The sequence below is a fragment of the Croceicoccus estronivorus genome, assembly GCF_001625325.1.
Taxonomy (GTDB): Bacteria; Pseudomonadota; Alphaproteobacteria; order Sphingomonadales; family Sphingomonadaceae; genus Caenibius; species Caenibius estronivorus.
Window position 1 is genome coordinate 1 of the sequence record NZ_JRQQ01000008.1, and the last position, 228,093, is coordinate 228,093.

Sequence of the window (228,093 nt, forward strand, 5' to 3'; positions counted from 1 at the left end):
CTCACTCGCCACACCGATAATCTCGGCTGACTGAGTAAGCATCGCCAGAGGCGTTAAAAAAATATAGGATGTTCACCCAAAATCGGCAAGTGATGCGCTGGTAATTTTCAAATTTATTGCTAACTTTCAGTGTTAGAAGCGCTTGGGTGATTGCGACGATTGTTGGATCCTATGAAAAGGATGCTGACCAATTTTTGTAAATCTATGCCCCTCCTCCCCATCTGGCTTTCCTACAGCCCCCCATGCGCCATATGTGAGTTGATTCTCTCCCCACCGACAGGAGCTGAATCATGTCCGACACTTGCCGTAATCCGTCCGCTGCGCCGTTAGCCGGGGGCTCCGGGGACGGGCCTATCCAGTATATCAATGGCCGGGCCTTCCGGCGGAACAGCCGGGGCACGCCGCGCTGGGTCGATGAGGCGGAGCTGGCGGCGGAGGCGGCCAGGCAGGCCGCTGCCGCTTTGCCAGCGTCTGATCCGGCATCGTCTGACCCGGCTTTGCCCCACGCCGCATCGCCTGACGCCGTATTGTCTGACTCAGCACGGGCTGACACCGTGCGGCCTCCTGCCGCACCGGCTGCTCCTGCATCGGTGGACAGCGCGCCGCCCTGTGGCGCTACGCCGGTTGCCGCGACTCCCCCATCCGACAGCCTGCCGCGCAAGAGCCATCCGGCGGGGCGCGGGTGGATTCCGGTTTCCCGCGATCTCGGCCTGCCGGGGGAAAGCGCAGGGGCGGCGATGGAGCGGTTTGCCGCGGGCGTGCCCTCCGGTGTTCCGATTTCGGATGGAGGGACTTCCGGTGCTGGGACTTCCGATGCAGGGCGATCCGGTGGTGATCCGTTCGGTTTTGCGCCCTCCGGTTTCGGGCCTGCTCCGGGAGAGGGCGATCCGTGGCAGACGGAACAGGGCCGCTCTGGTGCTCCGCTCGATGAGGAAGCGCAGGCGTGGCCCTATGCGGAGCCGGAGCCGCACGGTCACGGCCCGGTGCGATCCGCGCCGCGGCTGCGGCATGATGGCTTTTCCCCTGCGCGGCAGGTGCGGTTTCTCGATCATCTGGCGAGTTCCGGCAATGTCCGCGCGGCCTGTGCCGTGGCGCGGATCTCTGCGGAAACGGCCTATCGCGCGCGGCGGCGTGACGGGCGCTTTGCGAAAGTGTGGGACGCGGCGCTGGTGCTGGCGCGCAGCCATGTGGAGGCAGTGCTGGCCGACCGGGCGCTGAATGGTGTCGAGGAGCCGGTGTTCTATCATGGCGAGGAAGTGGCGCGGCGGCGGCGTTACGATACGCGGCTGCTGCTCGCCCATCTGGCGCGGCTCGATGCGCGCTGTGCGGAACCGCAGGCGCTCTGTGCGGCGGAACGGTTCGACGAAATGCTGGCGGGCGTGGCCGGATGGGACGGCGGCGCGCAAGCCTCGGATGCGGCGGATTTCCACGAGGCGCTTGCCTGTGAAGACGCGGCACGGCGCAAGGAGCTCACGGCGTTCGGGCTGGGTGCGGGGCGCGACGCCTATGCCGAATGGCGCCGCGAATGGGCGGAGCAGGAGGCGCTTGCCGGGGCAGGGCAGGCTGCCGAGCAAGCCTCCGACGAGGAGGCTTGGGATGGGGAGATTTGGGGTGACGAGGCGTGGGAGGGCGAGGCTGGGGATGCGCCTTATGCCGACCCGGCCCAGATGGCCGGGCGAGAGGCCATGCGCGCGGCGGATGCGGCATGGGATGCAAGGACGGCGGCGGCCTGTGCGCTGGTCGATGATCTGGCCGCCAGCGATGACGCGGCGGATCGGGCGGGGGAGGAGGCTGCGGAAGGGGCCGCTGGCGAAACCGAAGATCCGCCGATGGAATTCAAGAGCATGGACGGGCCATCGCCCGACCGGGACGAACCCGATGCGGAACCGGGGGCGGGCGATTGGCCCTGGACCCTGTCACATGTGTCAACTTCGGTTGCCGACGGCCGGACAGGGCAAGGGGGAAGGGAAGAACCGGCGGTTACCTGTACGGCGGGAATGGGGGTGTGGTCAGCCGTCCAGCAGAGTCAGGCTGACTTCGCCATGGCCGGGGCCGATCAGGCCGATCTGGCGTGCGGCGGCCTGCGATACGTCGATCACGCGCCCGCCGCTCCACGGACCGCGATCGTTGATCCGCACGATGACGGACTGGCCGCTTTCCTCATTGGTGACGAGCACGCGGCTGCCGAACGGGAGCGTGCGGTGTGCGGCGGTCAATTCCGAGGGGTCGAACACTTCGCCGCTGGCGGTGCGGCGGCCGGCGAACTTGGGGCCGTACCAGCTTGCCATGCCGGAACCGATTTCCTCCCCGTCGAGCGGGCTGGCGCTGGCGGACTGGACAATCTCGCCGGTCAGGGCATCCGACAGTTTGGAAGTGTCGGCCAAGGCAATATCCTCACCGTTGGCCGAGGAGGAAAGAGCCATCGCCATGATGCCGATCAGCGGCAACAGGCGTGTCTTGCGCGTGGTAAGCAAACTTTCGTTCCTTCGCAGTTGCGGAGGGCGCTATAGCAGCAACCAATGCAGTGCGGGCTTCGGCTGGCCGCAATTTGGCGGCGGCTGACCGGGATTCGACAGGGCCGGATGCGGGGCCGGACTGGGGAAATCGAGTCGTGGCGGCGTCGGCCCTGTGAAGCCCGGGTGCCGGAAATGCGGAACGATTCTCCATTTCCGGTCGTTCAGGGCAAGTGTATTACGCGTGCACGGCCTCTCTCCATGGATGGTGAGTCTGGCCGAGGAGAGACACAATGACGAAGAAGTATTTGCTTGCTTGCCTGACAGTCGGCGGTGCGATGGCGACTGCCTTTTCCGCCGTTCCGGCACTGGCGCAGGACATGGTGCAGCTATCCGCGACGCTGGACGGTGCCTCCGAAACCGCCGGTGGCGATGCCGACGGATCGGGCGCGTTCTTTGCCGAAATCGATCCCGATTCTGGCGATCTCTGCTTCACGCTGACAGTGAAGGACATTGCCGACGTCACGGGAGCCCACGTCCATGTGGGTGCGGCGGGCAGCGATGGCGATGTTGTCACCCCGCTCAACGTGACGGGCGAAGACGGCGATGAATGCGTCGCGCTGCAGCATGACGTGGCGAAGGCGATCGTGGCCGATCCTTCTGGCTACTACGTCAATGTCCACAATGCGGAATATCCGAAGGGCGCCATTCGTGGGCAACTCGGCAAGGCTGCGGATTGATGGAATAGGCGGGAGCTGGCGCGCACATCCCGCTTCCGCCGCCTGATTGCGCGAACGCCAATCCGGTAGTTTGCCGCGCAATACGTGTAACGGACAGACAAATGGGGCCGGCATGAAATGCCGACCCCATTCTCACCGGCTGCTTCCACCGGCGTCAGGCCCCGAAAGGCTGTGTCGCCCGGCGCTCGCGCCGGCAACGGTCCCGTCAGGCGGGTCGGGTTCTGTCCGGGGGACTGTTCCCTTTCCGCCTGGCGGTCCGTGGCCGGACACATTGTGCGGAACCACTTGGTTTCGGGCACCTGACGGTGCCTGTTGCCATTGAATTCCGGCACGGTTTCCGGCCTCCCAGCGGCTGGCCAACTCGCTCTCTTCGGTTCGCCACCACCTCAGCCCGAAGGCGTCGCAGAGGCGTGTTGTCCAAGAGCGCGGGGCCTTGCCGCCGCATCGCTACGGTTATGGAACTTGCCGTGCCCTTTCATCCCTTGCGGTCTGTCCGGAGCGGGTCGGTTCCCCGTCTCGACAGTTGAAAGGTGCGCCTGAACGTTGAGTCGTTCAAGTCCAGTGTCGCCTACTTATCCACTTTGTTCCAATTTGCCAGTGGACAAGAGTGGATAAGTCAACGACTCGGCGTATTTTGCGCAATTATATTACCGATTCCGCTTCGCAAGCAGCCTCAACCGCAGGGCATTGAGCTTGATGAAGCCTTCGGCGTCCTTCTGGTCATAGGCGCCAGCGTCATCTTCAAACGTCACGTGGCGCTCGGAATAGAGGCTGTTCACGCTCTTGCGGCCAACCAGATGGGCGCTGCCCTTGTAGAGTTTGAGGCGGACGGTGCCGGAGACTTTCTCTTGGCTATGGTCGATCGCGGCCTGGAGCATCTCGCGTTCCGGCGAGAACCAGAAGCCGTTATAGATCAGTTCCGCATAGCGCGGCATCAGCTCATCCTTGAGATGCGCTGCACCGCGGTCCAGGGTGATCTGTTCGATCCCGCGATGAGCGACCGCATAAATCGTGCCGCCAGGCGTTTCGTACATGCCCCGGCTCTTCATTCCGACAAACCGGTTTTCAACCAGATCAAGTCGGCCAATGCCGTGTTTGCGGCCTAACTCATTGAGCTCTGCCAGCAACGTGGCCGGGCTCATCGCTTTGCCGTTCAGTGCCGCGCCGTCGCCCTTTTCGAAGTCAACCGTGATGTATTCCGGCTGATCGGGCGCATCTTCAGGATTGACTGTCCGTGAGTAGACATAGTCAGGTGTTTCTTCCCACGGATCTTCCAGCACTTTGCCTTCTGAAGACGTATGCAGCAGGTTTGCGTCTGTGGAGAATGGGCTTTCCCCGCGCTTGTCCTTCGGTACCGGGATCTGGTGCTTTTCCGCCCACGCGATCAGCGCGGTGCGGGAATTGAGATCCCATTCACGCCAGGGTGCAATTACCTTGATGTCAGGGTCGAGTGCATAGGCCGACAGTTCGAAGCGAACCTGATCGTTACCCTTGCCCGTTGCGCCATGGGCAATGGCATCGGCACCGGTTTCACGGGCGATCTCAATCAGCCGCTTGGAAATAAGCGGGCGGGCGATCGATGTACCGAGCAGGTAGTCGCCTTCATAGCGGGCATTGGCGCGGAACATCGGAAAGATGAAATCGCGCACGAATTCTTCGCGCAGATCGTCGATATAAATGTGCTCGGGCTTGATGCCCATAAGCTCGGCCTTCTGGCGTGCCGGTTCCAGTTCTTCGCCCTGGCCAAGGTCCGCCGTGAAGGTCACGACCTCGCAATTATAGTGCACCTGCAGCCATTTCAGGATGACACTGGTGTCAAGGCCACCCGAATAGGCGAGGACAACCCGTTTGATATCGGTCATTCAACTGCTCCGCTGGAATCGCGGCGCGCCTATCAGGGGTTTGTCGTTCCCGCAACCGAAGTTGATGCAAGCAACTGCCGTTCGGCATCGACGAGATAGTCACGAGTCAGCGGCAAGGCGTGACGATTGCGCACATACTGGACCTGATAATTGCACATGCCGCCAGTTTCGAACGCGGCGGTCGACCCGGATAAATAGAATGTCCACATGCGGAAGAAACGCGCATCGTACATGTTTTCTATCGCATCGCTATTGGCCTGGCAGCGGGCGTACCAACTGCGCAAAGTCCTGGCATAATGGAGTCGCAAGGTTTCGACGTCCGTCGGGATCAGCCGGAATTTCTCGCTCGATGAAATCACTTCGCTCAAAGCCGGGATATAGCCGCCGGGAAAAATGTAGCGATCGGTGAAATTATCGGTGCGCCCTGGCTGGCCCATGCGCCCGATGGTGTGGAGCAGCATTACGCCATCATCGGTCAGAAGCCTGGTGACCGCATCGAAGAACGTGTCGAATTGCGGGCGTCCTACATGCTCGAACATCCCAACCGACACGATGCGGTCGAATTGCGCGCCCGAGGTGGCGAGGTTGCGATAATCGACCAATTCGAAACTCGTCCGGCCGGCGACGCCAGCCGCCTCCGCACGTTCCCGCGCCAGTGCGAGCTGTTCCGTGCTGAGCGTGATCCCCGTCACACGGCAATCGAAATGACGCGCGAGGTAAATCGCCATGCCGCCCCAGCCACAGCCGATGTCCAGCACGGAATCGCCGGGTCGGATGGCAAGCTTGGCCGCGATATGGGCGAGCTTGGCCTCTTGCGCTTCGTCGAGCGTCATGTCGGGGCGCGGCCAGTAGGCGCAGCTGTATTGCATGTGCGAAGGATCGAGCATCAACCGATAGAGATCGTTGCCGATGTCGTAGTGGTGCGAGATGTTGGCCCGTGCCTTCGCCTGCTTGTTGGCTTCCTTGAGCTGGGCGAAAACCATGTTGCGGGCGCGCCTGGCGAAGCCGGTCTTGCCCTTGCGCCGTCCTTCGAATGCATTGTTGGCGCCGACCAGAGTGGCCAGCTCCATCACATCGCCTTTTTCGATGACCAGACGGCCATCCATGTAGGCTTCGCCCGTGCCGAGCGACTGGTCGGCAAGTATCTGGCGGGCAACCTGCGGGTCCGCTATGCGGATGCGCACTTCTGGGAAATCGGGGTGAGGTTCTCCGAAACGGACTTCGCGCCCGTCGTGATGGACGACTTCTAGTACGCCCTTCTTGAGGGCTTTGCTCAGCCCCTTGTCTAGCAGCTTGTCGAACATTGCGTACCCTTATCCCCAAATCCCATGGCCCAAGAGGATGCAGGGCAGGCGGTGGTGATGCAACTGTCAGATCCCCGCATACCACTGATATCGGGCTTGATCTTCCCAATATCCTCCTTTGCCTTTGCCGATATTGGCAAGGCTCGACACCGCTTCGATCTTTTGTACATATTTGGCATGTTTGTATCCGAGCTGGCGTTCGATGCGCATTCTCAGCGGGGCTCCGTTCTTGACCGGCAAAGGCACGCCGTTCAAGGTATGTGCGACAATCGTCTGTGGGTGAAATGCGTCGATCAGGTCGATGCTTTCATAGTAGGCGGAACCGGCGAGCTTGTCGGCGCAGTGAAAGACAATGAAGCGCGCTTCGGGCTTGAGCCGGGCCTGTTTCAGAAGATGTGCGAGAGGAGTACCGGTCCATTGGCCGATCGCGCTCCAGCCTTCGACGCAATCGTGACGCGTGATCTGGGTGCGCTGGGGCATCGCCCTGATATCCGCGAGGCTGAGCGAAAGCGGATTTTCGACCAGACCAGTCACGGTCAGTTTCCAGAATTGGAAGCCGGTGTCCACATGATGACGATAAGCAGCGTCAGCGGGGTCGGTCGTGCCGTTGCCGCGAAATTCGGGTGAGATATCCTCGGGGCTGAATTCCCGGGCGAGAGCAGTGCGGCGGCCGAGCAGATTGTGGATGCTCCTGTTCCATCCCTCGACCGCTTCGAGCAGGGATGCCCCCGGTCCCGTCGCTGCCACCTTGGAACAGCCCCCGGCGAACAGGGCGGCCATTCCCGCGAGTACCCCACGCCGTTTCACAGCCTTCCTCCCGTTATCATGTCGCGCAACTGGCGCAGAGGCCCAGAAAGAAGCACCAGCACGACATGCAGGACGAGAAAGCCGAACAGGCCCCAGGCGGCCAGGAAATGGATTGAGCGCGCGCTTTGCCGTCCGCCGAACAGATCGACGATCCACGGCCAGTTGGCATCCATTGCCGGGCTCATCGCCAATCCCGTCAGGATCATCACCGGCAGGAGGACGAAAATCACCATTCCGTAAGCGATTTTCTGGAGGAAATTGAATTTCGCGCCCTGATGGTCGAATTGCAGCCGCAAGTGGGCCAGCACGTCGGCCTTGATCGCGGCCCAGCGCCATTCGCCCGCCCGCGTCGCCAGATCGCGCCGGAAGTGGCCATTGGCCGTAGCGACGACCAGGAACAGCAGCAGGCCGATGACAAACGGCCATGCGGCGAGAAAATGCCACAGGCGCGCCCCGGCAAGGCTGTAATGGCCCGGTATGGTCATCCAGCCGGGGAAGTGCGGAAGGAACAGCCATGCCTGATCCGGTGCGAAACCCCAGTGGCCCCAGTATAGGCGGGGATGGGCATTGGAAATGTTGAGGCCGGACATGAACAGCACGACGAGGCAGGCCAGATTTACCCAGTGCCAGATCCGGGTGGTGAGGGCATGTCGTTTCATGCTGCCCGACGCCTCATTTCGCCCACTGCCTCATGCTGCCGGTACTCTCATGCTTCGAGACCTTCCCGTTCGAGATAGATCACGTCCCGTGACTGCGCCAGCAGGTGCTGCCCGGAATCGACGAACAGCATTTCCCCGCTTGCCAATGCACCGGATGCGAGGAACAGCACGCCTTCCGCGATCTCTTCAGGCCAGGTTCTGCGGCCAAGCAGATTGAGCAGGTGTGAACGATCCGCTTCTTCGGTGGTCTGGTCGTGGCTGGCGAGAATCGCGCCGGGGCACAAGCCATAGATACGGTCCGCCGTATCGCGCGGTGCCATCGCCATCATCGGGATGGTCGATGCCAGGGCGTGCTTGCTCATCGTGTAGGAAAAGAAATCGGGGTTCGGATTGTCGAGCTTCTGATCGAGGATCTGGATCGCCCGCCTGCCGCTGCCTGAGCGTGCGCTCGCCAGAAAGGCCTGCGTCATGAAGGCCGGAGTTTCCGCATTGACGCGCATCGCCTCCGCATGGACGGCAGGGTCGAGCGCATGGACGCTGTCATGCCCGAAGACCGAGGCGTTGTTGACCAGCACCTGCCAGTCATCCAGCCGCGCGGCGAGTTGTTCCACCATTGCCGCCGCCGCAGGGGCATCGGCCAGGTCGCACTGGACGATTTCGGCAGAGGGCAAGGATGCGGCCAGTGTTTCCGCCTCCTCGCGGGAGTGACCGTAATGCACCACCACGTGCCAACCCGCATCGCCAAAGGCCCGGCAAATGGCGGAACCGATCCGCTTCGCGCCGCCGGTGACAAGGACCGCTGGCCTGCTCATTGCCCGAAGTGCCCCCGGTTCCGCCAAAGTTGACACACGTGACAGGGTACTTGGGCAAAACTATCGGGCCCCTTCCGCCAGCCGCTCGCATAGGGCCTGGGGTGTGAAGAGCGGGGAGGAAACGAATACGTCATTGCCCCAATGGAGCACATTTGCCGCCGGTAGGAAAGCACGGGTTGGGGCCCGCCAGCACCGCGGAACCGCTCTGATCGGGGGTGGTCAGGTTTCCGCGTGGCGGGGCTATTCACCCAGCAACTTTCGCGCCCGCGCCTTCCACACGTCGGCCAGAGCCGACAATCCGGCCAGTTCGCGGATCTCGTTGCCGTCGCGGGCGGGTTTGCCGGGCAACAGCAGGCGAAACACCCGCTCAACGCTCCACCCTTCATGTCCGCGCTCGACCAGTTCGAGCGTGTCGCCAGCCTGGACCGAGCCGGGCTCGATCACACGGTAATACCATCCGGACCGTGCGGTCTGAATGATGCGGGCGGTCACGTCCTTGCGTTGGAAACGGTGGTCGATTTTCCAGCAGGGCTGGCGGCCATGGCTTACTTCCACCAGCGCAGTGCCCAGCCGCAACCGGTCGCCGATCCACAGGTCGCTTTCGGTCAGGCCGGTGGTGGAGATATTTTCCCCGAAGCCACCCGGTGAGCCAAGCAAGGGGTGGGGGCCGATTTCTTCCTGCCAGCTGGAGTAATGATCCAACGCGTAGTGGTGGATCGCCTTGTCCGGCCCGCCGTGATTGATCCGGTCGGCCTGCTCGTCGCCTTCGAGGCCCAGAGGGCCGATCCTGACCGGACCTTCGGCGGGGGTCTTGGCAATGGCGCTGGGCTCGTCACCGCGGAATGCGCGCGCCCTGCCTGTCATTACCGGGCCTATCGTTACTGGATTGAGCGGGATTGCATCAAGAGTGGCCATCGTTGCGTTTGCCTGCCTGCCGCCATGCGCATGTTCGCATGGCGGCATGACAGATCAGGCGGCCCTTGGCGAGAGGGCCAGCGCGGTTAGCGGCACTTGAGATCGCCGCGGTCGATTTCGCGGCCGAGCAGACCGCCGCCGAGAGCGCCGAGCAGCGTGCCGATGGTCTTGTCGCCATAACCGGCGATTTCATGGCCGGCGAGGCCGCCTACTGCTGCCCCGATTACGAGGCCGGTCGTGCCGTTGTCGCGGCGGCAGTAATAGCGTCCGTCGCGGCCGCGCCAGATACGGTCGTTACGGCGCATCACGTGCGGTTCGCGGTAACGGCCGCGCGTGTCGTAACGCGAATAGCGGTCACGCCGGTCATAACGATCGTGCCGGTCATGGTCGCGATAGCCATAGGCAGGCGCATGGCGCGGCGGGTCGGCGAGCGCAGGAGCCGCGGGGAGGGCTACTGCGGCGAGAATACTGGCAAGGATGATCTTGCGCATGGATTGGGTCCTTTCATCTGATAATTCCTATAACCCGGTGGGTGGCTTTGCGATCCACAACCCCAGATGAACGGCCCGTTGGGGTTACGCTTCTACGACAAAATGCCCGTCATGCGCGACAAACTGCGACAAAAAACACGGCAGGAAAAACACGGCAGGGCAGGGGGCCGGGACAATGCCCGGCCCGCACAGCCTTACAGCTTTGCAATGGCCTCCTTCGCCGCCGCCAGCGAGGCCGCGCGCGATTCCGGGCCCAGTCCGATCTTTTCCGCGCGGATGAATTCGGCATCGGGAATGCCGATGAAACCGAAGAAATCGCGCAGCAGCGTTTCCTGGTGTTCGGCCGGGCCGTCCATTTCATAGGCGCCGCCGCGCGAGGATGCGATAATCACCCGACGCCCGCCCGCGAGCCCGGTGGGACCATCTTCGGTATAGCCGAACGTCACCCGCGGCACGCCGAGCCGGTCGAGCCAGGCCTTGAGCTGGCTGGGGATGGTGAAATTGTACATCGGCGCCCCGACGATCACCACATCCGCGGCAAGAAACTGGTCGAGCACGGCCCGTTCCTTGGGGAAGGCGGCTTTCATCGCCTCGTCGTGGGCGTCTTCCGGCAGGCGGATCGCGCCGGTCGTCACCGCATCGAGATGCGGCAGCGGATTGGTGCCGAGATCCAGCTCGGTCACAGTCGCATCGGGATACTTCGCCTTGAAGTGATCGGTGATGGCCTGGGTCAGTTCACGGCTGACCGAATTGTCGCCGGTGGTGGCACTGTCGACGCGGAGGATGTTCATCTGGCTTTCTCCAGTTACTGATGATAACTAGGGTCCCTATGGATACTGTTACACGCATTGCGCAAGAAGGCACTTTTTTGTCCGATAGTCACACCGGTGTGCCTGTGGCCTCCGTTTCCGTGGCAGAGGTGCCGGAAGGGGGGCATTCACCGTGCGCCTGCAAGACCGTCACTGAAATCCTTTCGCGGGTGGGTGACAAATGGTCGATGCAGGTGGTGATGAGCCTTGCCGGCGGGACGTTGCGTTTCAATGAATTGCGGCGCGCGATTGATGGCATTTCGCAACGAATGCTGACCCGCACGTTGCGCGGGCTGGAACGGGACGGGCTGGTCGAACGCACGGTGACGCCCAGTGTCCCGCCGCGGGTCGATTATGCGCTGACGGCTCTTGGCCGGTCGCTGCGGCAGCCGGTGGCCGAGCTGGGCCAGTGGGCCCTGCAGAACCGGGAGATGATCGTGACCGCGCGCGAACGGTTCGACGCGGAAGACGATTCCTAACCCAGCGCGGCCTGCTTTTCGGCATAGAGCCGGTCCAGTTCCGCCCGGCTCTTCTTCTCGGCAGCGGTTTTGAGCTGGCCGCAGGCGGCATCGATGTCGCGTCCGCGGGGGGTGCGGACGGGGGCGGAAATACCTGCTTCGAACACGATATTGGAAAAGCGCCTGATCCGGTCGGGATCCGAGCATTCATACGGTGCGCCGGGCCACGGGTTGAACGGGATCAGGTTGACCTTGGCCGGCAGCTTGTAATGCTTGATCAGGCGCACCAGTTCGTGCGCGTCTTCGTCGCTATCGTTCTTGTCCTTCAGCATCACGTATTCGAACGTGATGCGCCGCGCGTTGGATGCGCCGGGATAGGCGGCGCAGGCGGCGAGGAGTTCCTCGATTCCGAACTTGCGGTTTATCGGTACGATGTCGTCGCGCACGTCCTTGGTCACGGCGTGCAGGCTGACCGCCAGATTAACGCCGATCTCTTCCCCGCAGCGTTCCATCATCGGCACCACGCCGCTGGTGGACAGGGTGATGCGCCGTTTCGACAGGGCCAGGCCGTCGCCATCCATGACAAGTTTCAGCGCATCGCGCACATTGTCGAAATTATACAGCGGTTCGCCCATGCCCATCATGACGATGTTGGTCAGCAGGCGCCCATCGGCGGTATATTCCGTTTCCGCCTCGTCATCGGAACCGGCGTCGTCCGAACCGGCATTGTCCGCGAAATCCATCCGTCCTTTGGGCCATTCGCCCAGCGCATCGCGCGCCAGCATGACCTGGCCGACGATTTCACCCGGCGTCAGATTGCGGACCAGCCGCATCGTGCCGGTGTGGCAGAACCGGCAATTGAGCGTGCAGCCGACCTGGCTCGACACGCAGAGCGTGCCGCGATCTGCATCGGGAATGAACACCATTTCGAAATCGTGATTGTCCGCCGTGCGCAGCAGCCACTTGCGCGTGCCATCGGTGGAATGCTGGGCTTCGACCACTTCGGGGCGGCCGATCACGAACCGTTCGGTCAGCCATGGGCGCATGGTTTTCGCAATGTCGGTCATCGCGTCGAACCCGGTGGCACCGCGATGGTAGAGCCAGTGATATACCTGCTTGGCGCGCAGCTTGGCCTGCTTCGCATCCAGCCCCGCTTCGGCAAACAGTTCGGCGATGCGTTTCTTCGGCAGGCCGATCAGATCGATACGGCCATCCTCGCGCGGGGTGATGTCGCGGGGAACGGGAACCGGGTCCGAATGGCCCGGGATCGGCATGAGAGCGGTGTTGGACATGTTGCGGTGCATATAAGGCGCGCTGCGGATAATGGCAAAGCAGGAGTGGCAACCACCCATTCCGGCACCCCGCCACGCCACCGGGCGATGGTTTCCCAGCGGGCCCGCAAAACACGTCGCAGGGCACATTGTTCCGTCTTTCGGACGCGGGGAAAGAACGGCTCGCCGCACGCACTGTTGCAGAAAAACATCAATAAAAACCTTAGGTTATATTCGGGAACTCACTTCCTTTCCCAATCATTTCGAGGGTCCGGACGCCATCAAGGGCGTGTTGAAAAGGACAGAGGACAAGATCATGAAAAACCTCCTTGCAATTGCTGCCGCAGGATCGGCTATTGCTGTCGCTACTCCCGCTTTCGCTCAGGACACGGGCGAGGCGACTTTCACAGGACCGCGGGTCGAGGCGATCCTTGGCTATGAAGTGACCAAGGCGGGCAGTTCGGTGGATGATGACGTCAATGCCGACAACGACGAATCCATCGAAGGCCTGCTGTACGGTGTCGGTGTCGGGTATGATGTCGATCTCGGCGGCGTCGTTGTGGGTGCGGAGGCCGAACTGACGGACTCCACGGCCAAGACCAAGTTCGACGATGGCGATTTCGAAGGCTTCGGCTTCGGCCGGGTCAAGACCAACCGCGATCTCTATGTCGGGGCGCGTGTGGGTGCGAAAATCGCCCCGACCACGCTGCTCTATGCCAAGGGCGGTTATACCAACGCCAAGCTCGACGTTCTCGCCAATGACGGCACCACCGAATATAACGAGGACTTCGATCTCGACGGCTGGCGGGTCGGCGCCGGTGTGGAACAGGCGTTCAGCCGCAACGCCTTTGCCAAGCTGGAATACCGGTATTCCAACTACGAACGGGCCGAAGTCGATTTCGGCGGTGACTTGCCTGACAGCGAGCGGTTTGACGTCGATACGGACCGACACCAGATTGTTGCCAGTGTCGGCTGGCGCTTCTGATCGCTTGCCGATCGGGACTTGAACAATGCAGGCGGGCCGGGGCTTTCCCGGCCCGCTTTCGTATCAGCGCAGTTTGGCGCAGCCGACCGTGGCGGCATCCATCGCGGTGGCGACGCCGGTCAGGCCGTAAGTATTGGAAAAAACCTGTCCACGCGTATCGCGGGCACTGATGGTCATGCTCCCGGCAGATCGCATGGCCGCGACGATCGCCGCATCCATCCGCTGATCCTGTGCCCAGGCGTCGCCCCCGCCGCCCGTCAGTTTGAAGCGTTTGCCGCTGACATTGAGCGTTATCGACGAGGTGGGCGAAAGCTGGCGCGAAAGCCGGAAGTGAAGCTGGTTGCGGATCTGGCGCTTCGGCCAGGTGCCCACGCTGGCATAGGGCTCGTAATCGCGCCGCAACGTGCTCGGCCGTGCCATGGCGATGGCATAGCAGCGTGGGACTGACGCATCGTGGAATGCCCCCCAGCCATCGAACACGCCGAGGCTGTCCTTGGCTGCCAGCGGGCTTGCAATCATGCTTGCGGCCAGCGCGGCGGCAGTCAGTGTCAGGGGAAGGGCGGGCAAACGGATCATCGCGTGCGTCATTGCAGAATTGGCCGCGCTGGGGAAGGAGGCGCGGCGGTTTGGATGGCCGCTATGGGCCAGGACGATTGCGTTCGATTGTTCCGGCACTATGGTCCGCGGCGACAGACAATCATGATCGAGACTTTGCGCATATGACCGACCCGTTGTTCCGCCCCATTGCAATTGGCACGCTGACATTGCCCAATCGTGTCGTCATGGCGCCGATGGGGCAGGGTCAGGCGCCGGGCGGGCAGCCGGATCCGGGCTATGCCGGATTCTATCGCCGCCGGGCGGAAGGCGAAGTGGGCCTTATCATCAGTGGGGCGACGGCGATCGGCCATCCCACGGCTGCTCTGGACGACTATGAACCGCATTTTCATGGCGGGGCGCTGGACGAATGGGCGCGGATCGTCCGCGAGGTGCACGAGGCGGGCGGACGCATCGTGCCTCAGCTCGGCCATGCTGGCCTGCAGGGCATTGCGGCTGCCGCGCCTGCCTGGCCCGGCATCGGCCCTTCCGGAATCTGGCTCCCCGGGGCGCAGGCCGGTATGCCTGCCGGGCCCGAGCGCGCCGACGGCCATGCGATGACGCTGGACGACATCGACGAAGTCATCGCCGCTTTCGTCCGCGCAGCGCGGGATGCGCAGGCGCTTGGTTTCGACGGGATCGAGGTCCACGCCGCCCACGGCTTTCTGATCGACCAGTTCCTGTGGACCCGCACCAACCGTCGGGCCGACGCCTACGGCGGTGAAAGGGCGCGCTTTGCAGCGGAAATCGTTGCCGCCTGCCGTGCGGCGACCGGGCCGGATTTCCCGATCCTCATGCGTCTCTCGCAGTTCAAGATGACGGACTACGACGCGACGCTGGCTGACGATCCCGCCGGGCTGGAAGCCTTGCTCGCGCCGATTGCGGATGCGGGGGTTGATCTGTTCGACTGTTCGCAGCGCCGCTTCTGGCGCGCCGAGTTCGCGGGCAGCCCGCTCAACTTCGCGGGTTGGGCCAAAAAGCTGACTGGTCGCCCGACAATCGGCGGTGGCGGGATCGGGCTGGAAAAGACCGCGCTCGAATATGGCGACGACGGAATCTATGCCCGTCAGGCCGAAGCCGAAACCAGCCATCTGGAAGAGCTTCGCGCCCGGCTCGACCGGGGGGAATTCGATCTCGTTTCGCTCGGTCGGGCAATTCTCGGCGATCCGGCATGGGCGCGCAAGGTGCGCGATGGTGCCGCAGGAACGCTCCAGCCCTATCGGCCGGAGCTCCTCGGCACCCTTGCGTGAGCCTGCTCAGGCCTTCAGTTTGGCCGGGGCGCCGGGACGTCCGGCGTGATAGTAGCCGACCGACCAGCCGCCATCGACGGCCAGTTCGGCGCCGGTGATGTAGGACGCCTTGTCGGAGCACAGGAACACGCTGGCTGCCGCGATTTCTCCCGGCTCTCCGATGCGCTGCAGCGGAACGCGGCCGTAGGGCGCATCGCGTTCTTCACCGACATCGCCGGAGGGATTGCCCATCGCCGTATCGACGCCGCCGGGGTGGACGGAGTTCACCCGCACGCCGTGCGGCCCGAATTCCATCGCCGCGCTTTTGGTCAGGCCGCGCAGCGCCCATTTCGAGCTGGAATAGAGGCCGACCATGTTGACGCCCCGCAGGCCGTCGAGCGATGAAATATTGACGATTGCGCCTTTGCCGGCCTCGCGCATGACCTTGCCGACATTGCGCAGGCTCAGCAGCGGGCCCTTGACGTTCACGCCATAGACGCGGTCGAATTCTTCGGGTGCGACTTCTTCCAGAATGCCGAAGGCGAGAACGCCCGCATTGTTCACCAGAGCATCGATCCGGCCGTGAGTGGCCATGATCTCGGCAACCAGCGCCGCCCATTCGGCGTCCTGCGATACGTCGAGCTTGCGGAATTCCACCTTGGGGCCGAGTTCGTCGGCCAGCGCCTTGCCTTCCGCTTCCAGCACGTCGCAGGCATAGACCTTTTCCGCACCTTCGGCGATCATCTCGCGCACGGTTGCCGCGCCCATGCCGCGTGCGCCGCCGGTGACGATCGCGATCTTGCCTTCCATCATTCCGCCCATCTTCTCTACTCGCTTGTTGGTTTGAAGTTTGCTGCGCATTTACCGGATCACTCCAGTGATACCAGCAAAAATGCGTTGCATGGGCCGTGTGCGAGCGCCGATTATTCGAGTGTCGATATGCGTTCGGCGAACAGCCATCCGGCTTCGGTGCGGCGGAAGGTATCGGTATAGAGACCGGTCAGCAGAATGGCCGGGTCCTGTGTCCCTGTGCGAACATAGATCCAGTATGACCAGCTACGTGCGGTATCGCCATCGACCTCCACCATCGTGGTTGTGATGATGTGGCGGGTCGCAGAGCCGGGACCGGCAGAACCGGCGGCGCGCCTGCCGCGAACTCCTTCCATGATGGCTTCCGGGCCAACCGCGATATCGCCGCCCGGCATGATCCAGCGCGTGTCCGGCGCCAGCATCGGGGCATAATCCTCTACCGCGCCCCGATCGACCGTGTGTGCCATCCGGGCAATCAGATTCCTGATCGCGAGTTCCGCGCCCACGTCCGTTTCCATTGTCATGTTACTCTCCCGCAAGGTCGCAATATGCGATCACATCGTTGTCTGTGGCGATGAAAAGCCCATCCTGCATCGCTTCGGGCTGTTGCTGCGCAATCCGCACGGCTTCTTCCAGCGGGCCGTAAAACAATGTCGTCACTGCGCCGCCTTCGCTGGCCCCGTCGAGGTGATAGAGCCGTACTGTCGCGTTGCCGTAAGTCGTGCGCATCAGGCGTCGCTCTCGCGCTTCTTGCTGTCGAGTTCGCGCGCGGACCGTTCGGATTCCATCTTTCGGGCCTGCCGTTCACCCTTGGTCTGGCCGTGTTTGGCGCGATTGGCCTGCGCTTTCCTGTCCTTGTCGGCCCGTTCTTTCGCCTTGCGGGCCATACGCAGATTGACGATTTCGGCCATCGGGCGCTCCTTTACGGGATCAAGGAAATGCAACTGGCCCGGTGGTTGCAGGCCCGTGTTGCGTTGTCCAGCGATGTCTTGTGCGGATGTGTCGGCTGGAGCCGTCCGATGACTGGAAAGCAAAGGCTCAGGGATAGCTGATTGCGATCACTTCCCATTCCTTTTCGCCGCCCGGCAGGCGGACATTGCGCAAGTCGCCAATCGCCGCGCCGCGCAAGGCGCGGGCCATCGGGCTGCTCCAGCCGATGCGACCGGCGCTGGCATCCTGTTCATCGTCTCCGACCAGTGTGACCGTGCGGTGATCATCATCCTCGTCGGCGATCGTCACGGTTGCGCCGAACCAGGCGCACGACTTGTCCGTATGCTGGCTTGGGTCGACGACACGCGCGGCTTTCATCCGTCGGGCGAGGTGGGCCAGTTCGCGGTCGATTTCGCGCATGCGCTTGCGGCCATAGAGGTAGTCGCCATTTTCGCTGCGGTCGCCGTTGCCTGCCGCCCAACTGACGATTTCAACGATTTCCGGCCGCTCCGTCCCCAACAGGTGATCGTAGCGGGCCTTCATCGCGGCCAGACCCGCCGGTGTGATCGGGTTGCCGGGGACTCTCTGTGCGGTCGCCATCGGTGTCAGCCGGGGCTGTTCTTGCCAAGGAACCAGCTGATCGACTTCGGCCCGCCATATCCGGCCTTGTCGGGGTTCATGTGCTGATAGACCACGGCGTTTTCCAGCACCCGCTGAACATAGTTCTTGGTTTCGAAGATCGGAATCCGTTCGATCCAGTCGACCCAGCCGACCCCACCGCTGCGGGGATCGCCATTGCGGGCGAGCCATTTGTTCACATTGCCGGGCCCGGCATTGTAGGCCGCAACCGCCAGCGGATAGCTGCCGCCGTAATAGTTGAGCATGCGGGTGAAATACCCGTCGCCGAGCCGCATGTTGTAGCCTGCGTCGTCGATCAGCGACGCGCTCATATATGTCATGCCGAGTTTCCCGGCCTGTTCGCGCGCGGTACCGGGCATGAGCTGCATCAGGCCGCGCGCGCCGGCATGGCTGATGGCGTTCTGGGCAAACTGGCTTTCCTGCCGGGTAATGGCGTGGACCATGGTCCAGTTCGATCCCGGCGGTGAGGGCAGAGTGGGGAAGGAAGCGGCGTGGAAATCGCCGTATCCGTGTTCCTGCGCCTTCTCCCCGTTGATGACGGCAAGATCGCGCCGCCCCAGGCTTTCCGCCAGTTCGTGCACCAGTACGTGTTCGCCTTCGGTCTCTGCCCGGTCGGCAATTTCGCGGAAGAACCGCACGGTGACGCTCCACGGAGCCTCGCGCGCGGCTTCCCGCACGGCGGCGGTCAGGGGTTTGGCATAGAAGGCGGCGCGTTCATCTCTCGACGGGACGGCGGCGGGATCGCGCTTGAGATTGGGAATCGGGCGGCCCAGCCGTTCCAGGGCCAGCATGCCATAGAATTGATCCGGATAGTCCGCCGCCATGGCGAAATAGCGTTGCGCCTCCCGGCTGTCGCCTGCCCGGTCCGAGGCGAGGCCAGCCCAGTAGAATCCCTTCGACCGGGTTTGCGGCGTGCGGGCGGCTGCGCCGTACTGATAGAACAGCGGTGCGGCGGCATCGGCGTCGCCCAGATCCCACAGGGCGCTGGTTCCACCCAGCCACATCAGCGATGTGTAATCGTCGCGCAGCCCGTAACCCAAGGTGCTGATGTCCGTGCCGGGATCGAACGCATCGATTGCCGAGGCGGCTATGCGTTGCGCGGCCCGCGACCCGCCGGAACGGGCATTGACGAGCAATTCCTCGATCCATTCGTCGGCATGGACCGGGCGGCTGGCGAGGGGCGGCCGCATGGCGAGCAGGTTGACCGCGTCGGCGGCCCGCCCGCTTTTTCGCATTTGCCGCACGATATTATAGACGTACCCCGGATCGCTCAGGGCATTGCCGGGGGTGGGGATGCCCAGTGCGGCAGGGTCGCTGCCTTGTGCGGCGGACATGCGGGCCATGAACACGGTGCGGCTGGCCGGGGACACGTAGGAAAACTGGCGCGTCGCGGCGCTGGCATCGCGATCCCACAACAGGGCGTCCATCCGCGCGTCGTGGTCATCCTGAGTGAAGCTGCGTCCGAAGAGGGAGAACAGCGTCGCCTCGGCTGTCGCGCTCATGCTTCCGCCGCGCCATGCCTCGCGGGCCCATTGTTCTGCCTGCGGGCGGCCAAGAACGGAAAGGGCCAGCGCATATTGCGCCTTGGCCGGATTGGTCAGCGGGGGAAAGCGGTCGAAATAGGCCACCACGCGTTCCGCCGGGATCGCTTCCTGAACAAGTTTGGCTTCGGCATATCCGCGCAATCGCGATTCCATCGGGAAACCGGGATAAGTGAGCAGGAAACCGGCATAATCGTCGAAACTGAACTGGGTGGATGCCGTCAGTCTCTGCCAGCGGTCGATTGCAGCGGTCATCGGGCCCGGCTGGCTGGCGACAAGCGAGGCGCGCGCCTGATCCCAGGACTCGGAATCACGGGCGGCGAGCGGGACGGAGGCTGTCGAAACAGGCGCAAGAAGCAGCGATGCGATCATTGGAATGCGGACCATGCTGGACATTCTGGCCTTTGCCTCCTTATCAGGCGCTGAACAAACCCACCCCAAGGTGCTTCCAACGTGGAAGATTCGCCACCATATTGGGGCAAATGCAGGGGCGAAGTCCATGTTTTCCGGTTCCATTCCGGCCTTGGTTACACCTTTTCGCGATGGAGCGTTCGACGAGGACGCCTTTCGCCGTCTCGTCGACTGGCAGATAGACAACGGTTCCACCGGACTGGTGCCATGCGGCACGACCGGAGAAGCTTCGACGCTGACCAATGACGAACATCATCGGGTGATTCAGGTTTGCGTAGAACAGGCCGCAGGCCGGGTGCCCGTGATTGCCGGGTGCGGATCGAACGATACCCGGACGGCCCTGATGCACATGCAACATTCCAAGGCGTTCGGTGCGGACGCGGCGCTGGTCGTCGCACCGTATTACAACCGGCCGAATCAGGAAGGATTGATTGCGCATTTTTCCCATCTGGCCGAAAACGGCGGCCTGCCGATCGTGATGTACAACGTGCCGGGGCGGACGGTGACGGATATCGCCCCTGAAACGGTGGTGGAGCTGGCGCGCCGCTATCCCGACAAGATCATCGGCATCAAGGATGCGAGCGGGGATCTGTCACGCGTGACGGATCATCGCCGGGGTATCTCGGCCGGGTTCTGCCAGCTTTCGGGCGACGATGAATTGTGGCTTCCGCATAGCGCGGCCGGTGGCGTGGGCTGCATTTCCGTGACGGCCAATGTCGCGCCGGGGCTGTGCGCGCAGTTCCAGGCGGCCATTGCCAGCAACGACGTCGCGCGGGCGCGGGAATTGAATGACCGGCTCTATCCGCTTCATTACGCGATGTTCGAAGATGCCTCGCCCGGCCCGGTAAAGTATGCGCTGACCCGTGTGCACAACTGGCTGACGGAAGATTTGCGGCTGCCGCTGACACCGTGCAACGCCGGTGCGCGCAAGGCGGTTGACGAGGCACTGGAGCACGCCGGGCTGGCCTGATCCCGCCCAGTCCGGTTGCGCGGACGGGGCAGGCCCCCTCCGGCTTTGCAATTGCGGCGCAAATCCCTACATGGCCACGCACCATGGCTCGTCCGAAACCTTCCACGTTCGACAAGAAGAAAACCGTCGCGGAAAATCGCCGCGCGCGGTTCGACTATCATATCGATGAAACTTTCGAGGCGGGCATTGCGCTGACCGGCACGGAAGTGAAATCACTGCGTTTCGGGGAAGGCTCGATTGCCGAATCCTATGCCGAGATAAAGGGCGGCGAAGCGTGGCTGATCAATTCCAACGTGCCGGAATTCAGCCACGGCAATCGCTACAATCATGAGCCGAAGCGGCCACGCAAGCTGCTGTTGCACGAGCGGGAAATCGCTCGCCTGCAAGGCGCGGTGGAACGCAAGGGCATGACGCTGGTGCCGCTGTCGATCTATTTCAATTCGCGCGGCCGGGCGAAAGTCGAACTGGCTCTCGCCAAGGGTAAGCAGGCACATGACAAGCGCGCGAGCATCAAGGAACGCGACTGGAAGCGGGACAAGGCCCGGCTGATGCGTGAAGGTAACTGATTCGCGCCGGTCGGGACGGTTAATTGCACGATTGGCCGTGCGCCTGATCATCCCCGGTGAATTGGTGCTTGCCGATTGCCTTGCGCCCGGCAAAGGGGCATCCATTCACCCGTTGTTCGGTGCCGCTGCGCCATGATCGCGCCAGCGCCATGGCAGGTGCCGGAGGCTAATGTCTGAAGTCATGCAAACGATTACCGTGAAGACCCGAATTGTAACCTGGACCCGTCGCAACATGCCGACGCGAGAGCAGATGGAGCGGAACCGCCTGATCCGCCCCTTCGCGCATCGAGTCCTGCGTTCCGAATTGTGGCGCTTCACCCGCCGCTCCGTGCCGCGCGGGGTGGCGTTGGGGATGCTCGTCGGAATCATCATTCCCTTCGCGCAGATCCTGTTCGCCTCGTTGCTCAGTTTTACTGTGCGGGCGAACGTACCGGTCGCGGCGCTGACCACTTTTGTGACCAATCCTTTCACTACCCCGCTGCTGTGGCTGTTCGCCTACCGGGTCGGCAGCTGGCTGCTCCACGTCGATGCAATGACAATTGTGGCGCCGGTCAACACGGCGATTGAGCGCACGGAATTGCAGGATGCGCTGCAATGGCTGACTGGCGCGACTCTGGTGACGGCGTTCGGCCTTGTCGTCATCGCCGTGATCGCTTCCGCGTTCAGCTATGTGGTGACCAGCCTGGTCTGGCGTGCCTGGGTCGCGCGCAAGCGCAAGGCCCGGATCGTTCAGGCGCGAAGCCGGATCATGGACGAATGAAGGGCGAAATGGGGCGGTCTGCCCGTCTGCTCGATGTCGGGCTGGTCGGGGCTGGGCTTGTCGCAAGCGTCGTTATGATCTGGGTCGTCACGCGCGAGCCTGCCATTGCCGCAACATTCGCCGGTGGGCTGCTCGTACTGGGGCTGGCCATCTACGTGCTGACGCGCCCACGGGCGAAATCGATCGAACCCGAACTGGCGATGCCCGACTGGTCGGTGACGATCGCAGCGATTGGCCGCGCGGATTGCGGGATTGCGATTACCGACAAGGCGAACCGGCTGGTTTGCGCCAATGAGACTTATGTCGACTGGTTCGGCGTTGAAAATGCTCCACCGGCCTTGCCGCTGGAAATGGCCGGGCTTGAACGTCTGGCGAAGGCCGCGCGCATGGCGTGGCGTGACGGCATCGCCGAAGTGGACCAGCTCGCAGGCCAGGAAGAGCACGCCTATCGCCTCTGGCGGGCCGAAGTGGTCCGGGCCGGGCGGGGTGAAGATCATCTCGTCTGGCGATTCTTCGCGCTGGTGGAGAGTGATCCGCTGGCGGATCTGGGCGAACGGCTGGCCGGCGTGTTCGGTGCGACGTTGTCGCGCGCTGGTGTGGAGGCGGTGCTGGTCGGACCGGAAGGGGCGATTCGCGCCTCCAGCCCCGGATTTGCGCTGCGGGCGGCCGGAGACGAAAGCGCGACGATGGCCGGCCAGGACTTCGTCGCTCTCCTGCGGACCGACGAACGGGACCGGATTTTCTTCGCTCGCGAAGGGCGCGAGGGGACGCCGCAAACCCTTGTCCACGTCGCGCTCGGCGATCCGTCTAGAGACGATCCTCCTGCGGGGGGCACGCCATCCTCGCTGATGCTGTTGCTGGATGCAGGAGTGGGAATTGGCAACGGGGTGGTTGCGGATGGTGCGGGCGGTACGCCGCAGCTCGAAGCGTTGCTGTCGCAGTTGCCGCTGGGCCTTGCCATGACCGACCGCGACGGCCGCTTTCTGTTCGCCAATGCGGCCTTCATGCGCGCCGCAGGCATCGAGGGGCGGGGGCTTCCCCCTTATCCTTCCGATCTGGTGGTGAAAGAGGACAAGGGGGCACTGGTCGATGCAGTGCGCCGTTTTGCCCAAGGGCCTGCAAGCTCCGGCGACATGGCCGTGCGGCTGCGGCGTATGGCGGACGAACCGGTCTCGCTCGGTCTTGCCGGTGTGCGCGGTATGGGCGACGCGGCGGTATTGCTCAGCCTTGCCGATACGACCGAGGAAGCACGGCTGAAGCGCCAGGTCGCCCAGGCGACCAAGATGCAGGCCGTGGGCCAATTGGCAGGCGGTGTCGCGCACGATTTCAATAATGTGCTGACCGCGATCATCGGATATTGCGATCTCATGTTGCTGCGGCACACGCCGGGCGACAGCGACTATGACGATATTCAGCAGATTCGCGCCAATTCCAATCGCGCGGCCTCGCTGACCCGGCAATTGCTGGCCTTCTCCCGCCAGCAGACCCTCCGCCCGGAAGTGCTGCAATTGCCGGACGTGATGTCCGAAGTGTCTCAGCTTCTGAAACGGCTGATGGGTGAAAAGATCCTGTTCAAGGTCCATCACGACCGTGAATTGGGCCCGGTTCGCGCCGATCCGCAGCAGCTCGAACAGGTTATCATCAATCTGGCGGTCAATGCCCGCGATGCGATGCAGGCCCGTGCGCAAAGATCGGGAGGCGACGGCACCGGCACGCTGACCATGATTACCCGGCGTATCGCGGCTGCCGACGTCCGCCGGATGAAGAGCGATATCATTCCGATCGGCGATTATACGGCCTTGATCGTGGAGGATACCGGCGGGGGAATCCCGCCCGAACATCTCGGCAAGATTTTCGAACCGTTCTTCACCACCAAGGAGAAGGGGAAGGGCACTGGCCTCGGGCTTTCGACGGTTTATGGCATCGTCAAGCAATCGGGTGGGTTCATCTTCGTGGAGAATGTGCCCGGTCCTTCGGGCGGAACCGTGGGTGCGCGGTTCATCATTTATCTGCCGGTCCATCACACGCTCGAATCCCCGAGCGCAGCGGCGAAGACGGAAGAGACGAGCAACTGGTCCGGTGGCGGCCGCGTGTTGCTGGTGGAAGATGAGGATATGGTTCGCGCCGTTGCGGAACGTGCGCTTGCCCGCCAGGGGTATGAAGTGACGACTGCCGCCAGTGGCGGAGAAGGGCTCGAACTGGTTCGTGGCGGCGGGGAATTCGATCTCGTCGTTTCCGATGTGGTGATGCCGGGGATGGACGGGCCGGCCATGGCGCGTGAAATCCGCAAACTTGTTCCCGATCTGCCGGTGCTGTTCATGTCCGGCTATGCCGAAGCACAGCTGCGCGAACAGATCGACATGGCCGACATGCATTTCATCGCGAAGCCGTTCTCCGTCCAGCAGATCGGCGCCAAAGTGGGGGAAGTCCTCGGCTCCAGAGCCTAGCTACGGCCTCGTCGACGAATTTCGTTCCCCTCTTGTTCTTGTGGAACAAATGGGATACACCCTTCGGTAACAGCAGAGTAAAGCTGTGTGATACCTGATCGCACGGGTTGCTCTGGGCAACGAAGGAGGCCATCTCATGGCGGCAAGTCTGAAGCTCGTTGAAAAGGAAAATAACGTGGATCGTCAGAAGGCCCTCGAAGCTGCACTGGCCCAGATTGACCGTGCGTTCGGCAAGGGTTCGGCCATGAAACTCGGTTCGAAGGAGGCCATGCAGGTCGAAGCGGTTTCGACCGGTTCGCTGGGTCTCGACATCGCTCTCGGGGTTGGCGGACTGCCCAGAGGCCGGGTTATCGAAGTCTATGGCCCGGAAAGCTCGGGCAAGACCACGCTGGCGCTGCATGTTATTGCCGAAGCACAGAAAGGCGGCGGTACGGCGGCTTTCGTCGATGCCGAACACGCGCTGGATCCGGTCTATGCCAAAAAGCTTGGGGTGGACATCAACGAGCTGATCGTGTCGCAGCCCGATACTGGCGAACAGGCGCTGGAAATCGTCGATACGCTGGTGCGCTCCAACGCGATTGACGTGTTGGTGGTCGATTCGGTCGCCGCGCTGGTCCCTCGTGCTGAAATCGAAGGCGAAATGGGTGACAGCCACGTCGGCCTGCAGGCGCGCCTGATGTCGCAAAGCCTGCGCAAGCTGACCGGCTCGATCAGCCGTTCGCGCTGCATGGTGATTTTCATCAACCAGCTGCGCATGAAAATCGGCGTGATGTACGGTAACCCGGAAACGACCACGGGCGGCAACGCGCTGAAATTCTATGCTTCGGTTCGGCTCGACATTCGTCGGACCGGACAGATCAAGGATCGCGACGATATCGTCGGCAACGCCACCCGCGTCAAAGTGGTGAAGAACAAGGTCGCCGCGCCGTTCAAGCAGGTCGAATTCGACATCATGTATGGCGAAGGCATTTCAAAGATCGGTGAGATTCTCGATCTCGGCGTCAAGGCGGGCCTGGTGGAAAAATCGGGATCGTGGTTCAGCTATGATTCGATCCGCATTGGCCAGGGACGTGAAAACGCAAAGACGTATCTCAAGGAAAACCCGGAAGTTTGCGACAGGTTGGAAGCCGCGATTCGCGGCCGCACCGATCAGGTCGCCGAGGAGATGATGGTGGGGCCGGACGCGGACTCCGACAGCTGATCCTCAAGAAGCGCCGTCGATGTGCGGCGTTTGCGGAACCGAGGCCGGCGCAGCAAGCCCGAAGTGGCGGCGCGCCGGCCTTTTCCTTTATCTGGGGCAAGCGCATAGACGCTTGGCCTGCCGCTGATCGAAGGTTACTGTCCGGCCATGGCAACGACAATGGAATGGCGGGATGAAACCGGGAAGGCGTGGGCGCAATTGTACAGCGTCACCGATCGCGCTTTTGCGGGACTGACCCAGAGACTGCTTGAACGGCTGGCTGCGCTGCCGGGCGATTCGATTCTCGACATCGGCTGCGGGGCCGGAGAACTCTCCCTCGCCCTGGCGCGAGCCCGGCCTCATGCGCAGATTGTTGGCGTCGACGTTTCGGATGATCTTGTCGATGCGGCGCGGACGCGGGGTTCCCAGCGGTTCAATGCCCGTTTCGAAAAATGCGATGCGGCACGATGGGAGCCGGGAGAATCTGCTCGGCCGGATCTGCTGGTTTCACGTCACGGGGTGATGTTCTTCGATGATCCGGTGGGTGCGTTCACGCATCTGCAGGATATTGCGGCGGCGGATGCCCATCTCACCTTTTCCTGTTTCCGTTCGCCGGCGGGCAATCCCTGGGCAAGCGAGGCGGCCCGTGTTCTGGATCTCGCGCCGCCTGCCGATCCTTACGCGCCGGGTCCCTTTGCCTTTGCCGATGAAGAGCGAGTCCGTTCGATCCTGTCGAAAGCGGGCTGGCGCGACATCGTGCTGGAGCCGGTCGATTTTGCATTCGTGACTGGGGTGGGGGATGATCCTGTTGCCGATTCCATGCAATTCTATCGGCATATCGGCCCTGCATCGCGGGCAATGAAGCAGCAAGACGAGATCAGCCAGGCAGTTACTCTGGCCAAGCTTGAAAAGTGGCTCAGGGAACGGCGGGCAGCCGATATTCTTGCCTTTCCGGCGCAGGCTTGGATCGTCAGCGCGCGCAAGCGGGGGTGATCGGGTCTTTCTCTATCTCTGAAGCGGTTTATCCGCTTGTCCCGCGCGCAGGGCTCGCCTAACTGCCAGAGCATGAGCTCGACCAACGAAATCCGCCGTTCCTTCCTCGACTATTTCGGGTCCAACGGCCATGCGGTGACTCCTTCGGCGCCGCTCGTTCCCTATAACGATCCGACGCTGATGTTCGTGAATGCGGGTATGGTCCCGTTCAAGAACGTCTTCACGGGGCTGGAAACGCCGCCCGCGCCGCGCGCCACCAGTTCGCAGAAATGCGTTCGCGCTGGCGGCAAGCACAACGACTTGGACAATGTCGGCTATACTGCCCGGCATCACACGTTCTTCGAAATGCTGGGGAATTTTTCGTTCGGCGATTATTTCAAGGAACAGGCGATCATTCATGCCTGGTCCCTGCTGACGAAGGAATGGGGCCTTCCTCCGGAAAAGCTGATCGCGACGGTTTATCATACCGATGACGAAGCTTTCGATCTCTGGAAGAAGATTGCCGGTCTGCCGGATGACAAGATCATCCGCATTCCCACGAAAGACAATTTCTGGGCGATGGGCGACGATGGTCCGTGCGGGCCTTGCTCGGAAATATTCTTCGATCATGGGGATCACATCCCTGGTGGTCCTCCGGGCTCGCCGGATGAGGATGGGGATCGCTTCATCGAGATCTGGAATCTCGTTTTCATGCAGTATGAGCAGGCGGCAGGTGAAATTACAGGCGAGCTGCCCAAGCCGAGCATCGACACCGGCATGGGGCTGGAGCGTATTTCGGCAGTCATGCAGGGCGTACATGACAACTACGACACCGACACATTCAAGGCGCTGATTGCCGCATCGGAAGGTTTGACCGGAGTACAGGCCCAAGGCGCGCAGACGGCCAGCCACCGCGTCATCGCCGATCATTTGCGCTCGACCAGTTTCCTCATCGCGGACGGGGTTCTGCCGTCCAATGAAGGACGCGGTTATGTCCTACGGCGGATCATGCGCCGCGCGATGCGTCATGCCCACCTGCTCGGCGCGAAAGAGCCGTTAATGCACCGTCTCGTGCCCGCGCTGGTCGCGGAAATGGGGCAGGCCTATCCTGAACTCGGCCGCGCGGAAGCCCTGGTGTCCGAAGTGCTGGAACGGGAGGAAACACGTTTCCGCCAGACTCTCGACAAGGGACTTAAGCTGCTGGACGAGGCGACGGAGTCGATGGAAGCGGGCGACAGCTTGCCGGGCGAGACTGCATTTCGCCTCTACGACACGTATGGCTTTCCTTATGATCTCACCGAGGATGCCCTGCGCGCACGCGGCATCGGGGTCGACAAGGACGGTTTCGATGCCGCGATGGCGCAGCAGAAAGCGGCGGCTCGCGCGGCATGGAAGGGCTCCGGCGCTGCGGCGGATGGAGAGCTGTGGTTCGATATCGCCGAGCGGGAAGGCGCCACGGAATTTACAGGCTACAGTGCCACTACCGGTGAAGGCCGGGTCGTGGCGTTGATTGTCGATGGCGCCGAAACCGACCACGCGGTGGCTGGCACGGATGTCATCGTGTTGACGAACCAGACACCTTTTTATGGCGAAAGCGGCGGCCAGACGGGCGACGCGGGGACGATTACCGGGCCTGGCGGTCTGGAAATAGTCATCTCCGACACATCCAAGCCGCTGGGGCGCCTGCATGCGCACAGTGGGAAAATCGTCAGTGGCCGTATCGGCGTTGGCGACACTGTCCATCTCGCCGTGGATGATGAGCGGCGCGATTCGATTCGGTCCAACCACTCCGCAACGCACTTGCTGCACGCCGCCCTGCGCCACCGGTTGGGCGATCACGTGACGCAGAAGGGTTCTCTCGTCGCGGAAGACCGGCTGCGCTTCGATTTCTCCCACCCGAAGCCACTGACACCGGAAGACATTGCCGCGATCGAGGCGGAGGTGAACGCTGAAATCCGGCATAATCAGCCGGTAACCACGCGCTTGATGAGCCCGGATGATGCCATTGCCGCAGGCGCGATGGCTCTGTTCGGTGAAAAATATGGCGAGGAAGTGCGCGTGCTTTCCATGGGCCGTACCAATTGGAACGGCACGGGAAGCAATTATTCGGTCGAGCTGTGCGGTGGTACTCACGTTCGCGCCACGGGTGACATCGGTGTATTCCGCATCGTTTCCGAAAGTGCGGTTTCTTCCGGCGTGCGGCGGATAGAGGCACTGACCGGTGAAGCGGCGCGGCAATGGCTGGTCGGACGCGAAGATGCGCTGAAAACGATTGCCGGAGCGATGAAAGCCGCGCCGGATGAAGTTACAGGCCGTGTTCTCGCACTGCTGGACGAACGGAAGCGGCTTGAACGTGAACTGGCTGACGCCAAGAAGCAACTCGCGCTTTCGGGTGGTGGCAGCGGCGGCGGTGCGGCGGCTCCTGCCGATGAGCAGGTCAATGGTGTGACTTTCTCCGGCCAGGTGATCGAGGGCCTGGAAGCGAAAGAGCTGCGTGGGCTGCTCGACGAAGCGAAAAAGCGCATGGGTTCGGGCGTGGCGGCAATTGCCGCGGTCAATGATGGGCGCGCTGCCTTCGCCGTGGCCGTAACTGATGACCTTACCGGAACATTCAACGCAGTCGATCTCGTGCGTAAGGGGGTCGAAGCGCTTGGCGGCAAAGGCGGCGGTGGTCGTCCTGACATGGCGCAGGGCGGTGGACCTGACGGCGCGAAAGCGAATGAGGCACTGGCGGCGGTGCGCGAAGCTCTGGCCGTTTAGGAATTTGCTATGCATTTCCTCTATTGCCCGGTGAAACTGCGCAGGAGGAAATGATGAAGGCATTGATTGGTTGGGGGCTTGTCTCCTTGGTGTTGCCATCGACAATGGCGGTGGCTGCCGAGCAGGACGCGTCATCGCCACCCCCTCCGGTGCGGGTTTCGCCTCCGCCGCCAATTGTGGCCCCTGCGGCGCGTAGCGAGTTGAACGATGAAGCTGCGATTCCCGTGTCAGTCAGGATCGAGCGAGATAGTGCGCTGGTTTGGGCGGGGATGCTTCGCGTCGGTTCACCATACGGGAATGCGAGTTTTACCCAGTCGAAGGTCGATTATGCCGAGCCATGCGAGGAGGCTGCCCGCAATCGTGGCGAGCGGAGCAACGAGAGGCTGAATTTCACGATCGGTTCCGTTCGGGGGGAGCCAACAGAGCAATTTCAGATCAACCTGGATCTGACGTGGACTACAGGTGCCTGCGGTGGCGGCACGTCCAGCGTTGGGTTGCGACGGACTGTCACGGTCAAGCCGGGCGGCAAAGTCCGCGAAGAAGGCGAGGGTGGGGTGAGCGTTACTCTGATGCGCAGCAAGTAACGCGTTTCAGCCTTCCGCTGAACTGGTCCGCAGCTTCGGCTTGTGGTCCAGCAGGCCTTCTTCCATGATTTTGGCGCGGAATTCGTCCCGCTTCTCGTGGATCGAGGCAATAACTGGGCCCATCGCCACACCCAGATCGACCAATACCGCTTCCGAAAGTTGTAGCGAGCTTTCGAGCGTTTCGGGCACGGCATGTGTTGCTCCGCTGCGATAGAGCAAGGCGGCATGGTCGCTGTCGCGCGCGCGGGCGATGATGGTCAGATGCGGATGTTGGGCACGCAGTTTCTTTGTCAGGTTCTGGGCCAGAATCGGCTCATCCATGGTCAGGATGACGGCCGGGGCCTGATCGACGCCTAGGCGGTCCAATGCGTCACTACGCATGGCATTGCCGAACCGCGCGCTATAGCCGTCGCGCAAGGCGGCAGAGATCAGGTCGGCATCGGCATCGATCCCGACATATGGCTTCCCATGCACGGTCAGCATGTCCGCGATCAGGCGGCCGACACGGCCGAAACCGACGATAATGACGCGGGGTTCGTTACCGCCCCCATCGGCTTCCCCTTGTTCGGGCAAGGGTTCCACACGGCGGGCGACAACCCGGCCGAGCAAGGCAAGCAATGGAGTAACCGTAAGGCCGATGGCCGTCACTATCTGCCAGAACAGGGCCGTTCCGGGCTGAATCAGCAAGGCCTGCGTGGCAGCGGCAAGCACGATCAGAGTGGTTTCCGAGGGGCTGGCCATCAGGATGCCTGTCTCGGTCGCGGTGCTGCGCCGTGCGCCCATCATCCTGAGCAGCAGACTGGTAACCAGCGCCTTGAGTACCAGCACACCGACCACCGCAATCAGGATGGACCAGAGGTTGTCCCAAATGGTGGCGAGATCCAGCCCCATGCCGATGGTGATGAGGAATATGCCCAGGGCAAGGCCTTTGAACGGTTCGGTAATCGATTCCACTTCGGCGTAATATTCGGTTTCCGCGATCAACAGACCTGCGACAAGCGCGCCGACAATCGGTGAAAGGCCCGCTGCGGCAGTCGCGAGGCTCGCTCCGATCACCACGAGCAGACTGGCGGACAGGAACAGTTCCGGGCTTTTGGTGCGGGCGGCTTGAGCGAACAGCCGGGGGAGGGCGAATCGCCCGATAACCAGCATACCGATGACGACCGCACCGCCGAGCCAGATCGTCTGCATCATGTCGCCGACGCCATTGCTCTGCGCGTAAGGGGCCATCGCACCGAGCATGAAGATGATCGGGACGATGGCGATATCTTCGAACAACAGCATGGAAAGCGCGGCGCGCCCGACAGGCGTTCTCGTGCCCGATATCGGGAGCACCAGCGCCGTTGACGAAAGCGCTAGGGCAAGGCCGAGCCCGAGAGCCCCGGTCCAGTATTGGCCCATCATGGTCAGCACTGCGGCGAGCAGCCCGGCAATGACGATCAATTCCAGGGCACCGAGGCCGAAAACCAGCCGTCGCATGGCCCACAGGCGATTGAAGGACAATTCAAGGCCGATGGTGAACAGCAACAGGATGATGCCGAATTCAGCGAAGGGTTCCAGTCCTTCGGGGTCGGTAATCGTGAAATGGGCGAGCCATGGATGTTCGTACACCATCCTCCCCAGGCCGTATGGGCCGACTGCCAACCCAACCATGAGAAACCCGATGATCGGGGTAATCCGGAAACGGGCGAAGATTGGGATGACGAGGCCGGCCGCACCGAGAATGACCAACGCATCGGACAGCATCGGAGTGGAAGACAGTTCTGCGGCCATATGCGTGGAGTAACCGGCCCTGCGCCCTATGTCACGCTATGTCATGTTTCCAATGTGAGCCGGTGTGGCGGCTGTTATCCGCCGCCTGCCGTATGTGGTCCGATGGCGGGATGGGAATGGCCATCGCCATCGCTCTGCCCGGTCGAATTGTCGCTCCATTCGATTCGATAGAGATCGAAGCGGCGATCATTGAGGTTTTGCACGGTGCCTTCGGCGCGAGCCCAGGAGAGATCGGCGAGATTGACGTCGCTGATGGTCAGAGTTTCGACGTTTTCAGTAGCTTCCGCCGCGATACCATCGCGGGCAAACGGGAAATCGCAAGGGGTGAGAATGCAGCTTTGGGCGTATTGAATGTCCATGTTGCCGACATTGGGCAGGTTGCCGACATTCCCGGACAGGACGACGAAGCACTGGTTTTCAATTGCGCGTGCCTGAGCGCAATATCGCACTCGCATATAACCTTGCCGACTATCCGTGCAGAACGGCACGAAAATGATTCGCGCGCCTTCATCGACCAGGCGCCGGGCAAGTTCAGGGAATTCACTGTCATAGCAGATCAGCACTCCGATTGGGCCGCAGTCGGTGGGAATGGCGTCAATCGTGTCGCCGCCCTTGATGTTCCACCAATAGGCTTCGTTCGGCGTCGGGTGGATCTTCTCCTGCTCATGAACCGACCCGTCGCGCAGGCAGACGTAGGCGATATTGTGGATGTCGCCGTCATCCATCCGGGTGGGGTGGGAACCGCCGATGATGTTGATATTGAAGTTCAGGGCCATCTCGGACAGCGCCTTGCGAATTTTCGGCGTGTAGCGGGATAGTGCTTCGATTGCTTCGAGTGGGGTCAGTTCCTTTTCCTCAAAGGACAGCAGCATGAGAGTGAACAGTTCTGGAAAGACAATGAAGTCTGCTTCATAATCTGCTGCAACATCGACGAAATATTCGATCTGGCCGATAAATTCGTCGAAATCCTTCACGGCACGGGCCTGCAATTGGCAGGTTGCGATGCGCACGCTTTCCACGCCGCGAGGCAAGCGGAATTTCTTGGGCTGATCGCGATCCACGAACGGGTTGCGCCAAACCATGTGAACGGCGAACGCCTTGGACCGCCGGTCTTCGGGCAGGTAGTTTTCGAGAATGCCGATGGGCTCGAAGCCGTTGGCGAGTTGAAACCGAAGGACAGGATCGTGGAGCTTGCCCTCCACGACTCTGTCGAGATAGTCCTGCGGGCCGTCAACGCGGCGCCATTGCCGGCGCAGATTGGGCATTCTTCCGCCAAATGCGATTCCGGATAGTTCAAGCCGTTCGGCAAGAGCGCGTCTTTCCTCGTACATCCGGCGGCCGATGCGCGTGCCACGCGTTTTGGGATCGACGCACATTTCGTAGCCATACAGCCAGTCACCGGTTGGATCGTGGCGACTGCCGAAGCCATTCCCGGTGATTTCGTCCCATGTATGGGGCTTGAGCGCGAGATCGCCGTCAATCCGCATCGAGGCGCAATAACCCACCAGCTTGCCGTCGAGCTTGGCAATGAAGCAGCCTTCCGGAAAGTTGTTAAGCTGGCCGCGGATTTCACCCATCGTATAGGCAGGGAGATCGTCGTAGGCGCGGCGCACCAGTGCCGCGATCGCCTTGGCATCGCTCAGTTGGGCCTGGCGGACTTCAAGCCGGGGTTTGGCGCGGGTATCGGTCATGCAGGAGCCTCGTCACGGGACACAAAAATCCCCTCCCGCATGCGGGAGGGGTTAGCGAGAAACGGTCTTGTCAGGCAAGCGCCGCCAATCGCGAGGTGGGCATGCCTGAACATGCCCACCGTCGGTATGATAGAGGAAATCAGGCCCAGTTGGCCATTTCCTTTTCGAGGTTGTGCACGATCGCATCGAAGAACTGCTCGGTCGTCATCCAGCTCTGATCCGGGCCGATCAGCAGCGCGAGGTCCTTGGTCATCTGGCCGTTTTCGACCGTTTCGATGCAGACCCGCTCCAGCGTTTCGGCGAAGCGCACGACATCCGGCGTGTTGTCGAAGCGACCGCGATAGATCAGGCCACGCGTCCAAGCGAAGATCGAAGCGATCGGGTTGGTGCTGGTCGCCTTGCCCTGCTGGTGCTGGCGATAGTGGCGAGTCACGGTGCCGTGGGCCGCTTCTGCTTCCACGGTCTTGCCGTCCGGGGTCATGAGGACCGAAGTCATCAGGCCGAGCGAACCGAAACCCTGAGCGACAGTGTCGGACTGGACGTCGCCGTCATAGTTCTTGCACGCCCACACGAACTTGCCGCTCCACTTCAGGGCGGATGCGACCATGTCGTCGATCAGGCGGTGTTCGTACGTGATGCCCTTGGACGCGAACTTGTCCTTGAATTCGCTGTCGAACACTTCCTGGAACAGATCCTTGAAGCGTCCGTCGTAGGCCTTCATGATGGTGTTCTTGGTCGACAGATAAACCGGCCATCCACGGTCGAGGCCGTAGTTCATCGATGCGCGTGCGAAATCGCGGATCGAATCGTCCAGGTTGTACATCGCCATGGCGACGCCGCTGGACGGGAACTTGAAGACTTCCAGGTCGATGTTCTTGCCATCGTCGCCTTCGAATACCAGGCGCAGCTTGCCGGGGCCGGGGATCAGGGTGTCGGTGGCACGGTACTGGTCACCGAACGCATGACGGCCGACCACGATCGGGTCGGTCCAGCCGGGAACGAGCCGCGGGACGTTCTGGATCACGATCGGTTCACGAAACACCACGCCGCCCAAGATGTTGCGGATCGTGCCGTTGGGCGACTTCCACATTTTCTTGAGCCCGAACTCTTCGACACGGGCTTCGTCCGGAGTGATGGTGGCGCATTTTACGCCGACGCCATACTGCTTGATCGCATTGGCGGCATCGACTGTGATCTGGTCATCAGTCTCGTCACGCTTCTCGATCGAGAGGTCGTAATATTTGAGGTCGATATCGAGATAAGGCAGGATCAACTGTTCGCGGATCCATTGCCAGATGATCTTCGTCATTTCGTCGCCGTCGAGTTCGACAACGGGGTTCGCAACCTTGATCTTTGCCATTTTCGTCCTGTCGCTTCTGGGGAAGTTTGGCGCCTCTTAGCAGTTAGGGGCGCATGCGCAAGGCAGGGGATTCGTTCTATTGGCGGTTCGACTTGCTACCAGAGCATCCATTTCTTTGATGGCGGGGCAGGACTACGCATGCCGGTCGGCACGATCCGGTCATCGCTGATGGCCCAGACAATGTGGTGAGTAGGGCTCTCGGAGATGGGCAGGGGCTGCCGGACGGAATGATGCGGCGTTTTCGACATGAAAAAAACCCGCCGTCGGGCGGGTCTAGCGTCATATGGTTCGAATGGTGGGCGTAGGAAGGATTGAACTTCCGACCCCTGCGATGTCAACACAGTGCTCTACCACTGAGCTATACGCCCACTTCATTCGATCAGCCTTGCCCCGGTGGGTGTCGGCTGGGGCCCTTTAGCGATCACTCCTCTGGCATGCAAGCCGGATTCAGAACGATTTCAAGAAGGCTGGATACAATAGCAGGCGTTCACAGCTGCGCGGTCATTTGCCCTTCGAACAGCCGTTCGACTTCCAGCACGAGATCGCGCAGGTGGAATGGCTTGGACAGGATTTTGCTCTGCGGCTGTTCGCGCATGGTTTTCATGGCCACGGCCGCGAAACCGGTAATGAACATGACCTTGGTTCTCGGTGCGATTTCCGCACAACGCTGGGCCAGTTCGATTCCGTCCATCTCCGGCATGACGATGTCGGACAGCAGAAGATCGAAGCGGCCATTTTCGAGCAGCGGCACCGCCTCGGTGCCACGATCCACCGCAACCACTTCGTAGCCGGCGTTTTCGAGGGCGCGCGTCAGATAGTTGCGCATCGCCTCGTCATCTTCGGCCAGAAGGATACGGATCATGGTCAACCTTTCGTTCGCTGGGCAACCGCTCCTTAGCGTGAAGCGAATTAAGATTCTCCCCACTATTCGGACATGGCCAACTTTGACACAGGCCGTTCTGCGGGCCAGCTTGTGCGAATGGAGCGCAAAGAGCGAGGTGCGGGCGATTCGCACTCTGAAGCGGGAGGCGAAATCCCGGGGAGCAGGGGCAAAGCGGCCTATATTCTGGTCGATCCCGCTCCATCAGCCTTGCCGGTGCTTCTGGCAGTGCCGCATGCCGGGCGCCACTATCCGGATGAACTTCTCCAAAGTATGCGCAATCCCGGGCTAGCCGGTTTGCGCCTGGAAGATCGCCATATCGACGGTGTGGCGAAGCTGGCCGCCCGCAGGACGAGCGCTGCGCTTTTGGTCGCGCATGCTCCGCGGGCGATGATCGATCTCAATCGCGCGCCGGGAGATCTTGATCGGGATATGGTGCGGGGCGGGGATGGCGGCGCTCAAAAGCAAACTTTGGTCGGTTGGCGTACACGCAGCGGTCTCGGGCTGATTCCCCGGCGCCTGCCCGGATTTGGGGAATTGTGGAAAGGTCCGCTCGATTCCGCAGATGTCGAAGCGAGATTGCAGGGGGTGCATGTTCCCTATCATCGTGCACTGGGCGGAGCCCTTGCGCGAATGCGGGCGCGTTGGGGGGCTGCACTCTTGCTTGATATCCATTCCATGCCTCCGTTGCCCGCCAGATTTTCCGGTGCTCCGGCCCCGGTCTGTGTGCTGGGCGACCGTTTCTCCATGAGCTGCAGCGGGGGATTGGCGGCTGCCGCATTCGATTATCTTTCCGATGCCGGGCTGATGGTTGCGCACAATCGCCCCTATGCGGGCGGCTATGTGCTCGAACGGCATGCGGCCCCATCCGAAGGCATTCATGCCTTGCAGATCGAATTTTGCCGTTCGCTGTATCTCGATTCGCAATTGATCGAACCGTCGGAACACCTTCAGGTCGTTGCCGACATGCTGACAGGTCTGGTCCGCCACCTGGCGGAGCAAGTCGCGGCTATGGGACATTCCGGAGGAAGCGCGCGGCGCTGGAATCTCGCGGCTGAATGACGCAGCAATGCCTGCAAGACATATTGCCGAAGCACATGAAAAAACCACCCCGTGCATGCACGGGGTGGCCAAGGTTCAGGGAGGAGGTGCATTCACATGCACCTGTTCGACAGGCCATGAGGGAAAAACCCGCCGAACGTTCCTAAACTAGGTATTCTGCTTGCAAGTTGCAAGCCTTTCGCAGGATTCGCGAAAGAGAAGTTTTCAGGCCGCGTTGGCGGGCAGCTTCGGCCCCTTGCCCTGAGCCACCTGGCGGCTGAAAACCGCGCGGATCAGGTCGAGCGAGAAGAGGTGTGCATAGACGAGCGCGAGGAAGCCATTGCGGTTCCATGCCCGCAGTTTGTCGCCACGCACGTCACGCAGTTTATCTTCATTGACCATCTGGAAACCGCGATAGACAAACGGCTTGTCTTCTGCGCCTTCCTGCTTGATCGCCACTTCGCCGTCCATCAGCAGATCGTTGTCCTGCAGTTCCTTGACGAACGCACCGGTCCGCTGGCCGGCTTCTTCGAAGCGCTGGCAGAACTGGAGCATTTCCTTGGTGACGGCAGAAGGCTTGCCATCTTCGAACAGCACATTGCCGTCCTTGAAATCGCCGACCAGGCCGCTCGACGGGTCGAAGCAAAGCGAAAGCTCGTCCTTGTCCTTGCTCAGCTTGGCCAGAAGGAAAGGATAGCGGCGGGCATAGGCGGGCAGATAAACGTCGCCCGAGATGGTGCCATCGTCCGCGACGAAAGCGTTAACGCCTTCGTTGAGGCCCATCAGCGCCAACGGCACCGGGTTCGGGCCGCTGCTGAACACGACCGGGAAATGACGCTGCACCATCGGGAATTCTTCGACCGTCACGGGAACCGCATGCTGACCGGCAAGCCAGATCGCCTTGTCAGCCGTGCGCGCGCGCCAGGAACTGTGGTCGAGGCTGTTGAGCGGGGTAAGGTCGTTGTAGAACAGGGGCAGGGAAGTCTGCGGCGCGCTGGCCATGTGGCACTCTCCGAAAATTGGCTGCAATCTTGTCCGGGCTGGCGCCCGTCGGGTGAGCCGCAGGCTTTAAGGCGTCGATTGTTCAGGTGCAAGCGGGACAAGCTTGCCTGGATTAAGGATATTGAGCGGATCCAGAGCTTTTTTCACGGTGCGCATCGTGCCCAGCCGAACCGGGTCGCCCAGGCGTGCCAGTTCGGAGAGCTTGGCCTGGCCGATGCCATGCTCCGCGCTGATCGATCCGCCCCATTCCGTAACACAATCATAGACGAAGGCGCTGATCGGCTTACCCTCTGTCTTCTGCCACTCGCCCCACAGGGAGCCGGGCGGGGCGAGGACATGCAAATGCACATTACCGTCACCCAGATGCCCGTATGCGATGGCCCTGGTGCCGGGAAACCGCTCCTCGACGCGGGCAGTAACCATATCGACGAAATCGGGCATTTTCTCAACAGCAACCGAAATGTCATGCTGAACGGCGGGGCCGCGGGCCCGCTCGGCGGCTGAAATCGATTCGCGCAGAAGCCAGAACGCTTCTGCCTGGGCATCATTGGCGGCAATCGTCGCATTGTCGATCAGACCATTTTCCAGCGCACTGGCAAGCAAGCGCTCTGCAAGATCCTGCAACTGGTCGGCTCCGGAAGGATCGGCGACCAGTTCGATCAGGACATGCCACGGGTGTTCCGTGTCGAGCGGGGCCCGGCTGCCGGGAATATGCTTGAGGACTGCGGCGAGACTGTAGGCTGGAATTATCTCGAACCCTTCGACCGCTTCGGCCGCAGTGGCTTCGCAATGAAGCAGCAGGGCACGTGCGCGTTGCAATGAAGCGAGTCCGGCCCAAAGCACTCGACGTGCGCCGATTGCCGGGAGGAGGCGCAGTGTCGCGGCAGTTACAATGCCCAGCGTTCCTTCCGACCCGATGAGCAATTGTTTGAGATCGAACCCGCGATTGTCCTTTTTCAGCGGAGTCAGGCCATTGAACAGGCTGCCGTCTGCCAGAACGGCCTGTAGCCCGAGAACCTGAGCGCGCATCGTGCCATGCCGCAGGACCTGCGTGCCACCGGCATTGGTCGAAATCAGGCCACCGATCGTGGCGGAGCCCTTGCCGCCGAGAGTGAGCGGAAAACGCAGGCTCTCCCGTTCTGCCGCCTCATGCAGATTCTGCAGAACCACGCCTGCTTCGCATGTGACCTGAAGGGATTCGGCGTCGATTGTGTGGATCGTATCCATCCGGCGCAACGACAGGAGCAGCTGGCGGCCTGATGAATCCGGAGTCGCGCCCCCGCACATGCCGCTATTTCCGCCTTGGGGAACGATCGCAACGTCATGATCGACGCAAAGGCGGACCAGCGCAGCGACTTCCTCTGCTGAGGCGGGGGAGGCCATTGCCAATGCTTCGCCTTTGTAAACACCCCGCCAATCGGTCAGCCACGGATCGAGCAGGTCGGGATCGCGAGTGAGGCCCCTCGGGCCCAGAATACGCTCAGCCTTATTGAGAAACGGAGCAAGATCGCGGGATGTTTCAACTGTTTGGCTCATGGCTCCTTTCCTATGCAACGGCCAACGCACTATTGCCAGCGGCCAAACCTTTCGCGTAGCGGGTTAAGCCGCCATTCAAGCGTGAGGGCTATCCATTGCACCGTGGTTCCGCTGCTGCGTGCCATGTGACGACTCCATCGACTGATCCAGGGAGCGACATTCTCTTTGCCATGAACAGTCTGGCTGCCTTGCTAGTTCCCGCATTGTTGTTGGTTGCGCCGGCAAATCCGACGTCGGATCAGGATGGTTCGCGGGATGAATCGGATGCGACCGCCGGGTTGATGCCTGCGCCGGAATCGGATGATGCCGATGAAATGCCGTCCAGAGCCGTCCAGAGCCGTCGCGCCGGTCTGGCGGGATCTCACCAGTTCCTTCCAGGCTCCCACCCAGAATCAGGTACGTATCCAGCAGCGTGTGATTATTCGCATTGCTCCGCGGCAGCCAACAATGCCTTCCGACATGTTGAGCGCCCTGCCGCAAGGCGAGATCACCCCCCATTACGAGGAACGTAAATTCGGCAAATGCGTCCCCGTCAAAGGGATCGCGGGGGTTCAGGTCAACGGCAGCAATCGCCTGCTGTTGTTCCTCCGGGATCGCCGCATTCTGTCGGCTACGCTGGATAAATCCTGCCGTGCCCGTGATTTCTATTCCGGATTTTATATCGAACCGAATGAGGATGGCCTGTTGTGCAGCGGCCGTGACCAACTTCATTCGCGGGCTGGCACGAACTGCAATCTGGGTAAGCTGCGGCGGCTGATCCTCGTCGGACGTTAATCGGCCTGCCCACCGGCAATACCGCTCTTTCCTTGACTTTTGGCGTCACATCGGCAAAGGGCCCCACGATTTGCGCGAGGAGACAAAGGTCTCTGGAAATGCGGTCGGACGGTCGATAGCGACCGCCCACAATCCGGAAAATCAGGACGCCTATGAAATTTGCCGATCTCGGCCTGTCAGATGAATTGCTGCAAGCGGTGGAAGAAGCCGGCTATACTGAGCCGACGCCGATCCAGGCGCAGGCGATACCGCAAGTTCAGATGATGAAGGATCTGATCGCGATTGCGCAGACTGGGACCGGCAAGACCGCCAGCTTCGTATTGCCGATGATCGACATTCTCGCACATGGCCGACGTCGTGCGTTGATGCCGCGGTCGCTGATCCTTGAGCCCACTCGTGAACTGGCAGCCCAGGTCGCTGAAAACTTCGACAAGTACGGTAAGAACCACGATCTGAAGATGGCCTTGCTGATCGGCGGCGTGCAGATGGGCGATCAGGTCAAGGCGTTGAACGAGGGGGTCGACGTTCTGATCGCCACGCCAGGGCGTTTGATGGATCTGTTCGAACGCGGGAAGATTCTGCTGACCGGTTGCGATTTGCTTGTCATCGACGAGGCTGACCGGATGCTCGACATGGGATTCATTCCGGATATCGAGACGATCTGTTCCAAGCTGCCGGCCAATCGCCAGACCCTGCTTTTTTCGGCAACGATGCCGCCCCCGATCAAGAAACTGTCGGACAAGTTTCTGACCAACCCGAAATATATCGAGGTGGCGCGGCCTGCGAGTGCGAATGTCAACATTGCACAGCATAAAGTTATGGTTGCACCCCGCAAGAAGCGCGAGATTCTGCGGGAATTGCTGCGGACGGACAATGTCAGCACCGCGATCGTCTTTGCCAACCGCAAGACGACTGTGCGTGAACTTGCCAAAAGCTTGAACTCCCACGGCTTTTCAGCCGGTGAAATCCATGGCGATATGGACCAATCGGCCCGCATTGCCGAACTGGATCTCTTCAAGCAGGGGAAAATCAACATCCTCTGTGCCAGCGACGTTGCCGCTCGCGGTCTCGATGTGAAAGGCGTGTCCCACGTCTTCAATTTCGATACCCCCTGGCATCCCGACGATTATGTTCATCGCATCGGTCGTACCGGCCGTGCCGGGGCGACGGGGCGGGCATTTACCTTCGTCACCGATGACGATGCCGAAGCCATCGCAAATGTCGAAAAGCTGACCGGCATGAAAATTCCGGTGTTCACGCCGGATGGGGCGGTGACGGACGAGCGTGAGGAAAAACCGCGCAAGACCGGAAGATCGCGTGGCGAAGATCGTGCTCCTCGCGAAGAGAAGCCGGAGCGCAAACCGAGGCGAGAGCGAGCGCCCGCTCGCCGGGATACGGCGCGTGCTGCACCACAGCCGGTCGATGACCGTCCCGACGATGGCTGGAATGGCCCTGTTCCGGAGTTTCTCAGCGTATCGGTGGGCTGAGATTTTCCGGCACCTCGCGCCGCCTTTCGTTACGATGCGAGTGAAACGAAACTGTCGAGCACGCGTTTGTGGCCGGCATTTTCGAATTCGACTTCCAGTTTGTTGCCTTCCTGGCCAACGACTTTGCCGTAACCGAATTTTTCATGGAAGACGCGTGCGCCTAACGCGATGTCGCTTCGTGGCTTGGCGGCAAAGCTGGCTGCGCTGCGCGTAGCTTCTTTTACCCGGCGGGGCATGGGATCGTAATCGGATGAGGCTGCTCGCTGCCAGCCGGGGCCGCGATTTTGGGCGCGCTGGGGTTTGTCACGCGCGACGTGAGCGAACGGATCGTCCCGTTCGGACCAGTTGGCCCGCCACAGAGAGGCCCCGCCGCTGAGCGTCGTTTCCTGCTCGATGTGTGCGTCGGGCAGTTCTTCTACAAATCGCGAGGGTATCGAACTGGTCCATTGGCCATAGATGCGGCGGTTGGCGGCATGGACGATAGTGCAGCGGCGGCGTGCCCGCGTGATGGCGACATAGGCCAGGCGGCGCTCTTCCTCCAGACTGGCGAGGCCGCCTTCGTCCAGTGATCGTTGACTGGGAAACACGCCTTCCTCCCAACCGGGCAGGAATACGTGATCGAACTCCAGCCCTTTGGCGGCATGGATCGTCATGATGGTGACTTTCTCGCCATCGTTGGCCGCGTCATTGTCCATCACCAGACTGACATGCTCAAGGAAATCGCCCAACGTGGCGTAATCCTCCATCGCGCGGGCCAATTCGGAAAGGTTTTCCAGGCGTCCTGCGCTTTCAGGAGAGCGTTCGGCCTGCAGCATGGCGTTATAGCCTGATTCCTCCAGAATCGTTCGCAGCAATTCCGATGGGCTCAGCGTTTCGGCTTGCTCACGCCAGCGGACAAAGTCGCCAACAAGGGCGGCCATCGTGTTTCTTGCCCGCGGGGCCAGTCCTTCGTCTTCGGCCAGCGTGGCCATGCCGGAAAAAAGTGACTGGCCGAGATCGCGTGCCGTTCTGCGCATCGTTTCCAGGGCCTTGGTGCCAAGGCCTCGCTTCGGCTGGTTGTAAATCCGTTCGAGCGCAAGATCGTCCTGCGGCTGTGCAGTCACGCGCAAATAGGCGAGGGCATCGCGGATTTCGGCTCTTTCGTAAAACCGGAATCCTCCGACAATCTTGTATGGCAGCCCGATCTGAATGAACCGGTCTTCGAATTCACGAGTCTGGTATTGGGCGCGGACAAGGATCGCCACTCTGTCCAGCGCCGCGCCTTCTCGTTCCAATCGTTCTATTTCATCGCCGATCCGGCGGGCTTCTTCGGGGGCATCCCATACGCCGATGACGCGAACTTTTTCGCCGTTGGAACTTTCTGTCCAGAGGGTTTTGCCCAGTCGCTGGCTGTTCTCCCCGATCAGGCCTGAAGCAGCGGCGAGGATTTCCGGTGTCGAACGATAGTTCTGTTCGAGGCGGATTACTTTCGTTCCCGGAAAATCCTTCTCAAATCGCAGGATATTGGCGACTTCCGCACCCCGCCATGAATAGATCGACTGGTCATCGTCACCGACCACGCAGATGTTTTTCCGTACCTGAGCCAGAAGGCGCAACCAGAGGTACTGGACGGCGTTGGTGTCCTGATATTCGTCCACCATGATGTATTTGAAACGCTGCTGATACTGTTCGAGCACGTCACGGTGTTTGCGAAAGATGTTCAGGACGTGAAGCATGAGATCGCCGAAATCACAGGCATTCAGGGCTTTGAGGCGTTCCTGATAGAGCTGATAGAAATGTTGCCCCCTGCCATTCGCATAGGCTTCATTTTCGACAGCATCGAGATCGCCGGGGTTCAGCCCGCGATTCTTCCAGCGGTCGATGAAACCGGCGAGCTGGCGTGCCGGCCACCGCTTTTCATCCAGCCCATGCTCTACGATCAATTGCTTGAGCAGCCGGATCTGATCGTCCGTATCAATAATCGTATAGTTCGGCTCCAGCCCGGCGAGTTCTGCGTGGCGACGCAACATCTTTGCGCAGATCGCGTGGAAAGTTCCGAGCCAGGGCATGCCTTCCATGGCGGGGCCAGCCAAGTGGCTTACGCGTTCGCGCATCTCGCGCGCCGCCTTGTTCGTGAATGTGACGCAGAGGATTTCACTGGGCCACGCCCGCCGGGTTGCCACCAGATGGGCAAGCCTGGTCGTAAGGGCGGCGGTCTTCCCGGTGCCGGCGCCAGCCAGCATCAGGACCGGCCCTTCTGTGGTCAGTACTGCTTCCCGCTGTGGGGGATTCAGCCCCGAAAGATACGGGGGATCGTTTCGGGTTTCGGACGCAGGGTCCACGGGGTTTTCGGATTGGGTCACAGGCGAACAGCTAGGGAACATCTAGGCATGGTTCAAGCGCGGATCGTCAGGCTGACCGGAACTCGGCAGGCTGCGGCCCGTTTCTTCTGTCGTAGATGCAAGACAGGAGCTGCACAATGAAGACACTGTCATTGATTTCCATTGCTGCGCTTTCCCTGGCCGGGAGTGCGACTGCACTGCACGCTCAGGAAGCGGGCACTGTGATCCAGACGCAGGCCAATCCGGAAGCACAGCAGACGCCGAGTGCGGGGCCTCCGGTTCCCGAAACTGCTGAAGACACCGTGAGGCCTTCTATGCCTGCAGACCCGACATACCAAGGCGGGCCATACAAGGGGGCATTAACGCCGCCGCCGCCCGAAGCCATGAACAAGGACTATCCCGTGTGTAAGGGTGACGTGCAGGACAGTTGCATCAATCCCGGGGCCGCGCGCAGAAAGTAAGCCTCTGTCTGTGGCCCTCTATTCGGCGGCAAGGCGTAGCAAGTGCAATCGCGCCTTGCCGCTGTCCCGTGTGGCGTCGATTGCGAAGCCTTTGACATCCAGCGGTTCACCGCGCCCGGTTTCGACACTGATCCATGCGCCAGGCGTGATCCATCCCAGCCGCCTGAGCTTGTCCAATGCCACCGCCCCCGCGCCGCTGGCGTAGGGTGGGTCAAGCAGCAGCAAATCAGGCGTGCGTTTGGCCGGGCCGAGGGCCAGAACGGACGTTGCCCGGACATCGCATCGCGACTCGGCATGGAAATTGGCGATATTGCTGCGCAAGGCGCGCAGGGCGGCTGCGTCCTGTTCCACAAAGATCGCCTCTGCCGCACCGCGCGACAGGGCTTCCAGGCCCAGCGCGCCAGACCCGGCAAACAGATCGGCCACCAGCAAACCTTCGAAACTGCCGAGTCTGCTGGTTAGCATGGAAAACAGGGTTTCGCGCGTACGGTCGGCCGTCGGGCGGGTCGTGTCGCCTTCAGGCGCGCGCAGTTTGCGGCCACGCCACTCGCCGGCGATGATCCTCATTTGCGTGTCTCTCGAGCCAGTTGCTTGCGGAAGCGTTCGACGTCCACTTGTCTGACTTCTTCCGTGGCGCCGCGTGGCAAATCGCCAAGCAGGAAGGAACCATAGGCCGTGCGCAGAAGGCGCGAAACCTTGAGGCCGAGATGCTCCAGCACTCTGCGGACTTCGCGGTTCTTGCCTTCCGTCAGCGTCAGTTCGATCCATTGATTGCGTCCGGTGCGACGTTCCAGATGCGCGTCGATCGGGCCATAGCGGATGCCGTCAATCGTCAATCCGTCGATCAGATCCTCCAACTGGCTCTGGGTTACGTCACCATGCGCGCGCGCGCGATAGGTGCGCGGAATTCCGCTGGCGGGCAGCTCCATCGCGCGCTTCAGGCCACCGTCGTTGGTCAGCAAGAGCAGGCCTTCCGTATTGAGATCGAGTCGGCCGATCGGCATCACGCGCGGCGTGCCTTTGGGCAATGCATTGCGGAGCGCGGTATAGATCGTCGGGCGCCCCGCAGGGTCACGTTCGGCCGTAATCAGGCCGGAGGGTTTGTGGAAGCGGAACAGACGCGCGGCTTCTGCCCGTGCAACCGGTCTGCCGTCGACAGTCACGCCTTTGAGGTCGGGTAGAATGGTTGCGGGCGTTTCCAGCACGTTTCCATCCAGCGCGATGCGCCCATCGGCAATCATGCGTTCAACTTCTCGGCGGCTGGCGACCCCGGCGCGGGCGAGGAGTTTGGCGATCCTTTCTCCGTCGCGCGGAGCAGGGCCATGGCCCTTTGGTGTGTCGTTTTGCGGCATGCTGTTGCCCTTAGCTGTTGAGCGCCGCTTCATCCAGCCTTCCCATCGTGCCCACGTACGCTAATCAGGGACTGAAGTTTGAAGGAGGAGTTGTTTATGCCCGGTGATGCGGTGACAGAAGAAAAGCCGGGCTGGCGCAGGGTTCTTGCTTCCCTCGGAAACCGCAAGACCGGATTCATGGCATTGTTCGGCTTTGCCAGTGCGCTGCCTTATGCGTTGCTGCTCGGCACGCTCTATGCGTGGCTGTCGGATGCGGAAGTGGACCTGGAAACCATGGGGGTCTTTTCCCTCATTGGTCTGGCCTATTCCTTCAAGTTCCTGTGGTCCCCCTTGCTGGATCGGATCAACCTGCCGGTCATTCGTCGACTAGGGCGGCGCAAGCAGTGGATCGTCACCGCACAGTTTCTTTTGGGTGGTATCCTGCTGGTGCTGTCCAGGCTTGATCCAGGCAGCGCGATCGGGTGGTTTTCCCTGCTTGCTGGAATCGGGGCGTTTGCTTCGGCTACTCAGGACGTGGTGGTCGATGCATGGCGCGTCGATGTGGCGGATGAAGTGGCGACCATCGACATGCTTTCCACGGTTTATCAGCTTGGCTATCGCTCTGCCGTGCTGGTTGGCGGGGCACTCGCGCTATTTCTTGCCGAGGGGCTGGGGTGGCCAACAGTCTATGCCCTGATGGGTTGTCTGATGCTCATCATCGGCTTTGCGAGCTTGTTCGCTCCGGAAGGCAAGCAGACGGTGGCCAGTATCGCAGCCGACGAGAGCACGCTGGCCGAGTTGCGCCACGCGGGCGAACTTGAACCCCGCGTGCGGGCAATCGCGCTCGTCATCGTCGGCATACTCTGGAGTTGGGCACTGGTGACAGTGGGCGTTTTCATGGTTCGCTCGCTGGGAAGCGATCCTGGGGCGCGGCCCGATTCTGTTGCCTTCATTGCCCAACAAGGGCCATTGATCGTGATTGCGACAGTGGTGATCCCTGCACTTATCGCGGCCTGGCTGGTGCGGCAGAAGCAGCGTGGCCGCCATGTGTTACCGCAACCCGTGCCAGCGGTGTCGCGCGGTGACGCAGTCCTCGATCACGGATATCGTGCACTGATTCTGCCGCTGACCGATATTGTCGGGCGTCTCGGATGGGCAACAATTCTCGTCCTCGGGCTGGTGCTGACCTATCGGATCACGGACACGATCTGGGGCACCTTCGCCTATCCCTTCTATCTGGGGGAACTGGCCTATTCGAAGGAGGAGGTTGCGGTCGCCTCCAAGTTCTTCGGCGTTGGCGCACTGATGTTCGGCGTGGCGCTGGGTGGGGTGCTGTTTACATACATCGGGCGCATGGCAGTCATGACTCTGGGTGCGTTGACAGCGGCATTGACCAATCTCCTTTATGCCGACCTGTCGGTAGGTGGGGCAGTCATGGCCGCCGGTTCCAAGGCGATTGGTTTCACCTGGTTGGTCGAGCATCTGGGCGGGGATGAGCGCCTTGCGAAATTGATGTTTGCCATCGCGGGTGAAAATGTTGCCGGCGGCATCGCAGGCGCAGCCCTGGTTGCCTATCTTTCGTCGATAACCTCGAAGAAATACAGCGCGGTACAGTACGCCTTGCTATCTTCGCTCACGTTTCTTGTGGGGACGCTCGGGCGCGGGGCATTGGGCAAGATGATCGAGACGCGCGGCTATTACGACGTGTTCATTCTGACAACGGTTATTGGCTTCATCGCTGTGGCACTTTGTCTCGCCGAATGGTGGCGTATCAGGCGGCTGGGCCGGGCTGCCGGACTGGATGCGGCAGCGCTGGCAAATGCCTGATACAGAAGAGTTCAGTCGGGGATTTCCCCGTTGGCTTCCAGGACTCTGCCAGCAAGGTAAAGCGATCCGGTAATCAATATTGTCTGGTGCCGGTCGTCACATTCTCGGGCGAGGGTGGCTGCGATGTCTTCCAGCGCCAGGCCGATGGTGTCGCATGGCTGGGCCACCTTGATGCCGAGCGTCCGCGCGGCCTGACAAATTTCTTCGGGCGAATGATGGTCGTGCCCGTCGATAGGGATGGCCCATAGCCGGTCTATGTGAGGAGCCAGGGGGGCGAGGAAATCTTCAACCCTGCGGTTGCGCAACATCCCGATCACGACATTGAGCACCGGACAATCGGCCAACTCTTTTGCTATGACACGGGCCGCATCCGGGTTGTGCCCGCCGTCGAGTACGCATTCAGCACCGGGTACGATGGCGGTAAGAGGTCCGGGGGCGAGACGCTGAAGCCGGGCAGGCCAGCGGGCCGCGAGCAGCCCCCGTGCCATGGCGTCTCCCGCAACCGCGACTTCATCCTGGTGGCGAAGCATGGCGACGGCGAGCGCGGCATTATCGGCCTGATGCGCGCCCGGCAGGCGGGGAAGGGGCAAGGTGAGCGGGCCTGCGCCGTCGCGATAATGCAGCACATCATCCGCCTGGGCGATCCATTCCTGCCCGCGCATGGCAACCGTTGCGCCGGTCTGCCTCGCAATTTTAACGATCTGGGCCGTCGCTTCCGGAGGATAGGATTGCGTGACCAGCGGCACCCCTCGTCTGGCAATGCTGGCCTTCTCAAAGGCGATCCGCGCCAATGGATGATCCGGCGCAGCAGGGTCTTCGCGCAACAGGAATGCTTCGTGATCTATGCCGAGAGAGGCAATGCCGCAGGCGGCGGGGTGCTCCATCACGTTTGTTGCATCGAAGCGCCCGCCCAGGCCGACTTCAATGACGCAGGCGTCCGCCTCGATATGGGCGAAGGCAAGGAAGGTCGCTGCGGTAGTGACTTCGAAGAAGCTCGGGCCAAGATCCTCGCTCTTGTCCAGCACTTCGCCCAGGAGATCGGCCAGCAGTGCGTCGTCGATCAGCTGGCCGGCAACCCGGATGCGTTCGTTGTAGCGCACAAGGTGAGGCTTGGTCGCCGAATGGACTGTAAGCCTCTGTTCCTCCATCATGAACCGCAAGAAGGTGCAGGTTGACCCTTTGCCGTTGGTTCCCGCGACGTGAAACGTCGGCGGGAGCAGTTCTTGCGGATTTCCCAACCGTCCCAGGATCGTGCGGATCGTCTCCAGACCGAACCGGCCCTGAGGCAGGGACAGTCTGGCCAGACGATCGAGTTGAGCCTGAACGGCCGGGTCGTCGGATGTGGCGAAATCCTTCACCGGCGGCCCATGGGATCAGGCGGCTTGTGCCGGGTGAAGATAATCGAGCAGGCGGGCAAGAGTCGCTCGCAGGGATTTCCGCTCTACCACCATGTCGACCATACCGTGCTTGTGCAGATATTCCGCCCGCTGGAAACCTTCAGGTAGACTTTCACGAATGGTGTCCTGGATCACGCGTTGGCCAGCAAAGCCGATCAGAGCGCCGGGTTCGGCGATGTGGATGTCGCCCAACATGGCGTAGCTGGCCGTGACGCCGCCTGTCGTGGGGTCGGTCAATACGACGATATAGGGAAGCCCCGCTTCTTTCAGTCGCCGGGTCATCACAGTGGCCTTGGGCATTTGCATCAGGCTAAGAATGCCTTCCTGCATCCGGGCCCCGCCAGCGGCCGTGAAGACGATATAGGCACATTCCTCTTCCAGCGCGCGCTTCGCGCCGTTCACGAAAGCCTGTCCGACGGCCATGCCCATCGAACCGCCCATGAAGGTGAAATCCTGCACCCCGACAATGGCTTTGTGACCTTCGATTGCGCCGAGCGCGACCTGGAATGCGTCCTGATGCGGGCTCTTGGCGCGGGCGGCCTTGATTCGATCCGCATATTTCTTGCTGTCGCGAAATTTCAGCGGGTCTTCCGCAACTGAAGGTTCGGGGAGCAGCTCGTAACCAGGATCAAGGATCTGTGCGAGCCGTGTGTCGGCACCTACGCGGCCATGATGATCGCAACGCGGGCATACGAAGAGATTTTCCTCATAATCGCGTGCGAACAGCATTTCGCTGCAGTTCGGGCATTTGACCCAGAGATTGTCGGCGCTTTCGCGCTTGCGGCCAAACGGGATCGATTTACGGATTTGGGTAAGCCAGCTCATGATGATGCCTTATCGGGCCGAATGGACTGCTTGTGCAAGTGCGGCGGTCAGTTCGCGCACAGGCCCGGCTGCGTCCGCGCCGTGCCGACCGACCAGTTCGACAAGTGCCGAACCGACCACTACGCCATCAGCGACTTTGGCGATTGCGCTCGCCTGTTCAGGCGTGCGCACTCCGAAGCCAACTGCAACTGGCAGCTCGGTGGCAGATTTCAGCCGGGTCAGCGCCTGTTCGATCGAATCGAGCGCAGCCTGCTGCTTGCCGGTGATTCCAGCCACTGACACGTAATAGAGAAAACCTGAGGAGCCATCGAGAACGGCGGGCAGGCGTGCCGCATCGGTGGTCGGCGTGGCGAGGCGGATCAGCGACACTTCCTTACCGCGCAAGGCAGGGCCGAGATCGGGGTCTTCCTCCGGCGGTATATCGACGCAGATTACCCCGTCTACGCCAGCCTTGGCGCATTCGTCGGCGAACCAGTCCGCGCCGCGCCGTATCATGGGATTGGCATAACCCATCAGTACCAGCGGCACATCAGGATGGCGCTGCCGGAAAGCGGTTGCGATAGCGAACACGTCCGCAGTCTTGGTGCCTTTGCCAAGCGAACGCAGGTTGGCTTCCTGAATAGCCTGTCCGTCCGCCATCGGATCGGTAAAGGGCATGCCCAGTTCAATCACATCCGCGCCACCGGCAACCAATGCGTCGAGATTGGCGGCGGTGTCACCGTCGCCAGCGGTAATGAAGCAGACGAGGGAAGGGTGCCCCTTCGCGAATGCGGCTGAAAGGCGGCTCACAACTTTACTCCCAGCGCGTCGGCCACAGTAAAGATGTCTTTGTCACCGCGGCCCGACACGTTCACGACCACGATTTTGTCACTGGGCATCTCTGCCGTCAGCTGTGGCAGAGCAGCCAAAGCGTGGGAGCTTTCGAGTGCGGGAATGATCCCTTCGAGCTTGCAGCACAGTTGAAAGGCATCCAGCGCTTCCTGATCGGTGATCGGGATATATTTCACGCGGCCGCTTTCGTGCAGCCAGCTGTGTTCGGGCCCGATGCCGGGATAGTCGAGCCCGGCCGAGATCGAATGGGCTTCGGTGATTTGCCCGTCTTCGTCCTGGAGCAGGTATGTCTTGTTGCCATGAAGCACACCGGGGACTCCGCCGGTCAAGCTGGCCGCATGTTCGCCAGTTGCGATCCCGTGCCCGGCTGCTTCGACGCCGACCATCGCCACGTCAGGATCGTCCAAAAACGGGTGGAACAATCCGATCGCATTTGACCCGCCGCCAACGGCCGCAACCAGCATGTCGGGCAGGCGACCTTCCGCCTTCATGATCTGCTCGCGTGCTTCCTTGCCGATGACTGACTGAAAATCGCGAACGAGTTCAGGGTAAGGGTGCGGTCCTGCCGCTGTGCCGATGATGTAGAACGTGTCGTGCACATTGGCGACCCAGTCGCGCAGCGCCTCGTTCATGGCATCTTTCAGCGTTTTTGCGCCGCTTTCCACCGGTATCACTTCGGCGCCGAGCAATTTCATGCGGAATACGTTGGGTTGCTGGCGGGCGACATCGGTCGAACCCATGTAGATCGCGCAGGGCAGACCGAACCGCGCACAAACGGTGGCCGTAGCCACCCCGTGCTGCCCGGCGCCTGTCTCCGCGATAATCCGCGTCTTGCCCATTCGTATCGCAAGCAGGATCTGGCCGATGCAGTTGTTGATCTTGTGCGCGCCGGTGTGATTCAACTCTTCGCGCTTGAAGTAGACTTTCGGACCATTTCCATCCGGGGCCTGTTGCCGGAAATGCTCTGTCAGCCTTTCCGCGTAATAGAGCGGACTGGGGCGGCCTACGTAGTGTTCGAGCAGGTCGTCGAACTGAGCTTGAAAGGCAGGGTCTGCTTTGGCGGCCCGATATTCCTTTTCCAGATCGAGGATCAGCGGCATCAGGGTTTCGGCGACGTATCGGCCGCCGAAAGCGCCAAAATGCCCGCGTTCGTCGGGCTGGTTGCGGTATGAGTTTGCTGGTGTGCTGGTTGCAGACATATCTGATCGCGATTGGCAGAGCCGACCCGTGAAGTCCAGCCCGAGCGCTGTTCCTCGATCGCGAGATATGCTTGCCGATTAGCGATGCGCGTCAGGCATGCGTTGCCATCTTGCAACAAGATTCGCGGTAATACTTATCTGAATGGAAGGTTCACTCGCCCGCAAGGTGGCGAATCCTAATCCTGCCATCGCCCCCGCATCTCAAGAAGGGGCTTTGTTTTCAGGAGTTTAATTATGCGTCTTGTTCTTTTTGCGCTCGCCGCCGCCACTCTTGCGGCCACCCCCGCGATGGCTAACGAAGGCCGTATCGAAGCCCGCGGCGGCGTGATCTGGAATGGCAGCGACAGCGAGGCGATTGCTGGCGTTGCAGCAGGTTACGATTTCGATATGGGCGACAAGTCCTTCGTCGGCCTGGAAGTGTCCGGTGATAAGATTCTCGAGGACAATACACGCGTTTCCTTCGGTGCTTCGGCGCGTGCCGGTGTGAAGACCGGCGCATCCGGTAAGCTTTACGCCGTTGGAGGATACGCAACGAAGCCGTGCAAGTTCTGCGAGGATTCGGTCAACCTGGGTGCTGGCTACCAGCATAACTTCGGCCAGAACTTCTACGGCAAGGTCGAATATCGCCATAACTTCGTCGGCAACGGAGTGACTGACACCGATGTTGCCGGTGTCGGCCTGGGCATGCGCTTCTGACCGGCCGCAAGCTCAAGGTCTAGTTGAGTGAAGGGGTGGCCCACGTGGGCCGCCCCTTTTTATTGGGACCGGGCAGCGTTGCAGAACGCGGCAATCCGATCGACGTCCTTTACCCCTGGCGCACTTTCCACACCCGATGACGTATCGACCAGAGTCGTGCCAGTAATTCGGATGGCTTCACCGACGTTCTCCGGTGTGAGGCCGCCGGCAAGACCCCATCCGGCTGTGCCGCTATACCCGGCGAGCAGGGACCAGTCGAAGGCGAGCCCCATGCCACCGGGCAATGCGCCCTTGGGCGTCTTGGCGTCGAATAGGATCAGGTCGGCGATTTCGCGGTACTGCAACGCCCGTTCGACATCATAGGCGGATGCGACCGGCAACGCCTTCCAGACGGGCAGGCCGAACCGCGTCTTGATTTGAGCGGTTCGCTCAGGGCTTTCGGAACCGTGGAGCTGGATGATGTCCAACCGTCCTGCCTGAACACCCTCAGCAATTTCCAGGTCGTCGGCATTGACGAACAGGCCGACTTTTTTTGCGCGTGTTCCGACCTGAGCGGCGAGTTCAGCAGCATCGCTCGGCGTCAAATTGCGAGGGGATGGAGCATAAAAGACGAAGCCGACAAAGTCCGCTTGCGCTCTGATGCAGGCATCGAGTGCCGCCGACGAGGTAATCCCGCAAATCTTGATCTTGGGCGGTGCCATTCTCGGCGCGATAGACCAAACCCCCGACAGGTGGAAGTCCGCAAACGCAAGGTTTGCTTTACCTGCTCTACCTATGGATGGGTATCGTATTCAGCTGAAACGGGGGGATCATGAAGCTGTTGTTCACGATTGTCATCGCGGCTCTGACCGCAGGGGGATTATATTATGCCATTTCCCAAAGGCAGCCGGCGGACGTGTATGCGCTTCCCGTGTCCGACACCTATCAGCGGTTAAGGACTGCCGACCTGATGCCAGGGGGAAAAAGCTTCTTCGGCATGATGGCATTTTCATCTGCCGGGGATGGGCGCGACACGGTAACCTGGACCGGAGATTATTCGCACAGCCATAGGAGCTGCAAGATCGATATGGCGCCATGGGTGGAGGACCCGGCCAAGACGAAGCTTGTAGTTACCTGTGCCGGCGGCGCGCTTTCGGACGGGGCGGCAGCAGGGATGGCCCACAATATGTTCCGCGCCGCAGTCATAGAAAAGATCGATTCGACCCTCGAAGGGCGACCGTTCGACGAACAGCTTGCGCGGGGCTCGACTGCTTCGGGTTGGCCTGATGACGGCGTGGATGGCAGCCTCGCCACTGCCCGCAAGAACGCGATTGAAATGTCGCGAGAAGCTGCGCGGATGCAGAACGAGCTTAAGGAGCAGGAGCGTGCCGCCAAAAAGCAGGCGGAGTGGGATGCGTTCAATGGCGGCCCCGCTGCCGATGATTTCGGGCAATAGGTGCGGGAAATTTTTCGGTGATCTCGGTCTAGAGCGTCGCCTCGATCGCGCGGGCTGCGGCCACCGGATCATCCGCTCTGCTGATGGGGCGTCCGATTACCAGGACACTGGCACCATCGTCGCGAGCCTGACGCGGTGTAACGATTCGCTTCTGGTCCGACTTGTGGCCGTTATCCGGTCGCAATCCCGGGACAACGAAGAAACCGTCTTTCCATTGGCGATGGATTGCAGCGACTTCATGGCCTGAACAAACAATCCCGTCGAGACCTGCGGAATGGGCGAGTTCGGCCAGTCTGAGAGCCTGATCGTGTGGTGTGCCGCCAATACCGGTGGCGGCCAGGTCTGCCTCATCCAGGCTGGTCAGCACTGTGACTGCAACCACCTTGGTGTGCTCGCCCGCTGCGGCCTTGGCGTCTTCCATCATCGCCCGTCCACCTGCCGCGTGGACAGTGACGATTGACGGTTCCAGAACATGAATCGCTTGCATGGCAGAGGCGACCGTATTCGGAATATCATGCAATTTCAGGTCCAGGAAAATGGGCAGGCCGATATGGGCCATTTCGTGAATACCATGATGGCCATGGGCGCAGAAGAATTCGAGGCCCAGTTTCAGTCCCCCGACATGCGCCTTCACCTTTTGGGCCAGAGCTTGTGCGGTCTCTATTTGCGGGACATCGACGGCAAGATAGACGGGATTGCTCATTTGGCCTCTTGTGCAGGCGGATTGGAGATGGACTGATCTTCGATCTGGTTTTCCTGAACCGGCTCGATGGCGGGCGAAGGCGCCAATGCGGCACTGGCGCTACGCATGGTATTTTCCAGACCGTTGATACGCCGTTCGAGCCGCCACTTCATGCCCTGATGGAGCAACCACATCGGCACGAGGCCGACGAGGAATGAAACGATGACCAGGGCGGGAAGCTTGGTTTCAAGGATCAGGCCTTCCCAGATCTTCACCGATACGGGTGTCCAGTTGTTGATCGCGAAAACAAGCAAGGCGACCAGCACCAGAACCCAGACGATCGTGCGGATGATTTGCATGGGCTCAATGCCTCCTTCACGCTGCGGTCGGACTGTCCGGAATGCTAGGGCGATTGTGACTGGAAAGGAAGGGCGCGTTGTTCAACCGAAAACGCGGTCGAATACCCGGTCCACCTGCTTGAAGTGGTAATCGAGGTTGAATTTGTCTTCCAGTTCTTCGGTCGAGAGTGCGGCGGTCACTTCAGGATCCTGCTTGAGCAGATCGAGAAGCGAGAGCTGACCATCCGATTCCCAGACCTTCATCGCGTTACGCTGGACCAGTCGATAGGCGTTGTCGCGCGTGATGCCAGCCTGCGTGAGTGCCAGCAGCACGCGTTGCGAATGCACCAGACCGCCCATCCGATCGAGATTCTTCTGCATCCGCTCTGGATAGATTACCAGTTTGTCGATCACGCCTGTCAGCCTCGCCAGCGCGAAGTCGAGAGTAATCGTCGCATCCGGCCCGATGAAGCGTTCGACCGACGAATGGGAAATATCCCGTTCATGCCACAAGGCGACATTTTCCATGGCGGGCACGGTTGCGGAACGGACCATGCGGGCGAGACCGGTCAGGTTCTCGGTCAGCACGGGGTTGCGCTTGTGCGGCATGGCGCTGGAGCCTTTCTGGCCCGGTGAGAAATACTCTTCCGCTTCCAGCACTTCGGTGCGCTGCAAGTGGCGCACTTCGACGGCGAGGCGCTCGATCGAACTGGCAATAACGCCAAGCGTCGCAAAGAACATCGCATGACGATCGCGGGGAATGACCTGGGTCGAGACCGGTTCCGGTGTCAGGCCGAGCTTTTCGGCGACATATTCTTCCACTGAGGGATCGATATTCGCAAACGTGCCGACAGCGCCGGAAATGGCACAAGTCGCGATTTCCGCCCGAGCGGCAACCAGGCGAGTCTTGCAGCGATCGAACTCGGCATAAGCTTGCGCCAGTTTGAGGCCGAAGGTGGTCGGTTCCGCATGGATACCATGGCTGCGGCCGATCGTTGGCGTATATTTGTGTTCCTCTGCACGGCGCTTGATTGCGGCAAGCAGGGCATCGAGATCTTCAAGCAGAATATCGGATGCGCGGGCGAGCTGCACGGCAAGCGTGGTGTCGAGCACGTCGGAACTGGTCATGCCCTGATGCATGAAGCGGGCTTCCGGGCCAACTTGCTCGGCCACCCAGTCGAGAAACGCGATCACGTCGTGCTTGAGTATGGCTTCCTTGGCGTCGATCGCAGCGACGTCAATGGCAGGGCCAGTCGCCCACCAATCCCAAAGCGCCTTTGGCCCACTTTCCGGCACGACCCCCAATTCGCCCAGCTTCTGGGTCGCGTGGGCTTCAATCTCGAACCAGATGCGATAGCGCGCTTCGGGCTCCCAGATCGCAGTCATTGCGGGGCGGGCGTAGCGGGGGACCATGTTTCGACTCCTTGGGTATTCGCGCGCAGCCGCTACGGGCCGCAAACGCGGAAGGCAAGGGGCGGAGTTGTAATTGAGGGCGCGCGCCCTGCTGTCAGAGCTGGTTTAGCAGGGGAACGACAGGTGCCATGTCGAAATAGTCGCGCCAGGCGGTTATCTTGCCACCATTCACTTCGAACACACCCATCACGGGCAAATCTACCCAGCCATCCGGCATCAGGAAGCGGTCGGTACGTTCATTCATGACCGTATCGAGGCCATTGCTGACCGATTTGTGGACAACCCAATCGACTTCGCTGGCGATTTTGAAGAACGGCTCCAGCATGGCACGTACTCCCGCATGGCCGGAAACCGGGTCCATCGGAATATTGTGATAATGGACGTCTTCCGCGAAGCAGGCGAGTACGGCGTCGATATCCTTCCGATTGCAGGCTGCGATCATCGCATCGACAACGTGTTCCGGCTTGCTCACGATTTCTCTCCACTTTCAAGTAGTTCGGGCGATGTACTTACGTTTTTTGGTTATGGCTAGCCGATCTCGAAAGTGAAAAAGCGGCCGCGGGCTCAACATATGCGAATCATTCCGAGGGGCTGCCAGAAACGCTGGCTGACAGTGAATGGCGGTCCCCAAATGGCTCAGGGGATGGCCGCCTGAGATATCGGCCAATGAAATGTCAGCGCGCTTTCGCCGTCCGCACTTCCATCCTCTTTGAAGCGTCGTTCGATAATTGTGCCGTGCCCATCGCGAGTGATGGCAACAACTGTACTACAGCGGGTTCCGTATATTGGCCGACGGATGAAAACCGGGGCAAAATCGGGATCGGGCCCATTTCCCAATTCACCGGGGGCCGGGCCGGGTGTTTCCTTGCGCAAGGCCGCGAGCAGTGGTTCCAGGTTTCGGGCATCATTCGCGAGCCAATCACTTACATCGCCGCAGAGTTGACGGGTTTTAGGCCAAGGCTGGGAAAAATCGCCATTCGATAGGCCGTGGACACCCGGTGAAAGGGGAATACGCTGTTCCTCGGGATGGTTGGAGAGCAACCAGGCGCCGGTCACCTCCGCGAGCAGGAGATTAAAGGGGTTGTAGCGGTTCAGCGATGCGGTTTCTCCGCCGGAAAGAGCGATGGTGACAAGCTCCCCCCGTGAAGGCCGACCTGGCTGGGGATAGCCGGGTCCGAGTACGCGATAGTTGGTGACGAGGGCGAAGCGCCCAAGATCCGATACGCCCAGCCACGTTCCACCGGCGAGCAAATCCCGCCCGGCGATAATTCCGCTGCCGTCATCCCACCGTTCCAGGGGCCCGCTCGGTCGGCTGTGGAACTCGTCGCGATTGCCAAGCGCTATGAGCAACCAGTCGGGATGGGCATCCCATGCGAACGCGGCGATACACATTCAGACCTCCATTTCAGACAAGGCCCTTGGCCCTCAAGGAGACATGACCTTCACGGCCCACGATGACATGGTCATGCACTGTTACGCCCAGCAGGCGCCCGGCTTCGGCAATATGGTTGGTAATCTGGATGTCGGCGTGGCTGGGTTGTGGCGATCCGGACGGATGATTGTGAACGATGATCAGCGCAGTCGCTCCGATATCCAATGCCTTGCGAATCACTTCGCGCGGATGGATCGCAGCTTCGTCCACGGAACCGTCTCCGACATGATGATCCAGAATCAGTCGGTTTTGGGCATTGAGATAGAGAATGCGCACACGCTCCACAGTCAGATGCGCCATGTCGATGTGCAGGTAATCGAGCAGTGCTTGCCAGCTTCCCAGAACCGGTTGTTGCTGCACTTCGTTGCGGGCCATCCGGCGGGCTGCGACTGCCACGATCTTGAGCGCTGCGGCGCTGACTTCGCCCATCCCCTGAACTTGGGACAGGGTGGTCGGATCTGCGTTTAGCACCCCTGCCAGAGAGCCGAATCGCCGCAGCAATGCCTTTGCAGTGGGTTTCGTATCCCCTCGACTGCGGGCGGCGAACAGGAGGTATTCCAGCACTTCGTAGTCGGCCAGAGCTTCCGCTCCGCCGTTGAGCAAGCGTTGCCGCAATCTCGCGCGATGCCCTGCGGCATCGGGTGGGCTCGGATTGTCACCGGCCAACTGCAACTTCCTCCGGTCTTGTGTGTTGATGTTTCACGCGGTTCAGCTTGAAGCAATTGCTGCAATGCATTGCCTTTGCATGGGCTTGCGCGCAAGTGTGGGTGGCGATGGCCGAACTGGAAGATGAAGCAGAACTGGATGCAGGGGAGGCTGTCCCAGCGCCACGCAAGCGTTTGCGAGGGCGCATTGCGCTGGCCATTGCCGGGGTTCTGCTCGCCGCGTTGGCGTTGGCCTGGTTCACGCGTGAGGATATTGCCGACAATATTATTGCGAGTCAGCTGGAAAGCATGGGCGTTCCGGCGACTTACGAGATTGAGCAGATCGGGCCGTCGAAACAGGTTTTGACCCATATCGTCATTGGGGACCCGGAACGGCCGAACCTTACTGTAGAGCGCGCGGAAGTGACGATCTACCAGGGCCTGGGCCTGCCCTACATCGGGCGTGTGCGAGTGGTCAGGCCGCGGCTGTACGGCACTTACCACGCGGGGAAGCTGAGTTTCGGCGCACTCGATCCGCTCTTGTTCGACGATACGAGCAACGAGCCGTTTTCGCTGCCGCACTTCAATCTCGACCTTGAGGATGCGCGCGGTCTGGTCGAAACGGATTACGGCCCCATTGGTCTCAAGGCAGAGGGACATGGCGGGCTGCGCAGTGGATTTTCAGGGATTGTCGCGGCCGTTGCCCCGGAATTGACAGGCGAAGACTGCAAGTCCGCAGACGCCAGCTTTTTTGGGACGATTACAGTCTCCGATGCCAGACCAAAGGTTTCCGGCCCTGCGCGGCTTGCATCGTTTGCTTGCGGCAAACAGGCCTTGTCACTGCGTGATGCTTCGGTCGGATTGGAACTGTCCGCCGATGATACGCTGGATAATCTTGATGGCAGTTTCGACTTGCGCGGTGGGACAGGCCGTTACGGGGATTTTGCGCTCAGCGGGCTCAACGGGACCGGTGCGCTCACTCTGAAAGGGGATGCGTTGACCGCGCGCTACGATGCGGTTGCGCGCGGTGTGGATTCGCCCGCTGCGGCATCCGCCGTAGTCACTGGCAAGGGGCGCATTCGCGGCAATCTGGCGCAGGCCCGGTATGAATGGGACGCGGACTGGGAAGGAAACGGGGTGCGCCTGTCCAATCGCGTGGACGGGGCTTTGGGAGACCTTGCCGGGAGCAGCGAAGGGACTTTGCTGGCCCCGCTGCTTGAACGGATCAGGCAGTCTTTGCGACGGGAAGGGAGAGGCAGCCGATTACTTGCCCAGACAACCTTGCGCTACACTGACAAGGGGTTGAGTCTCGTTGTGCCCCAGGCATCGCTTCGTGGCGGCAGCGGTGCAACGCTGCTGTCGCTTTCCCGCATTCAGTATGCACAGGGAATGACAGGTCCCGCGCAACTGTCGGGTAATTTTACCACGGGAGGTGTGGGCCTGCCCCAGATTACCGGTCGCATGGATCAGCGGGATGGAGGCAAGACTGTCCTGCGGTTGACCATGCCGGAGTACCGTGCGGGTGGTGGAAGTCTGGCGGTGCCCGAACTGGTGGTTCTGCAGAATCGCACTGGCGCCCTGGGTTTTGCCGGGTCAATTCGGGCTGGAGGAGCCTTGCCCGGCGGCCTGGCGGATGGTTTGCTCGTTCCCGTGTCGGGTAACTGGTCTGATACGCGCGGGCTTTCCCTCTGGCCCAATTGCACGGACGTACGCTTTGACCGGCTGGTGATTGGAGGAGTGCGCATCGAGAAACGCGGGCTGACGATATGCCCGCAACGCGGTGGTGCGATTGTGCGCAGTGATGCCAATGGTACGCGTGTTGCCGGCGGAACAACGGGGCTGGATCTGTCCGGTCAGCTTGGGGATAGCCCGGTTCGGATTCGCAGTGGGCCTATCGGCTTTGCGGTCCCGGGCACCTTTGCTGCGCGTAATTTCGACGTTACGCTTGGGCCTGCTGGAACAGAGACTCATTTCAATCTGGCGAGTCTTGAGGCCCGGATCGGAAATGGCATTGCAGGGCATTTCTCGGACGCTGATTTCAAACTCTATGCCGTGCCGCTGGATCTGCTGGACGGGGAGGGTGAATGGCGGTTCGAGGGTAGCCGGCTGATCCTGTCGAATGTGAAAATGCAGGTTGAAGACCGGGAAAAACCGGGAAGGTTCGAACCGTTGGTTACCGACGGTGCGGAACTGACATTGGTGGACAATAAAGTTGCGGCCGATGCATCGCTCAAAAATCCTCGCAGCGGTCGCGAAGTGGCGCAGGTGGCTCTGGTCCACGATCTGACCACCGCCTCGGGACATGCGGATCTTGCCGTCGGCAATCTCACTTTTGACAATGAATTGCAGCCGGACATGTTGAGCGGGCTTGCTCTTGGCGTAATCGCAAATGCCAAAGGTACGGTGACTGGAAAAGGCCGTATCGACTGGGATGAATCCGGTGTGACGAGTTCAGGCCGGTTTACAAGTGACGGGCTTGATTTCGCTGCGGCGTTCGGCCCCGTGCAGGGGCTGTCGGGAACGGTGGTGTTTACCGATCTGCTCGGTTTGCAGACTGCTCCGGATCAACGATTGAAGATTGCGGCGATCAACCCGGGTATCGAAGTGCGCGATGGTGAATTGAGCTTCGATATGAAGCCCGGCTTTATCCTCGACGTTAATGGGGCGCACTGGCCTTTCATGGACGGCAAGCTGACACTTGAACCAACGCGGATGAAGCTCGGAGAGGCGGAGACGCGCCATTATACCCTGACCGTTGACGGGCTGGACGCAGCGGTATTCGTGCAAAGGCTCGAACTTGGCAATATCATGGCGACCGGCCGGTTTGACGGTTCGCTTCCGCTGGTCTTTGACGAGGATGGCGGGAGAATAGAAGGCGGGCACCTGGTTTCGCGCCCACCCGGCGGAAATGTCGCCTATCTTGGGGAGCTTACGTACAAGGACCTCTCTCCGATGGGCAATTTTGCATTCGATGCGCTCCGTTCGATCAACTATGGTTCGATGCGTATCGACATGAACGGTTCGCTGGCCGGGGAAATCATTACGCGGGTGAGTTTCGACGGACTGAGCCAGGGGACAGGGGCCAACAAGAATTTTCTCACCCGTCAGGTCGCGAAGCTCCCGATCCGCTTCAATCTAAACATACGCGCGCCGTTTTTCTCGCTGTTTGGCTCATTCAAGTCGCTCTATGATCCGACGCTGGTGGCCGATCCGGCATCGCTGGGTCTGTTGGAAGGGCAGCAGCAAGGGGCAGTGCCCGTTCAGCGCGTAGTCAGCGAGGGAATGCAATGAAACGGTCGCAATTGACCGAAGGCGGACTGGCTGCAACAACCGTTATCATGCAGGGAAGGCAGCAAGCGATGCGTAGGTCGTTTCGTGCCACAGTAGGTGGCGCATTGGTACTGATAGGAGGCGCGCTGGCGTGTTCTGGTTGCATTTCGGTGTCCGCACCGGACAAGCCGATCGTCATCGAGCTGAATATCAATATCAAGCAGGAAGTCGTGTACAAACTGGACAAAGGCGTTCAGGACATGATTCAAGAGAATTCGGAGATTTTCTGATGTTTTCCCATGCACTTGCTCGTGCCTTTGGTTTGGGTGCCGTAGCTGCGCTTGCGCTCGCACCGGTTGGCGCCATGGCGGCTCGCGATCCTGCTTATGCAGCTGCGCGGGCGGCTGGACAGGTTGGGGAGAAACCCGATGGCTATCTCGCCGCACTTGGCGGAGGCTCTTCGGTGTCGGCATTGGTGGATGATCTCAATATCAAGCGCCGCGCGGCCTATACTTCCGAAGCACGGACCCAATCGGTCACTGTCGATCAAGTCGCTTTTGTCGCCGGCTGTCGCAATATCCTGCGTACGGTTGCTGGCGAAAAGTATCAGGCGCCTGACGGGACGTGGCAAACCCGCACCAGTGCGGCCCCGATCCGCGATTCTCGTTGTCCCTGACGGGCGTTAACCGGATTTCGCTGAAATTGGGCCGCCCGGCATTGCAGTGTCAGGGCGGCTTTTCTTTTTTCGCAGGACACATTCGCTTCCGTTCCGGTTGACTCGGGAAATCCCCCTGCCTAAAGGGGCGGCGCCCTCGGCGGACAGGTCTTTGCCCGTGCTGTGCTGCACGTAAATATGGAGCAAGGCATGAGCGAAGAATCGTCCGGCCGGGAACCTATCGGTGAAGATGCGCGGATCGACGCGCTCGAAGAGCGGCTTAAAGCTGCGCGCGAGCGGGAAGATGAGCGTAACCGGCCGCAAGTTAAGGGTGTCGATGCGAACTATCGTCTCGGCAACCGGGTACTGGCCGAATTACTGGGGGGGATCGGTGGCGGTGCTTTGATCGGTTGGGTGATCGACCGGTTTGCAGGTACTGCTCCATGGGGTCTGTTGGTGATGATGTTCTTCGGAATTATCGTTGCCTTCAGGAACATTATCCGGATTTCGAACCGGCGTCCTGACTGATCCCATGGGGGGGTTTGATTGGGGCGCTGTCTGTTCAAGTGGCGCAGGGATTAACGCAAGTGGCAGCCGAGCAGGCCAAAGTCGACCCGATGCACCAGTTCGCGATTGAGCCGCTTTTCGGCTCCGCGCACTGGGAAATTGCCGGTTACAACATCGCTTTCACCAATTCCGTGCTGTGGATGGTCATCTCGGCCGTTGCGCTGTGGATTTTCGTGGCGGGCGGTATGAAGCGGGAACTGGTTCCCGGCCGCTGGCAAATGGCGGTTGAAAGCTTCACTGGCTTTATCGATGATTTGCTTGAAGCGAATGTGGGCAAGGAAGGGAAGAAATACGTTCCGTATATCTTCTCACTGTTCATGTTCATTCTCTTTGCCAACGTATTGGGCCTGGTTCCCTTGCCTCTCGCGATGGCGGGAATTCATCCCTTCACGACCACCAGTCACTTTACCCTCACCGGCGTGCTGGCAATCATATCCTTTCTGATCGTTCTGGTCGTCGGCTTCTGGAAGCATAAGCTTCACTTTTTCTCACTCTTCGTACCGCATGGCACGCCGCTGCCGATGATCCCGATGATTTTCGTCATCGAGTTGGTCAGCTTCCTTGTGCGTCCTTTCAGCCTCGGTCTGCGTCTCTTCGTTGCCATGATGGCTGGGCACGTTCTGCTTGAAGTGCTGGCGAGCTTCGTCATCGATGCGAGTAACGCGGGTGCGGGTTATGGCCTGCTGATCGGCATTCCCAGCTTCGTGCTGATGTTGGCGATCTGTGCGCTTGAGCTGCTGGTCGCGGCGATCCAAGCTTATGTGTTCGCGCTGTTGAGTTCGCTCTACATCAACGACGCAGAGAATCTTCACTAAGTTTCATCCACGTTTACGGAAATCGAATTTCCAGGCTTTACGAAAAGGAGTTATTCAAATGGACCAAGAAGCAGCCAAGCTGGTCGGTGCGGGTCTCGCTGCGATTGGCGCCGGTATGGCCGCCATCGGTGTGGGTAACGTGTTCGGCTCGTTCCTCGAAAGCGCACTGCGCAACCCGGGTGCCGCCGACGGTCAGCAGGGCCGTCTGTTCATCGGCTTCGCCGCGGCAGAACTTCTCGGTCTGCTGTCGTTCGTTGTCGCGATGATCCTGATCTTCGTCGCCTGACGAAATCCTGACGACTGCTCCGGTCGGGCCTAGCGTTCCGGCCGGGGTTCTATTTTTGTTGCGCCAGACCTCGGGACCAACCGATGCCTCAGATAGCCCAGCTCGCCGAAACCTATTCCAGCCAGATATTCTGGTTGCTGGTGATTTTCGGGTTCGTCTTTTTTGTGATTGGTAAAGGCATGGTGCCCAAAGTGATGGGCACTGTGGAATTGCGCGATAAACAGATCGGCGCGGATCTTGCCGCTGCCCAGGATGCCCGCAACCAGGCAAATGCCGAGGAAGAGGCGTGGCGCAAGCGCGAGAACGAAAATCGTGCTCAGGCCCAGGCTCTCGTCGCTCAGGCAAAGGTTGATGCCGCAGCTGCGTCGGAAAAGAAGCTTTCCGCCGCGCAAAAGCGCATCGACAAGAAAATGGCTGATGCAGAAGCGAAGATTGCCGATGCGCGTGCAGCAGCCCTTGTCGAGTTGGAAACCGTGGCGAGCGAAGCGGCCCAGACAATCGTTGAGAAGTTGGCTGGGGTAAGCGTTCCTGCAGCATCGGCCTCTTCCGCCGTCAAGAAAGTGCTGAGCAATGGCTAATCCCGCAGCAGAACTGTCCGGTGAACATGCGGTGGATGCAGGTGCTCACTCCGAGCATCTGACCGCAACGGTCGAGCATCCGGCTGCCGATGGTCATCATGCCGAACCCGTGGCCTTTGGGCTTAACCCTTCGGGGTGGGTCGGTTTGGCAATGCTTGTGTTCCTTGGGTTGCTTCTCTGGAAGAAGGTTCCCGGCATTCTTGTCGGCGGGCTGGACGCCAAGATCACCGAGATCAAGCATCAGCTCGATGAAGCAAAGCAACTGCGTGCTGAAGCAGAGGCACTTCGTCAGGAGTATGCGAACAAGATCGCCAATGCCGAGAAAGATGCGGCGGCGATGATCGAGCATGCCCAGCAGGAGGCGGAGGCCATTGTCGCCAAGGCCGAAGTCGATACGGAAGCGATGATCAAGCGCCGTAAGCAGATGGCGGAAGACAAGATCGCCGCTGCCGAGCGTGGCGCGATTGATGAATTGCGCGCCAAGGCTGCGGATGCAGCCAGCATCGCAGCCGGCGGACTGATTGCGGAATCGCATGACGCCACAGCGGACAAGAAGCTGGTAGATGAGGCAATCGCCGGAATTTAATGGCGAGAGACCAAACGCTTGCTTTGACCAGAAAAAGGCCCTCCGCATGCGGGGGGCTTTTTTTTATTTGGCCAACCAGTTCGGCTGCCTTCCCATCTGATGAGATGAGACTGATCCGGCGCATGGGGCTGCGGCGGGTTTTTCACTGCCAGGCTTGCTCGGCTCCTTCGACGGGGGAGATGATATTCCCTCTTGCTGATGCGGTTCGCGTAATAGCTTGTGTAAGTGATCGGGTCAGTTCCCTAAACAGGAGCCGGACCCTGTTGCTTGGCGACCCCGGGAGCGGACCTTGTCTCACCGCGGTGAGCTCATTCGGACGTATGTGTCGAGGGCACCCTCTCATCCGATCTGTCTGAGGTGTGCATCCGGGTTACGACATTGCATGACTCTACTGTCGTATTCCGTCGGGCCTCTCGGTGAGCGACTTCGTGCGCTGGTCAAGGGGGCATTGCACAAGACCCGCTAGGAGTTCGAGCATATCCCCCAACGCTACTGCGGGCAGCGCTTCTGGGGCAGGGGTTAGTGCTCCACTAAATCAGGCTCGCCGATGACATCATCATGCGTTGCCTCGACTGACATTCCCACAAGAACGGCTTTAGCCCCATACCATGCTCTTAACAGCCATCCGCGGTTCCAATCATTCAGACGTATTGAGCCAAGTGGCTGTAGATAGCCGATACGTTGAGGCGGCCTCCTTTTTTCGCACCTCGGAGTAGTCTGTCTCTCTGTACCCGGCAAACGAAAGGCCCGCCCGGATCGCTCCGGACGGGCCTCGTATTTCATGCCGGTAAAGGCTGAGAAGCTTACTGCTTCTGCTTCAACGCTTCGCCGAGGATGTCGCCGAGCGATGCACCCGAATCGGACGAACCGTACTGTTCGACGGCTTCCTTTTCTTCGGCCAGCTGGCGGGCCTTGATCGAGAAGTTCGGCTTCTTCGAGCGATCGAAACCGGTAACCATGGCGTCGACCTTCTGGCCGGCCTGGAAACGATCAGGACGCTGTTCATCGCGATCGCGTCCGAGATCCGAACGCTTGATGAAGCCGGTTGCGCCGTCTTCGCCAGCCTGAACTTCGAGACCGCCATCGCGGACTTCGAGGACCGTAACAGTGACGACTTCACCGCGGCGGAGCGATCCGCTGGTTCCGCCGCCAGCGGCCGGGGCACCCTTTTCAAGCTGCTTCATGCCGAGGCTGATGCGTTCCTTCTCGACATCGACGTCGAGTACGACGGCCTGAACCTGCTCACCCTTGCGGTGCAGAGCCAGCGCGTCTTCGCCCGAAATGCCCCATGCGATATCCGACATGTGGACCATGCCGTCGACATCGCCGTCCAGACCGATGAAGAGGCCGAATTCGGTAGCATTCTTGACTTCGCCTTCGACGGTCGAACCGATCGGGTGCTTGTCGGCGAAAGCTTCCCACGGATTCTGCTGAGCCTGCTTGAGACCGAGGCTGATCCGACGCTTTTCGGAATCGACTTCGAGCACAACCACTTCGACTTCCTGCGAAGTCGAAACGATCTTGCCCGGATGCACATTCTTCTTGGTCCAGCTCATTTCGGAAACGTGGACCAAGCCTTCGATGCCCGGTTCCAGCTCCACGAAGGCACCATATTCGGTGATGTTCGTGACAGTGCCGTTGAGCTTCGCACCGACCGGGTACTTGGCGGCGACGCCATCCCACGGATCGCTTTCAAGCTGCTTCATGCCGAGGCTGATGCGCTGCGTATCCTGGTTGATGCGAATGATCTGAACGGACACGGTGTCGCCGATATTGACGACTTCGCTCGGGTGGTTGACCCGCTTGTAGCTCATGTCGGTGACGTGGAGGAGGCCGTCGATGCCGCCGAGGTCGACGAAGGCACCGTAGTCGGTGATGTTCTTGACCACACCATCGATCACCTGGCCTTCGGCCAGCTTGTCGATCAGTTCGCTGCGCTGTTCGGCGCGGGTTTCTTCCAGAACGGCACGGCGGGAAACGACGATATTGCCGCGACGACGATCCATCTTGAGGATCTGGAACGGCTGCGGCATGTCCATCAGCGGAGTCACGTCGCGGACCGGACGAATATCGACCTGCGAACCGGGAAGGAATGCCACGGCGCCGTCGAGGTCGACAGTAAAGCCGCCTTTGACGCGGCCGAAGATACGTCCTTCGACGCGCTTGCCTTCACCGAATTCAGATTCGAGTTTGTCCCAGGCGGCTTCGCGGCGGGCGCGGTCGCGGCTGAGCATTGCTTCGCCGTCGGCGTTTTCGACGCGGTCGACGTAGACTTCGACTTCGTCACCGACCGACAGGCCGTGTGGCTGGTCGCCATGGGTAAATTCGCGGAGAGCAACGCGGCCTTCGCTCTTGAGGCCTACGTCGATTACGACATTGCCGTTTTCAATTGCGGTAATGGTGCCTTTGACAACGCGGCCTTCGAAGCCGCCTTCGTCGGCAGCGCCGAGCTGTTCATCCAGAAGTTTCGCGAAATCATCGCGAGTAGGGTTTGCCGAAGTGGCCATAAGTTCTGTTCCTAACTCACATTTTTCCGGCCAGGCGGTTGGGTCCGCCGGTCTTTTCTCCACCCCGGGCACCATTGCCTTGGGTGGGCCAAAGGGCCGAACTGCCCACCGGGTCGAATACCCGGGCAGGCATTCTCCAGGGTTGAGAACGGACGAGAGCCACAAAAGCAGAACTGCGGTTCAACCTTGTTTCAGGTGGCGCCGGGCTCGTGCAATGTTGCAAGAATCGGGTGGCCCAAATCCTGATGGCCATCGACCGGGCATGCCCCTGTCGAACGGACGCGCGCTTAGGCCAAGGTGGGCCGGAAAGCAAGGGAAATGCGGGATTCGCGGTCAGGAAGAACGGAACTGCCGCGAGCGGATTTTTCGTCCAGGGGAGGGGAGAGGAAGATCCGTGTCGATGTAGCTGTTCGCAAACGCAGCCTGCTGCGGATTCCGTCTATGTGTCGTGCGATAAGCAATTAAAAATTATGCCTTATTCTATCCCATGGCTGAGCAAGATATCAGCGCATCTCTTCAATTCTGGATATCGCGAGTTCGATCGCTGCCGCCCTGTCGAGATGAGAGGTATCCAGAAGAATAGCGTCGGGCGCAGGCCGGAGGGGGGCCTGGGTACGATTGCGGTCGCGTTCGTCGCGAGCTTCCAGATCCGCCTTTATTGCTGCGATAGTGACTGCTTCGCCCCGTTCGCGCATTTCGAGGTAGCGGCGTTGGGCCCGGGCTTCCACTGATGCGGTGACGAACAATTTCACATCCGCCTCAGGAGCGATGACGGTGCCGATGTCACGTCCGTCCAACACGGCCCCACCGGGCTGGTGAGCGAAGGCCTGCTGCCGCTCAAGCAAAGTGGCGCGCACCTCGGGGTGTATCGATACACGGCTTGCGAGGCCGCCAGTCTCTTCGCTGCGAAGAGTAGGATCGTCCAGCAAGCTTTCCGGAAAGGCGCAGCCCAGCGTCGCATCATCCGGATTGTCCGGGTCGCCGCCATTTATCATGACTTGCCGGCCGACGGCGCGATAGAGCAGGCCGGTATCCAGATGCGGCAGCCCGAAATGAGCTGCCAGAGCCTTTGCAATGGTGCCCTTGCCACTGGCGGTAGGGCCATCGACTGCAATGATCATGTTCTCTCGCCTTTGCGGCGGGACCTGACGGCTTGGACGAGACCGTAAATCGCGATCGCTGCCCAGAACCCCTCCAGCACCAGGGATGCCGGGTTGGTATTTACCAGCAATGATACTGTCAGGAGTGCTGCACCGAGCAGGTTCACGCCATGCTGGAGAAATGGATTGGGGGCCTGTTTCACGGTCATGTAGGCGTATGCGAAGATAATGCAGGCCATGCCCGTGAAACCGAAATAGTTGGCGACTTCCGATGTCATGAGAAGAGGTCGTCCAGCAATTGTTCGAATGCGGGGAAGCTGGTGGCGATGGGGCGGGTGTCGTCCAGTTCGACACCGTCGCGGCTCACGAGACCGGCGATCGCCATGCTCATCGCAATGCGGTGGTCCAGATGCGTGAAAACCGGATCGCCCGCCGTTCCGGCCAATGGGTTGCCTCCAGTACCGTCGATAACAAGGCCGTCCTCGCGCTCTTCGATTTTTGCTCCGGCAGCGGTCAATGCCTCTGCCATCACTTTCAGACGGTCGGACTCTTTAACTCTCAGCTCATGGAGGCCGGATGTGACCGTGCGCCCTTCAGCCATTGCTGCCGCGACGAACAATATGGGAAATTCGTCAATCATGCTGGGGGCGATGGAGGGATCCACCACAGTGCCTTTGAGTGGGGAGTGAACGACGTGTAAGTCTGCCACGGGCTCGCCCCCTACAGTGCGGGCGTTCAATTCCTCGATCTGCGCACCCATCAGGCGAAGGGCCTCGATCAGACCCGCCCGGGTCGGGTTAAGCCCGACATTTTCGATTATGAGATCGCTGCCGGGGACAAGCAGCGCCGCGACAATGAAGAAAGCCGCAGAGGAAGGATCGCCAGGCACTTCAATGGTCTGAGGCTTTAATTCCGCCTCGCCACGAATCCGGATGACGCGTTCGGGGCCGTCAGCGCCGAGTTGTTCCTCGACGGTCAGTTCGGCACCGAAGCCGGTAAGCATACGTTCGGAATGGTCGCGTGTCGGCACCGGCTCGATCACGGTGGTGACGCCGGGAGTATTGAGCCCGGCGAGCAAAATCGCGCTTTTCACCTGTGCAGATGCGACGGGAAGCCGATAGGTGATGGGAACAGCAGGCTGTGCACCGCGAATCATCAGAGGCAACGTTTGGCTGCCATCCGATCCTGGACTGGCGAGAATATCGGCGCCCATCTGCGCGAGAGGTTCGATGACCCGGCCCATTGGCCGTTTCGACAGGCTCGCGTCGCCTGTAAAGCTGACAGTGATGCCATGACTTGCGAGCAGGCCGAGCAGAAGGCGGGTCGAGGTTCCGCTATTGCCCATGTCCAGCGCTACATCAGGCTGGAGCAGTCCGCCTACGCCTACACCGCGAACGCGCCATTCCCCTTCTGCCACACGGTCGATAGTGGCTCCCATGGCCCGCATTGCGGCGGCCGTCGCCATGATGTCCTCGCCTTCGAGCAGACCCGAAATGCATGTTTCGCCCACAGCGAGAGCGCCGAACATCAGGGCGCGATGACTGATCGACTTGTCGCCGGGCACTTTGATAGAGCCTTTGAGGGCCCCTGCGGCTGTGAAACGCCTGGGGCGCATACCCGACTGTTGCGAGGTATGCTGGCTGGTCGATTCGGCGGCGTGCATGGGAGCTTGACTTTCCGTTTCAGGAGGGCACTAGGCGCGGCGGCTTTTGACAGCGCCTGCCTGCTATGGCAAGGCGCGCGCCGCGCTCCTGCAGGGAGTTTCACGTTAGCATTCGAATCGTGCATCGCATTGCCGCCGGCCACGGCGGGTTAATTGAGGATTTTCCATGGTAAAGCCTGAATGGGGCACCAAGCGTACCTGCCCGAAATGCGGTACCCGCTTTTATGACTTGGGCAAGGATGAGCCGGCCACCTGCATCGATTGCGGAAGTCAGTGGTATCCTGAGCCTGTGCTGAAGTCCAAGCAGCCGATTCCTTTCGAGGAAGAGAAAGAAAAGAAGGTCGAAGAGCAGGACTCGGATCTTGCCGACGATGATCTCGGCGACATCGATGACGACGGCGATTCGCCCGATAACGATGTCGATCTCGGCGGTGACGATGACCTCGGCGTGCCCGGTAAGTCAGGCGACGACGACGACGATAATTAAACCTCTTGCCAAGGGCGGGACGTGCCACTAGAGGGCGGCGTCCCAGCCATATGGCAGGGAACGATATATCCCCCAGGGTGTATCGGAATGTGAATGGACGGGGCCGTAGCTCAGCTGGGAGAGCGCTACAATGGCATTGTAGAGGTCAGGGGTTCGATCCCCCTCGGCTCCACCATTCGATTTACAAGTCGGTCATTCGACCGCACGCTGGCCGACGAGCTTTCGTCCGCCGGCGTTTTTCGCGTTTAGCCCCAGGGCGGCGCACAAGTGGCGGAGCGCATGTTCGACAGGAGCCTCCATGTTTGATTCACTGGCCGATCGTCTCGGCGGCGTATTCGATCGTCTGCGTGGGCGCGGCGCGCTGAATGAACAGGATGTGCGCGATGCAATGCGGGAAGTTCGCATTGCGTTGCTCGAAGCGGACGTGGCCTTGCCGGTTGCCCGCCGTTTCATTGATGCGGTCACAGAGAAGGCCGTCGGCCATCAGGTGCTGAAGTCGGTCACGCCCGGCCAGCAGGTCGTCAAGATCGTCAATGACGAACTGGTCGAAATGCTGGGCGGTGACGAGACTGTCGGTCTTGAACTGGAAGCCAAGCCGCCGGTCGTTATCATGATGGTTGGTTTGCAGGGCTCCGGTAAGACCACCAGCACTGCAAAGCTTGCCAAGCTGCTCAAGGAAAAGCAGGGCAAAAAGGTGATGATGGCGTCGCTCGACGTCAATCGCCCCGCCGCGCAGGAACAGCTGGCCGTGCTGGGCGAGCAGGCCGGTGTTGCGACATTGCCGATCATCGCCGGTCAGGCGCCTGTCGATATCGCCACGCGTGCACTCCAGTCGGCCAAACTGCAGGCGGTCGATGTCCTGATGCTGGATACTGCCGGCCGTTTGCATGTCGATGATGCGCTGATGGCTGAGATGAAGGCCGTCGCCGGCATTTCCTCACCCAAGGAAACCCTGCTGGTCGTCGATTCTCTCACAGGCCAGGACGCGGTCAATGTGGCGCAGAGTTTCGCTGGAGGAGTCGATCTGACCGGCGTGGTGCTCACCCGGATGGATGGCGATGCCCGCGGCGGCGCTGCGCTTTCCATGCGTGCGGTTACGGGCAAGCCGATCAAGTTCGCCGGCACCGGCGAAAAGATCGATGCGATCGAACCTTTCCACCCGAGCCGGGTCGCGGGCCGTATCCTCGGCATGGGGGACGTGGTCTCCCTGGTCGAAAAGGCCGCCGAGGTTGTCGAGAAGGAAGAGGCTGAGCGTCTGGCCGAGCGGATGATGAAGGGGCAGTTCGATATGAACGACCTTCGCAGCCAGCTCAAACAGATGCAGAGCATGGGTGGTCTTGGCATGCTGGCCGGGATGATGCCGGGCATGAAGAAAGCCAAGGCGGCAATGGCGGCCGGGGGCGTGAACGACAAGGTTCTCGTCCATATGGATGCGATCATCGGTTCGATGACGCCGAAGGAACGGTCCAACCCCGCGTTGCTCAATGCCAAGCGCAAGAAACGGATCGCCGCCGGTTCCGGCACGCAAGTGCAGGATGTGAACAAACTCCTGAAGATGCATCAGGAGATGGGCCGGGCGATGAAACAGATCAAGAAGATGGGCGGTCTCAAAGGGCTTGGCGCACTGTTCGGTAAGGGCGGGCTGAATGCCGCGATGCCTGGCCTGGGCGGCGGCGCTGGAGGGCTTCCGCCCGATCTCCAGAATTTTATGAACAAGAAGTAATTTTGGTATTTTACGAAAGAAAGGTCAAATAAATGGCAATTTCCCTGCGTTTGTCGCGCGGTGGCGCGAAGAAGCGGCCTTATTACCGGGTCGTGGTGGCCAACAGCCGCTCACCCCGTGACGGTAAGTATCTGGAGCAGGTAGGCATCTATAACCCGCTGCTCCCCAAGGGTGATGAAGGTCGCGTCAAGCTGAACGAAGATCGCGTTCGTTACTGGCTGGGCGTTGGCGCGCAGCCGACCGATCGTGTCGCTCGTTTCCTCGATGCCGCCGGTATTAAGGAACGTGCAGCTACGAGCAACCCGAAGAAGGGTGAGCCGGGCGAAAAGGCCAAGGAACGCGCTGAAGAAAAGGCCGCCAAGCTGGCTGAAGCGGAAGAAGCAGCCAAGGCTGCTACAGAAGCGCCTGCTGCTGAAGAAGCCGCAGAAGCAGAAGCTCCGGCTGCTGAAGAAGCTGCTGCAGAGGAACAGGCCGAAGGTTGATAGACCTTGGGACAGGACAAGACCGTCACTCTGGCTGCCGTTACCGGCGCACATGGTGTGACTGGTGAAGTCCGCCTGAAGCTGTTTGGGGAGGGCGTTTCGGCGCTCTCCCAATACAAGAGCTTCAACAACGGCGCGTTGACGTTGAAGAAGTTGCGCGACGACAACAAGGGCGGGGCGGTTGCTCGCTTTGCCGAAGTGACGGATCGCACTGCGGCTGAAAAGCTGCGGGGTACGGCCCTGACAGTCGCTCGTTCAGCCTTGCCCGAATTGGGAGAAGGCGAATATTACCACGCCGATCTGATCGGCCTCGACGCTGTTTCGGACAGCGGCGAACCTCTGGGCAGGGTGGTTGCGGTCGAAAACTTTGGCGCGGGTGACGTGATCGAGATCGAGCGTCCCAACGGCAAGCGCTTCATGGTGCCAATGCGGGGCGACGCAGTTCCTGAATGGGATACTGCGCGGTTGGTCGTGATGACCGAGTTTGCGCAGATATGACGTTCGTGGCAACGGTTCTGACGCTCTATCCGGAGATGTTTCCCGGCCCATTGGGCATTTCGTTGGCTGGCCGCGCGTTGGCAGAAGGCATCTGGACCTGTGATGCTGTCCAACTGCGTGATTTTGCGGCCGACAAGCATCGTACCGTGGATGACACGCCTGCTGGCGGCGGTGCGGGTATGGTGTTGAAAGTCGATGTTCTGGCGCGTGCAGTGGATCATGCGCTGGAGCGGAACCCCGACTGCCCCGTTCTGGCCATGACGCCACGGGGAAAGCCGATAACTCAGGCCCGTGTCCGCAAGTGGGCGGCAGGCCCAGGTCTGACGATCCTGTGCGGGCGATTTGAAGGCTTTGACGAACGCATATTCGAAGGGCGTCCGGTCGAGGAGGTTGCGGTTGGCGATATCGTGCTTTCCGGGGGCGAGCCGGCCGCTCTGATGACACTCGACGCTTGCATTAGGCTGCTTCCCGGCGTAATGGGCGCGGCCGAAAGCGGGCATGAAGAGAGTTTCGAACAGGAACTTCTCGAATATCCGCAGTTCACCCGACCTGTCGAATGGGAAGGGCGCACGATTCCTGAAGTGCTGCGATCGGGGGATCATGCGAAAATTGCTGCCTGGCGGAAACAAAGGGCGGCAGAAGACACACGGTTACGCAGGCCGGACCTTTGGGAACGCCATCGGGGCGTTCGGGACCAGTCTGCCTCTGGCGCGCGGTATGAAAATGGGGACCAGGCTCAATGAACCTGATTCAACAGATTGAGGCCGAGGAAATTTCCAAGGCTGCGAAGGATATTCCTGAATTCCGTCCCGGTGATACGGTACGCGTCGGCGTGAAGGTCGTCGAAGGTACCCGTACCCGTGTTCAGAATTACGAAGGCGTCTGCATCGCCCGTTCAAACCGTGGCATGGGTTCGAACTTCACTGTCCGCAAGATCAGCTTCGGCGAAGGTGTGGAACGTGTGTTCCCGCTGTACTCGCCGAACATTGACAGCATTACCGTCGTCCGTCGCGGTATCGTGCGGCGGGCGAAACTCTACTATCTGCGTGGCCGCACTGGTAAACGTGCGCGCATTGCAGAACGGCGCGATAATCAGGGCGCCGGCCAGGGGGCTTGAGAGCCTTACGCCGCACATAGCGAATTCGCGAAAAGGGCGTCCTGGCAAGTCAGCCAGGGCGCCCTTTTCTTTGCCGTTTCCATCAACACCGATCTTCAGGAACGATGATGAGCAGTAGCTCGATACAGCACAGTCGTGACCGCCGGGCGCTTGGCGTGGGTGGAGCCTGGGCGATGGCCGTCGGCGGGATGATCGGTGGTGGCATATTCTCCACTCTGGGGGTCGTCATTTCGGTTGCCGGGGAATGGGCATGGCTTAGCTTCCTGATCGGAGGCGTGGTCGCCTTGGCATCCGGTCATTCCTATTCAGCATTGACGCGTCAGCTCGACAGGCCGGGCGGCAGCTATGCGTATCTTAGGGCGATGAACTGGAACCGGGCGGCCCGATATGTCGCCTGGCTGCTGATCTTCGGCTATACGCTGACGGTTGCGGTTTATGCGGTGACATTCGGTGCGTATGCGGCCCATGCCATGGGGCAGGACGGCATGGTCGCCAGGCTGGCCGGTGTTACCGCTATCTTCATCCTGATGGGTGTAAACCTGCTCGGGGCGTCCGAAGCTTCGGCGCTTGAACAGTTCGCCGTGTGGGGCAAGCTGGCCATTTTGTTCGGCCTTGCTGCTATCGGACTGTGGCACTGGGCGCCGGACAAGCTCATTTTGGATCCGGGGCAGCCAGTCGGATGGCACGGAGCCCTTGTAGGGACCGGAGTGGTCTTCATGGCATATGAAGGCTTCCAGTTGTTGAGCTACGACTATGACGAGATGCGCCATCCGGCGCGTACCATTGCCCTAGCAATGCCACTGGCAATTGTCGTGACCTGCTTTGCCTACATATTTGTAGCCGTCGGGGCCGGGATGCTTGCTGGTGGGCCTGCCATCGTTCAGCAGGAAGAAGTTGCCCTTGCTCTTGCGGGGCAAGAGGCAATGGGGGCATTCGGGTTCTATGCGGTAACTGTCGCGGCGGTTTTTTCGGCATCCTCCGCGATCAACGCCACGGTATTCGCTACGGCCCGGTTGGCTGAAACCGCGGCCAAGGACGGTGAACTGCCGCAACTGTTCGCCCGTCGTGACAAACGCAATGTGCCTTGGGCAGGGACATTGCTGATTTCCGCCGTGGCGGCCGTGTTGGTCATGGTCGGCGGCATCGAGGGATTGGTTGAAGGCGGGAGTTTGGTCTTCCTGCTGATCTTTTCGCTCGTGAATACATTGGCGATTCTTCGCAAGGCGGGGACCAGGTGGGTGGCCGGGGTCGGGCTGGCCGGCTCGCTCTCTGCTGCGGTTATGCTGGTGCTTTATCTTATTGGAGTTGTGTGAACTTGTGCCGGCGGTTTACGGCGTCTACGCGCGCTGTTCCGCCGTGCAGAAAACGGTGAAAGGAAGGTTGTTTCGATGGGTTATCGAGTAGCGGTTGTCGGTGCGACGGGTAATGTCGGGCGCGAAATGCTCGCCATTCTGGCCGAGCGTGAATTCCCTTGCGACGAAGTGGCGGCAGTTGCCAGCCCACGTTCGACGGGAATGGAAATCGACTTTGGCGAGACCGGCAAGAAGCTGAAGGTGAAGAATATCGAGCATTTCGACTTCACTGGCTGGGATATCGCCCTGTTTGCCGCAGGGTCGGGGCCGACCAAAATCTATGCTCCCAAGGCAGCAAGCCAGGGTTGTGTCGTGATCGACAACAGTTCGCTCTATCGCATGGATCCGGACGTGCCGTTGATCGTGCCGGAAGTGAATCCGGATGCGATTGACGGCTATACGAAGAAGAACATCATCGCGAACCCGAATTGTTCGACCGCGCAGATGGTCGTTGCGCTCAAGCCGTTGCACGATGCGGCAGGGATCAAGCGTGTCGTCGTTTCAACCTACCAGTCGGTTTCCGGCGCGGGCAAGGCTGGCATGGACGAGTTGTTCGAACAGAGCCGGGCTATCTTCGTCGGAGACTCGGTTGAGCCGAAGAAGTTCACGAAGCAGATCGCCTTCAACGTCATTCCGCATATCGACGTCTTCCTCGACGATGGTTCGACCAAGGAAGAGTGGAAGATGGTCGCGGAAACGAAGAAGATCCTCGATCCGAAGGTGAAGCTCCACGCAACTTGCGTGCGCGTGCCTGTCTTCGTTGGCCATGCTGAAGCGATCAACATCGAATTCGAGAATGAAATTTCCGCTGAGAAGGCGCAGGATATCCTACGTGAGGCCCCGGGCATCATGCTTGTCGATAAGCGCGAGGATGGCGGATATGTTACCCCGATCGAATGCGTTGGCGACAGCGCGACCTATATCAGCCGGGTGCGGGAAGATCCGACCGTCGATAATGGTCTGTGCCTGTGGTGCGTGTCTGACAACCTGCGCAAAGGTGCGGCATTGAACGCGGTGCAGATTGCGGAACTGCTGGGCCGCCGCCACCTCCAGAAGGGCTGACGTTCCCAAATCGGCCTGGTCCGGTCGGCACAGGTTGCGACCGGGCCAGGCTCGGTAACTTATGCGATCAGTGCCCTGACGGCGGGGGCGTGAAAGTGGGTCGCGACTGGACCTTGAGCATCATGACCAGCGGGATGTTGGCTATCGCGAGCCACATCATCAGGTGAAAGTCATCGATATAGGCGACCATGGCCGCCTGTCGGCTGATTTCGGCATTGACCACAGTCAGGGCAGTTTCGCCGATCGACTGGTAACGCTCCACCGTGGAGACATCCATCATGCCGGCAAAATTGCCATCCATCTGGCTTGTCAGATCGCTGTGGCTCACCTGAACATTTCGGGAAAACAGCGCCATCATGACAGAGATGCCGATAGATGAACCGACCGAACGGAACAGGTTGAGCAGGCTGGAGCCTTCGGCGCGCAGATGGGGCGCAAGCGTTGCGAACGCAGTCACATTGATTGGCAGGAACGCCAGGCCGGTACCGAACCCCATGATTATGCCCGATGAGATGATGTGATAGCGGTCAACATCGAGTGACCAGCCTGACATCATGTACAGGGAATATCCCAGCATGGCTGTTCCCGTACCGATCAGCAGGCGTGCATCCACCCCACGCCGAACCAGCCAGCCAGCCACCTGCATGGAAACAAGCACGCCTATGCCACGCGGCATCATGAGAATGCCCGCGTCGATAGTGTCATAGCCGAGCAGAGTCTGGAGCAATGGCGGTAGCAGCGCCATGTTGGCGAACATGACGACACCGGTGGCGACCATGAAAATCATGGCGATTGTGAAATTGAGGTCGGCGAAGAGACGGCGATCGAACAGTGGGTGATCGACCGCGATGAAATGGAGCAAGGCGACCCAGATCGCTGAGAGTATGATCCCGAGGTAGATCCAGCTTTCCGTTGCATCGAACCAGTCGATTTGCGGTCCGCGGTCCAGCAGCATCTGAAGCGCGGCCAAGGCCGCTGCGACGAGAATGAAGCCCACAAAATCGAACGGTCGGGCCGTCTGCTCGCTCTTCGGCAATTGCGCTATGAGTATGCTGAGCGCGCTGACACCCAGGGGGACGTTGACGTAGAATATCCAGCGCCAGTTCCAGTTCTCCGTCAGCCATCCGCCCAGCACGGGCCCGACAATCGGCCCGACGATAACCCCCAGGCTCCACAGCGCCATGATTTGCGCGTGTTTGCTCGGCCGTGTGGCATCGAGCATGGAGCTTTGGCTGAGGGGAAGAATGAAGGCTCCCGAAACGCCCTGCATAGCCCGGAAAATCACCATTTCTTCCAGGTTTTGAGCCATGCCGCACATCATCGATGTTATGATGAAGCCGGATACCGAGAAGATGAACAGCCGCCGTGTGCCGACGCGATTGGAGAGCCACCCGGTCAAAGGCAGGGCAACCGCACTTGCGATGATATAACTGGTCAGAACCCAGGTCACCGTGTCCGGCTGCGCACCCAATGCCGACTGCATGTGTGGCAGAGCGACGTTGGCAATGGTGGAATCGAGCACCTGAATCAGTGCGGCCAGCATGGTGCCGATCATCAGCAGCCCATGATTGGCAACCGGGTAACGCGGTGAATCCTCTATCGCTGTCGAAGCCGGTTGGGGCTCCCTCCGCGATCCGCGGCCCAGAGGCGAAGCTGCACCACTTGCCAAGGGTCAGGAATCCTTGTCGCGGGTAAACACCGTTACATTAACGGACAGGCCCGCAATGAGGGGGCGTGGGCTCTTGCTGTCGATTGCAATACGCACTGGCACCCGTTGAGTGACTTTGACCCAGTTGCCGGTCGCATTCTGGGCGGGAAGAATGGAAAATTCAGAACCGGTGCCCGCACCGATCGATGCGACGTGACCTTTGAGAGATATTCCCGGATAGGCATCGAGGTCGATCTTCGCGCGTTGGCCGACCCGCATGTTTTCCAGATCGGTTTCCTTGAAATTGGCTTCGATATAGCTGTCGTCGCTCTTCACGATGGTCACGACGGGAAGACCGGTGACGATCATTTGCCCCTTCTGCAGTCGATCAGCTTCCGCAACGACCCCTGAAACGGGCGCACGCACTTCCGTGCGTTTGAGATTGAGCCGGGCGGTTGCGCGCTGGGCGTCCGCAACGGCAATCTGCGGATTTACACCGGGGACGGCGGAGCCGGTCGCCAGTCGGGCCCGTGCTTCGGTCTGACGGGCGAGGGCATCACGCAGCGATGCTCTCGCCTGTTCAACCGCATGTTGGGCCGCGTCATAATCGGCTTTGGTGGTGAAGCCACGGTTCCAAAGCGCCTTCTGCCGCGAGAAATTGGCTTCGGCAAAGGCGATATCTTCACGGGCGGAGGCGATGTCCGCGCCTGACAGGTCACTGTCGTTCGCCAATGCGGTGACATTGGCCTGGGCGGTGGCCAGTGATGCGGTCGCCTGTTCGACCTGTAACCGGAACGGCTCGGGGTCGATGCGGAACAGCAGCTGGCCAGCCTTGATGTGCTGGCTTTCCTTTACAAACACTTCATCGATCAGGCCGCCGACTTCGGCACTCACCGAAACCTTGTCCTGCTGGACATAGGCATTGTCCGTGGACACCTTGCCTTGTTGCAGGAACCAATATGTCACACCGCCGATGAGCAGCAGCAGCGGGACAGTCAGCATAGCAATCAGGCGCAGCCGCTTGTTGGCGATGCGTTCCATGCCCTCGTTACCTGGCAGGTCCGCGCTGGCATGTTCGTCCTGGAATGTGGGATCGGCCTCAGCCATGGGTAGGTGTGTTCCGGTTTTCTGTTGATTTGTCCTGCGTCACGACGAGCTTTTCCGAAAGGCGCAAAAGCAAGCTTCGCAACGTCTTGAGTTCGTCGGGCGTAAAGCCCGATTCAACATCTTCTACAAGCGCCTTTATTTCCGCCTGCAAGGCCGGCGCCATGGCCAGTGCCCGGGGGGAACGCGAGAGAAGACGGGCACGGCGATCCTTGGGATCGGCATGGCGTTCAATGAGTCCAGCCTCGACCATTCGGTCGACCATGCGGCATAACGTGATCGGTTCGACTTCCAGCAGATTGGCGTAATAAGCCTGCTGCTCCCCCTCATGCGCGCCGAGCATCATCAGCAGGCGCGCCTGGGGGCCCGTCACGCCAATTCCGCGCATCCTTTCGTCGAACATGCGGCGCATGTGACGTGCGCAGTCTGCAAGAAGGTACCCGATATCACTCATGGTGAGGGCAGATATAATAAGGTAGCTTACTATTCAAGATGGAAATGTCATCGGCTGGAGGTTTTGCATTATCGTCTGGCGATGGCTATTTGTTTGATTTGCGTCTTGAACGCTCATCTAACTTTCTCAAGAATATGGAAATTCTTCCATGCAAGATGTGCAGTGTGAATTTGTGCCAGCTCGGGACGGAGTGAAGTTGGCGATCCACAAGGTGGGAGGAGGCAGGCCGCTCATCCTCCTGCATGGCCTTTTCTCGCATGCGGAGATGAATTGGATTCGATTCGGTCACGCGAAAATACTGGCGGACGCGGGGTTTGAAGTGATCATGCCCGATCTGCGCGCCCATGGAAAAAGCGAGGCGCCGCATGATGCCTCCTCCTATCCGCAAGATGTTCTGGTGCGCGATGTCGAGGATGTGGTTGCGCATTTCAGGATCAGGGATTTTGACCTGGCCGGGTTTTCGCTCGGAGCACGGACTGCGGCGGCGGCCGTGATCGCAGGCTTGTCGCCGCGAAGAATGGTGCTGTCGGGGATGGGCCTGGAGGGGCTGTCGGGCTGGCATCGGCGGGCAGAGTTCTTCGTCGATGCCATTGATCGCTTCGACGGCGTGCAACGCGGCGATCCCGCATACTTTGCAGTACAGTTCATGAAGACCACGAAAGTCGATCGCGTCGCTGCGCGGTTACTGCTCATGTCCGTCGGTGACATTAAGCAGGACGATCTGGCACGGATCGATATGCCGGTGCTGGTGCTGTGCGGTGATAAGGATCGCGATAACGGTTCGCCGGAGGCATTGGCGAATATTCTCGCCGATGGCCGGTTCGCCGAGGTGCCGGGAACGCATATGAGTTCTGTCGCAGATCCGGCCCTGGGCCATGCGATTGCAGAATTCCTGTCTGCCTGACGAAAAGAGCCCTCCCATCTCGTAAGATGGGAGGGCTCTGAATTTCAACCTGAAACAGGTTGCCGAGATCAGGCGGAGGCTTCATCCTCGTTCTGGTCTTCAAGCATTTCCGCAGTGATTTCACCGGGTTCCGCGTTGGGATCGACGGCTTCGGTGAAGCCTTCGGCTTCAGCGCGTTCATCCGCGAACATCTGGGCCATGACGTCGATGCCCTGGCTCTGCAGTTCCGCTTCGTCATCCGACCGGGCCACGTTGGCCTTCACTGTCACGGAAACTTCCGGGTGAAGGGCTACGCGGACATCGAACATGCCGATGGTCTTGATCGGATGGTCGAGGATGACCTGCGACTTCGTCACTTCGTGACCCTTTTCGGCCAATGCCTCGACGATGTCGCGGACGCTGACCGAGCCATAGAGCTGGCCGGAGTTCGACGAAGCACGGATCAGTACGATCTCGGTGCCGGCAACTTTCTCGCCAGCAGTTTCGGCGTTGCTCCGCTTCTCCGCGTTTTCCTTTTCAAGGCGTTCGCGATTGGCTTCGAAGACCTTCTTGTTGGCTTCGTTGGCGCGCAGCGCCTTCTTCTGGGGCAGCAGGAAGTTACGTGCATAACCGTCCTTGACGGTCACGACGTCGCCGATCGTGCCCAGCTTCTCGATGCGTTCGAGCAGGATGATATTCATGGGTCCTTGCTCCTTACTTCACGATGTAGGGCAGGAGGCCGATCGTGCGCGCACGCTTGATCGCCTTCGAAAGTTCGCGCTGCTTCTTGGCGGAAACGGCGGTGATACGGCTCGGAACGATCTTGCCGCGTTCGGACATGAAGCCCTGCAGCAGACGGACGTCCTTATAGTCGATCTTCGGCGCGTTCTTGGCCGAGAACGGGCAGCTCTTGCGGCGGCGGAAGAAAGGGCGGGCCATCAGTTGTCTCCATCCCGGTCGCGGCTGCGGCGACGTTCACGATCGTTCTTGCGCATCATCACGGACGGGCCGCTTTCATGCTCGTCCACGCGGATCGTCATGTAGCGAATGATGTCTTCGTTGATGCGGTTCTGCCGCTCCAGCTCTTCCACGACGTTGCCCGGCGCTTCGATGTTGAGCAGAACGAAATGAGCCTTGCGGTTACGGTCGATCTTGTAGGCAAGGTTTTTCAGGCCCCAGGTCTCCGTCTTGGTGACCTTGCCTTCGCCTTGTTCAACAATTTCCGTCGCTGCTGCGGCCAATGCGTCAACCTGGCTCTGGCTCAGGTCCTGGCGCGCGAGAAATACATGCTCGTAAAGCGGCATGTGCGCAATCCTTTCACTCTCATGCCGATCGCTGGCTGATCCGCGACCACCGCGGGGCCCCTCCGGCTTTCTTCAAAATCCGCCCGTGCTTTACGCGGGGGAAGGCGCGCCCATACAGCTTTCCCGCGGGATTGCAAGCAATAGAAGGGCATTTGCCCGTAGCATGGGGGGCCGGAATCCGGAGACCGGAATTGCGGGCTGTCATTCAGTATTCCGCCGTTGCTACGGCCGCTTCCAGTTCCGACAGGGTGGCTTCCCATTCTGCGCATTTGACGTCCTGATGGATGCCCAGCGACAGGGAAAGGCCGGTATATGTCAGGCTCTGATCCATGGTTTGCATGCGCGAGACGAAGGATTCGGTCTCGCGGCAGGCCACCACCCCATAAAGGCTGAGGAAATAGCGATTATTGTAAATATCTGACATCACGTCGAAATAATGGGCGTACGTGCCGCGAAATTTCTCACTGGGCACGGTGTCGCAATTGTCCCAGTTCATCGTCTTGCCTTGTGCCTGCTGGTTCGTGACGCAGGCGATGGCATCGGCCAGGGCGGTATCATCGGCAGCTGTTGCGAGAGTGGCTGCATCGTCATCCGTCAGCGATCGCGCCAGCAGATAGAAATAGGCCTTGTCCGCCTGCGGAGCCCATTCGGCCAGTTTCCTGTCGAGTTCTGCCGCATAGACTTCTTCCGTCAGGCCTACACCATCGGCCATCATGCGGGCCTGTTCGTCAAGGATCGTCAGATTGAGAATGAACGCCTTCGCCCCTTCGACAAAGGCGTCGCCCGCACTTTTGTTCATGGTCACTGCCAGAAAGCGTTTGAGATTATCCTCCTTGCTGGCGGCGTTGGCAGGGACGCAGGCAGCAAAGCTGCCGATGGCGAGCAGGGTGGCAAGAGTCTTGGCGAGAGGCATTGAAATCTCCGCGAAAAGGCAGTGGGTTGGTCCCGTCAGGCCAACTGGGCCAGAAGGTCCTTGGCAAAAGTTGCCAAGGTATCATCCCGGGCGCCCATGATGACGATGCGGTCACCCGGACGGGCAATGCTCACTATCCGCTGACCGCAGTCCTGCCGGGCAGGGACATATTCCGCCTTGCCGCCGGCATCCTTAATCAGGCGGACAATCCGCTCGCTCCCTTCGCTCCGATCCACCGTGCCGCCAAAATAGACCGGATCGCACAGGAATGTGATGTCGTCCGGCCCCAATTCCTCCGCAAACGTCTGGGCAAGTTCGTGGCCCATCTGACGCAAAGGGCCATAGCCATGAGGTTGAAAGAACGCGATCACCCGGCCAGGGTGGCCTTTCAGCGTGCGCAGGGTAGCGCGGCATTTTTCGGGATTGTGGCCGAAATCGTCGATTACGGTGATACCCGATGGGCTTGTGCCGATGATGTCGAACCGGCGGGCCAGCCCTGAGAAATCCTGTAATGCTGCGACGGCCTCCGCAACGGTGACGCCGACCGCATCCGCTGCAGCGATGGCGGCCAGTGCATTGGCGAGATTGTGCCGGCCGGGGACCGGAAGAATCAGGGAATGGCGGAGCCCTTGCCGACGGTCGATCACTTGCGCGGCAATGCCGGTGGGCAAGTAAGCGATGCTGCCAGGCTCCACCCCGATCGACGCATCTTCGTCATCGATTGCATATGTCACCGTGGCCTGGGCTTGACTGGCGAGAGCGCGGCATTCCGGATCGTCAAGGTTGATCGCGGCAACCCCGGCGGCGGCGAGGAAATTGCCGAACAGCAGGCGCAATTCCTCCATACTCTTGTGATCGAGGCTGACGTTGAGCAATACCGCAACGCTCGGACGATAGAGCGCGATAGACCCGTCACTTTCGTCAACTTCGGAAACGAAGACCTTGCCTTTGCCCACACGGGCGCTGGCGAAAGGGGCATCGGGCGAGGCGAAATTCTTCATCACCGCACCATTCATGATCGTTGGATCACGCCCTGTCCGATACATGATCCAGCCGAGCATGCCTGTCACAGTTGACTTGCCGCTGGTCCCCCCGACCGCGATGGAGCAGGGCGCGCGATTGAAAAGAGTGGAAAGCAACTCCGCTCTGCTCATGCGCGGGCAACCGAGCTGCTTGGCCCGGACCACTTCGGGCACGGAATCTTCTACAGCCGCCGAGGCCACCAAAACCTGATCCTGCCGGGTGATTCCGCTGCCATCTTGCGGGTAGAGCGTGATGCCCTGCCGCTCCAGCCATGCGAACTTTTCAGGGGTGCGGCCTTGATCGCGGCTGCGGTCGGAACCGCCAATCTCCGCCCCTTGATCGTGCAGGATCATTGCCAGCGGCAACATGCCGGATCCGCCGATGCCGCAAAAGAACCAGGGACGGGAGGTAAGGTCGGGTGAATTGTCGTTCATGAGACTTCGGTATGCAGTTGTACCGAACAACACAAGCTGGCTAGGAAGCGACATGACCCGGATAATTGTCTGTGCGCCTTCCACCCCGCTTAAGCGGGAGGATGCCGACCGTGTGCTGGAACTGGCTGCACTGCATTTCCCGGCCGTGCAAATCGCCTTTCACGAACAATGTTTCGCCGTAGATGGGCATTTCGCGGGACCCGATGCCATGCGCCGGGATGCGCTGATTGAGAGTGCCAATGATCCGGCCTTTGACGCGGTCTGGTTCGCACGCGGTGGCTATGGCGCGAACCGTATTGCCGAACGCGTGGTCGCTGGCCTGGATGATGCGGCGAGGAACAAGGTGTTCCTAGGTTATTCGGATGGTGGCTATCTGCTTGCCGCGTTATACCGAGCCGGGATCGGCAGACCAGTTCATGGCCCGATGGCGGTCGATGTCCGTCGTGAGAGGGGAGAGAACGCAATAGGCCGGGCGTTGTCGTTCCTGTCCGGGGATATGTCGGGTCTGGAACCCTCCGTGAATGGGCAGCCCGCCGTTGCTTTCAATCTCATGACACTGGCCATGTTGTGTGGCACGCCGCTGATGCCAAACCTTGATGGGCATGTGGTAATGGTCGAAGAGGTGTCCGAATATCTATATGCCGTGGACCGGCTGCTGTTTCATGTGACAGCGCACCTTCAGGGCATTGCCGGGCTTCGTCTGGGCAGAGTCAGCGACGTGCCGGAAAACGACCGTCCATTCGGTGCCGACGTGGAAGAGATCGTGCGTTACTGGTGCGGGCGAAACGACATTCCCTTCCTGGGAGGGGCCGATATTGGCCATGATCCTGCCAACAAGATTGTGCCATTCGGGCTTGCGAGGGCGCTCACATAGCAATAACCGCCCGCGTCGAAGGAGAGTTGACTATGCGCGCATTCGTTTTTCCGGGTCAGGGGAGCCAGAAAGTAGGCATGGGCAAAGACCTTGCCGACGCAAGCGCTGTGGCCCGTGAAGTGTTCCAGGAAGTGGACGATGCGTTGTCGCAGAAATTGTCCATGCTCATGTTCGATGGGCCGGAGGATCAACTCACTCTGACGGAAAATGCGCAACCTGCAATCATGGCCAACGCGATTGCCACTCTGCGCGTGTTGGAGAAGGAAGGCGGGCTTGCCATCGCTGATAAGGGCGATTTCGTGGCAGGGCATTCTCTGGGCGAATATACGGCGCTTTGTGCGGTTGGCGGTTTCTCGCTTGCGGATACGGCGCGCCTTCTCAAACTGCGTGGTCAAGCAATGCAGGCCGCTGTGCCGGTTGGGGAGGGCGCAATGTGTGCCTTGCTGGGCGCTGATGTCGAGAAGGCACAGGCGTTGGCCGAAGCGGTGGCCGAAGGGCAGGTTTGCACGGTTGCAAACGATAACGATCCCACACAGGTCGTGTTGTCGGGCCACCGCGAAGCGATTGAACGTGCTGTGGCCAGCGTCAAGGATCACGGGATCAAGCGTGGGGTAATGCTGCCTGTGTCCGCTCCATTCCATTGCCCATTGATGCAGCCTGCCGCCGAAGCAATGGCTGAGGCACTGGCAAAGACTCCGGTCCAGGCCCTGCAATTACCGGTTTTCGCCAATGTTACGGCGGCGATGGTCAGCGACCCTGCCGAGGAACAGCGGCTTCTGGTTGAACAGGTCTGCGGCCGTGTGCGGTGGCGTGAAAGTGTGCTTGCCATGCAGGAAGCTGGTGTCGAGCATTTCGTCGAACTGGGCGGCAAGACGCTGGGGCCAATGATCTCGCGGATAAGCAAGGACGTTTCGGTAACGAGTGTCATCAGCATGGCTGACATAGAGGCCTTGGCGGTCGCACTGTAATTTTCAGGAGTTTTGAGGATGTTCGACCTTTCAGGCATGACGGCTCTGGTCACTGGCGCTTCGGGCGGTATCGGGTCCTCCATTGCGCGTGGTCTCGCCGCTCAGGGGGCGAGACTTGCCCTTTCGGGTTCCAACTCTTCCAAGCTGCGGGCCTTTCGTGAAGAACTGAACGACGAGTTCGGCCATGATCATGTGGAGATCACCTGCGATCTTTCAAATCCTGTGCAGGTGGAAGAATTGGTGCCGGCAACGATAGATACGCTGGGCCGGATGGATATCATGGTAAACAACGCGGGCATAACGCGGGACAACCTTGCGATGCGGATGAAGGATGAGGAATGGGATGCGGTCATTCGCATTAACCTCGAATCCACCTTTCGCCTGATGCGAGCGGCTGCCCGGCCGATGATGAAGGCCAAATTCGGTCGCATCGTGAATATCACCAGTATTGTCGGATCGACGGGCAATCCCGGCCAGATGAATTATTGTGCGGCAAAGGGTGGCGTTACCGCCATGTCCAAGAGCCTTGCTCAGGAACTGGCCAGCAGAGGCATTACGGTAAACTGCGTCGCACCGGGGTTCATTCGTACCGCCATGACGGATGTGCTGCCCGATGCGCAAAAGGATGCGCTTAACGCCAAAATTCCGATGGGACGTATGGGTGAGGGCGAAGATATCGGCTCTGCCGTCGCATTTCTCGCGTCCAAGGAGGCGGGTTACATCACCGGACAGACGCTGCATGTGAACGGCGGCATGGCGATGCTGGGCTAATTTATCCCCAGCATATCGCCGATTTCAGCCATTCCGGCTTGCCGCGCGGGATGCCAGCGTTAAGGATTGTGTGCGTAATTCCATGCGCCCAAGGGGTGATTCCAAGCAGCCTTGGGCGCGCAAGGGGGACCGGAAGGAACGATGAAGGCCACGATCGAACGCGCGACGCTCCTGCGTTGTCTTTCCCACGTCCAGTCGGTGGTGGAACGCCGCAACACGATTCCGATCTTGTCCAATGTGCTGATCGAAGCTGCCGGTGACGGTACGCTGAAAGTGATGGCGACGGATTTGGATCTCCAGGTGGCTGAAAGCTTGTCTGCCGTGTCGGTGGAGAGTCCGGGTGCGATTACCGTTTCGGCCCACCTGTTGTTCGACATTGCGCGAAAGTTGCCGGATGGCAGCCAGGTCAGTCTGGACGCGGCGGAAAATCGCATGGTCGTAAAGGCCGGCCGCAGCCGTTTCTCGCTGCCTACGCTGCCGCGCGATGATTTCCCTGTGATCGTGGAAGGCGATCTGCCGACCAGTTTCGAAATATCGGCCAAGGCGTTGGCAGAGCTCATTGACCGCACCCGGTTCGCGATTTCGACGGAAGAGACGCGATACTATCTCAATGGCATCTTCCTGCATGTCACCGATGATGAACTGAAGGCTGCGGCAACGGATGGGCACCGGCTGGCTCGTTTCACCATTCCACGGCCCGATGGGGCAGAGGGGATGCCGGATGTGATCGTGCCTCGCAAGGCGGTGGCGGAACTGCGGAAGCTGTTGGAAGAGGCTCTCGATACCAATGTCGAGATCGATCTGTCGGCGAGCAAGATCCGTTTCACTTTGGGAGGTGAAAATGGTGTCGTCCTCACCAGTAAGCTGATTGACGGGACATTCCCGGATTACAGTCGTGTTATTCCGACCGGAAATGACAAGTTGCTGAAGCTCGATCCCAAGAGCTTTTTCGAGGGCGTGGATCGCGTGGCTACCATTGCCACGGAAAAGACCCGTGCCGTGAAGATGGGGCTGGACCATGACAAGGTAACCCTGTCAGTCACTTCGCCGGACAATGGCACCGCGGCGGAAGAATTGCCCGCTGACTATAGCGCTGACGGGTTTGAGATCGGTTTCAATGCCAATTACCTGAAGGACATCCTGAGCCAGATTGAAGGTGATACGGTCGAACTCCATCTGGCGGATGCCGGCGCCCCGACGCTTATTCGTCAGGACGCGAAGAGCGCGGCCCTGTATGTGCTGATGCCAATGCGTGTATAATCGCCTATATCTTGCAGAATACTCTGGTCCCGGCTTTACGGCCGGGACAGCAGATATAGTGGTGGGATTTAGCCCCGGGCCTTGATCATCTCTTCCACGCGGACGAACTTCTCGCGCGGGGCCCCTTCGCGGGCGGCTTTTTCCTCGGCTTCCTCGATTCTTTTCCAGTCACGGAACGTAACCACGTCCAGCCCGCGAGATTCGGCAAGCTTGTCGAAGCCGGAACGGCCTTCCTTGCGCGTTTTGCCAAGTATCTCCGCGTCGAAGTCGGCGCCGATTTTCTCGATTATGGAAAAGCCATCTGGCCGATTGGTGCCGATTGTGCCGCTGGGTCCGCGTCGGGCCCAACCGACACAATAGAGACCGGGAAGGATTCGTCCTTCATCGTTGGCAAAACGTCCGGCCCGCTGGTCAAAGGGAACACCGGGAATTGGTGAGGTCCGATATCCTATGCAGCTTACAAGAAGGTCGCAGGGAATGGTTTCGACCTTGCCGGTTGCGATCAGCTTGCCATCGCGCAATTCAGTCTGCGCGACCTCAATGGCTTCCACCTTGCCATTGCCGAGAATACGTTCGGGCACACCGAAGAACTGAAATTCGACTTCCTTGGTGTAATCGCTTCTCGCGCTTTCCGGTATAGCGGCAAAACTGCGGAGATGGCCTACTGATTTTCGCTGGCCGGGTTCAAGCAGCGCGTCGGCGTCTTCTTCGGGAAGGTCAGCGGTTGCAACGCGCGGGCATGCTTCCTTCAGCTTGCCAAGCTCACCCAGTTCCTTGGGGGTCATGGCTATTTGATGGGGCCCCCGGCGGCCAAGGATCGTGATCTTTTCGAGCTTTGAGCTGTCGAGAACCTCCAGCGCATGAGCAACGATGTCGCTGCCGGCGAACTCTTCCTGGGTCTTCGACAAGATACGTGCGACATCCAGTGCGACATTTCCCATGCCGATGATGACGGCATGTCGTCCCGACAAATCGGGATCCAATGTCGCGAAGTTGGGGTGGCCATTGTACCATCCGACGAAAGCGGCACTTCCAAATACGTTTGCCAGCTCTTCTCCCGGAATATCGAGCGGGCGGTCATTTGGCGCACCGGTGGCGAAGATTACCGCATCGTAAAGGGCCTGTAGCTCTTCCACCCGGATGTCCTGCCCGACCGAAACATTGCCCACAAAGCGGACGTTGTCAGACAGAGCGGTTTTCTCGTAGCGTTGCGAGACGCCTTTTATCGATTGATGGTCGGGAGCTACGCCTGTGCGAATCAAGCCATAGGGAACGGGCAGGCGGTCGAATATGTCGACGCGAACATCGTCCCCCCACTGCTTTTGAGCCGCTTCAGCCGTGTAATAACCTGCTGGACCGGAACCGATGATCGCCAGGTGCCGCATTCAAAATCCTTCCCGCGTCGATGCGCTTTTCGCGCGTCTTTCTTCCCTATTTGGCCTTTCTGGACAAGGTCTTGCAAGAGCCTCTGTCCCATGCCCCTGCCGAAACTTGTGAAGGAGGTCGGATTGGAGTGATGAAAGCGCCACCGGTCAAGTGTTTGGCGTATGCGGTTAAATGCGAAATATCGGCTGGAAGCCGCCAAAAATTGCCCGCTGATTAACCTTTTTGCAAAGACACTTTGGCAAGTGAGCCAAATGGGTCGAACTATGGGCAAACCGGCAGCGGTTTCGGGGGAAAACGTGGCGCAAGGTAGCGCCGGTTCTCGTGTCGCCTTGCCGCCGGGGCAGCGGATTCGCGACACTCGCCCGCTGCTGGAATCCAGAACCCGCTACGATCAGGTCGTTTCACCGCATTGGTGGTTTGTCGGGCCAGCCATGGTGCTTGCCCTCGTTTTTGTCGGGTTGGGAGAGCGAGTTCTACCCCCTCCTGCAGTTACGGGTCTTGGTTTCGTCGCAGCTTTGATCGCATTTTCCGCACGTTACCTGTCCCGGTTTGAAGGGGACGAAAATGAACCGCTGTTGCGACGAATGTTTGCGGCAACCATCCTCGTCATCCTGCCCATGGCATTGTTCGGCTTTGGCATATCCCATTGGGCTTCGCTGGGAGGCATCGACTGGCGGGCGGCTCTTGCAGCGCTTATCGCCGTCACCGCTCTCGGTTCGCTAATTCAGGCAAGCCGCCGGCACATGATCCTGACGGTCAACGTTCCGATTTGGACGGCAGTGGTGATGGAGGATGGCAACCTTATCGGCGCGGTCGCCCTGTTGCTTTGCTTGCCAATAGCGGTGTTTGCCAGTCTCAAGCAAATTGCCATTCTGCGGGCGAAACGCGAGGCATCCGATGCCGAGGCCCGCCTGCAACGGCGTGCGCAGGAGATATTGAGGGGTTTTGAGGAAACGGGGCAGGGTTGGTTTTGGGAAACTGATCGCAGAGGGACCCTGACCTATCTTTCATTCCCGGTGTCCAAGACAATAGGTCGAAAATATAATAGTTTGGTTGGATATCCGTTCGCGACGCTGTTCGATACGACAGACAACGAGGGAGAGCGTACGCTGGCGTTCCACCTTTCCGCTCGATCTTCCTTTCACGATCTGACGGTGCGTGCCCGGGTTAGCGACGGCATGGATGAGGAGCGCTGGTGGTCGATCACAGGCCGACCGATGTATGACGATTTCGGCAACTTCGCCGGTTTTCGCGGATCGGGCCATGACCTGACTGAAAAGAAGAGATCGCAGGACGAGGCATCACGCCTTGCTCAGTATGATTCACTGACAGGGCTCGCCAATCGTTACAACATGCTGAAGACGCTCGATCGGTTGATGGAAAAGCCTCACACGCTCAGCCGTTCCTGCGCAGTGCTGTTACTGGACCTCGACCGCTTCAAACAAGTCAACGATACCATGGGGCATCCCGTGGGGGATGTGTTGCTAGAGCAGGTTTCTCAACGGTTACAGCAGATGGTTGGGGCTGAGGGGCAGGTGGGGCGTCTTGGTGGTGACGAGTTCAAGGTCATTCTTGCCGGTCGCCCTGACAGGGAACGGCTGGCCTATCTCGCCCATGAGATCATTGCCAATCTCTCACAACCATATTCGATCGAAGGTCATCGGGTGGTGATCGGCGCGTCCATAGGCATCGCGATTGCGCCTGAACATGGGGAAACCAGTGACGAGTTGATCCGCAACGCGGATCTGGCGCTTTACGCGGCGAAGGATGGCGGCCGTGGCCGCTACCACTTCTTTGCGGACGATCTGCATTCACAGGCTGAGGAAAGGCGGCAACTGGAGCAGGATTTGCGCGATGCGATCCATAACGGCGGCCTTGAACTGCATTATCAGCCGGTCGTGGAAACGGCGACAGAGGAGATCACGGGCTTTGAAGCCCTGCTTCGCTGGAATCATCCTGAAAAGGGACCGCTGTCGCCCACCAAGTTCGTCGAAGTTGCTGAAGACACCGGCCTTATCTCCGCAATCGGTGAATGGGCATTGCGAACGGCATGCCATGACCTCGCCCGTTGGCCGGAAAAGATCCGGGTTGCAGTCAATGTCTCCCCATTGCAGTTCGCCAACCCGCAATTGCCCGCAATCGTAACCAATGCCATTGCACGGGCTGGGGTGGCGCCGGGGCGGCTTGAACTCGAAATCACCGAAAGCGCGTTTCTCAACGATGATGAGGAAACTGGCGCCATGTTTGCCGCACTCAAGCGCGTCGGCGTGCGTTTGGCGCTGGACGATTTCGGAACAGGCTATTCTTCGCTCGGCTATCTGAAGAAAGCGCCGTTCGACAAGATCAAGATTGACCAGAGCTTCGTTCGTGGCGCGACACAGCCAGGCAGTCGCAACGGTGCAATCATTGCGTCGATCACAAGTCTTGCCCAATCACTCGGGATGGACACAACAGCGGAAGGCGTTGAGACGCTGGATGAACTGGAATTGGTACGGCAGCATGGCTGCAGCCATATTCAGGGCTTTATTTATGAGCAGGTCCTGACTGCGCAGGATGCCACGGAAAGATTGAATATGGGGCTGAAAGCAGTCCCACGTGGCCCGCGCTGCACGCGCGCCGCGCGACGAAAGATGCTGCGGAAGGTCGTGCTGGATCACGAGGGGCAGCTATACAGTGGCACCATCCGCAACATTTCATATACCGGGGCATTGGTGCAGGGATTGTGGAACGTTCCACCCGAAACAGTCTTTTCCATTTCCTTTTCGGATTCGCATCAAGTCATCGCAACATGCCGCTGGTGTGATGACGATATGATGGGGGTTGAATTTACCGTTCCTTTGGAACGCGATATGGATGGGAACGTGTTTGTGATCGGCGCGCGCGGGCGTTCCGATCACGGGCCGGCAGGCATGCTCAGCAAGGCCGGCTGAGCCATCGTTGAGCTTTATTTGCGGTTTTTGTAAATGGTTAAGGCATTCTAGCGTAGCATTGTGCCCGGAGAATTCGCCTGTTGGATGTTGCGTCCTGGGCAAGGGGGAATGAGCACGCATGGCCTTGGGGCGATTACTGAAAGGTAAGGGGGGCCGGTCGGATCCAAAGGCGGAGCCGCCAGCGCCTCGGTTACTTGATGCTGCAGATCGCCTGCGTTTGCTCGATAGTTACGAACAGTCCGGACAAGGGTGGTTTTGGGCCGCTGATGCAGAAGGCAGGTTAAGCTATGTCAGCCCAACCGTGTGCGAGATTCTGGGGAAGGACTTGCATGCCCTGGTGGGTTTGCCCGTCGCGGAGCTTTTCATTGTCGAACGCGATGAGATGGATGAGCAGGAAGGCAAGGGAAGGCCCCTTAGCTTCCTGCTCAACGCCCGCAATTCCATCTCGGAACTCGCTGTTCGTGCACCGGTGGACAGCAAGGAAATCTGGTGGTCTATTTCGGGACGGCCGGTGTTCGATGACGAAGGTCATTTTCAGGGATATGCCGGTCATGGGAAAGATGTCACCGCCCAGCGCCGGCAGCAGCGCGATGCGGCACGACTGGCCGAATATGATTCCCTGACAGGGCTGGCAAACCGGCATCGGATGTCGAAGCGGCTCAACTCTATTTTGACGGCCTATCGTTCGGCAAAGCGTAGTTGCGCGTTGCTGATGCTGGATCTGGACCGGTTTAAACACATCAACGACACGTTGGGCCATCCAGCGGGCGATGAACTGCTCAAGCAAGTGGCGCAACGGCTCGATCGTGTCGTGGCGAAACAGGGAGAACTCGGGCGTCTCGGCGGCGATGAATTCCAGGTGATTTTTCCGGACCTGGATGATCGCGGAAAGTTGGGAGAGCTCGCCGCACGCATAATCCAGATGCTTTCGCAGCCCTACACCATCGATGGATCCCGCTGCACGATTGGCGCTTCTGTGGGCATAGCGATCGCCCCATATGATGGTCTCGATACCGACCAGCTCGTGCGCAGTGCCGACCTGGCGCTCTATGCGGCCAAGGGTGGCGGTCGCGGACAGTACCGGTTTTATTCGAGTGATCTCAAAGATGAAGCCGAAGAACGCCGTTTGATCGAAGATGACTTGCGCGATGCCCTGACTCAAGGGCAACTCGCCATGCATTATCAGCCGATCGTTCGGGTGAAGGACAACATCGTTGTCGGTTTCGAGGCGTTGATGCGATGGGAGCATCCGGAACGGGGTTCCATCAGTCCGTCGGTCTTCATACCGATTGCAGAGGACTCCAACCTCATCAATGCATTGGGGGAGTGGGCACTGAAGGCGGCTTGTACCGATGCCGCGACCTGGCCGACGAAGCTTCCGGTATCGGTCAATGTGTCAGCCGCGCAATTTGCCACAGCTGGTTTTCCGACACTGGTTTCCAACGTGCTGGGGGCAACGCGGATAGATCCACGGCAGTTGGTTCTCGAAATTACGGAAAGCGTCTTCATGGGGGATGGCGACGCCAACGATCAGATTTTTCGTGCGCTCAAGGACTTTGGGGTGGGCCTTGCGCTCGATGATTTCGGGACCGGTTATTCCTCACTTTCCTATCTCAGCTCCTCTCCGTTCGAGAAGCTCAAGATAGATCGCAAATTCGTCGATGGTTGCACCGAGAAGGAGAACAAGAACGGTGCGATCATAGGTGCGACCATCGGCTTGGCCGAGGCTTTGAAGATGGAAGTGATCATCGAAGGCGTCGAAGCCTTCGATCAACTCGAACTGGTTGGCTCCATGGGCGCGAAATTCGTTCAGGGATGGATTTATTCAAAGGCCTTGCCCAACGATGAGGTGTTGGCCCGGCTGCGGGAGGGAACTTTCCAGATCGAGCCGGAAGGCCCGCAAAAGCACAGGCCGGACCGCCGATCGGTGTTCCGGAAAATCGGGGTCATTCATGGCGATCACCGTTACGATGCCGTGATGCGGGATCTGTCCAAGACGGGAGCCCGGATAGAGGGATTGTTGGGTGTCCCGGTCGATACCGATCTCGTGCTTGATCTCGGTAATGGCCAGCTTGCCGTTTCACGGGTGGTGCGGTCGCATGATGCGGAACTGGGCGTGGAATTCGAAACCCCCCTAATCAGCGACGGGGCGGGAGGGCTCTGTACCCGGCATCGCGTTTCGCCTTATGCGCTGGCGGCGGCAGGCATGCCGCTTGGGGTGTTACCGCCGGGGAATTATCCGTTGGTCGGCGGGCCAAATGCTGAAAAAGGGCCGCCGCAATTCATGCAGGTGCAGGTCACGAATTTTTCAAGCAAGCGTGTCGCCTGACAAAAGCCGCTGACAGTACGCTTGGGCACTGCTAACGGCGCGCGGATGACTGACCTCGCCAAGATCCGCAATTTTAGCATTATCGCCCATATTGACCATGGCAAGTCGACGTTGGCCGACCGGTTGATCCAGTTTACCGGTGGGTTGACCGATCGCGAGATGAGCGAGCAAGTCCTTGATAACATGGACATTGAACGTGAGCGGGGGATCACGATCAAGGCTCAGACCGTTCGCTTGACCTATACGGCCAAGGATGGTGAGACCTATGAACTCAATCTGATGGACACGCCAGGACATGTCGACTTCGCCTACGAGGTCAGCCGCAGCCTGGCTGCCTGTGAAGGGGCTCTCCTGGTGGTGGACGCCGCACAAGGCGTCGAGGCGCAGACGCTTGCCAACGTCTATCAGTCGATTGAGCACGATCACGAAATCGTCCCGGTAATCAACAAGATCGACCTTCCTGCAGCGGAACCTGAAAAGGTTCGTGCGGAGATCGAGGACATCATCGGTATCGACGCGTCCGAAGCGGTACTGGCCAGCGCCAAGTCTGGTATTGGCATTGAGGAAGTGCTGGAAGCGGTCGTTTCCAAGATTCCTCCGCCACAGGGTGATCGAGACGCGCCGCTCAAGGCGATGCTGGTCGATTCGTGGTACGATCCCTACCTCGGTGTGGTCATTCTTGTACGCGTGATGGACGGTGCGATCCGGAAAGGGTTGCACGTCAAGTTCATGCAAGGCGGCACGGAGCACCTGATCGACCGGGTCGGCTGCTTTACACCCAAGCGCACCGATCTGCCGGAACTCGGACCGGGGGAAATCGGTTTCATTACGGCGCAGATCAAGGAAGTTGACGAGGCCAAGGTCGGTGACACCATCACCACGGTTAAAGGCGGGGCGGCCTCTGCCTTGCCCGGTTATAAGGAAGTCCAGCCTGTCGTGTTCTGCGGCATATTCCCCGTGGATGCCGCCGACTTCGAAAAATTGCGGGAGAGTATCGCCCGCTTGCGGCTCAACGATGCCAGTTTCAGTTTCGAGATGGAAAGCAGCGCGGCGTTGGGCTTCGGTTTCCGTTGTGGCTTCCTCGGATTGCTGCACCTGGAGATCATCCAGGAACGCCTCACCCGTGAATACGATCTCGATCTCATCACTACGGCACCCAGCGTTGTCTATCGCATTCAGTTGCGCAAATCGCGAACCGATGATGCCAGAGAGATCATGCTGCACAATCCGGCCGATTATCCCGATCCCAGCCGGATCGAACAGATCGACGAACCCTGGATCAAGGCGACCATCTACACGCCGGATGAATATCTCGGTTCCATTCTCAAGCTGTGTCAGGATCGCCGGGGCATCCAGATCGATCTGACCTATGTCGGTGGCCGGGCGCAGGTGACATATGAATTGCCGCTCAACGAAGTGGTGTTTGATTTCTATGATCGCCTCAAGAGTATCAGTCGCGGTTATGCCAGCTTCGATTACGAACAGATCGGCCTTCGCGAAGGCGACCTCGTGAAGATGAGCATCCTGGTGAACAACGAGCCCGTGGATGCCTTGTCGATGATCGTGCATCGCAGCGTTGCGGAAGCCCGTGGGCGCCACATGTGCGAGCGTCTAAAAGACCTCATCCCGCGGCACTTGTTCAAGATTCCGGTTCAGGCGGCGATTGGGGGGAAAGTGATTGCCCGCGAGACTATCGCGGCGATGCGGAAGGACGTGACCGCAAAGTGTTATGGCGGCGACATTACCCGTAAGAAGAAACTTCTGGAAAAGCAGAAGAAGGGTAAGGCCAAGATGCGCGAATATGGCAACGTGTCCATCCCCCAGGAAGCGTTTATCGCGGCGTTGAGGATGGGTGAGGAATAGGCTTTCTCCTCCCGGCTCCTTCTTCGAGGCGGGACAGGCACTGGGGAAATCCCGGCTTCGCTTCAGACGTTCACAGCTTGCTGACACTTGCGCCGCAGAGATGCATCTTTGCACCCTCGTCTCACGCGGCGGAGTGTGAGGCCGTCCAGTGGATCATACGATTCCTCGGGGAGCAGCAATGCTGCGCTTTCAGACAAACTGTTTCGCTAACGTTTCAGCAACCAAGAGCGGCTAGTTTCGCCGCGGGGCGAGGGCGATTTGCGGGTATGGCATGGAAAGCGAATACGCGATGCAGCTAGCTGAAAGTATTTCTGGGATTGGCGACCTTCAGACAATCATCGATGTGATGCCGACACCCGTGTTTGTGAAGAACCGGGCCCATCGCATTGTTCTGCTCAACACCGCAGCCTGCGAATTTTTCGGGCATTCGCGCGATGTCATGCTGGGTTTTTCGGACAGCGACCTTTTCCCGGTCGAAGAAGTGGAAGTTTTCCACGCCGCCGATGATCGGGTCTTTGAAAGCGGAATAGACAGCGAGAATGAAGAGCAGGTCACCGACGCGACTGGCAAGGTGTGCACGGTCATTACACGCAAGCGGCGCGTACGGCTGGGTGAAGCGCAGTATCTGGTCGGTATTATCAGCGATGTGACTGCCTATAGGGAGGCGGAGGCACACAATCGCTTTCTGGCATTCCATGACACATTGACCGGACTGCCCAACCGGGCGTTGTTCAGTGAACATGTCGATCAGGCAGTGCTGCGCCATCGGCGGTCCAAAGCGCCCTTTACAGTGCTGTACATCGATCTCGACCGGTTCAAGGAAGTCAATGACACGCATGGGCATCAGGCTGGAGACGCCCTGATTCAGGAATTCGCTGCTCGCCTCACGGCAATCGTGCGTGCATCGGACACGGTATGCAGGCTTGGTGGGGACGAGTTCGCCATTCTGCTGGTGGACCATCGCAAGACGTCCGATGTCGAGCGGATTTGCCGACGTGTGCTGGAAGCTGCGACCAAACCCTTTGTATTCGAGAATGGCGTGAGAGCCTTCGTCAGTGCTTCCGTTGGCGTCGCCGATGCAGAAGCGGGATTGAGCAATGTCGAAATGCAGCGCCGCGCCGATGTGGCGCTATATCAGGCGAAGCGTGAGGGGCGCGGGTGTTTCCGACGGTTCACCACTGCGCTGGACAAGCAGATCAGCCATAACCGCCGGATAGAAGCAGATCTGCGGGAAAGCCTTGCGACCGGCAAAGGCCTGGAGGTGTATTACCAGCCGCTGTTCGAGGCGGCTGGTGAAGCGCTGGCCGGGATGGAGGCGCTGATACGTTGGCACCATCCGGAACTCGGGTTGCTTCACCCCGCCGATTTCGTTCCGGTGGCCGATGAGTCAGGCCTGATCGTTCCGCTGGGGCAGTGGGTACTCGAGCAGGGTTGCACCATGCTGGCGCGCTGGTCCGACATTCCTCTTGCTGTCAATTTCTCCCCAGTCCAGTTGCGCGAAGACAAGTGCGTATCCAGAATTCTGGGCATTCTGAAAAAGTCGGGTCTTGATCCTGCACGGCTGCAACTGGAGATCACGGAAAGCGTCATCCTCGATACGGATCAGAAGATTCGCGCCAATCTCAAAGCATTGCGCAAAGTCGGTATCAAGGTCGTACTCGATGATTTCGGTACAGGGTATTCCAGCCTGACCCACCTGCAGACGTTTGATGTCGACAAGGTGAAGATCGACAAGTCATACATTCAGGATATCGGTAGTGATCACTACGCGGTCGTCCACGCCATCACGGGATTGGCCCACGTCCTCGGCATCGCCGTGACCGCCGAAGGGGTGGAAACCGATGCGCAGCGCACCATGCTGCAATCCATCGGTTGTACCGAATTGCAAGGATATCTCTTTTCTCAACCGCTCAATTCTAAAGATGCCGAGCAGTTTCTCGCCCGCACTCCGAAACTGGTTTGCGCTGCCTGAAGGTTGATCGCAATTGCAGACCTGGCAGGCCTAGGCGATCGGTTCAACTTTCGCCGGTCAGGGCATTGCTGATGGTGGTAAAGATATCCACCAGATCGAGGCCCAATGCTTGGAAAGCCATGATGCACGCGAGGGAAATCAAGGCTGCGATTAACCCGTATTCTATGGCTGTCGCGCCACTTTCGTCTTTCAGAATTGTCGTAGGCATGACCGCTGTTTCCCCCGAGATTCTACGTGATAATCGGGCAAGGTTGCCGATCGCTTAAGCTCTGGATGTCGCTGGGCGGTGGATCTGCACTTGTGATCGCTCGCTCCCCCGTCAGGTTGATCCTGACTCTGATCGAATCGAAGATTGCCAGTTTCGCAGAGGTGGGTCGTTATGCCCGTTCGGGTTTTCGTCACACCCGGCGCTGCGGTAATCCTTTGTCAGTAGCCTTTCGCATCGGCAGTTACGATTGGGCTGCGTTTTTTTCATTCGCTTGCGAACTTCACACGCTTTTGGCGAACTTCACTTGGCGTTCACCGCAGTGCTGGTTATAGGCACGCCATGCTGACGAAGACCCGGACCTTCCGCTCGCCCGCCCGTATCGCGATCCTCGCGACGGCTGCTGCCTCGTTGATGCTCACCGCAGGCTGTGGCGGCGGGCCCCGCACGAAGAAGGGTACTTCTTATGTCGCACGCGATGTAGAAACGCTGTACGCTGCGGCCAAGTCCCGTCTGGACAGCGGCAAGGCGCGGCAGGCTGCTGTCCTGTTTGACGAGGTGGAACGGCAGCATCCGTATTCTCCCTGGGCGCGTCGTGCCCAGATGATGAGCGCGTTTTCCTATTACGTCGCCAAGAATTACAATCAGGCAATTCAGTCGGCACAGCGGTTTCTCTCGATCCACCCGGGTAACAAGGATGCACCCTACGCCTATTACCTGATCGCGTTGTGCTATTATGAGCAAATCAGCGACGTGGAACGCGACCAGAAGATCACTGATCAGGCGCTGACCGCACTGAACGAAGTGATCCGCCGCTATCCCGAATCCCAATATGCCAACGACGCGCAGCTCAAGGTCGACCTTGTGCGTGACCACTTGGCGGGCAAGGAAATGGAGATCGGGCGGTTTTATGAAAAGTCGGGCAAGATGATTGCAGCCCGGATTCGTTTTGAAACCGTGATCGAGAAATACCAGACCACAAGCCACACGCCGGAAGCGCTTTATCGCCTGACGGAGACCAGCCTTGCCTTGGGTATTCCTGAAGAAGCGAAGAAATATGCCGCTGTGCTGGGGGCGAACTACCCGGGCACCAAGTGGTACGAGCGCGCTTATAAGCTGATGAATAAGTACGCACCGAACGCCACTGCCAGCTGACGGACCTGCTTGCCCGGTCGGGGTAAACGACCGGTGCGGTTTTCTAGCCTGAGCCGGGTTGTGCGCAACTTGGCGGAAAACGGTGACGGGGCGGAACGCTTCGGCTAGAAACGCCGCAGCGATGCTCAGTCAGCTTTCCATACGTAATATCGTCCTTATCGAGTCGCTCGACCTAGCCTTTGGGCCGGGGCTGGGCGTTCTGACGGGCGAAACGGGAGCAGGTAAATCGATCCTGCTCGACGCCTTGGGGCTTGTGCTGGGCAATCGCGCTGATTCGGCTCTGGTACGGGCCGGGGAGGCGCAAGCCGGGGTTACCGCGAGCTTTGAATTCGCCACTTTGCCGCATGCAGTGGCTGCCGTGTTGTCCGATGCTGAAGTGGTCGTTGAAGCTGGCGAGCCGTTGATGATCCGGCGCAGTCTCAAGGCGGATGGCGGCAGCCGCGCTTTCGTCAACGATCAGCCCGTCGGAGTTGCCCTGCTGCGCGAAATCGCGCCCGCTCTGGTCGAACTCCATGGTCAGCATGATGATCGGGGGCTGGTCAATCCACGCGGGCACAGGGCATTGCTTGATCGCTATGCAGGCACTGATGTCGAGGGGGTTGCGCAGGCTTGGGACACTTGGCGCATGGCCCGTGAGAAGCTGGATATTGCTTGCGCCGGAATCGAACAGGCCAAGGCCGAACAGGATTTGCTGGCAGCACATCTTGCTGAACTGGATGCTCTAGAACCTGTCGAAGGCGAGGAGGAGGGCCTCGCTGGCGCGCGGGCCGATATGCAGAAAGGAGAGAAGGTCGCTGGCGATCTGGAGGAGCTCCGCCATTTGTGGGATGGATCGGATTCGGCACTCGCGACCTTGCGCAGTGCGGCGCGCAGGCTGGATCGGATCGCAAGTGAACACCCCTTGCTGGCCGAAGCGCTGGAGGCTCTGGACCGTGCCGTAATCGAAGCGGGTGAAGCGGAAGATCGGCTGGCTCGCGCTGCGGAAGCGCTGGCGCACGATCCCGCGGAGCTAGATCGGATCGAACGACGCCTGTTCGAACTGCGGGCTTTGGCCCGCAAGCACAATTGCCAGGTGGACGATCTGCCCGAAACGATGCGTGGCATCCGCTCTGCGCTCGATGCGATCGAAGGTGGTGAGGCAGAGATATCCTCGCTGATGGAAAGCGAGCGTGTGGCGCACGAAATCTACAGGGCGAGGGCCGAGGTGGTGCATGCCAACCGCGTCACGGCTGCTCTGAGGCTGGACGAAGCCGTGGCGGGAGAATTGGCTCCACTCAAGCTTGATGCCGCCCGGTTTCGCACTGTCGTTACCGAATTGCCTGAGGAACGCTGGGGGGCACACGGAATCGACAATGTTGAATTTCTGATAGCCACCAACCCGGGGGCAGACTTTGCGCCTTTGGCCAAGATCGCCAGTGGAGGAGAACTTTCCCGGTTTATCCTTGCGCTCAAGGTTGCTCTGGCGGAACAAGGCGGCGCGGCCACAGTGATTTTCGACGAAATCGACCGGGGTGTCGGTGGCGCAGTCGCCTCTGCGATAGGTGAGCGGTTGGCCCGCTTGGCCAGTGGGGGGCAACTGCTCGCTGTCACGCATAGCCCGCAGGTCGCCGCACGCGGGGGTACGCATTACATGATTGCCAAATCCAGCGAAGGCACGGTGACGCGCACTTCGGTGATGTTGCTGGATTCAGCAGGCCGTAAAGAGGAAATTGCAAGGATGCTGTCCGGCGCGGAGATTACCGACGAAGCGCGGGCACAGGCGGACAGGTTGCTGGAAGGCACCTAGGTCGCCATCGCAATTCGGAGCTTTCTGCCGATGCGTGCGTTGGTCTGGCATGCAGGAAGCACAATTCCCTGGCTGGTTGCACACCATTTCCATTCTATCGCTGGCGCTTGCCGGAATATGCGCAGCGATCATTGTGATCGATACCGTCCGGCGACCGCAGAAGATGTGGATCATGAATGTCGTCTGGCCGCTGACCGCATTATTCGGCAGCGTCGTCTGGTTGCTGCTCTATCTTCAATCTTCGAAGCGAGCAGGCGATGACAGTGAAACGGCCATGCCGGTCGCCGTTGCCAAGGGGGCAAGCCATTGCGGCGCAGGTTGCACCTTGGGGGACATTGTTGCGGAATGGGCGGCGTTTGCACTGCCAACGGTGGCGGTGTGGTTCGGTTGGCATTCCCTGTTTTCGGAAAAGATCTTTGCAGTGTGGGTACTCGATTACATCGTTGCCTTCGCGTTTGGCGTTGCCTTCCAGTATTTTACGATCAAACCGATGCGAGGTCTGTCGACTGCGCAAGGGCTGGTGCAGGCGATCAAGGCCGATGCCGCTTCGATCACGAGCTGGCAGGTGGGAATGTACGGACTGATGGCTATCGTCCAGTTTGCCTGGTTCCGGCCTGTGTATGGTGGCATCGCGCATGTTGCGACACCAGAGTTCTGGTTCGCCATGCAATTGGCAATGCTGGCTGGCTTTTGCACTGCTTATCCGGTCAACTGGTGGCTGGTGAAGGCAGGTATCAAGGAGAGGATGTGAGTCCTGTTCGCCCGCGTGGTTTTGCGGCATAGCTTCGCGCTATGGCCGTCGATTCCTCCACTGAATTAACCGAAGCCGAAGCCGCCAATGAATTGATGCGGCTGGCAAAGCTCATCCACCGTCACAACCGTTTGTATCATGCGGATGATGCACCGTTGATTTCGGATGCGGAATTTGATGCTCTGGTGCGGCGCAATGCCGAACTGGAGGAGGCATTTCCTCATCTGGTTCGGCCCGACAGCCCTTCGCACAAGGTGGGTTTCGAAGTTGCGTCGTCGCCATTGTCGAAGGTGACGCACGAGGTTCGTATGATGAGCCTCGACAACGCCTTTACTGATGAGGAGGTGGGGGAATTTGTCGCCCGCGTACGACGTTTCCTCGCTCTGGCTGAAGACGTGCCGGTCGCCATGACGGCGGAGGACAAGATTGATGGTCTCTCTTGTTCGTTGCGGTATGAAAGCGGCCGACTTGTCCGCGCGGCGACGCGCGGCGATGGGCAGGTTGGCGAAGACGTTACTCCCAATGTGGCGCATATTGCCGATATTCCGCAGCAACTGGGTGGCAACGCGCCTGCGGTGTTCGAGATACGCGGCGAGGTCTACATGGAGCGAAGGGCCTTTGCCGAACTGAATGAACAGTTGCTGGAAGACGCGCGACAAAAGGCAGAAGCTAAAGGCGAACAGTTCGATCCATCCACAGCCCGTCAATTTGCCAATCCACGCAACGCGGCAGCAGGATCCTTGCGTCAGAAGGATGCGTCAGCCACGGCCCGGCGGCCCTTGCGCTTCTGGGCGCACGGATGGGGTGCCGCCAGCGAAGTGCCCGGCGACACCCAACACGAAGTAATGCGGCAAATCGAGCGTTGGGGTTTGCCGATTTCGCCCGACCTCCGCTTGTGCAGTACGTTGGAAGAAGTGTTCGCGGCTTACCGTACAATCGGGGAAGGGCGCGCGAATTTACCCTACGAGATCGACGGCGTGGTCTACAAGGTGGACAGGCTGGACTGGCAGCAGCGGCTGGGCTTCGTCGCCAAGGCGCCACGCTGGGCGATCGCCCGCAAGTTCCCTGCCGAAAAGGCGGAAACAGTAGTGGAGGCAATCGACATTCAGGTTGGCCGCACAGGTAAACTGACACCGGTTGGGCGTCTGGCCCCGGTGCTGGTCGGAGGTGTGACAGTCACCAATGTGACGCTGCACAATCGTGACGAGATCGCGCGCCTTGGCGTACGCGTGGGTGACCGGGTGGTGATTCAGCGGGCAGGTGACGTGATCCCGCAGGTCGTCGAAAATCTGACGCGGGATCAGGATCGGGAGTCGTTTCATTTCCCCGATCATTGCCCGGAATGCGGCAGCGAAGCCGTGGCTGAAGAAGGCGAGGTCGATGTCCGCTGCACCGGTGGCCTAATCTGCCCGGCACAGCGGACCGAACGCTTGAAGCATTTTGTCAGTCGCGGGGCGCTCGACATAGATGGGCTGGGCGAAAAGACCATCGACCAGTTCTTTGCACTCGGCTGGCTGGAAAGTCCGGTGGACATCTTCCGGCTGCACCGGCGGCGGGAGGAGATTCTCGCTCTGGATGGGTGGCAGGACAAGTCTGTGGACAATTTGTTGAAAGCGATCGAGGCTCGCCGTGAGCCTGATGCGGCGCGACTGTTGTTTGGCCTTGGCATTCGCCATGTCGGCGTAGTCACGGCGCGCGATCTGATGAAGAATTTCCACGATCTGCCAACATTGCGCGATACTGCGGAGCGGGCCCATTCAGGTGACGAGGAAGCGCTTGGACTGTTGACCTCCATCGATGGTGTCGGCCCGGCCGTGGTCGAGGCGCTGGGTGATTTCTTTCACGAAGATCACAACTGTCAGGTATGGGAAGACCTTCTTTCCGAAGTCTCGCCGCCGCCTTACATCGTCGAAACGAAAGATAGCGCCGTGGCTGGCAAGACCGTGGTCTTTACCGGCAAGCTCGAAACAATGAGCCGGGATGAGGCCAAGGCCCAGGCCGAAGCGCTTGGGGCCAAGGCTGCAGGGTCCGTTTCTGCGAAAACAGGTCTTGTCGTCGCTGGGCCGGGCGCAGGCTCGAAGCTGAAGAAGGCTGCCGAACTGGGGATAGAGGTGATCGACGAAGCTGCCTGGGCTGAGATTGTCAAAGCTGCGGGTTGAGCTCGTCTGGCCGCCTTCCAATGCTTGCCGAACGGTAGCGTCTGATTTACCGCCGTTGAATAGCGATATCGGCGGGGGCTGTCATGCAGGGTTGGAGTGAAACGGATATTCCCGATCTTTCGGGCAAACGGGTGCTGATTACCGGTGGGGCGAGCGGGATCGGTTACGAAGCAGCAAGGGCGCTGGCCCTGCATGGGGCCCATGTTCTGATTGCCGACCGCAATGAACAGGGCGGCCGCGACGCTGTTGCGCGCATTCAAGCCTTGAAGCCCGGTGCCAGTGTCGAATTTCGCGCGCTTGACCTGTCGAGCCTGGAGTCAGTGAGGCAATTTGCCACTTCGTTGGTGGCAGAGGGCGGTAAACTGGACATCCTGATCAATAACGCGGGTATTCAACCGATCAGTGAGCGGCGGGAAAGCGCGGACGGATTTGAACTGACATTCGCAATTGGCCATCTGGGTCATTTCGTACTGACGGCAGGGCTTTGGCCACTGTTACTGGCGGCTTCCGAACCTCGTATCGTCACCGTTTCCAGCATGGTCCATGGTCGGGGGACGTTCGACTGGGACGACCTGCAGATTACGAAGGGTTATGCAGCGCAGCGGCCGTATAATCAGACCAAGCTGGCCAACCTGTTGTTCGCGCGTGAGTTGCAGCGGCGGGTCGACCTCTCGGGTGGCAAGGTGAAAAGCATTGCCGTTCACCCCGGCGTTGCGCAGACGTCCATCGGGAGCAATCGCAAGCAACTGGGCAAGTTCCGCCTGGGCGATCATCTTATCAGTGTGATCCTCCGGTTCGTAATGCCTTATCTGGGCCAGCCGGCGTCGGCCGGGGCACTACCGACGATGTACGCTGCGTCTGCCCCGGATGCACAGGGCGGGGGCTTCTATGGTCCGCAGGGTGGCGGTGAAATGAAGGGGCCGCCGGGATCGGCCAAAATCAAACCCGCTGGGCAGGACATGGCCGTGGCACGCAAGCTGTGGGATGTGACGGAGGAACTGACGGGCGTCACGTTCCTGTAGGCTCAACCATCATGGCGAGCGGCCAGTGGCTGCTCGCCATGACAGGAATCTGGATCAACCAGCTGCTGCGAAATGATAGACGCACAGCTTGTTGCCATCGAGGTCGCGGCAATAGCCGAAGCTCGCGCCGTTACCCCGATCGCTGAAATCGCCTTCATTGGCTCCGCCCAATTCCAGCGCCTTGGCGTGGAAGGCGGACGCTTCTTCTGCCGTGTCGAAGCCGAACGAACACATCGTGCCGTTGCCGACGGTCGCAGTCTGTTCGTCGTAAGGCTTGAGTACGCCGAACATCTCGCCTCCGTTGCGGTAGATGCGCCCACCGCGCGGGCTTTCGAAGTAAGGTTCCCACCCGGCCGAGCCGAGCAGTGCGTCATAAAAGGCAAGTGCCTTTTCCGTGTCGTTGGTGCCGACGGTGAAGTAACCGAGCCTGCTGCCCATGATAGTCTCTCCCTTGTTAAGCGGCCGTGAGGGCCTGTTCGATATCAGCAACGATGTCATCGACATGTTCGATGCCGACGGAAATGCGGACGAGGTCTTCCGACACACCTGCCTTCGCAAGTTCTGCCGGACTTAGCTGCCGGTGGGTTGTGGAAGCCGGATGACAGGCAAGCGACTTTGCATCACCGATGTTCACCAGCCGAAGGATCATTTGCAGCGCGTCGATAAACCGAGCACCGGCTTCCTTGCCGCCATCGATCCCAAAGCTCAGAATCCCTGAAGCCTTGCCACCGCAGATTTTCTGCGCGGTGGCGTGGAACCTGCTGTCGGGCAGCCCGGCGTAATTGACCCAGCTGACTTTCGGATGCGCGGCAAGATATTCCGCGACCTTCTGCGCATTCTCACAGTGACGCTCTATCCTCAGGCCAAGGGTTTCGAGGCCCTGAAGGATGAGAAACGCGCTATGTGGCGAAAGCGCGGCGCCAGTGTTGCGCAAGGGTACGACGCGGGCGCGGCCAATATAGGCTGCCGGTCCCAGAGCTTCGGTATAGACCACGCCGTGATAGGAAGGGTCCGGCTGGTTGAGCGAGGGGAAGCGGTCCTTGTTGGCGACCCAGTCGAATTTTCCGCTATCGACAATGATCCCGCCAACGGTGGTGCCGTGGCCACCGATATACTTGGTCAGCGAATGGACCACGATATCCGCGCCATAATCGAATGGCCGGCACAGGTAGGGCGTCGCAACGGTGTTGTCGACGATTACCGGAACGCCGTGGCGATGGGCGATTTCTGCGATCTTCTGAATATCGACTACGTTGCCGGCGGGGTTGCCGATCGATTCGAGGAACACTGCCTTGGTTTTCGAGTCGATGGCCGCTTCCATCCCTTCGAAATCATCAAAACCGACCAGTCGCGCCTCGATCCCCTGTTGGGGGAAGGTGTGGACGAACAGGTTGTACGTGCCGCCGTATAGCTGGGAAATGGAAACGATATTGTCGCCCACGCCAGCGATCGTCTGGATCGCATAAGTGATTGCCGCCATGCCCGATGCAAGGCCAAGTGCGCCAATTCCACCTTCCATCTCGGCAACGCGTGCTTCCAGCACGGCAGTGGTCGGGTTCATGATGCGGGTGTAGATGTTGCCCGGCACCTTCAGATCGAACAGGTCCGCGCCATGCTGCGTATCGTCGAACGTATAGGAGGTCGTCTGGTAAATCGGCACCGCGGCGGATTTGGTCGTCGGTTCGGACGAATAGCCGTGGTGCAGGGCAAGCGATTCCAGTTTCATATCTCTCTCCTCAAGGGGAATCGGCATTGTTGTGCGGTCTTAAATCGCAGCCATGCCGAAAGGTCAAAGGGTGATCGCCTAATGCGAGCCATAGATGTGCGTGTTACCACTGGCGCGCCCAGACGGGCAGTTTGTGGGCGCGTGTCGCGCGTGGTTTGGCCATTGCCCGTTTGCGTAGCCACAGGATCGACCAGTCTCCGTTTGTCATTCTCGCGGCAAGGCGCATCCCGGCGCGGGAATAGGCCCTGCGAACCTGGAGTTCCTGCGCCGCCAACAACCCGGCGAGGAGAATGCTGCCGCCCGGGATGACGGCCTTTGCGAAATCTGCGGCCAGTTCGACCAGCGGCCCTGCCAGAATATTTGCGATCAGCAGGTCGTATGGTGCACGGGCCTGCAGCAGCGGATCGTCCATCCCATCGGCGATTGCCATGGTCAGGGCGTTTGGACCTGCGCCTAGTGCAACCCGGTTCATGGCTGCATTGTCGGCCACGACATCCGCGCAGACCGCATCGATATCGCTGGCAGTGGCAAGCGCATGAGGCCATAGCGTCATGCCTGCGAAAGCAAGCAACCCTGTGCCAGTGCCGATATCGGCGAGGTTGCGGACGACCACCCCTTCGCGCTTCATCCCGTCGAGCATGGCTAGGCAGCCGGCCGTGGTTTCGTGCTGGCCCGTGCCGAATGCCTGGCTGGCGGGAATCAGGAAATCGACGACGCCGGGTTCGTCCAGCGGCGGAAAGTTGGGCGTGCGAACGTGAAAACGGCCAGCGCGTATCGGTTCGACCCCTTGCTGGCTCAGCGTTACCCAGTCCTGATCTGGCAGCTTCTCGACAACTAGGTCGGGATCATGGTTTCCGAACAGCGCAGCGATTGCCTTCTTGTCGGCCCGACTGGGCTTGCGCGGCAGCCATGCTTCGAGATGCCAGTCCTCCGGATGGTCTTCCGTGATCTCGCTTCCCGACAGGACAATATCGAAATCCCATTCCAGTGCTTCCTCATGCGCAAGCAAAGCCGACTGGATGATCGGTCGTGGCGCGGCGACGGTAATTTTCCATGTTTCGTTCATCACAAACTGCCCTAGCGCGGCTTTTCGATAACGGAAACTATCCTCCCACCGCTTGCCTTGGCTCGCCTTTTCATTATGGGGGATGCGAATCCTGCGCCCAAACCGGGCGCTCACACGCAACCAGGAAGGCGAGAATGGCAAACCGTCCGCTGTCACCACATTTGCAGATCTGGAAATGGGGCCCGGCCATGCTGGTCTCCATCCTTCACCGTGTCACGGGTGACGGGATGGCTCTGGTCGGCCTGTTCGTCATGTTGTGGTGGCTCGGCGCGCTGGCGAGCGGGCCGGAATACTACGATTTGTTCGTTACGCTGATGACTTCGCCGCTCGGTTATGTCGTGCTCGTTGGCCTGACCTGGGCTTTCTTTACGCACCTGATGTCGGGTCTGCGGCACTTCGTGCTCGATGTCGGCGCAGGGTACGAACTTTCCAAAAACAAGATGTGGTCGATCCTGTCGCCGGTGATCGCCATCATTCTGACCATCGCCTTCTGGGCGGTGATTCTGACACGCTGAGGCAGGGAAACATGGGCAACGGAACTTCCATCGGACGCGTGCGGGGGCTTGGCTCCGCGCATGGTGGCGCGCATCATTGGCTGTTGCAGCGCTTTACCGCTATCGGCAACCTGGTGCTGATGATCTGGTTCATCACTTCTGTGCTGCTCCTGCCTGATCTGAACTACGCGACGGCGAGCGAATGGATATCCGCACCTGTGCCCGCGACAGCGATGGCCTTGCTCGTCATCAGCACGTTCTGGCATGCCCGTCTGGGTCTGCAGGTCCTGATTGAAGACTACGTCCACGACCATGGCAGCAAGTTCGCAGTTATCGCGTTGCTTAACCTTGCCATCTTCGCCGGGGCTGCCTTTGCCCTGTTCTGTATTGTCCGCCTGGCGCTGGGAGGCGCGTAACATGGCTTCTCAGCCCGCATACAAGATCATCGACCACACCTACGATACGGTGGTTGTCGGCGCCGGCGGCTCGGGCCTGCGCGCAACCATGGGTTCGGCGGAAGCCGGTCTCAAGACGGCCTGCATCACCAAGGTGTTCCCGACGCGTAGCCACACTGTCGCGGCACAGGGCGGCATTGCCGCCTCGCTCGGCAACAATACGCCGGATCACTGGACCTGGCATATGTACGACACCGTCAAGGGGTCTGACTGGCTGGGTGACCAGGACGCCATCGAATACATGGTGCGTGAGGCGCCGCAGGCAGTTTACGAACTGGAACACGCAGGGGTTCCGTTCAGCCGCAATCAGGACGGCACTATCTATCAGCGCCCGTTTGGCGGCCACATGCAGAACATGGGCGATGGCCCGCCGGTGCAGCGCACTTGCGCCGCTGCCGATCGTACCGGCCATGCAATGCTGCACGCGCTCTATCAGCAGAGCCTGAAGTACGATGCGGATTTCTTCATCGAATACTTCGCAATCGACCTGATCATGGAAAACGGCCAGTGCCGTGGTGTGATCGCTTTGTGTCTGGATGACGGTTCTATCCACCGGTTCCGGAGCCACGCGGTCGTGCTGGCGACCGGGGGCTACGGCCGTTGCTATTTCACTGCGACGTCTGCCCACACCTGCACCGGTGATGGCGGGGGCATGGTGTTGCGTGCTGGCTTGCCGTTGCAGGATATGGAATTCGTCCAGTTCCACCCCACGGGAATTTATGGTGCAGGCGTGCTCATCACGGAAGGTGCCCGCGGTGAAGGCGGTTATCTGACCAACTCCGAGGGCGAGCGGTTCATGGAGCGCTATGCGCCTTCGGCCAAGGACCTCGCCAGCCGTGACGTTGTTTCGCGGTCGATGGCATTGGAAATCCGTGAAGGTCGCGGGGTCGGCCCGCACAAGGACCATATTTACCTGCACCTCGATCACATCGATCCGAAGGTTTTGGGTGAACGCCTGCCGGGCATCACGGAAAGCGGCAAGATTTTCGCGGGTGTCGATTTGACGCGCCAGCCGCTGCCCGTGGTTCCGACCGTGCACTACAACATGGGCGGTATTCCCACGAACTATCACGGCCAGGTGATCAACCCGACCGACGGCAATCCGGATTCGGTTGTGCCGGGGCTCTATGCCGTGGGTGAGGCCGCTTGTGTTTCCGTCCATGGGGCGAATCGTCTGGGCTCCAACTCGCTGATCGACCTTGTGGTGTTCGGTCGTGCAACCGGCCTGCACCTCAAGGAGACGATCAAGCCGGGTACGGCACACGATGGCCTGCCGAAGGATAGTGCGGACATGGCATTGTCGCGCCTCGATCACTTCCGCAATGCCAAGGGCGGATCGCCCACGGCAGAAGTCCGCATCGAGATGCAGCGCACGATGTCTGCCCATGCCGCAGTGTTCCGTACCGACGAATTGATGTCGGAAGGCGTGACGAAGCTGGCGGATACATACAAGCGGATGGAAGACATCCATGTTTCGGACCAATCGCTGATCTGGAACTCGGACCTCGTCGAGACGATGGAACTCGACAACCTCATCAGCCAGGCCAGCGTCACCATGAGCGGGGCCTATGCCCGCAAGGAAAGCCGTGGGGCCCACGCGCATGAGGATTTCCCCAATCGCGACGACGCCAACTGGATGAAGCACACGGTCGCATGGTTCGACGGCTGGGGCGGCAAGGGAGGCGCGGTGAAGCTCGATTATCGTCCGGTTCACGAATATACGCTGACCGAAGACGTTGAATACATTAAGCCGAAGGCACGCGTTTACTGATGCATGGACGGCACGCCGGTTATTCGGCGTGCCGTTGCTTCCGGTTTTGCTCGGGAGGCGCCAGATATGGCGGAAACGGCGAGTAAACCGCCACTGCATGGGCAGAGCGACGAGGAACATCGCGCGTTGGCTTTGAAAGCGCGGGCTGAACGCCGTGCTGCGGCTGTCGCTCTCGGCGTTGATGCGGACTACGTTTCTCGTTTCGTCGATAGTTTTTATGACAAGATCCGACAGGATGACCTGTTGGGCCCCATTTTTGCGGCTCGCGTTTCCGATTGGGATGAACACCTGGGACGGATGAAGCGGTTCTGGCGCTCCATACTGTTCAGCAGTGCCGAATATTCCGGGAGCCCTATGCCCCGGCATGTGGCTATCTCAGGTCTTGAGGCGGGGCACTTCGCGCATTGGCTCACTCTGTTCTATGCTACGCTGCGTGAACAGGGCGGCAATGAAGAGGCGGTGGCTTTCGTTGGCGGACGTGCCCGCATGATTGCAGACAGCCTGCTGACGGGAATTACGCTTCATCGCGATGGGCTTGTCGGCAACCGGGCAGGGGCGGAGCTCCCTCGTCCCTGAAAGGGCTTACCGCCAGCGCAGCATTTCCGGATTCAATTGATTGACAGCCGTCACGCCCATCAATTTCATGTCGCGCACGATTTCGTCACGCATGATTTCCAGCGCCCGTTCCACCCCGGCCTGTCCCGCAGCCGCGAGCGCATAGAGATAGAGGCGCCCGCCAGAGGCGGAATTTGCCCCGGCGCACAGGCTCTTCAACACGTGGGTACCCCGGCGTATGCCGCCGTCGCAGATGATCTCGATCTGCCCGCCTACCGTATCGACGATTTCCTGCAATTGATCGAACGGAGCGCGACTACCGTCCAGTTGCCGACCGCCATGGTTGGAAATCATGATCGCGTCTGCGCCGATTTCCACGGCGCGGCGGGCATCGCTGGCGCTCATTATACCCTTGAGGCAGAATGTTCCGCCCCAGTCCTGCCGGATACGGGCCGCTGTATCCCAGTCCATCGACTGATCGAGCATGGTGGAAAAGTATTCCTGGATCGACACCGGTTGGCTAGTGCCCGCTCCAACATGCGTGTCGAGGTTTGGCAGGCGGAAATTCTCCCGCAACAGATAATTCAAAGTCCAATGAGGTCGCGTCGCGTAGCTGAACAGTGACGACGGCGTGAAACGCGGAGGACTGGAGAAACCGCTGCGCAGGCAACGTTCGCGTTTGCCGCCAACGATCGTGTCGACCGTCAGCGCTATGGCATCGAATTTCGCTGCCTTGCAGCGCTCAATCATTGAGGCATTCAGCCCCTGGTCCTTATGGACATAGAGTTGGAACATCTTGGGCGTCTGGATCATCGCACCGATTTCCTCGATGGAGATCGTCGCGAGGCTGGAAATGCCGCACCAGAGCCCGAACTTTTCTGCAGCACGGGCAACCGCGCGTTCGCCCTGCCAGTAGAAAACGCGCTGCAACGCAGTTGGCGAAAGGACTAGCGGAAGGGCTGTTTCCCGGCCCATGAGAGTGCAGGATGTGTCGATATGTTCGACCCCGGCCAGCACGTTTGGAACGAGATCGGCACTGGCATAGGCGGCGGTGTTCCGCGCTTTGGTCAGTTCATCATCTCCCGCACCATCGATATAGTCGAATACTGGCCAGGGCAGGCGGCCCTTCGCAAATCGGCGAAAATCGTCGATATTATGGCAGTCGGACAGACGCATAGGCATCGGCTAGCAGAACGAAACTGCGATGCAAACGGTAACCTGCGAGGTTCAGAGGGCATTCATTGCTCGCTGATCATGCACTGTTTACCGCCGGATTTGGGAGAAAGACAATGGCACGTGAACGCAGCCCGGGAATGAAACTGCTCTTCGCGGTGCTGATCGGCGCGGCTTTGATCGTACCCCTGATATTCGTGTACGCGCTGGTCAGTGACCGCCAGTCGCAGTCTCACGTCGCGCAAAACGCGATAACCGCTGGCTGGGGCGGGCAGCAGGTAATTTCGGGCCCGCTCGTCGTCATTCCGTATGAAGCGGAAAGGGTCGAGACGGAGGCGGTCAACGGCCGTTCCGTCAGTCGAACAGTGAAAGTGAGAGAAGAACTTTATCTCGCTCCGCTGGTGCAGAAGGTAAAAACGGAGCTTGCGCCGGAGATGCGGCGCAAGTCGATCTATTCCTCTGTGATCTACACATCGCGGTTGTCGGGTACGGCGAGCTTCGCTTTACCCGAAGATCTTGCCAAGCATGGTGTGCGGCGTGACCAATTGCTGCTGGATCAGGCCGAATTGCGGTTCGGCGTTTCCGATCCGCGCGGGTTGCAAAGCGATGCCAGCGTCACGCTCGACGGTACAGTTCTTCCGCTTCAGCCAGGCAAGGGCGTGGCTGCTAGCGGCAATTCTGGTTTTTATGGCTTTTTTGACTGGAGTTCTGCTGCGCCGGTCGAGGTTTCCTGGCAATACGGGTTGCGGGGCAGTCACTCCTTTACCCTGGTGCCGCGGGGTGGGAATACGCAGTGGCAAGTCTCATCGCCCTGGCCGCATCCCGGCTTTTCAGGCAGTTTTCTGCCGGAAGACAAGAAGATATCCGATCAGGGCTTTACGGCGTCCTATGCCGTACCGAACCTCGCACTTGGACAGGCTCTTGTCATGCTGCAGGATCCGGGCCCACCGCTCGTGACGGACCCCGGCATCGAAATGACTTACGGCCCCGACCGGATGGGTAACGGTTCAAGCATGGCTGCTACCATCGGGCTGGTGGAACCGGTGGATTTGTACAGCCGGGTCGATCGTTCGGTAAAATACGGCTTCCTGTTTATCGGCTTCACTTTCCTTGCGTTCCTGATGTTCGACATCGTGGGCGGTGCACGTGTGGCAGCGGCCGAGTATCTGATGACTGGTGCAGGGCTGGTTCTGTTCTTCGTGCTGTTGCTGGCCTTTGCAGAGGTGATCGGCTTCGCCCTCGCCTACGCATTGGCGAGTTTGGCGATCATTGGCCTCCTGACGGCATATAGTGCGGCGGTGCTGGCAAGCTGGCTGCGTGCGCGCTTTATCGGTGCGCTGCTTCTGGGCTTGTATGCGTTGCTGTATGTCTTGCTAAATCTCGAAGCGTGGTCGCTGCTTATCGGCTCGGTGTTGCTGTTCGCGGCGCTCGCCGGCGTGATGTACGCAACCCGCCGGGTCGATTGGTCGGCGGTAGGCCGTAATGGGGACGGAACGGAAGGGTGAGCCCGTCCGCATCCGTTCCCGGTTTCGATTAATCTAGTCGAAGGTCTGGACTACCGGGCGGGAAACCAATTGGGCCTCATCGCGGTTGCGATTGGCCTTGCGGGCTTGTTTTTCATTTTTCTTGCGCAGCTTCTCGGCCTGTTCGGCCGCCTTGCGATCTGCCTCCATCTTGGCCTTGATGGCTTCGACTTCGTCATCCCGCGCCGGGCGTCCGGGGTAGCGGCAGCCTTTCTGCTGACCAATTCCCTTCAGGTAGGCGCGCCGCATCATGCCTGCGACGATCGCGTCCTGAAATTTGCGTTCATGGGCTTTTGCGCCAGATAATTCACGGATCAGTCCGCGAAAGGGAATGAATGTGCCGACTGCCCATTGGGCCACGCGGCCTGGGTCGAGTGAACGCCCCCTGGCTTCGGCCGTATCGAGATCTTCCCCGAGAATTGCATCGAGATCTGAAACTGCGCCAATGATGGCGCTGCAGCGAGAGAGGCCGACTGTATCGTACGGGTCGGTTCGTGCCTGAACCAGCAATTCCGGTATTTCGTCATTGCTGAGATTGAGGTCCGACAGCGGTGTCTTCGCTACGTCGCCTGCCGTTACGGTATCATCCGTGACAGGTTTTTCAGGCGGCTCGTCCTGATCGCGCGCGAAGGCCGTGGATACAGGGACGAGCGCAAGCACTGCGAGCGCGGCGGGAATGAAACGCATATCGAACCCCCGTGTTATGTTTGCTTCATACCTGAAAACGTATCGCACATATCCTCGTTCCCTGTCTCGATTCCCCTGCGCAGCCATTCCTTTCGCTGGGCGCTGGAGCCATGCGTGAACGCCTCTTCCACAGGCCGGCGCCCGGCATTGCGCATCAAAGTGTCGTCGCCGATCTGATGCGCCGCGTTCAGCCCTTCCTCGATATCGCCCGGTTCGATCAGGTTTCGGTTCTTCGCCGCCCAGACCCCGGCATAGCAATCCGCCTGCAGTTCCATGCGAACCTGTAGCTGGTTTGCGGCGTCGGGATTGCGTTGCTGGGCACGACGGACCTGATCTGCGAGCCCGGTCAACGCCTGCACATGGTGGCCATACTCATGTGCCATGACATAGGCCCGTGCGAAATCGCCGCCAGCACCCAGCCGCTGCTCCATTTCACGATAGAAATCGGTATCGATATAAATTCCGCGGTCGCTCGGGCAGTAGAACGGGCCCATCGCGCTTTGGGCCGCACCGCAACCCGATTGCCCTGACTGGGAATAGAACACCAGCTTCGGCTGACTGAACGGAACACCTGCCTGTGTGAACAGCGGCTCCCACGTCTCGTTGAGTGAGGCGAGTGCAGCGCAACTTTCGCGGCTGAGTGCGTCGGCATTACAGCTTTCCTCAGCATTGGTGCCTGCTTGCTGAACGGATCCCGTGGACGCCGTTTGCTCTCCGGCCTGCTGCAATCCGCCAAGAAGCTGGGTGACATCAATGCCGGTGAAATAGGAAATGGCGAGCGCAACCACTATGGCAACAATGCCCAGCTTTCCTCCTCCGCCGCCCGGAAAACGTGAACCGCCGCCGGATCCGCGCTGGTCCTCCACACGGATATTGCGAGGGTTGAAATCTTTGAGCCGCACGCGTTTCTCCATCGAAAATGTTGCATTTGCGAAAAGGGACTGGACCTTTACCGCCGCTATGGCCCATTTCCTGATAGTCCAAATGCAAGGAGTCGGTAATGTTCCTCAAGGGAAAACGTGCATTGGTGACCGGATCGACCTCCGGTATTGGCCTCGCGATGGCGAAGGCGCTGGCCGCAGAGGGGGCCGAAACAGTCATAACAGGCTTCGGAGATCAGGCGGAGATCAACGCAATCTGTGAGGAGATCGGAGCCTCTTTCGTGGATGCGGACCTGACCACCGTTGCCGGAGCGGAAGCATTGATGGCAGGTGCCGGGGATGTCGATATTCTGATCAACAATGCCGGTATGCAGCATGTTTCCCCCGTCGAGGATTTTCCGGTCGACAAGTGGGACAAGATCATCGCGCTCAATCTCAGCGCGGCCTTCCATACCATTCGACTATCGGTGCCATATATGAAGGCGCAGGGCTGGGGGCGGATCATCAATACCGCCAGCGCCCATTCGCTGACGGCGTCGCCGTTCAAATCCGCTTATGTTTCGGCCAAGCATGGCCTTGCGGGCCTGACCAAGACGGTGGCGCTCGAACTGGCGCAAAGTGGTGTGACGGCCAATTGCATCAGCCCCGGATATGTCTGGACCCCGTTGGTGGAAAACCAGATTCCGGATACGATGAAGGCGCGTAACCTGACGCGTGAGCAGGTCATCAATGACGTGCTACTCGCCGGCCAACCGACAAAGCGCTTTACTCACGTCGAGGATCTTGGCGCCATGGCGGTATTTCTCTGTCGTGAAGAAGCGGGCAATATCACCGGCTCGAACTTCTCCATGGACGGCGGATGGACCGCGCAATGAGGGGGCTGTGGCGCAGGAAGGTTTGACGGACTGCAACAAATCTTTGCTGACCCCCTAGCGGGTGTCAAAAAGCGCGGTTACATGGGCCGCCACGATTCTACGCGTACAGGAAAGCGGTGGCACCCATGGATATCCCTACAGGCCTTACATTCGACGACGTCCTGCTGCGTCCGGCCGAAAGCGATATCCTGCCATCGCAGGCGGATACATCGACGCAGTTGACCAGGGCGATCCGGCTGAACATTCCGGTAATATCCGCCGCGATGGACACGGTGACTGAATCGGACATGGCGATCGTCATGGCGCAGTTGGGCGGCATCGGCGTTCTGCATCGGAACCTGACCGTCAAACAGCAAAGCGCCGCTGTGAAAGCCGTGAAGCGGTTCGAAAGCGGTATGGTGGTCAATCCCATCACAATCGAACCCGATGCGACCTTGGGCGCCGCCCAGGCTTTGATGCAGGTTAACAAGATCAGCGGCATTCCCGTCGTAGAGGGAAGTGGCAAGCTGGTCGGTATCCTGACGCATCGGGATGTTCGTTTTGCCGACAATCCGAACCAGCCGGTACGAGAGTTGATGACGCGCGATAACCTGGCGACAGTCGCTCCCGGTGTCAGCCAGGAGGAAGCGCGCCGTTTGCTGCACCAGCGGCGGATCGAGAAATTGCTGGTGGTTGACGACGCCTATCGTTGCATCGGGCTGATTACGGTGAAGGACATCGAAAAGGCGGTTACCTACCCGCATGCAACCAAGGACAGCGCCGGGCGGCTTCGTGTGGCGGCAGCTACGACGGTCGGCGACAAGGGCTTCGAGCGGACCGAAGCGCTGATTAACGCAGAGTGCGATGTCATCATCATCGACACTGCCCATGGCCACAACAAGGAAGTGGCCAAGGCTGTGGAGCGGGTGAAGAAGCTCTCCAATGCCGTTCAGGTCGTAGCCGGGAATGTTGCTACCGCTGAAGCGACCAAAGCACTGATCGGCGCGGGTGCAGATGCCGTAAAGGTCGGAATCGGTCCTGGTTCGATTTGCACTACGCGGATCGTTGCCGGTGTCGGTGTTCCCCAACTCACCGCGATCATGGAAAGTGCGGAGGAAGCGGCCAAGGCTGGTGTTCCGATTATCGGGGACGGTGGGCTGCGGACTTCCGGCGATGCTGCCAAGGCTTTGGCGGCTGGTGCTTCCACTGTCATGGTGGGGTCCCTTCTGGCGGGAACGGAGGAAGCTCCGGGTGAAACTTTCCTTTACCAGGGGCGGGCCTACAAGTCGTATCGCGGCATGGGTTCTGTCGGGGCCATGGCCAGGGGCAGTGCCGACCGCTATTTCCAGCAGGACATCAAGGATCAGATGAAACTGGTTCCTGAGGGGATCGAAGGGCAAGTACCCTACAAGGGGCCAGCGCGGGATGTGGTCCACCAACTGGTCGGCGGGATCAAGGCTGCCATGGGCTATACCGGATCTGCGACGATCGAAGACTTGCGGACACGGGCGAAATTTATTCGAATCACCAATTCAGGCCTTGCGGAAAGCCATGTCCATGACGTGTCGATCACGCGCGAAGCGCCCAATTATCCGACGCGATAGGATGATCGTTTCTCCCCTCCCGCTTGCGGGAGGGGCCGGGAATGGGCCGCTTTCCGGCAGGACCTGTTTCCAGCCTCTACCCATTTTTCGCGGCCCTTGTCGCATGGTTGGGCTCTCGTGACGCCTGCCGCTCGCGTCCAGGCGGCAATAGAGTTGCTCGATCTTGTCATTGAGGCGGCCCGCAGTCGGGGCGCACCAGCGGACAGGATCGTGGCGGAATGGTTCCGTTCCCGCCGTTTCGCCGGATCGAAGGATCGGCGTGCTGTGCGGGAGCTGCTCTATCGTGCAATCCGGGTCTGTGGACCTGTTCCTCCGACTGGACGGTCCGCGATGTTGCGGCTGGCGGCGGACGATCAATCACTGGTCACTTTGTTCGACGGCTCTCGCCACGGGCCTGCGCCTTTATGTGACGATGAAGAGGTGGCTGAAGGCGGTTGCGCTCCAGCCTGGCTGGAAGACCGCCTTCGTGCATCGGACATCGCAGGAGAAGAACTGGAGGCGTTGCTCGATCGGGCTCCCCTCGATCTACGAATCAACACGCTACGCGGCGCAGACCCCTTGCTGCCAATTGCTGGGGACGTGACGCAGGCTCGAAATGCCTTGCGCTATCCGGCCGGCACACAGGTTGAACGGTGGGATGCCTTTCGTGACGGCGCGGTCGAAGTTCAGGATACCGGCTCTCAACTGGCTTGTGAGGCACTGGGCGTTCAGCCGGGGCAAACCGTAGTCGATTTTTGCGCTGGGGCGGGTGGTAAAACACTCTCACTTGCGGCTGCGATGGAAAACAAGGGGCGATTGCTCGCCTGCGATGTGGATCGTGCCAGACTCTCCCGGCTTGCCCCACGCGTGGAACGGGCAGGGGTGACCAATGTGGAAACACGGCTGCTCGATGCAGGGCGAGAGACAGCGGGACTGACCGATTGGGCGGGAATTGCCGATGCGGTCCTGGTGGATGCTCCTTGTTCGGGCACGGGCACATGGCGGCGTAACCCCGAAGCCCGCTGGCGGCTCAATGAAGATGAACTGGCCCGGACCTGCACGCTGCAGCAACGGGTGCTGGATATGGCGGCCAGTCTGGTCAGGCCGGGCGGGCGTCTCCTCTATGTCGTTTGCTCATTGCTGGACGAGGAGGGCGGCGATCAGATAGACTGCTTCCTCTCCACGCACCGGGGATGGCAGATCGAACCATTTGTACTGCCGGCAGGCCGGGAAAGAAGCGGGGGAGTGCGGTTGACCCCCCTTCATGACGGGACTGATGGATTTTTCATCGCACGTCTCGTTTCGCCGTGTTAGCATCTCGATTCATGGCGGATCGGTCCATATCTACGATGCCTGCCCTGAAGGAGTTTGTGATGCGTTATTATCCCGCTGCTATTGCCTTGTCGCTGATCTGCGCGGTCAGTGCCAGCGTGGGCAATGGTGCGACAGTTGCTCCGCCAGACGCGGCGGTGGAACTGCGCGAGCAGGGAAGGGTGGCATTGGCTGCCGGCGAAACACAGGCTGCCATCGACGCGTTCGAGGCGGCGTTGGCCATAGATCCGGCCTACACGACGCTTTATCTCGATTTGGCGCAGGCTGCGCGTAACGAGGGGCTACGGGGTAAGGCGATTCACTATTATCGCGAAATGCTCTCCCGCGATCCGAACAACTTTGCCGCGATCTCTGGTGAAGGCGAGGCAATGGTAGAAATTGGCGCGATGGAAAAGGCGCGCCGCAACCTCGCTCAGTTGCAGAGCCTGTGCGGAGACAGTTGCGAGGAAACCCGTGCATTGGCCGAGGCCCTGACCAAGGCACCGGAGGAGAAAGTGCTGACGGCGGAAGCGGTTACGCCCAAGGCGACCGTAACGCAAAACTGACCTGAGAGGGCTTCTTCTGGCGGGCGTTACAATGCCAGACAGGGCAAGTGTCAGATCAGAGGCCGGAATTCTTCCAGCACGGCGCGGTAAATCGTTTGCTTGAACGGGATGATCAGCGCTGGCAGGATTTCGGGGTCGACCCATTTCCATGCGCTGAATTCAGGCGGATTATGCGCCGCAAGGTCAATGTCTGCATCGTCGCCAGTCAGGCGGGCCAGAAACCATGTTTGCCGTTGCCCGATGTACTTGCCCTTCCAGAGCTTTCCTTTCAGTTCCCCGGGTAGATCGTAATAGAGTTCCCTGGCCATTTGTGCCTCGATCCGCACCTTGTTCGCGAGCAGGCCCGTTTCTTCCCACAGTTCGCGCAGCGCGGCATCGCCGCTGTCTTCCCCTTTGTCGATACCGCCCTGCGGCATTTGCCACCAGTCGCCTTCCTTGGTGTCGATGCGCTTTCCCACGAATGCAGAACCGGAAGCGTTGACCAACATGATGCCGGCGCACGGGCGATAAAGCTTGGGATCGGGATTTGTCATGAATAGCGTTCCAGCATCTGTGTCATGGTTTGCAGAATGATTTCCAGGTCCTTTTGTGCGCTTGGGATCGCTTTGCGCAAGGTCATAAAACCATGGATCATCCCGGCAATTTCCAATGTTTGAAGCGGGGTTCCGGTTCCTGCCAGTTTGGTTCCATATTCGCGGCCTGAATCCCGTAACGGGTCAAGCGCAGCAGTGACCAGCAGGGTAGGCGGCATTTGCGCACCTGTGTGGAGAATGGGGTAGTGTCGTGGATCGTCCATGGGCGCCGCATAGGCTGAGTGAAACCGGAACATGGCCTCGCGAGTGAGGAAATGGCCGCTGCGGAACGCGCGATAGCTTTCGTGATCGCCGATTGGGCCGGTTAGCGGATAGACCGGAACCTGCATTGCGACTGGAAGCATTGCAGGCCGGGCTGATAGTGCTTGCGCGGTAACAATGGCGAGATTGCCGCCCGCACTGTCCCCCATGAGAATGAGCCCGCTAAGTGGCGCCCCAATGGCTTCCGCCAATTCCGGATGTTGTTGCGCGACCCAATATGCGGCAGCCGCGCAAGCGTTCGGGGCTGCGGGAAAAGGATGCTCGGGCGCCAGAGGATAATCGACGGCCACCAGAGGCAGGTTCGTTTGCACGGCGATTTCGCTGCACAGGCTGTCGTAGGAATCCAGATCGCCCAGCATGAAGCCGCCACCATGAAAATAGAGGATGACGGGCCCCTCTTCGCGCCCCTTGCTATCGGTGTGTGCATGATAAAGGCGCAAACGGAGCGGCCCAGTGGGGCCTGCGCATGAGAATTCGCGTATCGTTGCCAGCGTGTTCAGTTGTGTATCGGATTGCGCCAGCATTTGAGAAAACGCGGCGCGTGCAAGAGGCAAATCGTCTCCCGGGATCAAGCCGTTGGCGCGTCCCTCCATCGACATGAGGAAAGCGCGAACATCCTCCCGAACGTAACTGCTTGAGACATTCATGATTATTCCTGCTTAAATTTCTGCTGGAAAATTGCCATTGCTGTTTGCCTTCCCCCAACAAAAACTTCATTGCCGCAGAACCGGTGTGGGAATAGTGCGTTGGTTATATCGCAACATCCGCCCATGCCGGGTGGGAAGAGGTGAGTGAATGGCAAGTTCCGTGGCAGCGGCCGACACGGCCCCTATTACACATACCGACGCGCCGGAGGCCGTGGTTGTCCGCTTTGCGGGCGATAGCGGCGACGGCATGCAGCTTACAGGTGGTCAGTTTACACTCTCCACCGCGCTGGCTGGAAATGATCTGGCTACGTTCCCTGATTTTCCGGCGGAAATTCGTGCGCCACAGGGGACCTTGTTCGGCGTATCCGCTTTCCAGATCAATTTCGGGTCCACTGATATCAGTACAGCAGGCGATGCGCCGGATGTACTGGTCGCGATGAATCCGGCGGCGCTGAAGACCAACGTTGAAGCGCTCAAGCCCGGCGGGCTGATTATCGCTGATACGGGTGAGTTTACCAAGCGCAACCTCGAAAAGGCGAAGTACGACAGCAATCCGATTGAGGATGGCAGCCTTTCCAAATGGGATCTGCTGGCTTTCGACATCAGTGCGTTGACGATCGAGGCAGTGAAGCCTTTTGGTCTCGGCAACAAGGAAGCTCTGCGCTGCAAGAACATGTGGACGCTGGGGCTGGCATTGTGGATGTTCGACCGTGACCGGCAGCCGATTGTCGACTGGCTCAATTCCAAGTTTGCCAAGAAACCGGAAATTGCCGAAGCGAACATCGCGGCGCTCAACGCGGGCCATGCCTATGGTGAGACTGCGGAAATCGCTGGGCCGCTCCGCAAGCTGCATCTCGATCCGGTTCAACAGACGCCGGGTCTTTATCGCACGATTACCGGCGCAGAAGCGGTAAGCCTGGGGTTGGTTGCAGGCGCTCAGCTTGCGGGCCTGCAGATGTTCTTCGGCGGTTATCCGATCACACCGGCGTCGGCGATCCTGCACAATCTTACCAAGATGAAGGAATTCGGGGTCACGACCTTCCAGGCGGAAGACGAGATCGCCGCAATCTGCTCCGCGATCGGCGCGTCTTATGCTGGTCACCTTGGGGTTACGTCTTCATCGGGCCCCGGCATCGCTCTCAAGGGCGAAGCGATGGGTTTGGCGGTCATGACTGAATTGCCGCTGGTGATTGTCAATTCACAGCGTGGTGGGCCTTCAACGGGGCTTCCGACCAAGACGGAGCAATCCGATCTCTATCAGGCGATTTATGGCCGCAATGGCGATACGCCGTTGCCCGTGATTGCTGCGCGCAGCCCTTCCGATGCGTTTGAATGCGCGATCGAAGCCTGCCGGATCGCGGTGCAGTTCATGACGCCGGTCATGCTGTTGACCGACGGCTATATCGGTAACGCGGCTGAGCCTTGGAAGGTGCCGGATCCGAACGATTATGACCCGTTCCCGGCGAAATTCCTGACCGAAAAGAATGGGCCGGACGATACGCTACTGCCTTACAAGCGTGATGGGCACGGCGTTCGCCCCTGGATCAAGCCCGGTACTCCCGGCCTGATGCATCGTATTGGCGGGATCGAAAAGGCGATCGATACCGGCAATCTCGACTATGCGCCCACCACTCACCAGGCTCAGACGGACGCCCGCAAGGCGAAGGTTGATGGCGTGGCGAATGCGGTGCCGCTTCAGGACGTCAGCTTGGGGAATACTTCGGGCAAGCTGGCCGTGGTCGGCTGGGGTTCGACCTTCGGCCCGATCCATCAGGCAGTGCGGAGAGCGCGGGCCAAGGGGATGGACGTGAGCCATATTCATGTTCGCCATGTATGGCCGTTGCCGCGTAATCTGGGTGATTTGCTCAGGAGTTACAAAAAGATCCTGGTTCCCGAAATGAATACGGGTCAGTTCAAGACTGTGCTGCGCGATCAGTTCCTGGTCGATGCACAGCCTTTGAACAAGGTTTCGGGGCAGCCCTTTGCCATTGCGGAAATCGAAGCGGCGATCGCCGCGTTCTTCGATAATATTCCCGATAACGAAGGCGGGGAAGTGGAGCCGAACAGGAGCCAGCTTCCCAGCGTGAAGGCGGAAAATCAATGAACGAGATGACGACTATCACCACCACGCTCAAGGACTGGGAAACCGACCAGGAAGTTCGCTGGTGCCCTGGTTGTGGTGACTACGCAATTCTCAAGGCGGTGCAACGTACGCTGCCGGAGATCGGCGCGGATCCGGCCAATACAGTGTTCGTGTCGGGTATCGGCTGTTCAAGCCGGTTCCCTTACTACGTCGAAAGCTACGGCTTCCACACGATCCATGGTCGGGCCCCGGCATTCGCGACTGGTATAAAGCTGTCCAATCCGGAACTCGACGTTTGGCTGATCACTGGTGACGGTGATGGTATGTCGATCGGTGGCAATCATACGATGCACGTGATCCGCCGGAACCTGAATTGCCAGATCATGTTGTTCAACAACGAGATCTACGGGCTGACGAAGGGGCAATATTCCCCGACCAGTCGGGTTGGCACATCCAGCCCTTCGACCCCGATGGGATCGGTCGATCGTCCTGCATTGCCATGTGCTTTTGCACTCGGTTCCGGGGCACGTTTCATCGCTCGGGCCTATGACGTATCCAAGGATCTGTCGGGGGTATTGAAGGCCGCCCATGCGCACAAGGGTGCGGCGTTTATCGAGATCTTCCAGAACTGCATCGTTTACAACAAGGATCGGTTCGACGATTTCACCGCCAAGGCCAATGCCGCCGGCAACCAGCTCTGGCTCACGAATGGCGAGCCAATGCTGTTCAACAAGGGCACACAGGGCATTGCGCTCGATCAGGAAAGCCTGACCTTGAAGGTGGTGGACGTGATCGATGGCGATTGGCAATCGGCCGGGGTCATTGTGCATGACGTGACCAATCGTTCCGTGGCTCATATGCTGGTTGAAATGCCGTTCGGTCCATTCCCGATGGCCTTGGGCGTCATCTATGATGATCCTCGTCCGACGTACGAAGAGTCGGTTCTGGGGCAGGATGCCAAGGCGCGTGAGGGTAAAGTTGCTGACCTCGGCAAGTTACTCGCCAAAGGGCAAACCTGGACTGTCGGGGAGTAAGGATCGGATTCGGCCTGTTCTTTGCGGTCGCTGCGATATGTGGACATCCGGGGGGATTTACCCCCCGGATTCCTCCACTGAAAGCGACGTAGCGACATAGGCAGGCCCGGGCATCCATGGATAATCTTACGCACAGTCTTACCGGATGGGTACTTGGCCAGGCCGGATTGAAATCAAAGACACGTAAAGGGCTGGCGGCGCTCATACTCGCCGCGAACATGCCCGATATAGACGTGTTCTTTGGCCATAGTTGCTGGGACCCTTTGGCCACACACAGGGGTTTTACACATAGCCTGGCAGGTGGCTTTGTCCTCATGCCGCCTCTCCTCGCCGGGTTGCTCTGGCTGTTGGATCGATGGCAGGTAAACCGGGGTGCCTTGTTCAAGAGCGGCTTGCCGATGCATTTCGGCTGGCTGGTCGCGTTGTGTTATGTCGGCACTATAAGTCACCCTCTGCTGGACATGCAGACGAGCTATGCAGTTCAACTGCTATCGCCTTTTACCGATCGTTGGTTTCACACCGAATCCCTTTTCATCATCGATGTCTGGCTTTGGGGCCTGTTATCGATCGCTATCTGGCTGTCGCGGCAGAAAGAGCGGTCCGGGGGGAACTGGCATTTCCCTGCACGGGTCGGGTTGGCTCTTATGGCAGCCTATATTGCCGGAAATCTGGCGCTTACCATTCAGGCAGGGCGGGACTTGAATCGTACATTGTCCGGAACGCGCCCCAGACCGGTGTTCGCGGGGCTGGAGCCTGTGCAGTTCTGGAAGCGGGAACTGGTCTGGAAACAGGATGGACAGGTTGCCAGAGCCGAATGGTCCCCATTTGGCGGATTGGGACCGGTGTCGGCACCCGTTCCTGATAACATGAGCGATCCATTGGTTCGTCGTGCGGCATTTTCAAATGAGGATTTGCGCCGGTTCATGCGCTGGTCGGTAATGCCGGTCGCGGAAGTTCGCCGTGGCAAATGTCGTGTAGAGGTTACGTTTTCAGACGCCCGTTTCGGCGGGGGACGGTTCTTTGGCAGGGAGGTCAAGAATCCGTTCAACCATGTGGTACAGGTGCCGCTGGACCGCCCTGGCTGCTTCGGTCAGGGCGCGTGAGCAGGCCCCAGATCGTCTGGCTGCGGCGAGATTTGCGGCTGGCGGATCAGCCCGCATTTCAGGCGGCTGGATCTGCGGGACCCGTCATTCCCGTTTATGTTCTCGATGACGAGAGGCCTGGATCGCGCCAGATGGGTGGCGCATCACGCTGGTGGCTGCATCGCAGTCTGGCGGCGATGGATGCTGAACTACGCCGACATGATGCGCGCCTGATCTTACGGAAGGGTGATGTTGTCGATCAGCTTGTCCGGCTGATGGACGAAACAGGGGCTGCCTGCGTCCATGCCGTGCGCCACTATGAGCCTTGGTGGATCAAGGCGGAAGCGGATCTCGCGAAACGCGTCTCGCTTCGCCTGTACGATGGCAATTATCTTGTTCCGCCCGGGCGATTGAAGACGGGCGGGGGGACAGCATTCAAGATTTTTACGCCGTTCTACAAGGCGTTGCTCAACGATGGAGGGCCGCGTTCCCCGGTTGCTGAAGGGAATCTGGCCTTTGCCGATGCATGGCCCGAATCCGATTGGCTGGATGATTGGAAGCTCCTGCCAAGCTCTCCGGACTGGGCTGGCGGACTACGCCAAGCGTGGCAATGTGGTGAGGCGGCCGCACAGGCGCAGCTTGCCGATTTCCACGATAGGGCAAAGGATTATGAGGAGGCGAGGAACCTGCCTTCTGTTGAGGGCTCGTCTCGCCTGTCACCCCACCTTCATTTCGGAGAGATTTCTCCGGCGCAAGCCTGGCACGCTCTGGAAGGCATGCGTGGGGAAGGAATTGAGAGTTTTCGGAGGGAGCTGGTTTGGCGTGATTACGCCCAGAACCTTGTCTGGCAGCGGCCCGACTATCCGGAGCGCCCATATCGCCCTGAATTCGAGGGGTTTCCGTGGCGCGACCCGAAGGGAGACGACAGGGCCGCCGCGGATTTGTTGGCATGGAAGGCGGGTCAGACCGGCTATCCAATCGTGGATGCCGGAATGCGCCAGCTTTGGCAAACAGGTTGGATGCACAATCGCGTCCGGATGATTGCCGCCAGTTTTCTTATCAAGCATCTGTTGATTGACTGGCGAGAAGGCGAAAGGTGGTTTTGGGATACGCTGGTCGATGCGGATTACGGGAACAATGGCGCCAACTGGCAGTGGGTCGCCGGTTCCGGTGCAGACGCGAACATGTTCGTCCGGATCATGGCGCCCTTGTCACAATCTTCGAAATTTGAAGCGGCTGATTACATTCGCCGCTGGGTGCCGGAGCTGGCAAGTCTGGGAGATGCAGTTATCCATGACCCCGAAAGCCGTCCATCCGGCTATCCTCCACGATTGATCGGACATCGCGAAGCGCGGGAGAGAGCTCTTGCAGCTTGGCAAGTGGTTAAGAGCTCTTGATATAAGGCTTTTATCGAGAGGTAGTTTGCCCAAGTCGGCATCTTGCCCCAACCGGGACAGGGAGGCATAGTCGCAGTTATGAATGCGGGGGGCATGGAGAGGGGCCGCGCCTTGCTTGATGGCGGCAACCGGATCGGTAACGGTCTGGGCTGGATGGCGCGCTTGTGGAACAGCGGCTTCCACCGTTTGATTGATCGTGTGGATGCGGGTCTCGAAAAGGGTGCAATCGTTGCGCGGCTGCCGGATGGGCGAACGCGCAAACTGGGTGGTCGTGCACCAGGGTTTGAAGCGGAAGTGGAGCTGAAGAGCTGGCGTGCCCTTGCTCGTCTGGCCACCAGCGGCTCTGTTGGATGGTATCGCGCCTGGGAAGAGGGTGAATGGGGCAGCCCTGATCCCGTTCCACTTTTCGCGCTGTTCATGGCCAACGGCGATGCGTTGGGCAATTCGGGGCGTGCGCAGGGAATCTGGCGTCTGGCCGCGCGTATCGCGCATGGTCTTAATCGTAATAGCCGGGCAGGTGCGCGCCGCAACATTCACGCCCATTATGATCTCGGCAACGATTTTTATGCGTCATGGCTTGATGCAAGTATGACGTATTCGAGCGCAGTCTTTGATCACGGCGGAAGCCTGGAAGAAGCGCAAAATCGCAAGTGGCAACTTCTGGCGGAGAGGGTTGGAAATCCTGAAACTCTCCTGGAAATCGGTTGTGGATGGGGCAGCCTTGCGAACTTCTTTGCTGCTCGTGGCGCGCATGTGACCGCGATCAGCCTTTCCGACGAACAACTGGCCTGGGCTCGCCAACATCAGGCCCCATCCATTGACTTTCGCAAGCAGGATTATCGCGATGTCCGCGGTCCGTTCGATGCCATTGTCAGTGTGGAAATGGTGGAAGCGGTAGGGCGGGAATATTGGCCAACCTATTTTGATTGTCTGGCAAATTGTCTCAAGCCCGGCGGACGCGCGGCAATCCAGTATATTGCGATGAAAGATTCGCTGTTCGAAGATTATGCGAAGAGCGTGGACTTCATTCAGTCATATGTCTTTCCGGGCGGGCTGCTCATTCGCGAGAGCGAGTTCCGCCAACTTGCCGCTGAACGGGGGCTCTCGTGGGAAGATCAGCGTGATTTCGGCCTCGATTATGCAGAAACGCTCCGCCAATGGCGCCGCCGGTTTGACCGGGCTGTCGAAGAAGGCGCGTTGCCGACAGGGTTCGATGAGCGTTTCGTTCGCCTTTGGCGGTTTTATCTGATGTATTGCGAAGGGGGATTTCGCGGGGGCGGGATCACTGTCAGTCAGGTGACTCTCACGAAGAACTAACAGGCCCGCCCCCGCTGGGGCAAACTGAAATCAGGTTGTACGGTAGGACCCATCACCGAGATAACGCGCAAGAATATTATCGTGTATGATGGGATTCAACAATTTCTGGAAGGCGCAACCGCACAGGCTCTTGTCCCACCAGATTACTTCGGCTTGCAGGGATTCGAGGCCGGGCAACGTCAGCCAGCATATCGTACCCGGCTGCAGACGATTGACGGCTGTCGCGGAAAATCCGGATAGCGACAGGTCATGAATTACAGTCTGGAATGCTCGCCCGCCAGATTGGCGAAATTGTGCGGGAATGGCCAGTTTGGTGCGTGGTGCACAGCGGTCTTCCTGCGCTGCAATCGCATAGCGGGTTGGCGTGGTTTCGAGTGTCATTCCTGCGATCCCTCGAACATTCGACATACATACCGAGGGGTTATCCCTCAGCGTTTGCCGAATATGGAAGGAATTGCTTACCGCAGAGTTTTACCAACTGGTTAACGCGGTTCGGGAACCCGTTCACGATATGGTGTGGCAAATGGCTCTTGCACCAAAGCCACGATGCGTTCGGCAACGGCTTCGGGGGCCTTCAGCGTTTGCGGATCTTCGCCTGGATATGCACGGGCGCGCATGGCAGTGCGCGTGGCGCCTGGATCAACGATCGCGACCCGCGTGTTGGAAATCTTTTCGACTTCCCGTGCGTGGCATTCCAGCAGAACCTCGAATGCTGCCTTTGTTGCAGCATAGGCGCCCCAATAGGCCCGCGGTTTGCTGCCCACGCTGCTGGTAAGCCCGATTATGCGAGCAGTGTCGCTGCGTTTCATCAGCGGATCGAATGCGGCAATCAATGCTTGCGTAGCAAGGAGGTTAACGGTCAGAGCCTTGCTGAAGGCACGTTGGTCGATCTGTGTCACCGGCGTAAGCTCCGGCAGAATCGCGGCGGCAATCACCATGATGTCGAGCCGATCCCAGCGATTGGCAATAGCGCTGGCAAGCCGGGCGATCCCGTCGCCTTCCGCGAGATCGAGCGGAGCGATGGTGGCCATGCCACCCGTTTCGTGGATTTCCTGCTCGATCTGTTCCAGCTTGCGATCATCACGCGCCGTGAGAATGACGTGTGCGCCGGCAGCGGCCATTGCTTTGGCGGTGGCGGCGCCAATCCCCTGGCTCGCGCCGGTGATCAGCGCGATTTGCCCTTCAAGTGGTTTGGTCATTACGCGACCTTGTTGACTGGTAGAGAAAGTTGGGCCGGATCGTCCCGCTCGCTATGGTCTGTCAGCGTGGTTGGATAGTCCCCTGTGAAGCATGCATCGCAATATTGCGGGCAATCCGCATTGCGGCCTTCGGCCCCGACTGCTCTGTAAAGACCGTCAATCGTCACGAAGGCGAGGCTGTCCGCCTGGATGAATTCACCCATGGCCGCGACGTCCATCTTTGCTGCCAGGAGTTTTGAGCGTTCCGGCGTGTCGACACCATAGAAGCAGCTGTGCATGGTGGGAGGGCTGGCAATGCGCATGTGTACTTCCGCCGCGCCAGCTTCGCGCATCATTTGCACGATCTTGAGGCTGGTGGTTCCGCGCACGATGGAATCGTCGATCAGTACGATCCGTTTGCCTTGAACCAGTGCACGATTGGCGTTGTGTTTGCGTTTCACGCTTGAATGGCGTTGCCCGTCCGAAGGCTGAATAAATGTGCGGCCGACGTAGTGTGAACGGATGATGCCAAGCTCGAATGGAATGCCGGACTGTTGTGCATATCCGATCGCGGCCGGAACACCGCTGTCGGGCACCGGCACCACAAGGTCGGCTTCCACTGGCGATTCCTTGGCCAGTTCCACACCGATCTGACGGCGGGCCTGATAAACCGAAGTGCCACCCATGATGGAATCCGGACGACTGAAATAGACATGCTCGAAAATGCATGGCCGTGGATTTGAATCGCCAAACGGACGATGGCTGGTAATTCGGCCATCGAGCCGGACTTCGATCAATTCGCCAGGCTCCACCTCCCGAAGGAATTGTGCGCCGACGACGTCGAGTGCAACTGTTTCACTAGCGAAGACAATTGCGTCGCCAAGCTTGCCCATCACCAGGGGGCGGATGCCCAACGGATCACGGCAGGCGACCATGCGCTTGGGCGTCATGCAGATCAGTGAATAGGCACCTTCCACCAGTCGCAGGGCATCCACGAAGCGATCGAGCAAGGTTGGATACCGGCTGGTCGCGATCAGGTGAATGATCACTTCCGTGTCGGAAGTGGATTGGAAGATCGCGCCTTTCTGCACCAGTTGCTGGCGCAGATGTATGGCGTTGGAAATATTGCCGTTATGAGCGATCGCGAACCCGCCGGAGGCAAGGTCTGCGTAAAGCGGCTGGACATTGCGCAAACCGGAACCGCCGGTTGTGGAATAGCGAACGTGGCCAGCGGCCATGGAGCCCGGTAATTCACCGATGGCTTCACCAGTGGAGAAATTATCGGCCACCTGACCAATGCCGCGACGGGAATAAAATTCCTTGCCGTCGAAACTGGTAATTCCGGCTGCTTCCTGGCCACGGTGTTGCAGGGCATGGAGGCCCAGTGCAGTGATAGCGGCAGCATCCGACGCATTGATAACGCCAAAAACGCCGCACTCTTCGCGCAGCTTATCGCCGTCCGCGTCGTGGAAGGGATGGGTCATGTTCATAGAATCGTCCGGCCTCAGGCGCCCCGTCGTCGGCGCATGTGGGCTTGATTTGCCTTGAAAGCAAGGGGAACGGCCCACCGGAGGCGAGCCATTCTCCAGAGCGAATGACATCAACCGCCGTAAAAGACCTTTTCGCCCAATTCCTTCATTTCCAACACTGCCTCGTCGGCACGGCCTTCGGGGTGTTTGTGAATATGAACATTGGTGACTTCACCGATAAAGGTATGGTGGTCGCCGCGTTCCACGACTTCGACCAATTGGCATTCAATGGCGGCAGGCGCACTCTTCAGGATCGGTGCCCCGTTCTGTGCCCAGGTTATGGCTTCGCCAGAGAGTTTTCCGTCCTCCAGCTCTGCCGGTTTGAAGAATGTGAAGGCGGCACCTTGTTGTCCCTTGCCGAGAATGTTGAGCACGAAATGCCCGGCTGAACGGGCAGCGGCGTAGACACCGGAATCCGTTTTGACACCTACCGCGATGAGCGGTGGGCTGAAGCTCGTTTGCGTCACCCAATTGACCGTGGCGGCGGCAGGTGCCTCTCCCTTGCCTTCGGCAGTCATGACGTAGAGGCCATAGGGGATCATGCGCAATGCGGTTTTGCGGTCCTGTTCGTCCATGGTGGTTCCTGCTCCTGATTGAGAGTTGGGTTCGGGGAGTCCATGGCCCAGTGGCGGCGCGGATGTCCACCCCACAGGTGGATTTCGCAGATCTCCTCTCGTTAGTGGAGCGGGATTGCTTGCACCTGCCGCGCGCTGGCCCTATCCGTAACCATTATTCAGTGTCTCACGGACCAGTTGCTTGATCCTTTCCCCTTTTGAATGGACTATCGCCAAGCGATACATGCTGCCCGGACGGGGTGAAGCATTCATCGCCCTTGTCGCAGGAATCAGCTTGGCCGCAGTCATGCTCGGCGTTGCCGCGCTGGTCATCGTGATGAGCGTGATGAACGGTTTTCGCGGCGAATTGCTGGACAAGATCGTCGGGCTTAACGGCCATGCGATCATTCAGGCCTATGGCGGACGACTCGAAAATTGGCAGAGCGTGTTGAAGGAAGTGAGGGCGACGCCGGGCGTCGTTCGCGCCTCGCCGCTGATCGAACAGCCTCTGCTGACGAGTTTTAATGGCCGGGTAGAAGCAATTCTGGTGCGTGGGAACACGCAGGAAGATATCCGTCGGCTGGAACCGCAGAAGACGGAGGGTGATCTCAAGGAATTGGCGCCGGGCGCGGGTAATGTCGCCATCGGCGCGCGCCTGGCTGAAAACCTTGGCGCCAGAGTGGGTGATACGATCACCATCATCAATCCGCAGGGCCGGGCAACTCCGTTCGGCACAGTACCGCGGGAAATCGGCTATCATGTTTCCGCGATCTTCGAGATCGGTGTTTACGACTACGATCAGGCCTTTGTCGTGATGCCGATGAAGGATGCACAAACCTTGCTGCTCACCGGTGACTCGGTGGGGATGATCGAAGTGAAGACCACTGATCCGGACGAGGTTTCGCAGATCATGGCGCCGCTGACCAAGAAGCTCGCCGGACAAGCGGTCGTTTCCGACTGGAAGACCATTAACGCCAGCTTGTTCGAGGCATTGGCGGTGGAACGGGTCGCCATGTTCGTTGTCCTGTCGATCATCGTGCTGGTGGCCGTGTTCAACATTCTCTCCAGCCTGATCATGCTGGTGCGCGCCAAGACGCGGGACATCGCCATTATGCGGACGATGGGGGCCACGCGTAAAAGCCTGATGAAAGTCTTCGTCGCAATCGGTTTTGTGATCGGTGCGCTCGGCACGCTGGCAGGCCTCGTTCTTGGTTTCATATTCCTGTTTTTCCGGCAGCCTATCGTTCATGCGATAGAGATTGTGACTGGACAGAACCTCTGGGATCCTTCGATCCGGTTTCTGACAGAGTTGCCCTCGCGAACGGACCCGGTCGAAGTGATGGTCATTTCATGGATGGCGCTGGGGTTCAGTTTTCTGGCGACGCTCTATCCCGCATTCAAGGCGGCGAGCACTGATCCGGTACAGGTATTGCGTTATGAGTAGTGCGGTAGTTCAGCTGACCGGGCTGACGCGCAGCTTTGAACAGGGCGGCGTGCGGATCGACGTGTTGCGGGGTGTGGATCTCACTATCCAGGCGGGGGAAATCGTTGCACTGCTTGGGCCATCAGGCGCGGGCAAATCGACGATGCTGCAAGCGATCGGACTGCTGGAAGGGGGATTCGGCGGGACGATCGAGATCGCCGGGAAAGACGCGAGTCGGCTCTCAGGCGATGCACGCACGACACTCCGCCGGGATCATCTGGGCTTTGTGTATCAATTCCACCATCTTCTTCCTGATTTCTCGGCCGAGGAAAATGTGGTGTTGCCGCAGCTTGTGGCGAACAAGAGCCGTGAGGAAGCAGAAGCACGGGCACGTGAACTTCTCGGGGCATTAGGCCTCGGCAAACGGCTGGATCACCGGCCAAGCCAGCTTTCGGGGGGGGAACAGCAGCGTGTTGCTGTCGCGCGCGCGCTTGCCAATCGACCGCAACTGGTGCTCGCTGACGAACCTACGGGCAATCTCGACGAAGTAACGGCAGACAAGGTCCTGCAGCAATTTCTTCGCCTCGTCAGGGGGGAGGGGAGTGCGGCGCTGGTGGCCACGCATAACGAGAGGCTGGCCCTGTCTATGGACCGGGTCGTCAGGCTGCATGAGGGGCATCTTCAATAGCCCCCTTTCCTTGGCCGGGATCATTGATTATCGGCCGGCAATCGCCAGAATGGCACTATACGCAATTTAGGGAAATGTACTGAAAATGACCGATACGACCCAACAGCCGACCCCTGTGGAATGGGAGGATCACTCCGAACTGCACAGGAAGGATGATGGCGGCGGGTTGCTCTCGGCATTCAAAGCCGTTCGTCAGGGAACTCTGGCCGAACTCGTTCGGTTTGTTGCGAGCCTTCCTGAAGAGGAACGTGGCGATTATGTGATCGAAAAGTCGGGCGATCACCGACTGGAACTGGTTGAGATCATGGCGCTTGCGTCTCGTCCGGATTTCCCGGGCCGTGCTGCCTGAGCGGGGCGGCTAACGTGGCTTCCCTTGCCGATTTTTCGGTTGAACGGCCGGATGGGACGATATTCGATCTGGCCGATTTGCAGGGGAAGGTCGTGTTGGTCGTCAACACGGCAAGTAAATGTGGTTTCACCCCTCAATATGAAGGGTTGGAGGAACTGCAGCGCAAATTTGCTGCTCGCGGTTTTGAGGTGATTGCATTTCCATGCAATCAGTTCGGTAAGCAAGAGCCGGGAAGCGCGGACGAAATCGCCAGTTTCTGCCGGCTGACATATGATGTGACCTTCCCCGTAATGAAGAAGGTCGATGTCAATGGCGATGGATCAATTCCGCTCTACACATGGCTGAAAGGCGAGGCGCCCGGGCTGATGGGAACCCGCGCGATCAAATGGAATTTCACGAAATTCCTGATCGACCGCACGGGCCAGGTGGTCCGCCGCTATGCACCGATGGATAAGCCGGAAACGCTTCAAGCTGATATAGAGGCTCTCCTCTAGGGATATCAGCTTGACAGCTTTTCCAATGCTGGTTCGTCAATCGTGGCAACGGCTTGTTTCAACACATCGATATTGGGTACGCTGCCGTCAGCTTCGACCATAAACCGGTCGGCGACCATGACGCCGAAATGGCCGCGGCTGCCGGATTTACTCCACTTTTCGGATTGCATGCGCCCGTCGACAACGCCTGTGCGTTCATAACCGTCGGCGTTTTCGCTGCTCTGTTCCATTCCCATGGCTACGCCCATGCCGCCCAATGCGCCAAGGGCATTGGTATCGGATATCCGCAAATCGAAACGATTGCCGCCATCTTCATAAGTCGCAGAAGCGTGGCTTAGCCCGCCAGCAGCCATACTGTCGAACCCGGTCCGGCTATAGCTTCCGATCGAGGCAGGAAGCAGGGCTTTCAATTGGTCCGTCGAAATGGGCTTCAACTCACCCTTGGCCATCTTTTCCGCCCGCTCAGCGGCTTTTTGAGCCTTGCCCACATCGACAGAGCCGACGCCGGGGATATTCATGGTTCCGGACATTTCGCCGCTCTCGGCAATTTCATCGTAGGGGCTGTGGCCGAAGAGGTGTGCAGCAGCGCTCGTGACTGCGCCGACCACGAGATACAGGACGATTGCCGCCAGGATCGTCACAGCAGTGTAGCCTACCGCCTTTTCCTGGGGCACTTTCATCATCACCGGGCCACCAAGGTAAAACAGGTAAATACCATAGAGACCGCCGATTGCCGCGATGATGCCGAGTGCGGGCAGAAGCCCGAAAACAGCCGCAATCCAGCCCGCTGTCATTGAATAGGCAACGAGTTTGAATGCTTTTGGCCCGTCCTGTGTTCCGCCGAACTTGGGGGCAAGGAAATTGGCGATCAGCATCAATATGAACAGGCCGACCAAAGTCGCCACATAGCTTGCCACGGCCGCACCCAGTGCGCCCATGAACGACGGGCGGTAAGTGAAACCGAAAGCGCCATACCCGAACAACTGGCTGCCGATCAGGGTGCAGACAGGGCCGATAGCGGCCAGCGGTACGGCATATTTGACAAAGACGTCGCTTATGCCAGTCGGTTCTTCGGCGATCTTTGGCCATTCTTCGGTTGGCTTCAGGATGATCGATTTGGCCCGATCCACCAGGTCGCGGGTCTGTGGGCCAGGGTTGGAATTTTGTTCCATGTACAGTTCCCCCATTTCTGAATGCGCAATAGGATCATATTTGCTGGATATTACAAGACGAGATCGACCACCTTTTCCCCAGAACTGGAACGGTCGCAGCTTGAATGACGCTTGAAATCGACCTTAGGTTCCCGATCATGGCTTATGCTCCTTTCGTGCCTTTGCGGATCCTGTCATCGTACTCGATGCTCGAAGGTGCAATCGACCCGAAGGCGATCGCCCAACTGGCGAAAGATCGCGGCTTTCCCGCCATTGCCATCTGTGATCGCAATGGCCTTTACGGCACCGTTGCGTTTGCGGGCGCGTGTCGGGACAAAGGTGTCCAGCCGATCGTTGGTACTCTTTTGGGGGTGGCAAGAAGTGCGGATGGCGCCGAAGGCGGCCCAATCGATTATTTACCTGTTTTCGCGCAGGATGAGACTGGCTGGGAAAACCTTTGCCATCTGGTAAGCCGGGCTCATCTCGACCGTCCGCCACATGAGGAACCGCACGTCATGCGGGCGTGGCTGGAAGGATATACCGACGGCTTGATCGCTTTGACAGGCGCTGGGGAAGGGGCGCTCACGCGTCTTTTTGCGGAAGGGCAGCACCATCACGCTCAGGAATATGGCGAGTGGCTGGAAAGACTGTTTCCCGAACGGCTTTATGTCGAGATTGCGCGGCGCAATAATCCCGTCGAGGATTCTGCCGAGGAGGCTTTGATCGCTTACGCCTTTGCACGCGATCTACCGCTTGTTGCTACCAATCCTGCCAATTTTGCAGAGGCGCATTTTCGTGCCGCGCATGATGCGATGCTGTGTATCGCGAACTCGACCCATATCGATGCATCGGATCGTCCACGGTCTTCGGCGGAAAACTATGTGAAGCCGGCGGATTCCATGGCTGAGGCCTTTGCAGATCTGCCGGAAGCGATCGCGAACACCTTGGTCATCGCACAGCGATGTGCCGTTGCTCCGCCAAAGCGCAAACCGATCCTGCCTAGTCTTGCCGGCGATGCAGAAGGCGAAGTGCGAATGATGGCGGAAGACGCGCGCCGTGGGCTGGATGCGCGTTTGGAGCCATATGGGGAGCTTACCCCTGATGAGCGCAAGGTCTATGACGACCGGCTTCAGTTCGAGATCGACATTATCACCCGGATGGGATTCCCAGGGTATTTCCTGATCGTTGCCGACTTTATCAAGTGGGCAAAGGAAAACGGTATTCCCGTGGGGCCAGGGCGTGGTTCGGGCGCTGGGTCCCTGGTTGCATGGGCGCTCACCATTACAGATCTGGATCCAATCAGGCTTGGGCTGCTGTTTGAACGCTTTCTCAACCCGGAACGCGTTTCCATGCCGGATTTCGATATCGATTTCTGTGAAACGCGACGGGGCGAGGTTATCCGCTATGTTCAGCGGAAATACGGTCACGACCACGTGGCCCAGATCATCACTTTCGGTAAGCTGAAGGCGCGAGCGGTCCTGCGCGATTGCGGCCGGATTCTGCAGATGACTTATGGGCAGGTCGATCGGTTGTGCAAGATGGTGCCGAACCATCCGACGGACCCATGGACTTTGCCGCGTGCGCTCAACGGTGCGGCGGATTTCAAACGTGAATACGATACTGATTCTGACGTAAAGCGTTTGGTCGATTTGGCCATGCAACTTGAGGGGCTGCCCCGCAACAGTTCCACCCACGCTGCGGGTGTGGTGATTGGCGACAGGCCCCTGGCCCAGCTGGTTCCGCTCTACCGCGACCCGCGTTCGGATATGCCGGTGACCCAATTCGACATGAAGCATGTCGAAGATTCGGGGCTGGTAAAGTTCGACTTTCTCGGGCTCAAAACGCTGTCGGTTTTGCGCAAGGCTGTGGACCTGCTGAAGAAGCGGGGCATCGAGGTGGAACTGGATCGCCTAGGATGGGACGATCCGAAAGTTTATGAGCTGCTCCAGTCCGGCAATACGGTGGGCGTGTTCCAGCTGGAATCCGAAGGTATGCGGCGCACGCTGGCATCGGTGAAGCCGACCAATTTCGGCGACATTATCGCGCTCGTTTCGCTCTATCGTCCCGGCCCGATGGATAACATCCCGTTATTCGGGAAACGAAAGAGCGGTGTGGAGCCAATTGAATATCCGCATCCCAAGCTCGAAGGTATTCTCGCGGAAACCTACGGCATCTTCGTTTACCAGGAACAGGTGATGCAGGCTGCGCAGGTCCTGGCCGGATATTCGCTCGGAGATGCTGACCTTTTGCGCCGCGCGATGGGCAAGAAGATTCAGGCGGAAATGGATGCGCAACGTGCCCGTTTTGTCGAAGGGTGCAAGGAAGTTTCGGGAATTGAGGCCAAAAAGGCCAATGAGCTGTTCGACTTGATCGATAAGTTCGCCGGTTACGGCTTCAACAAGAGCCACGCTGCGGCTTACGCTTTGCTTGCCTACCAGACGGCGTGGTTGAAGGCCCATTATCCTGAAGAATTTTATGCCGGGTCCATGTGTTTCGACATGCACCAGTCTGAAAAGCTCAGTGTTTTTATCGATGATGCACGGCGGCAGAAGATTCCGATCACAATTGCGGGACCGGATATAAACAGTTCGGAGGCGGAGTTTACCGTTGAGCAGACAGACGAAGGGTACGCTCTTCGCTACGCTCTCGCCGGTATTCGCAATGTCGGCGAAAAGGCGATGGAAGCCATCGTCGCCGAGCGCGAGGCAAACGGCCGATTTGCGAGCCTTGATGATCTGTTTCGTCGATTGCCGGCCGGGTCGATGAACCGTCGGCAGCTTGAGGCTTTGGCAGGTGCAGGTGCGTTCGACAGCCTGGAAACCAATCGGGCCAGTGTGTTCGCCAGTGCTGAAATGCTGATGGGAGCAGCCGACGCCGCGATGCGTGAGCGTGCAAGCGGACAGGTCGGGCTGTTCGGCGGGGAAGATCATGCTGTACCCTCCCTGCGCCTTGTGGAAGTTCAGCCCTGGAATCGTGCTGAACAGATGGCTCATGAACGAGAGAACTTCGGCTTCTATTTCGCCGCACATCCAGTGGAACAGTTCCGGGCGATTGCGAGTGCGAACGGTGCGCGCAGTTATGCTGGACTGATGGATTCAGGCGTGGCCGGGGGACGCAGCGCGGCTGTGATGGCTGCGATGGTTGAAGGGGCAAACAAGGGCAAGACCCGGAAGGGCGCCGATTTCGTTCGGGCGGATTTTTCGGATTCCTCAGGCCAGTTCAGTGCTGCCTGTTTTGAGGAGAGTCTTGTAGAATCCTTCGTCAAATGGGCGCGGGAAGGGACATGCGTACTGCTCAATGTCGAATTGGACAGTCCCAATCCTGATGAGCCGCCTCGCGTAACGGTCAGGGGTGCGCGGCCATTGGCCGACGTGAAAAGTGGCGCACATATGCGGCTGACACTTGAGGTGAGTGAAGCCCCGGCTTTGCGTATGCTGGCGGACATGCTGCCACAAGGCGAGAAAGGGAAAGGGGAAGTCTTGGCGCGGCTCCGCACGACATGCGGCACAAATCCGCTTGTCCGTCTCGGCGATGGATTCTCACTGGATGGAGAATTGGCCGAAAAGCTGCAGGAAATCCCTGGTGTTGCGAAGGTGTCATTGAGCGCGCAACCGAACGGACGGCACCTGAGGTTAGTGGCCTGATTTCTCTTTGAGCCAGCAGTAACTGAAATGGCTGGATCGAATATAGCAGCCTAAAAGAGGCTAAGCTGCCCGCCCCGTGGTGGTCGGCGGAATTGGCTGCAATCGAGAAGAAGATCCTCATTTTTGATACCTGCGCGCTTGCAGGCAATACGAAAACGTGTGCGGATGAGGTCCGCCCAAATTCCTTTGGGCTTCATGCGTGTGAAATAGTCTGGATCATTGTCGCGCCCATCACGCATGTCTTGTACGATTGCCATGACTTTGCTCGCGCGGTCGGGAAAGTGAACTGCAAGCCACTCACGAAATAATGGTGCGACTTCGTGCGGCAAGCGCAAAGCTATCCAACTGGCTGATGATACGCCGATTTTACCTGCCGCTTGCAGTAGTGTTTCCATGAAGATATCGGTCACCGCTGGTATAACAGGCGCGATAGAGATGTTGGTCGGCACGCCCATTTCCGTAAGCACGCCGAGTGCAGCCAGCCTTTTGGCAGGGGTCGCCGCACGAGGTTCAAGCAGGCGGGACAATTGCGGATCAAGGCTGGTTACCGAAAGGGAGACTGCGGTGAGGTTTCGGCGCGCAAGTTCGGTCAGGAGATCTGCGTCACGCAACACGCGATCCGACTTGGTGGTGATCGTTACCGGGTGACGGCATTCGAGACATAATTCGAGAATGCGCCGTGTAATGCGATATTGCGCCTCTATCGGCTGATATGGATCGGTGTTGGTGCCCATGGCGACGGGAGCCGGGCGATAGCCGGCTCTCGCGAAAGTCTCGCGCAAGATGATGGGGGCATTCGGTTTGACGAACAGCTTCGTTTCAAAATCGAGGCCTGGCGAGAGATCATGAAAAGCGTGGGTGGGGCGAGCATAGCAGTAGATGCAGCCATGCTCGCAACCGCGATAGGCATTTACCGATCGATCAAAAGGAATGTCAGGAGACTTGTTGAAGCTGAGAACGGCCTTGGGGTGCTCCTCGGTGACGGTTGTCCGCAACTTGTCCACAGGGCCATCCACAGTCTCCCGTGCATCCAGCCAGTCCCCGTCGGCGCTACGACTGGGAAGAGCAAAGCGGGTGGAAAGGTCACCTGATTGCGCGCCACGCCCATGCATTGGAGCTGAGATGCGATGTCTTGTCATAAATGGAACATATAAAGAACATTTGTGGCAATGTCATGGTCTCGTTCGTAGGATTTCGCCGAAGCTGAACCCGATTTTGTCCCCGCTCGCCAAGAAAACCGGCTCAGTCAGAGTCATTTTCCGTGGGGGAGGCCAGTTGCAATGTGTATTCGCGCACATCCTTGGGCCAAGCCTCGGTGGCGCGCGACAACGCACCAAAATTATCTGCGAAAAGTGCGCGGGAGGCTTCTTCAAAGCCGCTATAATTCCCGGCGACTGCACTCATGAATCGATACGTACGTTCCTGTGCCAAATGGCGCGAAGTTTCAGTTCTGGCCTCTCGTCGAGCCTTATCGATTAGACGGCGGAGGGTTTGTGACGCGCCGCCTTTCTGTGAAGCCAGCCAGTCCCAGTGGCGCGGAAGCAAAGTAACTTCACGCCCTATCACGCCCAGTCTGGGCCGTCCTCGTTTCTTTGCTGATATTGTCTGTGCCACTGGGTGCTGTGCCAGACGCGCAATGATCTCGGCCGAAGTTCCACGGAAATCAATATCGAGAACTGCGCCAGTGTCGTCGTCAAAGATCAGAATCGAGGCATGGGGATCGCTCACTAGTGGTTTGAGATAGAGGACTACTTCCACCAACTGGCCGGACGAGACCTTCCTGTTTCCGTCGAATGCGGTGCAGGGCTTTGCGAGAGTTTCAGGGGGGAGATCTTTGTTCATATTACCTTGGTGAATTGATTTTATTATCCAGTCAATATACCTTGGTAAAAATTGATGGACGTTCCATACGTGATGGAGGCTATATGGATAAAGAAGCCCGGCGGCAGGCGGTATTGCGGTACAAAGAACGGAACAGCGATCCCGGGATATACGCTGTCCGCAGCACTCGCGATGCCCGTGTATGGATCGGAAGGGCCAACGATGTCGGCACGATCTGGAACAGACTGTGGTTCACATTGCGGCAGGGTGCGTACCCGCATCGTTCGCTACAGCAGGCTTGGAATAATTGCGGCGCGGAAGCATTCCAGTTTGAGGTCCTCGAAATCCTTGATGAGAAGGATCTTCAATACTCGCGGGATCGTGTTCTCAAGGAGCGATTGGAGTACTGGCTTGCCAAACTCGATGGCGTCCGCATCTAAACCAGTAATGTGTAGGAGCCGAGTTCGCCATTCGCTCCAATGGTTTGGGGTGTTACGCTTCCCGCAAGCGGGGCATGAGTTCGACGAAGTTACAAGGCCGATTCCGACTGTCGAGTTGTTCAGCCAATATACCGTCCCAGCCGTCCTTCACAGCTCCATTGGAGCCTGGGAGGGCAAAGACATATGTTCCTCTGGCTACTACTGCACAGGCACGCGACTGGACCGTCGAAGTGCCGATTGTCTTGAAACTGAGCCAGCGGAACAGTTCGCCAAAACCCGGGATATCCCGGGTTTTGATGCGTTCCAATGCTTCGGGTGTTACGTCCCGCCCGGTCAGGCCAGTGCCTCCGGTGGAAACGATGGCATCGATGTTCGGATCGTCAATCCAGACGTTCAGTCTTTCGACCAGCACGTTTGCGTCGTCTTTTTCAATTGCACGAGCGACGAGGGTATGTCCTGCGGATTGGACCCGCGCGGCGAGAATATCGCCGGATGTGTCATCGTCTGGCCCGCGCGTGTCCGAAACCGTCAGGATAGCAATGTTGATCGGCTTGAATGGCCGTTCCGGATCAATAGCCATTGTCAGGTGTGTCGCTTGCCGCGAGGTAAGTGCGCCCGCCATCGCTAACGCCGGGGAATAGTGGCCAACGATCCTGGGCAAGCGCAACGCGACTAGGGGAGTCTGCGTTGGCCTGGCGCTCATACATCCAGTAGTTGCGAGTTACGATGGCGACATATCCACGCGTCTCCCAGTAGGGGATGGACTCCATCCAGAGGAGCGGATCGCCCTGATCCCTGATTTCAGTATTCCAGCGCGTAACAGGTGAAAGGCCTGCATTATATGCGGCCATCACTTTGGGTAAAAGGCCGCCTGTACCCGAGGAATCCCGCAAGGCTTCCAATGTCCGCTGGCCAAACGCCAGATTGATTTCGGGCTTGGCCAACTCGGCATATGTGCCGTTCATGTTGATTGAAGCGGCATAGTGTTGCGCAGTTCCGGGCATTATCTGCATCAGCCCGCGTGCACCCGCCGGGCTGACTACGCTGGTGCGGAAATTGGATTCCTGGAGTGCGTGGGCATAGACGAGTGCGGGATCCACGCGCCAGCCAGTGCTAGGTTGCCATTTGGGAGTGGGAAAGCGGGACGCCGGTTCCGGATTGCCGCCACGTGGCGCATTATATGCCATCCACAGTTGAGTGGCCGGCATGCCAAAATCGCGAGCGAGACGCGATAACGCATCGAACTGTCGGGGATCTCCGATCTTTGCTTGGTGACGCAGCACCTCGTCGGCAAGATCATATTCGCCAATTTCAACCAGACCGGCCGCAATCCGGACATTGGGAATGTCGCGCAATGCTTTCCAGTCATCGCTGCTAAAGTCGGCCTGCGCATATGTCGAGGGAACCTGCTGTCCCAATTGTTCCAGCGCCAGCATTCCGTAAAGTGTGTCGTCAGCCTTGGCCGCACTGCGCAGCAAGCTGGCCGCTTTCTCCGGTGCGCGGCAACGGATCTGCGCGCGACTGGCCCAATAATATCCTGCCGCACCGAGCTCTGGATTAGAAGCACGACGCGCGGTTTTTTCGAACCGGCTCGCGGCGGTCTCGCAATCTCCCAGTCGCCAGGAGGCTAAACCGGCGACCCAATCCCCTTCAGCTACCCAGTCACCGGACCCTTCCGAAACACGGAGGGCCATTGCGAGCGCTGCAGGGTCGTCATTCTCGATATAATAGCTCCAGGCCACACGCTGGCGCCATTCTGCGCGAGCTGCGGAACTGAGCGACGAATCGATGCCATCCAGCAATTGCCGGGCGCCATCCGGATCGTCGTTCTTTATCCGTTCGAGGATGGCCGAAGAAATCGAAGCAGGCATCGTTCCGTCATCGACGGAGCGAGGGCGAATGCGCTTGGGCTGACTGCCCTGAGAATAAAATGTCTGTTCCTGCGGAAGACTGGGTGCAAACTCCAGTCCACGGCGCAAACCCAGCCGGCTCATCTGGGCGGCTTGTGGCAAATCGCGGGCCGTATCATCGGCCAGCCATGCCTGGATCAGAGGCAATTCGATCTTGGGCGAATTCGCGGCAAGATAATATTCAGCCATTGCGACTTCGTGCAGGGGGCCGTCATCATCCTTGGCCAGCAAATCCTGAACCCGCGTCCAATCTTCGCCTCTGATCGCATCGAAGACGGAACGATAATACTCCTGTTCCCGGCGGCTAAGTACGGACGGCACCTGATTGGTGGTGGCTCTTGCGCTGAAGTATTCAGCCGAACTGCGGGCTTCCGCCGCATATGGAGCGAAAGCTACGAAACCGGCCACGAGCGTGGCGGACAGCAGTTTGGCGTTCAGCAGTTCCCTCATGAGCTTCACAGCGGTGAATCCGTCCATTCGAGCCAGCGTTGCCAGAATGCCGATCGCGCCTTCGTTCGGGCAAGTAATGCGGCAAGATCCCATCCGGCAATAACCGGTACCATTCCACCTTCATGGTTTATTTTTTGTAAACTTACAGGGCTTTGCGTCGGATCGTGGCCGAGAAGCGGCAGAATGTTCCTGCCGAATATGGCTAATCTTTTCGGTGCGACCAAGCTTATATGGTGCAGTGTGACTGCACCCATTCCGCTTAGCGCAATGGCGTTCCAGTCTGCCAACGGAGTGTTTCGCGGCAGCACGGATGCAAAATACACAGCTTCCTGCTGGACGCCCATAGCCGATAGCATGGCGTCCAGCAAACTTCCCAAGGGGCCGGAAAGCAGCTGTTCGCGATCGTCGGATTCCGGTTCGGCCACCAGTACCATCAGCTCCGGATGGGCGGAACCACGTGGAACCACGCGCGGACTGGCACCGCCTTGATCCAAGGCAGGTTCATTTAACCACCAACCTGCAAAATCCTTCAGTGTTTCGGGCAAGGATTCGCGTTGTGTTAGCGAGTTCTGTTGAGGCGCAGGCTCCGGCGATGGGGCTGCAGTTCGGGGCAAACCTACGCTTGCAAGTTCGTCCTCAGTCTTCTTTTGATCTGGGATCCAGGGGTGTGTTTCGTCCAGAAACTGCAAATCCACGCCTGCTTCGCGCCACCAGTTCAGAGCACCGGTGACCAGTTCCAGCGGGGTTCGATTTGCGTGTCCTCCCATCTTGCGGGTCTTGACCTGCCGTTGCGCAGCAATCAAGGCGTTAATGCATATACCATGCGTCGAACGGCGCAGTTGTGAGACAAGATCGGGATAACAGGATAGCAGGCCATGAGTGAACGTGAATCGATGCCCTATGACGTCGTCATCGTGGGTGGAGGCCCCGCAGGCCTTTCTGCGGCGATCCGGCTGAAGCAACTGAACGACGAACTTTCAGTCTGTATCCTTGAGAAGGGCTCTGAAATCGGGGCACACATCCTTTCGGGAGCAGTCGTCGATCCACGGGCATTGGATGAGCTATTGCCTGATTGGCGCGATGATGGATGCCCAATGGCCGAAGTGCCGGTGACCGATAATTGGCATTGGCTGCTGACTCGCAATGGCAAGGTGGCCATGCCGCATTTCATGATGCCGCCGTTCATGTCCAATCACGGGACCTATACCGGCTCGCTCGGCAACCTCTGTCGCTGGCTGGCTGAAAAGGCCGAAGGGCTGGGCGTGGAGATTTTTCCGGGTTTCCCCGCTTCCGAAATCCTTTTCGATGAAAATGGCGCAGTGAAAGGTGTCGCGACTCAGGACATGGGGGTCGCGCGTGACGGCAGCCACAAGCCGGATTACCAGCCGGGTATGGAGTTGCATGCCAAGTACACGTTGTTTTGCGAAGGCGCGCGTGGCCATCTGACGAAGCAATTGAAGGCGAAATTCGATCTGGAAGCTGACTGCGAGCCGCAGGTCTATGGAATCGGCGTCAAGGAGCTGTGGGATATCGATCCGGACAAGCACGTTCCGGGGCGTGTGTTGCACACCCAAGGCTGGCCTATGTCTGAAAGCGGCAGCTGGGGCGGCGGCTTCCTGTACCATCAGGCCAACAATCAGGTCGCTCTCGGTTTCGTAACTGCGCTCGATTACGCCAATCCATTCGTTTATCCGTTCGAAGAATTCCAGCGCTGGAAACAGCACCCCGACATTCGTGCCATTCTCGAAGGGGGCAAGCGTGTCGCCTATGGCGCACGGGCTATCAATGAAGGCGGCTGGCAATCCGTGCCGCGGTTGTTTTTCCCTGGCGGGGCGTTGGCCGGCTGTTCGGCTGGGTTCGTCAATGTGCCGCGCATCAAGGGCAGCCACACCGCTATGAAGAGCGGAATGCTGGCGGCTGAAAGCATTGTGGCGGCAATTGGCGCAGGTCGTGAGAACGATGCTCTGGCTGAGTATGATGCGGCCGTGCGGGAAAGCTGGATCGCCAAGGAACTCCAGTTGGTGAAGAATGCTCAGCCGTTGGTCGCCAAGTTCGGTGGGGAGCTTGGCACTGTGATGGCCGGCATCGACATGTGGATGCGCACACTGAAGATCGGCCTCCCGATTACGATGAAACATCATACCGATGCGGAAGCATTGCAGCGAGCGGATCTCTACAAGCCCATCGAATATCCGAAGCCAGACGGGGTGATCAGCTTTGATCGGCTGACTTCCGTCTCCTTCTCTTTCACCAACCATGAAGAAGATCAGCCCTGCCATCTTCAACTCAAGGATCCGTCAATTCCGACGGAAATCAACCTGCCCGTCTATGCAGGGCCCGAAGCGCGTTACTGCCCGGCCGGGGTTTATGAATTTGTCGGACAGGAAGAAGGTGAGCCCCGTCTTCAGATCAACGCGCAAAACTGCGTCCATTGCAAGACCTGCGACATCAAGGATCCGACCCAGAACATCAATTGGGTAACGCCGGAAGGCGGTGGTGGACCAAACTACCCCAACATGTAAGAGGCCCGTTTGGTACTTACCGAAATTGCCTATGCGAAAGTGAACCTCGCGCTGCATGTTCGACACAGGCGCGAGGATGGCTACCACGAGCTAGAGACCCTCTTCGCGTTCGCGGACGTTGGAGATCGGCTGACGGCGCGCGGTTCCGAAGTGGATAAGCTTAGAATTATCGGTGAGTTTGCTGCTGAGTTAGCTGCCCCATTTGGAAACATCGTTTCCAGGGCACTTGGCGTGCTACCTCGGGCGGATGGACTGGATATTGAATTGGAGAAGAACCTGCCGGTTGCGGCAGGGCTTGGCGGTGGATCTGCCGATGCAGGTGCTATTTTTCGCCTCGTAGAGCGGACGCACGGTCTGCCTGATGACTGGCTTGCTCGGGCAGCGCGTCTGGGGGCGGATGTGCCTGCTTGCGTTGAAAGTGTGACATGCGTTGGTCGAGGCACTGGGGCCGATATCGAAACGGTCGCAAGCGATCTATCCAGCACGCCGATTTTAATGGTGAACTTGCGGGAGGAAATGCCAACGGGGCCCGTGTTTTCTGGTTGGGACGGAATCGATCGTGGCCCCTTGCCGCAAGGGCCGGTGAGCCGAATTGCGGCAGAGGGGCGTAATGACCTCGAAGAGGCAGCCATTGCAATCTGTCCGGGTATAGCAACCGTACTCGCTTCTCTGCGCAAAACGGATGCGTTTCTTGTGCGAATGTCGGGATCTGGGGCGACCTGTTTTGCCCTTTACCACAATCATGACGCCATGAAACGCGCGGCGGAATCCATCGCACAGGATTATCCAGGATGGTGGATAAAGACTGGAAGCCTGAGATGAAAGATCTACCGTGGAAAATGATTGGGACGCCGAGGTTCGGTGGTATCCTCATTGTGGCGGACCATGCTTCCAACCGTGTGCCGGCGGATATTGAACTTGGTATCGATCCAGGATTGTTGAACGCGCATATTGCCATCGATATCGGTGTCGCTGGTATTGCCGCAAAACTTGCTGCTCACACGGGTGCGTCTGCTCTTCTGGGCAATGTCAGCCGTCTTGTTTGCGATACCAATCGCACGGAACAGGATCCGGCCGCCATTCCGGAAATTACCGATGGCTTTCCTGTTCCGGGCAACGTTGGGATCGACCGCGAGGACAGACTGGCGCGTTTCCATAGGCCGTTCCATGCGCAATTGTCCCGCTTGCTCGTCGATGCTCCGCCGTCTTTGACGCTGATCCTGCACAGCTACACGCCAAGCCTGACAAGTCGGCCAGATGAGATACGACCATGGCATTGCGGCTTGTTGTACGATGAAGATGAGCGTGGCGCGCGCGCTGCATTTCCGTTGTTGGAAGCGGAAGGCCTGATCGTAGGGGATCAGTTCCCCTATTCAGGTAAGGTGTATAATGCGGCAATCGAGCGGCACGTCGAAAACGATGGGCGCCCATATCTCTACATCGAGATCCGCCAGGATCTGATTGCTGATGATGCAGGGCAGAGCGAATGGGCAGAGCGTCTTTGGCGGATATGCAATGCCGTAGCCGTTGAGCTAGCCGGATAATGGCGCGTGGCGGGATGCTGCATTCTGCCATTTTCCGCTTCGGCTGAAGCAGAACCTGCGGTAGGGCGGCCCCAAGTTATCTTTGAACCCGAGTTTGGACCGGAGCCAATATCATGCCTGCCTATCGTTCACGCACATCCACTCATGGCCGCAATATGGCCGGTGCTCGTGGCCTGTGGCGCGCGACGGGTATGAAAGATGGTGACTTCGGCAAGCCGATCATCGCTGTCGTCAACAGTTTCACGCAGTTTGTGCCTGGCCATGTCCATCTCAAGGACTTGGGGCAGATGGTTGCGCGCGAGATCGAAGCGGCAGGGGGGGTGGCCAAGGAATTCAACACTATCGCGGTCGATGATGGCATCGCCATGGGCCACGATGGCATGCTTTACTCGTTGCCGAGCCGGGATCTTATCGCCGACAGCGTGGAGTACATGGTCAATGCTCACTGCGCTGATGCAATGGTCTGCATCTCGAACTGCGACAAGATCACGCCCGGTATGTTGATGGCGGCGTTGCGCATCAATATCCCGGTTGTATTCGTTTCGGGCGGCCCAATGGAAGCAGGCAAGGTTGTTCTGCGGGGGAAGGAGCATGCTCTCGATCTCGTTGACGCTATGGTCGCAGCTGCTGACGAAAGCATGACAGACGAGGAAGTTACGAGCATCGAGCGCTCGGCTTGCCCGACTTGCGGCTCATGCTCCGGGATGTTCACTGCCAATTCGATGAACTGCCTGACCGAAGCCTTGGGGCTCTCCTTGCCGGGCAATGGTTCCATGCTGGCTACTCACGCAGAGCGCGAGCGCTTGTTTCTGCAGGCGGGTCGTCTTGTAGTGGATCTATGTCGCCGCTATTACGAGGAAGATGACGAGTCCGTTCTGCCCCGGGCTGTCGCGAGCTTTGAAGCGTTCGAGAATGCGATGTCACTCGATATCGCGATGGGGGGATCGACCAACACAGTGCTGCATTTGCTGGCCGCTGCACAGGAGGCAGGGGTCGACTTCACTATGACCGATATTGATCGCCTGTCCCGCAGGGTGCCGGTGCTGTCCAAGGTGGCGCCTGCCAAGGCCGATGTGCATATGGAAGACGTTCATCGCGCCGGCGGGATCATGGCCATTCTGGGCGAATTGGACCGGGCAGGACTGCTTCATACCGGATTGCCGACAGTCCATGCTCCGACATTGGCTGATGCGCTCAACAGATGGGACATTGGCCGGACGAATGACGCGGATGTTCGTGATTTTTATCGCGCAGCCCCAGGCGGTGTGCCGACCCAGACGGCGTTCAGTCAGGACCGGCGCTGGGATGAACTCGATCTGGACCGGAAAAACGGGGTTATTCGGTCGGCCGATAATGCATTCAGCAAGGACGGGGGCCTTGCTGTCCTGTCCGGTAACATCGCCGTCGATGGCTGCATTGTAAAAACGGCTGGTGTCGATGATTCCATTCTCAAGTTCACGGGGCCGGCCAAAGTCTATGAAAGCCAGGATGCCGCAGTCGCGGCAATTCTGACTGGGCAGGTTGAGGCGGGGGATGTCGTCGTCATTCGTTACGAAGGGCCGAAAGGCGGGCCGGGCATGCAGGAAATGTTGTATCCGACCAGCTACCTGAAGTCCAAAGGTCTGGGTGCGGCGTGTGCTCTGATCACCGATGGACGCTTTTCCGGTGGTACGTCCGGTTTGTCGATCGGCCATGTCTCGCCGGAAGCGGCGGAAGGAGGCTTGATCGGTCTGGTCGAAAATGGCGACGAGATCGCAATCGACATCCCAAACAGGACAATTCGTCTTGTCGTTGGGGATGAAGAACTCGCGAACCGCCGCGCAGCGATGGAAGCTAGGGGCGAAAATGCCTGGCAGCCGGCCAAGCCGCGCAAGCGCAAGGTGTCAGTGGCTCTGCAGGCTTACGCAGCGATGACAACCAGTGCGGCTCGTGGCGCAGTACGCGATCTGTCTCAGCTCAAGCGTCGCTAATGGAGGCATTCTGCCGCCATTTGATTGCAGGTGGGATAATGTTTCTTGCTGCCTGCAATCAGGGTGGAGGGGCAGATTCGTCGACGTCCGGGACTATGGAGCGGCTTGCTTGCGCGCTTGATGGGGGTGAGCAATTTGCGCCGGCCTGCACGGTGGAGCGAAGTCGTGAAGATGGCGGCTTGTTTTTGACAGTGCGTCATCCCGACGGGGGCTTTCGCCGTTTCGAAGTTCTGAAAGATGGTCGTGGGTTGGACGTTGCCGATGGCATGCAGCCGGCCCAGACGCGATTTTCGGGCGAGTTCCTTGAAGTTTCCATAGCGACCGATCGCTATCGTTTTCCTGCCACGGCGAAAGACAGTGCAAGCAACCCCTGATCAGATCCTTACCGTGGCCCAGATGCGCGCTGCGGAGGAAGCTCTCATCACCGGTGGAGAGACAGTTGATTCGCTTATGCAGATCGCTGGGCGGGGGGCGGCCGAGTATGTCTGGCGTTTGGCGGGACATCGAAAGGTCACGGTGTTGTGCGGTCCGGGTAACAATGGCGGTGATGGTTATGTGATCGCAGAATGTCTGCGGGCGCGGGGCGCACCAGTTGCAGTGGTAGCGCCATATGATCCCGCGACGGATGCAGCTCGCAATGCCCGTGCCGCTTACTGCGGGGACATTCTGGATGGAGCGGCCCGGCCGCATGGAGATGTGCTGGTCGACTGTCTGTTTGGCAGCGGTCTTAGTCGCCCTCTGGATTCGGTGGCATTTCGTTGCCTGACAGAATTGGCGCGAAGCCATACGCAACGCATCGCCATCGACATGCCTAGTGGTATCGACAGCGATGCCGGAATCGCCCTGAACAGTTGGCTCCCCACTTATGATCTGACGATAGCGCTGGGGGCATGGAAATACGCCCATTGGTTGATCCCGTCACAAGAGTGGATGGGGGATCGACGCCTTGTCCCTATTGGCATTGGAGCGGCGGAGGGTGCCGCAGCACTCATAGACAAACCCCGTCTCTCTGCTCCGGCAATTGATGCGCACAAATATTCACGTGGCCTTGCCGTGGTTGTCGCTGGCGAAATGCCGGGTGCTACCTTGCTGTCATGCGCAGCCGCGATGAAGGGTGGGGCAGGTTACGTGAAGCTTGCGTCCAATGACCCGCCTGTTTCACGTCCGGCTGAACTTGTCGTGGACATGTCGCCGGTCGACGTCGCATTGGAAGATTCCCGGATATGCTCTGTTCTGATTGGACCAGGTATGGGGCGATCTCCTGCGATGCGAGAGCGACTGAAGGCAGTGCTTACCGGGTATTGTCCTCTCGTGCTCGACGCGGATGCCCTGATATTGTTTGATCCCGACCTGTTAGACAGCCAGAATCGTGCAATCGTCGCGACCCCGCACGAGGGTGAGTTGAAGAAGCTCGCTGCGGCCTATGGCATTGAGGGCGGCAGCAGGCTGCACATTGCCAAGGTTCTTGCTCGAGCGAGCGGCATGGTCATTGTTGCCAAGGGACCGGATACGATCATAGCGGCGCCGGATGGACGTGTTGCGATAGCCCAAGGGGCAACGAGCTGGTTATCCGTTGCAGGGACAGGTGACGTTCTTGCTGGGCTGGTTGTCAGCCGGTTGTCGACCGACGCTGAGCCTTTTGCTGCTGCTTGCGAGGCTGTTTGGCTCCATGGAGAAGCGGCTCGTCTGTCAGGCCCCGTTTTTACTGCTGCCGAACTCGTTACGAGAATATCGACGGCTTACGCCGCCTGCTTGTGAGTATCGGCAATTGAATGAAATCGAAGAAATCGTACGTGTTGCCGCCAAGGGTGACGGTGTCACCGCTTCGGGCAGGCATATAGCGGGAACTGCGCCTGGGGATTTGGTCTTGCCCGATGGTTCGATCAGGCCCGGGCCGCATCGCATGGCTCCTGCGTGTCGGCATTTTGGAGTGTGCGGGGGATGCCAACTCCAGCACTGCGATGAGGATACTCTTGCACGTTTTGTGACGGAAAGGGTGGTGCTGGCGGCTGAAGGGCAAGGTATTTCCGCCGAACACTTGCATGAGACACACCTTTCCCCGGCACATAGCCGCCGTCGGGCAACGCTCCACGTGATAAACGGCGGAGGCCGCCCGCTGATAGGTATCAGGGAACAGGGCTCCCACAGGATTGTCGATCTGAAAGAATGCCCAATCCTGGTGCCAGACCTATTCGCCCTGGTCATGCCATTGCGTGCCTTGCTTGCGCGCAGGAAAGGGAAATATGGCGGAGATATATCGCTGACTCTCACGGATCAGGGAGCCGACATAGGAATAAAGGGCCTTGCCTTTGAAGGCCTGGCCGAGACGGAAGCATTGCTTGATTTTGCAAAAGAGCATGATCTGGCGCGGCTGACACTTGATCAGGGGTATGGGCCTGAAACCATGTGGGAACCCGAACCGGTCACAGTCTCGCTTTCGGGCATGGCCGTTGGCTTTCCGTCTGGCGCCTTTCTGCAGGCAACGCATGATGGGGAAGCTGCGTTGGTTTCTGCCGCGCGGGATTGGCTGGCCGGGGCGGCAACCATTGCCGATCTGTTTTCCGGTCTTGGCACCTTTGCTTTCGCATTGGCAAAGCCAGCCAAAGTGCTCGCCGTGGAGGCTGCGCAGGATGCCCATCTCGCTTGCAAGGCCGCCGCTGCGCATGGGCAAATGCCGATCCATGCAATGCATCGGGACCTGTTCCGTAATCCGCTTCAGCCTGACGAACTAAATCGCTTCGATGCCATTTTGCTTGACCCACCGCGAGCAGGAGCCCGGGAACAGGTGAAGTTACTTGCGGAAAGTAACACGCCGCGGATCGTATATGTAAGTTGTAATCCGGCAAGTTGGTCTCGCGATGCCAAGATATTGATCGACGGCGGCTATCGGCTTGTTCACTTGCGCCCTGTGGGCCAGTTTCGGTGGTCCACTCATGTCGAGTTAGTGAGTCTTTTTACTCGCTGATAGCTGTAAGTATCTGTTGAAAAAGCCAATCCTCCGACTTCGCTTCGGCAAAGGCATGGCTCGCATCAGGGCATCGGAACACTCTCGGATCACCCTTGGGCCAAATAGCATCGAAAATTTGTGCTGTACGGTCCCTCTCGGCGAGCAAAATGCGAACGGGTCCGGGAAAAGAAGCCAGGCCCCGGGTCACATCCCTGGCGAGCCCGGTAGGTGGCGGAGTCGGCCTTAATGCACCTTTCACCCCCTGAAGGAGCCTTCTTAGTGAGACTTTGCCGCTCACTAGCCGCAGAATGGCGCCTGAATCGCGCATTCTGGCAATATAGCGGGCGCGGATGACAGATGGTGGAGGTAGCGCAGTCGAGTCTTCAACAACCCATGGATTGGCCAGAACCAATGCATCGCAGCCTGCCCCTCTGGTCAGCATCAAGGCGCTGGCTGCGTCACAGATACCGAAGCCTGCAATGCTGCGCAAACCGGGCACGTGTTCGCGAAATGTCGCAAGGGCCGCGGTGATATCCATTGCGCTGTCTTTGAAGCCGGTGTTGGTCCCGGTGCTGTCACCGACCCCTCTCCGGTCGAATCGGAAGACAGGATAGCCTGCAAAAGCCAGTCGGGTTGCGAGGTGAGCTTGCCCTGAAAATGCTCCACTTCGCACTTCATTTCCGCCTGAGACGATCAGGACGCCGACCTCGCATTCTCCGGCATCGAGCGTGCCGACAAGCTGCTCCCCGGCACAAGTGAAGGTGATGTGCTTGCGGCTCATGAGGTAAGCTGCATGATAATTGTTGCTGCCAAAGCGTCTGCTTGTGCAGGCGCCTCGCCAGGCTCAGAACGTAACCATAGACCGCTGCCTCCGATAGAGACTTGCGGTATGTCCGTCAGTTTGCCGTTGTCAGCGAGACGAGACTGCTCGAGATCGACAAACATTTGCGGTCCGATCCGGTATCCACCAAGGTTGAGGCCATTGACGCGGCCAGTTTCAAGCAGGCCTTTTGTGGTTTCTATCCGCCCCGTTTCGCGCTTCGCGACAAGTCGCGCTCGAAGTAGCGACCGAAGAATGTTGCTTCCCGATTGGGGGGCATAGCGCCAGCCAATGACGTTGGGTGGAGTGAGAATTGCACCCCCGCGAATGGTCAGGACATGCGATACTTTGAAATGGGAGGCGGCATTTCGGGCGGCATCACGCCACGTTGCCAGGCGCTGCTTCTCCAGAGGTTGCAGGCTTTCATTGCAACCAGGAAGGTCAGGTAGAAAAGTGTCTATACCTGCACCGTCAAGCCTGCGCATTACCTCGACTGTATGACGCCGCAGCTTGTTCGCCTCGTCAAAAAGCGCGGGGAGAATCAGTATCCGATACTGGCGACCTTGGTCGAAAAAGACTGCGTATTCGTCTGAGACCGGACCCTCTTCCGGGATACAGGGCCAGGTCGTGACGACCATTGGTGCCGTCAATTCGCGGTGCGCTTCGCTTCTGCGAAGTCGAGAAGGGCCCCGAACGTTTCCAGCATTTCGCCGTCAATTTCATCGTCGTCTATCACGATGTCGAAGCGATCTTCCATTTCGGTAAGAAGGGTCGCGACTGCCATGGAATCCAGTTCGGGCAAGTGCCCGAACAACCCGGTCTCCTTGGTGAACGTGGCGACAAGGCTTCCGTCCAGCCCGAGAACATCGGACAAGACCCTGCGCAAGATTGCGTCGGTTGCACTGCCCTGGAGGGCGGGTACGTTGGCCGCATCTTCTCCCGCTGCGGCAAGATTGGCTGGATTCTGGTCCATGAAAGTTGCCCTAGCCAGCGGATTTGCGAGTGGCAAGAAGATGCAGCGCTGCCCGGGCGATATATGGCCAGTTCAGGAGACGACCAGGATCGTAGCAATCGAGTTCGAAACGGGGTCTGACCAATTCCATCCAGTCGGCCTTGTACGTATCGTTGCCAGTGCCGAAATCAACCAGCTCTACGCCCTCAATGTCGATTACGTGCTTCATCAGCGCAGCGGTGAGGACAGTGCCAGCGGAAAGGCTTTGTGCTTCTGGGAGGTGAGCCAGCTTGTGGATATATGCAGTTCCATGGTCGACCGTCCAGAATTGTGCTCCAACTGGCTGCCCGTTGTGATGAGCTAACGCGAGACGGAGGTGACCCGCATCGCTTTCCTGTTGGGCAAAGCGCTTCAGAAGGTCAGGAGAGCCCTCCTGCGGCTTCCAGCTTTGTTGGTATATCTGGGTGTAGGTATGCCAAATATCATCATTAAGTACATGATATATATTGATATCAAGTTTCTTCGACTTGCGGGCAAGTGTTGTGCGGAGAGCGCCGGGGCGTGATGCAAGATATTCGGCGTAAGTGCGGCCATTGACACGCAGAAAATGATTCTTGTCACACTCTGACCGAAATACTATCCACCCTGCTGATTTGAAAGAATTTTCAAGTTCTTCAGTACTGTTATTCTCAGCTGCTAGAGGGGCAAGAACAACTCGGCGTGCGCTGGATTTGAGATCTCGGGCCAGCGTGGTGAGAAGGGGGCGGCTGTCCGCTTTTTCTGACACCATTGGTCCCCATGTGAATGCGTACCAGTTGGTGAGGGCATCAAGGCGGTCCTCATGGCGTCTCAGCGCCAATGCCGCCATGCCATCATCCGCCTGCGCGAGCGCGAAGAGGGCATTGCTTTCAGGGTTTTCGGAAAGAAGGTTGAACCATTCCGCACGGTTGAAGGGGCCACCCTCAACCCATTTTGCCCCTTGCAAGACATCTGCCCTGTCGTGATAGCTGATCGCGATCACATTCCATGTCCTCTGCCGGAGCTTCCTTCGCCCCATGTCCGTAGCGCTCGATCCCGAGATCAGACCGATCGACCATATCGTCGAATATGGCGAGCTTCATGCTCCCGCTCTGATCCTGCGTGATCGGACGCTTACCTATCAGGACTTAAGGCAACGTATAGGGGCTTTGGCGGCATGGTTGCAGGCAAAAGTTCCGGTGAAGGGGGCAAGAGTTGCCAGTTGGGCAGCCAAAGGAGAATTGACCTGCTTGTTGCCTCTTGCCGCGGCCCGGGCTGGACTGGTGCATGTTCCTATTAACCCTTTGCTGAAACACATGCAGGTTTCCTACATCCTTGACGATTGTGAAGCTGCTCTTCTGTTGGGGAACGCTGGCCGGCTTTCCTCGCTCGGACCTGAGGATATCTCGGAAGGGTGCGAACTGGTCGACGAGGTCGAGCTTTGGGTAGGGGTGGGCGCAATGGCGTCAGAATTGCCGCTGTCCGATGCCGATCCCGAGGCTCTTGCGGCTCTGCTCTATACCAGTGGCTCGACGGGACGGCCGAAGGGCGTAATGCTCAGCCACGCAAATCTGTGGCTCGGTGCCGTCAGCGTGGCCCATTATCTCGGGATGGAAAACGACGATGTCGTTCTTGCCGTCTTGCCGCTGTCTTTCGATTACGGGCAAAATCAGTTGTTCAATGCCTGGCGGGCGGGAGCCAGTGTCGTCCCGCTGGATTACCTTACCCCACGCGATGTCATAAAGGCCTGCGCTCGTCATCAGATCACTACGATTGCGGCAGTTCCTCCTCTGTGGGTGCAGTTGATTGAACAGGACTGGCCGAATGAAGCCACGATGTCGATCCGTCGCCTGACAAACAGCGGTGGGGCGCTGACGACGGATCTTATCGGAGGTTTGCGGAGAATTTTCCCGCAGGCCCGCCTGTTTCCGATGTATGGCCTGACCGAAGCATTCCGTTCGACGTATCTCGATCCTTCGCTGGTCGACAGCCACCCGACCTCGATGGGACGTGCAATTCCTTTCGCGGAAATCCTGGTGATTCAGGAGGATGGAATGGAAACATTGCCTAACGAGGAGGGGGAACTGGTGCATTGTGGTCCGTTGGTGGCGCAGGGATACTGGCATGACGCGGTGCGCACGGCTGAACGTTTCCGGCCGGCACCCGATGTTTCGGCTTATGGCGGGACAGCGGTCTGGTCGGGAGATCGCGTAAGACGTGACGAGAATGGGTTGCTGTATTTTGTCGGTAGACGTGACGCCATGATCAAGAGCGCAGGAAATCGTATCAGTCCGCAGGAAGTGGAGGATGCAGCCCGGGATACCGGGCTGGTGAGTGAAGCGATTGCGATTGGTGTGCCGGATGTTCGCCTCGGGCAGGCCGTGCATCTCGTTGTTCGTGGGGCAACGGGCACGGATGATACGCAGCAGGATGAACTTGCAGCCATTCTTGCGCGTGAATTGCCGAACTTCATGCGCCCGCACAAAATTCATTGGCGGGATACGATGCCGCTTAACCCCAATGGGAAAATCGATCGGGTTGCCTTGGCAGAGGAGCTTGGCGCATGAAGCCGCTCGGGCCAATTCCCTTGGGCTATAATGCCTTGGATGGCGAACTCGCCATTTCAGGTAAAACTGCGAGTGACCTGGCAGAACGGGCAGGCAGTACGCCGCTGTTCGTCTATTCGCGCGATTTGATCTGTGATCGTGTAGCTAGCTTGAGAGCTGCACTCCCTGACAGGGTGGCGATACATTATGCTGTAAAAGCAAATCCCTTTGGCCCTATTCTTGAGCAAATGAATGAACTCGTCGATGGGTTCGATATTGCTTCTGGAGGGGAATTGGATCTGATCTCTGCCGCTGGCGTTGATCTGGCGAAGGTCAGTTTTGCCGGACCGGGCAAGCGGGACATCGAATTGGCGGCGGCAATTTCCGCTGGGGTGACACTCAATCTGGAATCGGAAAGTGAAGCACGGCGGGCGTTGTCGATTGCAGAACGACAGGGCAAGCGCCCCCGTCTCGCGATTAGAGTGAATCCTGACTTCGAACTACGAGGGTCGGGAATGAAAATGGGTGGCGGTGCAAAACCATTTGGCGTCGATGCCGAGTGGGTTCCCGATCTTGCACGTGAAGTAATCGCTGCTGGCGCAGAATGGCGGGGGCTGCATATTTTCGCTGGTAGCCAGGCCTTGAGTGCCGATGCGATTATCGAGGCACAGGCGAATACTCTGGCATTGGCGGCGCGATTGTCCGAGGCGATCGGTGGTCCCATTCCGCACTGCAATATGGGAGGTGGCTTCGGCATCCCCTACTTCGCCGGGGACGAGCCGTTGGATATTGTGGCGGTCGGTGCGGCATTGTCGGAGCGTATCGCAGATTTACCGGACATTCTCTCCGATACCCAATTCTGTATCGAACTCGGCCGCTTTCTGGTTGGAGAGGCAGGCGTTTATCTGACCCGGATAGTCGATCGCAAACAAAGTCATGGAGAGACTTATCTGATCACCGATGGTGGGTTGCACCACCAGTTGGCCGCGTCAGGCAATTTTGGGACAGTGGTGCGGCGCAATTACCCTGTCGCCATCGCTTCGCATTTTTCAGCAGAGCCGGTTGAAGAGGTTAATGTCGTTGGGTGTTTGTGCACCCCGCTTGATCGTCTCGCAGACAAGGCTCTTCTGCCGCGTGCTGAGGTCGGGGACCTTGTCGCGGTATTTTGCGCCGGTGCTTACGGCGCGAGCGCAAGTCCATCAGCGTTTCTGGGGCAAGGGCCTGCGAAGGAAATCTTGGCATAGGTCTTCCCAACGTGGCCGGGGAAACGCCCGATTGAGATCTGTTCTGGCGGAAGGTCAATGTTCGCTGTCACAAAGCGGCATCCCACAAACAGCGATGTTCGCCAAACCGCAGGGTAATGGTGTGCAAACCTGTGCTCACCGGTGCTGATTGGCGACCGGCGGCTGGGAAAAGAAAGTTAACTGGGCTGTATGGCTCATTAACTTATCGATTGTCCGCGTCTCGTTTCGGGACGGCCCACAAATAACCCGCTGAAATGCGGGATTATGAGGGCAAGGCTAACGGTATATTCACCCTTTTTCGCGAAAGCGCGTGATGGATCCACGGGTTCGCGGTTTCCGGTCGTCCTTCGGCTGGGATCGGGGCCTGATAAGTCGCAAGGATGCGCATTGATGTTACGTACTCATATCGCCCGGATACTTGTCGCCAGCGCGGCAATAGCTCTCGCCCTTTCCGGCTGTTCAGCGACGACTGGCGGGGCTCAGTTGCCGCCCGCGCAGTTCGTCGCGATGCAGGAAGGGCCGGGTGAGGAATATGTGATCGGCCCTCTCGATGAACTGACCATTCATGTCTGGCGCAATCCGGAGCTCGGCGCCAGCGTGCAGGTTCGGCCCGATGGCCGCATCACTACGCCACTGGTGACGGATATGCCTGCGGTGGGCAAGACACCATCCATGCTGGCGGAAGATATCCGCCTGCAACTGTCCCAGTACATCAACGATCCATTGGTATCCGTGATCGTCAACAAGTTTGCCGGTACGTTCAGCCAGCAAGTGCGAATTGTCGGAGCCACAGAAAAGCCCGCCTCGATTCCCTATCGCGCGAACATGACCTTGCTCGACGCGATGATCGCGGTCGGTGGGCTGAGTGAGTACGCCGCAGGTAACCGGGCGAAGCTGATCCGTTTCGACAAGGAAACCGGCAAGCAAAAGGAATACAAGGTTCGCCTGGGCGATCTGCTTAAGAAAGGCGACAGCAAGGCAAACGTCCTGCTGATGCCGGGCGACGTCATCATTATTCCTGAAAGCATGTTCTGAGAACGGCGCGCACGGTATGAACGGCATCTATGAAGAAGCCCTGGCGGCGCTGCATTCGGTCTGGAACCGGAGATGGTTGGCGCTTGGTGTGGCCTGGGCGGTATGTGTGCTGGGCTGGCTGATAGTTGCTCTGGTGCCCAACACCTATGAATCGAAGACCCGCATTTTCGTGCAGCTGGAAGACGTTTTGGCGCAGCAGGTGGGGATTGGTTCCGGCAGCATCAAACGCGACATCGAACGTGTCCGGGAAACGATGACCAGTTCGGTCAACCTGGAAAAGGTCATTCGTTCAACGCGGCTCGGCAATGAAATCACCACGCCGCGCGAAATGGAAATCGCTGTGGAAGCTCTCGCCAAGCAAATCGATATCAAAAGCGAGAAAGACAACCTGTTCGAAATAACTGCCAGATCCGGTCGAAGCGATCTGTCAGACGCTGAAAATGCCAAGTTGGCGCAGGATATCGTTCAGAAAATGATCGACATTTTCCGTGAGGAAAATCTTGCTGGTGGGCGCGGTGAAATGCGGGAGACGTTGGCTTTCCTGGACCAGCAGCTCGCTGCGCGGCAAAAGGAGCTTGAAACTGCCGAACAGAAGCGCCTGGCGTTCGAGGCCACACATCCGCAACTGATTGGCGGTGCGCAGGCCATTGCCCAGAAACTGGATACTGCAAGCGATGCGATGCGCAATGTCGATGCAGATCTTGCTGCGGCGCAAAGTGCGCTGGCGGCAATAGATGGCCAACTCGCTGGTACGCCACGGACGATTGTCGTGCCCGGCCAGAGTGGCGGAGTGAAGGGGGCTTTGGCGCAAGCGGAGGCAGACCTCGCGGGAATGAAGGCGCGGGGATTGACGGATAGCCATCCCGACGTGGTCGCATTGAACAAGCAGATCGCATCCCTGCGCAAGCAAGCGGTAACATCGGGTGATGCCGGGGGCATGCCCAATCCGGCTTATACCTCGCTGATGTCGATCCGTTCTGACAGGCAGGCTACTATTCAGGCGCTTCAGGCACGCAAAGCTGCGCTTCAGTCCGAATTGACGGCGATCGCCGCCAACCAGTCGGCTGAACCGGGTGTTGCGGCAGAAGCCCAGCGCATCAGCCGCGATTATGATGTGTTACGCAAGCAATACGACAAGCTGTTGCAGGATCGTGAGGAGTTACGGCTCAGGGGGCAGGTGGAAACCGAGCGTAACGCGGTGAAATTTGAAGTTATCGATCCACCGAACACTCCACGCACACCTGCGGCTCCGAACCGGCCCTTGCTGCTGTTCGGTGTGTTGTTCGTCGGGATCGGGGCAGGTGTCGGGGTGGCCTTTGCAATGGGCCAATTGCATTCCACGTTCGCCACGGCGAACAAGCTGGAACGTGCATTCGGTCTGCCGGTCCTGGGAACCATTTCCTTTACTCTGACGGACGCCGCGCGCGCAATAAGAGTTCGCCGGAACAAACAATTCGTGGGCGCCAGTGCTGCGCTCGCAGGGCTGTTCCTGATCCTGCTGGCGACGGAATTCGTTCAGCGTGGCAGTGTTGCGTGAGAGGCGGGATATGACGGACCAGAGCAATACACCTACACCGCCCAAAAAGGTGCCGGACGGTAATTCCTTGTTTGAGCGTGCGAGCAACGCATTCGATCTCAAGGGGTTCAAGCCAGCACCAGTGCCGGAGAGCTTGGCGGAATCGCCATCAAAGCGGATCAGGTCGGGCATGGTAAGGCCGTCTCAACCAACACGTGCGGACGAACGGGCTCAGACAGCAACCCCTGACACCCCCGGCACGTCGCCGACGGATACAGTGGACCAGGGGACACCTGATCCTGTTCGTTTTCAGGGTGAGCGGCGGTATGTCGATCGTGTCCATTTGCGTGAACAGGGTTTGATTCAGCCTGAAGGTGCAGTGACCGGCCTGCTGGAAGAATTTCGAATCGTGAAACGTCAGTTGTTGGAAGTGGCGCGTTCGTCGCTTGCCGGTCGCGGGGTTGCAAACGGGCAGCGGGTTCTGATTTGCTCGCCTCATCCGGGTGAGGGAAAGACATTCTGCGCCGTAAACCTGGCCCTGGCCATGGCAGCGGAAAAGGATAGCGAAGTCCTTCTGGTCGATGCTGATTTCGCCAAGCCCTCTGTCCTGTCTGCTCTTGGCCTTGAAGGCGGGCCGGGATTCATGGACGCGTTGGCTGACCCCTCAATCAAGGTGGAGGATTGCGTCATCGCAACCGATGTCCCGGGTCTTTACGTCTTGCCGGCAGGTAACCAGACGAACAACGACAGCGAATATCTCGCCAGCAGCAGGACGGTGGAACTGCTCGATTGTCTCACTCGGGGGGCGCCGAACCGGATGGTGATCTTCGACTCGCCTCCAGCCCTTGCGGCATCACCGGCTGCCGAACTGGCAAAGTACGTGGGTCAGGCCGTGCTGGTCGCCCGCGCTGATCGCACCGGGCAAAATGCACTGGAGGATGCCTGTTCGCTGCTCTCTGGCTGTCCTGACATCAAATTGCTCCTCAATGCGGCGCATTTCAGCCCGAGTGGTCGCAAGTTCGGCTCCTATTACGGTTACGGGGGGTAATCATGGCCGCGCTCAAGATTTGCTGCTTGCCCTTCATGCTTGCCACTGTTGTTCTGGCGGGGCCTGCCTTGGGGCAGGATTTGCCGCAGGATGAAGTTTCTTCCCAAGCCCGCGCTGGTGGCAAGGGCAGGGTGGAAATTACGCCCTATATCGAAGCGTCACAGGTGATCACGTCCGAACTTTCGCCGGGCAACGACACGGTGACTTACACCCGCCTGGCTGCGGGCGTCGATGCATCGATCAACGGCAGAAATACTTCAGGTGGTGTCTCGCTGCGTTATGAACGCCAATTCGGCTGGGGCAAGGACGCCTCGGATGGAGACCTGCTCAGCGGGTTGGCGCGTGTATCTGCTGCCGTTATTCCGCAAGCTCTGACTGTCGAAGCCGGTGGGCTTGCTGCCCGTACGCGAGTGGAAAGTAATGGCGGTTCGATCCTTGGTCCGGTGAGTGACGGGGATGATGTAAGCAATCTGTATTCCGTCTATGCGGGGCCTTCACTCAACACCCATGTCGGCGAGGTCGCGGTAAATGCGGATTATCGGATCGGTTACAGCCGGGTAGATTCTCCCGATGCAGAGGTTGTGACTACAACTGGCGATCTGGTCGATGTTTTTGACGAGAGCGTAATTCAGTCGGCCAATATTCACGCCGGGACGAGGCCGGGCGACGTCTTGCCAGTTGGGCTTGGGGTTGGCGCTGGCTGGAATCGCGAAGATGTCTCCAATCTCGACCAACGAATTGATGACCGTCACGTTCGCGCTGATGTGACGGTGCCTGTAAGCCAGTCCGTCGCGCTTGTGGGCGGAGTCGGATACGAACACGTCGAGGTTTCCCATCGCGATGTCTTGCGTGACGGTTCGGGAGAACCGGTGATCGGTTCCGATGGCCATTACAAGACGGACAAGAGTCAGCCGCGCCGGATTGCATACGATGTGGATGGAATGATCTGGGACGTGGGGATTATATGGCGGCCTTCTCCGCGCACGTCTTTGGAAGCGCATTTCGGTCGCCGCTACGGTTCCAGTAGTTTTTATGGCAATTTCGGCTGGCAGGCGAGCCGGCGCAGCAGTTTGAATATCTCCGTTTATGACAGTGTCGCGGGCTACGGGGGACAATTGAACCGGGCTCTGGTCTCTCTCCCGACAGATTTTCAGGCCATCAGGAACCCGATTAGCGGTGACATCAGCGGTTGCGTGGATAGCCTCAAGGACGGCAGTTGTATCAGTGGCGCACTTGGTTCGCTTCGTTCTGCAACCTTCCGTGCACGCGGTATTTCAGCGACATATGCGCTTGATCTCGGCCGGATACAGACAGGTATCGGTGTGGGATACGACCGTCGCAAATATATCGCGGCCGAAGGAACTATTCTGGAATCCATTGACGGTGCTACGGACGAGAATGTCTGGCTGGCCGCCTATCTCAATGGCAGGCTCGGCCCGCGTTCAAGCTTTTCCACCAATGTCTATGCCAGTTGGATGGATAGCGGACTTGATCAGGCTGGTGGGGCAACCGCTTTCGGAGCGTCGGCCGCTTACAATCATTTGCTGGCGCGCCGCCTGACTGCGACTGCGGCAATCGGCATCGACGGCGTAAGCCGCGAGGAAGAAGAGGATTACTGGACAGCCTCTGCCCTCGTTGGAATGCGCTATTCATTCTGAGCTCATGGAGCAGATGGACAATGTTTGACGATTTCTATGGGCTGACGGGCAAGCCTTTCCAGCTGACGCCGGACCCGCAATTCTATTTCGAGAGCATTACGCATCGCAAAGCGTTGTCCTATCTCGGATATGGCCTTGCGCAGGGCGAAGGGTTCATTGTCATTACCGGCGAGGTTGGGGCGGGCAAGTCCACTCTGGTCGAACACCTCGTTTCGACGATTGATCCAGAGCAGCTTTCGGTCGGGCAGATCGTGACGAGCAAACTCGATGGGGAAGAAATCGTGCATGTCGTCGCGCAGGCATTCGGCCTGGAGATAGACGGCCATGACAAGGCTTCAGCGTTAGGTGCGGTGGAGGCTTTCCTGCATGATGAAGCGCGTGCAGGCCGTCGCTGCCTGTTGATCGTCGATGAATCGCAAAATCTTTCGGTCGATGCACTTGAAGAACTGCGGATGTTGTCGAACTTCCAGCTCGGCTCCCATCCGTTGCTGCAGACGCTCTTGCTGGGTCAACCGGAGTTCAGGGCTACGCTGCAAGCGCACCCTCGTCTGGAGCAGTTGCGCCAACGCGTAATTGCCACGCATCATCTTGAACCGATGCAGCCGGAAGAAGTTCAGCCATATATCGAACATCGGCTTAGGCGGGTCGGGTGGAAAGGCAATCCGGTCTTCGATCGGCAGGTTTTTGCCGAGCTTTATGATGCGAGCGGAGGCATCCCCCGCAGAATAAATCAGATTGCAAACCGGCTATTGTTGCTGGGCGCAGTGGAGCAACGCTCGCGAATTGACGCTGCCATGTTGCAGACCGTTCTTTCCGAAATGGCAAATGACAATGCCGTTCCGGACACTATGTCTGCTTCAGCTGAAATTGCGGAAAAAGAACCTGTTGGCAGTGAGAGTGAAGGCTCCAGCCACCCCTCGCGCCGAGCAAGTGACCATGCTGTGCAATCCACACCCGATCCGCGTGTCGAGCCGACCTTCGATTCCATACTCGTGGAACGCATGCTGGCTGATCGTGATGCGCTGATTGCAGAATTGCAGCAGGCCGTGGTTGAACTATCCCAGGCACACGAAGCCGCGCTGGCCAACGAACCGGTTGGATTGGCTGAATTGGGCGCGCGGCTGGAAGCGCTCGACGCCCGTATCAGCGATCAGGAAATCGCCATCCGGCATACGCTTACGATGTTGATAGAATGGATCGAAAGCGACGGGCTGAGACCCATCGCGGCCTGAGGAGAACTTTGTTGAGCGCGAACGGTCTCGTCAATGGCCTGTCCGTAGATGTGGAGGACTGGTTCCAGGTCGGTGCGTTCGAGGATGTAATCGCGCGTAACGACTGGGATAGCCTTGCTGATCGCGTTGAGCGCAATGTGGAGCAAATTCTCGAGTTGTTTGAGGAAGCCGAGGTCAAGGCGACCTTCTTTACGCTTGGCTGGGTTGCTCAGAGGCATTCAGCCTTGATGCGCCGTATTGCAGATGCTGGGCACGAGTTGGCCAGTCATGGTTGGGACCATGTTCGCGTTCATACCATGGATCAAAATCAGTTCGGGAAGGATATCGCGCGGGCCCGCAAGACTATCGAGGACGCAGCCGGTGTTCTGGTCACAGGATATCGCGCGCCAAGCTTTTCATTCGATCATCGTACGTCATGGGCGTATGAGGAATTGGCGAAGCAGGGCTATGCCTATAGTTCGAGTGTCGCCCCGATCGCCCACGACCACTATGGCTGGCGGGAGGCGCCACGTTTCAGCTTCCGGCCCTTGCCCGGCGTTGGCCTGCTCGAAATCCCGGTCACAACAGCAGAACTCGGTAACAAACGACTGGCGGCCGGGGGCGGTGGTTTCTTTCGTGTCTTGCCATATGGCTTCTCACGCTGGGCGATCCGCCAGGTGAACCAGCGAGACGAGCGTCCGGCCGTATTCTATTTTCATCCGTGGGAAATCGATCCGGATCAACCTCGGGTCAAACAGGCCCGTCTCAAATCCCGCCTGCGTCATTACACAAATCTTGGTCGGATGGCAGGTAAGCTGAAGCGGCTGGTAAACGAATTTTCATGGGGACGCATGGATGCGCTGGCTCAAGGCGAAGCCTTGCGTCTTAGGCGGGAATGTGCCGCATGAACGCCCCGTTCGCGCATAGTGTCGAAACAGTTCGGCTGGCCACTTTGGACGATCCTGCGGAATGCCGTCAGCTCGAGGATTTCGTAGCGGCCCATCCGGAGGGAACGATATTTCACCGCCCTGTGTGGCTTGCAGCTATCGAACAGGGAACGGGCCAGCGTGCTGTGGGACTGATTGTGGAGCGCGGCGACTGCATTTCCGGTTGGCTCCCGCTGACGGAACTACACTCACCCATATTCGGTCGCGCACTCGTATCCAGCGGCTTCGCGGTGGGAGGGGGTATTCTTGCGCACAGCAAAGCAACTGCCCTGCAACTGGCTGCCGCGGCCGAGGAACTGGCTGTGCGGTACACCTGTGGATCAATCGAACTGCGGGGCGGCATATTGCCGTGGAATTGGTCGATCCGGCGGGACAGTCACTGTGGGTTCGTGTCGGACCTCGCGGTGGAGGACGAAGCGCAATTGCTTGCCATCCCACGCAAACAGCGGGCCGAAGTGCGCAAGGGACTGAACAGCGACCTGACAGTCCATATTGGAACTGATACGAACGATCAGGCGGCCCATTACGCGGTCTATGCCGAAAGTGTGCGTAATCTCGGTACACCGGTGTTTCCGCGTACGCTGTTCGAGGCGGTGTTGGAGCACCTGGATGCAGATATCCTGACAATTCGTCACGCGGGGGTTGCCGTGGCAAGTGTGTTGTCGCTCTATCATCGCGGGACCGTCCTGCCATATTGGGGCGGAGGAACTCATGCAGCCCGTGCATTACGCGCCAATGATCGGATGTACTTCGAACTCATGCGGCATGCCCGCCAACGTGGTTGTACGCGTTTCGATTTCGGCCGGTCCAAGACTGGAAGCGGCGCCTATCATTTCAAACGCAACTGGGGTTTCACGCCAGATCCGTTGGCATACGCGAGTTGGACAGTACCGGGAGCACGGTGCCGCGATGTTGATCCTACCAGCCCACGTCATGCGGCCCGCATTGCTGCCTGGAAGCGATTGCCGCTTCCGCTGGCAAACTTGATCGGGCCATACCTTGCGCGGGGGCTCGGATGAGCGGGGAAATTCTGTTTCTGGCGCATCGCATGCCCTTTCCACCGGACCGGGGCGACAAGATCCGATCGCACCATGTTCTGCGGAAGTTGGCCTCCATGGCGCCGGTACACGTGGCGACATTTGCGGATCGCGCAGAGGACTTCGCTCACGAGCATGAGTTGGCGGCGGTCGCTGATTCTCACTGCCTTGTGCAGAGGGATAAGCCCCTGTGGAAGGCGGGATTGGAGGCTATTTCGGCGCGGGAGCCAGTAAGTCTTGCTGCTTTCCGTGACGACCGTATAGCAACTTATGTGCGGGATGTCCTCGCAACTGGTCGAATTGACACGATCTACGTCTTTTCAGGGCAGATGGGGCAATATGTTCCTGCCGACTTCTCGGGGCAGGTTCTGATGGACCTTGTGGACGTCGATTCAGCAAAATTTGAGGCATATGGAAAAAACGGGCTTCTCCACCGCCGATGGATAAACGCACGGGAGGGGCGACTTCTCCGGGCAGAGGAAGAAAAGTTAGCCCACCGTGCCAATCATACTCTGTTTGTCAGTGAGCAGGAGGTCCGGCTTTTCCAGTTGCGTCTGTCCGAGCCGGCCGGCGTTCAGGTTTCGCCACTTTGCAACGGTATAGACGCCGACTACTTCGATCCGGCGAAAGTGGGAATATCGCCGGATTTTTCTGCGATGGGTTGGCCACGGATAGTCTTTACCGGCCAAATGGATTATCCACCGAACATTGCCGCTGCTCTGCGGCTCATGACGAATATTCTACCCGAACTGCGTAAGTCCCACCCGCATGCGGAATGCCATATTGTTGGCAGAAATCCGCCACCGGCCTTGCTGGCCTACGACGGTAAAATGGGCTGCCGCGTATGGGGCGAAGTTGCTGATGTCCGCCCCTATCTGGCAGGCGCGGATATGGTGATCATACCCCTTGAGATCGCGCGGGGTGTGCAGAACAAGGTTTTGGAGGCGATGGCCATGGCCCGTCCTGTTCTGTTGACACCGGAGGCTGCCGTCGGAATTGATGGGCAGGACAAAATGCACTTCGTCGTAGGTCAGGGGGACGAGGAACTGGTGGCGTGCGCTCGTGTGCTCACCGACAGGCATCGTATGGCGGCTGAGGTTGGACAGGCGGCACGCCAATTCGTTATCGAAACGAGAGGTTGGGACGCTGCGCTGGCACCACTTGAAGCCTTGGTTCGGCCCAGTAGATCCAAACAAGAGCGGCGTAATGCCGCTTGACCGCCTGATGCCGGGCCAATTGTGGGGTCGCCTTTCACCCGTCTGGAGAATGCCTGCTGCTCGTCTACTGTGCGTCTGGACGGCATTGATTGCCGTGTTCTGGCGCGATTGGGCAGACATGGCATGGCAATGGTGGGATAGTTCGACTTACAACCATGTGCTGCTGGTCCCGGCCATCCTCATCTGGTTGGTGGCGCTGAGGCGCGAAGAACTGTTGAAAATGCAGCCGCGCGCCTGGTGGTGGGGCTTACTGCCTTTCGCAGGTGCTCTCTTTGTCTGGCTGCTCGGCGCTTTTTCAGGCCTCAACGTCGCGCGCCAGCTTGGCGCGGTTCTCATGTTGCAGGCGGCAGTTCTCGCTTTGCTTGGCCCGCGGGTCGCAATCGGTTTGCTCTTCCCGTTGGCCTATATGTTCTTTCTCGTGCCTTTCGGTGACGAGTTGGTGCCCGCGTTGCAAACCATCACGGCCAAGATCACCATAGCGTTGACGCATTGGAGCGGGATTCCCGCTGACATCGATGGGGTGTTCATCGACACTCCCGTCGGCTTGTTCGAGGTTGCCGAGGCTTGCTCGGGCGTCAAGTTCCTGATCGCCATGATCGCGCTGGGCACGCTGGTCGCTCATATTTGTTTCAAGGGTTGGCGGCGGCGGTTTGCGTTCATGGCAGTCTGCGTGATTCTGCCGATCGTGGCTAACGGCGTCCGAGCGTGGGGCACGATTTATATCGCACAATTCCGCGGGGTCGAGTTTGCTGCCGGTTTCGATCACATCTTTTATGGCTGGATATTCTTTGCATTGGTGATGGCAGCGGTGTTGGCTTTGGCTTGGCGGTTCTTCGACCGTGCGGTCGATGACCCATTCATCTCCGCCGACAGGCTGGAGCACAGGACTTTGCCGCGCGTGTTTGAGAGTGCTTACGCATCCCATATTCGCTTGATTTCGGTGGGTGGCGCGCTTGTTGTGCTGACATTGTTCTGGGCCGCTATGGCAGCGCGCCTTTCGGCTGAAATGCCCAAGCAGATATTCCTGCCGAATGTGCCTGGATGGCAGCGGGTCGATTATGAACCGACGGTCTGGTGGGAACCCCATGCGCACGGTGCCGATCATCGGTTGCTCGGAAGTTATCGGGACCGGAATGGGCATCAAGTCGATGTATTCTTCGCGCTTTATCCCGATCAGAACGAAGGAAATGAAGCAGGTGGCTATGGCCAAGGGGCGCTGATGCCTGAAAGTCCATGGTCGTGGATTGGCGTCGGTCAGACTATGCGAGGCGCACAGAGTGAGCGACTACTGGCGCAGGGGCAGTCGCCGGGAGCTGTCGAGCGACTGGCGGTAACATGGTATCGCAACGGCAGTCTGCTGACCGGCAGCAAGGCCAGACTCAAACTGGCCACAATGGAGGATCGCCTGCTGCTGAGAGACCATGCGACCATCCTTTTGATCTTGTCGGCTGAAAATAGGGGCGACCCATCCGCGCAGGAGAGCCTTGAGAGTTTTCTTTCCACCATCGGTCCGGTCGGAGAATGGATGGACCGTACCGCCGATCTGCCCTAACCGGCTATTATGTGCGGGATTGCCGGGATATTTCATTGCGGTACGCCGAAGCCGGTCGAAGCCTCTCGTGTGGAACGGATGTGCGATGCCTTGATGCATCGCGGGCCAGACGGTGCGGGTGTGTGGACGGCGCCGGGAGTTGGGCTCGGCCATCGCCGGTTGTCGATTATCGACCTGGAAGGCTCATCGCAGCCGATGGTATCGGCGGATGGGCGGTCAGTGATCGTATTCAATGGCGAAATCTACAATTTTCGGGAACTGCGTCGCGAACTGATGTCATCCGGATCGGAATTCCGGACTGATGGCGATACGGAGGTAATTCTCGCGGCGTGGGGCCGCTGGGGGCCTGATTGTTTAAGCCGTCTCGACGGTATGTTCGCTTTCGCACTTTACGATCTCAAAGATCGGACCCTCTTTCTTGCACGTGATCGATTGGGTGTAAAACCGCTATTCACAGCCAGTCTGAGCGATGGCAGCGTCGCCTTTGCCTCGGAATTGAAAGGTCTTTTGGCGCACCCATTGCTGCGTAGGGAAATAGATCCCATGGCAGTGGAGGACTATCTGGCATGGGGCTACGTGCCTGACCATCGGTCGTTTCTCAAGGGCGTGGAGAAGTTGCCTGCCGGGCATTATCGGTTGCTGCGGCACGACCGTGAACCTTCTTTGCCTGTGAAATGGTGGGACATTTCATTTGTTGATCGGCGCAAAGGCACCGAAGCTGATTTGTCCGCGGAATTGCTGCATCTGATGCGCCAATCCGTGACTTCGCGCACGGTCGCTGACGTGCCTCTGGGCGCGTTTCTTTCGGGCGGTGTCGATTCCTCGAGTGTGGTGGCACTGATGGCCGAGGCAAGTGCGCAGCCCGTAAGGACATGTTCCATCGGTTTTGATGTCGCGGCACTTGATGAAAGTTCTTACGCGGCAAAGGTAGCAAATCTGTTCGGAGCCGAGCATCGGAGCCGGATCGTGGGGGCTGACGATTTTCGCGAAATAGACAGATTGGCAAAGATGTTCGACGAACCGTTTGCGGATGCGTCAGCATTGCCGACCTGGCGGGTTTGTGAATTGGCCCGTGAAACGGTGACAGTCGCACTGTCAGGCGACGGAGCGGACGAAGCATTCGCAGGCTATCGTCGCCAGGTGTTTCAGGCGCGGGAAGATCTGGTGCGGCGGATACTGCCTGGGCCATTGAGGCAGGGCGTGTTCGGGAGACTTGGCGCTGCCTACCCCAAGGCAGACTGGCTGCCTCGCCCCTTGCGAGCAAAGACCACGTTATTGTCTCTCGCCGACAGCGGGGAAGGGGCCTATGCGCGCGCCGTCGGCATTACACCTCCGGAACTTCGGCAGCAGCTCTATAGCCCCGATTTTCTGGCCATGCGGGGTGATTATCGCGCAGAAACTCCGTTTATTGAAATGATGCGCGGTGCGCCTGCGCGTTCGGGCCTGGATCGAGCGCAATACGCAGATCTCAAGTTTTGGTTACCGGGCGATATTCTGACGAAAGTTGATCGGACCAGCATGGCGGTAGGTCTCGAAGCACGTGAACCGTTGCTCGACCATCGCCTGATCGAATTCGCCGCATCTCTGCCGCACAGAATGCGTTTGCGGGGGATGCAGGGTAAGTGGCTGGTTAAGCGCACGATGCGCAGATATCTGCCCGATGACATTCTCTATCGACCTAAACAGGGCTTCGTGACGCCTGTCAGCGCATGGTTGCGTGGCCCCCTTGCGGATCATGCTCGTGCTATAGCGACAGGACCATCATTGCATCGGACAGGTTGGTTTGATGGACGGCGGATCAGCCAGATCGCAGAGGATCACATTGCAGGCAGGAGCGATCACGGCCGCCTTTTGTGGCAATTTGTTATGTTGGACAGCGCGATCAGGAACATGAATATATCATGAAAAACAAGCAGATATGACGGAATCTTGGGATGGAGGTGGGTGTATCTGTCCTGCGCAGGACTCAATTCGTCGTATTATGGTAAATACCGGATTGCAAAAAGACTCGTCGCTGTAATATGATTCCAAGATAGGCACGAATATATAATATTTTTCGTGAGTTGGCGTTTGCGGCCAAGGGGCAAAATATGGACCGCCTTAATGGAGGGCTAGACAAAGTTGAGCCCGGCGTCGACGACGCCGATGACACGCCCCTGTTTTTCGCCGGAGATGCGAAGGCAGGCGTGGAAGAGAGCTTGCGGCATTTATCTGTGCCGCAGGACCTTTATACGCTCAACGAACTCGATGTCCTGTATGAGGATGACATCGAGGCATTGTGGACTTTCATGCGGCCCTCCGGACGGCCGAGCTTCACGCCTACCATGCTCCATGATTTCGTCGCTTGGCAGAGGCTGATTGCGGAAGGTTTCGGCCCAGGCAAAGTGCCGTTGAAATACCTTATTCTGGGCAGTCGGTCGCCGGGTGTATTCTGCTTTGGCGGCGATCTGGAATTGTTCCAACGCTTGATACGTGAGCGTAACCGTGATGGCTTGGCCGCCTACGGTTACCGCTGTGTTGAGATTCTCGAACGCAATGCGCGTGCTCTGGATTTACCCATGTTGACGATTGGCCTTGTCGAAGGCTCTGCACTGGGGGGCGGCTTTGAGGCTCTGCTTTCATTCGACGTTTTGATCGCGGAACGTGGAGCCACCTTTGGGTTGCCAGAGGTGATTTTCGGCCTTTTCCCGGGCATGGGGGCACATGCGTACCTAACCCGGAAAATCGGCGCGGCCATGGCGGAACGAATGATCCTGTCGAATGAAAGTTATTCGGCGGAACAATTGTATGAAATGGGCATCGTGCATGTGCTTGCCGAAAAGGGTGAGGGCGTGTCAGCTTGCCGGGATTACATTCACAAGTCCCGCCGGAGGCATGTCGGCCTTGTAAAGGCGCGTCAGGCGATGCGGTTGGCATCACCGGTTCCGCTTGATGAGCTCAAGCGGATTGTCGATTTGTGGGCAGATGCAGCGCTGGGTCTGTCAGAACAGGACCTGAAGGTCATGAGCCGGCTGACCCGGGCCCAGTCCCGACTGGCAACCAGCGCTGCCTGACTTGTTTATTTCGCGTCGACCAGCACCAGTTCGGCTTGATCCAGCGCTTCAACGGTGAACGTGCTTTCATTGGTGATGGCAATGCCATCACGTGGTTGAGCTTCCCGCCCATTTATTCTGATGCGGCCTGAGGCCGATACCAGGTAGAGATGCCGGGACGGATCGACTGCGTAATCCAGCCGTTCACCAGCGGGAAGGGTGGCCGCCAACACTCTTGCGTCAGTCTGTATGGGCAAGGCGTTGTCAGCATCCGGGTTGCCGCTGGCGACAATTTCCCAGCGCCCCGCGCGTTCTCCGTGAGGAAACTGGCGTTGACCCCAATTGGGGGTGACATCGACGCGATCAGGTATAATCCAGATCTGGAACAGAGTGGTCGCTTCATCCTCCAGATTGTATTCAGCATGAGTGATGCCTGTACCGGCACTCATTACCTGGACATCCCCGGCCCCTGTCCGGCCGATGTTGCCCAGTGAATCCTTGTGAGTGATTGCTCCACTACGCACAAAAGTGACGATTTCCATATTGGCGTGGGGGTGTGCAGGGAAGCCGCTACGCGGAGAAATCGTATCGTCGTTCCATACGCGGATTGGCCCCCAACCCATGCGGGCGGTGTCATGATAGCCTGCAAAACTGAAATGATGGTGAGCATCCAGCCAGCCATGTTCAGCATGGCCGAGTGAGGCAAAAGGCCTGATATCAATCATGTTGGGTATCCACTTCGGCGGGGTGTTAACGCCGGAATGGTTATGAGATGGTGACGCGGGAGTTGGAGATCAACCCTCTTCGCCATGGCCGGCAGCCATGTAGTCCGCGCTCTGCATTTCCTGCAGGCGGCTGACGGTGCGGTCGAATTCGAAGCGACCGCTCTCGTTCCCCTTGGTCCCTGTATCGTACAGGTCTTCAGGCCTTGCGGCTGCCGTCGCCAGCAATTTGACCTTATGTTCATAAAGCGCATCAATAAGCGTCACGAACCGTGCCGTTTCATTCCGCTTTTCTGGCCCCATGATCGGAATCCCCACCAGAATAACGGTATGGTAGGTCTGTGCGATAGCCAGGTAATCCGGAGCCCCACGAGCTTCGCCGCAGAGTCTTTTAAAGCTGAATACGGCCACACCCTTGAGGCTCTTCGGGACGTGCAGCATACGGCCGCCGCCGACATCGAGATCGGCGGAGGGAACATGTTCTGCATCTTCCGGTTTATAGTCGGTCAAGCGGAAGAATGCCTCGCGCACCTGAGCGGTCGCTGCATCGCCCAGCGGCGTATGCCAGGTTTCCATACCTCCCAGCCTGTCGAGACGGTAATCAACCGGACCGTTGAGGGCCAACACATCGAGCTCACGTTCGATCAACGCGATAAATGGCAGAAAATGCTCGCGGTTGAGCCCATCTTTGTACAATTCGGATGGGGCGCGATTGGAGGTAGTGACGATGGTTATGTGCTCTTGCATCATCAAGGCTGTAAACAGTCGGCTCATGATCATCGCGTCAGCCGAATTGTTGACCACCATTTCGTCAAACGCCAGTACGCGGAGGCCCTGAGCAAGCCGCGCAGCTACCTGAGGGATCGGATCTCCGCTCTCGCTCTTGCGCACGTCCCGCATTGCGGCATGCACTTCGAGCATGAAAGCATGGAAGTGGACGCGCCGCTTGTCCGCAATTGCCAATGTGTCGTGGAACAGATCCATCAGCATCGATTTGCCACGTCCGACTCCCCCCCACATGTAGATGCCGCGTGGTGAGGGGGGTTTCTTTCCCATCAGCTTCCCGAGAAAGCTTGTTTTTTGTCCCTGGGATTCCAGATCGCGTTGCAGCAGATGCAAGCGGTGGGCAGCGGCTGCCTGCTCAGGGTCGGGGCGCAACTCTCCAGCGGCGACCAAGGCCTCGTAGCGGGCAATCAGTCCGGTCATACGGCGATTGGCTGACAACGTCTGAGGGTAGCGATCACATGAAGCCCGAAAAAGGTAGCGTTTTCTGACGCATGGCGTTGAGGCAATGAGCGCGAGGCAACCTGCGGTATGCCGTCAGGATTAATCTCTCGTGTGACCGAGAACTTGCGATGCGCACCTTGTTCTTCAGGATACACCGGCCTTTCAAAATCCGCGCCGGTGTATCTTCAGCTACAGGTGTCCTATCTGTGTGCAATTCAGATGTGCCGCTCGGCCTGCATCTTCTTGATCTCGGCAATTGCCTTGGCGGGAGAGAGCCCCTTGGGGCAAACATTCGCACAGTTCATGATCGTGTGGCAGCGATAGAGCCGGAAGGGATCTTCCAACTCGTCGAGCCGTTCACCTGTCATCTCGTCACGGCTGTCGGCAAGCCAACGATAGGCCTGGAGCAGAATTGCCGGTCCAAGGAATTTGTCAGAATTCCACCAATAGCTCGGGCAGCTAGTCGAGCAGCAGGCGCACAGAATGCACTCGTAGAGACCGTCGAGCTTTTCGCGTTGTTCGGGGCTTTGAAGCCGTTCCTTGCCGCTCGGCGTGGTTGAAACCGTTTGCAGCCACGGACGGATCGATGCGTACTGCGCGTAGAAATGAGTGAAATCCGGAACAAGGTCCTTGATCACTTCCATGTGCGGCAGCGGGGTAATGCGGATTTCACCCGGCAGATCGTCAATTGCAGTGGTACAGGCAAGACCATTGCGCCCGTTCATGTTCATGGCGCATGACCCACAAATCCCCTCGCGACACGACCTGCGAAAAGTCAGCGTCGGATCAATTTCATTCTTGATCTTGATGATCGCGTCCAGAACCATTGGCCCGCATTGGTCGAGGTCAATTTCGAAAGTATCGTAACGCGGATTCTCGCCGGTTTCCGGGTCATAGCGATAGACTTTGAACTTCTTGACCCGGCCCGCGCTATCCGCCTTGTGGACATTGCCTTTGCCAGAGATCTTGCTGTTCTTGGGAAGCGTAAAGGTTGCCATCGCCTATCATTCCTGCTGGCGGCTCATGCCGCGGGACTCGTGGTGCCTTCTAACGATTCATCGCCACCCTGCAAGGGTTGCAGAGGCACAATCTAATGGATCGGGGCGGTCTATCCCAATATCAGGTGAGCCCTGCATACGGTGCATGCAGGGCTCTAATTGTATCTATTCACCAAAAGTGCGTTGCCACCACCCACGCCGAGGGGGTTCTGAGGGGGTATCCTCTACCGCTGGCGTCTCTTGCGTCTCGGCAGGAGGTTCAGTGGTTGCAGTGGCTTCCGCTTGCGCAACGTCTGCGGCTGCAGGCGCAATCGATATTGGCTGCGTTTCCGGAGTGGGCACTTCTGCAATATCGGCCGCTCCAGATTCTGCTGGAGCCTCACTCGCGACGGTTTCTGCCTTTTTGCGCCGAGTGCGCTTGGGCTTCACTGGGGCGGGCTCTTCCTCCGGTGACGCATCCGCGACAGCAGTTTCAGAAGGTGTATCGGCATCAGCCTTTTTGCGGCGAGTTCTCCGTTTTGGCTTAGGCTTGGCTTCGCCGTCCTCATCGGCAGGACCAGTTTCAGCCAACATCGCAGCACTTCCAGCCTCTGGAGGGGCCTCCGCAGACGCAGTGCCGGCCTCTGCTGCGGTTTCTTCGCTCGCAGGCTCGGGTTCCGCCTTCTTACGGCGTGTCCGTCTGGGTTTGGCTGGTGCTTTTTCGGCTTCGGGTTCCGCTTCGGTTTCTGCTGATATGGCTTCTACTGGAATCTCTTCTGGCTCAACCTGTTCGCTTGGTATTGCTTCCAGATTTGAGGCGTCTTCTCCTGCTTCGGAGGGCGTTTCGGCGCTGGTTTCGTTCAGACCATCTTCGCCTTCGATGCCATCAATCCGCTTTTTACGGCGGCGTCCTCCGCGCCGACGGCGCTTCTTGGGCTTTTCATCGCCATCGACAGCAACTTCGGCATCGTTGTCGCTATCAACTCCGCCTTCCACGGTTTCGTCCATGCTTTCAGCAGACGCTTCGTTTTCATCCGAATCTGTGGACTGCTCTGGACGTCTGCGGTTCCTGCCGCCACGCCGCCGCCGTTTCTTGCGGGGCTCTCGATTGTCCTCGTCATCGCGCGACTCGAATTCTTCCTCTTCCTCGAAGGATTCGTCTTCTTCCTCGTCTTCAATGGTGAGCAGTGGTTCGAATCTGGGTGTATTGACGGGGCGGGGGCCTGCGCTAGTTGCGCGCATTTTTGCACCCTCGTTTTCCCCTTCAGGAAGCACTTCGACTGTCACGCCATAGCGTTCCTCGATCTCCGCGAGGTCGCCGCGCTTCTGGTTGAGCAAGTAAATTGCTGCTTCCGTCGATGCGTACAGCGTGATGAGCGTGCCCTTGCCCTTTGCGGCCTCTTCCTCGATCAGGCGCAGGGCCGAAAGGCCTGCACTTGAGGCGGTGCGGACCAGGCCAGTGCCGTCGCAATGCGGGCATGAACGGGTGGTCGCCTCAAGCACACCAGTGCGCAGGCGCTGGCGGCTCATTTCCATCAGGCCAAAGCCGGAAATTCGTCCCACCTGTATCCGTGCCCGGTCGTGCTTGAGCGCATCTTTCATCGCCCGCTCGACCTTGCGGGTGTTGGAACTGTATTCCATGTCGATGAAGTCAATCACGACAAGCCCGGCCATGTCACGCAAACGCAATTGGCGAGCGATCTCCTTGGCGGCTTCGAGGTTTGTGCTCAACGCCGTAGCCTCGATACCGTGTTCCTTGGTGGAACGGCCCGAGTTGATGTCGATGGATACGAGCGCCTCGGTCGGATTGATGACCAGATAGCCGCCCGACTTGAGCTGCACCACTGGATCGTACATGGCCGTTAGCTGATCTTCGGCACCATACCGTTGGAACAGTGGCACGGGATCAGCATATTGCTTAACCCTGCGGGCATGGCTGGGCATGAGCAGTTTCATGAACTGCCGAGCAGCTTTGTAGCCGTCCTCACCTTCGACCACGACTTCTTCGATCTCGCGATTGTAAATGTCGCGGATTGCACGCTTCACGAGATCGCTGTCGGAATGGATCATCGCAGGAGCGGTGGAGGACAAAGTGTTCTCGCGGATCTCGTCCCATAGGCGGGCGAGGTAATCGAAATCGCGTTTGATCTCGGTTTTTGTCCGCTGAAGTCCGGCGGTACGGATGATACACCCCATAGTCTTGGGGAGCTTGAGTTCCGCAACGATCTGCTTCAGTCGCTTGCGATCGGCCGAACTGGAAATCTTGCGCGAAATGCCGCCGCCGTGGCTGCTGTTAGGCATCAGGACGGTGTAGCGCCCTGCAAGGCTGAGATATGTGGTAAGAGCAGCTCCCTTGTTGCCACGCTCTTCTTTGACGACTTGAACGAGCAACACCTGGCGCCGTTGGATTACATCCTGGATCTTGTACCGGCGGCGCAATGCCATGCGCTTGGCGCGAAGCTCTTCTGCTTCCTTTGAACGCGCTCGGCCCTGACGCCGGCCACGGCGACGGCCGTGGTCGTGATTGTCGCGATCTTCATCGCTTTCGTCGTCTTCAGCGTCGCCGCCCAGGTCGCTATCTTCAGCGTCGCTTTTGACATGCCCATCTTCGATTGTAGCCACATCGTCCTTGTCGGATGTGTCGATTTCCTCGACACCATCCTCGCCGGCAAGGTCATCGACCAATGCGCTGCTGCTGTCTTCGTCACTCTCACTAGATTCGAAATCGTCGTCGTCCGCGTTTTCTTCCTCAGCGGCGCGTAGACGTGCTTCTTCTTCTGCGGCAGCCTCTTCCTCTGCCAGAAGCGCTTCACGATCCTGACGGGGAATCTGGTAGTAATCGGGATGAATTTCGCTGAATGCGAGAAAACCGTGGCGATTGCCGCCAAAGTCGACAAAAGCCGCCTGCAGCGACGGTTCGACCCGAGTGACTTTCGCTAAATAGATATTGCCTTTGATCTGCTTCCTGTCAGCAGATTCAAAGTCGAACTCTTCAATACGGTTGCCCTTCAGCACCGCCACCCGGGTTTCTTCCGGGTGGCGCGCATCGATAAGCATGCGCGTTGTCATTATGAATTCTCCAGGCGCGCGGTCGGTCAGGAGCCCTTTGGTGGGCTATGTCGTGTGCGGCGCGCGCAATTGTAGGTAATCCACGAGCCGCCCGGCATTGGCGGGGCCGGCTGTTGGAAAGGGGGAACGTGCCGGCTCGCTGTTGCAGGCCGGGAAAGCGAAATGTGTCTGCCCTCAAGAGATCGCGCGGGCCCATGTCAATTTCGTGGGTGCTGCGCGCGGCCCGAGCCGCCGCGGAAACAGCGCCGAAGGCGGGCTGTTGCGGTCGGTGTTGGAGCGGGCTTCTCATTCGGGCGTCAACCTGTGTGGAACCGAACTTCTTGTAGGAGGTCCGGTTTCTGTGGCGGGGCAGACTGCTGCCATGGTTCCGAAAATGTTTCACTTAGCGCGACATCATATGTCCCAAGCGATCCCGGAAAGGCTGGCCTGCCCCGTAACATCATAGCTAGCACCGGTGCGGCAACTGGGCAACCATATTGCGGAATAAGGCGAAATCGCTCTTGTTCTTCCGACGTCGAGGCTCATAACGCTGTTTCGATGTCTCCTCGGGTGCAACTCTGGTTGGCCGTATTCGTTACGGTCGCTTCTATTGCGGGGCTAGGTGCATTTATCGTCGAAACGATCCTGACGCATCCTGGGCATGGTTACGCCGTTCGCCTCCAATTGCCCGCAGCGGGGCGCAAGATTGGCTTGCCCAAGATCGAGGGCCCGCAAGATGCCAGTCGCCCACTGGTGGTAATCGACGCGGGTCACGGTGGCCATGATCCGGGGGCGAGCGGCGCGGGCTATGAGGAAAAGGTGCTCACTCTGGGGCTTGCACAGGCATTGCGCGATCGCCTGTTGGCCGGAGGCGGGATTCGTGTGGCGATGACGCGTGACACCGACCAATTCCTTGCGTTGGCTGAACGGCGAAAGATCGCAAGAATATTGGGCGCTGGGCTGTTTATCTCGATTCACGCTGATTCTGCCGGTGAGAAAAGCGGTATTACCGGGGCGACAATTTATACGCTGTCGGCAAAAGCGTCAGATGAAACAGCAGCGCGTCTCGCCGCGCGTGAGAACCGTGCGGATCGGGTTAATGGAGTCGCCCTGGAAGGGCAAAGTGACGCTGTGAGCGCCATTCTGGTTGATTTGTCGCAACGTCGGGTACGTGAAGAATCTGCTGAATTGGCGCAACTCATCATTCGTGAAGGGGTTGGGCAGATGGATTTTCACACTACACCCCGTCGTTCGGCCGCTTTTGCCGTCCTTAAGTCGGCGGACGTTCCGTCTGTCCTTTTTGAAGCGGGCTACATCACGAATCCCGAAGACGCGCGCCGTCTTGCGTCTAATTCCGGACGAGAGAGATTTGCGGAAGTCGTAGATCGGGCGGTTCGTGCTTATTTCGCGCGCCAGACGGGAGTGTGACCTGTCATACGCTTCCTACTGGCATCGCGCGAAGAGGGCGTGCTAAGGGCGGCGCACGATGGCCGACGAGAGCAATTCCGATACTGTCCGATACCGGATCCGCCGCGACGCTACTGGCGTATTTCATTGGATCAGGGAAAGGTGGCGCAACAATCGGTTATTCCGCTGGGCAGCGATAGCTGTCGCTGCTTTTCTGGCTTTATGGCTGCTCGTCTGGGTGACATTGTCACGCAACCTGCCTGACGCAGAAATGCTATTGGACTATCAGCCGCCGTTGCCGACAATGGTGCGCGGCATCGACGGCGAAATTGTGGATTCTTACGCGCGTGAACGGCGTGTCCAATTGCAATTCGTCGATTTCCCACGGCCCTTGATCAATGCGTTTCTTTCTGCCGAGGACAAGACCTTCTGGACGCATGGAGGTATAGACTACACCGGTTTTGCCGGCGCCGTGGTCGATTATGTCAGCAAGCTTGGCTCGGGACAGCGGGCCAAGGGTGGATCGACCATTACGCAGCAGGTAGCGAAAAACATCCTCGTTGGTGACGAATATTCGATTACCCGCAAGCTCAAGGAAATGATCCTTGCACGCAGAATCGAAGGCGTGCTGACAAAGCAGCAGATACTCGAGCTTTACCTGAATGAAATTCCGCTCGGGCGCCAAAGCTTTGGGGTACAGGCAGCGGCAAGAGCCTATTTCGACAAGGATGTCGGTGATCTCGATTTGCACGAGGCAGCCTTTCTGGCAATCCTGCCCAAGGCCCCCGAGAGATATGGTCGGGCGAAATATGCAGATCTGGCTTTGCAGCGCCGGAATTTTGTCCTTGACCAGATGGTCGATAACAAATTCGTTTCACGACAAGAGGCTGACGCAGCCAAGGCAAAACCTTTGGACGTGCTTCCGCGCCGTGCCTCGGGTAAGACGGTGGATGCAGGATACTTCCTTGAAGAGGTGCGTCGTCAACTAATAGACCGATATGGTGAAAAGGCGGAGGATGGCCCGCATAGCGTCTATGCTGGCGGATTGTGGGTACGCACCTCTTTGGATCCGCAATTGCAAACCGCCGCGCGTAATGCGTTACGTACGGGATTGCTGCGTTTCCATGGCTCGCGCGGGTGGACTGGTCCGGTCGCGAAGATCAATCTGGATGCAGGCAACTGGCAGAGTCAGCTCATCAGTTCCTATCTCGGCATCAATTACAAAGACTGGCGCGTCGGCGTCGTTACTGCCCGCAGCGGGAAATCTGCGAGAATTGGCTTCACAGATGGGAACGAATTCCCTCTGACGAATCTGCCGGACGCCTTGCGCGCGGGTGACGTGGTTGTCGCTTCTCCTGATGGGAATGGATACAAGGTCCGGACAATTCCCGAAATTTCCGGAGGCTTTGTCGCTGAAGAACCTCATACGGGACGAATATTGGCAATGCAGGGAGGATTCGACTCCCGCCTTGGCGCGTTCAACCGTGCGACCCAGGCACTTCGCCAGCCCGGCTCCACTATCAAACCCTTTGTCTATGCCACTGGTCTCGATTTTGGGCTGACCCCGGCATCCATGGTGATGGATGGGCCCTTTTGTGTCTATCAGGGCGCAAAGCTGGGGGAGAAGTGCTTTCGGAATTTCGGGGGTGGCGGAAGTGGCGAACACACGATGCGATGGGGGCTGGAACAGTCACGTAACCTGATGACTGTTCACATCGCCAATGATGCGGGGATGGAGAATGTCACGCGTACTTTCCAGAAAGTGGGGATAGGCGAATACAAGCCGTACCTGTCTTTCGCGTTGGGTGCCGGTGAAACTACCGTGCAGAGAATGGTCAACGCCTATGCGGCGCTCGCCAATCAGGGGCGCCAGTTCAATTCCACGCTCATTGATTATGTGCAGGATCGTAACGGCAAGGTGATCTGGCGCGCGGACAACCGTAAATGCAATAGTTGCAACATGGCAGAGTGGGATGGAAAGCCCATGCCGCGCCTTGCTGAGCGGGGCAAGCAGGTGCTCGATCCCCGGACGGCATATCAGGTGATCCATATGCTGGAAGGCGTGGTGCAGCGGGGTACTGCGGTTGTTCTACGCGATCTTGACCTGCCTCTTTTCGGCAAGACGGGAACGACTTCAGGGCCGACGGATGTGTGGTTCGTCGGCGGATCACCTGATATCGTCGCGGGGGTTTACATGGGTTATGACAAGCCGCGTAGCCTTGGGGGATATGCGCAGGGCGGGCGTCATGCTGCCCCCATATTCAAGCAGTTCGTGCAAGCCACTCGCAAGCGTTGGAGCGACGAGCCATTCCCGGCGCCGACCGGTGTCCGCATGGTTCGGATCGACAGGCGGACGGGTAAACGTGTTTTTGATGGCTGGCCAACAGACGATCCCAAAGCCGCAATCATCTGGGAAGCTTTCAAACCGGATACCGAGCCAAGCCGCAGTACCCGGCAAGACGAAATCGATGCCATGCGTCAGGAGATCATGGATCTTTTGCGACGAGGGCGCGAAGCTGAAGAGCAGCGCAAGGCAGGCGGAAATGCGGGGCAACCAGGCAATTTCGCGGAAGAGCAGGGAGGAGTGTACTGACAGCGGTGCTGGACAGGAGGGGGAGTAAGGCCCATCATGCAAGAATGAGATCTCTGCTTGCATTTGCATTCGCCGTCATGGCTTTTGGTACCTCTGCGTCGGCAGCTTTGCCGGTTGGAGCCAAGGCGCCTGAATTTTCCACCAAAGGCGCATTGGCGGGTAAGGACTTTGCTTTCGATCTTGAACGCGCCCTGGATGAGGGGCCGGTGGTATTATACTTCTACCCAAAGGCGTTTACTCAGGGGTGCACGTTGGAAGCCCATGCCTTCGCTGAGGCTATGCCTGATTTCAAAGCCGCAGGTGCACAGGTAGTTGGGCTTTCAGCTGACGATCTGCCGACCTTGCGTAAATTCTCAACGGAGGAATGTAGAGATGCATTTCCTGTTGCGACTGCAAGTCCAGCTGTAATCAAGGCCTATGATGTCGCACTCGTCAGAAAAGACGGGGATACGGGCCTGACAGACCGGACTTCATACGTTGTCGGACGGAACGGACGGATTGTTATGGTCCATTCCGAAATGGATTGGCGCAAGCATGTTCAACTGACGCTTGCCACTGTGAAAAAGCTCGCCGGCAAATAGGCGCTTGCATCGCCGTGCGGTGGCGGGCAGGGGCACAAGCCGTTCCCCCACTTTCGCAAATCTTGTCCGTCAGCTAAATGGGCGGGCCCCGAAATTACGGAGTTAAAGTCACATGCGTGCCGAAGGGCAGGCCCATATTGATCGCATCGAAGCTGCGCTGGCGCTGGTGCGCCGGTCGTTGGACTGGGATCGTGCCTTGCGCCGGCTCGATGAGCTGAATGCGCGAGTTGAAGACCCCACTCTATGGGATGACCCCAAGCGGGCGGAAGCGATCATGCGGGAACGCCGCCGTCTCGAATCTGCGATCGGTACCGTCAATGAAATCAGCCAAGAAATGGCCGATGCGATCGAATTCGTTGAAATGGGTGAAGTCGAAGGCGATGATGCCGTAGCCGACGAGGGCGTGGCCACATTGGGCGAACTTGCCAGGCGTGCCGATGCCGACAAAGTTCAGGCCCTGCTTTCTGGTGAGGCCGATGCGAATGATACCTACCTGGAAATTCATGCAGGTGCGGGAGGCACGGAAAGCCAGGACTGGGCCGAAATGCTTCAGCGCATGTATACTCGCTGGGCGGAACGCCGCGGTTATAAGGTCGAACTGGTGGACTATCACGCTGGCGAACAGGCCGGAATCAAGTCGGCTACGCTCTTGGTGAAAGGCGAAAATGCATATGGCTACGCCAAGACCGAAAGCGGTGTTCATCGGCTTGTGCGCATCAGCCCCTATGACAGTTCTGCCCGGCGACACACCAGTTTCAGTTCGGTCTGGGTCTATCCTGTCATCGACGATGACATCGATATAGAAATAAACCCGGCCGACCTTAGGATTGATACCTATCGCGCTTCAGGCGCGGGGGGGCAGCACGTTAATACCACCGATTCTGCTGTCCGTATCACTCACGTTCCAAGCGGGATTATCGTTGCGAGTCAGATTGACCGTTCGCAGCACAAGAACCGCGATATCGCCATGAACATGCTCAAGGCGCGCCTTTTCGAAGCGGAAATGCGGAAACGTGAAGAGGCCGCAAGTGCGGAGCATGCATCTAAGACCGATATTGGCTGGGGCCATCAGATCCGCTCTTACGTTTTGCAGCCATATCAGATGGTCAAAGACTTGCGGACGGGGGTAACCTCAACCAGCCCAAGTGATGTACTTGACGGCGATCTTGATGAATTCATGGCTGCCGCGCTCTCGCAACGCGTGACTGGCGAACAGGTCGAGGTTGAGGACGTAGAGTGAAACAGGCGCGCGCCTTTTGCGTCTTGGCCCTGTTCTCGCTGGCAGCCTGCCAGCCGGGGCGAGCCGATGCCGACAGGCCGGAAACGGCGCGCGATTTTCCGCGGGCCGATCGCCCGATCTCTCAAGTTGCGGGTAATAGCATCAGTTCCGAACAGGCGCGCGATGATCGGAGCGAGGCGCGGACTGTGATGGATCTTGCGCAAATCCGGCACGGAATGAGCGTGGCGGATATCGGGGCAGGTGAAGGATATTATACCGTACGTCTTGCTGAAAGGGTTGGGCGGCGAGGACGCGTGCTCGGGCAAGACATCGACCCCAGTGCTCTCAAGAAGCTGGGCGCGCGTGTCGAACGGGAACGCTTGGACAATGTGTCCATCAAGCTGGGTGCGCCTGACGATCCGCATCTGCCTGAAGACAGTTTCGACCGCGTATTTCTTGTCCACATGTACCACGAAGTTGCAGAACCATATGCATTCTTGTGGCGTTTGCGGCCGGCCTTGCGTGAGGGCGGGCAGGTGATTGTTGTAGATGTTGATCGACCAACCGATCAACACGGGATCAACCCACACTTGCTATTCTGCGAGTTCACAAGTGTGGGCTTTCGTCTGGTTGAATTTGTCCGTAAGCCGGAACTGGCGGGTTATTACGCTCAGTTTGAAGCGGCGGGTACGCGTCCTGCTCCACAAGAAATCAGGCCGTGCCGCCAGTCAAGTGAAACGCATAAAGATACAGCCGTCTGAAACGGCTTGTTTTGTTAGGAAAGAGAATGTCATTCAAGGGGTTGCAGCCAATTCTCTATCGCGGTCGCGAGGTTTGGCCATTGGTCGAAGGCGGCAAGGGTGTGTCGGCAACCAACCATGCTAGCTCGGGGGCCTGGGCTGCGGCAGGTGGTATCGGCACTGTCAGTGCGGTCAACGCCGACAGCTATGATGCTGAGGGCAAGATCATCCCGCAGCTTTACGAGCAGATGACTCGGCGTGAACGCCACGAACAATTGATCCGCTATGCGATTGATGGCGGGATCGAGCAGGTAAAGCGTGCGCACGACATTGCTGGTGGCAAAGGTGCGATCAATATCAATGTCCTTTGGGAAATGGGTGGGGCGCAGGCCGTACTCGAAGGGATTCTGGATAAGACCCGCGGACTGGTTACAGGTGTGACATGTGGCGCGGGCATGCCTTACAAGCTGGCCGAGATCGCAGCTCGCTATGACGTAGCATATTTGCCCATTATCAGTTCCGCCCGGGCATTTCGTGCCCTGTGGAAGCGTGCCTACAGCAAGGTCGCGGAACTGATGGCGGCGGTTGTTTATGAGGACCCTTGGCTCGCAGGGGGGCACAACGGTTTGTCCAACGCTGAAGATCCGACCAAGCCGGAGGATCCTTACCCGCGCGTAAAGGCCTTGCGTGATACGATGCGGGCAGAAGGTATTCCGGACGACGTTCCCATCGTTATGGCAGGCGGAGTGTGGTTCCTGCGCGAATGGAACGATTGGATCGACAATCCAGAGCTTGGCTCGATCGTTTTCCAGTTCGGCACGCGTCCCTTGCTGACTAAAGAAAGTCCGATTCCGCAAGGCTGGAAGGATCGACTGCGCACGCTCGAACCCGGCGATGTCTTGTTGCATCGTTTTTCGCCGACAGGTTTTTATAGCTCGGCGGTTCGAAATCCATTCTTGCGTGATCTTGAAGCACGTAGCGAGCGCCAGATCCCTTATTCCCGCGTTGAGGCAGGTGAGCATACTGTGCAGCTCGATGTTGGGGTTAAGGGCAAGAATTTCTGGGTTGCGCCTGCGGATCTTGCCCGGGCGCGCAATTGGGTGGGGCAGGGCTTCACTGAAGCACTGCGTACACCGGATGATACAGTAGTTTTTGTTACTCCGGACGAGCGGACTGTTATCAGGGAAGATCAGGCTGCCTGTATGGGCTGCCTCTCTCACTGCGGTTTTTCATCATGGAAAGATCATGATGATTATACAACTGGACGACTTGCTGATCCGCGCAGCTTTTGCATCCAGAAGACGCTTCAGGACATCGCTCATGGCGATGATGTGGAGCGCAATCTCATGTTTGCGGGGCATGCTGCTTATCGCTTTAAGCAGGACCCGTTTTATTCCAATAATTTCACACCCACGATCAAAGAACTGGTCGATCGTATCCTGACCGGGGACTGATCGACAGAGATGTGAGCAAAAGGCAGGGGCGGCCGTAAGAGGCGGCCTCTTCCTTTGTGATTCACCGCGCCCAAATGCTTTGGCGTTCAGATACTTGCGATCCTCATTCGCTAGAGTCACTCGAATCTTCTGCGGTGTATTCCGCAGAGGACAAAAAGAAGGCTTGCTGGGCCGGAGATAGCTCTACCGGCCCAGCCAAATACCTTCAGTCCATTTCCCAGGCCCGTTCGCCATGGCTTGCGATGTCTAGGCCGTCACGTTCTTCATCTTCGCCCACGCGCATGGGAATGAACAACGATACGCCCAAGGCGATGATGGCGGTAATGACAGCCGACCAAAGTGCCACAACCAAAATGGCAAGCGCCTGACCACCGAACTGACTCGCCATACCCATGCCGTCAGCATAGCCTGTGCCGCCCAAACTACCTGACAGGAAGAAGCCTAGCAGAAGAGAGCCAAGCATGCCGCCGACGCCGTGAACGGCAAATACATCCAGTGAATCGTCAATGTGGAGTTTTTGCTTCACGAGTTGGATGGCGCCGTAGCAGACTGTGGCAGATGCAACCCCGAACAGGATCGCAGCCCCTGGCGAAATGAAGCCGGCTGCGGGTGTCACGGCCGCAAGGCCTGCGATGGCACCTGTTGCGAAGCCAACGCTGGTCGGTTTGCCGACAGTGAATCGTTCCACAAGCACCCAGAACAACGCTGCGGCACTGGCTGCCGTGTGAGTATTGAGGATGGCCGCGGACGCATCGTCCGTTGCCGTCAGGGCTGAACCACCATTGAAGCCGAACCATCCTACCCAGAGGAGCATGGCCCCAATCATCGTCAAGCCTGGTGCATGAGGTAGCATCAGTGTGCGGGGGAAACCTTTGCGCCGCCCCAACAGAAGAGCAATGATCAATGCAGAGACGCCGGCTGTCGTGTGCACTACGATTCCGCCCGCAAAATCGAGTACTCCGAAGGCATTTGCCAGCCAGCCACCACCCCAGATCCAGTGCGCGACCGGGGCATAGACCAGTGCGCTCCACAATGCGCAGAAACCGATTACCCAACCGAAGCGCGCCCGGTCGACCCAGGCACCGACCATCAAAGCCGGAGTTATCGCTGCAAAGGTAAGCTGAAAGAGAGCGAATGTACTCTCCGGGATAGTCAGGCCTTCACGCACATTGCCAAGATTGTTGAGCATCCACGCGCTGCCACCACCAATCCAGCCGCCGCCGATGGGGCCAAATGCCAGAGTGTAACCTATCAGGATCCAGACCAGCGATGCCACGGCGGCTACTGCCCCGCATTGCATGGATACTGACAGAAAGTTTTTTGCCCTGACGAGCCCACCATAGAACAGGGCTAGTCCTGGGAGAGTCATCAGCAAAACCAGAGCCGAAGAAACCAGAATCCAGGCCGTATCCCCGCTGTCACTGACTGCGGCGTACGGATCCTGTGCGAATGTTGCTGTTGAATAAAGTGCGGCTGTCGCCACAATGGGCAGTGCAAATCTGCGAAACATCTCGGTCCCCTCCCGGCGTCCGCGGGGGGACGCGTGTCACGGAGGGCCCTAGGACAGAATAAGGTAAATCGGCAAGCGTCCGCAAACTCGCGAATACTGTTTTATACTAATCCTTCGAGCACCTGATCGGGCGGGCGATGGCCGTCTGCCCAAAAACGGATATTCGCAATGACCTTTTCGCCCGAAGCTTCACGGCCTTCAATAGTCGCGCTGGCCATATGAGGTAACGCGAGAACATTGGGGAGGGCGACAAACCGGGAATCGATCGCTGGTTCGTGCGTGTAGACATCAAGCCCTGCGCCGCCGATGCGGCGCTCTTCGAGAGCTGCAATCAATGCTTCTTCATCGATGAGATTGCCGCGCGCCGTATTGACCAGAAATGCGGTCTCTTTCATCAATCCGATGCGGCGTGCATCGATGAGATGGTGGGTTTCAGCCGTTGCCGGACAATGGAGTGTCAGGATGTCGGCTTCCGAGATCAGGTGATCGAGGCTGGCTTCGTAACGGGCACCAAGCATGTTTTCCACCGCATCGGGTAAACGGTGGCGGTTATGATAAACAATTTCCAATCCGAAGGCGCGCGCGCGGTGCGCGACCGCCTGACCGATGCGACCCATTCCAACTATGCCCAACCGTTTTCCGCCAATGCGGTGGCCGAGCATGAATGATGGTCCCCAGCCTGGCCATTCGCCTTCGCGCAGTGTTGCGATTCCTTCCGCAAATCGCCTGGGCCCCACCAGAATTAAGGCCATCGCGGTATCGGCGGTATCCTCGGTGAAAACACCAGGCGTATTGGTTACGATGATCCGGCGGCCCCACGCGGCACTTACGTCGATATGGTCAGTGCCGGCTCCGAAACTGGCGATGAGCCCTAACCGGTCGCCAGCGGCTTCTATCATCGCTCCGTCAATTCTGTCCGTCACGGTCGGAACCAGTACGTCGCATTCCTGCATCGCGCTGATCAATTCGTCCCTGCTCATGACGTGATCATCTTCATTGAGCACAGCATCGAACAATTCCGTCATGCGCGCCTCGACCACCGGCAACAGCCGACGTGTGACGATGACCCGAGGTTTACCGGTAACGCGGCGGCCTGACTGGTTCATGACTTTCTCGCTCATTGCCGTTTCGCTAGGCCGGTGAAGGCATACCGGTCAAGCGCGCGGTGTTGCCCAATTTGTGGGAAGTTTACGTTTCCTCGCTTGATGAAAAGCTGGAGGGAGGGCTATGCCCTTCGCATGCTCGGGCTGCGACTGAAATCGGCTATCCTTATCCTTGTCTCCAGTGTCGTGAGCATTTCGGGACCTGCCTCCGCACAAAATCGTGAGACGCCTTATTGGGCGTCGATTCGCGTGAGCAAAATCAATATGCGCGTGGGGCCCAGCGAAGCCTATCGCATCGAATGGGTTTATGAACGGCCATCGCTGCCGCTAAAGGTGCTGCGAATTAAGGAAGGCTGGCGTTTGGTGCAGGACGCCGACGGTGACAAAGGGTGGGTGGTCGCACGTTTTCTGACACGGGATCGCACAGCCATCGTCATCGGAGAAGGTGACGCGCCGATGCGTGCGGAACCAAGCCGATTGTCACCCCTGCTTTGGAATGTGGAGCCTGGCGTAGTCGGCAAGCTCGGTGACTGTGAAACTGGCTGGTGCCGTCTCGACGTGACAGGGCGCGTGGGCTGGATGCCGCAAGATCGCCTTTGGGGGCCGGGAGAGCCCTGACTTTGGCCTCTCCCAGCAACTTGGAACACTTGATCCACCTCCAGGTGCCCAAGGGCAAACAAGAGATGTGAACTATAGCAGTTCCAATGCGACCGCAGTGCCTTCCCCTCCACCGATGCACAAGCTGGCTACGCCACGCTTCAGTCCCCGGTTGTTAAGAGCGGCGATCAATGTCGTGATGATCCGTGTTCCGCTGGCTCCGATCGGGTGGCCAAGAGCTGTCGCACCGCCGTTTACGTTGAGCTTTTCATGGGGAATATCCAAATCCCGCATGGCGAACATCGCAACACAGGCGAAGGCTTCGTTCACTTCGAACAAATCGACATCATCCACACTCCAGCCGGCCTGATCGAGGACTTTGCGAATCGCGCCCACCGGAGCGGTGGTGAAGGCTGATGGTTCCTGGGAATGAGCACCAAGCCCAACGATTTTTGCAACGGGCGTCAGTCCCTTGGCCTTGGCGGTGCTCTCTCTGGCCAGCATTACTGCGGCTGCGCCATCGGAGATTGAACTGGAACTGGCTGCCGTAATCGTCCCCTCTCTCGCAAAGGCTGGTTTGAGGGTGGGTATCTTGTCGGGCCGACCTTTGCCGGGCTGCTCGTCGGTATCAACTACGATTTCGCCTTTGCGGCCTTTCACGGTCACCGGCGCGATCTCGTCCGCGAATGCACCGCTGGCAATGGCCTCATTGGCTCTCCGCAAGGACTCGATTGAATAGGCATCCTGCTCTTCACGGGTCAGCTGATATTTGTCCGCCATTGACTGAGCCAGTGCGCCCATCGCCGTACCAGCTTCGTAAGCATCTTCGAGACCATCGAGAAACATGTGGTCATAGGCAGTGTCATGACCTGCCCGTGCGCCCGCCCTGTGCTTTTTCAGCAGATATGGGGCATTGGTCATGCTTTCCATTCCGCCCGCAACAACGATGTCGGCGGAGCCGGCGGCAAGTGCTTCAGACCCCATGATGACCGTCTGCATCCCCGAGCCGCAGACCTTATTAACGGTGGTGGCCTGGACAGAGTTGGGTAACCCCGCCTTAAGGGCTGCCTGGCGAGCGGGTGCTTGGCCAAGGCCGGCGGGCAGGACACAACCCATATAGACCCGGTCAATCTCTTCACCGGGCATACCCGCACGATCCGCTGCAGCTCTGATTGCCGTAGCTCCGAGCTCAGTCGTAGCGGCATCGGCAAGAGCGCCGAGCATTCCACCCATTGGCGTACGGGCATAAGAGAGAATGACGATCGGATCTTGCTTCGAAAATTGGGTCATGACTCACCTTGGAGGACAGTGGGTTTACATGGTGGATGATCTAATGCTGCATCGCCGCAAAAGCAAACCGACCGGAGTCATGCGGACTTGACGCCCGTCAGTCGGGAAAAGGGATGATCTCCCCCTTGCACCTGCGTAAAGGGGGGACTAGGGCGCACCGATATCACGGTTACTGCGAGTCAGACCCCCAGTAAGGACATGGCAAGAAGGACTGCGAGTGCTCGATCTCACACAATATTTGCCGATCCTGATATTTCTCGGCGTTGCGCTTCTCCTGTCTGCGCTCTTCGTGTTCCTTCCGATAGGAGTCTCGTATCTTACCGGGAGCCATAATCCGACTGCGGAAAAGCTCAGCGAATATGAATGCGGGTTTCCTGCTTTCGAGGATCCACGCAGCCAGTTTGACGTCCGATTTTATCTGGTTGCGATCCTTTTCATCATTTTCGACCTTGAAGCGGCCTTCCTGTTTCCGTGGGCAGTTAGTCTTGATCTGACTGGGTGGCCGGGGTGGATCACCATGATGGTGTTCCTGGGTGAACTGGTAATTGGCTTTGCTTATGCTTGGAAGAAGGGAGCGCTCGAATGGGAGTGATCGAACCTGCGGCAGCAGCAGGGCATGCGCCGCCTGACCAGGCTTTTTTCGATAGCCTTAATGCTGAGGTTAACGACAAGGGCTTCCTTGTCACAACGACTGAGGAACTCTTCCACTGGGCTCGTACCGGGTCGTTGTGGTGGATGACTTTTGGCCTCGCCTGCTGCGCGGTGGAAATGATTCATGCGAATATGCCGCGATACGATCTTGAGCGGTTCGGCTTTGCCCCTCGGGCATCCCCGCGGCAGAGTGACGTAATGATTGTCGCTGGTACGCTGTGCAACAAGATGGCCCCTGCTTTGCGCAAGGTTTATGACCAGATGTCCGATCCGAAATATGTTATTTCGATGGGCAGTTGCGCCAATGGCGGTGGATATTACCACTACAGCTATTCTGTCGTGCGCGGGTGCGATCGTATCGTTCCTGTCGACATTTATGTACCGGGTTGTCCTCCAACTGCGGAGGCTTTGATGTACGGTGTCATGCAGTTGCAGCGAAAGATCCGTCGCGAAGGGACGGTTGAGCGTTAAGATGGCCGGGGTTCTGCATTCCGCGCCGAAAGTGGCGGTCCTTCATGGGTTGGCCGATGTGCTGACCGGGGCTTGTGGCGATAATCTCCTCGCTCTGAAGGAAGAGCATGGGGAGATGGTGCTCACGGTAAAGCGGGGTGGTCTGGAAGACGTCCTGCGGCTTTTGCGCGATGAGCATGAATATCAGCAACTGATGGAGATCGCCGGGGTCGATTATCCAGACCGCAGCGAACGTTTCGAAGTCGTATATATGCTGTTGTCCGTCACTAAGAACCATCGCCTGTTGGTTAAGGTCGGTGCCGCAGAAGATACTCCGGTGCCTACTGTTACAACTTTGTGGCCCAATGCTGCGTGGCTCGAACGTGAAGTGTTCGATCTGTACGGTGTGGTGTTCGACGGCAATACGGATTTACGCCGAATCCTGACGGATTATGGTTTCGAGGGGCATCCTTTCCGCAAGGATTTCCCGCTCACCGGTTATGTCGAGTTACGCTATTCCGAAGAGGAAAAACGCGTGGTCTATGAACCGGTCGAACTTCCGCAGGACTTGCGCCAATTTGACTTTATGAGCCCATGGGAAGGGGCTGAATACGTTTTGCCGGGTGATGAAAAAGCATCCGAAAAACCGGCGCCGCCAGCGGTGGAAAAGCCCAAGACAACGGACAAGGCTGCCGATACTGGCGCTGGTGCGAAAACGGACAAGGCCGCTTCTGAAAACACGCCGGCTGACCCACCTGCAATGGATGACAAGAAAGGGGATGCCGAATGAACGGCCTGAGCCTTGAACAATCGCCTACGACTGGCGATGATGTCATCACCAACTACACGATCAATTTCGGGCCTCAGCACCCTGCTGCGCACGGTGTGCTGCGTATGGTCATGGAACTGGATGGCGAAACGATCGAGCGGATCGATCCGCATGTGGGCTTGCTCCATCGCGGAACTGAAAAGCTGATCGAGCACAAGACCTATCTTCAGGCGCTGCCTTACTTCGACCGTCTCGACTATTGTTCACCGTTGGGCATGGAACACAGCTATGTTCTGGCGATTGAGAAGCTGCTCAATCTGGAGGTTCCGCTTCGCGCACAGTATCTTCGTGTGTTGTTCGCGGAACTGACGCGCATTTGCAATCACATGCTCAATATCGGTTCGCACGTGATGGATGTGGGCGCGATGACGCCGAATTTGTGGCTCTTCGAAATTCGCGAAGACTGCCTCAATTTCTTTGAGCGTGCATCTGGTGCGCGGATGCACAGCGCGTGGTTCCGCCCCGGTGGCGTGCACCAGGATGTGCCGCTCAAGCTATTGACGGATATGGCTGATTGGCTCGACACACGCCTGCCGCGTCTGTTTGAAGATGCGATGAGCCTGGTGGTTGACAACAGGATCTTCAAACAGCGGAACGTGGATATAGCCGTTGTCAGTAGAGAAGATGCGTTGGCCTGGGGTTTTTCCGGCCCCATGATTCGTGCCGCGGGGATTCCATGGGATATCCGCAAAGCGCAGCCATACGATGTTTATGGCCGAATGGATTTCGAAATTCCTGTCGGTACCAATTCCGATTGCTATGACCGGATGATGGTGCGGGTCGAGGAGGTGCGTCAATCCGCCAGGATCATGAAGCAATGCCTTAACGAGATGCCGGATGGCCCAATCGCGTCGCTTGATCGAAAAGTCTCTCCCCCTAAGCGGGGTGAGATGAAGAGCTCGATGGAATCGCTGATCCATCACTTCAAGCTTTATACCGAAGGGTTCCATGTCCCGGCAGGCGAGGTTTACGTCGCCACGGAAAGCCCCAAAGGTGAGTTTGGTGTCTATCTCGTCAGTGACGGCTCCAACAAGCCGTACCGATGCAAAATTCGGCCGACTGCATTCAGTCACCTGCAGGCGATGGATATGATGAGCAAAGGCCACATGCTGCCTGACGCGACTGCAATCCTGGGTGCTATCGACGTTGTATTTGGGGAGTGTGACCGGTGATTGTGCGCGAAATTTTCATATTCGTGCTGGTCTTTGCTGCGTTTGCTTCCGCCGTGGCAGCTTACTCATTGGCCTTTCACGGTGCTTCGACTGTGAAAGAGGTACTTTCGACAGCCTTTACTGGAACGATTGGCTTCTACGTTGGCCGGTATTTTGAGCGGAGACTCATCCGTGGTTGATTGCCTTTCCATGGCAGAGCAGATGATTGCGCACTACAACGCGCAAGATGCCGATGCGTACGTTGCCTTGATGACCGAGGATGCCTGCGAAGCAGGCTATCGTGGCGCGGTGGTTCGTGAAGGCAAGGAGGGGACGCGCGAAGGTCTGAAGAAGATGTTCGCTGAGTTTCCGGATAACCGGGCCGAAATCGTCGATCGGAAGGCTCTTGGCAATTATGTCGTGTTGCATGAACGCGTCTGGCGCTCGCGAGAGGCTGAACCGTTTGATGTAATCGCGATCTATACATTCGAGGGTGACAAGTGCGCCCGCGTGGAGTTCGTTCGCTGATGGCTGACCGTTATCTTGAACCTGATACGCCAGAACTGCGCGCACGTTGGGGCGCGTTTGCCTTTTCTTCCACGTGGGAGGAAAAGGCAAAAGCTGCGATTGGCCGTTACCCGGAGGGTCGGCAGAAGAGTGCGGTGATGGCGTTACTCGATTATGCCCAGCGTCAGGTCGGGGAAGAAACGGGTACTCAGGGATGGCTACCGATTCCAGTTATGGAATATGTTGCGGAATACTTGGATATGCCGATTATCCGCGTGGTCGAAGTTGCAACATTCTATATGATGTACAATCTCGTACCCGTGGGGCGTTTTCATGTTCAGGTCTGCGGCACGACCCCGTGCATGCTGCGGGGCAGCGATGACATCATGTCTGCGTGCATGGCTCGCGGTATGCGCGTAGGACACACTACCGACGACGGACTGTGGACGTTGACCGAAGTGGAATGCATGGGCAACTGCGCGTCCGCTCCAATGGTTCAGATCAATGATGACAATTACGAGGATCTAACGGCTCAGCGGCTCGATGTTGTACTCGATGCATTGGCCGGCGGCGGACAACCGAAGGCTGGCACGCAGGAACCCGGCCGTCACACCGTCGAGCCGCTCGGCGGGGCAACGACTCTGAAGGATATGGTGACTGAAAATCACGACTATCGGGGGGAGTGGTAAGCCATGCTCGCCGACAAGGATCGTATCTTTACAAACGTTTACGGCTATCAGCCGTGGAACCTGACAGCCGCGCAAGCGCGTGGGGACTGGGACAATACCAAGGATATTCTCGCCAAGGGGCGGGATGCCATCATCGATGAAATCAAGGCCTCCGGGCTACGCGGGCGTGGCGGGGCTGGCTTCCCTACAGGCATGAAGTGGTCCTTCATGCCCAAGGAAAGCAAGGATGGCCGTCCGAGTTTCCTTGTCATCAACGCTGATGAATCCGAGCCTGGTTCCTGCAAGGATCGGGAAATTATCCGTCACGATCCGCATAAGTTGATCGAAGGTGCGCTGGTGGCGGGTTTCGCCATGGGCGCACGAGCTGCCTATATCTACATTCGTGGTGAATATATCCGCGAGGCTGAAACGCTTTTTGCCGCTGTGCAGGAAGCTTATGATGCTGGGCTTATCGGCAAAAATGCCAGTGGCTCAGGCTATGACTTCGACGTTTTCGTTCATCGGGGAGCCGGCGCTTATATTTGCGGGGAAGAGACCGCAATGATCGAAAGTCTGGAAGGCAAGAAAGGTCAGCCGCGCCTCAAGCCTCCGTTCCCTGCCGGCGCGGGCCTTTATGGCTGCCCGACCACGGTCAACAACGTTGAATCAATTGCGGTGGCCCCCACAATTATGCGGCGTGGATCCGCGTGGTTCAGTTCGTTCGGTCGAGATAACAACAAAGGGACAAAGCTTTTCCAGATCTCTGGCCACGTCGAGAAGCCTTGCGTGGTGGAGGAGGCGATGTCGATCCCCTTCCGCGAGCTAATCGAGAAGCACTGCGGTGGTATCCGCGGCGGTTGGGGCAATCTGCTTGCAGTCATCCCAGGGGGATCTTCTGTTCCACTCGTTCCGGCAGACCAGATCATGGACGCGCCGATGGATTTCGACGGGTTAAAGGAAGTCGGCTCCGGCTTGGGAACTGCGGCTGTGATCGTGATGGACAAGTCCACCGACATTGTTCGAGCAATTTCTCGCCTTTCGGCATTTTATAAGCATGAGAGTTGCGGCCAGTGCACGCCATGCCGCGAGGGCACTGGATGGATGTGGCGGATGATGGAGCGTTTGCGTACTGGCGACGCGGCTGTCGAGGAAATCGACATGCTTCAGCAGGTCACCAAGCAGGTGGAAGGTCATACGATTTGTGCGCTGGGTGATGCAGCTGCATGGCCTATTCAGGGTTTGATCCGCCATTTCCGCCCGGAATTGGAGCGTCGGATCGCCGAAAACCTGCGGGAGGCGGCGGAATGAACGCTTCTTCTTCAATCAGGATCGCAGGGCTGAATATGGCTTGTAAGATGAAACGTGCTCAGCACGGCGGAGTGTGTCATGCCTAAAGTCACTGTCGACGGCGCTGAAATTGAGGTTCCTGCCGGCGCCACTGTGCTCCAGGCTTGCGAAGCTGCCGGGAAGGAAATCCCGCGTTTCTGCTACCATGAGCGGCTCAGCATTGCCGGTAACTGCCGTATGTGCTTGGTCGAAGTGAAGCCGGGGCCGCCCAAGCCGCAGGCGTCCTGTGCTCTTCCCGCCACCGATGGGCAGGAAATTCGCACGGACAGCGAAATGGTCAAGAAAGCGCGGGAAGGCGTGATGGAGTTTCTCCTCATCAATCACCCGCTCGACTGCCCGATTTGCGATCAGGGCGGAGAATGTGACCTTCAGGATCAGTCGGTTGCATATGGTCGCGGTGCTTCGCGCTATGACGAGAACAAGCGTGCGGTTACCGAAAAGTACATGGGACCGCTCATCAAGACAGTGATGACCCGCTGCATCCATTGTACCCGCTGCGTGCGTTTCTCTGAAGAGATAGCGGGGGTGGATGAAATCGGCGCGCTTTATCGCGGCGAAAACATGCAGATCACGACTTATCTCGAAAGAGCGGCTCAGCATGAATTGTCGGCCAACGTCATCGACTTGTGTCCGGTCGGTGCGCTCACCAGCCGCCCATATGCTTTCGAGGCGCGCCCTTGGGAGTTGAAAAAGACGCTTTCGATCGATGTTTCCGATGCAGTTGGTTCGAATGTTCGTGTCGACAGTCGGGGCCGTGAAGTGTTGCGCATTCTGCCTCGCGTCAATGATGACGTGAATGAGGAGTGGTTGAGTGACAAGGCGCGTTATCAGGTCGATGGTCTGACGCGGCGGCGGCTCGATAAAGTCTGGATCCGGAACAAGGCTGGCAAGTTGGAATCCGCCAACTGGTCTGAGGCATTTTCAATTATCGCCAAAGCCAAACCGGGCAGTAGCATTGCTGCGATTGCTGGCGATCTTGTCGATTGCGAAACCATGTTCGCGGCAAAGCAACTGGTTAACGCACTCGGTTCCGATTTGCTTGAAGGCCGTCAGACGGGGCTGGACTATGACGTTTCGAACCTGGCTGCGGTAAATTTCAATTCTACGTTTGCAGGAATTGAGACTGCCGATGTCATTTTAATCGTCGGAAGCCAAGTTCGCTGGGAAGCTCCACTGGTCAACGTTCGCTTGCGTAAAGCGGTCAAGAATGGCGCAAAGGTTTTCGTTATCGGTCCGGAATGGGAAACGACTTACCCGGCGACATTCCTCGGTAACGACCTTGGTATACTGAATGACCTGCCCGCAGATTTGGTTTCTTCATTCGAGAAGGCTGAACGCCCCGCAATCGTTCTCGGAGGCGCGGGCTTGGCAAAAGGTGCCCTTGCGCCGTTGATCGGTCTGGCCAACAAGTTCCGACTTGCACGCGATGGCTGGAATGGCTTCAACGTGCTGCACATGGCCGCATCACGGATGGGTGGCCTGATGCTTGGGTACAAGCAGTCGGCAGGTATCAAGGATATCATTGCGGCCCACCCCAAGGTTCTGTTGGCGCTTGGTGCGGATGAAGTTGATTTCAGCGCCTTCGAAGGTTCGCTGAAGGTCTATATCGGCCATCATGGAGATAACGGGGCACATGCCGCGGATATTATCCTCCCAGCTGCAGCCTACACGGAAAAGGATGGTACTTACGTCAATACCGAGGGGCGCGTGCAGTATGCCGAGAAGGCAATTTTCGCGCCGGGTGATGCACGTGAAGACTGGACGATCATACGTGCCTTGGCCGATACGCTTGGCGTGTCGATCGGTTTCGATAGCTTCGCGGAACTGCAGGCCACGATGATTGCAGAGGTTCCGGCGCTCGGAGAGGAAGGGCTGGTCGATTACGGAGCGCTTCCGTCAGGTGGGGGGAATGCTTCAGGTGTGATCGAAGCCTATCCGATCAAGGATTTCTACATGACTAACCCGATCGCGCGTGCGAGCGAGACGATGCAGCGTTGCTCCGCGGAGTTGCTGCAAGCGGGGCAATTCGCGGAGGCAGCAGAATGACTGCCTTTTTCCAGTCCATTGGCATGTCATATGAGTGGGCGTGGTTCGTTGCGACGATCTGCGGCATATTGCTGATTGCTCTGCCACTTATGCTCGGCGTCGCGATGATCATCTATGCTGACCGCAAGATTTGGGCTGCCATGGCTTTGCGGCGCGGCCCCAACGTGGTGGGGCCATGGGGGCTGCTCCAATCCTTTGCTGATGGTTTAAAGGTATTCCTCCAGGAAACCATTATCCCGAGCGCGTCGAACAAGGGTCTGTTTATCATTGCGCCAATCGTGACATTCACTGTTGCGTTGCTGGCATGGGCAGTGATTCCGTTTAATTCCGGCGCAATTCTGGCCGATATCAACGTCGGTTTGCTCTATGTCCTAGCCGTCAGTTCCCTTGGCGTTTATGGCGTAGTTATTGCGGGCTGGGCATCGAATTCGAAGTACCCCTTCTTTTCGGCAATGCGTGCTTCAGCGCAGATGATTTCCTATGAAGTCTCGATCGGTTTCATTCTGATATGCGTGGTTTTGTGGGCAGGTACCTTCAATCTGGATGACATCGTTCAGAATCAGAGAGGTCATGTCTTCGGATTACTCAATGGTTACGTGTTTAATCCATTGCTGTTTCCGATGTGGGTACTGTTTCTGATTTCGGGCATGGCGGAAACTGCGCGTGCGCCATTTGACCTTACCGAAGCGGAAAGCGAACTCGTCGCCGGTTATCAGACCGAATACAGTTCTATGGCGTTCGCACTCTACTGGTTGGGGGAATATGCCAACGTCCTGCTGATGTGCGCATTGAATGCGGTTTTGTTTTGGGGTGGATATCTTCCTCCGATTGACTGGGCCCCGCTTTATTACATTCCAGGCATTGTCTGGCTTCTTGCCAAGATATTGTTCTTCTTTTTCGTCTTCAGCTGGGTCAAGGCTACAGTTCCTCGGTTCCGTTATGATCAATTGATGCGACTTGGCTGGAAAATATTCCTGCCAATGAGCCTGCTATTTGTGGTGCTCGTTTCCGGTTATCTTATGCTTACGAGGTACGCGGTATGAGCGTTGCCCAACTCGTCAAGAGTTTCACACTGTGGGAATTCCTGAAGGCGCACGCCCTGACTCTGAAGTATTTCTTCAAAGCCAAGGCAACGATCAATTACCCATTCGAGAAGAACCCGCTTTCTCCCCGCTTCCGCGGAGAGCATGCATTGCGGCGTTATCCGAATGGTGAGGAACGCTGCATCGCTTGCAAATTGTGCGAGGCGGTGTGCCCTGCGCAGGCGATTACTATCGAAGCCGAGCCTCGCGATGATGGGTCCCGGCGAACCACGCGTTACGACATCGATATGACGAAATGCATCTATTGCGGCTTCTGCCAGGAAGCTTGCCCGGTGGATGCCATCGTCGAAGGGCCCAACTTCGAATATGCGACTGAAACGCGTGAAGAATTGCTCTACGACAAAGCTAAACTTCTTGCGAACGGGGACAAGTGGGAGCGAGCTATTGCCGCGAACCTTGAAGCCGATGCGCCCTATCGCTAGGGGGCTCGCGTTCCAATGATCCACGCAATTGCCTTCTACCTTTTTGCCACGTTGGTTATCGCGTCGGCCGCGCTGGTTATCCTTGCGCGTAATCCGGTTCATTCCGTGCTCTGGCTGATTCTGGCTTTCTTCAACGCAGCAGGACTGATGGTGCTCGTCGGGGCGGAATTTATCGCGATGCTCCTGGTGATCGTCTATGTGGGCGCAGTCGCCGTGCTGTTCCTGTTTGTCGTGATGATGCTCGACATCGACTTTGCCGAACTTCGCGCCGGATTTGTCCGCAATTTTCCTCTGGGTCTGCTGATCGCATTGGTTCTGCTGGCAGAGCTGGTGCTCGGGATTGGCGCGTATAAGGCGGGCGCTATCGCGCTCGGGACCGCCGACGGTGCGGCTGCGCCGTTGATCGGTCATAGCAATATCGAAAGCATCGGAGCACTGCTTTACAGTCGCTATCTGTTCCTCTTCGAAAGTGCGGGGATAATCCTGCTGGTGGCAATGGTTGGTGCAATTGTCCTCACCCACCGTGAGCGCAGAGATACGCGAACGCAGAATGTTGCGAAGCAGGTCAGCCGCCGCCCGGATGAGGCAACTGTCAATGTTAAGCCCGAAATCGGCAAGGGGGTGCAGCTGTGATCGGTGTCGAACACTATGTCGTTGTCAGCTCGATCCTGTTCGTGCTCGGCGTTCTCGGCATTTTCCTCAATCGCAAGAACGTGATCGTCATTCTTATGGCGATCGAACTGATCCTGCTCGCGGTCAATCTGAACCTGGTGGCTTTCAGCGCCTTCCTGGGTGATCTCGTCGGGCAGGTCTTTGCTATGTTCGTTCTCACCGTCGCTGCCGGTGAGGCAGCTATCGGGCTCGCCATTCTGGTGATCTATTTCCGTGGTCGCGGGACCATTGCAGTTGACGATGTCAACCGGATGAAGGGGTAAGAAAACGTGTCCTCCATCCTGATCATCGTATTCGGGCCGCTTCTGGCTGCGATCATTGCAGGGCTTGGCAATCGTGCTATCGGCAATGTGCCTGCCAAGATTTTGACGACTGGCGCCTTGTTCCTGTCGTGCGCGCTTTCCTGGCCAATTTTTCTGTCTTTTGTAGCTGGAACTGCGGAAGCCAGCGTCGTCCCCGTATTGAAGTGGGTGCAGTCGGGCACGCTTACGTTCGACTGGGCGCTGCGCGTCGATACGCTGACAGCGATCATGCTGGTGGTAATCACCAGTGTTTCGGCGCTGGTTCACCTTTATAGCTGGGGTTACATGGATGAAGATCCGGATCAGCCCCGCTTCTTCGCCTATTTGAGCCTTTTCACCTTCGCGATGTTGATGCTGGTCACGGCCGATAACCTCGTCCAGATGTTTTTCGGATGGGAAGGCGTCGGGCTCGCATCATATCTGCTGATCGGTTTCTGGTTCAAAAAGCCGTCAGCCTGTGCAGCGGCGATCAAGGCATTCGTGGTCAATCGCGTTGGCGACCTTGGTTTCATGTTGGGGATTTTTGGAACTTATCTCGTTTTCCAGACGACCTCTATTCCCGAAATTCTTGCTGCAGCACCGGGGATGGCCGGATCGACGATCGGTTTCCTGGGCATGAGATTGGACACGATGACCGTCCTGTGCCTGCTGCTGTTCATCGGTGCGATGGGCAAGTCGGCGCAATTGGGCCTTCACACGTGGTTGCCTGATGCGATGGAAGGCCCGACGCCGGTTTCTGCGCTAATTCATGCCGCTACGATGGTGACCGCAGGCGTATTTATGGTTTGTCGCCTGTCGCCAATGTTTCAGACCAGTGATACCGCGATGATGGTTGTAACCTATGTTGGCGCAGCAACCTGTTTCTTCGCCGCGACCATTGGTACGACGCAGTGGGATATCAAACGCGTCATTGCTTATTCAACCTGCTCGCAGCTTGGATACATGTTCTTTGCCGCAGGTGTCGGCGCTTATGGCGCGGCTATGTTCCATTTGTTCACGCACGCTTTTTTCAAGGCGCTTCTGTTCCTCGGGGCTGGCTCGGTCATCCATGCCATGCATCATGAGCAGGATATGCGGTATTATGGCGCGTTGCGTAAGCAGATCCCGCTGACATTCTGGGTCATGATGGCAGGCACTTTGGCTATTACTGGCGTCGGCGTAATGGGTGTATTCGGTTTCGCGGGCTTCTATTCCAAGGATGCCATACTGGAAGCTGCCTTCGCGAGTGGCAGTGAGCACGGGCAACTGGCATTTTTCCTAGGTGTTGTAGCTGCCCTTCTGACCAGTTTTTATAGCTGGCGTTTGATGTTCCTGACTTTTTGGGGGCAGCCCCGCTGGGCAGATTCCGAACATATCCAGCATGCGGTGCATGGACATCATGAAGACCTGGATGAGGAAGCCAGCCATAGCGAGCATAATTCGCATGCACATCATGGCGGCGATGATGGCACTGCTGGCTACCATCCGCATGAGAGCCCCTGGGTCATGTTGCTACCGCTTCTGATCCTTTCGGTGGGTGCGGTATTTGCCGGATATGTATTTATCCATGCGTTCATTGAAGACGCCGGTTTCTGGAAGGGTGCGATTTTCTACAATGAGCATTTGATGCATGCGATGCATGAGGTGCCGTTGTGGGTTAAGTTGTCGCCGGGTGTTGTGATGCTGGCGGGGCTCTTGATCGCTTGGAATTCGTATATTCGCAATCCGAAGTTACCTGCGGCATTCGTTGCGCAATTCCGCCAACTTCATGCTTTCCTTTATAACAAGTGGTATTTCGACGAGCTCTACAACTTCCTATTTGTCCGCCCGGCTTTTTGGCTTGGACGGGTGCTGTGGAAGCAGGGTGACATTGGCATCATTGATCGCTTCGGCCCCAACGGCGCTGCTTGGGCAGTCGCTCAGGGAAGCCGTTACGCCCAGAAAGTGCAGTCGGGATATCTTTACAGCTATGCGCTGGTCATGCTGCTCGGGCTCGTAGCAGCGGTCAGCTGGGTAATGGTACGCTGACTATGACCGGTTTTCCGATCCTCTCGGTAATGCTCCTCGTACCGCTGGTTGCGGGGCTAATTTGCCTAGTCGTTGAAGCGAAGACGGCGCGTGCGCTTGCGCTCGCTGCGACGCTGGTCGATTTCATTCTTGGCATAGTGCTTTGGGCCAATTTCGATATTGGCGGGGCGCAATGGCAGTTCGTCGAAAAAGTGCCATTATTCGCCGGATTTAGTTGGGCTTTGGGCATTGATGGTATCGCTTTGATGCTTATCATCCTTTCCGTTTTCCTGATGCCGATTTGCATTGGGGCCAGCTGGAATTCGATTACCAAGCGTGTTGGCGAATACATGGCCGCGTTTCTGCTGATGGAAACGCTGATGATCGGCGTATTCGCGGCACAAGACCTCTACCTGTTTTATATCTTCTTTGAGGCAGGCCTAATCCCGATGTACTTGATCATCGGTATTTGGGGCGGCGACAACCGGATCTACGCCAGTTACAAATTCTTCCTATACACGCTGCTTGGCTCTGTCTTGATGCTGATTGCCATGTTGTGGATGGTGAACGAGGCGGGGACAACGGATATTCCGACGCTGATGGCGTATGATTTCCCTCCCGGGGCGCAGACTTGGCTGTGGTTGGCCTTTTTTGCCAGCTTTGCTGTGAAAATGCCGATGTGGCCCGTCCACACCTGGCTGCCGGATGCTCACGTTCAAGCCCCGACTGCTGGTTCGGTAATTCTGGCGGGTGTGCTGTTGAAGATGGGCGGCTACGGTTTCATCCGCTTCTCATTGCCTATGTTCCCCGAAGCTTCGGCTCAATTCGCTTGGCTCATTTTTGTGCTTTCAATGGTGGCGGTGATCTACACTTCGCTTGTTGCGCTGGTGCAGGCCGATATGAAGAAGCTGATCGCCTATTCCTCGATTGCCCATATGGGTATCGTTACGGTCGGCTTGTTTGCCTTCAACACCCAGGGGTTGGAAGGTGCCATGATCGTCATGCTTAGCCACGGTCTCGTTGCCGGTGCTTTGTTCCTGTGTGTCGGCATCATTTATGACAGGCTGCATACGCGAGAAATCGACCGGTACGGCGGCCTTTCGATTAACATGCCGAAATACGCGTTGTTTTTCATGCTATTTACAATGGCTTCAATCGGATTGCCGGGAACGAGTGGTTTCGTCGGTGAATTTTTGAGCCTTGCCGGCATTTATCAGGTTTCCAGCCTTGTCACTGCGGTAAGCGCTACTGGCATCATCCTCGGGGCAGCGTATATGCTTTATCTCTATCGCCGTGTTGCCTTTGGGGATCAAAGGAACGCCGACGCGGCAGCAATGCCGGATATCGATTTGCGCGAATGGGCCATGTTGCTCTCGCTTGCATTTGCGGTGCTTTGGATGGGCATTTATCCTGAGAGTTTCCTTGCTCCGATGCGAAAGGATGTGGCTGCCCTCGATGCGCGTCTCGCGCGGGCGGCTCCTGAAGGCGACGCTCAACTTAAGATGGGATCGGCGCAGAAGCCGGCTCAACATGCTGAAATTGCCGCGCCTGAGGGGGGAGCGCACTGATGGATTTTGCAGCATCCCTTGGTCTTGTCGCGCCCGAAATTCTGTTGAGCGTGTCGGGTCTGGTGCTTTTGCTTGTCTCAGCGTGGGCGGGTGACAAGGCGAGCCGTGCGATTTGCATTGTTGGTGTGGCTGTTCTGGCGGTTTGCGCGGTGCTTGTCGTGCCAGCGCTTTGCGGTGGCGCCATGGGCACTGATACGGTCGCTTTCGATGGCCAACTGAAAGCCGATGCCTTCTCGGCCTTTGCAAAACTCCTCATTTATGCAGCAGCTGCTGTCGCACTGATTGTTGCACCTGCATATTTTGAGCGCGTAGGGGCCATGCGCGCGGAATATGGGGTGCTAATCCTGTTCGCGGTGGTCGGTATGGGCATCATGGTGTCTGCCACCGATCTACTCGCGCTCTACATTGGGTTGGAACTCAATAGTCTTGCGGCTTATGTTTTAGCCTCATTCTTGAGAACCGATGGTCGCTCGGCCGAAGCGGGGCTCAAGTATTTTGTTCTTGGAGCGCTGGCTTCGGGTATTTTGCTCTTCGGCATGAGCCTGGTTTACGGCTTTACGGGAACGACGGGTTTTGACGGCATTCGTGCTGCGCTTTCGGGCGAATTGTCCATGGGTGCGCTGTTTGGTTTGATTTTCGTGCTTGCCGGCCTCGCATTCAAGATTTCAGCTGTCCCGTTTCATATGTGGACGCCCGATGTTTACGAAGGCGCTCCGACCCCTGTAACCACATTTTTCGCTACCGCTCCCAAAGTGGCGGCTTTGGCGCTTGCGATGCGGGTTACGCTTGATGCTTTCGGTTCCCAGGAGATTGCTTGGCAACAAGTCATTATCTTTGCCGCTCTGGCATCGATTGTGGTGGGGGCGCTGGGGGCGATCGGACAGGTCAATATCAAGCGACTTCTGGCCTATTCATCGATTAACAATGTCGGGTTTCTTTTGATCGGCCTTGCCGCTGGAACTCCTCAGGGGGCGGCAGCGATGCTGGTCTATCTGGTCATTTATGTCGCGATGACAGTCGGTGGCTTTGTCGCGGTTTTGATGATGAAGGATGCCGATGGCGTTCCGGTGGAGGGGATTGCTGACCTTGCGGGCCTTTCCAGAACTCGTCCCGTCCTGGCGCTATGCATGGCGGCAGTGATGTTTAGCCTTGCCGGTATTCCGCCACTCTTCGGATTCTGGGGCAAGTTTGTGGTATTCCAGGCTGCCGTGAATGCGGGAATGGTGCCCTTGGCTGCAATTGGTATTGCTGCTTCGGTAATAGGTGCCTTCTATTACATCAAGATTGTGAAGGTCATGTACTTCGACGAACCGGCTGATACGGTAAAAGGCATCAGCGACTGGGCGCATTGGGCTCTCTTGGCTATTGCTGCCCTCTTTATATCTCCGTTGGGGTATCTGCTGACAAAAGTTCTCGGTGCGTTGGCGGATAATGCCGCCACTGCGTTGTTCTTTGCCGCTTGAGTTGGGTACCGGGATCGAATTCGTAGCCGAGACCGGTTCCACCAATGCGGATATCGTCACGCGTTTGCGTAATGGCGATTTGCTACCGGAGGGGTATTGGCTGGTAGCTGATCGCCAGACCGAAGGTCGGGGCAGACAGGGGCGTACATGGTTTGACGGGATGGGTAATTTCATGGGCTCATCTCTCGTTCATCGCCAGCCCAGTGATCCATCTGCTCCGAGTCTGGCTCTGATGGCCGGGCTAGCGGTTTGGGATGCCGTGTCGCGCTGTATCCCGGATCCGTCTTGCATGATGTTGAAATGGCCGAACGATGTATTGCTGGGTCGAGCCAAGCTCGCGGGGATCCTCCTGGAGGCGGTTGAGCAAGCAGTGATCGTGGGTATCGGAGTAAATCTGGCCATGGCGCCGGATTTGCCTGATCGGCCTGCTACGGCATTGTCTTCAATCGGGCCCGCGCCGGACCGGGACGTCTTCGCAACCACACTTGCGAACTCATTTGCTGCGGAACTGGCACGTTGGCGGCAATATGGGCTTGAACCGCTTATGTCGCGCTGGCAATCGATTGCCCATCCGCTTGGTACGCCATTGACGCTAAGATTGCCCGGGACAACTGTCCCGTTGATGGGATCCTATGCCGGGCTGGATCGCGATGGCGCGTTGCTGTTGCAGTTGGCGGACGGGTCAGTTCGCGTCGTCCACGCAGGCGATGTCTTTGTCTGAAGGAGTATCGTCAATGTTGCTCGCGATTGATGCCGGCAATACCAACGTTGTCTTCGCCCTGTTTGACGGAGATGAGATCAAGGCTCGTTGGCGCATAGCGACCGATCCCCGGCGAACTGGCGATGAATATGCTGTTTGGTTGATGCAGCTAATGACGATTCAGGGCTTTGCGCGTGAACAGGTGAAGCAGATCATCATTTCCACTGTGGTTCCCCGGGCCCTTCATAATCTCGAAGTTCTCTCCCAAAACTATTTTGATATTGTTCCGCTTATCGCAGGCGAAGGGGATGCGGGTTGGGGCATCGATCTGGATGTGGACGAACCCCGCTCGCTTGGTGCGGATCGTGCAGTCAACGCTATTGCTGCTCATGCGAAATATTCAGGTGACGTAATCGTCGTGGACTTCGGCACGGCAACGACGTTTGATGTGGTTGATTTTAACGGTGCCTACAAGGGCGGTATCATTGCACCCGGGATTAACCTGTCGCTTGATGCATTGGTAGGCAACACGGCCAAGTTGCCGCGTATCGCAATCGAGGCCCCACGTTCGGAGAGTGTGATTGGCCGGAACACAGAGGATCAGATGCTGATTGGTGTTTTCTGGGGGTATGTGGCCATGATGGAAGGCCTGATTTCTCGATTGCGAAGTGAAATCGGCAGGCCAGCAAAAGTCATAGCTACGGGAGGGCTCGCCATTCTATTTGATCGCCACACCGATATTTTTGACGCAGTTGATGCAGAGTTGACTCTCGAAGGTCTCGCAATTCTTGCTAAGAAGGCTGCTGCCCGGTGAAGAAGAATTTTGCACCTGAAGCTGAGCTACTGTTTCTCGCTCTTGGCGGCTCAGGTGAGATTGGCATGAATGTCAATCTCTATGGGTGCGAGGGTAAATGGTTAATGGTCGATCTCGGCATGACTTTCGGGGCCAATGAGTATCCGGGCACTGAACTGGTTTTTGCCGACCTTCAGTTTATAGAAGACAGATTGGATGATCTGCTCGGCATAGTCCTGACGCATGGACACGAAGATCATATCGGCGCTGTGCCGTATTTCGCGGCAGATCTCGGTGTTCCGCTCTTTGCTACTCCGTTCACTGCGGAATTGGTTCGACGCAAGCTTGCGGAGGCGGGACATGCCCGTGACGTCGAATTGAACGTCGTTGATACTCAGGACAGTTTTCGGCTTGGCCCATTCGACATCAACTATGTTCCACTGGCGCATTCGATTGCGGAAGGGAATGCGCTGATTATCGACACTCCCTATGGGCGCGTTTTCCATACAGGGGATTGGAAGCTTGATGCTGAGCCGTTGATTGGTGAGCCGGCTACCGAAAACGAGTTGATTGAGCTGGGCGATGCGGGCGTCTTGGCGCTCGTTTGTGACTCTACCAACGTTTTTAATCCGCAGGCGTCGGGATCCGAGGGTGCCGTTTACAAGGGCTTGCTTGAGGAAGTGCGCCGACATCAAGGGCGGCGTGTGCTTGTAACGACATTCGCTTCCAACGTTGCAAGGTTGCAGACATTGGGGGATGTCGCGAAGGCGACGGGCCGGCAACTTTGTGTCGCGGGGCGCTCGCTCGACCGGATCATCGAAGTAAGCAAGGCAAATGGTTATCTCGGAGATTTTCCACCGGTCATAGATTTTGATCGTGCAATGGACCTCCCACGCAGTGAAGTGCTGTTCCTTGCCACTGGCGGGCAAGGCGAACCTCGCGCAGCGTTGGCCCGGATCGCGGATGACACACACCGGATCGAACTTACTGAAGATGATGTGGTTCTATTCTCGAGCCGTCAGATTCCCGGTAACGAGATTGCTATCGGTCGTGTGCAGAACAAACTCGCAGAACGTGGCATTCAGATGGTCAGCGACAGGCAACGGGACATTCATGTTTCAGGTCATCCAGGCCGCCCTGAACTGGAAGCGCTCTATGGTTGGTTGCGGCCGCAAATTTTGGTCCCGGTGCATGGTGAAATTCGCCATATGAAAGAGCAGGTCCGGCTCGGTGCGGAAAATGGTATCCCAAGCACGGTATTCCAGAAAAATGGCGACATTGTTCGTCTCGCTCCAGGGCGGCCAGGCAAGCTCGCCGAAGTAAGGGCGGGGCGGCTTGTCCTTGATGGCGACATCATCATACCCGCCGATGGCGAGGCGATCACAATGCGACGCCGTATTGCGCGTGACGGGGTCGCTGTCGTGGTGCTGGATGGTAAAGGAAGGGCACAGGTAACGGCTATCGGCCTGCCGCTCGACGAGGATTACGACAGCTTCATCGCCGAAGCGGAAGAGGATGTCGTAGCCGCTCTCGCGAAGCTGAAAGGTGGAGCGAGAAAGGATAAGTCTATTATTACGGAAACGGCCCGGCTCGCTGCGCGCCGGGCGGCGCATCGTTGGTCGGGTAAGAAGCCTCAGGTTAAAGTCCTGTTGATGGAGGAATAAGGCGGCGATGCAATGGACATCGATTCTCGCGATCTACGGACTGCTATGGGTAATGTGCGCCTTCCTGCTCCTGCCGTTTGGCGTGCGGACACATGATGAGACTGGTCTCGAGAAGATCCCTGGGCAGGCGGATAGCGCCCCGGCCAATTTCCGTCCTGGAAAACTGATGTTGCGCGCCACTATACTGGCAGGCATCCTGTGCGCACTCTTCTATATGAATTACGTCAACGACTGGATTAACGTCGACGATATCAATATCTTCGGTGAGCCGCCTGGTGCGGCTGACGAGCCTGCAATCTACCGTAACTAGATATCGGGTCAGTCGCGTAATCTCTCAATCGCCTGGGCTAGTGCAACGTACAGCTTACCCATGTCTGATGAGAGTAATGTCACGCTTAATGCGTGCCCGTCACGGGTCGATAGCAATTGACGCAACATCGCTTCGAAGTCGTGAACGAAACGGTTTACGTGTTCGCGGAAGTCCCCGTCGGTTTCATAGATCTCGACCACAGCTCGACTTTCCGAGTTATCGAGTAGGCGGACGGCCCGACGGGTAAAGATGCCCCGATCACCACGCAAATACGCTGCCCATGCCGTATCCGTGACTTCGTTCGACAGAGCTTTTGCAATGTCAATTGCGTTGGAATTGAGAGATTCGGTAATTAGCGCGACACGACGGGCGAAATCGTTGTCGACTTGTTCTTCCGCGCGCTGCCGGGCATGTGCGACACGGTTTTCCAGATGGCCGGTCAGCTCGTTCACTTTAGCAAGCTGGTCGCGAAGTTGTATGATCGCTTCCTTGCTGATCGACGCAGCGTTTTCCGCAGCCTGCTCCAACTGGGTGACTGCCTCGGTTGCGCGGTTTTTGACTGCCCGATCGATTGCTTCAGCGCTTCCTTCACCAATTTGAGCAGCGAGCTCTGTGACGGCCTGCTCGCTGTCCTGCTCAAGCCTTGTGATTACGGAACGTGTGGCGTTCGAAAGGGCATCCAGCGCCTTGCGCAATTGCTGCTCGCGGTGATTGGCGAGGGTTTCGCTTTCCTCTCCCAGTGAAGCCAGTTCAGCACGCAATTGTGCGATACGAGCAGTGTGTTCCTCATTGCGCGCAGCAAGGGCAGCGTGCAGGTGTTCAGCCGCCTCCATTGCAGCCTGCCCATCCTTTTGAGCTGAAACCACATAATGTGAGAGCGATGAACCCTTGTCATTCGCTTCGCTCATCATCGCACTTAAAGACTCGACCCCATCCGCCAGCCCGGTCAGCCGCCGTTCGGCAGTCGCGATAGCAGCAGGTAAATCCTCAAGGCTGTGCTGGGCGCTGGCCTGGATAATTTCGAGCAGGCGGATGCTGTCATCCGTCAAGGATGCTACGGCGGTATCCGTGCCAGTGAGGGATTCTCGGCTTTGGCTGAGCGTTTCTGTCAGATTCTGGATGGCTTCCGAAAGTTCATTCTGAACAGATCGGCCATGGGCAGAGATATCTTGTATTTGCGTCGCCAGATTGTCGAGACGCGAAGCAAGAGCATCGGCCTGATCCGCAATATTCCGGGTCGTAGCAACATGTCTTTCACGGCGTTTTGCGATCGCTGCATCGAGTTCTGCCAGTTGCTCGCTGGTACTGGTGAGTTGTTCTGTCCGCCAGCTCTCGATCTGCTCGCGGCGACGGATAATTTCGTTTTCCCATGCTGCGTTGGTTTGTTCGGCAGATTCACGCGTATGAGCGTCAACACGTTCGGTCTCTTGGGATACGTAGAGCAATTTGGTCTGGAGTTGCTCGATGGCGGTCTGCCAGTTGGCGAGAGCTTCATTCTCACTCTCGCGGATTTCCTGGCTCAGCTTTGAACTGTAGTCGCCCAGTGAAGTAAGGTGCGTGCGGAATGCTTCTATCGACTGGCTTTCCTGATCTGCCAATCTTTCGCGGCTTGCAGTCAGTTCTGCTGCCAGGGCATCTGCCCGGCGGCGAAGAGCCGCCAGAGATTCCACCTCATGCCCATCAAGTTCTGCACGAAAGTTCTCGCTGCGTTCGCCAAGAGCGGCAAAACGCCTTGTGGCTATATCATCGAGTTGCGCGGCCTGAGTCTCGAATGCAGAAAGGGCCGCATCCACTTGCGCACGAAGTGATTGAACCTGTCTTTCGCTTGCCTCGCCGAATGTGTTGAGACGGTGAAAACCGCTGACCAATTCCTGAAGATGCCCCTGCGCCGTACGGCCTGCATTGCCTATCTGGTTGGTAACGTCTCGCGCGGAATTGGCTATCACAGGCAATTCATTGCGCAGTTTTGTCATGTTTTCCATTGCATTGCCGCTCACTGTGGCAATGGTTTCGACTTGGGTGCCATTTTCATGGATGAGCGTGGCGAGACGGTCGGCATTTTGCGATAAGCGATCAGCTGCGCGTCGGCCCAGCGCTTCGAGGTCGCGTGATTGTGAGGCGATAAATTCCCGTGCGAGGCTAAGCTCCCTGTTCACGGTGGCAAGGCGATCTTCCAATTGTGTTGCTTCGAGCGATAATGTTCGCGCCGCATCGTTGAAGCGATGGGTTTCACGCAGGCTGTTACGCATTGCGAGAAGCCAGAGGGCGACAACGAGCAATACAGGTGTCGCCCAAGTCGAAATCCATTGGATCCATTGGCCGGAACTTGCCCCAGCCAGCATGGATTCGTAATTGACCCACGCAAAAAATCCGCTCCAGGCCGTAACAGTCAGCATCGCGAGAACAGCTGCAATTCGCCAACCGCGGGAAGCTCGGGGGGGAGCCGTTTCCAGGGGTTCCTCCCACGCGACATCAAGCGACAGCACTTCCTCAGGTGCTGCCGCTTCGCGCTGTTGTTCCTCTACCGACCCTTCCCCCGAGCCGATGGATACGATCCGTGATCCCCTATTCATGGCTCCCAGCATATCATGCTTATGAAACCGATAAACCCTGCCTTAACCTTCTTGCGATAAAGCGTTGAAATGGCCTTTGAATGCAGTGCCCTGGATGCGACGTTGGCAGCAGCCGCAGGGGATGATCCCTTGTTGCTCGCCGAGTTGCGCAATGCCTTTAGGGAGAGCTTCGAACAGCATGTCGATTTGTTGGGGAGGGCGCGATGTGACGGCAACTGGAATGTTGCTGCAATGCGTCTCAAGGGGCTGGCGGCGAGTTTCCAGGTCGGCCCCCTTATCGATTTAGCTGAAGAAGCGCTTGATGCTGCTCCGGGTGATCCCGTCATCTTGCGCAAGTTCCGTACCGCACTCGGCGAATTCGTCTCCAGCTAAGCTAGATCGCCGCTCTGGCGGCTTGGCAGACGTGTGGCGCGCGCCTAGAGAGGACGCCGAATTTCGGGGAGCATTCCGGGTGCGCGTTGCCCTCCTTTCCATGTTGGACAGCGCCGGTGAACCGGGGGAGGGCCAGAAGGCCTTTATCTCGTTCGCCGGGAAGACCATCGCACGACGCCAGATTGATCTGGCTTTGGCGCTTGGGTGCGAACGTGTTGTGTGCCTTGCGGAGAATCTTGGACCGGTTCTCATCGGATTGCAGCACGAGGTTGAGGCGACCGGGGCAAAATTCCACGTAATTTCACTACCCCGCGCTCTTTCCGGACTTGTTCGTTCGGCGGATGAATTGCTCGTGTTGGCGGATGGGGTGCTGCCGCTCGCAGAGGAAGTGCAGGAAACGCTAGCCAAGGGGCAAGGCGTTCTCACGTTTTCTGCAGAAGAAGGCATTCCACGGGGCTTCGAACGTATCGATCTTAATCACGCTTGGTCAGGTGCGCTGATAATGCCGGGAAGGCTGGTCGAACGACTGAACGAATTGCCACGCGATTGCGATGGCGTGGCATCGTTGCTGCGTATAGCTCTGCAAGGCAAGGTGCCCGAACGCCCTCTATCGGACGGTATTCTGCCAGACGGCCGCTGGGCTATGTTGAACAGTGCGCGGGATGCCGAATTGCTGGAGCCGGGATGGTTCCACCGCCATGTTGCGATCGGAGATATCAGTACCTCCGGGCTCGGGCATTGGCTGGGAGCATGGCTGGCCGGCAAGTTTGGCGTTAATTTGCTCAATCGCGGGGTTCGACCTGCATATATGTTGAGTGGGGCAGGCTTGCTCTTGGTCTCTGCCTTGATTTTGGGATGGTTATCCATGCCGGGTCTAGGGCTGATCTTGCTTGCGCTGGCCTGGCTTGTGGGTGACGCTGCCTCGGCATTGGACCGCGGAGAACGCGCGGGAAATGGTGCAAGGCCAGGGTTTGCACGGGCATTGCTGGCTTGTCGTGTAATGTCCGACTTGATCCTTGTGGCCCTTGTTTCCGTGGGAATTGGCGTTCGTTTCGTATTTTGGCCTGAGCGATTGTTCGTGCCTCTCATTCTGATTGGGCTTGTCTGGCTCGTGCCCGGGCTCTCCACGCAGCGTTGGGGGGCGATTTGCGGAGATCGTATCCTGCTCGCGCTTTTGCTTGCAGCTGGTACGCTGCTGGGTGTGCTCCTGCCGGTCGCGCAGTGTCTCATTTTGGTTCTGCTCGGCTGCGGAATTGCGTTTTCTCGGCTTGGTTCGAGGCTAACGCGGGTTTAACCAAGGAGATATTATGGCAGTGCGATGATGGAAGCCGGGGTGTCACAGTTCGACGACCAGATGGTCGAAAGCATGCTGTCCGACGAATTGACGCGCGGCGATGCAACCATTGTATCTGCGGGATCCATTCTTCGCCATTTGCTTGAGAACGCAGACCACACCATGTTCAGTGACGAGATTGTCGCTCGTGTTCGCGGCATGGTATCTGACTTGGCGCGGCAATTGTTGGTCATGCAGGCAGAAGTTGCCGGAGCGGATGATCCGCACGCATTCACGCAAGAACAACACTCTGCACTGACCGAGGTATTGATTTCCAATGCAGCCTTGCTTGGTCACGTGCACGGCTTGGCGTTGGAATTTCAGATTACCGAGCAGCTGCACGCGCGCGAGGCCATCGACGGTGTTCTCTCACCGTTGTTGCAGGCACTGATCGAATCCGATGATTCCGCGACTGCCACAGCCGCAATGAGCTTGCTCGCATCACAAGCGCGTTTTTGCCAGCAGCAGAGGCGAATGGAATTGCCGCTGGGGGAGTTGCCGGGTGAACTGTTTCATACGGTAATCTTGTCCTTGCGCGACAACGTGTTGGATGATCGGGAAGCTGCTGCGAAAGCAGAGGAAAAACTGCGCGCAGAATTTGATGAAAGCCATAGTCGCCTTGGTTTGTTGGCCCGGTTGGTTGTTGCAATGGGGGGCGGCACACTGGCGGCTCTTTCCGTTGCGCATGCGGGGGTTGCGCTGTTCCTGACAGCTTTGGCGTTCGCGACTGGACAAGATCGTCTTCGGATCGTTCTTGCCTCCAACGAGCGGCAGGTAGCCCGGTTTGCCGTGTTGCTGTGTGCCGCAGGACTTAAACCCAGGGAAGTGGAGGCAGAATTCGCCCATTTCCATCCGGATATCGGCCTCCCAGCTGCGATCCTGCATCTTGGGGACCGGGCCACTGCCATTCTCGCAGCCTCCACTGCTGAATTAGCTGGCTAGCGATGGCTACTGCCGGCACATTTCTCGCCCATGCCACATGTGACGCAGAGGACCGGCTAATCGATGCTGGTGAGCCGCTTGCCGGGTTGCAACTGCGTTGTGGAGGCGAATTGCCCGGCACGATTGCGATCCCTGGCTTGCTGGAGTTGGTGCGCAAATGCCGTCGATTTGGTCTGAAGCTGGCCCAGCCCGTGCAAGCGCAGGATGGGGAGGAACAGGTTACCGCATGGGTAGAAGTGTTTCCTTCGCCCAAGGAAAAGGGCGGTTGCGAAATCCTGATCGCCAGTTGGAAAACGCTCCCGCTCAAGGCTGAAAGCCTGGTCGAGAATACCGAGCGGCGGATGATTATCGATCGTCAGCTCGCTGAATTTACCGCGCGACTCGATCCTCAGCAGAACCTCCTGACTTTTGAATGCACGGCTAAGGACCTGATACCCTTGGCTGGGCGCATGGGGGAAGGAACTGGAAAGCCATGGACCGACTTCGTCGCCATTGCGGGCAGCAGCCATCACCAACCGTTGCATTGGCGATTGCTGGATGGGGCTTCGATCATCATTGAAGGGTCGGAGCGGCAATGGAGGGTAAGTATGGTCCCTCTGGGTGCGCCTGAACCGGGAAGTGCGGGGTTCGAACTCTATTTCGTTGCCGATCAGCCGCTTCCACGGCCTTGTGCTGTTGGCAAGAAGGACGCCGACAAGAGCACGACATTCGCCAGTCGCGACATTGCCCCGGTCCTGAGGCAGCCGATTGCCAGAATTGTAGCAAATGCAGAGACCATTCGCTCACGATTGGCGGGACCGCTGGCAGAAGAATACGGCCGGTATGCTGCTGACATTGCAGCAGCGGGCAAACATCTACTCGCGTTGGTCGATGATCTCACCGATCTGGAAGTGGTGGAGGCGGAAGATTTCTCGACAGCTCCTGACAGGATCGATCTGGGGGACATTGCTCGTCGCGCAGCTGGGATACTTGGCGTGCGTGCCCAGGAAAAGGAAATTACGATTCATGCACCGGGTGAAGGAGAGAGTTTACCTGCAGTTGGCGAGTTTCGTCGGGTATTGCAGGTGTTGCTCAATCTTGTCGGCAATGCTGTTCGCTATGCGCCGAAAGGTTCCGAAATATGGTTGCGGCTAGAACATCACCGGGGGCGGGTGGGGCTTTCCGTGATTGACCAGGGGCCGGGATTGTCGGACGAACAGCAGGCAAAAGTATTTGAGAAGTTCGAGAGGCTTGGGCGAAGCGGTGATGGGGGCTCAGGTTTGGGCTTGTATATTTCCCGGCGTCTGGCGCGAGCAATGGATGGCGATCTGACCGTTCAGAGCGTTCCTGGACAAGGCGCTCGATTCACGCTGGAATTACCTGCGGATCTCCCGGAAAATTAACAGATTGGCTAACACCAGAGAAACTGTGTCGTTGTTTGAGTATATTTGAGCCTACCTGATACGACGAGACAACCAGATCACGATCAGGCCAACCGCAGCCAGAACTGCTCCATTAATGGCCCAGGACTTATCTGCCAGCATGAAGCTTTCTGCTGGCCACATGATCAGCCCGGTCCCTTGGCCGACCCAGAGAAGTCCCATGAGTACGGCCAGAATGCCAATGAGCCGGGCCAGAAATCTGATAAGTGCCATCGGTATCTCCTCTCCTTGCATCAGTACCATGTGGATCGGGTAGGCGTGAGGAATTTCTACAACGGAGTGTCCGGGCACAAAAAAGCCCCCGCAACATATTGCGGGGGCTTTCTGTTTTCGTCGCCTTGGCGATTACCCCAAGGAAAGACAATGCAGGTCAGCGTTTGTCGACCGGCACATAGTCCCTCTGCGTCGGTCCCGTGTAAAGCTGACGCGGACGTCCAATTTTCTGGCCGGGATCGGAAATCATTTCGTTCCACTGTGCGACCCAGCCCACTGTCCGTGCAAGGGCAAAGAGCGCGGTGAACATCGTGGTCGGGAATCCGATCGCCGAAAGGATGATGCCGGAATAGAAATCCACATTCGGGAAGAGCTTCTTTTCGGCAAAATAGTCATCCGACAACGCGATTTCTTCGAGACGCAGCGCAGTCTCGAAAACCGGGTCCGAAACTTTCAGCGCATCGAAGACTTCACGGACGGTTTTTTGCATGACTGTGGCGCGCGGATCGTAGTTCTTGTAGACCCGGTGGCCGAAGCCCATCAGACGGAAAGGATCGTTTTTATCCTTGGCCCGTTCGATGAAGTGCGGAATACGATCCGGTGTGCCGATTTCATGCAGCATGTTGAGTGCGGCTTCATTTGCGCCACCATGCGCCGGACCCCAAAGACACGCAATGCCGGCCGCGATGCAGGCGAACGGGTTGGCGCCGGATGACCCAGCCAGACGAACCGTTGAAGTCGAAGCATTCTGCTCATGGTCTGCATGGAGGATGAAGATCCGGTCCATTGCACGCTCTACTTCTGGCAGGACTTCATATTCCTCGGCGGGAACGCCGAACGTCATGCGCAGAAAATTGCCAGTGTAGCTGAGCTCGTTGTCCGGATAGAGAAACGGCTGGCCGATGGAGTATTTGTAAGCCATGGCAGCAATCGTCGGCATCTTCGCGATGAGGCGGTGCGAGCTGATCTTGCGGTGTTCCGGATCGGAAATATCAGTGCTGTCGTGATAGAATGCCGACAGGGCGCCAACAACGCCGCACATGATTGCCATTGGGTGGGCATCGCGACGGAAGCCGCGATAGAACTGCATCAGCTGCTCATGCAGCATCGTGTGGCGGCTGATCGTCCAGGTGAACTTGTCGAGCTCGTCCTGCTTGGGCAGTTCCCCGTTCAGCATCAGGTACGAAACTTCCATGAAGCTCGAATCTTCTGCCAGCTGTCCTATGGGATAGCCGCGATGAAGAAGAACCCCTTCCTCGCCATCGATGTAGGTAAGTGAACTCTCGCATGAGCCGGTCGAGGTGAACCCCGGATCATAGGTGAACATGTGGGACTGGCCATAGAGCTTGCGGATGTCGATTACATCCGGCCCGACGCTGCCCTCCAGCACCGGGAACTCATAACTTTTGCCGTCGACCGTCAGTGTTGCTTGCTTATCAGCCAATTCACTTCCTCCAATTCAGTATCTCACCCCGCGCTGCCGGAGGCGGCCTGCGCGTCGATTCGCGCTAGGCTTTCCTCTTTCCCAAGCAGCACCAGTACATCGAAAATGCCCGGTGAGGTTGTTTGCCCCGTGAGTGCTGCACGAAGCGGTTGCGCAAGTTTGCCAAGCCCAAGCCCTAGCTCTTCCGCCATTGCCTTGAGATTGGCTTCGAGCACTTCGCTTGTCCAGTCAATTCCATCCTGCAAACGTGCCGATACTTGTGCCAAGAGGGCACGGGCATCGCCATCGAGCAAAGCTGATGCTTTTTCCGTCAATTCGAGCGGACGTTTCTTGAACAGGAATGCCGCGCCGTCCGCCAGTTCATTGATATCCTTGGCCCTGGTTTTCAAGGCGGGCATGGCCTGTTCTAGCAAGCCTGTGTCTGCCTCGGCGCCTATACGCTCCGCCACGAGCTTGGCCAGATCGACATCTTCCGACTCGCGGATGTACAGACCGTTGAGATTTTGCAGCTTTTTAAGATCAAAGCGTGCAGGGCTCTTGCCAACTCCGCCAAGGTCGAAAAGTTCGATGGCCTCGTCGCGAGCAATCACTTCCTTGTCACCGTAACCCCAGCCAAGTCGGAGCAGGTAGTTGAACAGAGCTTCCGGCAATATGCCCATTTCATCTCGATAGGCTTCGACGCCTAACGCACCATGCCGCTTCGAGAGTTTGGCGCCGTCTGCGCCATGTATCAGCGGGATATGGGCATAAATCGGATCGTCCCAATCGCCTTCGATCTCGTTCATTGCGCGAATGACAGGCATCTGGCGAAATGCATTGTTGAGATGATCATCACCACGAATGATGTGAGTGACTCCCATGTCATGATCATCGACCACCACGGCCAGCATGTAAGTCGGAGTGCCGTCGGACCGTAGCAGGATATAGTCGTCGATTTCCGAGTTCTTGACTGTCACACGCCCCTGAACGGCATCCTCGATTACCGTTTCACCTTCCTCGGGAGTCTTGAGCCGCACCACAAATGGCGCACCAAGCGGGGCTTCGGATGCGTCGCGATGGCGCCAGCGGCCATCATAACGCAGGGGCTGCTTTGCCGCGCGCTGGGCCGCACGCATTTCCTCCAACTCTTCCGCTGTTGCGTAACAACGGTAGGCGTAGCCCGCCTCGAGCAATTTCTCTGCCACTTCGACGTGACGTGCGCCGCGTTCAGACTGAAAGACGGTGTCACCGTCCCAATCGAGACCCAACCAGTCGAGACCGGAAATAATGGCGTCTATCGCTTCCTGAGTGGAGCGGGCCCGGTCAGTATCTTCGATCCGGAGCAGCGCTTTGCCGCCATGGTGCCGGGCGAACAGCCAATTGAAGAGGGCGGTACGGGCACCACCAATATGAAGGAAGCCCGTAGGTGAGGGGGCAAAGCGAGTGACAACTGCCTTGTCGCTAGCGCTTGCCATATTTCCCCAATTCCTTTCTTTTCGCCCTATGGCCGGTGACGCCCCTTTTGTGCCGCTCTCCGGCGAAGAGACCGAGGACGATGCTGCGGTGCAGCGCCCTTGGCGAAAATACTTGCGATTGTCCAGCGTTGGCGATGCCATGGAACGTTTTCTCGGTACAGCAGGGCTTGATCGCGGGCCTTGGGTGGCCGTTGGTCTGGCAGCTGGAATCGCGCTCTGGTTTGGTCTTTCTGATGCCCTTGAGTGGGGGGCTGTCCTCGGGATCTGTGGAATTATTGTTGCGAGTGTCGTTTTCAGCCGATGGGGGAGAGACAATTTCGTCCATTTACGGAGCGCACTTGTCATTATGGCGATTATGATCGCGGCAGGTGTCGTGGTCGCTTGGGAGCGGTCAGTGGTTGTCGGTGTTGAACCGATAGCGCATCCGATGACTGCTACGGTTGAGGCACGAATACTTGAACGCGACGAACAGCCTGCCCTTCAACGTGTGCGCCTCGTACTTGCAACGCGAGAGCCTGGGAATGGCCGGGCGATCAAGATTCGGGTGAATTTGCCAGAGGCATACGATCAATCTGCCATCCGTGAAGGAGCAATAATCAGGGCCAAGGTTCGTTTGATGCCGCCTGCGCCGCCGATGTTACCAGGCGCCTACAACTTCGCGCGTACCGCCTGGTTCAATGGGTTCGCTGCCACAGGGAACGTCATTGGGGCAGTTCAGGTGCTTCAGGATGTCGGTAGCGGTGGCTGGCTGACAGGAATGCAGCGATCCCTGTCAGCGCATGTTCGCGGGCATATCGACGGTTCACCCGGCACTATTGCCGCGGCCCTTGCGAGTGGAGACAGAGGAGCGATTGCGGAGCGCGATGAGCAGGCGATGCGGGACTCCGGCTTGACCCATTTGCTGTCCATCAGCGGGTTGCATGTCAGTGCGGTGATCGGTGCGGCATATCTCCTTGCTATCAGACTACTGGCGGCATGGCCCTGGTTGGCATTGCGAGTGCGGCTGCCATTACTGGCGGCCGGTGTCGGGGCCATATGCGGGGTGGGCTATACATTGCTGACAGGTGCGGAAGTGCCCACGATCCGCAGCTGTGTGGGCGCAATCCTCGTGCTGCTGGCGCTTGCCCTGGGAAGGGATCCCTTGTCGCTCAGGATGGTGGCAGTGGCGGCAATTGTCGTTTTGCTGCTGTGGCCCGAGGCGCTCGTCGGTCCGAGTTTCCAGATGAGTTTTGCAGCGGTGATTGCCATTATCGCATTGCATAGTGCCGCGCCTGTGAGAGCGTTTTTGGCACCGAAAGAAGAGGGACGGGTGAAGTGGATCATGCGCCGCGCCGCCATGCTCCTGATCACTGGTCTGGTTATCGAGTTGGCGTTAATGCCGATCGGATTGTTTCATTTCCATCGGGCAGGTGTTTATGGGGCGCTGGCCAATGTGGCCGCTATCCCGCTGACGACATTCATTACCATGCCGCTGATCGCGGTTGCGCTGGTACTCGACCTTGTAGGATTGGGTGCCCCGATATGGTGGCTGGTAGGCAAGTCGTTGGAACTTCTGCTGGCTATCGCCCATTGGACGGCCAGCCAGCCCGGCGCGGTGACGCGCATGCCGTCAATGCCCCCTCTGGTATTCGTTCTGTTTGCGGGAGGCGGGTTGTGGCTGGCGCTATGGCGTGGACACGCCAGGCTTTTCGGCCTGATTCCAGTCGCAACGGCGACAGTCCTGGTACAGGTAGGGGACTTGCCGGACGTGCTGATATCAGGCGACGGACGTCATGTCGGCATTTTGGGCGAGGGGGATCGGCTGCTCGTCTTGCGGGATAGCCGTAGTAGTTATGCGCGAGACAATCTTCTCGAGCTTTCCGGCATGGACGGAGACCCGTTGCCGTTCGATCAATGGCCGGGGGCAAGTTGCAGCCGGGATTTCTGCTCTCTTACGCTCGTTCGCGATGGACATCCCCATCATATTCTCGCGGCGCGCAGCCATATGCGTGTGGAGGAACGCGCACTCGCGGCAGCTTGCGAACGTGCGGATATTGTGATTGCCGACCGTAGCCTGCCACATAGTTGCCACCCAAGATGGCTCAAGGCAGACCGACGTTCCCTGTCAAAGAGCGGGGGGTTGGCGATTTATCTCGCGGATCATCGGATCAGGACGGTCGCGGAAACACAAGGGGATCATGGCTGGTGGAAACCACGCACCGATTGAAGCGGTGCGTGTCTCCGTATCAGTGATACCGACGCAAGAGACCTGCCAGCTTGCCTTGAACGACAACTTCGTGAGGCTCGTAGATTTGCGGCTCATACAGTGCGTTGGCCGGATCCAATCGGATCTTGCCATTTTCGCGGCGAAGATATTTGAGCGTCGCTTCCTCATTACGGACGAGGGCCACGACGATTTCTCCGTCACGGGCGGTATCCGTGCGCTTAACCAGCGCAAAATCGCCGTCGAAAATGCCAGCCTCAACCATTGAATCACCTGACACTTCGAGCGCATAATGTTCGCCAGCACCGAGCAGGGCAGCGGGCACAGGTAAAGTCGAATGACTTTCCAGCGCTTCGATCGGAGCACCTGCCGCAATTCGCCCGTGTAAGGGAATTTCAATCACGTCGTTTGCAGGTGTCGGCGGCGGCGCAGAAGGCTTTGCTGCGAGTGTGGAAACGTCATTGGCGGCCGTGCCGGAGGCGGGCAGGCGAGCGGGAGAGGAATTCACATCTTCCGGCTGCTTGAGCACTTCCAGAGCACGAGCCCGATTTGGCAAACGGCGAATGAAGCCACGTTCCTCCAACGCGGAGATCAAACGATGGACACCCGACTTCGATTTGAGATCGAGCGCCTCCTTCATTTCCTCGAACGAGGGGGAAATGCCGGTCTCTTCAAGCCGGGACTGGATGAACCGGATCAGCTCATGCTGTTTTGCCGTGAGCATGTTCGTACGCTCCCTATCCTGCCACTGAGCACTGCATATCAGGTGGCTTTACAAATGTTCTCCAGGCAGTACGCCAAGTGAACGAATAAGGAACAATTAGGAAACCTTCGTCATCGAGTCAAGCGATGCCGCCATTATCTAGTAAGTAGAGCGAAACCTCTTCGCCTGCTGTCACAGCGGCGGAGCCGGCAGGCCGATCGATCAAAGCGTTGGCTGCGGAAAGGGCCCGCAGGGCGCTGCTGTCCTGTTCGGTCAACGGGGATACGCTGTGGCCATTCCAACGGGCCCGGATGAATTCCTGACGCTGGCCACCTGCGGCAAGCGCTGTCCCCGCCGATGCAAAGATCCTGACGGGAAGTGCGCGCGACGCACCGAGCAGCGTCCGGATGAGCGGCAGCATGAAGAGATATGCCGTGACATAACTGGAGACTGGGTTGCCGGGCAGGCCGAGTACGAGCTGACGGCAGCCGGCTGACTCCCGTTGTGCGACCATGATCGGTTTTCCCGGCTTCATAGCCACTTTCCAGAACGCCAATTCTGCGCCCCATGCTTCCAGAGCGGGGCGAACGAGATCGTGATCGCCCACCGATGCACCGCCACTGGTCACAATCAGATCAGCGCTATCTGCTGTGTCGAGCGCGGAAGCGAGTTTGGACAGATCGTCAGGGACGGGGCCGATGCGCGTGACATTGCAGGGCAGGGAAGCAAGCATCGCCTCCAGCATCGGGCCATTGCTGGCCGGAATCTGGTGAGGAGCGCATTGAGTCGGATCGGAGGCCAGTTCGTCTCCGCTGTCGATCACCACGATCGAAGGTTTCTTGTGGACTGGCAAGGTTGCGTGACCGGCGGCAACCGCAAGAGCGAGAACGGCCGGGGTAATCCGTTGGCCTGAGGGCAGCAGATCCTGTCCCGTGGCGAAGTCGAACCCCGCGCGACGAATATGGCGCCCCACTGCTGGAATGCTTCCGGCCAGAACCAGCCGGTTGCCGTCCCGCGTTGCGTCTTCCTGCAGGAGAACGGTTTGTGCGCCGACCGGCAGGATTGCACCGGTCGATATCCGGACAGCTTCTCCAGGCCCGACTTTATTCGGGAACGGATGCCCGGCGGCGCTTTCCCCAATAATATTCCAGGGTCCCGATACGTCGGTGCCGCCGAGTGCATAGCCGTCCATCGCGGACAAATCCGCCGGTGGTTGGGTGCGGCGGGCGAGAAGCGGCTCAGCCAGAAAGCGATCAAGCGCATCCGCAACCGGAACATGCGCAACCTCTAACGGCGCTGCTAATGCCAGTAGCCGGGCCTGCGCTTCATCGAGAGGGAGAGGTGAATTCACGCTGCTCCCGCTTTCCAGTCACCTGATTTTCCACCACTCTTGGAAAGGAGGCGGATTTCTTCGATCACCATGCCTTTGTCGAGCGCCTTGGCCATGTCGTAAATGGTGAGAAGGGCGACCGACACAGCTGTCATCGCTTCCATTTCCACCCCGGTCCGCCCGGTGAGAGAGGCCGTGGCAGTGGCGCGGACACCGTCATCCTCGAAAGCGAATTCGACAGTGACGGCATCAAGTGCCAGCGGATGGCACAGCGGGATAAGATCGCCGGTCTTCTTGGCGGCCATGATCCCGGCGATGCGGGCTGCGGCCAGTACGTCCCCTTTCGGTGCATCTCCGTCACGAATAGCCGCCAGCGCATCGTCGGACATGCGGATGCAGCCAGTGGCGACGGCCTGCCGCGCGGTCTGTGCCTTGCCGCCGACATCGACCATGCGCGCCTGCCCCTGGTCATCGAGATGCGTGAGTTTGTTCATGTTACCGGATGCTCAGCTGACAAAGTTGACACAAGTGACAGGGTTCACAGAGCGCTTATATCCATACCCTCTCAATGCTTCCCATTCGGGTGATTGAGGGCTGATTGCAAGGGGCGAGCTCATCCATCCTGCATGCCAGAAGCGAGGCATGTAGGACAGAGTGGCGCTTGCCGGAAGGCTCTCTGCCCTCCATCCGCCAATCGTGCTTCAGGAGTTCACGATCTAAAAGAGCCGCCCACCATTCGGGACGTCTTTTCCGGGTGATACGAGAACGACATGGCCGTGTTCGTCGGGAAAGCCGAGCGTCAACACTTCAGACATCATGGGGCCGATCTGACGTGGCGGAAAATTGACAACGGCGGCGACTTGAAGACCGGGAAGGTCTTCCAGTTTGTAATTCTCGGTAATCTGCGCGGACGAACGCTTGCGACCGATCACGGGACCGAAGTCTATCGTCAGAATGAAGGCGGGTTTGCGGGCCTTGGGAAAGTCCTCGGCGGAAATGACGGTCCCGACGCGAATGTCCACGGCGAGGAAATCCTCGAAACGGATTTCCGCAGAGGCTGGTGCAGCCGGGTCGTGGTTCAGGTGCATGGCGGCTCCACCTCAGCCAAGCAGCGCCCTTGTCGCGGCAGCGACGTCAGGCTGGCGCATCAGGCTTTCTCCCACAAGGAAACAGCGTACGCCGGACTGCTCCATTCGCAGCAGGTCGGCATGGGTGTTGATCCCGCTCTCGCTGACCAGCAGGCTGCCTGCCGGAGCGAGAGGTACGAGGCGCTCGGTCGTCGCAAGGTCGGTGACGAAGCGTTTGAGATCACGGTTGTTGACCCCGATGAGGCGGGATTGCAGGCACGCGGCGCGTTCCATTTCCTGTTCGTTGTGCACTTCGACAAGCACGTCCATACCACGTTCGATCGCGGCGCTTTCGATTTCACCCATCAGCCCGTCGTCCAGCGCGGCGACGATAATCAGAATCGCATCGGCCCCGATCGCACGCGCTTCGGCAACCTGCCATGGATCGACCATGAAATCCTTGCGCAGTACGGGCAGGGCGCAAGCCGCACGGGCATCCATCAGGTAATCCTCATGCCCCTGGAAGTAAGGCGCATCGGTGAGGACGGAAAGGCAAGCTGCGCCGCCCTGTTCATAGGCGAGGGCATGTTCGGCAGGTCGAAAGTCAGGGCGGATCAATCCCTTGGACGGGCTCGCCTTCTTGATTTCGGCAATCAGGCCAAAACCATTGGCGGACTTTGTTTCCAGCGCCTTGCGAAAACCGCGTGGGGGCGTTTGCTCGCTTGCCCGGGCGTCAAGGTCGGCAATGGTCGCGTCCGCCTTGCGCTGGGCGACCTCCTGGCGTTTGGTGTTGCAGATCTCGGTGAGCTTGTCGGTCATGATCCGGGCTTTAATAGGTGATGGCCTGCGTGGAAATCGTCATTGTCAGCCGCGATGTTCAGCGGACAGTCGGGCAGGAACTCTGTGATGTTAGTTGCAGGCGGCTATCCAGCAATTGAGCAGTGCATTGGCCAATCCCTTGTCGATGGCTTCAGCGGCTTCTTCAACGCCCTGGCGCCAGTCTTTCGCTTCGTCCGCGATGATCAGCGCACCTGCTGCGTTCAGTAGTACCGCGTCACGGTAAGGTCCGTGCTCACCCTCAAGCAGGCTGCGTAATGCAGCGGCGTTGTACGCCGGATCGCCCCCACGTATGGCGTCGATCGGCGCGCTGGGCAGGCCCGCATCACCCGGTTCAACCCGCCGCATTGCAATCTGCCCATCCTTCACTTCGGCGACTTCGCTGCCGCCGGCGAGGCTCAGTTCGTCCAGACCCTCGTCACCCGAAACCACCAGCGAATGGTCCGTGCCCAGCCGCATGATCGCTTCGGCATAGATCGGCACATATGCGGGGCGGGCGATGCCCACCAGTTGACGACGTACGTTGGCAGGGTTCGCCAGCGGTCCCATCAGGTTGAAAATCGTGCGGCGACCGATTGCTTTGCGGATCGGCATGATCCGTCCCATCGCCGGGTGATGCTTGGCCGCGAAAAGAAAGCAGATGCCCAGATCGGCCAGCGTTTCTTCTGCCGTTTCGGCAGCGCGGTCGAGATTGAGACCCAGCGCTTCCAGGGTGTCGGCCGCACCTGCCTTGGACGAGGCGGCCCGGTTTCCATGCTTGGCAACTGGCACGCCACATGCAGCGACGACCAGGCTGACCGCTGTGGAAACATTGAGAGTGTGGTGTCCGTCACCGCCGGTGCCGCAAACGTCGATGGCATTGGCGGGTGCCGCGACGGGGATCATCCGGGCGCGCATGGCGCGGGCTGCTCCGGCGATTTCACTGGCGGTTTCCCCCCTGTCCGACAGGGCCACGAGAAATGAGGCCACGTCATCGTCCGATGCTTTGCCATCCAGAATCGCGCCGAACGCGTTGACGGCCTCATCTTCCTCAAGCGGAAATTGCGGATCGGGTAACGGGTTCATGCTCGCTCGACCGCGTTAATGCCGCAAATCGCCATGAAATTGGCAAGCAGGTCGTGGCCGTGTTCGGTCGCGATGCTTTCCGGGTGGAACTGGACCCCGTGGATGGGCAGGTCGCGATGGCGGAAGCCCATCACATGCGTGTCGTCCGACGTCGCATTCACGGCGAGAACGTCCGGAATGTTTTCCACCACCAGCGAATGATAGCGGGTGGCGATGAATGGCGAAGGCAGGCCCGCGAATACGCCGGTGCTAT

The 228,093-nt window shown here is 58.6% G+C and carries 211 protein-coding genes and 2 tRNA genes (1 of these 213 only partly in view); 121 read left to right on the plus strand and 92 right to left on the minus strand.

Translation table 11 applies throughout. The features are described 5' to 3' along the window. Positions 1 to 2,009: 2,009 nt before the first annotated feature. Positions 2,010 to 2,429 carry a septal ring lytic transglycosylase RlpA family protein gene (locus MB02_RS17485; RefSeq protein WP_170304743.1) on the minus strand — a complete coding sequence of 140 codons (420 nt, stop codon included), beginning with the start codon at positions 2,427 to 2,429 and terminating at the stop codon, positions 2,010 to 2,012. Between the two features lie 317 nt (positions 2,430 to 2,746). Between MB02_RS17485 and MB02_RS12650 the strand changes: the two genes are divergently transcribed. Then, the gene (locus MB02_RS12650; RefSeq protein ID WP_067538119.1) at positions 2,747 to 3,193 is read left to right on the plus strand and encodes a CHRD domain-containing protein; all 447 of its coding nucleotides are present in this window, start codon (positions 2,747 to 2,749) and stop codon (positions 3,191 to 3,193) included. Positions 3,194 to 3,840: 647 nt separating this feature from the next. Here MB02_RS12650 and MB02_RS12655 read toward each other — a convergent pair. The 8 genes from MB02_RS12655 to MB02_RS12690 form a co-directional block, all read right to left on the minus strand. Next, positions 3,841 to 5,055, minus strand: a complete 1,215-nt coding sequence (locus MB02_RS12655) for an argininosuccinate synthase (protein ID WP_067538123.1) — start codon at positions 5,053 to 5,055, stop codon at positions 3,841 to 3,843. 32 nt (positions 5,056 to 5,087) lie between these two features. Next, on the minus strand, positions 5,088 to 6,359 hold the full coding sequence (locus tag MB02_RS12660) for an SAM-dependent methyltransferase (protein WP_067538128.1): 1,272 nt from the start codon (positions 6,357 to 6,359) through the stop codon (positions 5,088 to 5,090). A 66-nt stretch (positions 6,360 to 6,425) separates the two neighbouring features. Next, complete coding sequence (locus tag MB02_RS12665) at positions 6,426 to 7,166, minus strand: molybdopterin-binding protein (RefSeq protein ID WP_235829512.1); 741 nt, start codon at positions 7,164 to 7,166, stop codon at positions 6,426 to 6,428. Continuing rightward, entirely contained in the window at positions 7,163 to 7,825 is a 663-nt protein-coding gene (locus MB02_RS12670; protein ID WP_067538132.1) for a cytochrome b/b6 domain-containing protein, read from the minus strand. The genes MB02_RS12665 and MB02_RS12670 overlap by 4 nt, the downstream gene beginning before the upstream one ends. A gap of 47 nt (positions 7,826 to 7,872) precedes the next feature. Next, positions 7,873 to 8,637: an SDR family oxidoreductase gene (locus MB02_RS12675; RefSeq protein ID WP_067538135.1), complete on the minus strand. Its 765-nt coding sequence runs from the start codon at positions 8,635 to 8,637 to the stop codon at positions 7,873 to 7,875. A 240-nt stretch (positions 8,638 to 8,877) separates the two neighbouring features. Next, positions 8,878 to 9,552 (minus strand): MOSC domain-containing protein, encoded by a 675-nt coding sequence (locus MB02_RS12680; RefSeq protein WP_067538703.1) that lies wholly within the window; start codon positions 9,550 to 9,552, stop codon positions 8,878 to 8,880. An 86-nt stretch (positions 9,553 to 9,638) separates the two neighbouring features. Then, positions 9,639 to 10,043, minus strand: coding sequence for a glycine zipper 2TM domain-containing protein (locus MB02_RS12685; RefSeq protein WP_067538140.1), 405 nt, complete (start codon positions 10,041 to 10,043; stop codon positions 9,639 to 9,641). A 194-nt stretch (positions 10,044 to 10,237) separates the two neighbouring features. After that, a complete protein-coding gene (locus MB02_RS12690; protein WP_067538143.1) occupies positions 10,238 to 10,834 on the minus strand; it encodes an FMN-dependent NADH-azoreductase in 597 nt (198 codons plus the stop codon). A 38-nt stretch (positions 10,835 to 10,872) separates the two neighbouring features. On the opposite strand from MB02_RS12690, the gene MB02_RS12695 reads away from it, so the two are divergent. Continuing rightward, entirely contained in the window at positions 10,873 to 11,331 is a 459-nt protein-coding gene (locus tag MB02_RS12695; RefSeq protein WP_067538145.1) for a winged helix-turn-helix transcriptional regulator, read from the plus strand. Here the strand turns inward: MB02_RS12695 and rlmN are convergent. Continuing rightward, complete coding sequence (rlmN, locus tag MB02_RS12700) at positions 11,328 to 12,602, minus strand: 23S rRNA (adenine(2503)-C(2))-methyltransferase RlmN (protein ID WP_067538706.1); 1,275 nt, start codon at positions 12,600 to 12,602, stop codon at positions 11,328 to 11,330. The two genes, MB02_RS12695 and rlmN, sit on opposite strands and share 4 nt — an antisense overlap. A 295-nt stretch (positions 12,603 to 12,897) precedes the next feature. Between rlmN and MB02_RS12705 the strand changes: the two genes are divergently transcribed. Beyond that, the gene (locus MB02_RS12705) at positions 12,898 to 13,566 is read left to right on the plus strand and encodes an outer membrane protein (protein WP_067538710.1); all 669 of its coding nucleotides are present in this window, start codon (positions 12,898 to 12,900) and stop codon (positions 13,564 to 13,566) included. A 63-nt stretch (positions 13,567 to 13,629) separates the two neighbouring features. On the opposite strand, the gene MB02_RS12710 is transcribed toward MB02_RS12705, so the two are convergent. Continuing rightward, complete coding sequence (locus tag MB02_RS12710; RefSeq protein WP_067538713.1) at positions 13,630 to 14,142, minus strand: invasion associated locus B family protein; 513 nt, start codon at positions 14,140 to 14,142, stop codon at positions 13,630 to 13,632. A gap of 143 nt (positions 14,143 to 14,285) precedes the next feature. On the opposite strand from MB02_RS12710, the gene MB02_RS12715 reads away from it, so the two are divergent. Beyond that, positions 14,286 to 15,410, plus strand: coding sequence for an oxidoreductase (locus MB02_RS12715; protein WP_067538148.1), 1,125 nt, complete (start codon positions 14,286 to 14,288; stop codon positions 15,408 to 15,410). Positions 15,411 to 15,416: 6 nt separating this feature from the next. Here MB02_RS12715 and MB02_RS12720 read toward each other — a convergent pair whose 3' ends face one another. The 6 genes from MB02_RS12720 to MB02_RS12745 all read right to left on the minus strand — a co-directional run bounded on the left by MB02_RS12720 (position 15,417) and on the right by MB02_RS12745 (position 19,705). Next, positions 15,417 to 16,250 (minus strand): SDR family NAD(P)-dependent oxidoreductase, encoded by an 834-nt coding sequence (locus tag MB02_RS12720; RefSeq protein ID WP_235829513.1) that lies wholly within the window; start codon positions 16,248 to 16,250, stop codon positions 15,417 to 15,419. A 62-nt stretch (positions 16,251 to 16,312) separates the two neighbouring features. Then, complete coding sequence (locus MB02_RS12725; protein ID WP_067538158.1) at positions 16,313 to 16,723, minus strand: nuclear transport factor 2 family protein; 411 nt, start codon at positions 16,721 to 16,723, stop codon at positions 16,313 to 16,315. A 1-nt stretch (position 16,724) separates the two neighbouring features. Continuing rightward, positions 16,725 to 16,928 (minus strand): hypothetical protein, encoded by a 204-nt coding sequence (locus tag MB02_RS12730; protein WP_067538161.1) that lies wholly within the window; start codon positions 16,926 to 16,928, stop codon positions 16,725 to 16,727. Further along, positions 16,928 to 17,110, minus strand: coding sequence for a DUF4169 family protein (locus MB02_RS12735; RefSeq protein ID WP_067538164.1), 183 nt, complete (start codon positions 17,108 to 17,110; stop codon positions 16,928 to 16,930). Before MB02_RS12735 ends, MB02_RS12730 begins: the two co-directional genes overlap by 1 nt. A 127-nt stretch (positions 17,111 to 17,237) precedes the next feature. Continuing rightward, a complete protein-coding gene (locus MB02_RS12740; protein WP_067538169.1) occupies positions 17,238 to 17,729 on the minus strand; it encodes a GreA/GreB family elongation factor in 492 nt (163 codons plus the stop codon). Between the two features lie 5 nt (positions 17,730 to 17,734). Further along, positions 17,735 to 19,705: a lytic transglycosylase domain-containing protein gene (locus tag MB02_RS12745; protein ID WP_067538173.1), complete on the minus strand. Its 1,971-nt coding sequence runs from the start codon at positions 19,703 to 19,705 to the stop codon at positions 17,735 to 17,737. 103 nt (positions 19,706 to 19,808) lie between these two features. Here MB02_RS12745 and dapA point away from each other — a divergent pair, with 103 nt between their 5' ends. The 8 genes from dapA (at position 19,809) to MB02_RS12785 (ending at position 29,959) form a co-directional block, all read left to right on the plus strand. Then, on the plus strand, positions 19,809 to 20,690 hold the full coding sequence (gene dapA, locus MB02_RS12750; RefSeq protein ID WP_067538179.1) for a 4-hydroxy-tetrahydrodipicolinate synthase: 882 nt from the start codon (positions 19,809 to 19,811) through the stop codon (positions 20,688 to 20,690). An 83-nt stretch (positions 20,691 to 20,773) separates the two neighbouring features. Then, a complete protein-coding gene (gene smpB, locus MB02_RS12755; protein ID WP_067538182.1) occupies positions 20,774 to 21,256 on the plus strand; it encodes an SsrA-binding protein SmpB in 483 nt (160 codons plus the stop codon). A 169-nt stretch (positions 21,257 to 21,425) separates the two neighbouring features. Continuing rightward, a complete protein-coding gene (locus MB02_RS12760; protein ID WP_235829514.1) occupies positions 21,426 to 22,016 on the plus strand; it encodes a DUF2062 domain-containing protein in 591 nt (196 codons plus the stop codon). Then, a complete protein-coding gene (locus MB02_RS12765; protein WP_067538185.1) occupies positions 22,013 to 24,463 on the plus strand; it encodes a hybrid sensor histidine kinase/response regulator in 2,451 nt (816 codons plus the stop codon). Before MB02_RS12760 ends, MB02_RS12765 begins: the two co-directional genes overlap by 4 nt. Positions 24,464 to 24,599: 136 nt before the next feature. Continuing rightward, on the plus strand, positions 24,600 to 25,664 hold the full coding sequence (gene recA / locus MB02_RS12770) for a recombinase RecA (protein ID WP_067538188.1): 1,065 nt from the start codon (positions 24,600 to 24,602) through the stop codon (positions 25,662 to 25,664). A 147-nt stretch (positions 25,665 to 25,811) separates the two neighbouring features. Beyond that, positions 25,812 to 26,636, plus strand: a complete 825-nt coding sequence (locus MB02_RS12775) for a class I SAM-dependent methyltransferase (protein ID WP_067538192.1) — start codon at positions 25,812 to 25,814, stop codon at positions 26,634 to 26,636. 72 nt (positions 26,637 to 26,708) lie between these two features. Then, the gene (alaS, locus tag MB02_RS12780; protein WP_067538195.1) at positions 26,709 to 29,375 is read left to right on the plus strand and encodes an alanine--tRNA ligase; all 2,667 of its coding nucleotides are present in this window, start codon (positions 26,709 to 26,711) and stop codon (positions 29,373 to 29,375) included. A gap of 50 nt (positions 29,376 to 29,425) precedes the next feature. Next, positions 29,426 to 29,959 (plus strand): hypothetical protein, encoded by a 534-nt coding sequence (locus MB02_RS12785; protein ID WP_067538198.1) that lies wholly within the window; start codon positions 29,426 to 29,428, stop codon positions 29,957 to 29,959. A gap of 6 nt (positions 29,960 to 29,965) precedes the next feature. On the opposite strand, the gene MB02_RS12790 is transcribed toward MB02_RS12785, so the two are convergent. From MB02_RS12790 to cpdR, 5 genes are all read right to left on the minus strand, one after another. Next, on the minus strand, positions 29,966 to 31,732 hold the full coding sequence (locus MB02_RS12790; RefSeq protein ID WP_067538202.1) for a cation:proton antiporter domain-containing protein: 1,767 nt from the start codon (positions 31,730 to 31,732) through the stop codon (positions 29,966 to 29,968). A gap of 74 nt (positions 31,733 to 31,806) precedes the next feature. Further along, positions 31,807 to 33,423 carry a bifunctional GNAT family N-acetyltransferase/carbon-nitrogen hydrolase family protein gene (locus tag MB02_RS12795; protein WP_067538209.1) on the minus strand — a complete coding sequence of 539 codons (1,617 nt, stop codon included), beginning with the start codon at positions 33,421 to 33,423 and terminating at the stop codon, positions 31,807 to 31,809. A 139-nt stretch (positions 33,424 to 33,562) separates the two neighbouring features. After that, entirely contained in the window at positions 33,563 to 34,783 is a 1,221-nt protein-coding gene (locus MB02_RS12800) for an NADP-dependent isocitrate dehydrogenase (protein ID WP_067538213.1), read from the minus strand. Between the two features lie 293 nt (positions 34,784 to 35,076). Then, positions 35,077 to 35,151: transfer RNA gene (locus MB02_RS12805), tRNA-Val, on the minus strand. A gap of 119 nt (positions 35,152 to 35,270) precedes the next feature. Further along, a complete protein-coding gene (gene cpdR / locus MB02_RS12810; protein ID WP_067538215.1) occupies positions 35,271 to 35,645 on the minus strand; it encodes a cell cycle two-component system response regulator CpdR in 375 nt (124 codons plus the stop codon). Positions 35,646 to 35,762: 117 nt separating this feature from the next. On the opposite strand from cpdR, the gene MB02_RS12815 reads away from it, so the two are divergent. Continuing rightward, the gene (locus MB02_RS12815; protein ID WP_067538720.1) at positions 35,763 to 36,725 is read left to right on the plus strand and encodes an N-formylglutamate amidohydrolase; all 963 of its coding nucleotides are present in this window, start codon (positions 35,763 to 35,765) and stop codon (positions 36,723 to 36,725) included. Positions 36,726 to 36,929: 204 nt separating this feature from the next. Here the strand turns inward: MB02_RS12815 and MB02_RS12820 are convergent, their stop codons facing one another. After that, the gene (locus tag MB02_RS12820; RefSeq protein ID WP_067538218.1) at positions 36,930 to 37,706 is read right to left on the minus strand and encodes a SapC family protein; all 777 of its coding nucleotides are present in this window, start codon (positions 37,704 to 37,706) and stop codon (positions 36,930 to 36,932) included. Between the two features lie 66 nt (positions 37,707 to 37,772). Next, positions 37,773 to 39,242 (minus strand): FAD-binding oxidoreductase, encoded by a 1,470-nt coding sequence (locus MB02_RS12825; protein ID WP_067538219.1) that lies wholly within the window; start codon positions 39,240 to 39,242, stop codon positions 37,773 to 37,775. 309 nt (positions 39,243 to 39,551) lie between these two features. Between MB02_RS12825 and MB02_RS12830 the strand changes: the two genes are divergently transcribed. Continuing rightward, positions 39,552 to 40,016: a hypothetical protein gene (locus tag MB02_RS12830; protein ID WP_170304737.1), complete on the plus strand. Its 465-nt coding sequence runs from the start codon at positions 39,552 to 39,554 to the stop codon at positions 40,014 to 40,016. A gap of 152 nt (positions 40,017 to 40,168) precedes the next feature. Further along, positions 40,169 to 41,503, plus strand: a complete 1,335-nt coding sequence (locus MB02_RS12835) for a DEAD/DEAH box helicase (RefSeq protein ID WP_067538222.1) — start codon at positions 40,169 to 40,171, stop codon at positions 41,501 to 41,503. 29 nt (positions 41,504 to 41,532) lie between these two features. On the opposite strand, the gene MB02_RS12840 is transcribed toward MB02_RS12835, so the two are convergent. Next, positions 41,533 to 43,866: an ATP-dependent helicase gene (locus MB02_RS12840; protein ID WP_067538225.1), complete on the minus strand. Its 2,334-nt coding sequence runs from the start codon at positions 43,864 to 43,866 to the stop codon at positions 41,533 to 41,535. 95 nt (positions 43,867 to 43,961) lie between these two features. On the opposite strand from MB02_RS12840, the gene MB02_RS12845 reads away from it, so the two are divergent. Then, positions 43,962 to 44,285: a hypothetical protein gene (locus tag MB02_RS12845; protein ID WP_235829515.1), complete on the plus strand. Its 324-nt coding sequence runs from the start codon at positions 43,962 to 43,964 to the stop codon at positions 44,283 to 44,285. A gap of 18 nt (positions 44,286 to 44,303) precedes the next feature. Here MB02_RS12845 and rsmD read toward each other — a convergent pair whose 3' ends face one another. After that, positions 44,304 to 44,852: a 16S rRNA (guanine(966)-N(2))-methyltransferase RsmD gene (gene rsmD / locus MB02_RS12850; protein WP_067538228.1), complete on the minus strand. Its 549-nt coding sequence runs from the start codon at positions 44,850 to 44,852 to the stop codon at positions 44,304 to 44,306. Then, positions 44,849 to 45,637 carry a pseudouridine synthase gene (locus tag MB02_RS12855; protein WP_067538231.1) on the minus strand — a complete coding sequence of 263 codons (789 nt, stop codon included), beginning with the start codon at positions 45,635 to 45,637 and terminating at the stop codon, positions 44,849 to 44,851. Before MB02_RS12855 ends, rsmD begins: the two co-directional genes overlap by 4 nt. 96 nt (positions 45,638 to 45,733) lie before the next feature. Between MB02_RS12855 and MB02_RS12860 the strand changes: the two genes are divergently transcribed. Further along, positions 45,734 to 47,443, plus strand: a complete 1,710-nt coding sequence (locus tag MB02_RS12860) for an AmpG family muropeptide MFS transporter (protein ID WP_067538234.1) — start codon at positions 45,734 to 45,736, stop codon at positions 47,441 to 47,443. 11 nt (positions 47,444 to 47,454) lie between these two features. Here the strand turns inward: MB02_RS12860 and MB02_RS12865 are convergent, their stop codons facing one another. From MB02_RS12865 to trpB, 4 genes are read right to left on the minus strand one after another with little or no spacing between them, the layout of a single operon-like run. Then, entirely contained in the window at positions 47,455 to 48,801 is a 1,347-nt protein-coding gene (locus MB02_RS12865; RefSeq protein ID WP_067538237.1) for a bifunctional folylpolyglutamate synthase/dihydrofolate synthase, read from the minus strand. A 15-nt stretch (positions 48,802 to 48,816) separates the two neighbouring features. Then, positions 48,817 to 49,665, minus strand: a complete 849-nt coding sequence (accD, locus tag MB02_RS12870) for an acetyl-CoA carboxylase, carboxyltransferase subunit beta (RefSeq protein ID WP_067538240.1) — start codon at positions 49,663 to 49,665, stop codon at positions 48,817 to 48,819. A gap of 9 nt (positions 49,666 to 49,674) precedes the next feature. Beyond that, positions 49,675 to 50,454 (minus strand): tryptophan synthase subunit alpha, encoded by a 780-nt coding sequence (trpA, locus tag MB02_RS12875; RefSeq protein ID WP_067538243.1) that lies wholly within the window; start codon positions 50,452 to 50,454, stop codon positions 49,675 to 49,677. Next, the gene (trpB, locus tag MB02_RS12880) at positions 50,451 to 51,695 is read right to left on the minus strand and encodes a tryptophan synthase subunit beta (protein ID WP_067538246.1); all 1,245 of its coding nucleotides are present in this window, start codon (positions 51,693 to 51,695) and stop codon (positions 50,451 to 50,453) included. The genes trpA and trpB overlap by 4 nt, the downstream gene beginning before the upstream one ends. A 234-nt stretch (positions 51,696 to 51,929) precedes the next feature. Between trpB and MB02_RS12885 the strand changes: the two genes are divergently transcribed. Continuing rightward, positions 51,930 to 52,391: an outer membrane protein gene (locus MB02_RS12885; protein WP_082826187.1), complete on the plus strand. Its 462-nt coding sequence runs from the start codon at positions 51,930 to 51,932 to the stop codon at positions 52,389 to 52,391. A gap of 59 nt (positions 52,392 to 52,450) precedes the next feature. Here MB02_RS12885 and MB02_RS12890 read toward each other — a convergent pair whose 3' ends face one another. Next, positions 52,451 to 53,092 carry a phosphoribosylanthranilate isomerase gene (locus MB02_RS12890; protein ID WP_067538253.1) on the minus strand — a complete coding sequence of 214 codons (642 nt, stop codon included), beginning with the start codon at positions 53,090 to 53,092 and terminating at the stop codon, positions 52,451 to 52,453. Between the two features lie 110 nt (positions 53,093 to 53,202). Between MB02_RS12890 and MB02_RS12895 the strand changes: the two genes are divergently transcribed. Then, on the plus strand, positions 53,203 to 53,826 hold the full coding sequence (locus MB02_RS12895; protein ID WP_067538257.1) for a hypothetical protein: 624 nt from the start codon (positions 53,203 to 53,205) through the stop codon (positions 53,824 to 53,826). A 28-nt stretch (positions 53,827 to 53,854) separates the two neighbouring features. Here the strand turns inward: MB02_RS12895 and pyrF are convergent, their stop codons facing one another. The 6 genes from pyrF to radC all read right to left on the minus strand — a co-directional run bounded on the left by pyrF (position 53,855) and on the right by radC (position 58,357). Next, positions 53,855 to 54,529 carry an orotidine-5'-phosphate decarboxylase gene (gene pyrF / locus MB02_RS12900; RefSeq protein ID WP_067538260.1) on the minus strand — a complete coding sequence of 225 codons (675 nt, stop codon included), beginning with the start codon at positions 54,527 to 54,529 and terminating at the stop codon, positions 53,855 to 53,857. Then, positions 54,526 to 54,867, minus strand: a complete 342-nt coding sequence (locus MB02_RS12905) for a lipopolysaccharide assembly protein LapA domain-containing protein (protein ID WP_067538264.1) — start codon at positions 54,865 to 54,867, stop codon at positions 54,526 to 54,528. Before MB02_RS12905 ends, pyrF begins: the two co-directional genes overlap by 4 nt. Before the next feature lie 81 nt (positions 54,868 to 54,948). Beyond that, positions 54,949 to 56,259 (minus strand): adenylosuccinate lyase, encoded by a 1,311-nt coding sequence (purB, locus tag MB02_RS12910; RefSeq protein WP_067538267.1) that lies wholly within the window; start codon positions 56,257 to 56,259, stop codon positions 54,949 to 54,951. 94 nt (positions 56,260 to 56,353) lie between these two features. After that, on the minus strand, positions 56,354 to 56,731 hold the full coding sequence (locus MB02_RS12915) for a limonene-1,2-epoxide hydrolase family protein (RefSeq protein WP_206598598.1): 378 nt from the start codon (positions 56,729 to 56,731) through the stop codon (positions 56,354 to 56,356). 164 nt (positions 56,732 to 56,895) lie between these two features. Continuing rightward, positions 56,896 to 57,651, minus strand: a complete 756-nt coding sequence (locus tag MB02_RS12920; RefSeq protein ID WP_067538269.1) for an NRDE family protein — start codon at positions 57,649 to 57,651, stop codon at positions 56,896 to 56,898. 13 nt (positions 57,652 to 57,664) lie between these two features. After that, on the minus strand, positions 57,665 to 58,357 hold the full coding sequence (radC, locus tag MB02_RS12925) for a RadC family protein (RefSeq protein WP_235829516.1): 693 nt from the start codon (positions 58,355 to 58,357) through the stop codon (positions 57,665 to 57,667). A 47-nt stretch (positions 58,358 to 58,404) separates the two neighbouring features. On the opposite strand from radC, the gene MB02_RS12930 reads away from it, so the two are divergent. From MB02_RS12930 to MB02_RS12965, 8 genes are all read left to right on the plus strand, one after another. Further along, positions 58,405 to 61,626, plus strand: coding sequence for an intermembrane phospholipid transport protein YdbH family protein (locus MB02_RS12930; protein WP_170304738.1), 3,222 nt, complete (start codon positions 58,405 to 58,407; stop codon positions 61,624 to 61,626). After that, on the plus strand, positions 61,623 to 61,895 hold the full coding sequence (locus MB02_RS12935; protein WP_170304739.1) for a YnbE family lipoprotein: 273 nt from the start codon (positions 61,623 to 61,625) through the stop codon (positions 61,893 to 61,895). The genes MB02_RS12930 and MB02_RS12935 overlap by 4 nt, the downstream gene beginning before the upstream one ends. Then, positions 61,895 to 62,281, plus strand: a complete 387-nt coding sequence (locus tag MB02_RS12940; protein WP_067538275.1) for a YdbL family protein — start codon at positions 61,895 to 61,897, stop codon at positions 62,279 to 62,281. Before MB02_RS12935 ends, MB02_RS12940 begins: the two co-directional genes overlap by 1 nt. A gap of 189 nt (positions 62,282 to 62,470) precedes the next feature. Then, positions 62,471 to 62,788, plus strand: coding sequence for an AtpZ/AtpI family protein (locus MB02_RS12945; RefSeq protein ID WP_067538727.1), 318 nt, complete (start codon positions 62,471 to 62,473; stop codon positions 62,786 to 62,788). 59 nt (positions 62,789 to 62,847) lie between these two features. After that, positions 62,848 to 63,642 (plus strand): F0F1 ATP synthase subunit A, encoded by a 795-nt coding sequence (locus MB02_RS12950; protein WP_268872973.1) that lies wholly within the window; start codon positions 62,848 to 62,850, stop codon positions 63,640 to 63,642. Between the two features lie 58 nt (positions 63,643 to 63,700). Beyond that, entirely contained in the window at positions 63,701 to 63,928 is a 228-nt protein-coding gene (locus MB02_RS12955; RefSeq protein WP_067538277.1) for a F0F1 ATP synthase subunit C, read from the plus strand. An 83-nt stretch (positions 63,929 to 64,011) separates the two neighbouring features. Continuing rightward, positions 64,012 to 64,506, plus strand: coding sequence for a F0F1 ATP synthase subunit B family protein (locus MB02_RS12960; RefSeq protein WP_067538278.1), 495 nt, complete (start codon positions 64,012 to 64,014; stop codon positions 64,504 to 64,506). After that, complete coding sequence (locus MB02_RS12965; protein ID WP_067538279.1) at positions 64,499 to 65,092, plus strand: F0F1 ATP synthase subunit B family protein; 594 nt, start codon at positions 64,499 to 64,501, stop codon at positions 65,090 to 65,092. Before MB02_RS12960 ends, MB02_RS12965 begins: the two co-directional genes overlap by 8 nt. Positions 65,093 to 65,895: 803 nt before the next feature. Here the strand turns inward: MB02_RS12965 and rpsA are convergent. The 4 genes from rpsA to aroA form a co-directional block, all read right to left on the minus strand. Continuing rightward, entirely contained in the window at positions 65,896 to 67,599 is a 1,704-nt protein-coding gene (gene rpsA / locus MB02_RS12970; protein WP_067538281.1) for a 30S ribosomal protein S1, read from the minus strand. A 503-nt stretch (positions 67,600 to 68,102) separates the two neighbouring features. Then, the gene (locus tag MB02_RS12975) at positions 68,103 to 68,720 is read right to left on the minus strand and encodes a (d)CMP kinase (RefSeq protein WP_067538283.1); all 618 of its coding nucleotides are present in this window, start codon (positions 68,718 to 68,720) and stop codon (positions 68,103 to 68,105) included. Then, positions 68,717 to 68,977 (minus strand): CBU_0592 family membrane protein, encoded by a 261-nt coding sequence (locus MB02_RS12980; protein WP_067538285.1) that lies wholly within the window; start codon positions 68,975 to 68,977, stop codon positions 68,717 to 68,719. The genes MB02_RS12975 and MB02_RS12980 overlap by 4 nt, the downstream gene beginning before the upstream one ends. Continuing rightward, positions 68,974 to 70,314 (minus strand): 3-phosphoshikimate 1-carboxyvinyltransferase, encoded by a 1,341-nt coding sequence (aroA, locus tag MB02_RS12985; protein ID WP_067538731.1) that lies wholly within the window; start codon positions 70,312 to 70,314, stop codon positions 68,974 to 68,976. The genes MB02_RS12980 and aroA overlap by 4 nt, the downstream gene beginning before the upstream one ends. Positions 70,315 to 70,528: 214 nt before the next feature. Here aroA and MB02_RS12990 point away from each other — a divergent pair, with 214 nt between their 5' ends. The 9 genes from MB02_RS12990 to MB02_RS13030 all read left to right on the plus strand — a co-directional run bounded on the left by MB02_RS12990 (position 70,529) and on the right by MB02_RS13030 (position 77,083). After that, complete coding sequence (locus MB02_RS12990; RefSeq protein WP_067538287.1) at positions 70,529 to 70,849, plus strand: TIGR02300 family protein; 321 nt, start codon at positions 70,529 to 70,531, stop codon at positions 70,847 to 70,849. A 99-nt stretch (positions 70,850 to 70,948) separates the two neighbouring features. Then, a tRNA-Ala gene (locus MB02_RS12995) sits at positions 70,949 to 71,024 on the plus strand. A gap of 123 nt (positions 71,025 to 71,147) precedes the next feature. Beyond that, on the plus strand, positions 71,148 to 72,572 hold the full coding sequence (gene ffh / locus MB02_RS13000) for a signal recognition particle protein (RefSeq protein WP_067538289.1): 1,425 nt from the start codon (positions 71,148 to 71,150) through the stop codon (positions 72,570 to 72,572). 32 nt (positions 72,573 to 72,604) lie between these two features. After that, the gene (rpsP, locus tag MB02_RS13005; RefSeq protein ID WP_067538290.1) at positions 72,605 to 73,054 is read left to right on the plus strand and encodes a 30S ribosomal protein S16; all 450 of its coding nucleotides are present in this window, start codon (positions 72,605 to 72,607) and stop codon (positions 73,052 to 73,054) included. A 6-nt stretch (positions 73,055 to 73,060) separates the two neighbouring features. Continuing rightward, positions 73,061 to 73,552 carry a ribosome maturation factor RimM gene (rimM, locus tag MB02_RS13010; protein WP_067538291.1) on the plus strand — a complete coding sequence of 164 codons (492 nt, stop codon included), beginning with the start codon at positions 73,061 to 73,063 and terminating at the stop codon, positions 73,550 to 73,552. After that, complete coding sequence (trmD, locus tag MB02_RS13015; RefSeq protein ID WP_067538292.1) at positions 73,549 to 74,295, plus strand: tRNA (guanosine(37)-N1)-methyltransferase TrmD; 747 nt, start codon at positions 73,549 to 73,551, stop codon at positions 74,293 to 74,295. The genes rimM and trmD overlap by 4 nt, the downstream gene beginning before the upstream one ends. After that, positions 74,292 to 74,669 (plus strand): 50S ribosomal protein L19, encoded by a 378-nt coding sequence (gene rplS / locus MB02_RS13020; RefSeq protein WP_067538293.1) that lies wholly within the window; start codon positions 74,292 to 74,294, stop codon positions 74,667 to 74,669. The genes trmD and rplS overlap by 4 nt, the downstream gene beginning before the upstream one ends. A 104-nt stretch (positions 74,670 to 74,773) precedes the next feature. Further along, positions 74,774 to 75,982, plus strand: a complete 1,209-nt coding sequence (locus MB02_RS13025; RefSeq protein ID WP_082826189.1) for an APC family permease — start codon at positions 74,774 to 74,776, stop codon at positions 75,980 to 75,982. 75 nt (positions 75,983 to 76,057) lie between these two features. Next, positions 76,058 to 77,083, plus strand: a complete 1,026-nt coding sequence (locus MB02_RS13030; RefSeq protein WP_067538296.1) for an aspartate-semialdehyde dehydrogenase — start codon at positions 76,058 to 76,060, stop codon at positions 77,081 to 77,083. A gap of 67 nt (positions 77,084 to 77,150) precedes the next feature. Here the strand turns inward: MB02_RS13030 and MB02_RS13035 are convergent, their stop codons facing one another. From MB02_RS13035 to MB02_RS13045, 3 genes are read right to left on the minus strand one after another with little or no spacing between them, the layout of a single operon-like run. Continuing rightward, the gene (locus MB02_RS13035) at positions 77,151 to 78,752 is read right to left on the minus strand and encodes an MDR family MFS transporter (RefSeq protein WP_067538299.1); all 1,602 of its coding nucleotides are present in this window, start codon (positions 78,750 to 78,752) and stop codon (positions 77,151 to 77,153) included. A gap of 3 nt (positions 78,753 to 78,755) precedes the next feature. After that, positions 78,756 to 79,838 carry an HlyD family secretion protein gene (locus MB02_RS13040; RefSeq protein WP_067538303.1) on the minus strand — a complete coding sequence of 361 codons (1,083 nt, stop codon included), beginning with the start codon at positions 79,836 to 79,838 and terminating at the stop codon, positions 78,756 to 78,758. Further along, positions 79,831 to 80,289 (minus strand): MarR family winged helix-turn-helix transcriptional regulator, encoded by a 459-nt coding sequence (locus MB02_RS13045; protein WP_067538305.1) that lies wholly within the window; start codon positions 80,287 to 80,289, stop codon positions 79,831 to 79,833. The genes MB02_RS13040 and MB02_RS13045 overlap by 8 nt, the downstream gene beginning before the upstream one ends. Positions 80,290 to 80,437: 148 nt before the next feature. On the opposite strand from MB02_RS13045, the gene MB02_RS13050 reads away from it, so the two are divergent. After that, the gene (locus MB02_RS13050) at positions 80,438 to 81,193 is read left to right on the plus strand and encodes an alpha/beta fold hydrolase (protein WP_067538308.1); all 756 of its coding nucleotides are present in this window, start codon (positions 80,438 to 80,440) and stop codon (positions 81,191 to 81,193) included. Between the two features lie 68 nt (positions 81,194 to 81,261). Here MB02_RS13050 and rplI read toward each other — a convergent pair whose 3' ends face one another. The 5 genes from rplI to MB02_RS13075 form a co-directional block, all read right to left on the minus strand. Next, positions 81,262 to 81,873, minus strand: a complete 612-nt coding sequence (gene rplI / locus MB02_RS13055; RefSeq protein WP_067538312.1) for a 50S ribosomal protein L9 — start codon at positions 81,871 to 81,873, stop codon at positions 81,262 to 81,264. A gap of 13 nt (positions 81,874 to 81,886) precedes the next feature. After that, on the minus strand, positions 81,887 to 82,111 hold the full coding sequence (gene rpsR / locus MB02_RS13060) for a 30S ribosomal protein S18 (protein WP_021689187.1): 225 nt from the start codon (positions 82,109 to 82,111) through the stop codon (positions 81,887 to 81,889). After that, the gene (gene rpsF / locus MB02_RS13065) at positions 82,111 to 82,476 is read right to left on the minus strand and encodes a 30S ribosomal protein S6 (RefSeq protein ID WP_067538315.1); all 366 of its coding nucleotides are present in this window, start codon (positions 82,474 to 82,476) and stop codon (positions 82,111 to 82,113) included. Before rpsF ends, rpsR begins: the two co-directional genes overlap by 1 nt. 205 nt (positions 82,477 to 82,681) lie before the next feature. Then, positions 82,682 to 83,389 carry a hypothetical protein gene (locus tag MB02_RS13070; RefSeq protein WP_067538318.1) on the minus strand — a complete coding sequence of 236 codons (708 nt, stop codon included), beginning with the start codon at positions 83,387 to 83,389 and terminating at the stop codon, positions 82,682 to 82,684. 35 nt (positions 83,390 to 83,424) lie between these two features. Next, positions 83,425 to 84,846: a glutamate ligase domain-containing protein gene (locus MB02_RS13075; RefSeq protein ID WP_067538320.1), complete on the minus strand. Its 1,422-nt coding sequence runs from the start codon at positions 84,844 to 84,846 to the stop codon at positions 83,425 to 83,427. 52 nt (positions 84,847 to 84,898) lie between these two features. Here MB02_RS13075 and MB02_RS13080 point away from each other — a divergent pair, with 52 nt between their 5' ends. The 4 genes from MB02_RS13080 (at position 84,899) to dnaN (ending at position 88,719) form a co-directional block, all read left to right on the plus strand. Beyond that, positions 84,899 to 85,720 (plus strand): LD-carboxypeptidase, encoded by an 822-nt coding sequence (locus MB02_RS13080; protein WP_067538324.1) that lies wholly within the window; start codon positions 84,899 to 84,901, stop codon positions 85,718 to 85,720. Positions 85,721 to 85,752: 32 nt separating this feature from the next. Beyond that, positions 85,753 to 86,688 carry an ACP S-malonyltransferase gene (gene fabD, locus MB02_RS13085; protein ID WP_067538327.1) on the plus strand — a complete coding sequence of 312 codons (936 nt, stop codon included), beginning with the start codon at positions 85,753 to 85,755 and terminating at the stop codon, positions 86,686 to 86,688. An 18-nt stretch (positions 86,689 to 86,706) separates the two neighbouring features. After that, positions 86,707 to 87,459: a 3-oxoacyl-[acyl-carrier-protein] reductase gene (fabG, locus tag MB02_RS13090; protein WP_067538330.1), complete on the plus strand. Its 753-nt coding sequence runs from the start codon at positions 86,707 to 86,709 to the stop codon at positions 87,457 to 87,459. A gap of 141 nt (positions 87,460 to 87,600) precedes the next feature. Continuing rightward, a complete protein-coding gene (gene dnaN / locus MB02_RS13095; RefSeq protein ID WP_067538333.1) occupies positions 87,601 to 88,719 on the plus strand; it encodes a DNA polymerase III subunit beta in 1,119 nt (372 codons plus the stop codon). A 68-nt stretch (positions 88,720 to 88,787) separates the two neighbouring features. On the opposite strand, the gene MB02_RS13100 is transcribed toward dnaN, so the two are convergent. Continuing rightward, on the minus strand, positions 88,788 to 90,104 hold the full coding sequence (locus tag MB02_RS13100) for an FAD-dependent oxidoreductase (RefSeq protein ID WP_067538336.1): 1,317 nt from the start codon (positions 90,102 to 90,104) through the stop codon (positions 88,788 to 88,790). A gap of 264 nt (positions 90,105 to 90,368) precedes the next feature. Between MB02_RS13100 and MB02_RS13110 the strand changes: the two genes are divergently transcribed. From MB02_RS13110 to MB02_RS13125, 4 genes are all read left to right on the plus strand, one after another. Then, positions 90,369 to 93,035 (plus strand): EAL domain-containing protein, encoded by a 2,667-nt coding sequence (locus MB02_RS13110; protein WP_067538341.1) that lies wholly within the window; start codon positions 90,369 to 90,371, stop codon positions 93,033 to 93,035. 118 nt (positions 93,036 to 93,153) lie between these two features. Further along, positions 93,154 to 95,364, plus strand: a complete 2,211-nt coding sequence (locus tag MB02_RS13115; RefSeq protein ID WP_067538344.1) for an EAL domain-containing protein — start codon at positions 93,154 to 93,156, stop codon at positions 95,362 to 95,364. 45 nt (positions 95,365 to 95,409) lie between these two features. After that, on the plus strand, positions 95,410 to 97,227 hold the full coding sequence (lepA, locus tag MB02_RS13120; RefSeq protein WP_067538347.1) for a translation elongation factor 4: 1,818 nt from the start codon (positions 95,410 to 95,412) through the stop codon (positions 97,225 to 97,227). 271 nt (positions 97,228 to 97,498) lie between these two features. Beyond that, the gene (locus tag MB02_RS13125; protein ID WP_082826190.1) at positions 97,499 to 99,199 is read left to right on the plus strand and encodes a putative bifunctional diguanylate cyclase/phosphodiesterase; all 1,701 of its coding nucleotides are present in this window, start codon (positions 97,499 to 97,501) and stop codon (positions 99,197 to 99,199) included. 43 nt (positions 99,200 to 99,242) lie between these two features. Here the strand turns inward: MB02_RS13125 and MB02_RS17490 are convergent, their stop codons facing one another. Beyond that, positions 99,243 to 99,407 carry a Flp family type IVb pilin gene (locus tag MB02_RS17490; RefSeq protein WP_082826191.1) on the minus strand — a complete coding sequence of 55 codons (165 nt, stop codon included), beginning with the start codon at positions 99,405 to 99,407 and terminating at the stop codon, positions 99,243 to 99,245. A 339-nt stretch (positions 99,408 to 99,746) separates the two neighbouring features. Here MB02_RS17490 and MB02_RS13135 point away from each other — a divergent pair, with 339 nt between their 5' ends. The 5 genes from MB02_RS13135 (at position 99,747) to MB02_RS13155 (ending at position 106,277) form a co-directional block, all read left to right on the plus strand. Next, positions 99,747 to 100,559, plus strand: coding sequence for an outer membrane protein assembly factor BamD (locus MB02_RS13135; protein ID WP_067538353.1), 813 nt, complete (start codon positions 99,747 to 99,749; stop codon positions 100,557 to 100,559). 121 nt (positions 100,560 to 100,680) lie between these two features. Further along, positions 100,681 to 102,345: a DNA repair protein RecN gene (gene recN, locus MB02_RS13140; RefSeq protein ID WP_067538357.1), complete on the plus strand. Its 1,665-nt coding sequence runs from the start codon at positions 100,681 to 100,683 to the stop codon at positions 102,343 to 102,345. Positions 102,346 to 102,394: 49 nt separating this feature from the next. Beyond that, the gene (locus MB02_RS13145) at positions 102,395 to 103,096 is read left to right on the plus strand and encodes a DUF4396 domain-containing protein (protein ID WP_067538365.1); all 702 of its coding nucleotides are present in this window, start codon (positions 102,395 to 102,397) and stop codon (positions 103,094 to 103,096) included. Between the two features lie 41 nt (positions 103,097 to 103,137). Further along, positions 103,138 to 105,255 (plus strand): NAD-dependent DNA ligase LigA, encoded by a 2,118-nt coding sequence (ligA, locus tag MB02_RS13150; RefSeq protein ID WP_067538371.1) that lies wholly within the window; start codon positions 103,138 to 103,140, stop codon positions 105,253 to 105,255. An 83-nt stretch (positions 105,256 to 105,338) separates the two neighbouring features. Then, positions 105,339 to 106,277 (plus strand): oxidoreductase, encoded by a 939-nt coding sequence (locus MB02_RS13155; protein ID WP_067538376.1) that lies wholly within the window; start codon positions 105,339 to 105,341, stop codon positions 106,275 to 106,277. A gap of 54 nt (positions 106,278 to 106,331) precedes the next feature. Here MB02_RS13155 and MB02_RS13160 read toward each other — a convergent pair whose 3' ends face one another. From MB02_RS13160 to MB02_RS13170, 3 genes are all read right to left on the minus strand, one after another. Further along, complete coding sequence (locus tag MB02_RS13160; protein WP_067538383.1) at positions 106,332 to 106,715, minus strand: VOC family protein; 384 nt, start codon at positions 106,713 to 106,715, stop codon at positions 106,332 to 106,334. A gap of 16 nt (positions 106,716 to 106,731) precedes the next feature. After that, the gene (locus MB02_RS13165) at positions 106,732 to 108,003 is read right to left on the minus strand and encodes an O-acetylhomoserine aminocarboxypropyltransferase/cysteine synthase family protein (protein WP_067538389.1); all 1,272 of its coding nucleotides are present in this window, start codon (positions 108,001 to 108,003) and stop codon (positions 106,732 to 106,734) included. A gap of 103 nt (positions 108,004 to 108,106) precedes the next feature. Further along, positions 108,107 to 109,069, minus strand: a complete 963-nt coding sequence (locus tag MB02_RS13170; RefSeq protein WP_067538397.1) for a 50S ribosomal protein L11 methyltransferase — start codon at positions 109,067 to 109,069, stop codon at positions 108,107 to 108,109. A gap of 134 nt (positions 109,070 to 109,203) precedes the next feature. Here MB02_RS13170 and sdhC point away from each other — a divergent pair, with 134 nt between their 5' ends. From sdhC to MB02_RS13190, 4 genes are all read left to right on the plus strand, one after another. Continuing rightward, the gene (gene sdhC, locus MB02_RS13175; RefSeq protein ID WP_067538404.1) at positions 109,204 to 109,584 is read left to right on the plus strand and encodes a succinate dehydrogenase, cytochrome b556 subunit; all 381 of its coding nucleotides are present in this window, start codon (positions 109,204 to 109,206) and stop codon (positions 109,582 to 109,584) included. A gap of 11 nt (positions 109,585 to 109,595) precedes the next feature. After that, positions 109,596 to 109,979 (plus strand): succinate dehydrogenase, hydrophobic membrane anchor protein, encoded by a 384-nt coding sequence (gene sdhD / locus MB02_RS13180; protein WP_067538410.1) that lies wholly within the window; start codon positions 109,596 to 109,598, stop codon positions 109,977 to 109,979. A gap of 1 nt (position 109,980) precedes the next feature. Then, entirely contained in the window at positions 109,981 to 111,789 is a 1,809-nt protein-coding gene (gene sdhA, locus MB02_RS13185) for a succinate dehydrogenase flavoprotein subunit (RefSeq protein ID WP_067538416.1), read from the plus strand. A gap of 66 nt (positions 111,790 to 111,855) precedes the next feature. After that, on the plus strand, positions 111,856 to 112,365 hold the full coding sequence (locus MB02_RS13190; RefSeq protein ID WP_067538422.1) for a group III truncated hemoglobin: 510 nt from the start codon (positions 111,856 to 111,858) through the stop codon (positions 112,363 to 112,365). Positions 112,366 to 112,371: 6 nt separating this feature from the next. Here the strand turns inward: MB02_RS13190 and MB02_RS13195 are convergent, their stop codons facing one another. Then, positions 112,372 to 113,520 (minus strand): alpha-hydroxy acid oxidase, encoded by a 1,149-nt coding sequence (locus MB02_RS13195; RefSeq protein WP_067538426.1) that lies wholly within the window; start codon positions 113,518 to 113,520, stop codon positions 112,372 to 112,374. A 113-nt stretch (positions 113,521 to 113,633) separates the two neighbouring features. Here MB02_RS13195 and creD point away from each other — a divergent pair, with 113 nt between their 5' ends. Continuing rightward, complete coding sequence (gene creD / locus MB02_RS13200) at positions 113,634 to 115,022, plus strand: cell envelope integrity protein CreD (protein WP_067538431.1); 1,389 nt, start codon at positions 113,634 to 113,636, stop codon at positions 115,020 to 115,022. A gap of 33 nt (positions 115,023 to 115,055) precedes the next feature. Here creD and MB02_RS13205 read toward each other — a convergent pair whose 3' ends face one another. Together MB02_RS13205 and ypfJ are read right to left on the minus strand one after the other, a co-directional pair. Then, entirely contained in the window at positions 115,056 to 115,727 is a 672-nt protein-coding gene (locus MB02_RS13205) for a hypothetical protein (RefSeq protein ID WP_067538433.1), read from the minus strand. A gap of 14 nt (positions 115,728 to 115,741) precedes the next feature. After that, a complete protein-coding gene (gene ypfJ / locus MB02_RS13210) occupies positions 115,742 to 116,629 on the minus strand; it encodes a KPN_02809 family neutral zinc metallopeptidase (RefSeq protein WP_067538738.1) in 888 nt (295 codons plus the stop codon). Positions 116,630 to 116,727: 98 nt separating this feature from the next. On the opposite strand from ypfJ, the gene MB02_RS13215 reads away from it, so the two are divergent. The 4 genes from MB02_RS13215 (at position 116,728) to MB02_RS13230 (ending at position 120,922) form a co-directional block, all read left to right on the plus strand. After that, the gene (locus MB02_RS13215) at positions 116,728 to 117,483 is read left to right on the plus strand and encodes a 3-hydroxybutyrate dehydrogenase (protein ID WP_067538436.1); all 756 of its coding nucleotides are present in this window, start codon (positions 116,728 to 116,730) and stop codon (positions 117,481 to 117,483) included. Between the two features lie 125 nt (positions 117,484 to 117,608). Beyond that, positions 117,609 to 119,066, plus strand: a complete 1,458-nt coding sequence (gene guaB / locus MB02_RS13220; RefSeq protein ID WP_067538439.1) for an IMP dehydrogenase — start codon at positions 117,609 to 117,611, stop codon at positions 119,064 to 119,066. A gap of 117 nt (positions 119,067 to 119,183) precedes the next feature. After that, the gene (locus MB02_RS13225) at positions 119,184 to 120,359 is read left to right on the plus strand and encodes an RsmB/NOP family class I SAM-dependent RNA methyltransferase (protein ID WP_067538741.1); all 1,176 of its coding nucleotides are present in this window, start codon (positions 119,184 to 119,186) and stop codon (positions 120,357 to 120,359) included. A gap of 59 nt (positions 120,360 to 120,418) precedes the next feature. Continuing rightward, complete coding sequence (locus MB02_RS13230; RefSeq protein WP_156495518.1) at positions 120,419 to 120,922, plus strand: tetratricopeptide repeat protein; 504 nt, start codon at positions 120,419 to 120,421, stop codon at positions 120,920 to 120,922. A 50-nt stretch (positions 120,923 to 120,972) separates the two neighbouring features. On the opposite strand, the gene MB02_RS13235 is transcribed toward MB02_RS13230, so the two are convergent. Then, entirely contained in the window at positions 120,973 to 121,455 is a 483-nt protein-coding gene (locus MB02_RS13235) for an RNA pyrophosphohydrolase (protein ID WP_067538451.1), read from the minus strand. Continuing rightward, complete coding sequence (locus MB02_RS13240; RefSeq protein ID WP_067538457.1) at positions 121,452 to 122,423, minus strand: alpha/beta hydrolase; 972 nt, start codon at positions 122,421 to 122,423, stop codon at positions 121,452 to 121,454. The genes MB02_RS13235 and MB02_RS13240 overlap by 4 nt, the downstream gene beginning before the upstream one ends. Before the next feature lie 148 nt (positions 122,424 to 122,571). On the opposite strand from MB02_RS13240, the gene MB02_RS13245 reads away from it, so the two are divergent. The 5 genes from MB02_RS13245 to MB02_RS13265 all read left to right on the plus strand — a co-directional run bounded on the left by MB02_RS13245 (position 122,572) and on the right by MB02_RS13265 (position 129,336). Continuing rightward, complete coding sequence (locus MB02_RS13245; RefSeq protein ID WP_067538461.1) at positions 122,572 to 124,527, plus strand: 2-oxoacid:acceptor oxidoreductase subunit alpha; 1,956 nt, start codon at positions 122,572 to 122,574, stop codon at positions 124,525 to 124,527. Continuing rightward, complete coding sequence (locus MB02_RS13250) at positions 124,524 to 125,540, plus strand: 2-oxoacid:ferredoxin oxidoreductase subunit beta (protein ID WP_067538464.1); 1,017 nt, start codon at positions 124,524 to 124,526, stop codon at positions 125,538 to 125,540. The genes MB02_RS13245 and MB02_RS13250 overlap by 4 nt, the downstream gene beginning before the upstream one ends. Before the next feature lie 116 nt (positions 125,541 to 125,656). Beyond that, on the plus strand, positions 125,657 to 126,643 hold the full coding sequence (locus tag MB02_RS13255) for a metal-dependent hydrolase (RefSeq protein ID WP_067538467.1): 987 nt from the start codon (positions 125,657 to 125,659) through the stop codon (positions 126,641 to 126,643). Continuing rightward, positions 126,640 to 128,019: a cryptochrome/photolyase family protein gene (locus tag MB02_RS13260; protein ID WP_067538470.1), complete on the plus strand. Its 1,380-nt coding sequence runs from the start codon at positions 126,640 to 126,642 to the stop codon at positions 128,017 to 128,019. Before MB02_RS13255 ends, MB02_RS13260 begins: the two co-directional genes overlap by 4 nt. 78 nt (positions 128,020 to 128,097) lie before the next feature. Continuing rightward, the gene (locus MB02_RS13265) at positions 128,098 to 129,336 is read left to right on the plus strand and encodes an SAM-dependent methyltransferase (RefSeq protein ID WP_067538474.1); all 1,239 of its coding nucleotides are present in this window, start codon (positions 128,098 to 128,100) and stop codon (positions 129,334 to 129,336) included. Between the two features lie 30 nt (positions 129,337 to 129,366). Here MB02_RS13265 and MB02_RS13270 read toward each other — a convergent pair whose 3' ends face one another. From MB02_RS13270 to MB02_RS13285, 4 genes are all read right to left on the minus strand, one after another. Next, positions 129,367 to 129,717, minus strand: a complete 351-nt coding sequence (locus tag MB02_RS13270) for a PilZ domain-containing protein (protein ID WP_067538743.1) — start codon at positions 129,715 to 129,717, stop codon at positions 129,367 to 129,369. Positions 129,718 to 129,818: 101 nt separating this feature from the next. Then, on the minus strand, positions 129,819 to 130,535 hold the full coding sequence (locus MB02_RS13275) for an SDR family NAD(P)-dependent oxidoreductase (RefSeq protein ID WP_067538477.1): 717 nt from the start codon (positions 130,533 to 130,535) through the stop codon (positions 129,819 to 129,821). Next, positions 130,535 to 132,004, minus strand: a complete 1,470-nt coding sequence (gene purF, locus MB02_RS13280) for an amidophosphoribosyltransferase (RefSeq protein ID WP_067538480.1) — start codon at positions 132,002 to 132,004, stop codon at positions 130,535 to 130,537. Before purF ends, MB02_RS13275 begins: the two co-directional genes overlap by 1 nt. Positions 132,005 to 132,114: 110 nt before the next feature. Continuing rightward, on the minus strand, positions 132,115 to 132,618 hold the full coding sequence (locus MB02_RS13285; protein WP_067538483.1) for a flavin reductase family protein: 504 nt from the start codon (positions 132,616 to 132,618) through the stop codon (positions 132,115 to 132,117). Between the two features lie 181 nt (positions 132,619 to 132,799). Here MB02_RS13285 and MB02_RS13290 point away from each other — a divergent pair, with 181 nt between their 5' ends. From MB02_RS13290 to MB02_RS13305, 4 genes are all read left to right on the plus strand, one after another. Continuing rightward, complete coding sequence (locus tag MB02_RS13290; RefSeq protein ID WP_067538485.1) at positions 132,800 to 134,041, plus strand: lipoprotein-releasing ABC transporter permease subunit; 1,242 nt, start codon at positions 132,800 to 132,802, stop codon at positions 134,039 to 134,041. Beyond that, positions 134,034 to 134,708 (plus strand): ABC transporter ATP-binding protein, encoded by a 675-nt coding sequence (locus tag MB02_RS13295; RefSeq protein WP_067538487.1) that lies wholly within the window; start codon positions 134,034 to 134,036, stop codon positions 134,706 to 134,708. Before MB02_RS13290 ends, MB02_RS13295 begins: the two co-directional genes overlap by 8 nt. Positions 134,709 to 134,793: 85 nt before the next feature. After that, positions 134,794 to 135,057, plus strand: a complete 264-nt coding sequence (locus MB02_RS13300) for a hypothetical protein (RefSeq protein WP_067538490.1) — start codon at positions 134,794 to 134,796, stop codon at positions 135,055 to 135,057. A 14-nt stretch (positions 135,058 to 135,071) separates the two neighbouring features. Then, a complete protein-coding gene (locus MB02_RS13305) occupies positions 135,072 to 135,551 on the plus strand; it encodes a glutathione peroxidase (RefSeq protein WP_082826192.1) in 480 nt (159 codons plus the stop codon). Between the two features lie 5 nt (positions 135,552 to 135,556). On the opposite strand, the gene MB02_RS13310 is transcribed toward MB02_RS13305, so the two are convergent. After that, a complete protein-coding gene (locus MB02_RS13310; protein WP_067538748.1) occupies positions 135,557 to 136,723 on the minus strand; it encodes a Yip1 family protein in 1,167 nt (388 codons plus the stop codon). Between the two features lie 137 nt (positions 136,724 to 136,860). On the opposite strand from MB02_RS13310, the gene dnaE reads away from it, so the two are divergent. Beyond that, positions 136,861 to 140,346, plus strand: a complete 3,486-nt coding sequence (dnaE, locus tag MB02_RS13315) for a DNA polymerase III subunit alpha (RefSeq protein WP_067538750.1) — start codon at positions 136,861 to 136,863, stop codon at positions 140,344 to 140,346. Positions 140,347 to 140,396: 50 nt separating this feature from the next. On the opposite strand, the gene MB02_RS13320 is transcribed toward dnaE, so the two are convergent. Continuing rightward, positions 140,397 to 141,485, minus strand: a complete 1,089-nt coding sequence (locus MB02_RS13320) for a PA0069 family radical SAM protein (RefSeq protein WP_067538492.1) — start codon at positions 141,483 to 141,485, stop codon at positions 140,397 to 140,399. Between the two features lie 103 nt (positions 141,486 to 141,588). Continuing rightward, the gene (locus MB02_RS13325) at positions 141,589 to 142,188 is read right to left on the minus strand and encodes a DUF2239 family protein (RefSeq protein WP_067538495.1); all 600 of its coding nucleotides are present in this window, start codon (positions 142,186 to 142,188) and stop codon (positions 141,589 to 141,591) included. Between the two features lie 83 nt (positions 142,189 to 142,271). On the opposite strand from MB02_RS13325, the gene MB02_RS13330 reads away from it, so the two are divergent. Then, complete coding sequence (locus MB02_RS13330) at positions 142,272 to 142,607, plus strand: GIY-YIG nuclease family protein (protein WP_067538498.1); 336 nt, start codon at positions 142,272 to 142,274, stop codon at positions 142,605 to 142,607. 52 nt (positions 142,608 to 142,659) lie between these two features. On the opposite strand, the gene moaB is transcribed toward MB02_RS13330, so the two are convergent. From moaB to MB02_RS13345, 3 genes are read right to left on the minus strand one after another with little or no spacing between them, the layout of a single operon-like run. Beyond that, positions 142,660 to 143,187 (minus strand): molybdenum cofactor biosynthesis protein B, encoded by a 528-nt coding sequence (gene moaB / locus MB02_RS13335; RefSeq protein WP_067538500.1) that lies wholly within the window; start codon positions 143,185 to 143,187, stop codon positions 142,660 to 142,662. Beyond that, entirely contained in the window at positions 143,177 to 144,994 is a 1,818-nt protein-coding gene (locus MB02_RS13340) for a lytic transglycosylase domain-containing protein (protein WP_067538503.1), read from the minus strand. The genes moaB and MB02_RS13340 overlap by 11 nt, the downstream gene beginning before the upstream one ends. Next, positions 144,973 to 145,770, minus strand: a complete 798-nt coding sequence (locus tag MB02_RS13345) for a uracil-DNA glycosylase family protein (protein ID WP_082826194.1) — start codon at positions 145,768 to 145,770, stop codon at positions 144,973 to 144,975. Before MB02_RS13345 ends, MB02_RS13340 begins: the two co-directional genes overlap by 22 nt. A gap of 72 nt (positions 145,771 to 145,842) precedes the next feature. Here MB02_RS13345 and MB02_RS13350 point away from each other — a divergent pair, with 72 nt between their 5' ends. The 7 genes from MB02_RS13350 (at position 145,843) to MB02_RS13380 (ending at position 153,968) form a co-directional block, all read left to right on the plus strand. After that, the gene (locus MB02_RS13350) at positions 145,843 to 147,489 is read left to right on the plus strand and encodes an electron transfer flavoprotein-ubiquinone oxidoreductase (RefSeq protein WP_067538506.1); all 1,647 of its coding nucleotides are present in this window, start codon (positions 145,843 to 145,845) and stop codon (positions 147,487 to 147,489) included. Between the two features lie 9 nt (positions 147,490 to 147,498). Continuing rightward, positions 147,499 to 148,311 carry a 4-(cytidine 5'-diphospho)-2-C-methyl-D-erythritol kinase gene (locus MB02_RS13355; protein ID WP_067538509.1) on the plus strand — a complete coding sequence of 271 codons (813 nt, stop codon included), beginning with the start codon at positions 147,499 to 147,501 and terminating at the stop codon, positions 148,309 to 148,311. Next, positions 148,308 to 149,033 (plus strand): N-formylglutamate amidohydrolase, encoded by a 726-nt coding sequence (locus MB02_RS13360; protein ID WP_067538512.1) that lies wholly within the window; start codon positions 148,308 to 148,310, stop codon positions 149,031 to 149,033. Before MB02_RS13355 ends, MB02_RS13360 begins: the two co-directional genes overlap by 4 nt. 113 nt (positions 149,034 to 149,146) lie before the next feature. Next, a complete protein-coding gene (gene ilvD / locus MB02_RS13365; RefSeq protein WP_067538515.1) occupies positions 149,147 to 151,003 on the plus strand; it encodes a dihydroxy-acid dehydratase in 1,857 nt (618 codons plus the stop codon). Positions 151,004 to 151,041: 38 nt separating this feature from the next. After that, entirely contained in the window at positions 151,042 to 151,377 is a 336-nt protein-coding gene (locus MB02_RS13370; protein ID WP_170304740.1) for a hypothetical protein, read from the plus strand. After that, positions 151,361 to 152,761 (plus strand): NAD(P)H-hydrate dehydratase, encoded by a 1,401-nt coding sequence (locus MB02_RS13375; protein WP_235829518.1) that lies wholly within the window; start codon positions 151,361 to 151,363, stop codon positions 152,759 to 152,761. Before MB02_RS13370 ends, MB02_RS13375 begins: the two co-directional genes overlap by 17 nt. A gap of 10 nt (positions 152,762 to 152,771) precedes the next feature. Further along, on the plus strand, positions 152,772 to 153,968 hold the full coding sequence (locus MB02_RS13380) for a class I SAM-dependent RNA methyltransferase (protein WP_067538520.1): 1,197 nt from the start codon (positions 152,772 to 152,774) through the stop codon (positions 153,966 to 153,968). On the opposite strand, the gene MB02_RS13385 is transcribed toward MB02_RS13380, so the two are convergent. The 4 genes from MB02_RS13385 to MB02_RS13400 are packed head-to-tail and all read right to left on the minus strand — an operon-like array spanning position 153,958 to position 156,743. Further along, complete coding sequence (locus tag MB02_RS13385; protein ID WP_067538523.1) at positions 153,958 to 154,731, minus strand: hydrolase 1, exosortase A system-associated; 774 nt, start codon at positions 154,729 to 154,731, stop codon at positions 153,958 to 153,960. The genes MB02_RS13380 and MB02_RS13385 overlap by 11 nt on opposite strands. Beyond that, complete coding sequence (locus MB02_RS13390; protein WP_235829519.1) at positions 154,728 to 155,420, minus strand: alpha/beta hydrolase family protein; 693 nt, start codon at positions 155,418 to 155,420, stop codon at positions 154,728 to 154,730. The genes MB02_RS13385 and MB02_RS13390 overlap by 4 nt, the downstream gene beginning before the upstream one ends. Continuing rightward, the gene (locus MB02_RS13395) at positions 155,417 to 155,743 is read right to left on the minus strand and encodes a phosphopantetheine-binding protein (RefSeq protein WP_156495520.1); all 327 of its coding nucleotides are present in this window, start codon (positions 155,741 to 155,743) and stop codon (positions 155,417 to 155,419) included. The genes MB02_RS13390 and MB02_RS13395 overlap by 4 nt, the downstream gene beginning before the upstream one ends. Before the next feature lie 10 nt (positions 155,744 to 155,753). Next, positions 155,754 to 156,743 carry a GNAT family N-acetyltransferase gene (locus tag MB02_RS13400; RefSeq protein WP_235829520.1) on the minus strand — a complete coding sequence of 330 codons (990 nt, stop codon included), beginning with the start codon at positions 156,741 to 156,743 and terminating at the stop codon, positions 155,754 to 155,756. A gap of 34 nt (positions 156,744 to 156,777) precedes the next feature. Here MB02_RS13400 and MB02_RS13405 point away from each other — a divergent pair, with 34 nt between their 5' ends. From MB02_RS13405 to MB02_RS13465, 13 genes are all read left to right on the plus strand, one after another. Then, complete coding sequence (locus tag MB02_RS13405) at positions 156,778 to 158,307, plus strand: acyl-CoA ligase (AMP-forming), exosortase A system-associated (RefSeq protein WP_067538528.1); 1,530 nt, start codon at positions 156,778 to 156,780, stop codon at positions 158,305 to 158,307. Next, the gene (locus MB02_RS13410) at positions 158,304 to 159,530 is read left to right on the plus strand and encodes a pyridoxal-dependent decarboxylase, exosortase A system-associated (RefSeq protein WP_067538531.1); all 1,227 of its coding nucleotides are present in this window, start codon (positions 158,304 to 158,306) and stop codon (positions 159,528 to 159,530) included. Before MB02_RS13405 ends, MB02_RS13410 begins: the two co-directional genes overlap by 4 nt. 390 nt (positions 159,531 to 159,920) lie before the next feature. Then, positions 159,921 to 160,565 carry an XrtA/PEP-CTERM system exopolysaccharide export protein gene (locus MB02_RS13415; RefSeq protein ID WP_067538534.1) on the plus strand — a complete coding sequence of 215 codons (645 nt, stop codon included), beginning with the start codon at positions 159,921 to 159,923 and terminating at the stop codon, positions 160,563 to 160,565. A gap of 16 nt (positions 160,566 to 160,581) precedes the next feature. Continuing rightward, positions 160,582 to 162,102 carry an XrtA system polysaccharide chain length determinant gene (locus MB02_RS13420; RefSeq protein WP_067538537.1) on the plus strand — a complete coding sequence of 507 codons (1,521 nt, stop codon included), beginning with the start codon at positions 160,582 to 160,584 and terminating at the stop codon, positions 162,100 to 162,102. A gap of 10 nt (positions 162,103 to 162,112) precedes the next feature. Continuing rightward, the gene (locus MB02_RS13425; RefSeq protein ID WP_067538539.1) at positions 162,113 to 163,129 is read left to right on the plus strand and encodes an AAA family ATPase; all 1,017 of its coding nucleotides are present in this window, start codon (positions 162,113 to 162,115) and stop codon (positions 163,127 to 163,129) included. 2 nt (positions 163,130 to 163,131) lie between these two features. After that, positions 163,132 to 164,787 carry a TonB-dependent receptor gene (locus tag MB02_RS13430; RefSeq protein WP_235829521.1) on the plus strand — a complete coding sequence of 552 codons (1,656 nt, stop codon included), beginning with the start codon at positions 163,132 to 163,134 and terminating at the stop codon, positions 164,785 to 164,787. Between the two features lie 20 nt (positions 164,788 to 164,807). Continuing rightward, complete coding sequence (locus MB02_RS13435; RefSeq protein ID WP_067538542.1) at positions 164,808 to 166,019, plus strand: XrtA/PEP-CTERM system-associated ATPase; 1,212 nt, start codon at positions 164,808 to 164,810, stop codon at positions 166,017 to 166,019. An 11-nt stretch (positions 166,020 to 166,030) separates the two neighbouring features. After that, complete coding sequence (locus MB02_RS13440; protein ID WP_067538766.1) at positions 166,031 to 166,906, plus strand: XrtA system polysaccharide deacetylase; 876 nt, start codon at positions 166,031 to 166,033, stop codon at positions 166,904 to 166,906. Next, the gene (locus MB02_RS13445; RefSeq protein WP_067538545.1) at positions 166,903 to 167,964 is read left to right on the plus strand and encodes a FemAB family XrtA/PEP-CTERM system-associated protein; all 1,062 of its coding nucleotides are present in this window, start codon (positions 166,903 to 166,905) and stop codon (positions 167,962 to 167,964) included. Before MB02_RS13440 ends, MB02_RS13445 begins: the two co-directional genes overlap by 4 nt. After that, positions 167,961 to 169,199 carry a TIGR03087 family PEP-CTERM/XrtA system glycosyltransferase gene (locus MB02_RS13450; protein ID WP_067538547.1) on the plus strand — a complete coding sequence of 413 codons (1,239 nt, stop codon included), beginning with the start codon at positions 167,961 to 167,963 and terminating at the stop codon, positions 169,197 to 169,199. Before MB02_RS13445 ends, MB02_RS13450 begins: the two co-directional genes overlap by 4 nt. Further along, positions 169,189 to 170,751 carry an exosortase A gene (gene xrtA / locus MB02_RS13455; protein WP_082826196.1) on the plus strand — a complete coding sequence of 521 codons (1,563 nt, stop codon included), beginning with the start codon at positions 169,189 to 169,191 and terminating at the stop codon, positions 170,749 to 170,751. The genes MB02_RS13450 and xrtA overlap by 11 nt, the downstream gene beginning before the upstream one ends. A 9-nt stretch (positions 170,752 to 170,760) precedes the next feature. Continuing rightward, the gene (locus MB02_RS13460; protein ID WP_067538549.1) at positions 170,761 to 172,656 is read left to right on the plus strand and encodes an XrtA/PEP-CTERM system amidotransferase; all 1,896 of its coding nucleotides are present in this window, start codon (positions 170,761 to 170,763) and stop codon (positions 172,654 to 172,656) included. 185 nt (positions 172,657 to 172,841) lie between these two features. Beyond that, positions 172,842 to 173,804, plus strand: a complete 963-nt coding sequence (locus MB02_RS13465) for a crotonase/enoyl-CoA hydratase family protein (RefSeq protein WP_067538768.1) — start codon at positions 172,842 to 172,844, stop codon at positions 173,802 to 173,804. Positions 173,805 to 173,809: 5 nt separating this feature from the next. Here the strand turns inward: MB02_RS13465 and MB02_RS13470 are convergent, their stop codons facing one another. The 4 genes from MB02_RS13470 to MB02_RS13485 form a co-directional block, all read right to left on the minus strand. Further along, positions 173,810 to 174,508 carry a pirin family protein gene (locus MB02_RS13470; protein WP_067538550.1) on the minus strand — a complete coding sequence of 233 codons (699 nt, stop codon included), beginning with the start codon at positions 174,506 to 174,508 and terminating at the stop codon, positions 173,810 to 173,812. 69 nt (positions 174,509 to 174,577) lie between these two features. Further along, positions 174,578 to 175,711 (minus strand): cell division protein ZapE, encoded by a 1,134-nt coding sequence (zapE, locus tag MB02_RS13475; RefSeq protein ID WP_067538552.1) that lies wholly within the window; start codon positions 175,709 to 175,711, stop codon positions 174,578 to 174,580. A gap of 236 nt (positions 175,712 to 175,947) precedes the next feature. Beyond that, positions 175,948 to 176,730, minus strand: a complete 783-nt coding sequence (locus MB02_RS13480; RefSeq protein ID WP_067538555.1) for a succinate dehydrogenase iron-sulfur subunit — start codon at positions 176,728 to 176,730, stop codon at positions 175,948 to 175,950. Positions 176,731 to 176,895: 165 nt separating this feature from the next. Beyond that, positions 176,896 to 179,778 carry a ribonuclease E/G gene (locus tag MB02_RS13485; protein ID WP_067538558.1) on the minus strand — a complete coding sequence of 961 codons (2,883 nt, stop codon included), beginning with the start codon at positions 179,776 to 179,778 and terminating at the stop codon, positions 176,896 to 176,898. A 537-nt stretch (positions 179,779 to 180,315) separates the two neighbouring features. Between MB02_RS13485 and MB02_RS13490 the strand changes: the two genes are divergently transcribed. The 6 genes from MB02_RS13490 to MB02_RS13515 all read left to right on the plus strand — a co-directional run bounded on the left by MB02_RS13490 (position 180,316) and on the right by MB02_RS13515 (position 187,751). After that, positions 180,316 to 181,185 (plus strand): N-acetylmuramoyl-L-alanine amidase family protein, encoded by an 870-nt coding sequence (locus MB02_RS13490; RefSeq protein ID WP_067538561.1) that lies wholly within the window; start codon positions 180,316 to 180,318, stop codon positions 181,183 to 181,185. Between the two features lie 58 nt (positions 181,186 to 181,243). Continuing rightward, a complete protein-coding gene (locus MB02_RS13495) occupies positions 181,244 to 183,757 on the plus strand; it encodes a penicillin-binding protein 1A (protein ID WP_067538563.1) in 2,514 nt (837 codons plus the stop codon). A gap of 77 nt (positions 183,758 to 183,834) precedes the next feature. Further along, entirely contained in the window at positions 183,835 to 184,338 is a 504-nt protein-coding gene (locus MB02_RS13500) for a peroxiredoxin (protein ID WP_235829522.1), read from the plus strand. A 112-nt stretch (positions 184,339 to 184,450) separates the two neighbouring features. Next, positions 184,451 to 185,578 carry a peptide chain release factor 2 gene (gene prfB, locus MB02_RS13505; protein WP_067538569.1) on the plus strand — a complete coding sequence of 376 codons (1,128 nt, stop codon included), beginning with the start codon at positions 184,451 to 184,453 and terminating at the stop codon, positions 185,576 to 185,578. After that, positions 185,575 to 186,318, plus strand: coding sequence for a class I SAM-dependent methyltransferase (locus MB02_RS13510; RefSeq protein WP_067538570.1), 744 nt, complete (start codon positions 185,575 to 185,577; stop codon positions 186,316 to 186,318). Before prfB ends, MB02_RS13510 begins: the two co-directional genes overlap by 4 nt. Positions 186,319 to 186,344: 26 nt before the next feature. Further along, complete coding sequence (locus MB02_RS13515; protein WP_067538573.1) at positions 186,345 to 187,751, plus strand: NAD(P)H-dependent flavin oxidoreductase; 1,407 nt, start codon at positions 186,345 to 186,347, stop codon at positions 187,749 to 187,751. Positions 187,752 to 187,956: 205 nt separating this feature from the next. On the opposite strand, the gene MB02_RS13520 is transcribed toward MB02_RS13515, so the two are convergent. After that, positions 187,957 to 189,261 carry an ammonium transporter gene (locus MB02_RS13520; RefSeq protein ID WP_067538576.1) on the minus strand — a complete coding sequence of 435 codons (1,305 nt, stop codon included), beginning with the start codon at positions 189,259 to 189,261 and terminating at the stop codon, positions 187,957 to 187,959. A 101-nt stretch (positions 189,262 to 189,362) separates the two neighbouring features. Further along, on the minus strand, positions 189,363 to 190,382 hold the full coding sequence (locus tag MB02_RS13525) for a 2-hydroxyacid dehydrogenase (protein ID WP_156495521.1): 1,020 nt from the start codon (positions 190,380 to 190,382) through the stop codon (positions 189,363 to 189,365). Between the two features lie 231 nt (positions 190,383 to 190,613). Here MB02_RS13525 and MB02_RS13530 point away from each other — a divergent pair, with 231 nt between their 5' ends. Continuing rightward, complete coding sequence (locus tag MB02_RS13530) at positions 190,614 to 190,982, plus strand: SH3 domain-containing protein (RefSeq protein ID WP_235829523.1); 369 nt, start codon at positions 190,614 to 190,616, stop codon at positions 190,980 to 190,982. Positions 190,983 to 191,054: 72 nt separating this feature from the next. Here MB02_RS13530 and MB02_RS13535 read toward each other — a convergent pair whose 3' ends face one another. Further along, positions 191,055 to 192,251, minus strand: a complete 1,197-nt coding sequence (locus MB02_RS13535) for an acetyl-CoA C-acyltransferase (RefSeq protein ID WP_067538579.1) — start codon at positions 192,249 to 192,251, stop codon at positions 191,055 to 191,057. Between the two features lie 217 nt (positions 192,252 to 192,468). Here MB02_RS13535 and MB02_RS13540 point away from each other — a divergent pair, with 217 nt between their 5' ends. The 19 genes from MB02_RS13540 to MB02_RS13635 all read left to right on the plus strand — a co-directional run bounded on the left by MB02_RS13540 (position 192,469) and on the right by MB02_RS13635 (position 210,883). Then, a complete protein-coding gene (locus tag MB02_RS13540) occupies positions 192,469 to 192,843 on the plus strand; it encodes an NADH-quinone oxidoreductase subunit A (RefSeq protein ID WP_067538582.1) in 375 nt (124 codons plus the stop codon). After that, entirely contained in the window at positions 192,834 to 193,373 is a 540-nt protein-coding gene (locus MB02_RS13545) for a NuoB/complex I 20 kDa subunit family protein (protein WP_067538585.1), read from the plus strand. The genes MB02_RS13540 and MB02_RS13545 overlap by 10 nt, the downstream gene beginning before the upstream one ends. 1 nt (position 193,374) lies before the next feature. Next, a complete protein-coding gene (locus tag MB02_RS13550) occupies positions 193,375 to 194,142 on the plus strand; it encodes an NADH-quinone oxidoreductase subunit C (protein ID WP_067538588.1) in 768 nt (255 codons plus the stop codon). Then, complete coding sequence (locus MB02_RS13555) at positions 194,139 to 195,353, plus strand: NADH-quinone oxidoreductase subunit D (protein ID WP_067538591.1); 1,215 nt, start codon at positions 194,139 to 194,141, stop codon at positions 195,351 to 195,353. Before MB02_RS13550 ends, MB02_RS13555 begins: the two co-directional genes overlap by 4 nt. A gap of 189 nt (positions 195,354 to 195,542) precedes the next feature. After that, positions 195,543 to 195,860: a nuclear transport factor 2 family protein gene (locus MB02_RS13565; protein WP_067538597.1), complete on the plus strand. Its 318-nt coding sequence runs from the start codon at positions 195,543 to 195,545 to the stop codon at positions 195,858 to 195,860. Then, positions 195,860 to 196,528 (plus strand): complex I 24 kDa subunit family protein, encoded by a 669-nt coding sequence (locus MB02_RS13570; RefSeq protein ID WP_067538601.1) that lies wholly within the window; start codon positions 195,860 to 195,862, stop codon positions 196,526 to 196,528. Before MB02_RS13565 ends, MB02_RS13570 begins: the two co-directional genes overlap by 1 nt. A gap of 3 nt (positions 196,529 to 196,531) precedes the next feature. After that, the gene (gene nuoF / locus MB02_RS13575; RefSeq protein ID WP_067538604.1) at positions 196,532 to 197,815 is read left to right on the plus strand and encodes an NADH-quinone oxidoreductase subunit NuoF; all 1,284 of its coding nucleotides are present in this window, start codon (positions 196,532 to 196,534) and stop codon (positions 197,813 to 197,815) included. Between the two features lie 78 nt (positions 197,816 to 197,893). After that, positions 197,894 to 199,900, plus strand: a complete 2,007-nt coding sequence (gene nuoG, locus MB02_RS13580) for an NADH-quinone oxidoreductase subunit NuoG (protein ID WP_067538607.1) — start codon at positions 197,894 to 197,896, stop codon at positions 199,898 to 199,900. Continuing rightward, positions 199,897 to 200,943 carry an NADH-quinone oxidoreductase subunit NuoH gene (nuoH, locus tag MB02_RS13585; RefSeq protein WP_067538610.1) on the plus strand — a complete coding sequence of 349 codons (1,047 nt, stop codon included), beginning with the start codon at positions 199,897 to 199,899 and terminating at the stop codon, positions 200,941 to 200,943. Before nuoG ends, nuoH begins: the two co-directional genes overlap by 4 nt. Next, positions 200,940 to 201,425, plus strand: a complete 486-nt coding sequence (nuoI, locus tag MB02_RS13590; protein ID WP_067538613.1) for an NADH-quinone oxidoreductase subunit NuoI — start codon at positions 200,940 to 200,942, stop codon at positions 201,423 to 201,425. Before nuoH ends, nuoI begins: the two co-directional genes overlap by 4 nt. A gap of 15 nt (positions 201,426 to 201,440) precedes the next feature. Next, the gene (locus MB02_RS13595; protein ID WP_067538615.1) at positions 201,441 to 202,058 is read left to right on the plus strand and encodes an NADH-quinone oxidoreductase subunit J; all 618 of its coding nucleotides are present in this window, start codon (positions 201,441 to 201,443) and stop codon (positions 202,056 to 202,058) included. Further along, the gene (gene nuoK / locus MB02_RS13600) at positions 202,055 to 202,360 is read left to right on the plus strand and encodes an NADH-quinone oxidoreductase subunit NuoK (protein WP_067538618.1); all 306 of its coding nucleotides are present in this window, start codon (positions 202,055 to 202,057) and stop codon (positions 202,358 to 202,360) included. Before MB02_RS13595 ends, nuoK begins: the two co-directional genes overlap by 4 nt. A gap of 6 nt (positions 202,361 to 202,366) precedes the next feature. Further along, complete coding sequence (nuoL, locus tag MB02_RS13605; protein ID WP_067538621.1) at positions 202,367 to 204,406, plus strand: NADH-quinone oxidoreductase subunit L; 2,040 nt, start codon at positions 202,367 to 202,369, stop codon at positions 204,404 to 204,406. Positions 204,407 to 204,408: 2 nt separating this feature from the next. Continuing rightward, positions 204,409 to 205,953: an NADH-quinone oxidoreductase subunit M gene (locus MB02_RS13610; protein WP_067538624.1), complete on the plus strand. Its 1,545-nt coding sequence runs from the start codon at positions 204,409 to 204,411 to the stop codon at positions 205,951 to 205,953. Beyond that, entirely contained in the window at positions 205,953 to 207,416 is a 1,464-nt protein-coding gene (gene nuoN / locus MB02_RS13615; protein WP_067538626.1) for an NADH-quinone oxidoreductase subunit NuoN, read from the plus strand. Before MB02_RS13610 ends, nuoN begins: the two co-directional genes overlap by 1 nt. Further along, positions 207,385 to 208,137, plus strand: coding sequence for a biotin--[acetyl-CoA-carboxylase] ligase (locus MB02_RS13620; protein ID WP_067538632.1), 753 nt, complete (start codon positions 207,385 to 207,387; stop codon positions 208,135 to 208,137). Before nuoN ends, MB02_RS13620 begins: the two co-directional genes overlap by 32 nt. A gap of 13 nt (positions 208,138 to 208,150) precedes the next feature. Continuing rightward, complete coding sequence (locus tag MB02_RS13625; protein WP_067538634.1) at positions 208,151 to 208,930, plus strand: type III pantothenate kinase; 780 nt, start codon at positions 208,151 to 208,153, stop codon at positions 208,928 to 208,930. Further along, positions 208,927 to 210,573 (plus strand): ribonuclease J, encoded by a 1,647-nt coding sequence (locus tag MB02_RS13630; protein ID WP_235829524.1) that lies wholly within the window; start codon positions 208,927 to 208,929, stop codon positions 210,571 to 210,573. Before MB02_RS13625 ends, MB02_RS13630 begins: the two co-directional genes overlap by 4 nt. A gap of 7 nt (positions 210,574 to 210,580) precedes the next feature. Continuing rightward, the gene (locus MB02_RS13635) at positions 210,581 to 210,883 is read left to right on the plus strand and encodes a DUF1467 family protein (RefSeq protein ID WP_067538636.1); all 303 of its coding nucleotides are present in this window, start codon (positions 210,581 to 210,583) and stop codon (positions 210,881 to 210,883) included. Between the two features lie 8 nt (positions 210,884 to 210,891). On the opposite strand, the gene MB02_RS13640 is transcribed toward MB02_RS13635, so the two are convergent. After that, positions 210,892 to 213,456: a coiled-coil domain-containing protein gene (locus tag MB02_RS13640; protein ID WP_067538777.1), complete on the minus strand. Its 2,565-nt coding sequence runs from the start codon at positions 213,454 to 213,456 to the stop codon at positions 210,892 to 210,894. Positions 213,457 to 213,525: 69 nt separating this feature from the next. On the opposite strand from MB02_RS13640, the gene MB02_RS13645 reads away from it, so the two are divergent. The 4 genes from MB02_RS13645 to MB02_RS13660 all read left to right on the plus strand — a co-directional run bounded on the left by MB02_RS13645 (position 213,526) and on the right by MB02_RS13660 (position 217,485). Further along, complete coding sequence (locus MB02_RS13645) at positions 213,526 to 213,828, plus strand: hypothetical protein (RefSeq protein WP_067538640.1); 303 nt, start codon at positions 213,526 to 213,528, stop codon at positions 213,826 to 213,828. A 79-nt stretch (positions 213,829 to 213,907) separates the two neighbouring features. Further along, complete coding sequence (locus tag MB02_RS13650; RefSeq protein WP_170304742.1) at positions 213,908 to 215,122, plus strand: hypothetical protein; 1,215 nt, start codon at positions 213,908 to 213,910, stop codon at positions 215,120 to 215,122. Between the two features lie 24 nt (positions 215,123 to 215,146). Then, on the plus strand, positions 215,147 to 216,103 hold the full coding sequence (locus tag MB02_RS13655; RefSeq protein ID WP_067538644.1) for a hypothetical protein: 957 nt from the start codon (positions 215,147 to 215,149) through the stop codon (positions 216,101 to 216,103). Positions 216,104 to 216,105: 2 nt separating this feature from the next. Next, on the plus strand, positions 216,106 to 217,485 hold the full coding sequence (locus MB02_RS13660; RefSeq protein WP_067538646.1) for a sensor histidine kinase: 1,380 nt from the start codon (positions 216,106 to 216,108) through the stop codon (positions 217,483 to 217,485). A gap of 51 nt (positions 217,486 to 217,536) precedes the next feature. Here MB02_RS13660 and MB02_RS13665 read toward each other — a convergent pair whose 3' ends face one another. From MB02_RS13665 to gltX, 3 genes are all read right to left on the minus strand, one after another. Then, the gene (locus MB02_RS13665) at positions 217,537 to 217,737 is read right to left on the minus strand and encodes a hypothetical protein (RefSeq protein ID WP_067538781.1); all 201 of its coding nucleotides are present in this window, start codon (positions 217,735 to 217,737) and stop codon (positions 217,537 to 217,539) included. A gap of 157 nt (positions 217,738 to 217,894) precedes the next feature. Beyond that, positions 217,895 to 219,181 (minus strand): citrate synthase, encoded by a 1,287-nt coding sequence (locus tag MB02_RS13670; RefSeq protein ID WP_067538649.1) that lies wholly within the window; start codon positions 219,179 to 219,181, stop codon positions 217,895 to 217,897. A 23-nt stretch (positions 219,182 to 219,204) separates the two neighbouring features. Beyond that, the gene (gene gltX / locus MB02_RS13675; protein WP_067538652.1) at positions 219,205 to 220,635 is read right to left on the minus strand and encodes a glutamate--tRNA ligase; all 1,431 of its coding nucleotides are present in this window, start codon (positions 220,633 to 220,635) and stop codon (positions 219,205 to 219,207) included. A gap of 28 nt (positions 220,636 to 220,663) precedes the next feature. On the opposite strand from gltX, the gene MB02_RS13680 reads away from it, so the two are divergent. Next, positions 220,664 to 222,841, plus strand: coding sequence for a ComEC/Rec2 family competence protein (locus MB02_RS13680; RefSeq protein WP_067538655.1), 2,178 nt, complete (start codon positions 220,664 to 220,666; stop codon positions 222,839 to 222,841). Between the two features lie 19 nt (positions 222,842 to 222,860). On the opposite strand, the gene lexA is transcribed toward MB02_RS13680, so the two are convergent. From lexA to MB02_RS13715, 7 genes are all read right to left on the minus strand, one after another. Beyond that, entirely contained in the window at positions 222,861 to 223,562 is a 702-nt protein-coding gene (gene lexA / locus MB02_RS13685; RefSeq protein WP_067538660.1) for a transcriptional repressor LexA, read from the minus strand. Positions 223,563 to 223,680: 118 nt separating this feature from the next. Beyond that, on the minus strand, positions 223,681 to 224,892 hold the full coding sequence (locus tag MB02_RS13690) for a molybdopterin molybdotransferase MoeA (RefSeq protein ID WP_067538662.1): 1,212 nt from the start codon (positions 224,890 to 224,892) through the stop codon (positions 223,681 to 223,683). Then, a complete protein-coding gene (moaC, locus tag MB02_RS13695) occupies positions 224,889 to 225,365 on the minus strand; it encodes a cyclic pyranopterin monophosphate synthase MoaC (protein WP_067538665.1) in 477 nt (158 codons plus the stop codon). The genes MB02_RS13690 and moaC overlap by 4 nt, the downstream gene beginning before the upstream one ends. Before the next feature lie 222 nt (positions 225,366 to 225,587). Then, positions 225,588 to 225,959, minus strand: a complete 372-nt coding sequence (locus MB02_RS13700) for a tRNA-binding protein (RefSeq protein WP_067538668.1) — start codon at positions 225,957 to 225,959, stop codon at positions 225,588 to 225,590. A gap of 12 nt (positions 225,960 to 225,971) precedes the next feature. Next, the gene (gene trpC / locus MB02_RS13705; RefSeq protein ID WP_067538669.1) at positions 225,972 to 226,757 is read right to left on the minus strand and encodes an indole-3-glycerol phosphate synthase TrpC; all 786 of its coding nucleotides are present in this window, start codon (positions 226,755 to 226,757) and stop codon (positions 225,972 to 225,974) included. Positions 226,758 to 226,847: 90 nt separating this feature from the next. Then, positions 226,848 to 227,840, minus strand: coding sequence for an anthranilate phosphoribosyltransferase (gene trpD / locus MB02_RS13710; RefSeq protein ID WP_067538671.1), 993 nt, complete (start codon positions 227,838 to 227,840; stop codon positions 226,848 to 226,850). Continuing rightward, positions 227,837 to 228,093 carry the end of an anthranilate synthase component II gene (locus MB02_RS13715; RefSeq protein WP_067538674.1) on the minus strand. The gene runs 328 nt beyond the window's last position, so 257 of the gene's 585 nt are visible here — the last part of the coding sequence; its start codon lies off the right edge, out of view; it ends in the stop codon at positions 227,837 to 227,839. Before MB02_RS13715 ends, trpD begins: the two co-directional genes overlap by 4 nt.

What these genes read in the sequence shown, in the direction of transcription:
- MB02_RS17485 (WP_170304743.1), bottom strand. Translation starts at nt 2,429, where the DNA reads ATGGCGATGGCTCTTTCCTCCTCGGCCAACGGTGAGGATATTGCCTTG.
- MB02_RS12650 (WP_067538119.1), top strand. Translation starts at nt 2,747, where the DNA reads ATGACGAAGAAGTATTTGCTTGCTTGCCTGACAGTCGGCGGTGCGATG.
- MB02_RS12655 (WP_067538123.1), bottom strand. Translation starts at nt 5,055, where the DNA reads ATGACCGATATCAAACGGGTTGTCCTCGCCTATTCGGGTGGCCTTGAC.
- MB02_RS12660 (WP_067538128.1), bottom strand. Translation starts at nt 6,359, where the DNA reads ATGTTCGACAAGCTGCTAGACAAGGGGCTGAGCAAAGCCCTCAAGAAG.
- MB02_RS12670 (WP_067538132.1), bottom strand. Translation starts at nt 7,825, where the DNA reads ATGAAACGACATGCCCTCACCACCCGGATCTGGCACTGGGTAAATCTG.
- MB02_RS12675 (WP_067538135.1), bottom strand. Translation starts at nt 8,637, where the DNA reads ATGAGCAGGCCAGCGGTCCTTGTCACCGGCGGCGCGAAGCGGATCGGT.
- MB02_RS12680 (WP_067538703.1), bottom strand. Translation starts at nt 9,552, where the DNA reads ATGGCCACTCTTGATGCAATCCCGCTCAATCCAGTAACGATAGGCCCG.
- MB02_RS12685 (WP_067538140.1), bottom strand. Translation starts at nt 10,043, where the DNA reads ATGCGCAAGATCATCCTTGCCAGTATTCTCGCCGCAGTAGCCCTCCCC.
- MB02_RS12690 (WP_067538143.1), bottom strand. Translation starts at nt 10,834, where the DNA reads ATGAACATCCTCCGCGTCGACAGTGCCACCACCGGCGACAATTCGGTC.
- MB02_RS12695 (WP_067538145.1), top strand. Translation starts at nt 10,873, where the DNA reads ATGGATACTGTTACACGCATTGCGCAAGAAGGCACTTTTTTGTCCGAT.
- rlmN (WP_067538706.1), bottom strand. Translation starts at nt 12,602, where the DNA reads ATGTCCAACACCGCTCTCATGCCGATCCCGGGCCATTCGGACCCGGTT.
- MB02_RS12705 (WP_067538710.1), top strand. Translation starts at nt 12,898, where the DNA reads ATGAAAAACCTCCTTGCAATTGCTGCCGCAGGATCGGCTATTGCTGTC.
- MB02_RS12710 (WP_067538713.1), bottom strand. Translation starts at nt 14,142, where the DNA reads ATGATCCGTTTGCCCGCCCTTCCCCTGACACTGACTGCCGCCGCGCTG.
- MB02_RS12715 (WP_067538148.1), top strand. Translation starts at nt 14,286, where the DNA reads ATGACCGACCCGTTGTTCCGCCCCATTGCAATTGGCACGCTGACATTG.
- MB02_RS12720 (WP_235829513.1), bottom strand. Translation starts at nt 16,250, where the DNA reads ATGCGCAGCAAACTTCAAACCAACAAGCGAGTAGAGAAGATGGGCGGA.
- MB02_RS12725 (WP_067538158.1), bottom strand. Translation starts at nt 16,723, where the DNA reads ATGACAATGGAAACGGACGTGGGCGCGGAACTCGCGATCAGGAATCTG.
- MB02_RS12730 (WP_067538161.1), bottom strand. Translation starts at nt 16,928, where the DNA reads ATGCGCACGACTTACGGCAACGCGACAGTACGGCTCTATCACCTCGAC.
- MB02_RS12735 (WP_067538164.1), bottom strand. Translation starts at nt 17,110, where the DNA reads ATGGCCGAAATCGTCAATCTGCGTATGGCCCGCAAGGCGAAAGAACGG.
- MB02_RS12740 (WP_067538169.1), bottom strand. Translation starts at nt 17,729, where the DNA reads ATGGCGACCGCACAGAGAGTCCCCGGCAACCCGATCACACCGGCGGGT.
- MB02_RS12745 (WP_067538173.1), bottom strand. Translation starts at nt 19,705, where the DNA reads ATGTCCAGCATGGTCCGCATTCCAATGATCGCATCGCTGCTTCTTGCG.
- dapA (WP_067538179.1), top strand. Translation starts at nt 19,809, where the DNA reads ATGTTTTCCGGTTCCATTCCGGCCTTGGTTACACCTTTTCGCGATGGA.
- smpB (WP_067538182.1), top strand. Translation starts at nt 20,774, where the DNA reads ATGGCTCGTCCGAAACCTTCCACGTTCGACAAGAAGAAAACCGTCGCG.
- MB02_RS12760 (WP_235829514.1), top strand. Translation starts at nt 21,426, where the DNA reads ATGTCTGAAGTCATGCAAACGATTACCGTGAAGACCCGAATTGTAACC.
- MB02_RS12765 (WP_067538185.1), top strand. Translation starts at nt 22,013, where the DNA reads ATGAAGGGCGAAATGGGGCGGTCTGCCCGTCTGCTCGATGTCGGGCTG.
- recA (WP_067538188.1), top strand. Translation starts at nt 24,600, where the DNA reads ATGGCGGCAAGTCTGAAGCTCGTTGAAAAGGAAAATAACGTGGATCGT.
- MB02_RS12775 (WP_067538192.1), top strand. Translation starts at nt 25,812, where the DNA reads ATGGCAACGACAATGGAATGGCGGGATGAAACCGGGAAGGCGTGGGCG.
- alaS (WP_067538195.1), top strand. Translation starts at nt 26,709, where the DNA reads ATGAGCTCGACCAACGAAATCCGCCGTTCCTTCCTCGACTATTTCGGG.
- MB02_RS12785 (WP_067538198.1), top strand. Translation starts at nt 29,426, where the DNA reads ATGATGAAGGCATTGATTGGTTGGGGGCTTGTCTCCTTGGTGTTGCCA.
- MB02_RS12790 (WP_067538202.1), bottom strand. Translation starts at nt 31,732, where the DNA reads ATGGCCGCAGAACTGTCTTCCACTCCGATGCTGTCCGATGCGTTGGTC.
- MB02_RS12795 (WP_067538209.1), bottom strand. Translation starts at nt 33,423, where the DNA reads ATGACCGATACCCGCGCCAAACCCCGGCTTGAAGTCCGCCAGGCCCAA.
- MB02_RS12800 (WP_067538213.1), bottom strand. Translation starts at nt 34,783, where the DNA reads ATGGCAAAGATCAAGGTTGCGAACCCCGTTGTCGAACTCGACGGCGAC.
- cpdR (WP_067538215.1), bottom strand. Translation starts at nt 35,645, where the DNA reads ATGATCCGTATCCTTCTGGCCGAAGATGACGAGGCGATGCGCAACTAT.
- MB02_RS12815 (WP_067538720.1), top strand. Translation starts at nt 35,763, where the DNA reads ATGGAGCGCAAAGAGCGAGGTGCGGGCGATTCGCACTCTGAAGCGGGA.
- MB02_RS12820 (WP_067538218.1), bottom strand. Translation starts at nt 37,706, where the DNA reads ATGGCCAGCGCGCCGCAGACTTCCCTGCCCCTGTTCTACAACGACCTT.
- MB02_RS12825 (WP_067538219.1), bottom strand. Translation starts at nt 39,242, where the DNA reads ATGAGCCAAACAGTTGAAACATCCCGCGATCTTGCTCCGTTTCTCAAT.
- MB02_RS12830 (WP_170304737.1), top strand. Translation starts at nt 39,552, where the DNA reads ATGAAATGCCGTCCAGAGCCGTCCAGAGCCGTCGCGCCGGTCTGGCGG.
- MB02_RS12835 (WP_067538222.1), top strand. Translation starts at nt 40,169, where the DNA reads ATGAAATTTGCCGATCTCGGCCTGTCAGATGAATTGCTGCAAGCGGTG.
- MB02_RS12840 (WP_067538225.1), bottom strand. Translation starts at nt 43,866, where the DNA reads ATGTTCCCTAGCTGTTCGCCTGTGACCCAATCCGAAAACCCCGTGGAC.
- MB02_RS12845 (WP_235829515.1), top strand. Translation starts at nt 43,962, where the DNA reads ATGAAGACACTGTCATTGATTTCCATTGCTGCGCTTTCCCTGGCCGGG.
- rsmD (WP_067538228.1), bottom strand. Translation starts at nt 44,852, where the DNA reads ATGAGGATCATCGCCGGCGAGTGGCGTGGCCGCAAACTGCGCGCGCCT.
- MB02_RS12855 (WP_067538231.1), bottom strand. Translation starts at nt 45,637, where the DNA reads ATGCCGCAAAACGACACACCAAAGGGCCATGGCCCTGCTCCGCGCGAC.
- MB02_RS12860 (WP_067538234.1), top strand. Translation starts at nt 45,734, where the DNA reads ATGCCCGGTGATGCGGTGACAGAAGAAAAGCCGGGCTGGCGCAGGGTT.
- accD (WP_067538240.1), bottom strand. Translation starts at nt 49,665, where the DNA reads ATGAGCTGGCTTACCCAAATCCGTAAATCGATCCCGTTTGGCCGCAAG.
- trpB (WP_067538246.1), bottom strand. Translation starts at nt 51,695, where the DNA reads ATGTCTGCAACCAGCACACCAGCAAACTCATACCGCAACCAGCCCGAC.
- MB02_RS12885 (WP_082826187.1), top strand. Translation starts at nt 51,930, where the DNA reads ATGCGTCTTGTTCTTTTTGCGCTCGCCGCCGCCACTCTTGCGGCCACC.
- MB02_RS12890 (WP_067538253.1), bottom strand. Translation starts at nt 53,092, where the DNA reads ATGGCACCGCCCAAGATCAAGATTTGCGGGATTACCTCGTCGGCGGCA.
- MB02_RS12895 (WP_067538257.1), top strand. Translation starts at nt 53,203, where the DNA reads ATGAAGCTGTTGTTCACGATTGTCATCGCGGCTCTGACCGCAGGGGGA.
- pyrF (WP_067538260.1), bottom strand. Translation starts at nt 54,529, where the DNA reads ATGAGCAATCCCGTCTATCTTGCCGTCGATGTCCCGCAAATAGAGACC.
- MB02_RS12905 (WP_067538264.1), bottom strand. Translation starts at nt 54,867, where the DNA reads ATGCAAATCATCCGCACGATCGTCTGGGTTCTGGTGCTGGTCGCCTTG.
- purB (WP_067538267.1), bottom strand. Translation starts at nt 56,259, where the DNA reads ATGGTCCCCCGCTACGCCCGCCCCGCAATGACTGCGATCTGGGAGCCC.
- MB02_RS12920 (WP_067538269.1), bottom strand. Translation starts at nt 57,651, where the DNA reads ATGTGTATCGCCGCGTTCGCATGGGATGCCCATCCCGACTGGTTGCTC.
- MB02_RS12935 (WP_170304739.1), top strand. Translation starts at nt 61,623, where the DNA reads ATGAAACGGTCGCAATTGACCGAAGGCGGACTGGCTGCAACAACCGTT.
- MB02_RS12940 (WP_067538275.1), top strand. Translation starts at nt 61,895, where the DNA reads ATGTTTTCCCATGCACTTGCTCGTGCCTTTGGTTTGGGTGCCGTAGCT.
- MB02_RS12945 (WP_067538727.1), top strand. Translation starts at nt 62,471, where the DNA reads ATGAGCGAAGAATCGTCCGGCCGGGAACCTATCGGTGAAGATGCGCGG.
- MB02_RS12955 (WP_067538277.1), top strand. Translation starts at nt 63,701, where the DNA reads ATGGACCAAGAAGCAGCCAAGCTGGTCGGTGCGGGTCTCGCTGCGATT.
- MB02_RS12960 (WP_067538278.1), top strand. Translation starts at nt 64,012, where the DNA reads ATGCCTCAGATAGCCCAGCTCGCCGAAACCTATTCCAGCCAGATATTC.
- MB02_RS12965 (WP_067538279.1), top strand. Translation starts at nt 64,499, where the DNA reads ATGGCTAATCCCGCAGCAGAACTGTCCGGTGAACATGCGGTGGATGCA.
- rpsA (WP_067538281.1), bottom strand. Translation starts at nt 67,599, where the DNA reads ATGGCCACTTCGGCAAACCCTACTCGCGATGATTTCGCGAAACTTCTG.
- MB02_RS12975 (WP_067538283.1), bottom strand. Translation starts at nt 68,720, where the DNA reads ATGATCATTGCAGTCGATGGCCCTACCGCCAGTGGCAAGGGCACCATT.
- MB02_RS12980 (WP_067538285.1), bottom strand. Translation starts at nt 68,977, where the DNA reads ATGACATCGGAAGTCGCCAACTATTTCGGTTTCACGGGCATGGCCTGC.
- aroA (WP_067538731.1), bottom strand. Translation starts at nt 70,314, where the DNA reads ATGCGCCCCAGGCGTTTCACAGCCGCAGGGGCCCTCAAAGGCTCTATC.
- MB02_RS12990 (WP_067538287.1), top strand. Translation starts at nt 70,529, where the DNA reads ATGGTAAAGCCTGAATGGGGCACCAAGCGTACCTGCCCGAAATGCGGT.
- ffh (WP_067538289.1), top strand. Translation starts at nt 71,148, where the DNA reads ATGTTTGATTCACTGGCCGATCGTCTCGGCGGCGTATTCGATCGTCTG.
- rpsP (WP_067538290.1), top strand. Translation starts at nt 72,605, where the DNA reads ATGGCAATTTCCCTGCGTTTGTCGCGCGGTGGCGCGAAGAAGCGGCCT.
- trmD (WP_067538292.1), top strand. Translation starts at nt 73,549, where the DNA reads ATGACGTTCGTGGCAACGGTTCTGACGCTCTATCCGGAGATGTTTCCC.
- rplS (WP_067538293.1), top strand. Translation starts at nt 74,292, where the DNA reads ATGAACCTGATTCAACAGATTGAGGCCGAGGAAATTTCCAAGGCTGCG.
- MB02_RS13025 (WP_082826189.1), top strand. Translation starts at nt 74,774, where the DNA reads ATGATGAGCAGTAGCTCGATACAGCACAGTCGTGACCGCCGGGCGCTT.
- MB02_RS13030 (WP_067538296.1), top strand. Translation starts at nt 76,058, where the DNA reads ATGGGTTATCGAGTAGCGGTTGTCGGTGCGACGGGTAATGTCGGGCGC.
- MB02_RS13040 (WP_067538303.1), bottom strand. Translation starts at nt 79,838, where the DNA reads ATGGCTGAGGCCGATCCCACATTCCAGGACGAACATGCCAGCGCGGAC.
- MB02_RS13045 (WP_067538305.1), bottom strand. Translation starts at nt 80,289, where the DNA reads ATGAGTGATATCGGGTACCTTCTTGCAGACTGCGCACGTCACATGCGC.
- MB02_RS13050 (WP_067538308.1), top strand. Translation starts at nt 80,438, where the DNA reads ATGCAAGATGTGCAGTGTGAATTTGTGCCAGCTCGGGACGGAGTGAAG.
- rplI (WP_067538312.1), bottom strand. Translation starts at nt 81,873, where the DNA reads ATGAATATCATCCTGCTCGAACGCATCGAGAAGCTGGGCACGATCGGC.
- rpsR (WP_021689187.1), bottom strand. Translation starts at nt 82,111, where the DNA reads ATGGCCCGCCCTTTCTTCCGCCGCCGCAAGAGCTGCCCGTTCTCGGCC.
- rpsF (WP_067538315.1), bottom strand. Translation starts at nt 82,476, where the DNA reads ATGCCGCTTTACGAGCATGTATTTCTCGCGCGCCAGGACCTGAGCCAG.
- MB02_RS13070 (WP_067538318.1), bottom strand. Translation starts at nt 83,389, where the DNA reads ATGCCTCTCGCCAAGACTCTTGCCACCCTGCTCGCCATCGGCAGCTTT.
- MB02_RS13075 (WP_067538320.1), bottom strand. Translation starts at nt 84,846, where the DNA reads ATGAACGACAATTCACCCGACCTTACCTCCCGTCCCTGGTTCTTTTGC.
- MB02_RS13080 (WP_067538324.1), top strand. Translation starts at nt 84,899, where the DNA reads ATGACCCGGATAATTGTCTGTGCGCCTTCCACCCCGCTTAAGCGGGAG.
- fabD (WP_067538327.1), top strand. Translation starts at nt 85,753, where the DNA reads ATGCGCGCATTCGTTTTTCCGGGTCAGGGGAGCCAGAAAGTAGGCATG.
- fabG (WP_067538330.1), top strand. Translation starts at nt 86,707, where the DNA reads ATGTTCGACCTTTCAGGCATGACGGCTCTGGTCACTGGCGCTTCGGGC.
- dnaN (WP_067538333.1), top strand. Translation starts at nt 87,601, where the DNA reads ATGAAGGCCACGATCGAACGCGCGACGCTCCTGCGTTGTCTTTCCCAC.
- MB02_RS13100 (WP_067538336.1), bottom strand. Translation starts at nt 90,104, where the DNA reads ATGCGGCACCTGGCGATCATCGGTTCCGGTCCAGCAGGTTATTACACG.
- MB02_RS13110 (WP_067538341.1), top strand. Translation starts at nt 90,369, where the DNA reads ATGGGCAAACCGGCAGCGGTTTCGGGGGAAAACGTGGCGCAAGGTAGC.
- MB02_RS13115 (WP_067538344.1), top strand. Translation starts at nt 93,154, where the DNA reads ATGGCCTTGGGGCGATTACTGAAAGGTAAGGGGGGCCGGTCGGATCCA.
- lepA (WP_067538347.1), top strand. Translation starts at nt 95,410, where the DNA reads ATGACTGACCTCGCCAAGATCCGCAATTTTAGCATTATCGCCCATATT.
- MB02_RS13125 (WP_082826190.1), top strand. Translation starts at nt 97,499, where the DNA reads ATGGAAAGCGAATACGCGATGCAGCTAGCTGAAAGTATTTCTGGGATT.
- MB02_RS17490 (WP_082826191.1), bottom strand. Translation starts at nt 99,407, where the DNA reads ATGCCTACGACAATTCTGAAAGACGAAAGTGGCGCGACAGCCATAGAA.
- MB02_RS13135 (WP_067538353.1), top strand. Translation starts at nt 99,747, where the DNA reads ATGCTGACGAAGACCCGGACCTTCCGCTCGCCCGCCCGTATCGCGATC.
- recN (WP_067538357.1), top strand. Translation starts at nt 100,681, where the DNA reads ATGCTCAGTCAGCTTTCCATACGTAATATCGTCCTTATCGAGTCGCTC.
- MB02_RS13145 (WP_067538365.1), top strand. Translation starts at nt 102,395, where the DNA reads ATGCAGGAAGCACAATTCCCTGGCTGGTTGCACACCATTTCCATTCTA.
- ligA (WP_067538371.1), top strand. Translation starts at nt 103,138, where the DNA reads ATGGCCGTCGATTCCTCCACTGAATTAACCGAAGCCGAAGCCGCCAAT.
- MB02_RS13155 (WP_067538376.1), top strand. Translation starts at nt 105,339, where the DNA reads ATGCAGGGTTGGAGTGAAACGGATATTCCCGATCTTTCGGGCAAACGG.
- MB02_RS13160 (WP_067538383.1), bottom strand. Translation starts at nt 106,715, where the DNA reads ATGGGCAGCAGGCTCGGTTACTTCACCGTCGGCACCAACGACACGGAA.
- MB02_RS13165 (WP_067538389.1), bottom strand. Translation starts at nt 108,003, where the DNA reads ATGAAACTGGAATCGCTTGCCCTGCACCACGGCTATTCGTCCGAACCG.
- MB02_RS13170 (WP_067538397.1), bottom strand. Translation starts at nt 109,069, where the DNA reads ATGAACGAAACATGGAAAATTACCGTCGCCGCGCCACGACCGATCATC.
- sdhC (WP_067538404.1), top strand. Translation starts at nt 109,204, where the DNA reads ATGGCAAACCGTCCGCTGTCACCACATTTGCAGATCTGGAAATGGGGC.
- sdhD (WP_067538410.1), top strand. Translation starts at nt 109,596, where the DNA reads ATGGGCAACGGAACTTCCATCGGACGCGTGCGGGGGCTTGGCTCCGCG.
- sdhA (WP_067538416.1), top strand. Translation starts at nt 109,981, where the DNA reads ATGGCTTCTCAGCCCGCATACAAGATCATCGACCACACCTACGATACG.
- MB02_RS13190 (WP_067538422.1), top strand. Translation starts at nt 111,856, where the DNA reads ATGGCGGAAACGGCGAGTAAACCGCCACTGCATGGGCAGAGCGACGAG.
- MB02_RS13195 (WP_067538426.1), bottom strand. Translation starts at nt 113,520, where the DNA reads ATGCGTCTGTCCGACTGCCATAATATCGACGATTTTCGCCGATTTGCG.
- creD (WP_067538431.1), top strand. Translation starts at nt 113,634, where the DNA reads ATGGCACGTGAACGCAGCCCGGGAATGAAACTGCTCTTCGCGGTGCTG.
- MB02_RS13205 (WP_067538433.1), bottom strand. Translation starts at nt 115,727, where the DNA reads ATGCGTTTCATTCCCGCCGCGCTCGCAGTGCTTGCGCTCGTCCCTGTA.
- MB02_RS13215 (WP_067538436.1), top strand. Translation starts at nt 116,728, where the DNA reads ATGTTCCTCAAGGGAAAACGTGCATTGGTGACCGGATCGACCTCCGGT.
- guaB (WP_067538439.1), top strand. Translation starts at nt 117,609, where the DNA reads ATGGATATCCCTACAGGCCTTACATTCGACGACGTCCTGCTGCGTCCG.
- MB02_RS13230 (WP_156495518.1), top strand. Translation starts at nt 120,419, where the DNA reads ATGCGTTATTATCCCGCTGCTATTGCCTTGTCGCTGATCTGCGCGGTC.
- MB02_RS13235 (WP_067538451.1), bottom strand. Translation starts at nt 121,455, where the DNA reads ATGACAAATCCCGATCCCAAGCTTTATCGCCCGTGCGCCGGCATCATG.
- MB02_RS13240 (WP_067538457.1), bottom strand. Translation starts at nt 122,423, where the DNA reads ATGAATGTCTCAAGCAGTTACGTTCGGGAGGATGTTCGCGCTTTCCTC.
- MB02_RS13245 (WP_067538461.1), top strand. Translation starts at nt 122,572, where the DNA reads ATGGCAAGTTCCGTGGCAGCGGCCGACACGGCCCCTATTACACATACC.
- MB02_RS13250 (WP_067538464.1), top strand. Translation starts at nt 124,524, where the DNA reads ATGAACGAGATGACGACTATCACCACCACGCTCAAGGACTGGGAAACC.
- MB02_RS13255 (WP_067538467.1), top strand. Translation starts at nt 125,657, where the DNA reads ATGGATAATCTTACGCACAGTCTTACCGGATGGGTACTTGGCCAGGCC.
- MB02_RS13265 (WP_067538474.1), top strand. Translation starts at nt 128,098, where the DNA reads ATGAATGCGGGGGGCATGGAGAGGGGCCGCGCCTTGCTTGATGGCGGC.
- MB02_RS13270 (WP_067538743.1), bottom strand. Translation starts at nt 129,717, where the DNA reads ATGACACTCGAAACCACGCCAACCCGCTATGCGATTGCAGCGCAGGAA.
- MB02_RS13275 (WP_067538477.1), bottom strand. Translation starts at nt 130,535, where the DNA reads ATGACCAAACCACTTGAAGGGCAAATCGCGCTGATCACCGGCGCGAGC.
- purF (WP_067538480.1), bottom strand. Translation starts at nt 132,004, where the DNA reads ATGAACATGACCCATCCCTTCCACGACGCGGACGGCGATAAGCTGCGC.
- MB02_RS13285 (WP_067538483.1), bottom strand. Translation starts at nt 132,618, where the DNA reads ATGGACGAACAGGACCGCAAAACCGCATTGCGCATGATCCCCTATGGC.
- MB02_RS13295 (WP_067538487.1), top strand. Translation starts at nt 134,034, where the DNA reads ATGAGTAGTGCGGTAGTTCAGCTGACCGGGCTGACGCGCAGCTTTGAA.
- MB02_RS13300 (WP_067538490.1), top strand. Translation starts at nt 134,794, where the DNA reads ATGACCGATACGACCCAACAGCCGACCCCTGTGGAATGGGAGGATCAC.
- MB02_RS13310 (WP_067538748.1), bottom strand. Translation starts at nt 136,723, where the DNA reads ATGGAACAAAATTCCAACCCTGGCCCACAGACCCGCGACCTGGTGGAT.
- dnaE (WP_067538750.1), top strand. Translation starts at nt 136,861, where the DNA reads ATGGCTTATGCTCCTTTCGTGCCTTTGCGGATCCTGTCATCGTACTCG.
- MB02_RS13320 (WP_067538492.1), bottom strand. Translation starts at nt 141,485, where the DNA reads ATGACAAGACATCGCATCTCAGCTCCAATGCATGGGCGTGGCGCGCAA.
- MB02_RS13325 (WP_067538495.1), bottom strand. Translation starts at nt 142,188, where the DNA reads ATGAACAAAGATCTCCCCCCTGAAACTCTCGCAAAGCCCTGCACCGCA.
- MB02_RS13330 (WP_067538498.1), top strand. Translation starts at nt 142,272, where the DNA reads ATGGATAAAGAAGCCCGGCGGCAGGCGGTATTGCGGTACAAAGAACGG.
- moaB (WP_067538500.1), bottom strand. Translation starts at nt 143,187, where the DNA reads ATGGCTATTGATCCGGAACGGCCATTCAAGCCGATCAACATTGCTATC.
- MB02_RS13340 (WP_067538503.1), bottom strand. Translation starts at nt 144,994, where the DNA reads ATGGACGGATTCACCGCTGTGAAGCTCATGAGGGAACTGCTGAACGCC.
- MB02_RS13350 (WP_067538506.1), top strand. Translation starts at nt 145,843, where the DNA reads ATGAGTGAACGTGAATCGATGCCCTATGACGTCGTCATCGTGGGTGGA.
- MB02_RS13360 (WP_067538512.1), top strand. Translation starts at nt 148,308, where the DNA reads ATGAAAGATCTACCGTGGAAAATGATTGGGACGCCGAGGTTCGGTGGT.
- ilvD (WP_067538515.1), top strand. Translation starts at nt 149,147, where the DNA reads ATGCCTGCCTATCGTTCACGCACATCCACTCATGGCCGCAATATGGCC.
- MB02_RS13370 (WP_170304740.1), top strand. Translation starts at nt 151,042, where the DNA reads ATGTTTCTTGCTGCCTGCAATCAGGGTGGAGGGGCAGATTCGTCGACG.
- MB02_RS13385 (WP_067538523.1), bottom strand. Translation starts at nt 154,731, where the DNA reads ATGAGCCGCAAGCACATCACCTTCACTTGTGCCGGGGAGCAGCTTGTC.
- MB02_RS13395 (WP_156495520.1), bottom strand. Translation starts at nt 155,743, where the DNA reads ATGGACCAGAATCCAGCCAATCTTGCCGCAGCGGGAGAAGATGCGGCC.
- MB02_RS13405 (WP_067538528.1), top strand. Translation starts at nt 156,778, where the DNA reads ATGTCCGTAGCGCTCGATCCCGAGATCAGACCGATCGACCATATCGTC.
- MB02_RS13410 (WP_067538531.1), top strand. Translation starts at nt 158,304, where the DNA reads ATGAAGCCGCTCGGGCCAATTCCCTTGGGCTATAATGCCTTGGATGGC.
- MB02_RS13415 (WP_067538534.1), top strand. Translation starts at nt 159,921, where the DNA reads ATGTTACGTACTCATATCGCCCGGATACTTGTCGCCAGCGCGGCAATA.
- MB02_RS13420 (WP_067538537.1), top strand. Translation starts at nt 160,582, where the DNA reads ATGAACGGCATCTATGAAGAAGCCCTGGCGGCGCTGCATTCGGTCTGG.
- MB02_RS13425 (WP_067538539.1), top strand. Translation starts at nt 162,113, where the DNA reads ATGACGGACCAGAGCAATACACCTACACCGCCCAAAAAGGTGCCGGAC.
- MB02_RS13430 (WP_235829521.1), top strand. Translation starts at nt 163,132, where the DNA reads ATGGCCGCGCTCAAGATTTGCTGCTTGCCCTTCATGCTTGCCACTGTT.
- MB02_RS13435 (WP_067538542.1), top strand. Translation starts at nt 164,808, where the DNA reads ATGTTTGACGATTTCTATGGGCTGACGGGCAAGCCTTTCCAGCTGACG.
- MB02_RS13445 (WP_067538545.1), top strand. Translation starts at nt 166,903, where the DNA reads ATGAACGCCCCGTTCGCGCATAGTGTCGAAACAGTTCGGCTGGCCACT.
- MB02_RS13450 (WP_067538547.1), top strand. Translation starts at nt 167,961, where the DNA reads ATGAGCGGGGAAATTCTGTTTCTGGCGCATCGCATGCCCTTTCCACCG.
- xrtA (WP_082826196.1), top strand. Translation starts at nt 169,189, where the DNA reads ATGCCGCTTGACCGCCTGATGCCGGGCCAATTGTGGGGTCGCCTTTCA.
- MB02_RS13460 (WP_067538549.1), top strand. Translation starts at nt 170,761, where the DNA reads ATGTGCGGGATTGCCGGGATATTTCATTGCGGTACGCCGAAGCCGGTC.
- MB02_RS13465 (WP_067538768.1), top strand. Translation starts at nt 172,842, where the DNA reads ATGGACCGCCTTAATGGAGGGCTAGACAAAGTTGAGCCCGGCGTCGAC.
- MB02_RS13470 (WP_067538550.1), bottom strand. Translation starts at nt 174,508, where the DNA reads ATGATTGATATCAGGCCTTTTGCCTCACTCGGCCATGCTGAACATGGC.
- zapE (WP_067538552.1), bottom strand. Translation starts at nt 175,711, where the DNA reads ATGACCGGACTGATTGCCCGCTACGAGGCCTTGGTCGCCGCTGGAGAG.
- MB02_RS13480 (WP_067538555.1), bottom strand. Translation starts at nt 176,730, where the DNA reads ATGGCAACCTTTACGCTTCCCAAGAACAGCAAGATCTCTGGCAAAGGC.
- MB02_RS13485 (WP_067538558.1), bottom strand. Translation starts at nt 179,778, where the DNA reads ATGACAACGCGCATGCTTATCGATGCGCGCCACCCGGAAGAAACCCGG.
- MB02_RS13490 (WP_067538561.1), top strand. Translation starts at nt 180,316, where the DNA reads ATGTCTCCTCGGGTGCAACTCTGGTTGGCCGTATTCGTTACGGTCGCT.
- MB02_RS13495 (WP_067538563.1), top strand. Translation starts at nt 181,244, where the DNA reads ATGGCCGACGAGAGCAATTCCGATACTGTCCGATACCGGATCCGCCGC.
- MB02_RS13500 (WP_235829522.1), top strand. Translation starts at nt 183,835, where the DNA reads ATGGCTTTTGGTACCTCTGCGTCGGCAGCTTTGCCGGTTGGAGCCAAG.
- prfB (WP_067538569.1), top strand. Translation starts at nt 184,451, where the DNA reads ATGCGTGCCGAAGGGCAGGCCCATATTGATCGCATCGAAGCTGCGCTG.
- MB02_RS13515 (WP_067538573.1), top strand. Translation starts at nt 186,345, where the DNA reads ATGTCATTCAAGGGGTTGCAGCCAATTCTCTATCGCGGTCGCGAGGTT.
- MB02_RS13520 (WP_067538576.1), bottom strand. Translation starts at nt 189,261, where the DNA reads ATGTTTCGCAGATTTGCACTGCCCATTGTGGCGACAGCCGCACTTTAT.
- MB02_RS13525 (WP_156495521.1), bottom strand. Translation starts at nt 190,382, where the DNA reads ATGAGCGAGAAAGTCATGAACCAGTCAGGCCGCCGCGTTACCGGTAAA.
- MB02_RS13535 (WP_067538579.1), bottom strand. Translation starts at nt 192,251, where the DNA reads ATGACCCAATTTTCGAAGCAAGATCCGATCGTCATTCTCTCTTATGCC.
- MB02_RS13545 (WP_067538585.1), top strand. Translation starts at nt 192,834, where the DNA reads ATGGGAGTGATCGAACCTGCGGCAGCAGCAGGGCATGCGCCGCCTGAC.
- MB02_RS13550 (WP_067538588.1), top strand. Translation starts at nt 193,375, where the DNA reads ATGGCCGGGGTTCTGCATTCCGCGCCGAAAGTGGCGGTCCTTCATGGG.
- MB02_RS13555 (WP_067538591.1), top strand. Translation starts at nt 194,139, where the DNA reads ATGAACGGCCTGAGCCTTGAACAATCGCCTACGACTGGCGATGATGTC.
- MB02_RS13565 (WP_067538597.1), top strand. Translation starts at nt 195,543, where the DNA reads ATGGCAGAGCAGATGATTGCGCACTACAACGCGCAAGATGCCGATGCG.
- MB02_RS13570 (WP_067538601.1), top strand. Translation starts at nt 195,860, where the DNA reads ATGGCTGACCGTTATCTTGAACCTGATACGCCAGAACTGCGCGCACGT.
- nuoF (WP_067538604.1), top strand. Translation starts at nt 196,532, where the DNA reads ATGCTCGCCGACAAGGATCGTATCTTTACAAACGTTTACGGCTATCAG.
- nuoG (WP_067538607.1), top strand. Translation starts at nt 197,894, where the DNA reads ATGCCTAAAGTCACTGTCGACGGCGCTGAAATTGAGGTTCCTGCCGGC.
- nuoH (WP_067538610.1), top strand. Translation starts at nt 199,897, where the DNA reads ATGACTGCCTTTTTCCAGTCCATTGGCATGTCATATGAGTGGGCGTGG.
- nuoI (WP_067538613.1), top strand. Translation starts at nt 200,940, where the DNA reads ATGAGCGTTGCCCAACTCGTCAAGAGTTTCACACTGTGGGAATTCCTG.
- MB02_RS13595 (WP_067538615.1), top strand. Translation starts at nt 201,441, where the DNA reads ATGATCCACGCAATTGCCTTCTACCTTTTTGCCACGTTGGTTATCGCG.
- MB02_RS13610 (WP_067538624.1), top strand. Translation starts at nt 204,409, where the DNA reads ATGACCGGTTTTCCGATCCTCTCGGTAATGCTCCTCGTACCGCTGGTT.
- nuoN (WP_067538626.1), top strand. Translation starts at nt 205,953, where the DNA reads ATGGATTTTGCAGCATCCCTTGGTCTTGTCGCGCCCGAAATTCTGTTG.
- MB02_RS13620 (WP_067538632.1), top strand. Translation starts at nt 207,385, where the DNA reads ATGCCGCCACTGCGTTGTTCTTTGCCGCTTGAGTTGGGTACCGGGATC.
- MB02_RS13625 (WP_067538634.1), top strand. Translation starts at nt 208,151, where the DNA reads ATGTTGCTCGCGATTGATGCCGGCAATACCAACGTTGTCTTCGCCCTG.
- MB02_RS13635 (WP_067538636.1), top strand. Translation starts at nt 210,581, where the DNA reads ATGCAATGGACATCGATTCTCGCGATCTACGGACTGCTATGGGTAATG.
- MB02_RS13640 (WP_067538777.1), bottom strand. Translation starts at nt 213,456, where the DNA reads ATGAATAGGGGATCACGGATCGTATCCATCGGCTCGGGGGAAGGGTCG.
- MB02_RS13645 (WP_067538640.1), top strand. Translation starts at nt 213,526, where the DNA reads ATGGCCTTTGAATGCAGTGCCCTGGATGCGACGTTGGCAGCAGCCGCA.
- MB02_RS13655 (WP_067538644.1), top strand. Translation starts at nt 215,147, where the DNA reads ATGATGGAAGCCGGGGTGTCACAGTTCGACGACCAGATGGTCGAAAGC.
- MB02_RS13660 (WP_067538646.1), top strand. Translation starts at nt 216,106, where the DNA reads ATGGCTACTGCCGGCACATTTCTCGCCCATGCCACATGTGACGCAGAG.
- MB02_RS13665 (WP_067538781.1), bottom strand. Translation starts at nt 217,737, where the DNA reads ATGGCACTTATCAGATTTCTGGCCCGGCTCATTGGCATTCTGGCCGTA.
- gltX (WP_067538652.1), bottom strand. Translation starts at nt 220,635, where the DNA reads ATGGCAAGCGCTAGCGACAAGGCAGTTGTCACTCGCTTTGCCCCCTCA.
- MB02_RS13680 (WP_067538655.1), top strand. Translation starts at nt 220,664, where the DNA reads ATGGCCGGTGACGCCCCTTTTGTGCCGCTCTCCGGCGAAGAGACCGAG.
- lexA (WP_067538660.1), bottom strand. Translation starts at nt 223,562, where the DNA reads ATGCTCACGGCAAAACAGCATGAGCTGATCCGGTTCATCCAGTCCCGG.
- moaC (WP_067538665.1), bottom strand. Translation starts at nt 225,365, where the DNA reads ATGAACAAACTCACGCATCTCGATGACCAGGGGCAGGCGCGCATGGTC.
- MB02_RS13700 (WP_067538668.1), bottom strand. Translation starts at nt 225,959, where the DNA reads ATGCACCTGAACCACGACCCGGCTGCACCAGCCTCTGCGGAAATCCGT.
- trpC (WP_067538669.1), bottom strand. Translation starts at nt 226,757, where the DNA reads ATGACCGACAAGCTCACCGAGATCTGCAACACCAAACGCCAGGAGGTC.
- trpD (WP_067538671.1), bottom strand. Translation starts at nt 227,840, where the DNA reads ATGAACCCGTTACCCGATCCGCAATTTCCGCTTGAGGAAGATGAGGCC.